201 protein-coding genes and 5 pseudogenes are annotated in these 194082 nt (G+C 75.7%); 91 read left to right on the top strand and 115 right to left on the bottom strand.

What is annotated here, in order from left to right; all coding sequences use genetic code 11:
- Positions 1-51: 51 nt before the first annotated feature.
- Genes PHK61_RS13500 through PHK61_RS13515 form a run of 4 tightly spaced genes read right to left on the bottom strand, consistent with a single transcriptional unit; the run spans position 52 to position 2335 of the window.
- A complete protein-coding gene (locus PHK61_RS13500) occupies positions 52-774 on the bottom strand; it encodes an SDR family NAD(P)-dependent oxidoreductase (protein ID WP_274281506.1) in 723 nt (240 codons plus the stop codon).
- Entirely contained in the window at positions 771-1226 is a 456-nt protein-coding gene (locus tag PHK61_RS13505) for a GatB/YqeY domain-containing protein (protein ID WP_274281507.1), read from the bottom strand. The genes PHK61_RS13500 and PHK61_RS13505 overlap by 4 nt, the downstream gene beginning before the upstream one ends.
- 13 nt (positions 1227-1239) lie before the next feature.
- Positions 1240-1971, bottom strand: a complete 732-nt coding sequence (locus PHK61_RS13510; protein WP_274281508.1) for an SDR family oxidoreductase — start codon at positions 1969-1971, stop codon at positions 1240-1242.
- A gap of 19 nt (positions 1972-1990) precedes the next feature.
- Positions 1991-2335 carry a VOC family protein gene (locus PHK61_RS13515; RefSeq protein WP_274281509.1) on the bottom strand — a complete coding sequence of 115 codons (345 nt, stop codon included), beginning with the start codon at positions 2333-2335 and terminating at the stop codon, positions 1991-1993.
- Between the two features lie 87 nt (positions 2336-2422).
- On the opposite strand from PHK61_RS13515, the gene PHK61_RS13520 reads away from it, so the two are divergent.
- Positions 2423-2983 (top strand): RNA polymerase sigma factor, encoded by a 561-nt coding sequence (locus PHK61_RS13520; RefSeq protein ID WP_274281510.1) that lies wholly within the window; start codon positions 2423-2425, stop codon positions 2981-2983.
- Positions 2980-3720: a methylated-DNA--[protein]-cysteine S-methyltransferase gene (locus PHK61_RS13525; RefSeq protein ID WP_274281511.1), complete on the top strand. Its 741-nt coding sequence runs from the start codon at positions 2980-2982 to the stop codon at positions 3718-3720. Before PHK61_RS13520 ends, PHK61_RS13525 begins: the two co-directional genes overlap by 4 nt.
- A 61-nt stretch (positions 3721-3781) precedes the next feature.
- Here the strand turns inward: PHK61_RS13525 and PHK61_RS13530 are convergent, their stop codons facing one another.
- The 3 genes from PHK61_RS13530 to msrA form a co-directional block, all read right to left on the bottom strand.
- Positions 3782-4603, bottom strand: coding sequence for a mycofactocin-coupled SDR family oxidoreductase (locus tag PHK61_RS13530; RefSeq protein ID WP_274281512.1), 822 nt, complete (start codon positions 4601-4603; stop codon positions 3782-3784).
- A 67-nt stretch (positions 4604-4670) separates the two neighbouring features.
- Complete coding sequence (locus PHK61_RS13535; RefSeq protein ID WP_274281513.1) at positions 4671-5462, bottom strand: DUF1684 domain-containing protein; 792 nt, start codon at positions 5460-5462, stop codon at positions 4671-4673.
- On the bottom strand, positions 5459-6019 hold the full coding sequence (msrA, locus tag PHK61_RS13540) for a peptide-methionine (S)-S-oxide reductase MsrA (protein WP_274281514.1): 561 nt from the start codon (positions 6017-6019) through the stop codon (positions 5459-5461). Before msrA ends, PHK61_RS13535 begins: the two co-directional genes overlap by 4 nt.
- A 67-nt stretch (positions 6020-6086) precedes the next feature.
- On the opposite strand from msrA, the gene PHK61_RS13545 reads away from it, so the two are divergent.
- Positions 6087-6554, top strand: a complete 468-nt coding sequence (locus tag PHK61_RS13545; RefSeq protein WP_274281515.1) for an SRPBCC family protein — start codon at positions 6087-6089, stop codon at positions 6552-6554.
- Here PHK61_RS13545 and PHK61_RS13550 read toward each other — a convergent pair.
- Complete coding sequence (locus tag PHK61_RS13550; RefSeq protein WP_274281516.1) at positions 6508-7074, bottom strand: 2'-5' RNA ligase family protein; 567 nt, start codon at positions 7072-7074, stop codon at positions 6508-6510. The two genes, PHK61_RS13545 and PHK61_RS13550, sit on opposite strands and share 47 nt — an antisense overlap.
- A 48-nt stretch (positions 7075-7122) precedes the next feature.
- On the opposite strand from PHK61_RS13550, the gene PHK61_RS13555 reads away from it, so the two are divergent.
- The 4 genes from PHK61_RS13555 to PHK61_RS13570 are packed head-to-tail and all read left to right on the top strand — an operon-like array spanning position 7123 to position 11445.
- The gene (locus PHK61_RS13555) at positions 7123-8103 is read left to right on the top strand and encodes an LLM class flavin-dependent oxidoreductase (protein WP_274281517.1); all 981 of its coding nucleotides are present in this window, start codon (positions 7123-7125) and stop codon (positions 8101-8103) included.
- Entirely contained in the window at positions 8100-8549 is a 450-nt protein-coding gene (locus tag PHK61_RS13560) for a helix-turn-helix transcriptional regulator (protein WP_274281518.1), read from the top strand. The genes PHK61_RS13555 and PHK61_RS13560 overlap by 4 nt, the downstream gene beginning before the upstream one ends.
- A 6-nt stretch (positions 8550-8555) precedes the next feature.
- Positions 8556-8975 (top strand): VOC family protein, encoded by a 420-nt coding sequence (locus tag PHK61_RS13565; protein WP_274281519.1) that lies wholly within the window; start codon positions 8556-8558, stop codon positions 8973-8975.
- A gap of 28 nt (positions 8976-9003) precedes the next feature.
- Positions 9004-11445, top strand: a complete 2442-nt coding sequence (locus PHK61_RS13570) for an excinuclease ABC subunit UvrA (RefSeq protein ID WP_274281520.1) — start codon at positions 9004-9006, stop codon at positions 11443-11445.
- Here PHK61_RS13570 and PHK61_RS13575 read toward each other — a convergent pair.
- Positions 11430-12323 carry a LysR family transcriptional regulator gene (locus PHK61_RS13575; RefSeq protein ID WP_274281521.1) on the bottom strand — a complete coding sequence of 298 codons (894 nt, stop codon included), beginning with the start codon at positions 12321-12323 and terminating at the stop codon, positions 11430-11432. The two genes, PHK61_RS13570 and PHK61_RS13575, sit on opposite strands and share 16 nt — an antisense overlap.
- Before the next feature lie 83 nt (positions 12324-12406).
- Here PHK61_RS13575 and PHK61_RS13580 point away from each other — a divergent pair, with 83 nt between their 5' ends.
- Complete coding sequence (locus PHK61_RS13580) at positions 12407-13540, top strand: EamA family transporter (RefSeq protein ID WP_274281522.1); 1134 nt, start codon at positions 12407-12409, stop codon at positions 13538-13540.
- 315 nt (positions 13541-13855) lie between these two features.
- Here PHK61_RS13580 and PHK61_RS13585 read toward each other — a convergent pair whose 3' ends face one another.
- Complete coding sequence (locus tag PHK61_RS13585; protein WP_274281523.1) at positions 13856-14518, bottom strand: Rv1733c family protein; 663 nt, start codon at positions 14516-14518, stop codon at positions 13856-13858.
- 148 nt (positions 14519-14666) lie between these two features.
- Between PHK61_RS13585 and PHK61_RS13590 the strand changes: the two genes are divergently transcribed.
- Positions 14667-15041, top strand: coding sequence for a cupin domain-containing protein (locus PHK61_RS13590; protein ID WP_274281524.1), 375 nt, complete (start codon positions 14667-14669; stop codon positions 15039-15041).
- A 6-nt stretch (positions 15042-15047) separates the two neighbouring features.
- Here PHK61_RS13590 and PHK61_RS13595 read toward each other — a convergent pair whose 3' ends face one another.
- Genes PHK61_RS13595 through PHK61_RS13605 form a run of 3 tightly spaced genes read right to left on the bottom strand, consistent with a single transcriptional unit; the run spans position 15048 to position 18963 of the window.
- Entirely contained in the window at positions 15048-16535 is a 1488-nt protein-coding gene (locus PHK61_RS13595) for a class I adenylate-forming enzyme family protein (protein WP_274281525.1), read from the bottom strand.
- A gap of 41 nt (positions 16536-16576) precedes the next feature.
- The gene (locus tag PHK61_RS13600) at positions 16577-18190 is read right to left on the bottom strand and encodes a thiamine pyrophosphate-binding protein (protein WP_274281526.1); all 1614 of its coding nucleotides are present in this window, start codon (positions 18188-18190) and stop codon (positions 16577-16579) included.
- The gene (locus PHK61_RS13605; protein ID WP_274281527.1) at positions 18190-18963 is read right to left on the bottom strand and encodes a cyclase family protein; all 774 of its coding nucleotides are present in this window, start codon (positions 18961-18963) and stop codon (positions 18190-18192) included. Before PHK61_RS13605 ends, PHK61_RS13600 begins: the two co-directional genes overlap by 1 nt.
- 72 nt (positions 18964-19035) lie before the next feature.
- Between PHK61_RS13605 and PHK61_RS13610 the strand changes: the two genes are divergently transcribed.
- Positions 19036-20136: an LLM class flavin-dependent oxidoreductase gene (locus PHK61_RS13610; RefSeq protein WP_274281528.1), complete on the top strand. Its 1101-nt coding sequence runs from the start codon at positions 19036-19038 to the stop codon at positions 20134-20136.
- Positions 20137-20781: 645 nt separating this feature from the next.
- Here the strand turns inward: PHK61_RS13610 and PHK61_RS13615 are convergent.
- The gene (locus PHK61_RS13615) at positions 20782-21405 is read right to left on the bottom strand and encodes a GNAT family N-acetyltransferase (protein ID WP_274281529.1); all 624 of its coding nucleotides are present in this window, start codon (positions 21403-21405) and stop codon (positions 20782-20784) included.
- A 146-nt stretch (positions 21406-21551) separates the two neighbouring features.
- Between PHK61_RS13615 and PHK61_RS32035 the strand changes: the two are divergent.
- Positions 21552-22688: pseudogene (locus PHK61_RS32035) on the top strand (AfsR/SARP family transcriptional regulator); the annotation flags it as partial.
- Positions 22689-22792: 104 nt separating this feature from the next.
- Here PHK61_RS32035 and PHK61_RS13620 read toward each other — a convergent pair.
- A complete protein-coding gene (locus PHK61_RS13620) occupies positions 22793-23089 on the bottom strand; it encodes a hypothetical protein (protein ID WP_274281530.1) in 297 nt (98 codons plus the stop codon).
- On the opposite strand from PHK61_RS13620, the gene PHK61_RS13625 reads away from it, so the two are divergent.
- Both PHK61_RS13625 and PHK61_RS13630 read left to right on the top strand, forming a co-directional pair.
- Complete coding sequence (locus PHK61_RS13625) at positions 23075-23449, top strand: winged helix-turn-helix domain-containing protein (protein ID WP_274281531.1); 375 nt, start codon at positions 23075-23077, stop codon at positions 23447-23449. The two genes, PHK61_RS13620 and PHK61_RS13625, sit on opposite strands and share 15 nt — an antisense overlap.
- A 312-nt stretch (positions 23450-23761) precedes the next feature.
- A complete protein-coding gene (locus PHK61_RS13630; RefSeq protein ID WP_274281532.1) occupies positions 23762-24484 on the top strand; it encodes a hypothetical protein in 723 nt (240 codons plus the stop codon).
- A 132-nt stretch (positions 24485-24616) separates the two neighbouring features.
- Here PHK61_RS13630 and PHK61_RS13635 read toward each other — a convergent pair whose 3' ends face one another.
- Positions 24617-25249 carry a GNAT family N-acetyltransferase gene (locus tag PHK61_RS13635; RefSeq protein WP_274281533.1) on the bottom strand — a complete coding sequence of 211 codons (633 nt, stop codon included), beginning with the start codon at positions 25247-25249 and terminating at the stop codon, positions 24617-24619.
- Positions 25250-25379: 130 nt separating this feature from the next.
- Between PHK61_RS13635 and PHK61_RS13640 the strand changes: the two genes are divergently transcribed.
- Positions 25380-28448 carry an AfsR/SARP family transcriptional regulator gene (locus PHK61_RS13640; RefSeq protein WP_274281534.1) on the top strand — a complete coding sequence of 1023 codons (3069 nt, stop codon included), beginning with the start codon at positions 25380-25382 and terminating at the stop codon, positions 28446-28448.
- A 537-nt stretch (positions 28449-28985) separates the two neighbouring features.
- On the opposite strand, the gene PHK61_RS13645 is transcribed toward PHK61_RS13640, so the two are convergent.
- A complete protein-coding gene (locus PHK61_RS13645; protein ID WP_274281535.1) occupies positions 28986-29462 on the bottom strand; it encodes a MarR family winged helix-turn-helix transcriptional regulator in 477 nt (158 codons plus the stop codon).
- A 203-nt stretch (positions 29463-29665) separates the two neighbouring features.
- Here PHK61_RS13645 and PHK61_RS13650 point away from each other — a divergent pair, with 203 nt between their 5' ends.
- The 6 genes from PHK61_RS13650 (at position 29666) to PHK61_RS13675 (ending at position 34750) form a co-directional block, all read left to right on the top strand.
- Positions 29666-30697, top strand: coding sequence for a substrate-binding domain-containing protein (locus PHK61_RS13650; RefSeq protein WP_274281701.1), 1032 nt, complete (start codon positions 29666-29668; stop codon positions 30695-30697).
- Between the two features lie 134 nt (positions 30698-30831).
- A complete protein-coding gene (locus PHK61_RS13655; RefSeq protein ID WP_274281536.1) occupies positions 30832-31116 on the top strand; it encodes an FmdB family zinc ribbon protein in 285 nt (94 codons plus the stop codon).
- Positions 31117-31227: 111 nt separating this feature from the next.
- A complete protein-coding gene (locus PHK61_RS13660) occupies positions 31228-31863 on the top strand; it encodes an AmiS/UreI family transporter (RefSeq protein WP_274281537.1) in 636 nt (211 codons plus the stop codon).
- 32 nt (positions 31864-31895) lie between these two features.
- Positions 31896-33149, top strand: coding sequence for a formamidase (fmdA, locus tag PHK61_RS13665; protein WP_274281538.1), 1254 nt, complete (start codon positions 31896-31898; stop codon positions 33147-33149).
- A gap of 207 nt (positions 33150-33356) precedes the next feature.
- Positions 33357-34361: a coiled-coil domain-containing protein gene (locus PHK61_RS13670; protein ID WP_274281539.1), complete on the top strand. Its 1005-nt coding sequence runs from the start codon at positions 33357-33359 to the stop codon at positions 34359-34361.
- Positions 34362-34366: 5 nt separating this feature from the next.
- Positions 34367-34750 (top strand): hypothetical protein, encoded by a 384-nt coding sequence (locus PHK61_RS13675; RefSeq protein WP_274281540.1) that lies wholly within the window; start codon positions 34367-34369, stop codon positions 34748-34750.
- Between the two features lie 6 nt (positions 34751-34756).
- Here PHK61_RS13675 and PHK61_RS13680 read toward each other — a convergent pair whose 3' ends face one another.
- The 4 genes and pseudogenes from PHK61_RS13680 to PHK61_RS13695 all read right to left on the bottom strand — a co-directional run bounded on the left by PHK61_RS13680 (position 34757) and on the right by PHK61_RS13695 (position 37845).
- Entirely contained in the window at positions 34757-35185 is a 429-nt protein-coding gene (locus PHK61_RS13680) for a nitrile hydratase accessory protein (RefSeq protein ID WP_274281541.1), read from the bottom strand.
- A pseudogene (locus PHK61_RS13685) lies at positions 35182-35403 on the bottom strand (nitrile hydratase subunit alpha); the annotation flags it as partial. The gene PHK61_RS13680 and the pseudogene PHK61_RS13685, both read right to left, overlap by 4 nt.
- Before the next feature lie 82 nt (positions 35404-35485).
- The gene (locus tag PHK61_RS13690) at positions 35486-37036 is read right to left on the bottom strand and encodes an acyl-CoA synthetase (RefSeq protein WP_274281702.1); all 1551 of its coding nucleotides are present in this window, start codon (positions 37034-37036) and stop codon (positions 35486-35488) included.
- A gap of 5 nt (positions 37037-37041) precedes the next feature.
- Complete coding sequence (locus tag PHK61_RS13695; protein ID WP_274281542.1) at positions 37042-37845, bottom strand: SDR family NAD(P)-dependent oxidoreductase; 804 nt, start codon at positions 37843-37845, stop codon at positions 37042-37044.
- Between the two features lie 178 nt (positions 37846-38023).
- On the opposite strand from PHK61_RS13695, the gene PHK61_RS13700 reads away from it, so the two are divergent.
- Both PHK61_RS13700 and PHK61_RS13705 read left to right on the top strand, forming a co-directional pair.
- Entirely contained in the window at positions 38024-38644 is a 621-nt protein-coding gene (locus PHK61_RS13700; RefSeq protein WP_274281543.1) for a TetR/AcrR family transcriptional regulator, read from the top strand.
- 99 nt (positions 38645-38743) lie between these two features.
- Entirely contained in the window at positions 38744-39394 is a 651-nt protein-coding gene (locus PHK61_RS13705; RefSeq protein ID WP_274281544.1) for a hypothetical protein, read from the top strand.
- A gap of 9 nt (positions 39395-39403) precedes the next feature.
- Here PHK61_RS13705 and PHK61_RS13710 read toward each other — a convergent pair whose 3' ends face one another.
- The 5 genes from PHK61_RS13710 to PHK61_RS13730 all read right to left on the bottom strand — a co-directional run bounded on the left by PHK61_RS13710 (position 39404) and on the right by PHK61_RS13730 (position 45099).
- On the bottom strand, positions 39404-40771 hold the full coding sequence (locus tag PHK61_RS13710; protein ID WP_274281545.1) for a sensor histidine kinase: 1368 nt from the start codon (positions 40769-40771) through the stop codon (positions 39404-39406).
- Positions 40772-40774: 3 nt separating this feature from the next.
- Positions 40775-41428, bottom strand: a complete 654-nt coding sequence (locus tag PHK61_RS13715) for a response regulator transcription factor (RefSeq protein WP_274281546.1) — start codon at positions 41426-41428, stop codon at positions 40775-40777.
- Positions 41429-41492: 64 nt separating this feature from the next.
- On the bottom strand, positions 41493-42554 hold the full coding sequence (locus tag PHK61_RS13720) for an ABC transporter ATP-binding protein (RefSeq protein ID WP_274281547.1): 1062 nt from the start codon (positions 42552-42554) through the stop codon (positions 41493-41495).
- Positions 42551-44071, bottom strand: a complete 1521-nt coding sequence (locus tag PHK61_RS13725; protein WP_274281548.1) for an ABC transporter permease — start codon at positions 44069-44071, stop codon at positions 42551-42553. Before PHK61_RS13725 ends, PHK61_RS13720 begins: the two co-directional genes overlap by 4 nt.
- Positions 44068-45099, bottom strand: coding sequence for an iron ABC transporter substrate-binding protein (locus PHK61_RS13730; RefSeq protein WP_274281549.1), 1032 nt, complete (start codon positions 45097-45099; stop codon positions 44068-44070). Before PHK61_RS13730 ends, PHK61_RS13725 begins: the two co-directional genes overlap by 4 nt.
- 209 nt (positions 45100-45308) lie before the next feature.
- Here PHK61_RS13730 and PHK61_RS13735 point away from each other — a divergent pair, with 209 nt between their 5' ends.
- From PHK61_RS13735 to PHK61_RS13745, 3 genes are read left to right on the top strand one after another with little or no spacing between them, the layout of a single operon-like run.
- A complete protein-coding gene (locus PHK61_RS13735) occupies positions 45309-46121 on the top strand; it encodes an aldolase/citrate lyase family protein (protein WP_274281550.1) in 813 nt (270 codons plus the stop codon).
- A gap of 10 nt (positions 46122-46131) precedes the next feature.
- The gene (locus PHK61_RS13740; protein ID WP_274281551.1) at positions 46132-46983 is read left to right on the top strand and encodes an NAD-dependent epimerase/dehydratase family protein; all 852 of its coding nucleotides are present in this window, start codon (positions 46132-46134) and stop codon (positions 46981-46983) included.
- Positions 46980-47678, top strand: coding sequence for a glycosyltransferase (locus PHK61_RS13745; RefSeq protein WP_274281552.1), 699 nt, complete (start codon positions 46980-46982; stop codon positions 47676-47678). Before PHK61_RS13740 ends, PHK61_RS13745 begins: the two co-directional genes overlap by 4 nt.
- Here PHK61_RS13745 and PHK61_RS13750 read toward each other — a convergent pair.
- Positions 47660-49261, bottom strand: a complete 1602-nt coding sequence (locus PHK61_RS13750; protein ID WP_274281553.1) for an ArnT family glycosyltransferase — start codon at positions 49259-49261, stop codon at positions 47660-47662. The genes PHK61_RS13745 and PHK61_RS13750 overlap by 19 nt on opposite strands.
- On the opposite strand from PHK61_RS13750, the gene PHK61_RS13755 reads away from it, so the two are divergent.
- Both PHK61_RS13755 and PHK61_RS13760 read left to right on the top strand, forming a co-directional pair.
- Positions 49238-49540 (top strand): GtrA family protein, encoded by a 303-nt coding sequence (locus tag PHK61_RS13755; protein ID WP_274281554.1) that lies wholly within the window; start codon positions 49238-49240, stop codon positions 49538-49540. The genes PHK61_RS13750 and PHK61_RS13755 overlap by 24 nt on opposite strands.
- 38 nt (positions 49541-49578) lie before the next feature.
- Positions 49579-50124, top strand: a complete 546-nt coding sequence (locus PHK61_RS13760) for an NUDIX hydrolase (RefSeq protein ID WP_274281555.1) — start codon at positions 49579-49581, stop codon at positions 50122-50124.
- A gap of 31 nt (positions 50125-50155) precedes the next feature.
- On the opposite strand, the gene ppk2 is transcribed toward PHK61_RS13760, so the two are convergent.
- Complete coding sequence (gene ppk2 / locus PHK61_RS13765; protein ID WP_274281556.1) at positions 50156-50986, bottom strand: polyphosphate kinase 2; 831 nt, start codon at positions 50984-50986, stop codon at positions 50156-50158.
- A 69-nt stretch (positions 50987-51055) separates the two neighbouring features.
- Here ppk2 and PHK61_RS13770 point away from each other — a divergent pair, with 69 nt between their 5' ends.
- The gene (locus PHK61_RS13770) at positions 51056-51490 is read left to right on the top strand and encodes a hypothetical protein (protein WP_274281557.1); all 435 of its coding nucleotides are present in this window, start codon (positions 51056-51058) and stop codon (positions 51488-51490) included.
- A 213-nt stretch (positions 51491-51703) separates the two neighbouring features.
- On the opposite strand, the gene PHK61_RS13775 is transcribed toward PHK61_RS13770, so the two are convergent.
- Positions 51704-52435 (bottom strand): TetR/AcrR family transcriptional regulator, encoded by a 732-nt coding sequence (locus PHK61_RS13775; RefSeq protein WP_274281558.1) that lies wholly within the window; start codon positions 52433-52435, stop codon positions 51704-51706.
- 322 nt (positions 52436-52757) lie between these two features.
- Between PHK61_RS13775 and PHK61_RS13780 the strand changes: the two genes are divergently transcribed.
- From PHK61_RS13780 to PHK61_RS13790, 3 genes are all read left to right on the top strand, one after another.
- Positions 52758-53546: a GntR family transcriptional regulator gene (locus tag PHK61_RS13780; RefSeq protein WP_274281559.1), complete on the top strand. Its 789-nt coding sequence runs from the start codon at positions 52758-52760 to the stop codon at positions 53544-53546.
- Positions 53547-53562: 16 nt separating this feature from the next.
- A complete protein-coding gene (locus tag PHK61_RS13785; protein WP_274281560.1) occupies positions 53563-54150 on the top strand; it encodes a GNAT family N-acetyltransferase in 588 nt (195 codons plus the stop codon).
- 123 nt (positions 54151-54273) lie between these two features.
- On the top strand, positions 54274-55299 hold the full coding sequence (locus tag PHK61_RS13790; RefSeq protein ID WP_274281561.1) for an SDR family oxidoreductase: 1026 nt from the start codon (positions 54274-54276) through the stop codon (positions 55297-55299).
- A 132-nt stretch (positions 55300-55431) separates the two neighbouring features.
- Here PHK61_RS13790 and PHK61_RS13795 read toward each other — a convergent pair whose 3' ends face one another.
- From PHK61_RS13795 to PHK61_RS13825, 7 genes are all read right to left on the bottom strand, one after another.
- Positions 55432-56022: a mycothiol transferase gene (locus PHK61_RS13795; RefSeq protein ID WP_274281562.1), complete on the bottom strand. Its 591-nt coding sequence runs from the start codon at positions 56020-56022 to the stop codon at positions 55432-55434.
- An 81-nt stretch (positions 56023-56103) separates the two neighbouring features.
- Positions 56104-56865, bottom strand: a complete 762-nt coding sequence (locus PHK61_RS13800) for an SDR family NAD(P)-dependent oxidoreductase (protein WP_274281563.1) — start codon at positions 56863-56865, stop codon at positions 56104-56106.
- Between the two features lie 25 nt (positions 56866-56890).
- A complete protein-coding gene (locus tag PHK61_RS13805; protein ID WP_274281564.1) occupies positions 56891-57925 on the bottom strand; it encodes a transketolase family protein in 1035 nt (344 codons plus the stop codon).
- Complete coding sequence (locus tag PHK61_RS13810) at positions 57922-58854, bottom strand: transketolase (RefSeq protein WP_274281565.1); 933 nt, start codon at positions 58852-58854, stop codon at positions 57922-57924. Before PHK61_RS13810 ends, PHK61_RS13805 begins: the two co-directional genes overlap by 4 nt.
- A gap of 25 nt (positions 58855-58879) precedes the next feature.
- Entirely contained in the window at positions 58880-60265 is a 1386-nt protein-coding gene (locus tag PHK61_RS13815) for an MFS transporter (protein ID WP_274281566.1), read from the bottom strand.
- 231 nt (positions 60266-60496) lie between these two features.
- Positions 60497-61156, bottom strand: a complete 660-nt coding sequence (locus tag PHK61_RS13820; RefSeq protein WP_274281567.1) for a GntR family transcriptional regulator — start codon at positions 61154-61156, stop codon at positions 60497-60499.
- Positions 61157-61244: 88 nt separating this feature from the next.
- Complete coding sequence (locus tag PHK61_RS13825; RefSeq protein WP_274281568.1) at positions 61245-62063, bottom strand: bestrophin-like domain; 819 nt, start codon at positions 62061-62063, stop codon at positions 61245-61247.
- Between the two features lie 91 nt (positions 62064-62154).
- On the opposite strand from PHK61_RS13825, the gene PHK61_RS13830 reads away from it, so the two are divergent.
- The 4 genes and pseudogenes from PHK61_RS13830 (at position 62155) to PHK61_RS13845 (ending at position 64442) form a co-directional block, all read left to right on the top strand.
- Positions 62155-62505, top strand: a complete 351-nt coding sequence (locus PHK61_RS13830) for an ArsR/SmtB family transcription factor (RefSeq protein WP_274281569.1) — start codon at positions 62155-62157, stop codon at positions 62503-62505.
- Between the two features lie 18 nt (positions 62506-62523).
- On the top strand, positions 62524-63963 hold the full coding sequence (locus PHK61_RS13835) for an ABC transporter substrate-binding protein (protein WP_274281570.1): 1440 nt from the start codon (positions 62524-62526) through the stop codon (positions 63961-63963).
- Positions 63964-64024: 61 nt separating this feature from the next.
- A pseudogene (locus tag PHK61_RS13840) lies at positions 64025-64147 on the top strand (nitrile hydratase subunit beta); the annotation flags it as partial.
- A gap of 82 nt (positions 64148-64229) precedes the next feature.
- Entirely contained in the window at positions 64230-64442 is a 213-nt protein-coding gene (locus tag PHK61_RS13845) for an amidase family protein (RefSeq protein WP_420791390.1), read from the top strand.
- 33 nt (positions 64443-64475) lie between these two features.
- Here PHK61_RS13845 and PHK61_RS13850 read toward each other — a convergent pair.
- Positions 64476-64853 (bottom strand): annotated as a pseudogene (locus tag PHK61_RS13850) (NAD(P)/FAD-dependent oxidoreductase); the annotation flags it as partial.
- A gap of 427 nt (positions 64854-65280) precedes the next feature.
- Between PHK61_RS13850 and PHK61_RS13855 the strand changes: the two are divergent.
- Entirely contained in the window at positions 65281-65496 is a 216-nt protein-coding gene (locus tag PHK61_RS13855) for a dodecin family protein (protein ID WP_274281572.1), read from the top strand.
- Positions 65497-65511: 15 nt separating this feature from the next.
- Here the strand turns inward: PHK61_RS13855 and PHK61_RS13860 are convergent, their stop codons facing one another.
- The gene (locus PHK61_RS13860; RefSeq protein WP_274281573.1) at positions 65512-67479 is read right to left on the bottom strand and encodes a 3-oxoacyl-[acyl-carrier-protein] synthase III C-terminal domain-containing protein; all 1968 of its coding nucleotides are present in this window, start codon (positions 67477-67479) and stop codon (positions 65512-65514) included.
- A gap of 105 nt (positions 67480-67584) precedes the next feature.
- Complete coding sequence (locus tag PHK61_RS13865; RefSeq protein ID WP_274281574.1) at positions 67585-69141, bottom strand: acetolactate synthase large subunit; 1557 nt, start codon at positions 69139-69141, stop codon at positions 67585-67587.
- A 190-nt stretch (positions 69142-69331) separates the two neighbouring features.
- On the opposite strand from PHK61_RS13865, the gene PHK61_RS13870 reads away from it, so the two are divergent.
- The 5 genes from PHK61_RS13870 to PHK61_RS13890 all read left to right on the top strand — a co-directional run bounded on the left by PHK61_RS13870 (position 69332) and on the right by PHK61_RS13890 (position 72981).
- The gene (locus tag PHK61_RS13870) at positions 69332-71257 is read left to right on the top strand and encodes an ABC transporter ATP-binding protein (protein WP_274281575.1); all 1926 of its coding nucleotides are present in this window, start codon (positions 69332-69334) and stop codon (positions 71255-71257) included.
- 17 nt (positions 71258-71274) lie between these two features.
- Positions 71275-71661, top strand: a complete 387-nt coding sequence (locus tag PHK61_RS13875) for a YchJ family protein (protein WP_274281576.1) — start codon at positions 71275-71277, stop codon at positions 71659-71661.
- A 185-nt stretch (positions 71662-71846) separates the two neighbouring features.
- A complete protein-coding gene (locus PHK61_RS13880) occupies positions 71847-72152 on the top strand; it encodes a hypothetical protein (protein WP_274281577.1) in 306 nt (101 codons plus the stop codon).
- Positions 72153-72230: 78 nt separating this feature from the next.
- Positions 72231-72671: a protein-tyrosine phosphatase family protein gene (locus PHK61_RS13885; protein ID WP_274281578.1), complete on the top strand. Its 441-nt coding sequence runs from the start codon at positions 72231-72233 to the stop codon at positions 72669-72671.
- 91 nt (positions 72672-72762) lie between these two features.
- A complete protein-coding gene (locus PHK61_RS13890) occupies positions 72763-72981 on the top strand; it encodes a hypothetical protein (protein ID WP_274281579.1) in 219 nt (72 codons plus the stop codon).
- Positions 72982-73018: 37 nt separating this feature from the next.
- On the opposite strand, the gene ygiD is transcribed toward PHK61_RS13890, so the two are convergent.
- Both ygiD and PHK61_RS13900 read right to left on the bottom strand, forming a co-directional pair.
- Positions 73019-73912, bottom strand: a complete 894-nt coding sequence (gene ygiD, locus PHK61_RS13895; RefSeq protein WP_274281580.1) for a 4,5-DOPA-extradiol-dioxygenase — start codon at positions 73910-73912, stop codon at positions 73019-73021.
- A 141-nt stretch (positions 73913-74053) separates the two neighbouring features.
- The gene (locus PHK61_RS13900; RefSeq protein WP_274281581.1) at positions 74054-74416 is read right to left on the bottom strand and encodes a hypothetical protein; all 363 of its coding nucleotides are present in this window, start codon (positions 74414-74416) and stop codon (positions 74054-74056) included.
- Between the two features lie 167 nt (positions 74417-74583).
- On the opposite strand from PHK61_RS13900, the gene PHK61_RS13905 reads away from it, so the two are divergent.
- Entirely contained in the window at positions 74584-74895 is a 312-nt protein-coding gene (locus PHK61_RS13905) for a DUF3040 domain-containing protein (protein WP_274281582.1), read from the top strand.
- Between the two features lie 138 nt (positions 74896-75033).
- Positions 75034-75453 carry a hypothetical protein gene (locus PHK61_RS13910; RefSeq protein WP_274281583.1) on the top strand — a complete coding sequence of 140 codons (420 nt, stop codon included), beginning with the start codon at positions 75034-75036 and terminating at the stop codon, positions 75451-75453.
- Positions 75454-75497: 44 nt separating this feature from the next.
- Here the strand turns inward: PHK61_RS13910 and PHK61_RS13915 are convergent, their stop codons facing one another.
- The 4 genes from PHK61_RS13915 to PHK61_RS13930 all read right to left on the bottom strand — a co-directional run bounded on the left by PHK61_RS13915 (position 75498) and on the right by PHK61_RS13930 (position 77744).
- A complete protein-coding gene (locus PHK61_RS13915; RefSeq protein ID WP_274281584.1) occupies positions 75498-75695 on the bottom strand; it encodes a hypothetical protein in 198 nt (65 codons plus the stop codon).
- A gap of 110 nt (positions 75696-75805) precedes the next feature.
- Positions 75806-76303, bottom strand: a complete 498-nt coding sequence (locus tag PHK61_RS13920; protein WP_274281585.1) for a MarR family winged helix-turn-helix transcriptional regulator — start codon at positions 76301-76303, stop codon at positions 75806-75808.
- A gap of 59 nt (positions 76304-76362) precedes the next feature.
- The gene (locus PHK61_RS13925; protein WP_274281586.1) at positions 76363-77220 is read right to left on the bottom strand and encodes a universal stress protein; all 858 of its coding nucleotides are present in this window, start codon (positions 77218-77220) and stop codon (positions 76363-76365) included.
- Complete coding sequence (locus PHK61_RS13930) at positions 77217-77744, bottom strand: flavodoxin family protein (RefSeq protein ID WP_274281587.1); 528 nt, start codon at positions 77742-77744, stop codon at positions 77217-77219. Before PHK61_RS13930 ends, PHK61_RS13925 begins: the two co-directional genes overlap by 4 nt.
- A gap of 159 nt (positions 77745-77903) precedes the next feature.
- On the opposite strand from PHK61_RS13930, the gene PHK61_RS13935 reads away from it, so the two are divergent.
- Complete coding sequence (locus PHK61_RS13935) at positions 77904-78335, top strand: CBS domain-containing protein (RefSeq protein WP_274281588.1); 432 nt, start codon at positions 77904-77906, stop codon at positions 78333-78335.
- Between the two features lie 119 nt (positions 78336-78454).
- Entirely contained in the window at positions 78455-79843 is a 1389-nt protein-coding gene (locus PHK61_RS13940; RefSeq protein WP_274281589.1) for a DUF4389 domain-containing protein, read from the top strand.
- 67 nt (positions 79844-79910) lie between these two features.
- On the opposite strand, the gene PHK61_RS13945 is transcribed toward PHK61_RS13940, so the two are convergent.
- The 4 genes from PHK61_RS13945 to PHK61_RS13960 all read right to left on the bottom strand — a co-directional run bounded on the left by PHK61_RS13945 (position 79911) and on the right by PHK61_RS13960 (position 84086).
- A complete protein-coding gene (locus PHK61_RS13945; RefSeq protein WP_274281590.1) occupies positions 79911-81398 on the bottom strand; it encodes a bifunctional aminoglycoside phosphotransferase/ATP-binding protein in 1488 nt (495 codons plus the stop codon).
- Complete coding sequence (locus PHK61_RS13950; RefSeq protein WP_274281591.1) at positions 81395-82270, bottom strand: universal stress protein; 876 nt, start codon at positions 82268-82270, stop codon at positions 81395-81397. The genes PHK61_RS13945 and PHK61_RS13950 overlap by 4 nt, the downstream gene beginning before the upstream one ends.
- Entirely contained in the window at positions 82270-83157 is an 888-nt protein-coding gene (locus PHK61_RS13955) for a universal stress protein (RefSeq protein WP_274281592.1), read from the bottom strand. The genes PHK61_RS13950 and PHK61_RS13955 overlap by 1 nt, the downstream gene beginning before the upstream one ends.
- A gap of 149 nt (positions 83158-83306) precedes the next feature.
- The gene (locus PHK61_RS13960) at positions 83307-84086 is read right to left on the bottom strand and encodes a DUF6544 family protein (protein WP_274281593.1); all 780 of its coding nucleotides are present in this window, start codon (positions 84084-84086) and stop codon (positions 83307-83309) included.
- A gap of 170 nt (positions 84087-84256) precedes the next feature.
- On the opposite strand from PHK61_RS13960, the gene PHK61_RS13965 reads away from it, so the two are divergent.
- Positions 84257-84703: a hypothetical protein gene (locus tag PHK61_RS13965; RefSeq protein ID WP_274281594.1), complete on the top strand. Its 447-nt coding sequence runs from the start codon at positions 84257-84259 to the stop codon at positions 84701-84703.
- A 47-nt stretch (positions 84704-84750) separates the two neighbouring features.
- Here the strand turns inward: PHK61_RS13965 and PHK61_RS13970 are convergent, their stop codons facing one another.
- Positions 84751-85524, bottom strand: a complete 774-nt coding sequence (locus PHK61_RS13970) for a hypothetical protein (RefSeq protein ID WP_274281595.1) — start codon at positions 85522-85524, stop codon at positions 84751-84753.
- A 129-nt stretch (positions 85525-85653) separates the two neighbouring features.
- Between PHK61_RS13970 and PHK61_RS13975 the strand changes: the two genes are divergently transcribed.
- Positions 85654-86535, top strand: coding sequence for a CBS domain-containing protein (locus PHK61_RS13975; protein WP_274281596.1), 882 nt, complete (start codon positions 85654-85656; stop codon positions 86533-86535).
- 75 nt (positions 86536-86610) lie between these two features.
- On the opposite strand, the gene PHK61_RS13980 is transcribed toward PHK61_RS13975, so the two are convergent.
- Positions 86611-87156, bottom strand: a complete 546-nt coding sequence (locus tag PHK61_RS13980; RefSeq protein WP_274281597.1) for a universal stress protein — start codon at positions 87154-87156, stop codon at positions 86611-86613.
- 155 nt (positions 87157-87311) lie between these two features.
- Here PHK61_RS13980 and PHK61_RS13985 point away from each other — a divergent pair, with 155 nt between their 5' ends.
- On the top strand, positions 87312-88313 hold the full coding sequence (locus PHK61_RS13985; protein WP_274281598.1) for an Acg family FMN-binding oxidoreductase: 1002 nt from the start codon (positions 87312-87314) through the stop codon (positions 88311-88313).
- Between the two features lie 42 nt (positions 88314-88355).
- On the opposite strand, the gene PHK61_RS13990 is transcribed toward PHK61_RS13985, so the two are convergent.
- From PHK61_RS13990 to PHK61_RS14000, 3 genes are all read right to left on the bottom strand, one after another.
- Positions 88356-88520, bottom strand: a complete 165-nt coding sequence (locus tag PHK61_RS13990; RefSeq protein WP_274281599.1) for a hypothetical protein — start codon at positions 88518-88520, stop codon at positions 88356-88358.
- 174 nt (positions 88521-88694) lie between these two features.
- Positions 88695-89234: a hypothetical protein gene (locus PHK61_RS13995; protein ID WP_274281600.1), complete on the bottom strand. Its 540-nt coding sequence runs from the start codon at positions 89232-89234 to the stop codon at positions 88695-88697.
- A gap of 168 nt (positions 89235-89402) precedes the next feature.
- Positions 89403-90005 (bottom strand): Rv1733c family protein, encoded by a 603-nt coding sequence (locus tag PHK61_RS14000; RefSeq protein WP_274281601.1) that lies wholly within the window; start codon positions 90003-90005, stop codon positions 89403-89405.
- Positions 90006-90304: 299 nt separating this feature from the next.
- On the opposite strand from PHK61_RS14000, the gene PHK61_RS14005 reads away from it, so the two are divergent.
- The 10 genes from PHK61_RS14005 (at position 90305) to PHK61_RS14050 (ending at position 103660) form a co-directional block, all read left to right on the top strand.
- The gene (locus tag PHK61_RS14005) at positions 90305-91456 is read left to right on the top strand and encodes an MFS transporter (RefSeq protein ID WP_274281703.1); all 1152 of its coding nucleotides are present in this window, start codon (positions 90305-90307) and stop codon (positions 91454-91456) included.
- Between the two features lie 224 nt (positions 91457-91680).
- A complete protein-coding gene (locus tag PHK61_RS14010; RefSeq protein WP_274281602.1) occupies positions 91681-95337 on the top strand; it encodes a nitrate reductase subunit alpha in 3657 nt (1218 codons plus the stop codon).
- Position 95338: 1 nt separating this feature from the next.
- Positions 95339-97009, top strand: a complete 1671-nt coding sequence (gene narH / locus PHK61_RS14015; protein ID WP_274281603.1) for a nitrate reductase subunit beta — start codon at positions 95339-95341, stop codon at positions 97007-97009.
- Complete coding sequence (gene narJ / locus PHK61_RS14020) at positions 97006-97644, top strand: nitrate reductase molybdenum cofactor assembly chaperone (protein ID WP_274281604.1); 639 nt, start codon at positions 97006-97008, stop codon at positions 97642-97644. The genes narH and narJ overlap by 4 nt, the downstream gene beginning before the upstream one ends.
- A complete protein-coding gene (narI, locus tag PHK61_RS14025; RefSeq protein WP_274281605.1) occupies positions 97641-98390 on the top strand; it encodes a respiratory nitrate reductase subunit gamma in 750 nt (249 codons plus the stop codon). The genes narJ and narI overlap by 4 nt, the downstream gene beginning before the upstream one ends.
- A 206-nt stretch (positions 98391-98596) precedes the next feature.
- On the top strand, positions 98597-99076 hold the full coding sequence (locus PHK61_RS14030) for a pyridoxamine 5'-phosphate oxidase family protein (protein WP_337993960.1): 480 nt from the start codon (positions 98597-98599) through the stop codon (positions 99074-99076).
- A gap of 61 nt (positions 99077-99137) precedes the next feature.
- On the top strand, positions 99138-99401 hold the full coding sequence (locus tag PHK61_RS14035) for a hypothetical protein (protein WP_274281606.1): 264 nt from the start codon (positions 99138-99140) through the stop codon (positions 99399-99401).
- Positions 99398-100396 carry an Acg family FMN-binding oxidoreductase gene (locus PHK61_RS14040; protein WP_274281607.1) on the top strand — a complete coding sequence of 333 codons (999 nt, stop codon included), beginning with the start codon at positions 99398-99400 and terminating at the stop codon, positions 100394-100396. Before PHK61_RS14035 ends, PHK61_RS14040 begins: the two co-directional genes overlap by 4 nt.
- A 67-nt stretch (positions 100397-100463) precedes the next feature.
- Positions 100464-103241 (top strand): cation-translocating P-type ATPase, encoded by a 2778-nt coding sequence (locus PHK61_RS14045; protein ID WP_274281608.1) that lies wholly within the window; start codon positions 100464-100466, stop codon positions 103239-103241.
- On the top strand, positions 103238-103660 hold the full coding sequence (locus PHK61_RS14050; protein WP_274281609.1) for a pyridoxamine 5'-phosphate oxidase family protein: 423 nt from the start codon (positions 103238-103240) through the stop codon (positions 103658-103660). The genes PHK61_RS14045 and PHK61_RS14050 overlap by 4 nt, the downstream gene beginning before the upstream one ends.
- A gap of 158 nt (positions 103661-103818) precedes the next feature.
- Here the strand turns inward: PHK61_RS14050 and PHK61_RS14055 are convergent, their stop codons facing one another.
- The 4 genes from PHK61_RS14055 to PHK61_RS14070 all read right to left on the bottom strand — a co-directional run bounded on the left by PHK61_RS14055 (position 103819) and on the right by PHK61_RS14070 (position 106846).
- Complete coding sequence (locus tag PHK61_RS14055) at positions 103819-104844, bottom strand: universal stress protein (protein ID WP_274281610.1); 1026 nt, start codon at positions 104842-104844, stop codon at positions 103819-103821.
- A gap of 103 nt (positions 104845-104947) precedes the next feature.
- Complete coding sequence (locus PHK61_RS14060; protein ID WP_274281611.1) at positions 104948-105439, bottom strand: universal stress protein; 492 nt, start codon at positions 105437-105439, stop codon at positions 104948-104950.
- 134 nt (positions 105440-105573) lie between these two features.
- A complete protein-coding gene (locus PHK61_RS14065) occupies positions 105574-106395 on the bottom strand; it encodes a universal stress protein (protein ID WP_274281612.1) in 822 nt (273 codons plus the stop codon).
- Between the two features lie 13 nt (positions 106396-106408).
- Entirely contained in the window at positions 106409-106846 is a 438-nt protein-coding gene (locus PHK61_RS14070) for a CBS domain-containing protein (protein WP_274281613.1), read from the bottom strand.
- A 188-nt stretch (positions 106847-107034) separates the two neighbouring features.
- Between PHK61_RS14070 and PHK61_RS14075 the strand changes: the two genes are divergently transcribed.
- Positions 107035-108348 carry a DUF4010 domain-containing protein gene (locus tag PHK61_RS14075; RefSeq protein ID WP_274281614.1) on the top strand — a complete coding sequence of 438 codons (1314 nt, stop codon included), beginning with the start codon at positions 107035-107037 and terminating at the stop codon, positions 108346-108348.
- A gap of 15 nt (positions 108349-108363) precedes the next feature.
- Here the strand turns inward: PHK61_RS14075 and PHK61_RS14080 are convergent, their stop codons facing one another.
- Complete coding sequence (locus PHK61_RS14080; RefSeq protein ID WP_274281615.1) at positions 108364-108849, bottom strand: universal stress protein; 486 nt, start codon at positions 108847-108849, stop codon at positions 108364-108366.
- Positions 108850-108948: 99 nt separating this feature from the next.
- The gene (locus PHK61_RS14085; RefSeq protein ID WP_274281616.1) at positions 108949-109947 is read right to left on the bottom strand and encodes a zinc-binding alcohol dehydrogenase family protein; all 999 of its coding nucleotides are present in this window, start codon (positions 109945-109947) and stop codon (positions 108949-108951) included.
- A 211-nt stretch (positions 109948-110158) separates the two neighbouring features.
- Here PHK61_RS14085 and PHK61_RS14090 point away from each other — a divergent pair, with 211 nt between their 5' ends.
- The 6 genes from PHK61_RS14090 to PHK61_RS14115 all read left to right on the top strand — a co-directional run bounded on the left by PHK61_RS14090 (position 110159) and on the right by PHK61_RS14115 (position 114746).
- Entirely contained in the window at positions 110159-110413 is a 255-nt protein-coding gene (locus PHK61_RS14090) for an SHOCT domain-containing protein (RefSeq protein ID WP_274281617.1), read from the top strand.
- 209 nt (positions 110414-110622) lie between these two features.
- Positions 110623-111072 carry a CBS domain-containing protein gene (locus PHK61_RS14095; protein ID WP_274281618.1) on the top strand — a complete coding sequence of 150 codons (450 nt, stop codon included), beginning with the start codon at positions 110623-110625 and terminating at the stop codon, positions 111070-111072.
- A gap of 110 nt (positions 111073-111182) precedes the next feature.
- The gene (locus PHK61_RS14100; protein WP_274281619.1) at positions 111183-111548 is read left to right on the top strand and encodes a VOC family protein; all 366 of its coding nucleotides are present in this window, start codon (positions 111183-111185) and stop codon (positions 111546-111548) included.
- The gene (locus PHK61_RS14105) at positions 111545-112576 is read left to right on the top strand and encodes a carbohydrate kinase family protein (RefSeq protein ID WP_274281620.1); all 1032 of its coding nucleotides are present in this window, start codon (positions 111545-111547) and stop codon (positions 112574-112576) included. The genes PHK61_RS14100 and PHK61_RS14105 overlap by 4 nt, the downstream gene beginning before the upstream one ends.
- 69 nt (positions 112577-112645) lie before the next feature.
- Complete coding sequence (locus tag PHK61_RS14110) at positions 112646-113914, top strand: site-2 protease family protein (RefSeq protein WP_274281621.1); 1269 nt, start codon at positions 112646-112648, stop codon at positions 113912-113914.
- 274 nt (positions 113915-114188) lie between these two features.
- A complete protein-coding gene (locus PHK61_RS14115) occupies positions 114189-114746 on the top strand; it encodes a proteasome activator (protein ID WP_274281622.1) in 558 nt (185 codons plus the stop codon).
- Between the two features lie 22 nt (positions 114747-114768).
- Here PHK61_RS14115 and PHK61_RS14120 read toward each other — a convergent pair whose 3' ends face one another.
- From PHK61_RS14120 to acsA, 5 genes are read right to left on the bottom strand one after another with little or no spacing between them, the layout of a single operon-like run.
- Positions 114769-115032: an acyl carrier protein gene (locus PHK61_RS14120; protein ID WP_274281623.1), complete on the bottom strand. Its 264-nt coding sequence runs from the start codon at positions 115030-115032 to the stop codon at positions 114769-114771.
- On the bottom strand, positions 115029-116357 hold the full coding sequence (locus tag PHK61_RS14125) for a 2-oxo acid dehydrogenase subunit E2 (RefSeq protein ID WP_274281624.1): 1329 nt from the start codon (positions 116355-116357) through the stop codon (positions 115029-115031). Before PHK61_RS14125 ends, PHK61_RS14120 begins: the two co-directional genes overlap by 4 nt.
- A 3-nt stretch (positions 116358-116360) precedes the next feature.
- Complete coding sequence (locus PHK61_RS14130; protein ID WP_274281625.1) at positions 116361-117371, bottom strand: alpha-ketoacid dehydrogenase subunit beta; 1011 nt, start codon at positions 117369-117371, stop codon at positions 116361-116363.
- Positions 117368-118336, bottom strand: a complete 969-nt coding sequence (pdhA, locus tag PHK61_RS14135) for a pyruvate dehydrogenase (acetyl-transferring) E1 component subunit alpha (protein WP_274281626.1) — start codon at positions 118334-118336, stop codon at positions 117368-117370. Before pdhA ends, PHK61_RS14130 begins: the two co-directional genes overlap by 4 nt.
- Positions 118333-120108 carry an acetate--CoA ligase gene (gene acsA / locus PHK61_RS14140; RefSeq protein WP_274281627.1) on the bottom strand — a complete coding sequence of 592 codons (1776 nt, stop codon included), beginning with the start codon at positions 120106-120108 and terminating at the stop codon, positions 118333-118335. The genes pdhA and acsA overlap by 4 nt, the downstream gene beginning before the upstream one ends.
- A gap of 171 nt (positions 120109-120279) precedes the next feature.
- On the opposite strand from acsA, the gene PHK61_RS14145 reads away from it, so the two are divergent.
- Entirely contained in the window at positions 120280-120558 is a 279-nt protein-coding gene (locus PHK61_RS14145) for a hypothetical protein (RefSeq protein WP_274281628.1), read from the top strand.
- A 200-nt stretch (positions 120559-120758) separates the two neighbouring features.
- Here the strand turns inward: PHK61_RS14145 and PHK61_RS14150 are convergent, their stop codons facing one another.
- The 3 genes from PHK61_RS14150 to PHK61_RS14160 all read right to left on the bottom strand — a co-directional run bounded on the left by PHK61_RS14150 (position 120759) and on the right by PHK61_RS14160 (position 122239).
- Positions 120759-121013 carry a hypothetical protein gene (locus PHK61_RS14150; protein WP_274281629.1) on the bottom strand — a complete coding sequence of 85 codons (255 nt, stop codon included), beginning with the start codon at positions 121011-121013 and terminating at the stop codon, positions 120759-120761.
- A gap of 124 nt (positions 121014-121137) precedes the next feature.
- Positions 121138-121554: an STAS domain-containing protein gene (locus PHK61_RS14155; RefSeq protein WP_274281630.1), complete on the bottom strand. Its 417-nt coding sequence runs from the start codon at positions 121552-121554 to the stop codon at positions 121138-121140.
- Positions 121555-121768: 214 nt separating this feature from the next.
- A complete protein-coding gene (locus PHK61_RS14160; RefSeq protein WP_274281631.1) occupies positions 121769-122239 on the bottom strand; it encodes an Hsp20/alpha crystallin family protein in 471 nt (156 codons plus the stop codon).
- Between the two features lie 176 nt (positions 122240-122415).
- Between PHK61_RS14160 and PHK61_RS14165 the strand changes: the two genes are divergently transcribed.
- On the top strand, positions 122416-123900 hold the full coding sequence (locus PHK61_RS14165) for a serine/threonine-protein kinase (protein ID WP_274281632.1): 1485 nt from the start codon (positions 122416-122418) through the stop codon (positions 123898-123900).
- A gap of 12 nt (positions 123901-123912) precedes the next feature.
- Here PHK61_RS14165 and PHK61_RS14170 read toward each other — a convergent pair whose 3' ends face one another.
- The 9 genes from PHK61_RS14170 to PHK61_RS14210 all read right to left on the bottom strand — a co-directional run bounded on the left by PHK61_RS14170 (position 123913) and on the right by PHK61_RS14210 (position 132274).
- Positions 123913-124692 (bottom strand): sigma 54 modulation/S30EA ribosomal C-terminal domain-containing protein, encoded by a 780-nt coding sequence (locus PHK61_RS14170; protein ID WP_274281633.1) that lies wholly within the window; start codon positions 124690-124692, stop codon positions 123913-123915.
- On the bottom strand, positions 124689-125051 hold the full coding sequence (locus PHK61_RS14175; protein WP_274281634.1) for a dsRBD fold-containing protein: 363 nt from the start codon (positions 125049-125051) through the stop codon (positions 124689-124691). The genes PHK61_RS14170 and PHK61_RS14175 overlap by 4 nt, the downstream gene beginning before the upstream one ends.
- An 85-nt stretch (positions 125052-125136) precedes the next feature.
- Positions 125137-127485, bottom strand: coding sequence for a phosphoenolpyruvate synthase (gene ppsA / locus PHK61_RS14180; protein ID WP_274281635.1), 2349 nt, complete (start codon positions 127483-127485; stop codon positions 125137-125139).
- Positions 127486-127654: 169 nt separating this feature from the next.
- Positions 127655-128470 carry a SpoIIAA family protein gene (locus PHK61_RS14185; RefSeq protein WP_274281636.1) on the bottom strand — a complete coding sequence of 272 codons (816 nt, stop codon included), beginning with the start codon at positions 128468-128470 and terminating at the stop codon, positions 127655-127657.
- A gap of 12 nt (positions 128471-128482) precedes the next feature.
- Positions 128483-128821 carry a hypothetical protein gene (locus PHK61_RS14190; RefSeq protein ID WP_274281637.1) on the bottom strand — a complete coding sequence of 113 codons (339 nt, stop codon included), beginning with the start codon at positions 128819-128821 and terminating at the stop codon, positions 128483-128485.
- Positions 128822-128916: 95 nt separating this feature from the next.
- Positions 128917-129960, bottom strand: coding sequence for a TerC family protein (locus PHK61_RS14195; RefSeq protein ID WP_274281638.1), 1044 nt, complete (start codon positions 129958-129960; stop codon positions 128917-128919).
- Between the two features lie 187 nt (positions 129961-130147).
- Positions 130148-130462 carry a winged helix-turn-helix domain-containing protein gene (locus PHK61_RS14200; RefSeq protein WP_274281639.1) on the bottom strand — a complete coding sequence of 105 codons (315 nt, stop codon included), beginning with the start codon at positions 130460-130462 and terminating at the stop codon, positions 130148-130150.
- A 43-nt stretch (positions 130463-130505) separates the two neighbouring features.
- Positions 130506-130913: an avidin/streptavidin family protein gene (locus PHK61_RS14205; RefSeq protein ID WP_274281640.1), complete on the bottom strand. Its 408-nt coding sequence runs from the start codon at positions 130911-130913 to the stop codon at positions 130506-130508.
- 17 nt (positions 130914-130930) lie between these two features.
- Positions 130931-132274, bottom strand: coding sequence for a phosphoribosyltransferase family protein (locus tag PHK61_RS14210; protein ID WP_274281641.1), 1344 nt, complete (start codon positions 132272-132274; stop codon positions 130931-130933).
- A gap of 234 nt (positions 132275-132508) precedes the next feature.
- Between PHK61_RS14210 and PHK61_RS14215 the strand changes: the two genes are divergently transcribed.
- The gene (locus PHK61_RS14215; protein WP_274281642.1) at positions 132509-133318 is read left to right on the top strand and encodes a slipin family protein; all 810 of its coding nucleotides are present in this window, start codon (positions 132509-132511) and stop codon (positions 133316-133318) included.
- Between the two features lie 99 nt (positions 133319-133417).
- On the opposite strand, the gene PHK61_RS14220 is transcribed toward PHK61_RS14215, so the two are convergent.
- A complete protein-coding gene (locus tag PHK61_RS14220) occupies positions 133418-133900 on the bottom strand; it encodes a DUF7144 family membrane protein (protein WP_274281643.1) in 483 nt (160 codons plus the stop codon).
- A 213-nt stretch (positions 133901-134113) separates the two neighbouring features.
- On the opposite strand from PHK61_RS14220, the gene PHK61_RS14225 reads away from it, so the two are divergent.
- Entirely contained in the window at positions 134114-134869 is a 756-nt protein-coding gene (locus PHK61_RS14225) for a SpoIIAA family protein (RefSeq protein WP_274281644.1), read from the top strand.
- A gap of 9 nt (positions 134870-134878) precedes the next feature.
- Here the strand turns inward: PHK61_RS14225 and PHK61_RS14230 are convergent, their stop codons facing one another.
- Complete coding sequence (locus tag PHK61_RS14230; protein ID WP_274281645.1) at positions 134879-136612, bottom strand: GAF domain-containing sensor histidine kinase; 1734 nt, start codon at positions 136610-136612, stop codon at positions 134879-134881.
- 194 nt (positions 136613-136806) lie between these two features.
- Between PHK61_RS14230 and PHK61_RS14235 the strand changes: the two genes are divergently transcribed.
- Together PHK61_RS14235 and PHK61_RS14240 are read left to right on the top strand one after the other, a co-directional pair.
- Entirely contained in the window at positions 136807-139482 is a 2676-nt protein-coding gene (locus PHK61_RS14235) for a bifunctional GNAT family N-acetyltransferase/acetate--CoA ligase family protein (RefSeq protein WP_274281646.1), read from the top strand.
- A gap of 79 nt (positions 139483-139561) precedes the next feature.
- On the top strand, positions 139562-140896 hold the full coding sequence (locus tag PHK61_RS14240) for a GAF domain-containing protein (RefSeq protein ID WP_274281647.1): 1335 nt from the start codon (positions 139562-139564) through the stop codon (positions 140894-140896).
- 4 nt (positions 140897-140900) lie between these two features.
- On the opposite strand, the gene PHK61_RS14245 is transcribed toward PHK61_RS14240, so the two are convergent.
- Complete coding sequence (locus PHK61_RS14245; protein ID WP_274281648.1) at positions 140901-141500, bottom strand: Rv1733c family protein; 600 nt, start codon at positions 141498-141500, stop codon at positions 140901-140903.
- 248 nt (positions 141501-141748) lie between these two features.
- Between PHK61_RS14245 and PHK61_RS14250 the strand changes: the two genes are divergently transcribed.
- On the top strand, positions 141749-142267 hold the full coding sequence (locus tag PHK61_RS14250) for a universal stress protein (RefSeq protein WP_274281649.1): 519 nt from the start codon (positions 141749-141751) through the stop codon (positions 142265-142267).
- 25 nt (positions 142268-142292) lie between these two features.
- On the opposite strand, the gene PHK61_RS14255 is transcribed toward PHK61_RS14250, so the two are convergent.
- Both PHK61_RS14255 and PHK61_RS14260 read right to left on the bottom strand, forming a co-directional pair.
- Positions 142293-144755 (bottom strand): glycoside hydrolase family 65 protein, encoded by a 2463-nt coding sequence (locus tag PHK61_RS14255; protein WP_274281650.1) that lies wholly within the window; start codon positions 144753-144755, stop codon positions 142293-142295.
- 70 nt (positions 144756-144825) lie between these two features.
- Positions 144826-145731, bottom strand: a complete 906-nt coding sequence (locus PHK61_RS14260) for an esterase/lipase family protein (RefSeq protein WP_274281651.1) — start codon at positions 145729-145731, stop codon at positions 144826-144828.
- A 121-nt stretch (positions 145732-145852) separates the two neighbouring features.
- Here PHK61_RS14260 and PHK61_RS14265 point away from each other — a divergent pair, with 121 nt between their 5' ends.
- Genes PHK61_RS14265 through PHK61_RS14275 form a run of 3 tightly spaced genes read left to right on the top strand, consistent with a single transcriptional unit; the run spans position 145853 to position 150127 of the window.
- Positions 145853-147226: a WS/DGAT domain-containing protein gene (locus PHK61_RS14265; RefSeq protein WP_274281652.1), complete on the top strand. Its 1374-nt coding sequence runs from the start codon at positions 145853-145855 to the stop codon at positions 147224-147226.
- 16 nt (positions 147227-147242) lie between these two features.
- Positions 147243-148745 (top strand): long-chain-fatty-acid--CoA ligase, encoded by a 1503-nt coding sequence (locus PHK61_RS14270; RefSeq protein WP_274281653.1) that lies wholly within the window; start codon positions 147243-147245, stop codon positions 148743-148745.
- Between the two features lie 11 nt (positions 148746-148756).
- The gene (locus PHK61_RS14275; protein WP_274281654.1) at positions 148757-150127 is read left to right on the top strand and encodes a wax ester/triacylglycerol synthase family O-acyltransferase; all 1371 of its coding nucleotides are present in this window, start codon (positions 148757-148759) and stop codon (positions 150125-150127) included.
- Between the two features lie 24 nt (positions 150128-150151).
- Here PHK61_RS14275 and PHK61_RS14280 read toward each other — a convergent pair whose 3' ends face one another.
- From PHK61_RS14280 to PHK61_RS14300, 5 genes are all read right to left on the bottom strand, one after another.
- Positions 150152-150916, bottom strand: a complete 765-nt coding sequence (locus PHK61_RS14280) for a universal stress protein (RefSeq protein ID WP_274281655.1) — start codon at positions 150914-150916, stop codon at positions 150152-150154.
- A 163-nt stretch (positions 150917-151079) separates the two neighbouring features.
- Entirely contained in the window at positions 151080-151967 is an 888-nt protein-coding gene (locus PHK61_RS14285; protein ID WP_274281656.1) for an alpha/beta fold hydrolase, read from the bottom strand.
- 20 nt (positions 151968-151987) lie between these two features.
- The gene (locus PHK61_RS14290; RefSeq protein ID WP_274281657.1) at positions 151988-152956 is read right to left on the bottom strand and encodes a universal stress protein; all 969 of its coding nucleotides are present in this window, start codon (positions 152954-152956) and stop codon (positions 151988-151990) included.
- Between the two features lie 132 nt (positions 152957-153088).
- The gene (locus PHK61_RS14295; protein WP_274281658.1) at positions 153089-153319 is read right to left on the bottom strand and encodes a DUF1918 domain-containing protein; all 231 of its coding nucleotides are present in this window, start codon (positions 153317-153319) and stop codon (positions 153089-153091) included.
- 93 nt (positions 153320-153412) lie between these two features.
- On the bottom strand, positions 153413-153856 hold the full coding sequence (locus PHK61_RS14300; protein WP_274281659.1) for a SpoIIAA family protein: 444 nt from the start codon (positions 153854-153856) through the stop codon (positions 153413-153415).
- A gap of 171 nt (positions 153857-154027) precedes the next feature.
- Here PHK61_RS14300 and PHK61_RS14305 point away from each other — a divergent pair, with 171 nt between their 5' ends.
- Positions 154028-154345, top strand: coding sequence for a 2TM domain-containing protein (locus PHK61_RS14305; protein ID WP_274281660.1), 318 nt, complete (start codon positions 154028-154030; stop codon positions 154343-154345).
- Between the two features lie 46 nt (positions 154346-154391).
- On the opposite strand, the gene PHK61_RS14310 is transcribed toward PHK61_RS14305, so the two are convergent.
- Complete coding sequence (locus tag PHK61_RS14310) at positions 154392-154922, bottom strand: HdeD family acid-resistance protein (protein ID WP_274281661.1); 531 nt, start codon at positions 154920-154922, stop codon at positions 154392-154394.
- A gap of 255 nt (positions 154923-155177) precedes the next feature.
- On the opposite strand from PHK61_RS14310, the gene PHK61_RS14315 reads away from it, so the two are divergent.
- Positions 155178-155771, top strand: a complete 594-nt coding sequence (locus PHK61_RS14315; RefSeq protein ID WP_274281662.1) for a chemotaxis protein CheB — start codon at positions 155178-155180, stop codon at positions 155769-155771.
- 67 nt (positions 155772-155838) lie between these two features.
- Here the strand turns inward: PHK61_RS14315 and PHK61_RS14320 are convergent, their stop codons facing one another.
- The 3 genes from PHK61_RS14320 to PHK61_RS14330 form a co-directional block, all read right to left on the bottom strand.
- Positions 155839-156486 (bottom strand): response regulator transcription factor, encoded by a 648-nt coding sequence (locus PHK61_RS14320; RefSeq protein ID WP_274281663.1) that lies wholly within the window; start codon positions 156484-156486, stop codon positions 155839-155841.
- Between the two features lie 102 nt (positions 156487-156588).
- Entirely contained in the window at positions 156589-157083 is a 495-nt protein-coding gene (locus PHK61_RS14325) for a universal stress protein (protein ID WP_274281664.1), read from the bottom strand.
- 23 nt (positions 157084-157106) lie between these two features.
- On the bottom strand, positions 157107-157829 hold the full coding sequence (locus PHK61_RS14330; protein WP_274281665.1) for a hypothetical protein: 723 nt from the start codon (positions 157827-157829) through the stop codon (positions 157107-157109).
- A 111-nt stretch (positions 157830-157940) separates the two neighbouring features.
- On the opposite strand from PHK61_RS14330, the gene PHK61_RS14335 reads away from it, so the two are divergent.
- From PHK61_RS14335 to PHK61_RS14375, 9 genes are all read left to right on the top strand, one after another.
- Positions 157941-160406 carry a cation-translocating P-type ATPase gene (locus PHK61_RS14335; RefSeq protein WP_274281666.1) on the top strand — a complete coding sequence of 822 codons (2466 nt, stop codon included), beginning with the start codon at positions 157941-157943 and terminating at the stop codon, positions 160404-160406.
- 138 nt (positions 160407-160544) lie between these two features.
- A complete protein-coding gene (locus PHK61_RS14340; RefSeq protein ID WP_274281667.1) occupies positions 160545-161051 on the top strand; it encodes a hypothetical protein in 507 nt (168 codons plus the stop codon).
- On the top strand, positions 161051-162412 hold the full coding sequence (locus PHK61_RS14345; RefSeq protein WP_274281704.1) for a wax ester/triacylglycerol synthase domain-containing protein: 1362 nt from the start codon (positions 161051-161053) through the stop codon (positions 162410-162412). The genes PHK61_RS14340 and PHK61_RS14345 overlap by 1 nt, the downstream gene beginning before the upstream one ends.
- Before the next feature lie 72 nt (positions 162413-162484).
- Complete coding sequence (locus PHK61_RS14350; protein WP_274281668.1) at positions 162485-162751, top strand: metal-sensitive transcriptional regulator; 267 nt, start codon at positions 162485-162487, stop codon at positions 162749-162751.
- 88 nt (positions 162752-162839) lie between these two features.
- Entirely contained in the window at positions 162840-164237 is a 1398-nt protein-coding gene (locus PHK61_RS14355; protein ID WP_274281669.1) for an MBL fold metallo-hydrolase, read from the top strand.
- Positions 164238-164253: 16 nt separating this feature from the next.
- Entirely contained in the window at positions 164254-165033 is a 780-nt protein-coding gene (locus tag PHK61_RS14360; protein WP_274281670.1) for a sulfite exporter TauE/SafE family protein, read from the top strand.
- 86 nt (positions 165034-165119) lie between these two features.
- Positions 165120-165440, top strand: a complete 321-nt coding sequence (locus PHK61_RS14365) for a rhodanese-like domain-containing protein (protein WP_274281671.1) — start codon at positions 165120-165122, stop codon at positions 165438-165440.
- A 122-nt stretch (positions 165441-165562) separates the two neighbouring features.
- On the top strand, positions 165563-166492 hold the full coding sequence (locus PHK61_RS14370) for a potassium channel family protein (protein ID WP_274281672.1): 930 nt from the start codon (positions 165563-165565) through the stop codon (positions 166490-166492).
- Positions 166489-167571, top strand: coding sequence for a zinc-binding dehydrogenase (locus PHK61_RS14375; RefSeq protein WP_337993962.1), 1083 nt, complete (start codon positions 166489-166491; stop codon positions 167569-167571). Before PHK61_RS14370 ends, PHK61_RS14375 begins: the two co-directional genes overlap by 4 nt.
- 11 nt (positions 167572-167582) lie before the next feature.
- On the opposite strand, the gene PHK61_RS14380 is transcribed toward PHK61_RS14375, so the two are convergent.
- Both PHK61_RS14380 and PHK61_RS14385 read right to left on the bottom strand, forming a co-directional pair.
- Positions 167583-168800 carry a serine hydrolase domain-containing protein gene (locus tag PHK61_RS14380; protein WP_274281673.1) on the bottom strand — a complete coding sequence of 406 codons (1218 nt, stop codon included), beginning with the start codon at positions 168798-168800 and terminating at the stop codon, positions 167583-167585.
- Between the two features lie 107 nt (positions 168801-168907).
- A complete protein-coding gene (locus PHK61_RS14385; protein WP_274281674.1) occupies positions 168908-169447 on the bottom strand; it encodes a universal stress protein in 540 nt (179 codons plus the stop codon).
- 328 nt (positions 169448-169775) lie between these two features.
- On the opposite strand from PHK61_RS14385, the gene PHK61_RS14390 reads away from it, so the two are divergent.
- The 3 genes and pseudogenes from PHK61_RS14390 to PHK61_RS14400 all read left to right on the top strand — a co-directional run bounded on the left by PHK61_RS14390 (position 169776) and on the right by PHK61_RS14400 (position 172151).
- Positions 169776-170879: a winged helix-turn-helix domain-containing protein gene (locus PHK61_RS14390; protein WP_274281675.1), complete on the top strand. Its 1104-nt coding sequence runs from the start codon at positions 169776-169778 to the stop codon at positions 170877-170879.
- A 152-nt stretch (positions 170880-171031) separates the two neighbouring features.
- Positions 171032-171868, top strand: a pseudogene (locus PHK61_RS32040) (tetratricopeptide repeat protein); the annotation flags it as partial.
- 61 nt (positions 171869-171929) lie between these two features.
- Positions 171930-172151, top strand: coding sequence for a DUF4386 domain-containing protein (locus tag PHK61_RS14400; protein ID WP_274281677.1), 222 nt, complete (start codon positions 171930-171932; stop codon positions 172149-172151).
- 58 nt (positions 172152-172209) lie between these two features.
- Here the strand turns inward: PHK61_RS14400 and PHK61_RS14405 are convergent, their stop codons facing one another.
- Positions 172210-172596, bottom strand: a complete 387-nt coding sequence (locus tag PHK61_RS14405) for a hypothetical protein (protein ID WP_274281678.1) — start codon at positions 172594-172596, stop codon at positions 172210-172212.
- A 119-nt stretch (positions 172597-172715) separates the two neighbouring features.
- Between PHK61_RS14405 and PHK61_RS14410 the strand changes: the two genes are divergently transcribed.
- Positions 172716-173195: a cupin domain-containing protein gene (locus tag PHK61_RS14410; protein ID WP_274281679.1), complete on the top strand. Its 480-nt coding sequence runs from the start codon at positions 172716-172718 to the stop codon at positions 173193-173195.
- Between the two features lie 75 nt (positions 173196-173270).
- Here the strand turns inward: PHK61_RS14410 and PHK61_RS14415 are convergent, their stop codons facing one another.
- The 8 genes from PHK61_RS14415 to PHK61_RS14450 all read right to left on the bottom strand — a co-directional run bounded on the left by PHK61_RS14415 (position 173271) and on the right by PHK61_RS14450 (position 180848).
- Positions 173271-174068 (bottom strand): DUF6544 family protein, encoded by a 798-nt coding sequence (locus tag PHK61_RS14415; protein WP_274281680.1) that lies wholly within the window; start codon positions 174066-174068, stop codon positions 173271-173273.
- Positions 174065-174355 (bottom strand): hypothetical protein, encoded by a 291-nt coding sequence (locus PHK61_RS14420; RefSeq protein ID WP_274281681.1) that lies wholly within the window; start codon positions 174353-174355, stop codon positions 174065-174067. The genes PHK61_RS14415 and PHK61_RS14420 overlap by 4 nt, the downstream gene beginning before the upstream one ends.
- A 594-nt stretch (positions 174356-174949) precedes the next feature.
- Positions 174950-175480, bottom strand: coding sequence for a universal stress protein (locus PHK61_RS14425; RefSeq protein WP_274281682.1), 531 nt, complete (start codon positions 175478-175480; stop codon positions 174950-174952).
- Between the two features lie 215 nt (positions 175481-175695).
- Positions 175696-176256 carry a flavodoxin domain-containing protein gene (locus PHK61_RS14430; protein ID WP_274281683.1) on the bottom strand — a complete coding sequence of 187 codons (561 nt, stop codon included), beginning with the start codon at positions 176254-176256 and terminating at the stop codon, positions 175696-175698.
- The gene (locus PHK61_RS14435) at positions 176253-176609 is read right to left on the bottom strand and encodes a hypothetical protein (protein WP_274281684.1); all 357 of its coding nucleotides are present in this window, start codon (positions 176607-176609) and stop codon (positions 176253-176255) included. Before PHK61_RS14435 ends, PHK61_RS14430 begins: the two co-directional genes overlap by 4 nt.
- A 113-nt stretch (positions 176610-176722) precedes the next feature.
- On the bottom strand, positions 176723-177838 hold the full coding sequence (locus PHK61_RS14440; protein WP_274281685.1) for an acetate/propionate family kinase: 1116 nt from the start codon (positions 177836-177838) through the stop codon (positions 176723-176725).
- Positions 177838-180357, bottom strand: coding sequence for a phosphoketolase family protein (locus PHK61_RS14445; protein WP_274281686.1), 2520 nt, complete (start codon positions 180355-180357; stop codon positions 177838-177840). Before PHK61_RS14445 ends, PHK61_RS14440 begins: the two co-directional genes overlap by 1 nt.
- Entirely contained in the window at positions 180336-180848 is a 513-nt protein-coding gene (locus tag PHK61_RS14450; protein ID WP_274281687.1) for a DUF1579 family protein, read from the bottom strand. Before PHK61_RS14450 ends, PHK61_RS14445 begins: the two co-directional genes overlap by 22 nt.
- 228 nt (positions 180849-181076) lie before the next feature.
- Between PHK61_RS14450 and PHK61_RS14455 the strand changes: the two genes are divergently transcribed.
- Positions 181077-182621, top strand: a complete 1545-nt coding sequence (locus PHK61_RS14455; protein WP_274281688.1) for an alpha/beta fold hydrolase — start codon at positions 181077-181079, stop codon at positions 182619-182621.
- Positions 182622-182738: 117 nt separating this feature from the next.
- Here PHK61_RS14455 and PHK61_RS14460 read toward each other — a convergent pair whose 3' ends face one another.
- From PHK61_RS14460 to PHK61_RS14520, 13 genes are all read right to left on the bottom strand, one after another.
- Entirely contained in the window at positions 182739-183701 is a 963-nt protein-coding gene (locus tag PHK61_RS14460; protein ID WP_274281689.1) for a nitroreductase family deazaflavin-dependent oxidoreductase, read from the bottom strand.
- Positions 183702-183806: 105 nt separating this feature from the next.
- The gene (locus tag PHK61_RS14465) at positions 183807-185000 is read right to left on the bottom strand and encodes a winged helix DNA-binding domain-containing protein (RefSeq protein WP_274281690.1); all 1194 of its coding nucleotides are present in this window, start codon (positions 184998-185000) and stop codon (positions 183807-183809) included.
- 41 nt (positions 185001-185041) lie between these two features.
- Positions 185042-185563, bottom strand: coding sequence for a universal stress protein (locus tag PHK61_RS14470; protein ID WP_274281691.1), 522 nt, complete (start codon positions 185561-185563; stop codon positions 185042-185044).
- A complete protein-coding gene (locus PHK61_RS14475; protein WP_274281692.1) occupies positions 185560-186456 on the bottom strand; it encodes a universal stress protein in 897 nt (298 codons plus the stop codon). The genes PHK61_RS14470 and PHK61_RS14475 overlap by 4 nt, the downstream gene beginning before the upstream one ends.
- Positions 186453-187334, bottom strand: a complete 882-nt coding sequence (locus PHK61_RS14480; RefSeq protein ID WP_274281693.1) for a universal stress protein — start codon at positions 187332-187334, stop codon at positions 186453-186455. Before PHK61_RS14480 ends, PHK61_RS14475 begins: the two co-directional genes overlap by 4 nt.
- Positions 187335-187510: 176 nt before the next feature.
- On the bottom strand, positions 187511-187753 hold the full coding sequence (locus PHK61_RS14485; protein ID WP_274281694.1) for a hypothetical protein: 243 nt from the start codon (positions 187751-187753) through the stop codon (positions 187511-187513).
- A 197-nt stretch (positions 187754-187950) separates the two neighbouring features.
- A complete protein-coding gene (locus tag PHK61_RS14490) occupies positions 187951-188340 on the bottom strand; it encodes a hypothetical protein (protein WP_274281695.1) in 390 nt (129 codons plus the stop codon).
- A 95-nt stretch (positions 188341-188435) separates the two neighbouring features.
- Entirely contained in the window at positions 188436-189929 is a 1494-nt protein-coding gene (locus PHK61_RS14495) for a CHASE3 domain-containing protein (RefSeq protein WP_274281696.1), read from the bottom strand.
- A 140-nt stretch (positions 189930-190069) separates the two neighbouring features.
- The gene (locus PHK61_RS14500; protein WP_274281706.1) at positions 190070-191500 is read right to left on the bottom strand and encodes a M23 family metallopeptidase; all 1431 of its coding nucleotides are present in this window, start codon (positions 191498-191500) and stop codon (positions 190070-190072) included.
- Positions 191497-192000, bottom strand: coding sequence for a nitroreductase/quinone reductase family protein (locus PHK61_RS14505; RefSeq protein WP_274281697.1), 504 nt, complete (start codon positions 191998-192000; stop codon positions 191497-191499). The genes PHK61_RS14500 and PHK61_RS14505 overlap by 4 nt, the downstream gene beginning before the upstream one ends.
- The gene (locus tag PHK61_RS14510; protein WP_274281698.1) at positions 191978-192229 is read right to left on the bottom strand and encodes a hypothetical protein; all 252 of its coding nucleotides are present in this window, start codon (positions 192227-192229) and stop codon (positions 191978-191980) included. The genes PHK61_RS14505 and PHK61_RS14510 overlap by 23 nt, the downstream gene beginning before the upstream one ends.
- Positions 192219-192845: a hypothetical protein gene (locus tag PHK61_RS14515; protein WP_274281699.1), complete on the bottom strand. Its 627-nt coding sequence runs from the start codon at positions 192843-192845 to the stop codon at positions 192219-192221. Before PHK61_RS14515 ends, PHK61_RS14510 begins: the two co-directional genes overlap by 11 nt.
- A gap of 5 nt (positions 192846-192850) precedes the next feature.
- Entirely contained in the window at positions 192851-193318 is a 468-nt protein-coding gene (locus tag PHK61_RS14520; protein WP_274281700.1) for a PspC domain-containing protein, read from the bottom strand.
- Positions 193319-194082 lie beyond the last annotated feature (764 nt).

A 194082-nucleotide genomic window follows, 5' to 3' on the forward strand; every position in this document is an offset into this window, starting at 1 on the left:
GCGCGACTGCCGAGGCGCCCCGCCCCCAACACCCGCTTCTTCAGCACTCTCCTAGAGCGTCTGGCCCCCGTCGACGACGACGGTCTGCCCGGTCATCGCCCGACTCTCGACGAGTCCGAGCACGGCGCGGGCGACGTCCTCGGGTGTGGTCTCGCGGTCGAGCAGGGCCTTGGCCGCGAGCTCGCGGCCACGCTCCTCGTTGCCCGCCCACCAGCGGGTCAGGACGAGGCCGGGCGCGACCTCGTTGACCCGCACCGGCGCGAGCGCGCGGGCCAGCGAGCGCGTCAGCCCGTGCAGCGCGGACTTGCTCACCGCGTACGGGAGCGACGAGCCGCTGCCGGTCAGCCCGGCGATCGACCCGATGTTGACGACGACCCCGTCCTGCGCGGCCCGCAGGTCGTCGGCCGCGGCCCGGGCGCAGTACCAGGGCGCCATGAGGTTGACCGCGAGCAGCTGCTGCCAGACGTCGTCGGTGGCGCCGTCGAGGTCGTCGAGGGGCAGCGGGATCGTGGCGCCGGCGTTGTTCACCAGCACCTCGACCGGCCCGAGCCGTGCCCGCACGTCGGCGACCATCGCGCGCACCGCCGCGTCGTCGGTGACGTCGGCCGCGACCGCGATCGCCCGGCCGCCCTCGGCCTCGATCTCGGCCACCGTCGCCGCGGCGTCGTCCGAGGAGCGGCGATAGGAGATCGCGACGTCGTACCCCGCCCGGTGCAGCGCGAGGCTGCAGGCGCGCCCGATGCCGGTGCCGCCACCGGTGACCAGCGCCGTCACGAGCTCAGCTGCCGCTTGACCTCGCCCGACACGCGACGCCCGTCCGCGCGCCCCGCGACCTGCGGCTGCACCACCTTCATCACCTGGCCCATCTGCCTCGGTCCCTCGGCGCCGGTCTCGGTGATCGCCGCGGCGACGAGCGCGCCGAGCTCCTCGTCGGAGAGCTGGGCGGGCAGGTAGTCGGTGAGCACGGCCTGCTCGGCGCGCTCCCGGTCGGCGAGTTCCGTGCGCCCCGCGCCGTCGAAGGCCTCGGCGGACTCGCGGCGCTTCTTCGACTCGCGCCCGATCACCGTGACGACCTCGTCGTCGGTGAGCTCGCGGTGGGACTCCCCCGCGACCTCCTCGGTGTTGATCGCGGACAGCGTCATGCGCAGCGTCGCCACCCGCACCTCGTCGCGGGCCTTCATCGCGGTGGTGAGGTCGCTGCGCAGTCGCTCTTTCAGCTCGGCCACGGTCCCACCGTAGTCACGTGACGCGACGCAGAATCGGTGTCGGCAGCACGCGCAGCACCCGGCCGAGCACCGCCCACGGCCAGGTCGGCACGTAGGCGACGGCGGGGGCCTTCTCGATCAGGTCGGCCATGGCCCGGGTGCCGGTCGCGGCGTCCACCGAGAACGGCCTGCTCATGCCGCCGTTGAGCTCGGTGCGGATGTAGCCGGGCGCGAGCGTGGTGACCCGGATCGGGGTGTCGGCGACGTCGACCCGGATGCCCTCGGCGAGGTGCGAGAGCGCGGCCTTGGTCGCCGCGTAGGTGGTCTGCGCGCCCGGCAGCCCGCGGTCGGCGGCCACCGACGACACGACCACCAGGTGCCCCGCGTCCTGCGCCCGGAAGATCTCCATGGCGGCCTCGCACTGGGCCAGGGCGGCGACGAAGTTGGTCCGCGCCGTGGCGAGGTTGGCGTCGAACCGCCCGGTGCCGATCGGCGCGCCCTTGCCGACCCCGGCGTTGACGATCACGCGGTCGAGGCCGCCGAGCTCGTCGCGCAGCGCGCGCACCGTGGTGAACACGGCGTCGTGGTCGTCGACGTCGAGCTCGGCGATCGCGACGCGCACGCCGGTGGGGGCGAGCTCGTCGCGCAGCGCCTCGAGGCGGTCGAGGCGCCGGGCGACCAGCGCGAGGTCGTGGCCGCGGCCGGCGAGCTCGCGGGCCATGCCCGCGCCCAGCCCGGCGCTCGCTCCGGTGATCAGTGTCCGCACGGGCGACGTACCTACCAGCTCAGGGGTGGGCGAGCACGTTCACCACGACGCCCTGCGGGGTGCGCACGAAGAACCGGCGCACGCCCCAGGGCTCGTCGGTGAGCGGGTGGACGATCTCGTAGCCGGCGGCGACCGCCTGCTCGTGCACCGCGTCGACGTCGTCGACCTCGACGCTGACCCGGCTGTCCTCGGGCGCCGTCGCGTCGCGGGAGATGAGCTGGACCTGGCTGGTCCCGCTGCGGTGGTTCACCACCCAGCCCATGTCCATCGGGGTCTCGAGCCCGAGCAGGCCGGTCCAGAACGGCGCGTCGGCGGCGGGGTCGTCGACGGCGAGGTTGGCGACGATGCGGCGTATCCCGGTCATGGCTCCAGCCTGGTCTCCCGCCGGCCGGCGGTCTTGCAGGAATCGGAGGCCCGCCACGGATGGCGCGGTTGTGGTGTTCTCCCCGACGTGGCCGACGACGAGCAGCTGCGCACCGCGCTGGTCGAGGACCTCGACGCGGGGTTCGAGGCGGTGGTGCGCACCCACGGGGACGTGGTGCACGCGGTGGCGCGGCGCACCGCCGACCGGCCGGCGGACGCGGAGGACCTCGCCGCCGAGGCGCTCCTGCGCGCCTACCGGGCCCTGCGCGGCTACGACGCGCGGCGCATCGGGCGGCTGGACCTGCGCCCCTGGCTGCTGACGATCCTGCTCAACACCGCCCGCAACGACCGCCGCGACGCCGCCCGCCGGCCCCGGACCGACGGCGCCGCCGACCCGCCCGACCGCCCCAGCCCCGTCCCCGGGCCCGACGAGCGCGCGGCGGCCACCGACCTGCGCGAGCGCCTCGCGGTGCTCGTCGCCGAGCTCCCGGTCGCGCAGCGCACCGCCGTGGTGCTGCGCCACGTCGTCGACCTGCCGGTGGCCGAGGTGGCCGCCGTGCTCGCGTGCAGCGAGGGGACCGCCCGGTCGCACGCCGCCCGCGGGCTCGCCGCCCTGCGGGCACGCCTGACTCCCGAGGAGACCTCATGACCGACTCGCTGCTGGAAGACCTGCGCGACCTCGCCGGGCCCGCCCCCGCGACCCTCGCCGAGCGGGTCGTCGACGGCTGGGTGCAGGTGCCCGGCCCCCTCGGCGACGTGTACGCCGTGGTCGGCGCCCGCGGGGTGCGGCTGCTGCGCACCGCCGCCTACGCCGGCGAGCTGGGCACGTTCCTCGAGGACTACCGCACCCGCCACGGACGCCCCGTGCGCCCGGCCGCGCGCCCGCCCCGGGGCCTGCTGCCCGCCCTGCGCGGCACCGGCCCGGGACCGGCGCTCGACCTGGACGCGCTGACCCCGTTCGCCCGCGAGGTCCTCGCCGTCACCGCGCGCATCCCGTCCGGACAGACCCGGCCCTACGGCTGGGTGGCACGCGAGGCCGGGCACCCGAAGGCCGTGCGCGCGGTGGGCTCGGTGCTCGCCCGCAACCCGGTGCCGCTGCTCGTGCCCTGCCACCGCGTCGTGCGCGGCGACGGCGACCTCGGGCAGTACCTCTCGGGGCGCGCGGACAAGGTGGCGCTGCTGGAGCGCGAGGGCGTGGAGCTCGACCGCCTGGCCGACCTCGCCGCGTCCGGCACCCGGCTGATCGGCAGCGACACCACGGGCGTCGTGTGCCTGCCGACCTGCCACCACGCGCGCCGGATCACCACGGCCCACCGCCACGGGTTCGCGAGCCTGGACCGCGCCCGCGCCGCCGGCTACCGCCCCTGCCGCGACTGCCGGCCCTGAGCCGTGTGGGTGACGTGCGTGATCTTCGGTGCGATCGCCCAGAAGATCGCGCACGGAGGGGTCAGCGCGCCGTGAACCCGGCGTCGACGGGCAGCGCCACGCCGGTGACGTAGCGGGCGCCGTCGGACACGAGCCACTCGACCGCCGCGGTGACGTCCGCGGCGTCGAGGAGGCCGACCGGCAGCAGGTTGCCGACGTCGGGCACCTCGCCGTCGGGCGGGTCGGTGAACAGGGCGGCGACGGCGTCGTTGAGCACCATCGTCGTCGCCACCCCGGACGGGTGCACCGAGTTGACGCGGATGCCGTGCGGCGCGAGCCAGTGCGCCCAGCCCCGCACGAGCCCGACGAGCGCGTGCTTGCTGGCGATGTAGCCGTCGAGCTGCCCGCTGCCGTCGCCCCCGCGGCCGGTGAGCCCCATCGACGAGCTGGTGACGACGACGGCGCCGCCCCGGCCCTGCGCGATCATGGTCGGCGCGGCGGCCTGCACCGTGTTCCAGACGCCGACCGTGTTGACGTCGAGCTGGTCGCGGAACGCCCGCGCGGCCGAGACGTGCGGCGACGCCATCCCGATCCCGGCGTTGGCCAGCACGATGTCGACGCCGCCGAGCTCGTCGATGCCCGCGGCGACCGCGTCGCCCAGCGCCGAGGCGTCCCGGACGTCGGCGACGTGGGCACTCACCCGCCCACCGCGCTCGCGGATCCCGGCGGCCGTCCCGGCGAGGTCGTCGGGACTCGCCATCGGGTACGCGACGCCCTCGTCCGGCGCGCACACGTCGATCGCGATGACGTCCGCGCCCTGCTCGGCGAGCCGCCACGCGTGGCTGCGGCCCTGTCCTCGGGCCGCGCCGGTGATCAGGGCGACCCGTCCGGTGTGTTCGGCCATGCCGCGGGACCGTACCGCAGTGGTCCTGATTTGCAACCACTCGGTACGGCACCGCGACCGTTCCCGGTCAGACCGGCGTCTTCTCCCCCGCCTCGACCGGCACCGTGACCAGGTTGCCCGCCGGCGGCAGCGGGCAGGTCGCGAACGCCGTGAACGAGCAGGGCAGGTTCAGCGTGCGGTTCAGGTCGATCCGCACCGACCCGTCGTCGGCCGGGGCGTCGGTGCGCAGGACGCGCCCGCCGCCGTAGGTGCTGTGCCCCGAGGTCCCGTCCCGGAAGTGCAGCCGCAGCTCGGCACCCTCGCCGCCCAGGGCGATGAGCTCCTGCTCCTCGCCGCCGAGCGTGAACGACACCGTGCCCACGGCGGTCGGGTGGAACCCGAGGCCGTCGACGACCGTGTCGACGTCGAGGCGCCGCGGCGCGTCCCAGGGGGTGAACCGGCCGGTGACGATCCACGCGGCGTCGACCGGGAAGGCGGGCACGCCGGCGAACCGCGCGAGGGTCGGACCCTGCGGGTCGCGGATGCGCAGCCCCAGGTGCTCCTCGCGGCGGATCACCTCGACCCGCCGCTGCCCCACGGCCACGAGGACGCCCGGCTTGCCGTCGACCGGCTCGACCCGGACGGTGCCGTCGACCGGCTCGCCGTCCACGGACACGCCGTCGCCGGCGGTCGCGGTGATCTCGACGGCTCCGCCGACGGCCCGCCACGTGCCGGGCAGGTCCGCATACGTCCGTGCCTGCCCGTCGAGCCAATGCAGCCCGGTGAGGCTGAGCCACCCGTGCGGCGCGCGGAGCGTGTCCTCACGCTCCGCGTGCCACGCGGCCCAGGACCCGGCGAGGTCCTCCTCGACCGCCGTCATGCCGACGTCGTCTCCTCGCGCTTCGGCAGCACCCAGCCCGGGCGCACGAAGTGGCACGTGTAGCCCCAGGGCATCTTCTGCAGGTAGTCCTGGTGCTCCGGCTCGGCCTCCCAGAACTCGCTGGCCGGCTCCACCTCGGTCACCACCGGCCCGGGCCACAGGCCCGAGGCGTCGACGTCCGCGATCGTGTCGCGGGCGACGCGCTCCTGCTCGGGGCTCGTGTAGTAGATCGCCGACCGGTAGCTGCGGCCGATGTCGTTGCCCTGCCGGTTGCGCGTCGACGGGTCGTGGATCTGGAAGAAGAACTCCAGGATCTCGCGGTAGGAGATCGTCGAGTCGTCGAACACGACCTCCACGGCCTCGGCGTGGTCGCCGTGACGACGGTAGGTCGCGTTCGGGGTGTTCGGGTCGCCGGAGTAGCCGACCCGGGTCGAGAGGATGCCGGGTCGCTGACGCAACAGCTCCTGGGCACCCCAGAAGCACCCACCGGCCAGGATCGCGGTCTGAGTGGCCACGGACTTCCCTCCTCGTTCTCGCCTGCAGGTGGCACAACGCATTCGGCAGGACGGCTGTTCCGCCCATCCGGGCCGGTGATGTGCCACTCGGGGTGACATGCTGCGCACCGTGAGCGAGCAGCGCATCGAGGTCACCCGATGGATCGCGGCCGAACCGGCGACCGTCTTCGACGTCCTGCGCGATCCCCACGGCCACGTCGCGATCGACAGCTCCGGGATGCTCATGGACGCGGACGGCGAGCCCGTGGAGTCCGTCGGCGACCGGTTCACCGTGCGCATGGACCGCGAGGCGCTCGGCGACCGCCCCCTCGGGCGCTACGACGTCGACGTCGTCATCACCGTCTACGAGCCCGACATCGAGATCGCCTGGACCGTCGAGGGGCAGCTGCGCCCGTACATCGGCCACGTCTACGGCTACCGTCTCGAGCCCGTGGAGGACGGCACGCGGGTGACGTCCTACTACGACTGGTCGACGGTCCATCCCGAGTGGGCGGCCCGCGACATCTTCCCGGTGATCCACCCGCAGTCGCTCAGGGCGACCCTGGGGATCCTAGCCCGGGCGGTCCAGAAGGACTGACCCCGAGCGGCACCTCCGCCGCGACGTCCCAGGTCTCGGTCCGCACCATCAGCGCGACGCGGTCCACGCGCACAGTCAGCGGCAGCCGCGGGGCGAGCGCGGCCTCGGCGGCCCGCAGCGCCGACGCGGACGCGGCGCGCCGGAGCCCGACCGTCAGGTGCGGGACGAGCTCGCGGTCCTCGGCGGGCAGCTCCGGGAACGCCGCACGGATCCGCCCCGCGATCTCCCGGAACGCGGCGACCGGCTCCGGGGCCAGCCAGAGCACCTTCTCGCCGAACCATCGCAGCGCGGCGAACGTGCACGGGAACGCGGGGACGGCGGCGACCGCGTCCCGCAGCGCGGCCACGGTCCCGGCGGCGACCCGGCCGGGCGCGACGAACGGGCGCACGAGGGTGAGGTGCGCGCCGAGCCCGCGGCGGGCGGTGGGGTCGAGCTCGGCGCGGAACGGGCCCACGAGCGGCTCGGCGTCCGGGACGAGCGCGGCGATCATCGTCCGGCGGGCGGCGGGGTCGACGGGCACATCGCCGAGCATGCCCGCCGACCGGCGCCGTCCCCTACGGTCGACCGCGTGCGCTGGTCGATCGCGATCCCCCAGTTCGGCGTCGGCACCTTCGACGCGGCCGGGGTGAAGGCCCACCTCGCGCGCGCCGAGGAACTGGGGTTCGACGGCGCCTGGACCATGGAGCTCACGGTCGGCAAGGCCCCGGTGCTGGCGCCGCTGGAGGTCCTCGCGTACGCGGCCGCGTGCACCGAGCGCCTGCGGCTCGGGGTCGGCGTGCTGATCGGCACCCTGCACGACCCGCTGCAGCTCGCGGCCGCGCTGACCACCGTCGACCGCCTGAGCCACGGCCGGCTCGACGTCGGGATCGCGCCCGGCGGCGGCTCCCGGGACTTCGCGGCCTTCGGGGTCGAGCGCGAGACCTTCGTCGCGCGCTTCACCGAGGGGCTCGCGCTCATGCAGGCGGCCTGGTCCGACGCGCCGCGCATCAGCTTCGCGGGCCGGTTCCGGCAGTGCGAGGACCTGGCGATCGCGACGAAGCCCGTGCAGCGCCCGCACCCGCCGGTCTGGTTCGGGGGCAGCGCACCCCGGGCGCTGGCGCGCGCCGCGCGGCTCGGCGACGCGTTCCTGGGCGCGGGCTCGGTGACCACCGCCGCGTTCGCGGACCAGGTCGTCGTGCTCCGTCGCGAGCTGGAGGAGCAGGGCCGCGATCTCGCGGGCTTCCCGCTCGCGAAGCGCGTCTACGTCCGCGTCGACGACGACCCCGCGCGGGCGCGCGAAGGAATGGTCGCGAGCCTGCACGGGCTCTACGGGCGCAAGCCCGGGATCGAGGACGTGCCGGTCACCGGCACCCCGCAGGAGGTGGCCCGGGGCCTCGCCGAGGTCCGCGACGCGGGCGCCGCGATGATCCTGCTCGATCCGCTGTGTGACGACGTCGGCGCCGACCGTGAGCAGCTCGAGCGCCTCGCCGCCGACGTCCTGCCGATGGTGGGTCAGCCCGGTTCGCGGAGTCGGACGGCGGGCCCGCCCGTGGCACGATCCACCGGGTGACCAGCCGTCCCTCCCGGGAGGAGCACCTGCGCGACCTCGCGCTGCTGCGCCGCGTCCGCGATCGGATCGACCGCGAGTACGCGCAGCCGCTCGACGTCGAGGCGCTCGCGCGCGGAGTCCACTGGTCGGCGGGCCACCTGAGCCGCGAGTTCCGGCGCGCCTACGGCGAGTCGCCCTACAGCTACCTCATGACCCGGCGCATCGAGCGGGCGATGGCGCTGCTGCGCCGCGGCGACATGAGCGTCACCGACGTCTGCTTCGCGGTCGGCTCGTCGTCGCTCGGGACGTTCAGCACGCGCTTCACCGAGCTGGTCGGGGTCTCCCCGAGCGTCTACCGCAAGCAGCAGGCCGGCCCGGGCCCGGGCATGCCCCCGTGCGTGGCCAAGCAGGTGACCCGACCGATCAGGAATCGAGAAGCACCCGTCGCCGGACCGCCCCTAGCGTGATCTCCCATGGACCTCACGATTCACAACACCTTCCTCCCCCACAACGACAACGACGCCTCCCTCGCGTTCTACCGCGACGTCCTCGGCTTCGAGGTGCGCAACGACGTCGAGTGGAACGGGCTGCACTGGCTCACCGTCGGGCCCGTCGACCAGCCCGGGACGTCGATCGTGCTGTACCCGCCGGCCGCCCAGCCCGGGATGACGGAGGAGGAGCGCCGGACCGTCGCCGAGATGATGGCCAAGGGCACGTACGCGTCGATCAACCTCGCCACCAAGGACCTCGACGACACGTTCGGGCGGCTGCAGGCCGGCATGAGTCACGGGGCCGAGGTCGTCCAGGAACCGACCGACCAGCCGTGGGGCATCCGCGATGCCGCCTTCCGCGACCCCGCAGGCAGCACCATCCGGATCTTCGAGGTGAAGTGAAGCAGTCACGCGCAGGGACGGAGACCCGATGAGCACGGCCACGACCGCGTCCGGCAGGGCGAACGGCACCGGCAGCCCGGCCGGGCACGACGCCGACAGCCACGACCTGATCCGCGTCCACGGCGCCCGCGAGAACAACCTGCGCGATGTCAGCGTGGAGCTGCCGAAGCGCCGGCTGTCCGTGTTCACCGGGGTCTCCGGATCCGGCAAGAGCTCGCTGGTGTTCGGCACGATCGCCGCCGAGTCCCAGCGGATGATCAACGAGACCTACAGCGCGTTCGTACAGGGCTTCATGCCGACGCTGAACCGGCCCGACGTCGACGTCCTCGACGGGCTGACCACGGCGATCGTCGTCGGCCAGGAGCGGATGGGCGGCGACGTCCGCTCGACCGTCGGCACGGCCACCGACACCGGGGCGATGCTGCGCATCCTGTTCAGCAGGCTCGGCGTGCCCCACATCGGCGGGCCGCAGGCCTTCTCGTTCAACGTCGCCTCGCTGTCCGGCGCCGGCGCGGTGACGTTCGAGAAGGGCGGCCGCGAGATCAAGGAACGCCGCGAGTTCAGCATCACCGGCGGCATGTGCCCGCGCTGCGAGGGCCGGGGCACCGCGTCCGACTTCGACCTGACGGCGCTCTACGACGACTCCAAGTCGATCAACGAGGGCGCGATCACCGTCCCCGGCATGAGCATGGACGGCTGGTTCGGCCGCATCCTGCGCGGCTGCGGGTTCTTCGACCCGGACAAGCCGATCGCGCGCTTCACCCGGCGGGAGCTGAACGACCTGCTCTACAAGGAGCCGGTCAAGCTCAAGATCGAGGGCATCAACCTCACCTACACCGGGCTGATCAACCAGATCCAGAAGTCCTTCCTGTCGAAGGACCGGGAGGCGATGCAGCCCTACGTGCGCGCGTTCGTCGACCGCGCGGTGGTGTTCACGACGTGCCCGGAGTGCCACGGCACCCGGCTGAGCGAGGCCGCCCGCTCGTCGCTCATCGACGGGAAGAACATCGGTGACGTCTGCGCGATGCAGATCAGCGATCTCGCCGAGTGGGTGCGGGGGCTGGACGAACCGAGCGTGGGTCCCCTGCTCGCGTCGCTGTCGGAGACCCTCGACTCGTTCGTCGAGATCGGGCTCGGCTACCTCTCGCTCGACCGGCCGGCGGGCACGCTGTCGGGCGGCGAGGCGCAGCGCACCAAGATGATCCGCCACCTCGGCTCGGCGCTCACCGACGTCACCTACGTGTTCGACGAGCCCACCATCGGGCTGCACCCGCACGACATCGCGCGCATGAACGACCTGCTGCTGCGCCTGCGGGACAAGGGCAACACGGTGCTCGTCGTCGAGCACAAGCCCGAGACCATCGCGATCGCCGACCACGTCGTCGACCTGGGGCCGGGCGCGGGCACGGCCGGCGGCGAGATCGTCTTCGAGGGCTCCCTGGCCGGGCTGCGCGGCAGCGGGACGCTGACCGGTCGCCACCTCGACGACCGGGCGTCGCTCAAGGGGTCGGTGCGCGCCCCCACCGGGGTGATGGAGGTGCGCGGGGCCGACAGCCACAACCTGCGCGGTGTCGACGTCGACATCCCGCTCGGCGTGCTCGTCGCCGTCACCGGCGTGGCCGGCTCCGGGAAGAGCTCGCTGATCCACGGGTCGGTGGCCGGGCGCGAGGGCGTCGTGGTGGTCGACCAGGCCCCGATCAAGGGCTCGCGGCGCAGCAACCCGGCCACCTACACCGGGCTGCTCGAGCCGATCCGCAAGGCGTTCGCGAAGGCCAACGGCGTCAAGCCCGCGCTGTTCAGCGCCAACTCCGAGGGTGCCTGCCCGAACTGCAACGGCGCCGGGGTGATCTACACCGACCTCGGGATCATGGCGGGCATCTCGACGCTCTGCGAGGTCTGCGAGGGCAAGCGCTTCGACGCCTCGGTGCTGGAGTACCGCCTGGGCGGGAAAGACATCAGCGAGGTCCTCGCGATGCCGGTGGCCGAGGCGGCGGAGTTCTTCGGCGCCGGGCGGGAGACGGAGCGAAGCGGAGCTCGACCCGTCACTACGGCGCGGACCCCGGCGGCGCACAAGATCCTCGTCCGGCTCGCCGACGTCGGGCTCGGCTACCTCACGCTCGGCCAGCCGCTGACCACGCTCTCGGGCGGCGAGCGGCAGCGGCTCAAGCTGGCGACGCAGATGGCCGAGCAGGGCGCGGTCTACGTCCTCGACGAGCCGACGACCGGTCTGCACCTCGCCGACGTCGAGCAGATGCTGGGTCTGCTCGACCGCCTCGTCGACGGCGGCAAGTCGGTCATCGTCATCGAGCACCACCAGGCCGTGATGGCGCACGCCGACCGGATCATCGACCTCGGGCCGGGCGCCGGGCACGACGGCGGGCGCGTGGTCTTCGAGGGCACGCCGGCCGAGCTCGTCGCCGACCGCTCCACCCTGACCGGCCGCCACCTCGCCGACTACGTCGGCGCCTGAGCCACCACCTGGGCGAGCACCAGGGCCAGCGGCGGCCACGTCTCGCGGCCCCGGCGGGTCACCGCGGACGCGCGCAGGCGGACCGCGGGGGCGGTCAGCGGGACGATCGCGATCCCGGGTGCCGTGGGGCGGTCGTGCGGGAGGAGGCCGACGCCGAGGCCGGCGAGGATGAGGTCCTCGACCAGGTCGAGGCTGTCGGCCTCGTGCGTCGTGCGCAGCGCGAAGCCCGCCATCGACGCGAGCGTGCGCAGGACCTGCTCGTCGGCGGGGTTGCGCGAGTTGCCGATCCAGGCGCAGTCGCGGAAGGCGGTGACGACGGCGAGGGAGTCGCCCGCGTCGTCGGGTACCTCGGCGGCGGGGACCGCGAGGCCCCAGGCGGTCGACCACAGCGGCGTCGCGGCGAGGTCGGGGTCGAGGGCGGCCGGGGCGAGGTCGTAGTCGTAGGTCAGGGCGAGGTCGATGCGGTCGGCGACGAGCATGGCGTGCGCCTCGGCCGGCTCGTACTCGCGGATCGTCAGGGCTACCCGGGGGTGCGTGCGGGCCATGGCGACGACCGTCGGCATGAGCGTGCGGCGGATCGCGCTGGCGAACCCCGCGACGCGCACGAGGCCGCGCGGCTCGGCGTCCGGGTCGAGATCGCGCTGCGCGGCCTCGACCGCGGCCAGGATCGTGCGCCCGTGCTCGGCGAGCCGCTGACCCGCCGGGGTGAGGCGCGCCCGCCGCCCGTCCGGCTCGACCAGCGCGGCGCCGGCCTCGCGGGCGAGCGCGGCGATCTGCTGCGAGACCACCGAGGTGCTCGTGCCCATGAGCTCGGCGACCACCCGCATCGAGCCGTGCCGGTCGAACTCGACGAGGTAGGGCAGGCGCCGCGTGTCCACCGGTACATCATCCGCGATCCACGGACGTTTCGTGAAGGAATCTCACGTGGACGTGAACGATAGCGCGCTCTTCACTGGTCCCCGTGACCCCACGCCTGCTCCCCACCTCGGCCCGCAGCGGCGCCGCCATGGCCGTCGGCGCGATGTTCTGCGTGCAGCTCGGACTCGCCCTGTCGACCGGGCTCTTCGCGGCCGTCGGACCGGCCGGCACGGCGTGCCTGCGACTGCTGTTCGCCGGCGCCCTGCTGCTCGTCCTCGTGCGTCCGCGCCCGTCGGCGTTCACCCGCTCGAGCCTGGCCGCCTGCGTCGCGCTGGGCACGGTCACCGCGGGGCTGACGATCCTGTTCACCGAGGCCATCGCCCGCATCCCGCTGGGCACCGCGTCGGCGCTCGAGTTCCTCGGCCCGCTCGGGGTGGCGCTCGTCCGCGGCCGGGGGCGCGCCCGGGGCTGGGCGCTGCTCGCCGCGGTCGGCGTCGTCCTGCTGACCCACCCGTGGCAGTCGGGCCTCGACACCGCGGGCGTCGGCTTCGCCCTCGCCGCCGCAGCCTGCTGGGCCGGGTACATCCTGCTCACCCAGCGCGTCGGCGACCACGTCACCGGGCTCACCGGGCTCGCGGTCTCGATGCCGGTGGCCGGGCTGGTCGCCGCGGTCGTCGCCGGCCCGGGTCTGGTCGCTGACGCCGGGGGCGGCGCGCTCGACGCGTCGGTGCTGCTCACGGCGCTCGCGATCGCGCTGCTGATGCCCGTGGTGCCGTTCAGCCTGGAGCTGCTCGCGCTGCGCCGGCTGACCACCGCGGCGTTCGGCACGCTGATGTGCCTCGAGCCCGCCATCGCCCTCGCGATCGGCGCCGTGCTCCTCGCCCAGACGCCGTCGCTCGAGGCGGCCCTGGGCATCGCGGCGGTCGTCGCGGCGGGCATCGGCGCGGAGCGTTCCGGAGCCCGCGGCTCGGGCGGCGGCTCAGGCGTAAGAGGCGACCAGTCCCACGACGACCCCCGCGAGGCCGACGACCGCCACGACCACGCCCCAGGAGAGGGCCGGACGGACGGCGCGGGTGCGCCGCGTCCCCCACATCACCACGGCGGGCAGGAGCCCGAGCGCGGCGAGCCCGAGGAAGGGCACGGTCAGCGCGGCGCCGGTCGTGCCGCCCGGGATCGCCCGGTCGCGGTCCGCGTCGAGCTGCGCCCGGACGACGTCCCCGGCCGACGAGTCGGGTGAGGCGTCGACGGCGACCGGGGGGCTCCCGTCGTCGGGCACGAACGCCGTCGCAGTCGTAGCGGCCCCGGCCGAGGTCCAGGCACTGCTCGACGGTGAGCGTGCCCGGCGTGCCGACCGCACCCGCCGCCAGCCGGACGTCGCCGATCCCGAGCGCCAGGGGCAGCACGGCGATCACCGCCCAGAGGACCACGAGGACGGTGCGGCCGACCGGACCGGGCTCCCGGGCCCGCCCGGGTCTCGGGGCGTACGTCACGAACGTGCGGCGGTGAACGCGAGGTCCATGACCGTTTCCTACCGGACGCGGCCCGGCGGGGATCAGTGCCGTCGATCGGGATCCGGTTCGAGGTCGGGCTCGGGCTCCGGGTCGGCGAAGCGACGCCAGGCGCGGTCCCAGGACCGCAGGCGGGCGCGGTCGAGGACGTGGCGCAGCCCCGCGAGCAGGACGAGCGAGAGCGTCAGGTCGGTGATCAGCAGGAACGCGGTGACCAGCGCTCCGTGCGCGCCCGGGGCCGTCGACGGCATCGGCGGGGGTGTCGGCCGGTCGGCGGCGTCCACCCAGAGCACTCGCCTCTCGCCGGGTGCCGTGCCCTCGGGCACGCGCGCGAGCCCCGTGCGCGGGAAACCGTCGGCGCCGAGCCAGCGCACCGGGGCCCGCACGACGTCGGACGAGGGGTCGGAGGCCCCGTCCCCCACGGGCCGGGACGCGACGTCACCGCCCGCCGGCGGGTGCCGGGTCGGCCGCGGCAGCACCTCGGCGATCACCGCGTGGCGCTCGTCCTGCTCGATCGCGGCCGTGGCGGCGAGCCGCGCAGTGACCTCTCCGCCGGCCGCCAGCGCGGCGGGCAGGAGCAGCAGCCCCGCGAGCAGCAGCACCCAGCGGGCCGCGACCTCGAGGCGGTCGCTCCCCCGCCGCAGCGTGGACCGCGGGGGCACGAACAGCCCGACCGCCCGGCGGGCCGCGCCCGTCCTCGCGCCCATGGTGCTCCCCTCGCTCCCGCTCCTGGGAGCCTGGGGACGGGCCGGACGGCGAGGCAGGGTCGACCGGCCCGCCGACCCCGGGACCTCCGGCCCTGTGGCGCAGCGCGGCGGAACGGTCACACGAGGTCGTCGGCGAGATCATGGGGGCATGAGCTTCTTCGTGCGGCCCGCGGGCGAGGGCGACCGGTACGGGTTCGGGGGCGCGACCTTCACCGTGAAGGCGAGCGGGTCCGACACCGAGGGCCGGGTCGGGGTGATGGAGCAGACGGGACCGGCGGGACTGACCGTGCCCCCGCACACCCACGAGGGCGAGGACGAGATGTTCTACGTCCTCGAGGGCGAGCTGCGCGGCTTCTGCGGCGACGAGCGCTTCACGGCCTCGGCGGGCGACTTCATCTTCCTGCCCCGCGACGTGGAGCACGGCTTCGAGGTCGTCGGCGACGGCCCGGCCCGGGCGCTCACGATCTGCGGGCCGGCCCGCTTCGACGCCCTCGTCGTCGCGCATGGCACCCCGCTGACCTGACGCCGCTCACCGGGAGGCCCCGAGGACCTCGTCGCGCAGCGCGTTCTTGAGGATCTTGCCGATGGTGCTGCGGGGCAGCTCGTCGCGGACGACGACGGTCTCCGGGACCTTGAACCTCGACAGCCGCTCCGCGCACCACGCCACGAGCTCGGCGGGGTCCGCGCTCGCCCCGGGCCGCAGGACGACGTGGGCGACGATCGCCTCGTCGTGGACCGGGTCGGGCACCCCGTGGACGGCGCTCTCGAGCACGGCCGGGTGGGCGCCGAGCACCTGCTCGACCTCGCTCGCGGCGACGTTCTCGCCGGCCCGCTTCATCATGTCCTTGGCGCGGTCGACGAAGTACGCGCGCCCGATCTCGTCGAGACGCACCTGGTCGCCGGTGCGCAGCCAGCCGTCGTCGAACAGTGCCGCGGTCGCCTCCGGGCGCCCGTCGTAGCCCGGGGTCACGTCAACGCCCGGACGCCCGCGGACCTGCAGCTCGCCGGGCTCGCCCTCCTCGCCGACCACCCGGACCTCCACGCCCGGCAGCGGCAGGCCGATCGAGTCCCAGCGGCGCCGGTCGTCGAGGGGGTTCACGAACGGCGGGACGACCGTCTCGGTCATGCCGTAGAGCTGCAGCAGCGGTGCGCCGAACCGCGTCTCGAACTCGTGGGCCTGGGCCGGCGCGAGGTTCTGGGCGAACAGCACCAGCCGCAGGTCGTTGTCCGCGTCGTCCGGCGAGGGCACCGAGCGCGCCAGCACCATGCGGATGGGCGCGGCGAAGAGGCTGGCCAGCGTCGGGCGGAGCTCCCGCGCCTGAGCCGGCCACGCCGTCGCGGAGAAGCGGGACGCGACCGCCACTGCACCCCCCGCCACCAGCGCGGACATCAAGCAGTAGTACTGGGCGTTGCCGTGGAAGAGCGGCAGCGTGACCAGCCAGCGGTCCGCGGCGGTCACGCCGAGGTGCTCGGCGACGAGCCGGCCGACCTGCCGGTAGTTGGCGTGCGTGACCTGCACGCCCTTCGGCGCGCTGGTGGTGCCGGAGGTGAACATGATCGCGGCGAGCTCGGGCGTCGCGGCGGCGGGCGGCGGCGTGCGGCCGCGCCGCCGGGCGACGAGCTCGCCGAGCCCGAGGACGGTGCGCTCGCCCGCGACCGCGCGCACCGTCGCGGCCAGCGGCTCGTCCACCACCGACAGGACGGCCCGCGAGTCGGTGAGCTGGTGGCCGACCTCGTCGGCGGTCGAGAGCGGGTTCACCGGCACCACGACGGCCCCGAGCCGCGCGCAGGCGAACCAGACGTCGAGGAACTCGGGCCGGTTGGGCGTCATGAGGTGCACCCGCGCGCCGGGCTCCACCCCGAGCTCCGCGAGCAGGCCGGCGGTCTCGTCGGCGCGCCGGACCTGCTCGGCGTAGGAGACGGTCTCGACCCCGGCGTCGCCGGCGAACACCAGGAACGGCGCCTCGGGCCGGTCGGCGGCCGTCCCGGCGAGGAGGTCGTGGACGCTGCTGCTCACGGTTCCTCGACGTGTACTCGGGTACATGTTCGTCCCGGACCCTAGTGCCCCCGGAACGCCTCCGCCAGCCACCAGGACGGACCGTCGGAGGTGACCTTCGCGTCGAGGAGCAGCGGCCGGTCGCGCGGGCCGGCGAGCCATTCCCCCACGATCGCGAGATCGGCGCTCGACCGGACCACCGCCGCCGCGCACCCGTGGCCCGCGGCGATCGCGGCCAGGTCGGTGTCGGGGAAGCGCACCGTCGCGTGGTCGCCGCCGGCGAAGTGGTGGAACTCCGCGCCGTAGCCGGCGTCGTCGTAGACCACGATCACCATCCCGAGCCCGAGCCGCACCGCGGTCTCCAGCTCGCTGATCCCCATCAGGAACCCGCCGTCCCCGCACGCGGCGACCGGCAGGCGGTCGGGACGGGCGAGCGCGGCGCCGATCCCGGTCGCGAGCCCCAGCCCGATCGACTGGAACGCCTGTGTGAAGCAGAAGCCGGCCTCGTCGGGGACGCGCAGGTAGGCCGCGGGGTAGCCCATGAAGTTGCCGGAGTCGACGGCGACGGTGCGCTCGGCGGGCAGCAGCTCGTCGAGGGCGGCGGAGAGCACGCGCGGATCGATGGCCGACGTCCCGGCGACCTCCTCCGGCACCTCGGGACCGTGCGTGCGCAGGCGCGCGACGACCGCGTCGCTGCGGTACCCGGACGTCTTCCCGACCACCTCGAGCGCGTCCCGCGCCGTCGCCGCGACGTCGCCGAGCACGCCGAGCGCGATCGGGCGCTGCGCCCCGAGCGCCTCGGCGGTGTCGTCGACCTGCACGAGGGTCGCGCGCTCGGTGAGGACCCCGTGGCGTGTCGTCCACATCGTCAGCGACGCCCCCCACGCGACGATGACGTCGGCGTCGGTGATGAGCTCGGCCGCCAGGGCCGTCGAGAAGCCGCCGGAGATGCCCAGCGACCACGGCGAGCCGGTGAACAGGCCGTGGGCGACGGCGGAGGTCGCGAGCAGGGCGCCGCAGCGCTGCGCGAGCTCCTCGAGCTCGGCGCGGGCCCCGCGCGCCCCCCGGCCCGCGACGAACACCGGGCGCTGCGCCCCGTCGAGCAGGCGGGCGAGCTCCGCGACCGACGCCGGGTCCGGCCGCGGCGCCCGCCACATGGTCCGCGCGGGCGCCGGGGCGTCGACCGCCGGCGCCGCCTGGACGTCGAGGGGCAGGTTGAGCACCACGGTCCGGCGCTGGTCGCGGCAGATGCCGTAGGCGCGCACGACGTCCGCGGCCGCCGACGCCGGCGAGTGCACGCGCTCGGGCACCGCGCCGACCGACCGCGCCAGACCGTCCTGGTCGACCCGGAAGTTCGAGCGGACCGCGCTGCCGGCCGTCTCCGCGGCCAGCACGAGCAGCGGGGTCCGCGACTTCGCGGCCTCGGTGACGCCGGTCAGCGCGTTGGTCAGGCCGCACCCCTGGTGCAGGGTCACGACGGCCACCTCGCCGGAGGTGCGCGCGTACGCATCGGCCACCACCGCCGCCCCGCCCTCGTGGCGGGCCGCCGCCCACGGGACGCCGGCGTCGCGCAGCGCGTTCGTCACGTGGAAGTTGCCGCTGCCGACCACCCCGAACGCGTGCCCCACGCCCAGCCCGGCGAGCAGCGTCCCGACCTGCTCCGCGACGGTCGCCATCAGTGCTCGATCAGCGCGAGCGCCCGCGTCGGCGATCCCGAGCCGCCCACGATCGGCAGCGGGCTGACCAGCAGCACCGCGCCGCGGGTGGGCAGGCGCCCGAGGTTGCGCAGGCTCGTGAGACCCCACTTGTTCGCGCCCATGAGGAAGTGGTGGCACGAGAACGGCGGGTCGAACCCGCCCGCCCCGCCGGCGTCGGTGCCGACGGTCTCCACCCCGAACCCGGTCAGCGGCGAGGACTGGGCGATCCACCGGGCGCACTCCGCCGACACCCCTGGCGTGTGCGGGCCCGCCTCGTCGGCGTTCATGAACTCCTCCTGCGTGGCCCCGTGGGCCTCCCACCCGGTGCGGTAGAGCAGCCACCCGCCGTCGGGCAGCGGCCCGTGCTCGGCCTCCCAGGCCTCGATGTGGCTGACCTCGAGCAGGAAGTCGGGGTCGACGGCGACGTCGGCCGTCTTGTCGATCACCACGGCCGGCGCGACGAGCGTCGCCATCGGCGCCTGGGAGACGTCGAGGCCGTCGCGGCCGGTGACCCAGTGGTTCGGGGCGTCGAGGTGGGTGCCGGTGTGCTCGCCGGTGTGGATGTCGTTCCAGTACCAGGCCGGACCGCGGTCGTCGTAGCGCGAGAGCTCCTCGAGCCGGAAGCGCGAGGTGTTGGCGAACGGCGCGGGCAGCTCCAGGATCGGCGTCGACTCCTGCAACGGCGTGGTCAGATCGACGACCTCGACGGCGCCGGAGCGCAGCGCGTCGGTGAGGGCGGCGAGCACGGACATGGTCGTCTCCTGGGGGTCGCGGGGTCTGCCGGGCAGCATGACCGTCCACGGTCATCTCGGGAAAGGACGACCATGCCCCTCGAGCGTTCCGACGGCGACTTCCTGCTGGGCCTCTTCTCCCCCAACTGCTCCTCCGGGCTCGCGGTCACCGCGGTGCCCGAGCGCTGGTCGGGCAGCTGGGAGGACAACCTCGCGCTCGCCGTGCTCGCCGACGACGTCGGCGTCGACTTCCTCCTGCCGATCGCGCGGTTCATCGGCTACGGCGGCGAGACCAACTTCCACGAGAGCGTGCTGGAGCCGATCCCCTGGGCGGCGGGGCTGCTCGCCCGCACCCGGCGCATCCACGTGTTCTCCACCGTGCACACCGCCTTCAACCACCCGGTCGTCAGCGCGAAGCAGCTCGCCACGGTCGACCGGATCGGCGGCGGGCGCGCCGGGATCAACATCGTCGCCGGGTGGAACAAGCCCGAGTACGACGCGTTCGGCGTCGAGCTGCCGACCGACCACGACGCCCGCTACGCCCGCGCGCAGGAGTGGTTCGAGGTCGTCCGGGAGCTGTGGACGACGCCGGGACGCTTCGACCACGACGGCGAGTTCTTCGCGCTGCACGGCCTCGAGGGCGAGCCGAAGCCGGTGCACGGGACGCTGCCGATCCTCAATGCGGGCTCGTCGGGCCAGGGCCGCGACTTCGCCGCCCGCAACGCCGACTTCGCGTTCACCGTGGTCGCCGGCCCGGAGGACGGCGCCGACGTGGTCGCGGCGGTGACGACGGCGGCCCGCGAGCGGTACCGCCGGGAGATGGGCGTGCTCACCCTCGGCCACGTCGTCTGCCGGCCGACCCACGCCGAGGCGCGGGACGCGCTGCACCACTACGCCGAGGAGGGCGCCGACTGGGCCGCGGTCGACAACCTCATGGCCCTGCAGGGCCTGCACGCCCAGTCGTTCACGCCCGAGATGCTCGCGACGTTCCGGTCCCGGTTCGCCGCCGGCCACGGCAGCGTGCCGCTGGTCGGCACGCCGGACGAGGTCGCGGACGAGATCGCGCGCTACGCGCGGGCCGGGTTCGCGGGGATGACCCTGGCGTTCCTCGACTACACCGCCGAGCTGCCCTACCTCGCACAGGAGGTGCTCCCGCGCCTGGAACGGCTCGGGGTGCGCCGGCCGCGGGACTGATCGTCGGCCGGGGTCGTCCCGGTCCGTCGCGGACCACAGGATGAGCCCGCCGAGCCGTAGGAGGAGGTCGCTGTGTACCGCCGTCGTTGAGCCGCCGTCGTGCCGCCGGGGCAGGTCTCGCGCAAGCGGGTCGAGCGGCTCATGCGCGTCGACCCGGGGAGTGATCTCCGTGCCACCGTTGCCGACACCCGGTCCCGAGCGCTCGCCCTCGCGGGACGAGGGCGAGCGCTCAGGCGCTCGGGTCGACGGGGTACCAAGCGTGCACCGAACGCCGCGATCGCGGTCTCGGCCCCGGCCGCTGCTGATCTGCGGGCGGAGCAAACCTACGGCGCTTCCGTGAGCACCGGTGACGCCGCGTGGGTTCCCGCACACGAGCACGGGCGTCACTCGGGGGCCGGCGTCTTCTCCTCCGACGGCGGCGTGGCCGACCGAAGCCCGCGACGGATAGGTACAGACCTTTCGATCTCTGGACAACCGCCGAGCGGAGCAACCGCGACGACCTGGCTGTCATTCAGACCGGAACCAGTCCGTCCGGTCGCCGCGCCCGGGCAGTCGGCCCTCCATCCACCCCTCCCACTGAAGTTGCCTGACGCGCAGTTCGCCTCGTGTACGACGCCGCGCCGCCGCTGATGCTCCGGGCCGCCTCTACCTCGACGATCGAGAGTGCGCGGTGGGCTCCCGCCACATCCGGTACAGCGGGGGGCCGTCTGCGGGCGCGATCTCGCTGATGAATGCGAAGCCGTGGCGCTCGTAGAGCCGGCAGTTGTGGAGGCTGGTGGCCTCCGTATACGCGGGCACGCCCTCGCGGTCGCAGCGCTGCAGCACCGGCGCGAGCAGCACCGATCCGATGCCCCGGCCCTGGTGCTCGGGCAGGACGGCGGCCCACTGCAGGTAGTAGTGCGGGTCGGAGGGGTGGTGCTCGGCCAGGGTGGTGACGATCTCGATGACGCGGGGGAGGTCGGTCTCGGCGACGATCTCCTCCATGCGGACGCCAAACGCCTCCTCGTCCTCGATGCCCAGCGGGTTCGACGGCGGCCCCCACACCACCGTGCCGGTGGTGTCCGCGTCGACGTAGACCAGGTCGTGGACGAGGAAGGTCTCGACGAACAGGTCGAAGAACGGGGGCAGGGTGGCGCGCCGGCGGTCGGCGTCGGGGATCCACCAGGTGAAGACGGGGTCTTCCTGGAACGCGCGGGCGAGGACGTCGCCGAGGCCGCTGGTCTCGGGGGTCGCCGTGCGGATCCGCGGGGTGCTGATGGTGGTCATCATGGTGCCTCTCTGCGACGGGGCCAGCTCCTTCCGGCCCGGACGACGACCAGGTTCCGGGTGCTCCTGACCGCGCCCTGACGAGTCCCTGACAGCTTCCGGTGCGTGCCAGACTCCGAACCAGGACGAAACGACCAGGACGTCAGCCGATGCTGTTCCGCGTGCTCGGCCCGCTCGAGGTTTCCGGCGGGCAGGCGACGGTCCCGCCAGGTGCGGGACCGCGAGCGCCGCTGACCGCGTTGCTCCTGCAGCCGAACTCGGTCGTGCCCACACACCGGCTGGCCGAGGCCGTCTGGGGCGCCGACCCGCCCGATCCGATGGACCACGCGTTGCAGCAGGTCGTGGCCCGGGTCCGCCGGGCCCTGGGGCCAGCGGGGCGCGCGGTCGTCACCCACCCGCCCGGCTACCTGCTGGTGGTCGACGCGACGTCGATCGACGCGTCGTGCTTCGAGGCGCAATACCGCACCGCGATGGCCTGCTCGGCGACGGACCCCGCGGCGGCGGCCGCCCTGCTGGGCGAAGCGCTGGCGTGGTGGCGCGGTCCCGCCTACGCCGAGTTCGCCGACGGCTTCGCACGGCCCGCGGCGACACACCTCGAGGAGCTGCGGCTGTCCGCCCGGGAGGAGCGGGCCGGCCTGCTCCTCGCCGCGGGCGCGACGACGGAGGCCATCGCCCATGCCAGCGACCTCGCAGCGGAGCACCCCCTGCGCGAACGGCCCGTCGAGGTGCTCATGCGCGGCCTGCACACCGCGGGCCGGACCGCGGACGCCCTCGGCGCCTACCGCGCCCACCGCGGGCACGTCGCCTCCGAGCTCGGGATCGATCCGACGGCGGCGCTGCGCGACCTCGAGGCGCGCATCCTGCGCGACGACCCCGAGCCGCCGCGGCAACGCTCGGTCGGTCCGCCGACCCCGACGACGGCGGCCTCGCCGCCGGAACCGGCTCTGCCCTGGCGCCCCTCGGCGCTGAGCGGGCGCGCGGACGAGCTGCGGATGATCACGGAGGCGGTGACGACCCGGCGGCTGGTGACGATCGTCGGGCCGGGCGGGGTCGGCAAGACCCGCCTCGCGCTCGAGGTCGCGCACCGCCTGGCCGAGCGCGGCACGGTCTGGTGGGCCGACCTGACCGCTGTCACCCCGCAGCGGCTGGTCGACGCCGTCGCCGACGCGACCTGGTCGGAGCTCCCGCCGACTGACCACGGTCCGAGGGCGCTGTGCGCCGCGCTGCGCCACCGGCGCGGAGTGCTGTTCCTGGACAACGCCGAGCACCTGCTCGACCCGCTCGCCGAGCTCGTGGAGCGCGTCCTCGTGTCAGCGCCCGGTGTCGTGGTGCTCGCGACGAGCCGGGAACGACTTGCGCTCGACGCCGAGAGCGTCCGGGTCTCGCGCCCCTACCGCTGCCGGGCGACGCGGACCGGTCCAACCCCGCGGTCCGCCTGTTCCTCGAACGCGCCCCGGACCTGGACGCCGACACGCTCTCCGAAACGCAGGTCGCGCTCGTTGCCGAGCTGTGCCGGCGGCTCGACGGGCTGCCGCTGGCGATCGAGCTGGGCGCGGCGCGGGCCCGGACCCTGGGACTGGACGGCCTCGCCGGACGGCTGCGTGAGCGGCTCGACCTCCTCGCCGGGGGACGCCGAACCGGAGCCGCGCGCCACCGTACGCTGCGCGCCGTCGTGGACTGGTCCCATGAGCAGCTCACCCCCGAGGACGCGCGGCTGTTCCGCCGGTTGGCGGTGTTCCCGGGCGCGTTCTCCCTCGAGCAGGTCGAGGCCGTCGGCGTGGACGGGCCAACGCCATCGGCCGCGGTCACCGGCGCCGTCGCCGGCGTCGCCCGCCTGGTGGAGCAGTCCCTGGTCCAGGCCGGCGACGGGCGGTTCTGGCTCCTCGAGACACTGCGAACCTATGCGCAGGAAAGGCTTGCCGCCGCGGGGGAAGATCGGGACATCCGCGGGGGCACGCTCACGACACGGCCGCTCGGCTCGCCGCGCTCGCCCGCGCGATGTGGACCCCCGCCGAGCCGGCGGCCGTCGCGGCGACGGACCAGCTGATCGCCGACCTGCAGGCCGCCTGGGACCACGCCGTCGAGCACGACCGAGCCCTCGCCGTCCGGCTGGCCGGGGACGTCTACGACTACGCGTACGGCCGCCAGCGCCTCGACCTGCTGGCGTGGGGACTCCACGTCGCCGCGTGGGACGTCGCCCACCCACGCCGACCGCGCGCCCTGGCCGCGGCCAGCGCCGCGGCATGGGCGGCCGGCCGGCTGGCCGAGGCCGACGAGCACGCGGCGGCCGGAGTCGCCGCCCGCCGAGCCGGACCCGCCCGCGGGCGCTCGCGCCCTCACTCAGCGCGGCAACGTCGCCATGTTCCAGGGCCGCATCCAGGACGCGCTCGACTACTTCCGTGCGGGCGGCGAGCTGCACCGCGCGGCCGGAGAGGAGGGCCGCGCCCTCGCCGACGAGGTCTCGGTGGCCCAGACCCTGGTCTACGCCGGCCGCGCCGCCGAAGCGCGGGAACTCCTGAACGGCATTCTCGCCCGGAGCTCGCGCGCCACGAGCCCGAGCCTGCTGTCCTGGTCGCACTACATCCTCGGGGAGGCGTTCACCGACACCGACGTCGAGCGCGCACTCGCCGCGTACACGACCGCCATCGCGCACGCCGGCGAGGCCGACTGCCGCCTGTTCGAGACCCTCGCCCGAGGGTCCTCGGTCGCCCTGGCGTGCCGCAGCGGCGCGCCGGCGGCGACGCTCGACCGGTTCGACCGGTTGTTCGCGCAGCAGGACCAGGTCGGCAACGAACTCGTCGAGCTCTGGCTGTTGCGGTTCCTCGTCGTGCTCCTCGAACGGCTCGACGCCGTCGACGACGCGATGGTGCTGGCTGGAGCGCTCCTGACCGTGCAGGACCGGTACCCGAGCTTCGGGCCCTACGCCTCCCCGGTCGAGTCGGCTGTAGAGCGCCTCCGGGCACGGCATGGCGCAGCAGCGACCGACGAGGCGCTGCGCCGAGGTGCCCGCCTCACCCCGAGGGACACCGTCGCACACGCTCGCCGCGCCATCCGCGCCGCGCGCAGCGCCATCCCGCACTGACTCCGGGCCCTGCACCGCGACGACAGCACGCATCGGCGACCGATAAGGCTGGAACGGCGGGAAGTGCTCATTCCGATCACTTCGCGACCGGGCCGGGACGGGTGGCGTGACCGTCACCCGCCCCGGTCCGGGTCACCGAGCCGGCTCTCGCCACATTGCCCAGAGCGACGGACCGCCGGCGACCGCGAGCTCGCCGGTCACTCGGAACCCGTGGCGCTCGTAGAGCCGGAGATTCTCCCGGCTGGTGGCCTCCAGGTAGGTCGGCACTCCGTCGCGGTCTCCCCGATCCAGTACGGCGCGCAGCATCGCGCTCCCGTGCCCTCGGCCCTGCTGGTCGGGCACGACGCCCAGGAGCCACAGGTAGTCGTGGTCAGTGTGGTGGGGGTGGTTCTCGTCGAGCAGGGCGATGACGTCCTCCCAGCGACTGGCGTCCGGGCCGGCGAGCTCCGCGCAACGGCTGACGAACCGCTGTCCGGCGGTCTCGTCCATCGGCTCCACGCCGGCCGGTGACCAGAGGGCCCCGCCGGCGACGCCGCCGTTGTCGTCCTCGCCGACGCACCAGATGTCGTCGTGAGGACGGAAGATGTCGACGGCGAGGTCGAAGAATGTCGGGAGAATGCGTCGTCGCTGGTCCTCGTCCGGGGTCAGCCATCCGAACACCGGGTCGGCGTGGAACGCGGCTGCCAAAGCGGTCGCGACCGCCGTGTGGTCGCGGGGGCGGGCCTTCCGGGCGGTCGTGTCAACGGTCGTGGTCGTCGTGCTCATGTCCTTCTCCTCACGGGTTGTGACCCCCGGTGTGGGTGGTCGAGGAAAGGTTGAGCCGGCCGCCTGACCGTGGAGTGCCGTTCCGCTGACACCGTCTGTCGTGCGACCCTCGGATCCGGAGGAACCGGCCATGCAGTTCCGCGTGCTGGGCCCGTTGGAGGTCCTCACCGAGGCCGGCCCCGTCGTGCCCGGGGGACCGCGCTCCCGGGCGTTGCTCACGGCGTTGCTGCTCACTCCGGGTGAGCTCGTGTCCACCGCTCGACTGGTGGAGGCAGTCTGGGGGGACGCAGAGCCGGCCGACCCGGACAACGCGGTGCACCGGGTGGTCTCCCGGCTTCGGCGGGTGCTGGGCCCGGGTGCGGCGTCGGTGGTGACCCGACCACCGGGCTATCTGCTGCATGTCGACCGACGCGACATCGACGCGGAGGCCTTCGCCGAGGAGGTACGGGGTGCGGCGGCCCGGCTCGCCTCCGACCCGCACGGTGCGCTCGCCGTGCTCGACACGGCACTGATCCGGTGGCGGGGACCGGCGTACGGCGAGTTCGCCGACAGCTTCGCTCGCGCGGCGGCGACCCGGCTCGAGGACCTGAGGATCGTGGCGCGTGAGCACCACGTCGAGGCGCTGCTGCGCTCCGGGGCGGCGGCGACCGCAGCGGCGACCGCGACCGATCTCATCGCCGAGCACCCGCTTCGCGAACGGCCGGTCGAGCTGGCGGTCCGCGCGCTGGTCGGCGACGGTCGTGTGCCCGAGGCGCTGTCGGCGTATCGGCGGTACCGCGACCACGTCCGCGACGAGCTGGGGCTCGACCCGTCACCGGCGCTGCGCCACCTGCATGCAGGTGTCCTCCGCGCCGAGCTCCCGGACATCGCGCCCACCCGGGGGCCGGCCGCCGTGCCCGCTCCACGCCCGGCACCTGAGCGGTCCATCCCGAGCGTCGGCGTCCCGGTCCCTGCCCGTACCGGGCCCCGCCTCCCGCCCCGGCCGCCGACCGCACTTCTCGGCCGGGACGACGTGCTCACCCACCTCGGGGACGTCCTCACGGCGCGATCGCTCGTGACCATCGTCGGTCCGGGCGGTGTCGGCAAGACGCGCGTGGCCCTGGAGCTGGCGCACCGGGCGTCGGCGGCGGGTCGAGCGGTGTGGTGGGTCGATCTGGTCCCGGTCACCGAGGGCCGGCTCCTCGAGGCGGTCGCCACGGCAACGGGGGTGGAGCTCGGTGATGAGGACCCTGCCGAGGACCTCGCCCACGCTCTTGCCGCGCACCGCGGCGTGCTCGTCGTCGACAACGCCGAGCACCTGCTCGATGCGCTCGCCGCTCTGGTGGAGCGGGTCCTGATCCAGCAGCGCGGGCTGACGGTGCTCGCGACGAGCCGGGAGCGCCTGGGTGTGGACGAGGAGGCGGTGCAGGCGCTGCCTCCCCTCCTCGTGCCGACCGATGCCGACGAGGCGAACCCTGCGGTCCGGCTGTTCCTGGACCGGATGCCGACCAGGACCAGCGGCGCCCTCGACGCCGAGCAGATCGGCCTCGTTGCCCGGGTGTGCCGGGAGCTCGACGGCCTACCCCTCGCGATCGAGCTCGGTGCCGCCCGCGCGGACGCGCTCGGCCTCCCGTTGCTCCTCGAACGCCTCGGCGACCGGCTCGACCTGCTCGCCGGCGGCCGCCGGACCGCCGGGCAACGCCACCGCACCCTGCGCGCGGTGGTCGAGTGGTCCCACCAGCTGCTCACCGCCGAGGAGGCTGCGCTCTTCGCCCGCCTGGCGATCTTTCCCGGCTCCTTCGGGCTGGACCAGGTCGAGACGGTCTGCGCCGACGACCGGCTCCCCGAGCCGATGATCGCGCCGTTGCTGGCGCGGCTCGTCGAACAGTCCTTGGTCCGGCGGGTGCGAAACCGGTTCGGCCTCCTCGAGACCCTCCGCCTGCACGCCGGCGAGCGCCTCGAGGCAACGGGGGAGCACCGTCGGTGGGCGAGCCGGCATGCGCGCGACACCGCCCACCGGCTCGAGATACATGTGGCGGTGCTGTGGAGCGCGGACGAGCCCGGCGCGGTGCGCGCTCTGACCGAGCTGCTCGACGACTTGCACGCCGCCTGGTCCCACGCGTGCGGGCAGGACCGTCGACTCGCCGTCCGGATGGCGGCCGACATCCACGACTTCGCCTACGGACGTCAGCGCCTCGACCTGCTGCGTTGGGGACTCGTCGTGGCGGAGTGGGAGGGCGACCCTGCCGGGGCCGGCATCTCGGACGCGGCCCCCGACGATCTGGCCCGCGCGTTGGCCACGGCGGCCACGGTGGCCTGGTCCTCGGGTCGACGGGACGAGGCCGCGACGCTCGCGGCACGCGCGATCGAGCGGGCCGGCGGACCGTCGGCGCCCGCGGCGATGCAGGCTCGCCGGGTGGACGCGCATCTCGCGATGTTCAGCGGCCGCGCGGCCGAGGCAGCGGCGAGCTACCGCGAGCTCGCCACGTCGTCCCACGCTGCCGGAGACGACGTCCGAGCCATGGTCTTCGAGCTCTGCCGTGCCCAGGCACTGTGCTACGAGGGCCGGACCGACGAGGCCGCCGCTGTCATCGAGCGTCTCCGCGACACCGTGAGCGCGACCCACCACCCGACGACGCTTGCCTGGGCGGCGACCGTGGAGGGCATCGTGCTGGAGGGCACCGACCCGGACCGTGCGTTGGAGCGCTACGCGGCCGCCATCGAGCACGGCGCCGTTGCCGACTGCCGACTCTTCGTCACCCTCGCCCGGTCGGCGTCCGCGGCCCTGAGAGCCCGGACGACCCGTTCCACGGCCGCTCTGCCCGAGCTCGCCGACGCCCTCGACGCCTGGGCGCAGCTCAACAACGAGTTCATGCAGTGGTGGGTCCTGACCCACGTCGTCGCCGTACTCGCCGACGTCGGACGCGCCCGCGAGGCAGCGGCCCTCGGCGTCCTGGTCGCTGGGGCCGGGGACCGTCGGCCCCATGTCGGCGCCGAGGAGCGACGACTGAGCACTGTGATGGACCCAGCCGCCATGAGGCCGGACGCGGCGACAGCGTCAGCCGCGCGCGCCTCCGCGCTCACCGAGGCGGTGGCGCTCGCTCGGCGGGCACTCGAGAGCATCGGGGACGAGAGACGACGCGGAGGGCACAGCTCGGTCTCCTCGCCGGCACCGCGAGTCGATGCCCCGTTCTCGACCTCGGACCGGGGCCGATCTTGACGCGGACGTGGGTACCCGCGCACGGCCGGCGGGTCAGCTCGACGGTCATGCGCGACACCGACCAGGACCTCACCTCGGTGGTCGTGGTGCGCGCCGACGCGCCAACGCGCTCGATGGCCGGCCTGGCCGGCGGGACGGTCGCGCTGGGCGCCGTCGACTCCCCGCAGGCCGCGCTGATCCCGCTGTCGTTCCTGCGGGGCGAGGGGCTCGCCGACCTGACCGTGCGCCGCTTCGACGTCGGCGTCGGCGTCGGCCTGCACGGCGACCACATCGGTGGCGAGCGGGACGCCGCGAAGGCGCTGGTCGCGGCGCGAGGTGGACGCCGCCTGCATGATCGACGGCAACCACCTGCTGTTCGGGCAGGAGGGGACCCGGTGCCCGCCGACGTCGAGGCCGCGGTCGGGCAGGTGATGACCTGCACAGAGCCATGGACGACGGCCGGCGTCAGCGTCTCGCGCGGCTGGGGTTCCCGCCCGACGAGGCCGCCGAGCTCTCGGCCCTGCACACCCGCAACGTCATGTGACGCAACCGGTCGCGTCAGCCCGCCGGCGCCTCGAGGGCCTCCGCGGCGGCGGGGTCGAGGCCGTCCTGGAGGCGCCGCAGCAGCGACTCGAACTGCTCGGCGTCCGCCCCGAGCAGGTCGCGGAACTGCCCGCGCACGTCGGCGGTGACCTCGTCCCACTCGGCCAGCGCCCGGCGCCCGCGCGCGGACACGACGATGAGCACGCGGCGCCGGTCCTCCAGGTCGCGGCGGCGCAGCACGAGGTTCGCCGACACCATGCGGTCGACGAGCTTGCTGAGCTTGGGCGCCAGGAGCAGCACGTGGTCGGCGACGACGTTCATCGGACAACCGCCACGCTCGGCGAGCAGACGTAGGATCCGCCACTGGTCCAGACTGGAACCGCAGCCCCGCAGCGCCTCCTCCAGGCGCGCGGTGAGGGTGCGCTCGACGAGCGACAGGAGCCGGAGCGACTCCTCCCCGTCCCCGGTGGACCCTCCGGCAGTGGCTGGCACGGCGCCGATGGTAGCCAGGTCGCCGGTCCCGGCGGGCACGAGCACGGCCAGGTTGCCTCCACAAGCCCTACCGGACGCGAGCCAACTCGTACGATCGGAGTAGCTCCGCACCGGGGCGTGCTCGCTAGCGTCGAGCAATGGCCGAGTCGCTGGTTCCCCGCCCGGGAACGACGCGCACCCCCGGCGGACGCGACGTCCTGGACATGGCCCTCGTCGTCCCGCTGCAGGGGCCGGCCGGCATCTTCGGCCCCTCCTGCGAGAGCTGCGCGACGCTCGCGATGCAGGAGATCAACGCCGACGGCGGGGTGCTCGGGCGCGAGCTGAACCTGGTGCCGGTCGACGGCGGCCGCAGCCCCGCCGAGGTGGCCATCGAGGTGGACGCGCTGGTCAGCGCCGGTGCGGTGCAGGCCGTCACCGGGTGGCACATCTCCGCGGTCCGCGAGGCGGTCGCGCCGCGCATCCGCGGGCGCGTCCCCTACGCGTACACGGCGCTCTACGAGGGCGGCGAGCACCGGCCCGGCGTGTTCCTGACCGGCGAGACGCCCGACCTCCAGCTCGGCCCGACCCTCGACTGGTTCGCGCGCACCGCGGGCGTGCGGCGCTGGACGATCGTCGGCGACGACTACGTCTGGCCGCGCCGGTCGGCCGCCACCGCGGCGCGCTACCTGCGGCGCATGGGCGGGACGGTCTGCGACGAGATGTTCGTGCCGCTGGGGACGTCGGACTTCTCCTCGGTCCTGCGCCGCGTCGAGGCCAGCGGCTGCGAGGCCGTGCTGATGCTGCTCATCGGCGACGACGCCGTCGCGTTCAACCGCGCCTTCGCCGCGTCCGGGCTCGACCGCGACATCCTGCGCTTCAGCTCGCTGATCGAGGAGAACGTCCTGCTCGCCTCCGGGTCGGAGAGCACGCGCGGTCTGATGACGTCGGCGGGCTACTTCGAGGACCTCGCGACGAGCTCCGGGCTCGAGTTCGCGGCCACCTACTTCCGCGAGTTCGGCGACGAGGCGCCGGTGCTCAACAGCCTCGGCGAGTCCTGCTACGAGGGCGTCCGGCTGCTCACCGAGCTGATGCGCCGCGCCGGCTCCATGGACGTGCCGGCGATGATGTCGGTGGCCGACGGGCTGGCGTACGAGAGCCCACGGGGCACCGTCGAGCTGCGCGACCGCCATCTGCACCAGCAGGTCTTCCTGGCCGTCGCGGACGGGCTGACCTGGGACGTCGTCCAGCAGCTGTGACCGTGAGTCGTCGGCGCGCGACCGCCCGCGACGGCCGTTGACACCCTCGTCGCGCGCTGGCTAACTTTCCGGGGAAAACATTTCGCGATTGCCATATCTCCTCGGCGACACCACGGCGAAGGGAATCCACCCGCATGCCCCTGTACGCGTACCGGTGCGACGAGGACGGCCCCGTCGAGGTCATGCGACCCATGGGCGCCGCCCCGCCGACGGTGTCCTGCCCGGCCTGCGGCGCCGACGCCACCCGCGTGATCACCGCTCCCCGCCTGCGCGGCGACGGCGCCCGCATCGCGGCCATCGACCGTGCCGAGGCCTCCCGCACCGAGCCGACCGTGGTGTCCGCGCCGCCGCCCCGGGCCGTCGGTCCGCGCCCGGCGCCGCGCCTCGATCCGCGGACCGCGGCCCTGCCCCGGCCCTAGACCGACTCCCTCTCCCCCGCCCGCACGGTCGCCGACGACCGCGCGGGTGCTCCGACCTGCCCTCTTCCAGGAAGGGAACTGCCATGCCGCATCTCCGAGGGGCGCCGCCCCGTGGCTAGCGTCGGCCTGCTCTTCGTGGGCGCCGTGCTCTTCATCAACGGCGTCATGTTGCTGGGGTGGATCGACGCCCGGTCCGCCGCACCGATGAACTTCTTCGTCGGCGGACTGCAGATCATCACGCCGCTGTACCTGATCTTCACCGCGGGCGGCGACGCCGACGTCATCCTCGCGGCGTCCGGCCTGTTCCTGTTCTCGTTCACCTATCTCTACGTCGCGGTGAACCTGACCTGGGACCTGGACGGCACCGGGCTCGGCTACTTCTGCCTGTTCGTGGCCATCACCGCGGTGGTGTTCTCGGCGCTGAACTTCACCCGCTTCGCCGACCCGGCCTTCGGCGTCATCTGGCTGTACTGGGCGTTCCTCTGGTCCCTGTTCTTCGTGCTCCTGGGACGCAAGCGCGACGGGATCGGGCGCTACACGGGAGCGGTGTGCGCCATCCAGGGCTGGGTCACCGCCTGGATCCCCGCGTTCCTGCTGCTCACCGGCGTCTACACGGAGATCGGCGTCCCGCTCGCGATCGGGCTCGCGATCTTCGGCGTGGTCGTCTTCGCGGCCCTGATCCCGTGGGCGCGCCGCTCGCGGGCCCCCGCGACGCCCGCCCCCGCCGGCGAGCACGCCGTCGCCTGACCCGTCCCGAACCCCTCACGAGGAGAGAAACGATGCCGAAGAAGATCTTCCCGCTCGACAGCAACAAGAAGTTCACCGACCAGGAGATCGTCGGCCACAACCGCTGGCACCCCGACGTCCCCGCCCAGGTGCACGTCAAGCCCGGCGACGTGTTCCGCGTCGACTGCCGGGAGTGGTTCGACGGCGCGATCCACAACGACGACTCCGCCGACGACATCCTCAACGCGCCGCTCAACAGCGTCCACGTGCTCTCCGGCCCGATCGCCGTCGAGGGCGCCCAGCCCGGCGACCTGCTCATCGTCGACATCCTCGACGTCGGCCCGATCCCGCAGGAGGACTCCGGGCCGCTGGCCGGACAGGGCTGGGGCTACACCGGCGTCTTCGCGAAGCGCAACGGCGGCGGCTTCCTCACCGACCAGTTCCCCGACGCCTACAAGGTGATCTGGGACTTCCGCGGCGGGCAGGCCACGTCGCGCCACATCCCCGGGGTCTCCTTCACCGGCATCGTGCACCCCGGCCTCATGGGCACCGCGCCGTCGCACGACCTGCTGCGCAAGTGGAACGCCCGCGAGCAGGCGCTGATCGACACCAACCCGACGGCCGTGCCGCCGCTCGCCCTGCCGCCCCAGCCCGACTCGGCGATCCTGGGCTCGCTGTCCGGCGACGACTTCGAGCGCGCCCGCAACGAGGCCGCCCGCACCGCGCCGCCGCGCGAGAACGGCGGCAACCAGGACATCAAGAACTTCACCAAGGGCAGCCGCGTCTTCTACCCGGTGTTCGTCGACGGCGCGAACCTCTCCATGGGCGACCTGCACTTCTCCCAGGGCGACGGCGAGATCACGTTCTGCGGCGCCATCGAGATGGGCGGGTTCATGGACCTGCACGTCGATCTGATCAAGGGCGGCATGCAGACCTACGGCGTGTCCGAGAACGCGATCTTCATCCCGGGCAACACCGACCCGCAGTACAGCGAGTGGATCGCCTTCTCGGGGACGTCGGTGACCCTCGACGGCGAGCAGCGCTACCTCGACTCCCACCTGTCCTACCAGCGGGCCTGCCTGCACGCGATCGACTACCTGACGACGTTCGGCTGGTCCGACATCCAGGCCTACATGATCCTGGGCGCCGCCCCGATCGAGGGCCGCCTCTCCGGTGTCGTCGACATCCCGAACTCGTGCTCGACGGTCTACCTCCCGACCGGGATCTTCGACATCGACGTCAAGCCCGGGAAGAACGGGCCGGCGCGGATCGACCCCGGGATGGGGGTCCCGAAGGCCGACGCCTGACCTCTCCCGACGATCCGGGCGGGCGGGCCACGCGCAGCGCGCGGTCCGTCCGCCCGGTCACATCGCCGGTCACATCGCCGGTCACATCGCCTGGCGCGTCGTGGCCCGACCGTGACCCGGCGCAGCGCCGAACGGCCCTACCTCCGGCTCCCGGGCAGGACAAGACTCGGTCCCGGACACCGCGGCGGCGCATCGAGGGAGGGGCACATGACGCGGGGGGAGAACGGCGCGGCCGGAGAACAGGGCGCCCCGAGCCGGGGCGAGCGGCGGATCCCGTGGTGGGGCGTCGGCTTCGACGTCGTGCGCCGCGGCTACGACCGCGTGCAGGTGGAGGAGGCGCTCGACCGGGCGCAGGCCGACCTCGAGGTGATGACCGCCGACCGGGACGCCATGGTGCGGGCCGAGGAGCAGGTGCGCGCCGAGCTGCGCACGACGCAGGCCGACGTCGACCGGCTCGTGAGCGCGCCGCTCGCCGTCGACGGGCTCTCGGCCCGGCTGCAGCACCTGCTGCGGCTCGCCCAGGAGGAGGCCACGGCGATCCGGGCGACCGCGGCCGACGACGCCGGCGCGGTCGCCGAGCGGGCGCGCGGCCGGGCCCACGCGACCGTGGCCGACGCCGAGGAGCGCGCCGCCGCGCTCCTCGACGAGGCGGCGAGCCGGGCGCACGCGCGCCTCGAGGAGGCCGCCGAGCGGGCCGCGGCCATCGTGCTCGGCGCCCAGAAGGAGGCCCGGGCGATGCGGATCGAGGCCGAGCGCGCCCGCGACGAACACGACCGCCACCGCGTGGAGTCCGACGCCGAGCAGCGCGACCTGGTCGAGCGCACGCGCGCCGAGATCGAGCGGCGCGAGCAGGAGTCGGCCGCCGACCGTCGCCGGCTCGACGAGGAGGCCGCGGACGCCCGCCGGCGCCGGACCGAACAGGTCGAGGCGGCGCTGGCCGCGCGGCAGGACGAGGTGTCCGCGGCCCTGGCCGACGCCGAGGAGCGCCGTCGCGCCGCCGAGGAACGCGCCCGCACCGTCACCTCCGAGGCCGAGGCCCGGCGCGACGCGGCCGCCCGCGCGGTGGCCGAGCTCGAGGAACGCCGGCACCGGACGCTGATCCAGCTCGGCGAGCTGCGCCGGACCCTCGACCTCCCGGCCGTGGGTGAGCTCGCCGGACCGGTGCTCGTCGGCACGAACGGCGAGGCCCCGCACGACACCGGGGCGGCGTAGGGCCCGTGGCACCCACCGCCGCCGACGCCGCCCGCCTCCGGGGGGAGAACGTCCGGGTCCCGCGCGCGGAGTTCCTGGCGGTCTGGGACGCGGCGGGCCGGCGCGAGGCGGACGGCTACACCGAGGCCGTGGCGCAGACCTGCCGGTGGCTGGCCGCGGTCCCGATGCGCACGGCGCTCTGCGGCGGGCAGGCGCGGTCGCCGGTGACGCTGCGGGCGTGCGTCGCGCAGCCGGCGACGATCGAGGCCGAGTGGCGGGCCGCGCAGGACCGCGACCGGTTCCTCCCCGACCTCGCGGCGCGTCCGGGCTGGTGCGAGGGCGTCCGGGCGACGCTGGCGTGGGCCTGGGACCGGTCGGGCCCGCCGCCCCTGGAGGTCGCGCCGGGCTGAGCGCCGTCAGCGCACCGCCGGGTCGATCGCGACCGGCTCGCGGTGCGCCTCGTGGTGGTTGGCGTTCCGCGGCGTGGCGAGGACGGCGCGCGTGCGTTCGTCGAGGTCGGCCTCGGACAGCAGCCCGTTGCCGGCGAGGACCGTCTCCAGCGCGGTCAACCAGTGCTCGTAGTAGCTCCACGGCGCGGTCGCCTCGTCGGCACCGTCGGCCTCCCACTGCCGGATGGACGCGATGAGCGAGAGCTGGAACTCCGACCACTCGTACTGGCCCGCGTGATACGCCGCGACCGCGAGGGCGAAGGCGCGCAACTCCCACGGCTCGCGGAACGAGGCCTGACCGTCGCCGCCCGGTGTGCCCGCGATCAGCGACTCGACGCGCCGGCGGGCCTCGCCCAGCTCGGTCTCGTCCCGGACGGGCGAGGCGGGCGAGCTCACGCGGGCGCCTTCGTCGCCCCGACCCCGATCATCGAGTCGCGGGTCACCAGCGCGGCGAGCTCGTCCTCGGACAGGCGGTCGCTGCCGGCGGGGCGCTGCGGGAGCACCCAGTAGCGCAGCTCCGAGCTGGAGTCCCACACGCGGATCTCCACCGACTCGGGCACGTCGTAGCCGAACTCCTCGCGCAGCACCTTCCGCGGCGCCCGCACGAGGCTCGCCCGGTACTGCTCACGAGCTGGTGCACGACGCGCGGCACTTCCTCGGCTTCCCCTGCCACTGACGCGGCACCCCGGGCCCGGCTCACGGCGCGTCGAGGTCGAGCAGGTACTTCTTGATCTCCGCCTTGAGCACCTTGCCGACCTTGGAGCGCGGCAGGTCCTCCCAGATCTCCACCTGCTTGGGCGTCTTCACGCTGCCGAGGCGCGCCTTGACGAACGCCGTGAGCTCGGCGGGGTCCAGCGAGGTGCCGGGGCGCAGCGTGAGCACGGCGGTCAGCCGCTCGCCCCACTTGTCGTCGGGCAGCCCGATCACCGCGCTGTCGGCCACGGCGGGGTGCGCCATGAGCGCCTGCTCGACCTCGGTCGAGTAGACGTTGAACCCGCCGGTGATGACCATGTCCTTGGCGCGGTCGACGATGTAGAGGAAGCGGTCCTCGTCGAGGTAGCCGATGTCGCCGGTGTGGTGCCAGCCGTACCGCGACGCCTCCGCCGTGGCCGCCGCGTCGTCCAGGTAGCCCCGCATCACCAGCGAACCGCGGACGACGATCTCCCCGCGCTCGCCGGGCGGGAGCAGCCGGCCGTCCTCGGACATGATCGCGACCGTGACCAGCGGCGAGGGCCTCCCGGCCGACGAGAGCCGGGTGCGGGCGATCGACCCGTCGGGCTCGAAGTGGTCGACGGGCGCCATCGTCGAGATCATCATCGGCGCCTCGGTCTGCCCGAAGAGCTGGGCCATCACCGGCCCGATTCTCGTCAGCGCCTCCTCGAGCCGGGCCACCGACATCGGCGCGGCCCCGTACCAGAAGCACTGCAGCGAGGACAGGTCGCGCTCGGGCAGCGAGGGGTGGTCGAGCACCATGTAGATCAGCGTCGGGGGCAGGAACGTGTGGGTGACGCGGTGGCGCTCGACGTGGTCGAGGAACCCGCCGACGTCGGGCGCGCGCATGATCACGATCTCGCCTCCCCGGCACAGCACCGGGAAGCACAGCACCCCGGCGGCGTGGGTGAGCGGGGCCAGCGCCAGGTAGGTCGGCGGCGCGCCGCGCTCGGGCCACGGGTAGCTCATCAGCGTCAGCGCGGTCATCGACTCGATGGTCGTGCCCGTGAGCATCACGCCCTTCGGCCTCCCGGTCGTCCCGCCGGTGCCGACGACCAGGGCGAGGTCGTCGCCGCTGTCGCGGTCGACCGGCTCGGGACCCCCGGCCGCCAGGAAGTCCCCGAGACGGCGCGCCCCGGGGACGTCGCCGTCCAGACAGACCAGCGTGCGCAGACGTGGGAGGTCACCGCGGATCGTGTCCACGAGGGGCGCGAACGAGGCCTGGAAGAAGAGCACCGAGCAGCCGAACAGGTCGAGCAGCTCGCGGTTCTCCGCCGCCTCGTTGCGCGGGTTGACCGGGCACCACACCGCCCCGGCGCGGCTGATCCCGAAGACGCAGGTGAACGCGGTGGGGTCGTTGGCCGAGAGGATCGCGATCCTGTCGCCGGGGGCGGTGCCGTCGGCCACCAGGGCCGCGGCGATGCGGCCGCTGAGGTGCTGGACCTCGGCGTAGGTCGCGGTCTCGCCCTCGCAGACCAGGCAGGGGGCGCCGGGGTCGAGCGACGCCCCCTTGTCCAGGTGGTCGACCAGGCGCATCCCGGTCACATGCCCATGCCGCCGTCGACCGGCAGGCCGGCGCCGTTGACGAACCGGGAGGCGTCCGAGGCCAGGAACACCACGGCGTCGGCGATGTCGGAGACCTCGCCGAGGCGCCCCGAGGGCGTCAGCTCGACGACGGCGCCGACGGCGGCGTCCGGGCTCTCGAAGAGCCCCAGGCCCGCCGTCTCGACGGCCAGCTTCTGGCCCATCGCGGTGGGCACCAGGCCCGGGTAGACACAGTTGACCCGCACGCCGTAACCGAGCTTGCCGGACTCCATCGCCGCGACCCGGGTGAGGCGGTCGACGCCGGACTTGGTGGCCGAGTAGCCGCCGATCGACGGGAACGCGATGGTGGCGGCGACCGAGGCGACGTTGATGATCGCGCCGCCCTGCCCGGCCGGGCCGCCCGGGCGCATCGCGCGGAAGGCGTGCTTGATGCCCAGCATCGTGCCCAGCAGGTTGACCTCGAGCATGCGGCGCACGTCGTCGGGCTCGGTGTCGGCCAGCAGCTGGGTGACCTCGAGCCCGGCGTTGTTGATCACCACGTCGAGCCCGCCGAGCTCGCCGACGGTCTGCGCGACCGCCGACTCCCACTGCGCGTCGTCGGTGACGTCGAGCGCGACGAACCGGGCGGTGTGGCCGTCGGCGGCCAGCGCGGCCGCGGCCTTCTCCCCCACGTCCTCCGCGACGTCGGCCAGCATCACCGCCGCCCCCGCACCGGTCAGCGCCCGGGCCATGCCCTCGCCGAGGCCCTGGGCCCCGCCCGTGATCAGCACCCGGCGGCCCGTCAGGTCGAACGCGCTCATGGGACTCCCCACATCGTCGTGTCGGTGGTGTCGTGTCGGTGGTGTGGATCACACGCTAGGGAGGGCGCCGAACGACCGTCAAGGACGTCTTCGGACGACCGTCCAACGAAAGCTGGACGAGCGTCCGACACCGCGCGTTAGGCTGCCCGGGACGTGCTCCGCCCCGGGAGGACCCACCGTGACCAGCACCGACGCCGGCGACCGGCTCGCGCGACGGCGGGTGGACAAGTTCGAGGAGCGCCGCCGCGCGCTCGCCGACGCCGCGCTGCAGACCCTCGCCGAGCGCGGGTACGCGCGGACGAGCCTGCGGGACATCGCCCAGTGCTCCGGCTCCAGCCTGGGCGTCCTGCACTACTACTTCCGCGACAAGGTCGAGCTGATCACCTACTGCGTGCGCCGCTACAAGGCGCAGTGCGTCGAGCGCTACGACGCGATCGCCGCGCACGCCACCGACGCCGAGGCGCTGCTGCACGACGCCGGCGAGGGACTCGCCGCCACGCTCGAGCAGGACGCGCTGCTGCACCGGCTCTGGTACGACCTGCGGTCCCAGGCGCTGTTCGAGGAGTCGTTCCGGCTCGACGTCGCCGACATCGACGCGAGCCTCGAGCGCATGATCTGGCGGATCGTCACCGCGTCGGCGGAGCTCGCCGGCCGCGCGCCCCGCTGCACCAGCGGCCTCGCCTACGCCGCCTTCGACGGGCTGTTCCAGCAGAGCCTGCTGCGCCACCTCTCCGGCGACGCCGATGCCCTCGACGACCTGCGGGCCGGCACGCGGGCGCTGCTCACGCGCCTGGTCTGACGGGTCGGCACCCCCCGCTGCGGGGGCACACCCGATCGCCGCGGCGGCCCCGCCCGCCCAGGCTCGGGGCCGACACACCGGACCGGAGAGGACGCCGCGATGCTGGACCAGGACCTGGCGCGCGAGCTCGACGCGTGGCTCACGGCACACCCCGCCGACGGTCTCGCCCTCGCCCGCCTCGTGACCCGCCGGATCCGCCGGGCCGGCCGTCACGACCTGCCGACCCCGATCCTCGAGGCGCTCGCCGCGATCGCCGCGCGCCACCGCGGGCGGGACCCGTACCTCGACGACTACCTCGACGCCGTGCTCACCCCGCACGAGCTCGCGCTGCCCCTGCTCGGGCGCGTCGGCGACGGGGCCGGGCTCGACCCCGAGCACCTCGCGGCGCTGCTGCTCGCCGACGTCGTCCGCCACGAGCGCCGGCACCCCGACCCCGTCGACCCCGCCGCGGGCCGTCGGCGCGCGCGGCGGGCGGCGCGCTTCGTGTGGACGGTCGACCTCTCCCTCGACGCCGACGAGGCACCTCCGGACGTGCCCGCCCTCGCCTGGCTCGAGCACACCGTGCTGCCCACCTCCGCGCGCCGCGACGAGCACCTCGTCGTGCGCGCCCGGCAGGCGCAGCACCTCGTCGCCGCGCGGCCGCCGCTGGTGGACCTGCTCCACCACCTCGCGGGCGGGGCGGCCGTCACCGATCTCGCCGCGCACCGCGCGCGGCGCTCCGCCCGGGCCCGCGCGGACGTCGCGGCCTGATCCCCGCGCTCAGGCCCGCGCCCGTGCCCGCTCGCCCCCGCCGCGGCGCGGGCGCGGGGCCGAGGGGCGGGCGAGGGGCACCCGGGCCACCGCCGACGTCCCGCGCCCGGGCCCGCTGACGAGCTCGAGGCGGCCGCCGCGGTCGGCGAGCACGCCCCGGACCAGCAGGAGCCCGACGTGCCCCGCCGCGGGCGGGGCGTGGGCGTCGAACCCGTCGCCGTCGTCGGTGACGCGCAGCGCGACCCGGCCGCCGGGCTCCACCGCGACCGAGACCTCGATGCTCGACGCCCCGGCGTGGCGGACCGCGTTGCGCATCAGCTCGTGGGCCACGCGGTAGAGCGTGAGCTCGAGGTCGTCGGGCAGGGGGCCGTCGAGCGAGGTCTCGACGCGGATGGTCCCCGAGGTCGGCGACGACAGACGCTCCGCGAGCCCCTCCAGGGCCCCGGCGAGCCCACCCGGCGCGACGCTCGGCGGGACGAGGTCGTCCAGCAGGCCCCGGAGCTGCCGCATCTCGTCGGTGAGGAGGGCATGGGCCTCGCCCAGCACGGAGGCGGAGGCCGCCGAGCGCAGCCCGCCCTCGTCCCGGACGACCTCGAGGAGCAGGCCGACGCCGGCGAGGTCCGGGAGCACGCCGTCGTGGAGGCGCTGGGCGATCTCCCGGCGGGCGGTCTCGGCGGCCGCCAGCGCGTAGTCGCGGGCCGCCCGCTGCTCGGCCCGGGCGCGCTCGGAGCGTCGCGCCAGCGAGACCGACACCGGCAGCGTCGCGACCGCGAGCAGCAGCAGACCCGCCGCCGCCACCGCCGCGACGGGCACCGCGGTGGTGCGCACGGCGGCGGCCTCGTCGACCCGGATGTAGAGCTCGAGCCAGGTCTCCGCGCCCCGCGCGTCGCGGAAGGTCGAGAAGACCTCGAGCAGCGTGCTCGAGTGCGCGAACTCGTAGCGGTGCTCCGGGTCGTCGGGGACCTCCTGCACGAGCGATCCCCCGGTGCCGAGCGGCCCCATCGCCGCCGGGTCGTAGCGCGTGGTCTCCCCCTCGACCCGCGGCTCGTCGGAGTACACGATGCGGGCGACGCCGTCGCGCGGCGACCAGATCTTGACCCGCGACATCATCCCGCCGGCGAGGAACGGGCCGACGGCCGCGTCGAGCTCCCGGCGCGTGTCCTCGTCGACGGGGGCCGAGAGGTCGTGCCGCGACACCGCGACGCCGACGGCCCTCCCGACCTGGCGGGCGGTGTTCTCGGCGGTCCGGTGGGCGTCCTGGCGGGCGAAGAGGGCGACGCCGGAGGTGATCGACACGACGGCGACCAGCACCACGACGACCGTGACCACGCCGTGGCGCAGCAGCGCCCGCCGCAGCTCCCTGCCCTCGGCCGGCACGGCTCAGTACCGCGAGCCGACGCTGATGAGCCCCCGACGGTGCGCGGCGACGACCGCCTCGAGCTGGCTGTGGGCGTCCAGCTTGGCCATCAGGGTCTTGACGTGCCCGCGCACGGTGTGCAGCGAGAGCTTCAGCTCGGTGGCGATGCGCGCGGGCTCGCGACCCTGCCCCAGCAGGCGCAGCACGTCGCACTCCCGCGGCGTCAGCTCGACCCGTCCGGGCGGGACCGCCGCGTCGACCACCGGGGCGGCGGGCACCGGGGCGCGGAGCGCGGCGAGGACGCGGTCGAGCGTGCCCTCCTTCGCCAGGAAGGCCGCCGCGCCGGCCGCGACCGCGCGCTCGGCGAGATCGCAGCGCGCGTGGGCCGTGAGGACGATCGTGCGGGTCGCGGGGCGGAGCTCCCGGAGCGCGGCCACCACGTCGAGCCCCGACCCGTCGGGGAGGTCGAGGTCGACGATCGCGGCGTCGAGCGCGGTGCGCCGGGCGTGCGCGAGGGCCTCGCCGACCGAGTGCGCGACCACCACCGCGGCGACGTCGCGCTGGCGCTCCAGGCTGGCGCGCAGGGCGTCGGTGAAGACGCGGTGGTCGTCGACGACGAGCACCACCGTCGCGGGCGCGGCGGAGCCGTCGACGGCGACCGGGTCCGCGCTGCTCACCCCCTCATCCTAGGGAGAGGGGACCGCCGTTCCGAAGGGTAGGCTCACCTCCGCCCGGCGGGGCTCACGCGTCGTAGGCGGTGACCGCGCCGCGCACCGTCACGGTGACGTCGTCCCCGGGCGCGACGGCCGCGTCGCCCGGCAGCCGGGCGGTGACGATCTCGGTCCCGGGCGCCGCGTCCCCGAGGTCCAGCTCGACGGACGCGTCCGGCCCGCGGAAGTCCCGCGAGCGCACCCGCGCGCGGACACCCCCGTCGCCCGCCCCGACGACGATCTGTTCCGGGCGCACGAGCACCCGCACCGGCCCGGCGGCGCCCCGGCGCCCCTGCCGATCGGGCCGCACCGCGAGCACGCCGAGGGCGCAGGACACCGAGCCCGCGCCGTCCCGACGCCCGTCGAGCAGCACGGCGTCGCCGACGAGGGCGCCCACTCCCGGGTCGACGGGGTCGCGGTAGATCGCACCGGGGGCGTCGATCTGCGCGACGACCCCGTCGCGCATCACCGCGACCTGGTCGGCGAGCGCGAGCGCCTCGCCCCGATCGTGGGTGACGAGCAGCGCGGTCGCGCCGGCGGCGGCGAGCGCCTTGACCACCGCGCGCTGGGTGTCGGCGCGCAGACCAGCGTCGAGCGAGGAGAACGGCTCGTCGAGCAGGACGACCGCGGGCTCGGGGGCGAGCGCCCGGGCGAGGGCCACCCGCTGCTGCTGGCCGCCGGAGAGCTCGTGCGGATGGCGCCGGGCCAGGGACGGTTCGAGGTCGACGCCCTCGAGGAGCGCGGCGACCCGGGCGCCACCGCGACGACGCTCGCGCCACGGCAGGCCGAACAGGACGTTGGCGGCGACGGTGAGGTGCGGGAAGAGCGAGCCCTCCTGGGTGAGGTAGCCGATGCCGCGCCGCTCGGGCGGGAGCGCCCGGTCCGGGCCCGCGACCGGGCGCCCGTGCAGCGTCACCGTGCCCGCGTCGAGACGCTCGAAGCCCGCGACGATGCGCAGGAGGGTCGTCTTCCCGCAGCCGGACCGGCCGAGCACCGCCGTCAGCGTGCCCGCGGGGGCGGTGAGCGAGACGCCGCGCAGCACGGGGGTCGCGCCGAAGGCCTTCGCGACCCCGTCGACCACCACGCCCGTCACGGGCCGGCCCCGGCGTGCACCTGGCGGGTCAGCAGGAACGCCGCGGGCACCGAGATGACGATCATCGTGAGTGCGTACGGGGCCGCCGCGCCGTAGGAGACGGCGGCCGCCGGGCCCCAGAACTCCGTCGCGAGCGTCGCCGTGCCGGTCGGGGCCAGCAGCAGCGTCGCGGTGAGCTCGGTGGAGACGGCGAGGAACACCAGGGCCGCGCCCGCGCCCGCGCCGCGCGCGAGCAGCGGAACGGTGACCCGGGCCAGCACGGCGCCGGGCCGCGACCCGAGCCCGTGCGCGGCCTCTTCGAGCTCCGGGGGCACCCGCAGCAGCGCGGCGCGGAGGTTCACCAGCGCCAGCGGCATGAACAGGATCGCGTAGGCCGTGATGAGCAGCGGCGTGGTCTGGTAGAGCCCGGGCACGACCCGGATCGCCACGATCACGAGCGCCAGCGCGACCACGATCCCGGGCAGCGCGTTGCCGAGATGGGTGGTGCGCTCGACCAGCCGCGAGAACCGGCCGGGCCGGCGGATCGCGAGCCACGCGACGGGCAGCGTCAACGCCGTCGTCACCGCCGCGGCGACCAGGCCGAGCCCGATCGAGGTGGCCGTCGCGATCGCGAGCGCCGCCGGGTCGATCGTGGTGGAGCTCCCGGTGATCATCCAGCGCGCGACGCTCACCAGCGGCACCCCGAGCGCGGCGGCCACGAGCAGGCCCACGGCGACCAGCGCGGGCGCCCGCGCCGCGCCGAGGGACGTCCGGGCCCGGCGCCGGGCCGCGCCGGCGCCGACCCGCGCCTGGCGCGCCCGCCCCGCCAGCGCGACGTCCGCGGTCAGCAGGACCAGGCACAGCACGACCAGGACGCTCGCGAGCATGGCGGCGGCCGGCCCGGCGAAGGTCGATTGAAACTGGTCGTAGATCGCGGTGGTGAAGGTCGGGTAGCGCAGCAGGGCCAGCGCCCCGAACTCGGCGAGCAGGTGCAGCCCGACGAGCAGCGCTCCGCCGACGATCGCCGGGCGCAGGGCGGGCAGGACGACGCGCACCGCCGCCGCGCGGGGCGAGAGGCCGAGCGCGCGGGCGACGTCCTCGTGGTCGCGGTCCGACCCGCGCAGCACGGCGGCCACCGGGAGGTGCACGAACGGGAAGTACGACATCGTCGTCACGACGAGCGCCCCCACGAAGCCGTCCGCCCCGGGCAGGACCGAGACCCAGGCGTAGCTGTTGACGAACGCGGGGATCGCCAGCGGCGCGGCGAACAGGGCGCCCCACACCGGTGCCCCGGGCAGGTCGGTGCGCTCGGTGATCCACGCCGTCGCCGTGCCCAGGACGATGCACGCCGACGAGGTCGCGAGGACGAGCACCGTGGTGTTCACCAGGAGCTCGCCGACCCGCGGGCGCCACACGAGGTCGATCGCCGCGGCCGGCCCGACCACGACCACCGAGACGACGACGTAGCCGACCGGGACGAGCGCGAGGAGCGCGGCCAGCGACGCGACGACCACGCGCAGCGGGGCCGCCGCCGTCACAAGAGGCCGGCCTGCTGCATCATCCCGACGATCTTCGGACCGTTGAGGGTGCTGAGGTCGACGGGCGGCGGACGCAGCTCGGAGAACGGCTTGAGCGCCGGGTTGGCCGGGACCCCGGCGCCGACGGTGTACTCGAGGTTCTCCGACCGGGCGAGCACCTGCTGTCCGGGGACGCCGGCGAGGAACGCGAGGAGCTGCTGCGCCTCGGCGGGACGGCTGCTCGAGGCGAGGACACCGCCGCCGGACACCGACAGGAACCCGCCGGCGTCGCCGTTGGTGTAGAACTTCAGCTCGGTGTTGGCGCTGTTCGCGCCCGCCTCGGCGCGGTCCTGGTACCAGTAGTAGTGGTAGATGATCCCGGCCGGGACCTCCCCGCGGTTCACGGCCTGCATCGTCGCGGTGTTGCTCTGGTAGACGCGCCCGTTGGCCTTCAGCCCCGCCAGCCACTGCTGGGTCGCGGCGTCCCCGTTGAGGGCGTTCACCGCCGAGACGATGGCCTGGAAGTCCGCGCCGCCGGGCGGGAACGCGACCCGGCCCTGCCACTCGGGCCGGGCGAAGTCGAGGATCGAGTCGGGCAGCTGGCCCTCGGGCAGGAGGGCCGGGTTGTAGACCACGACGGTCGTCCGCGCCGCGATGCCCACCCAGTCACCCCGGGTGGAGGAGTACTGCGGCGGTACCTGGGCGCGGGTGGCGCCGTCGACGGGCGCGAAGAGGTTCGCGCCGGACACCAGCGACATCGCCGGGCTGTTCTCGGTGAGGAACACGTCGGCGGGCGAGGCGGCGCCCTCGGCCACGAGCTGGTTGCCGAGCTCGAAGTCTCCGCCGTCGCGGATCTGCACCGGGATGCCGGTCTGCCGGGTGAACTCGTCGACCCACAGGCGCCCGAGGGCCTCGTGCTGGGCGTTGTACAGCGTCAACGTCCGGTCCTCCGGCCCGGGCGCCCCACCACAGGCGGCCAGCAGGACGGTGCTCGCGAGGACGGCCAGCACCATCCGGACGAACCAGACACCTTGCCCCGGCACGGGCATCCACCACTCCTCGGGATCGACGGGATGCACGCCCCGTCACAGGTCAGGCGCGCCTTACCTCACGAGACCGTCTCCGTGGGCCGTCCTCCACCCCCAAAATTGGCCGTATGCAGCGGTTCCTCGCCTGCCACCTTGTGGTGACGTTCGGCCGAAGGGGTGCAGATCAGCACAGCCTCGGCTAACACGGCCGCCAGGGTGATGGGAGAACGGTGGACCTCTTCGTCTTCTCGACGTCGGGCGGCGAGGTGGCCCGCCTGGTGGCGGCCGGCGTGACCGGTGTCGTGATCGACTGGGAGCGGCGGGGGAAGGCCCGGCGCCAGGCCGGCGAGGACACCCAGATCAACGCCAACACCGCCCGCGACCTGGACGCGGTCCGGCGGGCCACGGCCGCGACCGTCGTCTGCCGGATCAACCCGGTGGGCCGGTGGACCGCCCGCGAGGTCGATCGTGCGGTCGCGCTCGGTGCCGACGAGCTCCTCGTACCCATGCTGCGCCGCCCCGCGGAGCTCGATCGCGTGCTGACGCTGGTCGGCGGCCGCTGCGGGGTCGCCGCGATGATCGAGACCCAGGACGCGGTGGAGGCCGTCGACGCCCTCGTGCGCCGTCCGCTCTCCCGCGTCTACATCGGCCTCAACGACCTGCGCATCGACCGCGCGGCCCGGACCGGGGTCCCCGCGGGACTCTTCGTCCCGATGGTCGACGGCACCGTGGCGCACGTGCGCGACCGCGTCGCCGCGGCCGGTCACGCCTGCGGCGTCGCCGGGCTGACACGCCCCGACGCCGGGCACCCGGTCCCCAGCGCGCTGCTCGCCGCCGAGATGGAACGCCTCGGGATCGACTTCACGTTCCTGCGGCGCTCGTTCCGTGCCGACACCGCCGACCGCGACCCCGCCGCGGAGATCCCGCGCATCCACGCCGCCGCGGCCCTCGCCGGTGCCCGCGACGACCGGGCACGGGCCGCCGACCGCGAGGCGTTCGTCCACGCGGTCACCGCGCCGGTCCCCGCGCCCGTCCTCGTCTGACGGCGCCGGGGTGCACGCGCTCGTCACCGGCGCCGGCGGATTCGTCGGACGTCACCTCGTCGCCCGCCTGCGCGCGGACGGCTGGTCGGTCACGGCGCTGACCCGGGCGCGGGTCGACCTCGCCGACCCCGTCGCCGCGGCCGCCGCGGTGCGCGCCGCCGACCCCGACGTCGTGTTCAGCCTGGCCGCCGCGCGCGACCGTCGGGACCCGGCGGCGCGCGCGGCGTCCACGGCGGTCAACACCAGCCCGTGGCTGGTCGACGCCCTCGGTCCCCGCTGCCGGGCGGTGGTGCGGCTCGGGTCGTCCACCGAGTACGCGGCGAGCGACCGCCCGCTCACCGAGGACGGCCCGCTGAGCACGCAGAGCTTCTTCGGCGCCACGAAGGCGGCGGGTTCGCTGCTGCTGCTCGCCGCCGCGGCGCAGCGGGGGGTGCGCGCGACCGTGCTGCGGGCCTTCCAGGTCTACGGGCCCGGCGACCACCCGACCCGGTTCGTGCCCGTCGTGCTCGCCGCCGCCGCGACCGGTGACCGGGTGCCGCTCACCGCGCCCGGGATGCGGCGGGACTGGGTCTGGGTCGGCGACGTCGTCGAGGCCTGCGTGCGCGCGGCGCTCGCCGACGACCTCGCCCCCGGCACCGTGCTGAACCTGGGCACCGGGGTGCAGACGGCGAACGAGGAGCTCGTCGCCCTCGCCGAGCGTGCGACCGGGCGGACCGTCGCCGTCGACGTCGGTGCCCACCCCGGCCGCGACTGGGACACGGGGCACTGGGTCGCCGACCCCTCCCGTGCGCGGGAGCTGCTCGACTGGAAGCCGACCGTCGACCTGCCCGACGGCTTGCGGCGGGCCTGGTGTGCCCGGTGACCGTCGCCGTCGTGGTCCCCGTGCACCGCAACGGCGCGACGCTCGAGGAGCTGGTGCGCCGCATCGCCGGCGCGCTCGCCGGGCGGCCGTGGCGGGTGCGGCTGGTCGTCGACGCCTGCCCGGAGGGCAGCGGGCATGTGGCGCGGGCCCTCGCCGCCCGGGATCGCCGGGTCGCGGTCACCGAGCTCGCGGTCAACGTCGGCCAGCACGCCGCGCTGCGCCGCGGGCTCGCCGACGAGCCCGGGGCCTGCGCCTGGGTGTGCCTCGACGCCGACCTCCAGGACCCTCCGGAGGCGCTGCCCGCGCTGGTCGACCGCCTCGACGAGCACGACGTCGTGTTCGCCGGGCGGCGCGGGGCCTACGAGTCGGCGGGCCGGCACCTCACCGGCCGCGGGCACCGTCTGCTCGTCGCCGCGCTCACCGGGCTGCCGGCCGACGCCGGGGCGTTCCTCGCCCTCGGGCCGCGGGGGCGGGCGGCCGTCCTCTCCCCCGCCGGCGCGGCGGCGCCCAGCGTGGTCGTCGCGCTCGGCCCGCGGACCCGAGCCGGCGCGGGCCTGCGGGTCACCTCGCGTTCGGTCGCCCGCGCGACCCGGCCCGTCGGGACCTCGGCGTGGTCGTCGCGCGCCCGCCTGCGGCAGTCGGTGCGGGCGCTGCACTGGTGCACCGTCGCGCGCGCTCAGCGCACCCAGCGTTGAACGACCAGCGAGGTCCAGGTCGCGCGCAGGAACCACTGCCCCTCGACCCGCCGCCCGGAGCCCGCGAGCAGGACGTCGCCGTCGACCGGCCCGGTCTCCCCGTGGATGATCCGGACCCGGACGTACCAGACGACCGCCGCGTCCGGCGCCGCGTGGATCGGTGGGACGCGCAGGTCCGGGGCCATCTGCGGGTGGCGCGTGCGGACGTAGTGCTCCAGCGCCAGCGCGGATTGGCGGTCGCCGGCCATGACGACGTCGCCGGGGCGGTGGGCCGCCGCGATCATGGCCGCGACCTCGTCCGAGCGCTCGCGCGGCGGCGCCCACAGCAGCCCGACCGAGGCGACCAGCGAGGTCACGAGGAGCACCGCGCTCAGCACGACCGCCGGCCCCCACCGCAGGACCCGCACGCGCCACGGCCAGCACGCGACGCCGGCCGCGGTGAGCACGCCGAGGCCCAGCAGCGCCGGCAGGACGTAGCGCGGCTCGTAGACCGCCCGGAACTCGGTCTCGGCGATCAGCAGCGCGAGCACGGGCAGCGCGAGCCAGCCCGTCACGACGACCAGCAGCCGGGTCGGCGCGCGCCAGACCCCGAGCGCCGCCGCGACCGTCACCACCGCGGCGAGCACGACGTCCTTGCCCGACCAGCGCCAGGCCGCGAACAGCGGCAGGCGCCCGGCGGTGTCGTAGAGCAGGGCGGCGTTGCGGTCGGCGACGGTCGCGAGGTTCAGCGCGACGAGCCCGAGCGTCGGGACGGCCGCGACCGCGGCGACGAGCGCGAGCCACATCGCGCGCCGCGGGGCGAGCACCATGCCGGCGACGGTCAGGCCGGCCACGGGCAGGAGCGCGTACCAGTGCGCGAGCCCGGCGCCGGCCGCGCAGAGCCCGAAGACGAGCAGCCCCCACCGGGCGCGGTCCAGCCAGCGCGCGAGGCCGTACGCCGTCCCCGCGGTCATCAGCAGGGCGAGCCCGTACGAGCGGGCCTCGACGCTCCACTCGAGGACCAGGGGGTTCAGTGCGGTGACCAGCCCCGCGACCAGCCCGACCCGCCGGTCGTCCGCGAGGCGCGCCACGGCCGCGGCCAGGACGCCCGCCGCGGCCGCCCCGCACACCAGCGCGAGGACCCGCAGCGCGAGGTCGTTGTCCGTGCCCGGGAGGAGCAGCACGACGTGCGCCACGACGTACCACGGCAGGTTGTAGGAGGGCGGGATGTCGCGCAGGTACCAGGTGGTCCCGCGGCCCTCCCACGCCGCGCGGAGGATCTCGGCGAGGGGCAGGCGCGCCACCTCGGTCGAGAAGAGCTCGTCGTACCAGAGCCCGGTGCCGCGGGTGAGGACCACGGCTCCCAGCACGAGGGCGACGAGGGGCGGGACGAGCGCCACCACGGCCGGCGACGGCACCGGGCGCCGCGTCGGCGTGCCGGTCGCCGCACGGCCGTCGTCCACGGCGCGATCCTCCCAGGTGGGCGGCCCGGTGCCCGCGGACTCCTCGCCCTCGGCGCGCGGTATCTCGGCGCCGGCCTCGTCGTCCTGCCGCTGAGCCTCGCGCTGCACCTCGGGCTCGTGCACGCGGGCGTCGACGTCCACCTCGCCCGCGTGCTGAGCTTCGTCGCCGGCACCGCGGTGATCTCGGTGCTCCACCGGCGCTGGACGTTCCGCTCGTCCGGGGTGCGCGGGGCCGCGGCGTGGATGGCGGCGCTCTCCGCGGTCACCGTCGTCGTCGTCCTGCTCGGTCACGGGCTCGCGCTGGCCGCGCTCCCGTCCGTGGTGCCCGACGGATGGGTCGTCCCGGCCGCGTGGGTCGCGTCGCAGGGGCTCGGGACCACGGTCACGTTCCTCGTCCTGCGCGGCGCCGTGCTGCGCTGAGCCCGTCGTCGCGGCGTGATCCCGGGTACGGTCCCGGCGTGCCCGAGGCGGTCGGTGGTTGGACGATCTTCGGCGAGCGCTCGGCCTACGAGAGCCCCTGGGTCCGGGTCCGGCTGGTCGACGTCGAGGCGCCCGAGGGGACGCGCTTCGACTACCACGTCGTCGAGCTCTCGCGGATCGCGGTGGCGCTGGTCGTCGAGGGCGACCGGGTCCTCGTGCTGTGGAAGTACCGGTTCCCCGCGGGCCAGTGGGGCTACGAGCTGCCCGGCGGCATCGTCGACGACGGTGAGGCACCCGGGACGGCCGCGGCCCGCGAGACCGCCGAGGAGACCGGCTGGCACGTGCGCGGGGAGCCCGAGCACCTGCTGTCGATCGAGCCGCTGCCCGGCCAGGTCCGTGCCCGCGTCGACATCTACCTGTGGCGCGGCGCCGAGCACGTCGGGGACCCGACCGACCCCGCGGAGGACGGGACGGTCGCGTGGGTCGACGTCGCACGGATCCCGGAGCTGGTGGCGCGCGGGGAGATCCTCGGCGCCGCGTCGGCGACCGCGCTCATGTACCTCTACGGCCGACCGACCCCGTGACCCGGTCCTCGCCGACCCGGTCCCAGCCGGTTCAGTCCTTGCCCAGCAGCGTCGCGGCGTGGTCGGGCACCGCGCGGGCGACCTCGCGGGGCGGGCGGACGTAGCCGTCGCCCGGCGGGCGGACCGGGATCTCCAGGGCCGGCAGCTCGATCGGCGACCACGGGACCGTGTCCAGCAGGTGGGCGATCATGTTGAGTCGCGAGCGGCGCTTGTCCTCGGACTCGACGATGGTCCAGGGCGCGATCTCGGTGTCGGTGGCGGCGAGCATGTCGTCCTTGGCCTTGGAGTACTCGTCCCAGCGACTGATCGACTCCAGGTCCATGGGCGAGAGCTTCCAGCGCTTGAGCGGGTTCTCCAGGCGCTCGCGGAAGCGGCGTTCCTGCTCGTCGGGGCTGACCGAGAACCAGTACTTGCGCAGCATGATGCCGTCCTCGATGAGCATGTCCTCGAAGGTCGGGCACTGGCGCAGGAAGCGGTCGTACTCCTGGGGCGTGCAGAAGTCCATGACGCGCTCGACGCCGGCACGGTTGTACCAGGAGCGGTCGAGCAGCACGATCTCGCCGGCCGCCGGCAGGTGCGGGACGTAGCGCTGGAAGTACCACTGCGTGCGCTCGCGCTCGGTCGGCGCGGGCAGGGCGACGATGCGCGCGACGCGGGGGTTGAGGTTCTCCACGACCCGCTGGATGGCGCCGCCCTTCCCGGCGGCGTCACGACCCTCGAAGATCACGACGAGGCGCGCGCCGGTCGCCTTGACCCACTCCTGCATCTGCACCAGCTCGCCCTGCAGGCGCAGCAGCTCGGCCTCGTACAGCTTCTTGGGGAAGCGCTTGGGCTTCTTCCGCTTCACCTCGGACGTCGTCATCGCCGTGACCCCCTGTTCTCGGACACCGCATACTCGGTCCTCCTCCACTTCCCTGGCTAGGAGTTCCTCGTGACCGAGGCGGGTCCCACGCATCCTCCGAGCGCCCCGCGCGACGACCCGCGCGACGACCACCGTGACGACCACCGTGACGACACGGGCGACGACCCCGGCGAGAACCGGTGGCGCTACGGGCTCTACGCCGTGCTCGGCGGCACGGTGCTCATCGCGCTGATCGCGGTCGTGGCGATCCTGCGCTACCCGGTGGCGGCCGACGCCGCGACGGCGACCGCGCCGTTCGTCGCCGCGATCGGCGCGATCACGGGCGCGTACTTCGGCATCCAGGCCGGCTCGGCGAACCAGGCCCGCACCCACGACGCGTTCGTCGACGCGAGCCACCGCGCGGAGCGGTGGGCCGCGCTCGCGGACCCGTCCATGGCGGCCCAGATGATCGGCGTGCCGGACCCGGCGCCCACCTCGCCCGTCAACGCCGACGGCAGGAAGTAGTTCCGCGGTTCGTGGTCCCGGGTCCTGGTCGCCGCCCCTACCGTTCTCCTCGACCGCCCGACCGGTCCCTGGCTCTCGGATCGGTCGGTCGGTCGGCTCTCCGGAGCCGTCCGTGCCACCGCACCGCACGGCGAGACGCGGCGGGGCACGGCGACACGGAGGCACGCGCGGAAGCGACGAGGGGCGTCCCCGAGGGGGCGCCCCTCGTTCGCGTCAGGGCTCGGTGTCCACGCCGTGGATCACGGGGCCGTCGACGTCCTGGGGACCGACCCCGTCGGGTCGCTGCCGCTGCCGCCAGGGTCGCGCCGTCCACCGCCGCGACCAGTCCGGTGTCGCGATGAGCGGGAGGAACCCGGCCCAGAACTCGTCCACGAGATCCCGGAGGGGCGTGACACCGCTCCAGCCCTCGGACACCGTCGCCCGGCCGGCGAAGCCGGCGACGACCTCGCCGGCCACCCAGCCCGGGTCGGCCTCGGGACGGAGCAGGCCCTCGGCCTGCGCCTCGACGAGCAGCTCCTCGGCCTGGTCGCGCCACCAGGTCGTGACCTCGGCCAGGGTCGGCGAGACGACCACGCCGTCCCGCAGCACGCGCCCGGCGCCGCGCACGATCGGGTCGTCGAGGCGGACGATCACGGCGTCGGTCAGGAGCACGAGCGCCTCCAGACCGTCGGCGGCGACCCGGCGGACCTCGGGCAGGACCAGGTCCCACGACGCGCTCATCTCCGCGACGAGGGCCTCGGCGACGGCCTGCTTGGACGCGAAGTGGAAGTAGAGCGCGCCCTTGGTCGGGACGCCGTTGCCCAGGAGGTCGTTCAGCGCCGTGCCGTGGAAGCCCCGCGCCGCGAAGCGCTCCCCCGCCGCGGCGAGCAGGGCACGCCGCGTGGCACGCGACCGCGCCTGCTGGGGCACCCGCGCGCCGTCGGTCGCGGGCTCGGCGTCGCTCACCACCGCGCCACCCCCCTCACCGCCGGTCGCCCCGGACACCGCAGTGTGGTGCCGGACGTCGCGGCGTGCAGCCGCTGGACGAACGACGCACCGGGTGGCCGACGAGCGGAACACGCCTTCTCCGGAAGCGTACCGCTGGGTACGATTCTTGTGCGGACCTCAGGGAGTCGGGGTCCTGTTCCGCGAGCGGGAGGCGGCGTCGCCGGAGAGGGGGCCGGCGACGCTGCCTGCCTGTGCCCGCGTCACCACCGACCGTCCTCGCGCCCTCTGCGGGCGAGGAAATGTAGGGTCAATCCCGAGGGTCCGGTGGAGGGAGCCGCGGGTGGGGTCGAGGTTGGACCGGGCGAGCGCCGCCCCCCTGTGGTCGCAGCTGCAGGACGACCTGCGAGCCCGGATCCGGCGCGGGGAGTTCGCGCAGGCGTTCCCCGGCGAGCTGGCCCTGGTCGAGGAGTACGCCGTCAGCCGCAACACGGTCCGGCAGGCCCTCGCCCAGCTGCGGGCCGCCGGCGTGGTCACCGCCGAGCGCGGCCGCCCGCCCCGGGTGGCCGACCGGCACGCGCGCCCCGAGATCACGCAACCGGTCGGCGCCCCGTCCACCCTCTTCGACGCCGTCGAGAGCACCGGGCGCACGCAGACCAGCGTGGTCCGCGCGCTCGAGCGCACCGTCGACGGCGTCGTCGCCGTCCGCCTCGGGCTCGAGGAGTCCACGCCCCTGCTGCACCTGGAGCGGCTGCGGTTCGCCGACGACGAGCCCCTGGCGTGGGACCGCGCCTGGCTCCCCTTCGACGCCGCGGCCGGGCTGCTGGACGCCGACCTCGCCCGCACCGCGCTCTACGACGAGCTCGCCCGGCACACCGGGCTGCGGGTCGACAGCGGGCACGAGCGCATCCGCGTCGCCCTGGCCGACCCCGTCCGCGCCCGCCTGCTCGGCATCGGCACCGGGGACCCCGTCTTCCGCATCGAGCGGGTCGGTCACCAGGACGGCGTCCCCGTCGAGTGGCGCCAGACCGTCGTGCGCGGCGACCGGTTCAGCCTCACCGCCGCCTTCGGGCCGCGGCAGCCCTGGCAGCTCGCCCCCGAGACCACCGACCGTGCCCCGGTCCCGGCGTGACCCCGGGAGGCCGCCGATGAGGACCGCGCTGCTCCCCCGCGACGGCCGGTCCGACGGGTCCCCGACGACGTGGTCGTGCCGGTGGGAGACCGCCCTCGCACCGCGCGAGCACGACGCGCTCGCCGCCCTGCTCGCCCGCAGCTACGCCACGACCGCGTTCGCCCGCGGCCGCAGCTGGGCCGGGGCACGCCCCGAGCTGCGGGTTCTCGGTCACCGGGACGGCGAGCTCGTCGCCCACGCCGCGGTGATCCGCCGCTTCCTGCGCGCCCCCGACGAGGACACCTCGGTGCTCGTCGGCGACGTCGGCCTGGTCGCGGTGCACCCCGGGCGCCAGGGCGGGGGCCTCGGCGGCGCCCTGATGCGCTCGGTGGCCTCGACGCTGGACCGGCTCGGCCTGCCGTTCGGGTTCCTGACCTGCGACCCCGAGGTCCGGGCGTTCTACGAACGCTGCGGGTGGACCCCGCTGCTCGAGCACCCCGTGCGATCGATCCGCGTCGACCAGGATCTCGAGGACCACCGCCGTCACGGCATGCTCCTGCCCGTCGCGCGGCCGGCCACCGAGTGGCCCGCAGGGCGCGTCGAGCGCAACGGTCAGGAGATCTGAGGCCGGCCGGCGGCGCGACCGCCGGGGGGTGGTCTGCGCAGCCACGGATCGGCAGGCCGTGGCTGTCCTCCCGGTGCTCGGTGAGTGTCGACCGCAGTCGCCCACCGATCCGAGGAGCGCTCCGTGACGAACGATCCCGCCCCGGCCGCCGTGCCCCGCACCACCGACATCACCGTCCCCGACATCACCGTCCCCGACCTCGCCGGCCGGCGCGCCGTCGTCACCGGCGCCAGCGACGGCGTCGGGCTCGGCCTCGCCCGCCGGCTCGCCGCCGCCGGCGCGGAGGTCGTCCTGCCCGTCCGCAACCCGCGCAAGGGCGAGGCCGCGATCGCGGCGATCCGCGAGCAGACCCCCGACGCCGACGCGTCGCTGCGCGAGCTCGACCTCTCGTCGCTGGCGTCCGTCGCCGCCCTCGGCGCCGCCCTGCGCGAGGAGGGCCGGCCGATCCACCTCCTGGTCAACAACGCCGGCGTCATGACCCCGCCCGACCGGCAGACCACCGCCGACGGGTTCGAGCTGCAGTTCGGCACCAACCACCTCGGCCACGTCGCGCTCGTCGCCCACCTGATGCCCCTGCTACAGGCCGGCCGCGGCCGCGTGACCTCGCAGATCAGCGTGGCCGCGCGCCGCGGCGCCGTCCACTGGGACGACCTGCACTGGCAGGGCTCCTACGAAGGCACGCGCGCCTACGCCCAGTCCAAGATCGCGTTCGGGCTCTTCGCGCTCGAGCTCGACCGGCGCAGCCGGGCCGGCGGCTGGGGCATCACCAGCAACCTGTCCCACCCCGGTGTCGTCCCCACCAACCTGCTCGCCGCGCGCCCGGAGGTCGGCCGCGCGCAGGACATGCCCCGGATCAGGCTCATCCGGGCCCTGTCCCGCTGGGGTCTGCTCGGCACCGTCGAGACCGCGCTGCTGCCCGCCCTCCACGCCGCGGTCTCGCCCGACGCCCGCGGCGGCCGTCTCTACGGCCCGGACGGGTTCGGCAACCTCCGCGGCGCCCCCGCCGAGCAGCGGCTCTACCGCCCGCTGCGCAGCACCGAGGACGCCGAGCGGATCTGGGACGTCTCGGTGCGGCTGGCGGGGGTGTCCTTCCCCCGGGACCGGACCGTCGCCCCGGATACGCCGCCAGGTGTCCGACGGGCCGGATGACCGACGCGCAGGAGGCCCGCTCCGTGCGTCAGCGTTCGATCATCCGCATCTGGGCTTCGATGTGGTACCCGCCCACGGCCGGGGGTGTTCGTCGAGGCGGCGCAACTGCTCGGGGCCGCAGCGTCGTCGACCTCAGGCCAGGAGCGTGCCCGGCGCCGGCCGGTAGGGCGCGAAGAAGTCGTTGGCGCTCGCCCCGGCCAGCGTCATCACCAGCGCCGGCACCGCCACGCCGTCGATCTGCTCGCGGATGATGTCGGCGTGCCCCGCGTGGCGGGCCCACTCCTCGAGCAGGTGCACGAGGTGGTGGCGGGTACGGATCGGCCGGGCGTCGAGGATCCCGTGCCACGGGGCGGGCGGCGCCGTGGCGTCCCCCGCCGGATCGGTCGCGGCGACGGTCGCCAGCAGCTCGGTCCGGAGCCGGTCGAACTCCTCGATGGTCCCGGCCACCGTCTCGTCCTCGCGCACGGCGAAGCTGTCGGCGAACGCGGCGAACGCCGCCTCGTCGATCGTCTGCTCGACGGTGCCGCGCAGCCGCTGCAGCGCCCCGCGCATGCCGTGGGCGGCGTGCTTGATGATGCCCCCGACCGACAGCGCACTGCGGCAGGGCGTCTCGCGCGCCTGCTCCTCGGTCAGGCCCAGCGCGGCGGCGCGGATGGCCGCGAGCTGCTCGTCGAGGTAGTGGACGAGGCCGGTGACCTCGTCGTGCTGAGCGGGTGCGTACATCGCGCGGCCTCCGGGCTCCCTCGTGATCGTGTGGAGACGATCCTGCCGACCGGGGCGGACAGGTCGTGTCCGCCTCCGCGCTCAGTGGATGTGCGACCCGCCGTTGACGTCGTAGGTGGCGCCGGTGACGTAGCCGGTCTCCTCCCGGCACAGGTAGGTGATGAGGTCCGCGACGTCCTCGACGCGACCGTTGCGCCCGACGGGGATGCCGGCGAGCAGTGCGGCCTTGCGTTCGCCCTCGAGCGCGCCGCCGGTGATGTCCGTGTCGATGAGACCCGGCGCGACGCTGTTGACGGTCACCCCGGACGGGCCGAGCTCGCGGGCCAGGGCCCGGGCGAACCCCAGCTGGGCGGCCTTGGCGGCCGAGTAGGCGACACCGCCGAAGACGCCGCCGCCGCGCTCGGCCGACACCGAGGACAGGAACACGATGCGCCCGAAGCCGCGCTCGGCCATGCCGGGAGCGAGCCGGCGGGTGACGTGGTACGCGCCGCGGACGTTGACGGCGAACACGCGCTCCCACTCGGCGTCGCTGACCTCGAGGAACGGCACCGGCGAGGTGATGCCGGCGTTGTTGACCACGGCGCCGACCGGGGGCAGCGCCTCGGTGACGGTGGCCAGCGCGGTGTCGACCGAGGCGTCGTCGGTGACGTCGCAGGCGGCGCCGAGGGCGGCGACACCGTGGGCGGCGGCCACCTCGTCGGCGGTCTCCTTGGCGCCGGCCTCGTCGAGGTCGAGCACGGCGACGTTCCACCCGGCGGCGGCGAGGGCGTGGGCGGTGGCGCGGCCGATGCCGCGGCGGGAACCGGCGCCGGTGACGACGGCGGTCATGGCGGAGATGGGCACGGAGGTCTCCCGGGGATCAGGGCGGTCAGGCGGACGCGGGTGCGGGGTCGGCGGGCCAGGGCGCGCGGTCGTCGAGCTCCGCCTTGACGCGGGCGACGACGGCGTCGGTGGACAGGCCGTAGCGGTCGTGCAGGGTCGGCAGGGCGCCGGCGGCGAGGAACTCGTCGGGCAGCGCGATCTGCCCGAACCGCGTGGCGACGCCGGCGAGGGCGAGCGAGGTGGCGACGGCCTCCCCGAGCCCGCCGACCACGGTGTGGTTCTCGCAGGTCAGGACGAGCCGGTCGGAGCGGGCGGCGCGGACGATCGCCTCGCGGTCGAGCGGCTTGATCGTCGGCACGTGCAGGACGGCGACGTCGACGTGGTCGGCCTCGAGGCGGGCGGCGGCCTGCAGCGCCCGCATCGTCATGAGGCCGGTGGAGATGAGCAGGACGTCGCGCCCGGTCCGCAGCTCGGCGGCCCTGCCGAGCTCGAAGCGGTAGTCGTACTCGTCGAGGACGGTGGGCACCGATCCGCGCAGCAGGCGCAGGTAGGTCGGCCCGTCGTGGTCGGCGAGCGCCGGCACGGCCTGCTCGATGTCCACCGAGTCGCAGGGGTCGACGATCGTGAGGTTCGGGCAGCCGCGCAGGATCGCGAGGTCCTCGGTGGCCTGGTGGCTGGGGCCGTAGCCGGTGGTCAGACCGGGCAGCCCGCCGACCACGTTGACGTTGAGCCCGGGCTCGGCGATGTCGAGGGCGAGGAAGTCGTAGGCGCGACGCGTGGCGAACACCGAGTACGTCGACGCGAACGGCACCAGCCCGACCTCGGCCATCCCGGCCGCGGCGCCGAGCAGGACCTGCTCGGCCATGCCCATCTGGAAGAAGCGCTCCGGGTGGGCCTCGCGGAAGACGTGCATGTCGGTGTACTTGGCGAGGTCGGCCGAGAGCCCGACGATCTCGGGACGCTCCTGCGCGAGGGCAGCCAGCGCGTGGCCGAACGGTGCGGGGGTCGTGCGCTGGTCGGCGTCGGCGAACGACGCGATCATCGCCGAGGTCGTGAGCTTCTTGGGCGCGGCGGTGGTCATCGGTCGTGTCCTTCCTGGATGGTCGAGCTCCGCTCCCCGATCGGCGTGCTCGTCCTGAGGTCTCCCGTCAGGAGCTGGTCACGGGCGATCTGCCACTCGTGCTCCTCGACGCGCAGGAAGTGCGCCTTCTCGCGCGTCTCGAGCATCGGCACGCCGCGCCCGGGGCGGGTGTCGCAGAGCAGGACCGACGGTCCGGTGGGGTCGGCGGTGAGCTCGTCGAGGGCGTCGACGAGGGCGGCGACGTCGTTGCCGTCGACCCGGCGCACGGCCCAGCCGAAGGCGCGCCACTTGTCCTCGAGCGGGTCGATGCGCAGCACACCCGCGGTGGGCCCGTCGGCCTGCAGGCCGTTGACGTCGACGACGGCGAGCACGTTCGCGAGCCCGTGGTGGGCGCAGGACATCGCGGCCTCCCAGGTGGAGCCCTCGTCGAGCTCGCCGTCCGACAGGAGGTCGACGATCCGGGCGGAACTGCCGAGATGGCGCAGGCCCAGCGCCATCCCGGTGGCGACGCCCAGCCCGTGGCCCAGCGAGCCGCCGGAGATCTCCATGCCGGGGGTGTAGGACGCCATTGCCGACATCGGCAGGCGGGAGTCGTCGGAGCCGTAGGTCTCGAGCTCCTCGGTCGGGATGATGCCGGCCTCGGCGAACGCGGCGTAGGCGGCGATCGCGTAGTGGCCGATGGAGAGCAGGAAGCGGTCGCGGTCGGGCCACTCGGGGTCGTGCGGGCGGAGGCGCAGCGTGTCGCCGAACAGGACGGCGAGCACGTCGGCGACGCCGAGCGCCTGGCCGATGTAGCCCTGGCCCTGGACCTCGCCCATGTCGAGGGCGTGGCGGCGGATGCGGTAGGCCGCGTCGCGCAGGCGGGCCACGCGCTCGGTGGGGGTCGCGGCGGCGCCGGTGGTGACCGGGGCGGTGGTCGTGGAGGTCATGTCGTGTCTCCGGATCGGTCGGGGGTCAGGAGGCGGTGACCGGGCTGGCCGGGGCCCGCGGCGCGTCGGTGCGCGCGAGCTCGTCGACGGCGGCCTTCTCCGCAGGGCCCCAGGTCTCGCGGGTGAGCAGGGTGGCGGCCACGCCGCACACGCCGTAGAAGGTGATCAGCAGCGCCGGGCCGATCCAGCCGAAGCCCGCGAACAGGGCGGTCGCGATCAGCGGGGTGAAGCCGGAGACGACCGCGGAGAGCTGGTAGGCCAGCGAGGCGCCGGTGGTGCGGGTCCGGGCGGCGAACAGCTCGGAGAACCAGGCGCCCTGCACGCCGGCGAGCATGTTCTGGCAGACCGCGTAGCTGACGACGAACGCCGCGACGATCGCCAGCGCGGTCCCGGTGTTGACGAGCAGGAAGAGCGGCACGCCCCAGAGCGCGGTGATCGCGGTGCCCACCAGGTACACCGGGCGGCGGCCCACGCGGTCGGTCAGCGAGCCCCAGAAGACGGTGGCGGCGATGCCGATCGCCGCGGCGATCATGGTCGCGGTCAGCGTCGTCGTGCGGTCGGAGATGTCCTCCGAGGTCAGGTAGGACACGACGAAGGTGATGGTGACCGCGTAGCCGGCGGTCTCGGTCATGCGCAGGAAGAAGGCCCGCAGGATGTTGCGCCAGTCGTCGCGCACGACCTCGAGCAGCGGGTTCTTCGAGACCTCCCCCTCGGACTTGAGCTCCTCGAACTCCGGGGACTCCTCGACCTTGAGCCGGATGACGATCCCGACGGCGATCAGCACCGCGGACAGCAGGAACGGCACGCGCCACGCCCACTGGTCGCCGAGCGGGACGCTGACGAGGAACGCGACGTTCGCCAGCAGCAGGCCGACCGGGAAGCCGGCCTGCGTGATGCCGGTGTAGAGACCCCGTCTGCGCCAGGGCGCGTGTTCGAACGTCATGAGGATGGCGCCGCCCCACTCGGCGCCGAAGGCGAGACCCTGCACCACGCGGACGACCACCAGCAGGACCCCGGCCCAGACGCCGACCTGCTGATAGGTGGGCAGCAGGCCGATCAGGACGGTCGCGATGCCCATGAGCAGCAGCGAGCCGACGAGGACGGGCTTGCGGCCGATGCGATCGCCCAGGTAGCCGCCGATGATCCCGCCGAGCGGGCGGACCGCGAAGCCGACCCCGAGCGTGGCGAACGAGAGCAGGGTCCCGGAGAGCGGGTCGTCGGCCGGGAAGAAGACGGTGTTGAAGTACAGGGCCGCGGCGACCCCGAACCCGATGAAGTCGTAGGTCTCGATGGTCGCCCCGATCGACGACCCGATGGCGACCCGCTTGCGGGCCGGGGTGCCCTCCACGGGGTGGCGCGTGCTCTCGGCAGCCGGGCCGGCGTCGGCCGGTGCCCCGTTCCGTTCGGTCATGGTGATCTCCGCTGATCGTGGGGACTCGACGGGGGGTGGCTGCCGCGCGTCGGCCAACCCCAACAGTCGACTGTTAACAGTCAGCTGTTGGGGGAAGATGGTGGAGCCGAGCGAGTCCCTCTGTCAACAGTCGACGAGGACGGATTCCAGGGGTCCTGACCTGGGCCGATCACCCGGAGCGAGGGCAGAGATCGTCAGGAGGCCGCCGTGGCGGTCCTCGGCGGCGTCGCCTCAGCCCGCGTCGTCGGCGGCCGCGAAGTGGTCCGCCGCGGCCGCCATGTGCCCCTCGACCACGGACAACGCCGTGGCGAGCTCGCCGCTCTCGATCGCGTCGATGATCGGTGCGTGCCGGTCGCCTGCCATCATCACCGGCGAGTTCTCGGCGTCGCCGTTCATGATCGTCACCCGGATGCGGCCCTCGAGCGCGCGCCAGGCCTCGACGAGCATAGAGTTCTGCGACAGCCGGCACAGCAGCAGGTGGAAGCCGAGGTCGGCCTCGACGCGCTCGGCGAAGTCACCGCGCCCGAGCCCGCCCAGGGCGGCGCGCAGCGTGTCCACGGCCTGCTGGCGCCGCGGCGAGCTGATGATCTCCGAGACCGCGAGTCCCTCGAGCGCGGCGCGGACCTTGAACAGCTCGCGCACCTCGGTGGCGGACAAGCGGTTGACCCGCAGCATCCCCCGGTTGCCGGCGGTGACCAGGCCTTCCTGCTGGAGGTGGCGCAGCGCCTCGCGCACGGTCCCCCGGCTGACGCCGAGGTGGGTGGCGAGCTCGACCTCGCCGAGGTGATCGCCCGGTCGGTAGCGCCCCGCGGTGATGGCCGCCCGCAGCGCCGCCAGCGACCGCTCGCGCAGCGTGCTGCGGTCCAGGCTCTCCAACGGCTCGATGCTCACGCGGCACCTCCCTCGACAGCGCCATCGTAGCCGCGGTGCCGACAGCAGAGTGATGACTGTCGACACCGGCGTGGCGACGCTCCGGGTCTCAGACCGACCGGCCCTCGCCGTCGCACGGCACCGGCACCGGCACCGTCTCGCCCGGCAGCGCGGCGATCCGGCGCTGCACGTCGATCATCGCCGTCGGCTCGGTGCGGGCGGGCCCGCTGTAGGGGCGGTCGAGGTCGTGCACCACGAGCAGCGTGAGGCCGAAGACCACCGTCGTGCCGGCGAGGACGGCCACCTGCACGCCCGTCCGCACCCCGGGGTGCACCAGGGCGGCGAGCCCGCCGATCATCACCGCCATCGAGAGCAGCAGGACCACCCAGACCACCGTGGGCACGCTGGGACGACCGTCCTCGAAGCGCTGGATGCGGGTCCGGATGCGCTCGCTGTTGTCGGCGAGGATCGCGCCGACCGCCGTCGCGTTGCGGGGGTCGACGGCGGCCCGGGCCAGCGCGGCGGTGACCTGGTCGGCGGCCGCGTCGGCCACCGGCGACGGCGCGCCCCCGGCCTGGGCCCGCCAGTCGGGTCCGACGACCGAGCGGGTGTAGCACGTCAGCCGCCCGAGCACCTCGGCCCGCGCCGGCGGGGTCAGCAGCGTCGCGCCCTCGGCCATCGACAGCACGGCGCCCGCCTCGGTCGCCGCCTGCTCCCCCGCGTCGTCGAACGAGCTGTAGACCGACACCACCACGAACGCGAGGACGAGCGCCGCGAGGGTCCGCGCCGGCACGACCAGCTCGCTGATCGTCACGCCCTCCGCCCGCGCGAGCGGGTGGTCGTGGGAGCGCGTCCCGAAGACCTGCCGCCGGGTGAGGAAGCCGACCACGGCGGCCGCCGACAGGACGACGACCACGATCACCACCACGGCGCGACGCTACCCGGCGGAGCGAGGTGCGCCGTCGGCAGCGCGGACGGACGACGCGTGCACAGGTGTCGACCCGTGGTAGCTTCCGCGCGTGGAGGCGAACGAGAACCTGGCGTTCGACGCGCTCTCCGACCGCGTCCGTCGCCGGATCCTCGCCGCCCTCGGCGAGGAGGGGGAGCTGAGCGCGAGCGAGATCGCCGCGCGCATCGACTCCGTCGGCCGGACGTCGGTGTCGAGCCACCTGCGCGTGCTGCGCACCTCCGGGGTGGTCGTCGAGCGGCGCTCCGGGCGCAACCGGTTCTACTCGCTCGATCTCGACGGTACGGTCCGGGACGCCTTCGTCTACCTCCAGTCGATCCTGCGCGAGGCGACGACCTCGATCGACACCACCGACGCCCCGGAGCGGCACGACGCCGACCGCGGCGACCGTGGAGTCGGCTGACGCACCCCCGGGGCCGCGATGACCAGCACCACCGTTGCCGCGGAGCGCACCGTTTACCTCGACCGCCACGAGGTGTTCGCCCGCTTCGGCAGCTCCGAGGGCTCGGGGTGGCTGTTCGGCGCGCGGTGCGACCGTGTCGCCGAGGGCGCCGCGGTGAGCATGCGGCTGCCCGCGGCCGACGGCGCCGGCGACGGCCTGGAGATCCTCGGACGCTTCTCGCGCGTCGTGCCCGGCTCGCTGCTCGTCGTGGAGCACACGCAGCCGTGGCCGGGACGGCTGTGCGTGCGGTTCGGCTCGGCCGGCGTCGGACGGACGCGGGTGCGGGTCCGGGCCACCGTGCCGCCGGCGGGCGTGCAGTGGCTGCTGCACCGCCGCGGCGTGCCGCTGCCCGAACCGCCGGACGACGGCTCGGTCCGCGTCGGGGCGATCACCACCATGTCCGGCACCGGCGCGATCTACTCCGGCTCCGCCGAGGCCATGGCCGCGCTGGCGGTCGACGAGGTCAACGCCGACGGCGGCGTCGCCGGCCGGCGCCTCTCCCTGCTGACCGCCGACGACGGCACCGACGCCGAGCAGGCCGCCTTCGAGGCCCGCCGGATGGTCCGTCTGGGCTGCCGGGCCCTGTTCGTCAACACCACCTCGGCGAGCTTCGACGCGGTCCGCGCGGCCGTGGAGCGTACCGGCGTGCTGCTCGTGCACTCCGTCATCAACGAGGGCGGCGGCGGCTCGCCCACCGTCCTGCGCCTCGGCGAACGCCCTCGCGACCAGCTCGAGGCCCTGGTCGGTCCGACGATGCGCGCGACGGGTGGCCGACGGTGGTTCCTCGTCGGGCAGGACTACGTGTGGTCCCACGGCGCGCACCGCGACGCCCGCCGTGTGATCGACGCCGCGGGCGGACGGGTGGTCGGCGAGAAGCTGACCCCGCTGGGCACCACCGACTTCGACGCCATCGTCGAGGCGATCCCCCGGGCGGGCGCCGACCTCCTCCTCAGCTCGCTCGTCGGGGCCGACGAGGTGGCCTTCGAGCGCGCCGGCGTCCGGGCCGGGCTGCGCGACACGACGCGGACGGTGTCGCTCGTGCTCGACGAGGCGACGCTCGCGCACATGGGCGAGCACGCCGCCGAGGGCCTGCGGACGGCGCTGAGCTACTTCCAGGACGGCCCGGCCGCGGGCAACGCCGAGCTGCTCGCCCGCTACACGGACGCGCGCGGCGCCTGGGCGCCGCCCGTCACCGCGCTCTCGGAGACCGTCTACGAGGCCATCCACCAGTACGCCCGCGTGCTGCACCGCGACCCCGACGCGTCGGCGGCGGCGCACGTCGCGGCGTGGCGCCGGCGACCCTCCCCGCGGCACGACGTCGTCGGGGACCGGGACCTGCTGGCTCCCCCGCTGTACACCGCCGAGGCCTCGCGCGCCTCCCTGGTCATCGACGGCGTCATCGCCCCGCCGTCGGCCTAGATCACGCCCGACCTCGGCGGGAAGCAGGGTCACGGCCCGGGTCCACCCCGAGGACGAGCCGGTGTTCTCCTCGGAGTGGGAGAAGCGCGTCCTGCCGATGTTCCCGGCGATGGCGATGGCCGGCGCGTTCAACCTCGACGCCTTCCGCTCCGGGATGGAGCAGATCCCGGCCGCCGAGTACCTGACGTCGCGGTACTACGAGCACTGGATGCCCTCGATGGTGCTGCACGGCACCGAGGCCGGCGCTCGGCGAGACCACCGTCGAGATCGACCCGGGCGCCCCCGAGGACATGCTCTCGGCGATCATGCAGTTCACCGGGCTCCCGTCGCTGACCGGCCTGCCGGCCCTCAGCGTGCCCTGCGGTTTCGACCCCGACGGCCTCCCGATCGGCGTGCAGCTGATCGGGCGCGCCGGCGCCGCCTTCCAGACCCGCACGTCCTTCCACGAGCAGGTGCCGCCGCTGGTCGCCCCGCGCTGACCCGCCCGGGAGCGGCGCGGACGGTGCGATCGCCTACCGCTCGGGCGGGAAGGGCATGTGCGGGTGGTGCGGCACCTCGGGCGAGGAGGTCTCGAGGGGCACCGAGGTCGACCGGACCAGGCCCAGCTGGGTCGACTGCCGCCCGAGGACGGCGTCGAGGACCCAGTCGGCGGCGGTGCGCACCCTGTTGCCGGGCATCGAGAGCAGGTGGTACCCGCGGGTGATCGTCTTGGCGGGCAGCCCGGCCAGGCGCAGGTGCAGGGGGTTCGCGGCGGCGTCGGTGCTGCCCAGGTCGACGAGGAAGCCGAGGTCCCGGTGGCGGTAGGGCCGCTGCCGGCCGCGGCCCAGCGAGGCCGCGACGTTGCGCCCGGCGAGCCGACCCTGCCGCTGGGCGTGCTGGGCGGTCATCGTGGCGAGCGCCACCGAGCGCGGCAGCGTGTTCGCCAGCGACACCGAGATCCGGCGGGGCTCCAGGACCCCGCTCGCGACCTCGGGCAGCAAGGGCAGGTAGAGGAAGTAGTTGGTCGGGCTGATGAGCAGGATGTCCACCGCGTCGCCGGTGGCCTCGCCAGGGATCGAGCCGCGTTGTAGCCGGCGAACCCACCCCCCACGATGACCACCCGGGGACGGACGTCCCCCGGCGTCCCCGAACCGGTCCCGTTCCCCCGCGCGGCAAGCGTCACCCGGCTGAACTCCCCCACGGGCCCCCGGGCCGAAACGGGCGACCGCGGGCCCGCGTTGGCGGCGCGGCCGGGCAGCGGTTAGGGTCGGCCGAGCGCTGTGACCTAGCTCACATCGACCGATCCGACCGTGCACCGCCCCTCAAGGAGGACTCCTCATGGCCGACACCGTCTACCGCGTCACCGAGGTCATCGGCACCAGCACCGAGTCGTGGGAGGCCGCGGCGCGCAACGCCGTGGAGACCGCGGCCAAGACCGTCCGCGACATCCGCATCGCCGAGCTCGTCCGCTCGGACCTCGTCATCGAGAACGGCCAGGTCAGCGCCTTCCGCGTCCGCCTCGAGATCTCCTTCAAGTTCGAGACGAGCGACTGAGGGTCCCGCGCGCCGCTACTCGCCGAACGCCACCCGGACGTCGTCGGTCGTGGTCGGGGCCCGCTGCGCCGGCACCGCCCGCTCGGTCTCGAGGGGGTCGAGCACCACCTCGTCGGCCACGATCGCGGGGTCGACGCGGACGACCGCGTAACCGCCGACGGCCCCGGCCCCGAAGCCGGGGGCGAAGACCCGCAGCGGCCGGTCGATCGCGCCGTCGCGGACGGCGTCGTGGATCGCGATCGGGATGCTCGCGGCCGAGACGTTGCCCATGGTCTCGATGTTGAAGTAGAGCTGGTCGGCCGACAGCCCGGCCTTCGCGGCCAGGTCGAGGATCATCGTCTTGTTGGCCTGGTGCGGGACGATGAGCTCGATGCTCTCCAGCAGGCTGCGGCCGGGGTCGTCGGGGTCGGTCTGCGCGCCGAGCTCGCCGAGCATCTGGTCGAGGTAGCGCTGGACCAGCGACTTCACCTCGGGGCCGTAGACGGTGATGTCGTTGTCGAACTCCGGGTTCGGCCAGATGATCGAGTTGACCTCGGACCCGGGGCCGCTGGCGTAGGTCTGCAGGACCTCGACGTCGACCGGGGCGCCGTCCGCGGCGGGGGCCACGACCATCGCCGACGCGCCGTCGCCGAAGATCATCCGGGACGTGCGCGCGCTCCCGATCTTGTCGGAGAACTTCTCGACGCAGACCAGCAGCACGGGGCGGTCGACCTCCTGGAGCTGCCGGACCGCCTCCGCGAGCCCGTAGGGCAGTCCGGCGCAGGCCGCCACCATGTCCATCGACGTGTGGGTCTGCGCGAGCCCCAGCTCGCCGGACACCCAGCAGGCGATGGAGGGGATCTGGCGGTTGCTGGTGCAGGTGCTGACCAGCACCGCGCCGATCTCGTCGGGGGCCCGGCCGGACTTCTCGAGGGCCGCGCGGGCGGCGTCCAGCGCGAGGTGGTGGGGCTCGCGCGTCGAGTAGCGCCGCTGGCGGATCCCGGTCTTGCGGGCGATCTCCTCGGCGCTCATCGGCGACCAGGAGAAGCTGGCGTTGCGGATGACGTCGACGTTGTCGCAGACGTGCTCGCCGCGCACCACGGCCAGCGCCTCCAGCGCGGGCCGCACGGCGAAGGCCTCGCGCACCCGCACCGGCGGGTAGGGCGTCCGGGGCGCCACCGCCTCGGCCGGCATGCTCGGCGTCGTCGCCGGCGCGGGGCCGCCGTCGCGGGCCTGCTTGACCCGCTCGATGAACGCCGTGACGTCGCGGTTGCGCGGGTGGAAGGTGACGACGAAGTCGTCCGGGCCGATGTCGGCGGGACGGCGCAGCGTCGTCCGCGAGCCGTCCCACGGGTACAGGTTGTGCAGCACCATCGCCCAGCGGGTGAGCGCCTCGAGCTCGGGCACCTCCTCGTCGGCGTCGAAGATCTCGTCCATCGCGAAGACGTGGTGGTCGGGATCGTGGTCGGGCATGACGAAGGTGAGCGCGTCGGGTTGCGCGACGAACTCGGCGACGGTCGGCTTGATCGCGGGCAGCTCGGTGGCGTGGTGCAGCTTGTGCCGGAACACGTCGAAGAGCAGGGCGAACACCCGGTCCTCGGTGGCGGCGTCCCAGCGCGACGGCAGCTCCTGGTGGGCGCGCTCGACCGCCGCGACCTTGCGCTCGCGGTCCTCCCACGGGGTCAGCACCGGGAGGAAGACGTCGTCGCGCTGCCGGGGCACGTCGCGCCAGCGGGTCGGGCGCTTGTCGAACATCGTCATCGAGTACCGGTTGACCCAGAACAGGTTCTGGCCGAGGTCGCGCAGCAGCTCGAAGCGGCTCGGGTAGGAGCCGCTCTCCACCCGCGCGAGGATGTCGGTCCCCGTCGGGGCCTTCGCCTCGAAGTCCCTCTCGATGACCGCGGTGAACTGCTCGAGTGTCTCGAGGACGGTGAAGTCCAGCTCACCGAAGAAGTTGGCCGGGAAGACCAGACGGCCATGGCGATTGATCACGAACGGCTTCACGGCACCACCTCTGGCGTCCTGCGCGAGCGGTGGCCGAGCCGGCCACGTGTCCGCCCACTCTAGAAGAGTGGGGACGCCGCGGGAGGGGGCCACGGCGTCGGCCCGCTACCCGACCGCGGGGACGATCGCCTCGATGAGGTGCGGGCCCGGCTCGTCCTGCGCCCACCGCAGGGCGTCGAGCAGGTCCTCGGTCGTCTCCACCCGCCGCGCCGGGACGCCGTAGCCGGTCGCGAGCGACACGAAGTCCGGCGTCGGGTCGGCCAGGGTCAGCATGCGCCCGGCGCGCCCGGAGTGGGCGGCCTCCCCGGCCCCGGTCCGCGCCAGCTCCACCCGCAGGATCGCGTACGCCGAGTTGTTGATCAGCACGGTCGTGACGTCGAGCTGCTCGCGGGCCTGGGTCCAGAGCGCCTGCAGCGTGTAGAGGGCGCTGCCGTCGGCCTGCACCGCCACGACGGGCCGCTCCGGCGCCGCGATCGCGGCCCCGAGCGCGGTCGGCGGGCCCTGCCCGATGGCACCCCCGGTGAGCGCCAGCTGGGTGTGCGGCGCGGCGGTCTGCAGGGCCGGGGCGAGCACCGCGGCGGCGGTCAGCGACTCGTCGACCACGATGGCGTCCTCGGGCAGCGTCGCCGCGACCGCCGCGCACAGCGAGCGCACGTCGAGCGGTCCGGGCGCGGGCACCGGCGCGTCCCGCGGCGCCGGCTCGGCGACCGCGTCCGGCGCCACCTCGGCGGCCAGCGCCTCCAGGGCGGCGGCCGCGTCGGAGCCCGCGTCGGCGAGCCCGACCACGGCGCAGCCCGCGGGCACGAGGTCGCCGGGCACCCCGGGGTAGCCGAAGAACGACACGGGGGCGCGGGCCCCGGCCAGCACCAGCGACGACGCGCCGTCGAGCTGCGCGAGCGCCTCCTCGGCGAAGTACGCGAGCTTGTCCGCCCGCGGGCGCCCGGCGCCGGTGTCCCAGCACCGCGGGAAGGTCTCCACCAGCAGGCGGGCCCCGGTGGCGGCGGCGACCCGGCCGGCCGCGTCCATGGCGCGCCCGGTCAGCGCCGGACCGCCGAGCAGGATCACCGCGCCGGGCTCGCGCACCTCCGCCGCGACGGCCGCCACCCGGGAGGGCGCCGGCGGGACCGGGGCCGCGGCGGGCCGGGCGGGGGCGAGCGCGGCACCGTCGGACCACGACACGTCGGCGGGCAGGACCAGCGTGGCGACCTGTCCGCCGCGCTCGCGGGTCGCGGCCACGGCGCGCACCGCGTCGTCGGCGACGTCGCGCACGTCGCCGCAGGTGTGCACCCAGCCCGACACCGCCCCCGCCAGCGCGGTGATGTCGGACTGCAGGGGCGCGTCGTGACGCACGTGGCTCGTCGCGTGCGCGCCGACGATGCACAGCAGCGGGGTGCCGGCCCGGCGCGCGTTGTGCAGGTTGGCGATCCCGTTGCCGAGCCCCGGCCCCAGGTGCAGCAGCACCGCGGCGGGCCGCCCGGTGATCCGCGCGTGCGCGTCGGCCGCGCCGGTCGCGACGCCCTCGAACAGCGTCAGCACCCCGCGCATCTCCGGGACGGCGTCCAGGGCCTGCACGAAGTGCATCTCGGACGTGCCCGGGTTCATGAAGCACACGTCGACGCCCGCCCCGACCAGTGAGCCGACCAGGGCCTCGGCGCCCCTCACGCGGAGCACCGGTCGCGGGAGCCGGACGGGGAGCGCATCGAGGTCGTCATGGTGCCCACTCCACACCGTGCGGCCGAGCCGGTGCCCACCGGGCGGCACGGTTCTGCGTCACGACCGCGCCGCGCCGTCCTGCCGTGTCGCCGCCACGCGCGATGATGAAGGGGCCCGGGAGCTCAGGACGAGGACGGCGATGGTCACCACCACGACAGCGGCAGGCACGACCACCGACGGCCCGCCGTTGGGTCGGCGGGTGGTCGCGCTGTTCGCGCCCTACCGGGCCCGGCTGGTCCTGATCGCCCTGGCGATCCTCGTGACCGCCGCGCTCGGCATCGCCAACCCGTTCCTCACCCAGGCCGTCTTCGACGACGCCCTGTTCGCGCCGGACGGCCCGCGGTTGGGCCTGCTCGGGGTGCTGGTCGCGGCGATGGTCGTGATCGCGCTCGTCTCCGGGCTGATCGGGGTCGGGCAGACCTACCTCACGACGGTGCTCGGCAACCGCGTCATGCAGGGCCTGCGCGACCGGCTCTTCGCCCATCTCCAGCGCATGCACCTGGGGTTCTTCACCTCGACGAAGACCGGGGTGATCCAGTCGCGCCTGGACAACGACGTGGCCGGGGTCCAGTCCGTGGTCACCGAGACCGCGTCCTCGATCCTCGGCAACGTCGTCACCGTCGTGGCGTCGGTCGCGGCGATGCTGGCGCTGTCGTGGCAGCTCTCGCTGGTGGCGTTCGTGCTCATGCCGGTGTTCATCGTGCTGCAGATCCGGGTCGGGCGGGTGCGGCGCAGGGTGGCGGCGAGCACGCAGGCGTCGCTGTCGGACATGTCGGCGATCACCCAGGAGTCGCTGTCGGTGTCGGGGGTGCTGCTGGCGAAGGTGTTCGGCCGCCAGGACCACGAGATCGAGCGCTACCGGGCCGAGAACGCCCGGCAGACCGACCTGCAGGTCCGCCAGACGATGACCGGCCAGTCGTTCTTCGCCGTCGTCCAGGCCTTCTTCGCGATCACGCCCGCCGCGGTGTACCTGGTGGCCGGCTACGTCGGCACGGGGTCGGGCACCGCGCTCCTGTCGGCGGGCACCCTCGTCGCGTTCACGACCCTGCAGAGCAGGCTCCTGTTCCCGGCCGTGCAGCTGCTGCGGGTGTCGCTCGACGTGCAGACCTCGCTCGCGCTCTTCCAGCGCATCTTCGCCTACCTCGACCTCGTGCCGGCCGTCACCGACCCGCCCGGGGCGCGCACCCTCGACAAGGAGCACGCGCGCGGGTCGGTCGAGTTCCGGGACGTCTGGTTCCGGTATCCGGCGTCCGAGGAGGACGAGGTCACCGACCCGGAGCCCGAGGTCGAGCGGGAGCCGACCTGGGCCCTGCAGGACCTGTCGCTGCTCATCGAGCCCGGTCAGCTCGCCGCGGTCGTCGGGCCGAGCGGCGCGGGGAAGACGAGCCTGTCGTACCTCGTGCCCCGGCTCTACGACGTCGACCGCGGCGCCGTGTCCCTCGACGGGATCGACGTGCGGGACCTGACGCTGGCGTCGCTGGCGCAGGTGATCGGCATGGTCACCCAGGACACCTACCTCTTCCACGCCACGATCGCCGAGAACCTGCGGTACGCCGCTCCGGACGCGACGGACGCCGAGCTGGAGGCGGCCGCGCGGGCGGCGAACATCCACGACCGGATCGTCGGGTTCGAGGCGGGCTACGACACGGTGGTGGGCGAGCGGGGCTACCGGCTGTCCGGCGGCGAGAAGCAACGCCTGGCGATCGCCCGCGTGATCCTCGCGAACCCGCGCGTCCTGATCCTCGACGAGGCCACCTCGGCGCTGGACACGGTCAGCGAGCGCCTCGTGCAGCACGCGCTCGAGACGGTCATGTCCGGGCGCACCACCATCGCGATCGCGCACCGGCTCTCGACCGTGCTCGCGGCCGACGTCATCTTCGCGATGGACGGCGGCCGTCTCGTGGAGCACGGCACCCACGCGGAGCTGCTGGCGCGGGGCGGCCTCTACGCCAAGCTCTACGCCGAGCAGTTCGGCGGCGGCCAGGTGGAGGCGCGCTGCGCGGACGGCGTCCGCTTCCGCGACGGCGCCGTGCTCCGCCAGGAACCGGAGACCGACGTCGCCTGACGGCATACTCGACGGGCGTGCCTCCCCGACCGTGCCCGTGCGGGCTGCCCGAACCCTTCGACGCGTGCTGCGGCCGGTACCTCGGCGAGTCCGGGGCCACGGCCCCCACCGCGGAGGCCCTCATGCGGTCGCGCTACACGGCCTTCGCGCGCGGCGACGTCGACCACCTGCTGCGGACCTGGCACCCGGCGACACGCCCGGCGACGCTGACCCTCGATCCCTCGATCCGCTGGACCCGTCTCGAGGTGCTCGACCGGGTCGGCGGCGGGCTCCTCGACACCGACGGGATCGTCGAGTTCCGCGCCCACCACTGCGAGGGACCGCAGACCGGCGTCCTGCACGAACGCAGCCGTTTCGTCCGCGAGGGCGGGCGCTGGCTCTACCGCGACGGTGCGGCCCGCTGACCCGACGCAGGTGTCGCGCGGGTTCTCGTGCGCGGGATCGACCACGAGCACGACGACGTCGGTCCGGCCCGCGAGCAGGAGCGTCGCGGGCAGGTGCACGGTGCGGGCCCCGCGCTCAGCACCTTCTCAGCACGACCAGGCACCCTGGTCCCCGATCGATGCCGGAGGACCGGGGGTGCAGCACCGTGACGACCGAGCCGACGCGGCCCGAACCCGCCCGGCCCCTCAGCGAGCAGGAGAAGGCGGTGCTCGCGCGGCTCGCGGCCGACCTGGAGCCCGACACCACCGGGGCCGGCGACGACTCCCGCCCGGAGGCCCGGCGGGCGCCGGCGCCGAGGCCCTCGGCGCGTCTCGCCCTCCAGGTGCTGGTGGTGGTCGTGCTGGCCGCCGTCCTCATGCCCAGCGTGTGGGTGGGCGTCGTGCTCGCGGTGGTCGTGCTCAGCGGCCCGGCCGCGGCGACGTGGTGGGAGCTGCGGTCCCGACGGCGCTGACGGTGCCGAGCAGCATGTGGGGCACCCACGCCCGCGGGGAACAGGGAGGACGTGGCGGCCCGCGGCGTGACCCCCGACGTGACCGCTGACGAGTGGCGGGCGACCCTCCTCCTGCCCGGCCGCACGGTCGTGCGGGGCCGGGGCGTGCAGCATCCGCTGCCCCGCGGCGGTCTCCCGGAGTTCGGCCTCTACCTCGGCGTCGAGTACGCACCCTCGTGGCCGCACCGGTGGCTGGACTGGCCCGACTTCGGCGTCCCGGCCGACCCCCTCGACGCGGCCCGGGCCATCGCCCAGCTCCACCGGCGCGCCCGCGCGGGACGGCGGGTCGAGGCCGCGTGCCGCGCGGGCAAGGGACGCACGGGCACCGTGATCGCCTGTCTGGCGATCCTCGACGGGCTCGCGGTCGAGCACGCGGTGAGCTGGACCCGGCAGCACTTCCACCACCGCGCGGTGCAGACCCCGTGGCAGCGACGGTGGGTCCGGGACTTCCCCGAGCTGCTCGAGCACGCGTCCCGGTAGGCGGACCGGCCACCGCGGCGTTCGGAGGCGACAATTACTTCCCTCATCCCAGCGCCGCCTGCCCCTGACGGCGTCGGAGACTCGGTAGGCGATGTACCCCGCAGACCCCGACCCGCGTCCCGGCACCGACGTCGATCCGGCCCCGCCAGCACCGACCGGCGCGGCGATCCTGCTGCCGGGGAGCCCGGCGGCGCGCGCCGCGGGGTGCGGGTGCTCGGTCCTGGCCAACGCGGCCTATCGCTGCGGCGCCTCGGCGAGCCCGCTGATCGAGGCCACGTGCCCCATCGCGCACGGCGAGCCGGCCACCTGAGACCTCTGCGTCGCCCGCGCGGACGCGCTCTCACCCCTCAGATGTTCGACCCGTCGGGCGGGAGCTCCGCCGGCGGGCGCGGCGACCCGTCGCCGCCGGACGGACCCGGGCAGGACGCGTCGAGGGTGTAGGCGGTCATCGACAGGGACCCGTAGGCGTAGCCGTCGACGAGGACGTCCACCGACGGGTCGGCGCTCGCCCCGGCCAGCCCGGCGAAGTAGAGGGCCGGGATGAAGTGGTCCGGCGTCGGGACCGCGTGCCGGAAGTCGGCGTGGGCGTCGAGCGCGGCGAACTCGGTCGGCTCGGTGAGCATCCGCTCGCGCGAGTCGTCGCTGAACCGTCGCGCCCAGTCGTAGCCGTCGTCGGCGAGACCCCAGTCCATCGCGCGCAGGTTGTGGACCACGTTCCCGCTGCCGATCACGAGCACGCCGCGCCGGCGCAGCGGAGCGAGCTTCGCGCCCAGCTCCAGGTGGTGGTCGAGAGGCTTGTCGGCGTTGATGCTCAGCTGCACCACGGGGATCGAGGCGTCGGGGAAGGCGTGCAGGAGCACCGACCAGGTGCCGTGGTCGATCCCCCAGCTGTCCACGTCGGCCCCGATCCAGGTCGGGTGGACGATCTCGCTGACCTCGTCGGCGAGCTCGGGCAGTCCCGGCGCGGGGTACTGCACGTCGAAGAGCTCGGCCGGGAAGCCGAAGAAGTCGTGGATGGTGCGCGGCCGCGGCATGGCGGTGACGGCGGTGGCGTTGATGTACCAGTGCGCGCTGATCACCAGGATGGCGCGCGGACGCGGCACCGTGGCGCCCAGCGTCCGCCAGGCCGTGGTGTAACGGTTGACCGCCAGCGCGTTCATCGGGTTGCCGTGCCCGAGGAACGCAGCCGGCATCAGCGCGTCCTCCGGTGCCGGCCCGGTCCTGGCCTCCGGCTCGACCATCTGGTCCACCACCTTCCCGTCGGCCCGTGCGGGCCCGATCGACGTGCTCCGGCGCCGAGACCTCTGCCGTGCTCCCCCCTGGTCGACTCCTCCGCGCGGGCACATCCCGCAGGAGCTCGTCGTCCGCGGCCGCCCCGGACCCTACGGCCGTGGACCGAGGCGCTCGAGCAGCTCGGAGGCGAGGGCGACCGCGGCGGAGGTCGAGGCGGTCACGCCGGGCCGGGGCCGGTCGAGCACCTCGGCGGTCTCGCGGAGCCAGGCGACGAGCGGGGGCGCCACCGCCGGGGACATCGCCACGATCCACCGCGCACTGCGCTGCCGCGCCTCGGCGACGTGCTCGGTCCGTCCCGCGGCGTCCTCGGCGACGACCTCGGGTCGGGTGGCGAGGAGCCCGCGGGTCGACCAGCGCCCCGGCGGGACCCGGGCGTGCAACCGTTCCAGCTCGTCCGCCGCGCGGCGGAGCAGGTCGACGGTCGCGGTGTCGTGGACCTCGTCGCTCTCCATGCCCGCCCCCTTCCGTGCGCCCGCCGTCGACCGCCGGTCGACGACCACCTCTGGTCGTTCACCACAGACCACGGTCGACCGATTGTCGGTCACGGACAACCACGGGCGGCGGGCGCAGCGCCATCCTGGTCCCGTGGGGCCGCACCGATCCCGGAGGGAGGACGACGATGCTCGACGACGTGGAGCGCCGGGCGCTCGACGACATCGAGGGCCGACTGGCGGCCGAGGACCCGCGGTGGGTCCTCGCGTTCGACGCGCAGCAGGCCCGGCTGCCCACGGACCGCCCTCCGTGGATGCACCACCTGCTCGTGGGCGGCGCCGTCCTGATGGGCACGCTCGCCCTGATCATGCTCGTCGCCGGGATCCCGTCGCTGACCGCACTCTTCGCCCTCTCGGCCGCAGGGTTCGTGTGGATCGTGCACCGTCCCTCGCGGTCCGACGGGAGCCGGATCACGGAAACCCCGCGGGATCCCGGATGAGGGGGCGCCCGAGACCGCCGACACCATGCTCGCCGCCGGCCACATCGCGGACCGTGTCCACGACACCCTCGCAGACGACTCGCGGAAATCGACGGGTCCCGGCACTGCGGCGGTCGGCGAGCGGGTAGGGAGCCCCGCGTGGACCCAGCACCGCGCGGACCCCAGGAACCGCGGGCCTCCCGCGTCGAGCAGCCCGTCCGCGTCCCGCGTCCGGCGGAGGCGCGGGTGCGCAATCTCGAGCACGTCGTCGACGCCGCGCTCGACGCCGCCGCCCGGCTGCGCCGCACGCCCCGCCTCGAGCTGCACGAACTGCGTCGTGCCGGCACCGCGGTCAGCGATCTCTGCGACGCCCTGGCCGACACCTGCGGTCATCTCGCCCAGGAGCTCAGCGCCCAGTCGCCCGAACCCACCGAGCGGGCGCACGCCGCCATCGAGCACCTCTACACCGCCCGCGACGCCCTCAACGACGCCGGCGACGCCACGCGACGCACCACGAGCACCGCCGCCGACCTCTACCCCGCGGACCGGGACACGGGTCGCGCGGCGGGTAAGTCCTGACCCGGTACGTCGGCCTCTCGGCCCGGTGGAGCGTCGCGGCGATCTCAGGCGTGGCTCGTGTGTCGGGCGGCCGCGAGGGTGCCGATGCGCACCCCGGCGAAGTCCTCGACGGCGGCATCGCCGACGAGCCGGCCGATGCGCACCCCGGCGAAGTCGACGACCCAGCCCGCGTCGTCGACGCGCCCCATCCCCACACCGGCGAGATCGTCGACCCGGCGCGTCTCGTCGCGAGTGTTCTCCATGGTGATCCCCTCTCCCGCGGGCCCGTGCCCGCCCGTCGTCGACGGTCCGTTCCCTCGGCGCCGAGCGCTCGGGTCGACCGGGCCCGGTCGGGGGGCCGTTGGTCTCGTGGTCACACACCGGCCGGGGGCTCCGGCGCCCGGTCCTCGCGCAGGAGGTCGCGGCGCAGGGCGTTGACGTCGCCGGCACGTCGCCGCAGGGCGGCCGCGATCCGGTCGAGGAGGTCGGCGAACTCGTGGAGGTGCTCGAGCGGGACCGCCTCGAGCGCGCCCCCGACGTCGTCCCGGAACAGGCGCCCCATGAGTGCGGCGACGCGACGACCGCGCGGTGTGAGGTCGACGAGCGTGCTGCGACGGTCCGTCGGGTGCCGACGGCGCACCACGAGGCCCTTGGTCTGCAGCCGATCGACCAGCGCGGTCCCGGCGGGTGCCGCCACCCCGAGTCGAGCGGCCAGCACCGACACCGGGACCGCACCGTGACGACCGAGGTCGGAGAGCGTGAGCACCTCGCCCACACCCAGACCGAGCACGTCGGCGTAGGCCCTCCGGTAGGCGTCGACGGCGAGCACCAGGTCCTGCATGCGCTCGGCCACCGCGATCCCACCGCTCACGGCGACCACCTCCTCACGGGTCGGACGACGTCGTCAGCCACGCACCCGGGGTCGCACACTCACCGGCGGGCCCCGTCGAGCACACCGGGGGTGACCAGGTCGGGCGTCCAGTCCGGGGACACGATCACCACCGGACACCGGGCCCGGACGGCCAGCCCGCGTCGGGTGCTGTGCCGCGGGTGGCGCCACCCGTGCTCTCCCCCGAGGACGACGAGCTCGGCGTCGTCGGCCTGTTCCGCGATGACCCGGTCCGCCCGCTCCTCGGCCAGGACGACCTGCAGCGCGGGCGGACGGTCGGTGCCGACGTCCGGGAGCTCCTCGGACAGGAGGCGGGCGTCGGGCCCGGCTCGCACCACGACGAGCGGGACACCGCGCACCGCGGCGCGACGGGTGGCGAACCGCAGGGCGCCTCGACAGCCCTCGGTGCCGTCGTCGCCGACCACGACCACATCCCGTGGGGCGCGCGCCCCGGTCGTCGCCGGCGGCACGACCGCGACCGGGACGTCGACGTGCCCGACCAGACCGTGGGCGACGCCGCGGAGCGCGACCTCGCCGAGGGCGCCGGAGCCGTGGCTACCGACCACGATCATCGACGCCCCGCGCGCCTGGGCCCGCAGCACGGCGACCGGGTCGCTCTCGACGACGGTCTCGTCCACCGCGAGCCCGGGAGCCATGGCCCGGGTCGCCTCGGCCGTCGCGTGGAGCTCGGCCCGAGCCCGGCCGAACAGGCCCGGGCCGGCGTCGACGCCGGCCGCGGACCGGCCCGGGTAGGTCCCGAGCGGTGCGCAGAGCCCGTGCACCAGGTGCAGGGCGAGGCCCTGCTCCTGCGCCTCGGCCGCCGCCCAGCGCACCGCGGCGTCGCTGCGTCCCTCGAGCGACACCCCGACGACCAGGGCACCGTCGGGATTCCTGGTCACGACCCACCGCCGGCCGGGACGGCCGCGGCGGCGGCGAGCGCCGTGCCCCAGGCGCGGGCCCGCTCGAGCTCGCCGGGCGAGAGCGGCCCGTCCGTGCCCTCGACGTAGAAGCTGTGCGGCCCGTCGACCGCGATCGCGCCGCCGCGCCGGAGGCGACGGCGGATCGCGCGCGCCGCCGAGCCCGGCACGCGGGGGTGTCCGACGCGGGTGTCGAAGGCCGCGGCGCGCAGGCCGGGGCGCGCCGGCAGGGCCGCGAGCCACTCCCGCACGCCCGGCCCCCGGGACACCAGCGCGCCCTCGGCCTTCGTCGCCGCGTCGCGCCGCGTCGAGGCCCGGGTCATCCCGAACGCATGGGTCGGCCCGCCGACGACGAGGAGGTCGACGTCGTCGCCCGGCGTCGACGGGGCGGCACCGACCTCCACCACGTCGACCGGCACGCCGGTGGCGAGACCGTCGGCGATCGCGCGGGCGATCGCCTCGGTGTTGCCGTACATCGATTCGAAGACCACCAGGGCCCGGGTCATGACCCACCTCCTTCGCGACGCGCCCACCGTCGGCGCGCGGCCGGTCGCACGGCAGGGTCGAACGGACCGCGGGGCGGGGCCGACCGTCGATCCGGTCGGGCCGCCGCGAGGGGACCCTGGGCCCTGTCGGCCGGCGCGGCGCCCGTCTGCGATGACGGGATGACGACGCGATCATCTGCCGACGACACGACCCCGCGCCTCGACCCGAGCCGCCCGGTGCGGGTCGTCGGTGAGCACGTCATCGTCGCCGAGGCGCTGCGCGTGATGCGGGTGGCCGACGTGCGCCACCTCCCCGTGGTCGCCGATGGGCTCTGCGTCGGGCTGCTGCTCGAACGCGACCTCATCGCGGCCGCCGTCGACGGGGTCACCGGACCGGTCGGCCGTCTGGCCCGGCGTCCGGTGCCCACGGTCGAGGTCGACGCCACGACGCCCCGCCGGGCTCGCGCCGTCCTGGCCGGTGGGCTCGACGCCGCGCTCGTCACCGACGGCGGCGTCGTCGTCGGGATCGTCACCGCCACCGACGCGCTCGCCGCCCTCGCCGCCGCCGACGAGCCGGGCGACGCGGAGCGCCCGACCGAGGAGTCACCGTGACCACCACCGGCCCACCGCCGACGCCGCCGTCCCCACCGCCGACACCGCCGACACCGCCGACACCGCCACCTCCGCAGCCGCCACCGCCGAGGGTCGGTCCTCCCCCGTCACCCGTCCGGGTGCGGGGCGATCTCGACCCCGGGCTGTCCCGCTGGCTGTGGCTGGTGAAGTGGATCCTGGCGATCCCGCACTGGATCGTGCTGGCGTTCCTGTGGATCGGGTTCGGCGTGGTCACGGTCGTGGCGTTCGTGGCGATCCTCGTGACCGGCCGGTACCCGCGGGCGCTGTTCGACTTCACCGTCGGCGTGCTGCGCTGGTCCTGGCGGGTCGCCTTCTACACGAACGCGGCGTTCGGCACCGACCGCTACCCGCCCTTCAGCCTCCGCGAGGACCCGTCCTACCCCGCCGACCTGGAGATCGTCCACCCGGAGCGGCTCTCCCGGGGTCTGGTGCTGGTCAAGTGGTGGCTGCTCGTCCTCCCCCAGTACCTCGTCGTCGGCCTGCTCGTCGCGAGCCCGTGGTGGATCTGGCAGGGCCAGGGCTACCAGTGGTCGGTCGGCGCCGGTGGGATCGTCGGTCTGCTGGCCCTCGTCGGGATCGTCGTGCACGCCGTCCGCGGGTCGTACCCGCCCGGGCTGTTCGACCTGATCGTCGGGTTCGACCGCTGGGTGCTGCGGGTCGCGGCCTACGCGGCGCTGATGACCGACCGCTACCCGCCCTTCGTCCTCGACGCGGGCCCGCGCGAGCCGGGCGAGGCCGTCGCCGGCGACCAGCCGACGGTCGCCTCCCGTCCCCCCGCGGCGGGGCGCCACGCCTGGACGGCGGGCCCGGTCGTCGCGCTGACGCTCGGGGCCGTGCTGTGCGTCGCGGCCGTCCCGCCGCTGGTCGGTGGTGTCACCGGACTGACCGCGGACAGCTCGGCGCGCGACGAGGCCGGGTTCCTCACCACCTCGCCGACGGTCGTGACGGCGGACGGGTACGCGGTGCGCACCGCGCCGCTGCTGGTCGACCTGGTCCCGGACGCGTCGTTCTCGCCGCCCGCCGCCCTGGGCCAGGTCCGGGTGCGGGTCGCCGCCCTCGACGCCTCCCGACCCGTGTTCGTCGGTGTGGCGCCCCGCGCCGCGGTCGACCGCTACCTGGCCGGGGTGGCCTCCGGCACCCTCGTCGACCGGGGCGGCAACCGCCCGGGCGTCGTCGAGCAGCCCGGCGGGCCGCCGACGCCGGCTCCGGCCGAGGCCACCATCTGGACCGCCCGGAGCGCCGGGCCGGGCACGCAGACGCTGACGTGGCAGCCGGCTCCCGGCGACTGGTCGCTCGTCGTGCTCGAGCCCGACGGCCGCCCCGGCATCGCGGTGGCCGCCGATGTCGCGGCCACCGTGCCGGCGCTGCGGACCGTCGCGACCGTGCTGCTGGTGATCGCCGGGTTGCTCGTGGCCCTCGGAGCGACGGCGGTCACGGCCGCCGTGACGACCGCGCACCGCCGGACCCGCACGTCGATCGCGGTCTGAGCGCGACGGCGACGCGGCCCCGCCCTCCGCGCGGAGGGCGGGGCCGCGGTCGCGGGACGCGCCCGGCTCAGACCTCGACGACGGTCCAGGACCCGCGCCTCCCCGGTGCGCGCACGACGGAGAGCGCCGCGGTCACGGCGTCGTCGACGCTGCCCGCGGTGTCGACCGTCGTGGCCTCCGGCCAGGGATCCGCGTCGGCCGCCATGACCGCGGCCACCAGCGGGGTGGCGTCGGACGCCGCCCCGCGCCGTGCCCGGATACGCGCGTCGGCGACGTCGCGGGGGGCCTCGCAGCGCAGCGGGATCACCGGGACGGAGCTGCGGGCCGCGAGGGCGTTCGCCGCCTCCCGAGGGGTGGCCGCGGTCCACGAGGCGTCGAGCACCACCGATTCGCCGCGGGCCAGGAGCCCCTGCGCCCGGTGGAGGAGCTCGTCGTAGGTGGCGGCCGTGTGCTCGGCGCGGTAGAGCCCACCGCGGTAGTCGGCGCCGGCCGGAGTGCCCGGGTCGATCCCGGCGATCTCCTTGCGCACGCGGTCGCTGGACAGCAGCGTCGCCCCGAGGCGGTCGGCGAGACCGCCGGCAACGGTGGTCTTGCCGGTTCCCGGCAGCCCCCCGACCAGGACCAGGCGCACCCGGCCGGCGTCGAGGTGCTCGGCGGCCAGGTCGAGCAGGTCGCGCGCGAGGGAGGCGCTCCCTCCGCCCTGGTCGACGCGGACGCACGTGACGGCCGAGCGGACCGCGGCGCGGTAGGCGACGAAGTGGTGGCGCAGTGCCGACGGCGCCGGGTCGTCGGCGAACTCGGCGTACCAGCCGAGGAAGCGGTCGGCGAGCGCGGCACCACGGTCACCCCCGAGGCGCTCGAGGTCCATCGCGAGGAACGCCGCGTCGTCGAGACCGTCCACGAAGCGCAGCCGGTCGTCGAACTCGAGGCAGTCCAGCACCACGGGGCCCCCGGGCAGGCAGAACACGTCGTCGGCGAGCAGGTCGCCGTGCCCGTCCACCACCCGGCCGTCGGCCCGACGCAGGTCGAACAGGGCCCGACGCCCGGCGAGGAAGGCCTCCGCGTCCGCGGCGACCCGATCGACGAGATCCGCGGGCAGGACGGTCCCGACGTGGCGGCGGAGACCGTCGAGCACGCCGGACCAGCGCAGGCGGGCCGCCTCGAGCGTGCCCTCGCGGTCCACCTCCTGGCCGTGGGCGGCGCCGCTGTGGAACGCCGCGAGACGCCGCGCGAGGGCCCGGAGGTCGTCGTCGACCGGCTCCCCCGCCTGCACCAGGGCGGCGAGCCTGCGCTCGCCGGGCATCCGTCGCATCGCGACCATGTACTCGGCGGCCAGCCCGTCGGGGCCGATGAGGGTCTCGAGACCGAGATAGGCCTCGGGACTGAGCCTGCGGTTCAGGGCGATCTCCCGCAGGCACGCCTCCCGGCGCCGGGCGAGGGTCGTGAAGTCGCAGAACCCGAGGTCGACCGGCTTCTTCATCTTGTGCACGCGATCGCCGGCGAACCACAGGATCGCGGTGTGCGTCTCGACCACCGCCGGGGCGGTGTCGCTCACGGCGCGCTCCCCCCGACGGCGGCGTGGCTCGGAGTCCCGGTGCGCCCGAGCGGGCCGAGGACGGCCACTGGGCACGGCGGCGCGGTGAGCACCGAGAGGGCCGTGGAGCCCGGGCCGCGGAGGGTGGCGGCACCGTCGCGGCGGTGTCCGATGACGAGCTCGTCGGCTCCGGCGCCCCGGGCCAGGAGGGCCCGGGCCGGGCGGTCGGCGACCACCTCGGTGCTGACGGGCACGTCGGGGCCGTACCGGCGGGCGGCCGCGACCAGGTCGTCGAGCTCGCGTCGGGCCCGGGCGAGCTCGGCGTCGGGCACCTCGGCGGTCTCGGCGCCCGCGACGGGCGGCACCACGCGCACGGCCTCGACCGGGGCACCGAGTCCCGCCGCGGCCCGGAGGGCGTGGGCCAGCACCGCGGGGGCGGAGGGCCCGCCGTCCACCCCGACGACGACCGCGCGCCGGACGGCCGTGTCCGGCGGCGTCGGTCCGCGGTACTCCGGGACCACCAGCACCGGGCAGGGCGCGGCGACCACGACCCGCTCGGTGAGGTGACCGGCCTCGCCGGCGAGGCGCCGGTGCCGGTCGCCGAGGACCAGGAGCGACCCGGCGCCGCAGGCGCCGACGAGGAGGGCGAGCGCGTCGCCGGCGCGGCACAGGAGGGACACCTCGAGGTCGGGGGCCGTCCGGGTCAGGTACGCCTCGGCGCGCTGCCCGGCGTCGTCGGACCAGGGCCCGGGCGGTGTCTCGGGGCCGTGGGCGTGCACGAGCGTGACGGCGACGGCGCGCGACCGTGCCTCGGCGACCGCCCGGTCGAGCACGCGCGGCCGCAGCAGGCCGTCACCGACCCCGACGACGACCGGGTCGGTCCCGGCCCTCATCACACGCCCTCCTCGGCCCACACGCGCTCCGGGGAGGTCCACCGGGCCGCTGCGGTGGACGAGAGCACCGCGACCGGGCACGGCGCGGCGCGGACGACCGCCTGACTGGTGGAGCCGATCAGCGGACCGACCAGCGCTCCGCGTCCACGGGACCCCAGCACGACCAGAGCGGCGCGGTCGCGGGCCACGGCGAGGATCTCCCCGCTCGGCGTGCCGTGACGGACGGCCTCGTGGATCCGCACCCCGAGGTGCCGCGCGGTCAGTCCCGCGCGGGCCTCGGCGAGGACCCTGCGGCGCGCCTCGTCCTCCGCGTCCGTGACACCCCGCGGGAGCACACCGATCGCGGTGACCCGCGCCCGCCACCGATCGGCGACGTCGGCCGCGAAGGCGACCGCGCCGTGCGACTCCGGGGAGCCGTCGACGCCCGCCAGCACGGGCCCGATGTGCCGGTCCTCCGGACCCCAGTGCGCGGGCACGACGACCACCGGGCACGCGGCGTGCCCCATGGCGTGGACCAGCGTGCGCCCGAGCGTGAGCTCGAGGGAGCCGGCGAGGTCCCGCGCGCCGAGGACGAGCAGGTGCGCGCGACGGCTCGCGGTGACCAGGGCCGGGCCGGCGACCCCGTCGACGACCGAGAGCCGGACGACGAGGTCGGGCGCGGCGCCGGTCGCGATCCGCCGGGCCTGGTCGAGCAGCGAGAGGGCCCGTCCGGTCGGGGTGTAGAGCTCCTCGGACGGGCGGTGTGACGGCGGGAGCACCTGCACGAGGTCGAGGGGCAGACCCCGGTGGTCGGCTTCCTGCGCTGCCCAGCCCACGGCCCGCAGCGTCGTCGGGTCGCCGTCGACCCCGACGACCACCCCGGCGGGCGGCACCGAACGATCGATCATCTTCTGCCTCCTCTGACCTGCAGCGACGACCGCGGAGCCGCGGCTCGCTCCCGACCACCGAGCCTCCGCCGCGGCCTCGCTGCGCGGCAGGGCCGGAAGTCCGTTCCCGCCCGAGACCCCCGGGGGCCGGAGGTCCCGTCCGTTCCGCCCTACTCGCCGTCGACCGCCGCGTCGGGGAACCCGTCGGCCGCGACGGCGATCTCGTCCGGAGCCTCGCCGCGGATCGGCTCGAGCGCGGTGACCTGGAAGCGCAGGATCTCCCGCGTCGGGCCGTCGGTCCCGACGCCCCACCCGAGGACGCCGGTGGACGGGACCGTGAGACCGCCGTAGGTGCGGTGCTCGAGGATCTCGGCGCCGAACGGTTCGTCGCGGAAGAAGCCGCTGCGGCCGGGGTCGCCCCAGCGCGTGGTCGTGACCCGCCGCGGCAGGCCGCCCCGGTGCAGGGTCAGGCGCAGGGCCGCGGGCGAGCCCGCGACGGGGAACGCGACCGTGGCCGTGTCGCGGTCCTCCTCCGTCCACCGCACGGCGTCGCCGGGGACCAGCACGGACGGCACGAAGATCGCGCTCAACGTCGCGTGCGCCCGGTCGGCGCGGGCGAGGTCGGGGCCCACGAGCGCCGGGCGGAGGGACCACCCGCAGACCGTCGTCTCCCGTCGCGCGGTGCCGGCGACCCACGAGTCGACGATCCGCAGGGCGCCGGCGACCCGCATCGCGCGGAAGTAGCCGTGCCCGGGCATCGTCACCTCGCCGGCCCGGTACGGCCACCAGGCCCGCCCGATCCGGATGAACCCCCGGGTGAGGAGCCGGGCCCCGGTCACGTCGCGGGCTGACGGCGCCACCGAGCGCGCCGCGTACCGGGTCGCGAGGGCAGGCGGCGACGGTGCGGCGGCCGCCGCGGGACGGGTGTCCTCGGTCGCGTCGATCGTCATCGGAGCGCTCCTTCCGGGTCCGGGCCACCGGCCGGCCCACCGGCGACGACGCTGCCCCGCGGTCGACGAGGTCGACAGGGGTCGAGGGTCCCGCGGCGGCTTCGGCCGTCCCGGTCGAGCCGGGCCCTGCGGCCCTGCTCCGGTCCGGGGCGCCGCACGACGCTGCCGCCATGAGCACCACTGCCGCGAGCCCGTCCCCCACCCGCCCCGCGCCGCCGGAGACGCTCGACGACGACCCGCCCGTGCGCCTGATCATGAGCCCGCTCGACCCGGTCGAGGTCCCGGAGACCCTGCGCGTCGCCTCGGCACTCGACCTGGTGCGCCGCCTCGCGGCGGACCACCTGGTGACCTTCTGCCGCGGCCGGGTCCGCGCCCTCGCCGAGGTCGACCTGCTGCGCCACCTGGAGGACGGCGGGTCGCGCCCGGCGTTGAGGGTCGACCCGGTGTCGGACGTGGCGCGGCCCGTGACGACCATCGGGTCCGAGATGCGGCGCTCCCGCGCCGCCGAGCTGCTGCTCACGCAGGATCCGCCGATCCTGGTGGTCACCGTCGGCGGCAGGCCGGCCGGTCTCCTCGACGCCGCGGCGGTGCTGCGCAGTGTGGCGCGGGGCCTGTAGCCGGGGGGCCTGTCGTCCGGGGGGCCGGCGGTCCCGGCCCCCCGCCCTCACGGGCGGAGGCGGATCGCGGCGTGCCCCACGCCGTGCTCGTGCTCGGCCGCCCGCAGGGCCGCCGCGCGGACCGAGCGGTCGTCGAAGGCCGCGGCGTGCACCTCCGCGCGCAGCCCGTGGAGCGCCGCCTCCACTGTGGCCCGCTCGACCACGATGCCCGCGACGACGCTCTCGCGCGTCCCGTCCTCATGGGTGCAGACGGCCAGGACCGGGTGGCGCCGCCACGGAACGTCGAGACCGAGCGTGTCGACGGGGATCTCGCCGGGGGTGTGCCAGGCGGGGATGCCGTTGCGGGTCGGGCCGTTGAGCAGGTGCAGCCACCCGCCCCGGGAGCCGGCGGCGTGGACGACGTCCACGACGGTCGCCATGTCGGCGGTCCCGGTGTACTGGGGTCGCGCGGCCTCGCCCGCTCCGCGGGCCACGCGCCGACGCGCGAGGTCCGTGGGCGATGCGGGGCGCCGGCGTGTCGCGGTGATCGAGACGAGCGGCCCCTCCCCGGCGGTCGCGGCGATGACGGCCCGCGGCGCCCACCCCAGCGAGCGCAGGGCGTTCTCGACCGCCCCGGTGAGGCGGCCGGCGTGCAGGAGCGCGTGGTGGGCGGGCGGGCCCGCCGCGGGCTCGAGCGAGACCTCGAAGCGACGGTCCCGCACCGAGACCGTGCAGCCCGGCGTCCCCGGGTCGGCGAGGGGCTCCAGGGCCTGCAGGAGGGTCGCGATCTCGGTGGGTGTCCACCGGTCCGCCGACGGCGTCGGGGTGCGGGTCGTGCTCATGTCCGGATCGTGCGCCGCGACGCCCGTCCTCCCCAGGGCCGGACGTCACCGGGCTCGGGCCCTCCGTACCCCCGTCTCACGGGCCGGCGGCCCTGCTGCCCGGCGCGGTGCCTGCCGACGATCCTCGCCATGAACCCTGACCCCGGGCCGTACCGTGCCCGCGACCTCATGACCAGTCCCGTGCTCACGACACCCCCGGACGCTCCGCGATCGGCCGTGGCGGCGCTGCTCGTGTCCCACGGCATCGCCTCGGCCCCGGTGGTCGACGCCGCCGGCCGGCTGCTCGGTCTCGTCGACGAGCTCCACCTCGTGGGCGCCGACGACGAGGCACCCGCCGCCGAGCTCATGACACGGCCGGTCCCGGTGGCCGACCCGGACACGCCGCTGGACACCATCGTCGAGCGCCTGCTCGACGCCGGGACGCGAGCCCTGCCCGTGGTCGTCGAGGACGTGCCGGTCGGGATCGTCAGCCGCCGTGACGTGCTGCGCCGTGTCGCGCGCGGTGAGCTCGTGCCGGCCCCGCGCACCTCCCCGCAGACCGTGGCCGACGACGAGCTGACGGGGCCGATCGTGGTGGGCGTCGACGGGTCCGACGGGTCGGTCCGCGCGGTCCGGTGGGCCGCGGCGGCCGCGCGGCTCACGGGTGCGGGACTCGTCGCCCTCACGGCCGCCGGCGTCCCCGACCTCTACGGGACGGAGGGCGAGCTCGAGGGCGATGCGGCCCGCCAGCTGGCCGCGACCCTGCGCCGAGCGCTGCCGGCCGGCGACGGGGGGACGATCACCGAGGAGGTCCGCGCCGGCCGGCCGCTGCCCGTCCTGGTCGAGGCGAGTGAGCGCGCGCGCCTGCTCGTGGTGGGCAGCCGGCAGGTCGAGGGCCTCGGGGGCCCGCGCCGCGGATCGCTCACCGCGCGTCTCGTCGGGTACGCCCGCTGCCCCGTCGTGGTCGTGCCCGAGCACGTCGAGGTGCCGGCCGCGCCGGCCGACGAACGGACCGCCGTCCCCGTCCCGTGACCCCACCCGCTGGCCCCCTCCCGCGGACCAGCGCCCCGCCCGCCGAGGCGGACGAGGCGGACGGGGCCGGCATCGTCAGGCGAGCGGCCCGGCCGCGAACGGACCGACCAGCGCCGACGCGGCGTCGGCGTCGCCTGCCTCGTCAGCCTCGTCGCGCTCCCGCGGCGGGCGCACGACGGTGACCGGGCACGGGGCGCGCAGCACCACCGACAGCCCCACCGAGCCGAGCAGCGCGCTGCGGACCTTCCCCCGGCCGCGGTGACCGACGACCAGCAGCGCGGCGCCCTCGCCCGCCCGGGTCAGCACCCAGGGCGCGGGCCCGGTGACCGCCGTGACCTCGACGGGGACGGCGCGCTCCGCCTCGTCGAGCCCTGCGCGGAACTCCTCGACCCGCCGCCGGGCCGACTCCTCCACCGCCTCGCGGATCTCGCCGCCGTCGGCGAGCAGCGGCATGCCGTACGGCGACATCCAGGCGTCCGGCGGCTCGTGGGCGACCACCACCCGCACCGGGCGCCCCCGGCGTGCGCCCTCGCGGATCGCGTAGCGCAACGCGGCGTCGGCGTGGTCCGAGCCGTCGATCCCCACCACGACCGGCGCCCGGTCGCTGTCCGTTCCGTCCATCAGCCGACTCCTCCGGCTCGGGTTCCCTCGAGGTGCAGCGTCGTGGTCACCCGGCGCCCGGCGACGGAGGCGGACGGTCCCCCGTGGCCGGGTCCTCGGTCCCTGGTTCGGGGCCTCGCCCCTGCCGATCGTGGACGACGGACCGAGGAGGCGTCATGGCACAACCGGGCGGGGACCCGGCGGCACGTCGCCGGCGGGGGCCCGACGAGGCGGAGATCGCCGAGCTCCTGCGTGCCGGCGCGAGCGCCCCGTCGAGCCACAACAGCCAGCCCTGGCGGCTGCGGTGGCACGAGGACGCCGTCGAGGTGCACGGCGACCCGGCCCGGCACCTCCACGCGGCCGACCCCGACGCCCGCGAGCTGCGGATCGCCTGCGGGGCCGCGATCGCCAACGTCCGCCTCACCGCGCGGGCGCAGGGCCGTCGCGCCCACACCCAGCTCCTGCCCGACCGCGACGATCCGTGGTTCTACGGCCGGGTGCGACCGGGAGCACCGTGGCCCCCGGCCGGGTGGGAGGTCGAGCTGGCCCGGGCGGTGCGGCGTCGTCACACCGACCGCCACCCGTTCGCCGACCGCCCCCTCTCCGCGGGTCTGCGCGATCAGCTCCTGCGGGCCGCGTGGCGGGAGAGCTGCCGGCTCGTGATCGTGGACGACCGGGCGCTCCGGCGTGGCCTGCTCGCGCTCACCGCGGAGGCCCACCACCAGCAGCAGAGCGATCCGTCCTTCGTCGCGGAGTGGGACCGGTGGATCGGGTCGGGATCCCGGTCCGGGGACGGCCTGCCGGCGGAGCTGGCGCGCCGCGCGCCGCGACCGGACGCCGCCTGGCGTCCCCGGGACTTCGGCGGGAGCACCGCGGAGGGCGACCGGGTGGTCAGCGCGGAGGACCCGACCGAGCACGAGCCGACGATCGCGGTCGTGACCTCCTTCGACGACGGCGCCCTCGCCCAGCTGCGGGCCGGTCTGGCCCTGGAGCAGGTCCTGCTCACCGCCACTGCTCGCGGCGTCGGGGCGTCGTTCGTCGCCCCGCCGCTCGAGGTCGCCGCCGTCCGCGTCCGGGTGCGGGCGCTGCTTGGCGGCGTCCTCTGGCCACAGGTCATCCTCCGGCTGGGCTGGGGACGGCCGGTGCACCCGACGCCTCGGCGTCCCGCGGCCGGGTGAGCGAGGGAACGCTCCGCGCAGGGTTCGTCCAGAAGGGGTCGTTCAGAGGGTTCGTTCGACCAGCAGGAAGTCCTCGATGAGTTCGTCCAGCGGGCGCAGCGGCCGGTACCGGGTCCGGTCGGCCGGCGGAGGCGGGACGGGCGTCGCACCGGGAGGTGCGGTCCGTCCGTCGCGGGCCGCCGAGGTCGAGGGCACGTCCTCGTTCACGCGGGTCCTCCTCCGGTGCCGGAGAGCGTCGGGAGCACTCCCCACGGTGACCGTCCGACGGGCCATCGGGGCAGGGCCGAAGGTCCCGACTGGTTCGTCCGGCGAGCGGCCCACCACGCTCGGCCACCCGCGACCGCCGTCACCGGCGCGGGTCCGCGCCGAGCACGACGGGGGTCACGGTCGCGGCACGGCGAGGAGGAGCGCGAGCAGGCCCGTGGTCGTCACGACCTGCAGCGAACGGTCGGACCGCCGACGCACCGGGAGGGCGGGCAGACCCGTCGTGAGCAGTCGCCGGCCGGCGGCGCGCAGGGTGTCCTGAGCGCCGAGCACCTCGACCCCGCACGGGTGGTCGAGCACGTCGTGCAGGGTCGTGCGGTGCTGGACGAGGGGTCCGCCGGCGGGCCAGCGCTCGGCGAGGCCGCCCGCGGTGACGACCGCGATCGGCAGGCCGTCGCGGACGACCACCGCGCACCCGTCGGGATCCTGGTGGAGCCGGGCCCAGGCCACCGGCAGCGGTGTCGACTCCAGGAGGAGGGTGGCGGCACGCGCGGCGGCCTCCACCGGGGCGTCGAGATCGACCGGGGATGCCGTCCGGGCGGGCGCCTCGTCCACGATCCCCTCGTCCACGATCCCCCCGGCCCGGGTGCCGTCGTCGGTCACGGTCTTCTCCTCCCTGGGCGTGGTCACGTCGTCCCGCTGCTCGGCGATCGGCATCGTCGGAGGTCCTCGTCGGTCCCGGCCCGTGGGGCGGGCCTCGTGGGCACCACCGTGGCGGGCCGCCGCGGGCGTGGGCAGGGTCGTCGGCTCCTGTTCGGTCGCCGGGCGGCCCGACGGCCGCGGGCCCACCGACCCCGCCCGACCCGGGGACCGGGTCGGCCCGGCTCAGCGCGTGCTCTCGTGGTCGGGGCCGGTGAAACGCCGCCAGGCCGCGTCCCAGGCCCGCAGGCGGGCGCGGTCGAGGACCCAGCGCAGCCCCGCGAGCAGCAGGAGGGAGAGCACCAGGTCGGCGAGGACGAGGAACACCGTGGTCAGCGCTCCCTGGGCGGCGGGCGAGGTGGGGCTCATCGGTGCGGGTGCGGGTCGGTCGGCGCGGTCCACCCACAGCGTCCGCGCCTCTCCGGGCTCGGCCGACGCGGGCACGCGGACGACCGCCACGTGGGACGTGCCGTCGGCGGCGGTCCACCGCACGGGCGCCCGGAAGTCCTCGGACACGGTGTCGGGCCGCGCGGAGGTCCGCAGGTCGGGGGCAGCCAGCACCTCGGCGGTCACCTGGTGGCGCTCCGCCTGCTGGATCGTGACCTGCGGGGCGAGACGGGCCGTCACCTCGCTGCCGACGGTGAGCGCGACGGGCAGGAACAGCAGTCCGACGATCAGCAGGACCCACCGGGCCGTGACCTCCGCGCGGTCGCTGTTCCGGCGGAGCTCGGAGTGCCTCGGGACGAACAGGCCGACGGCCCGCCGGACCGCATCCGTCCTCGTACTCATGGTGGCCGCCTCCGCTCGTCGATGGGTGCCGTCGAGCGTGGAAGGCGGGCCCGGGCGAGGGGCACGGGCTCCGGGCCCTGCCACGCCCCTCGGGCGTCCCAGCTCACCGGGGACCATCGGCCCCGGCGTCCGGTGCCGTCGCACCCTGCCGCCGCCCGGTGCCCCGGACGGACGCTGCTCGGGACCGAGAGCCGAGTACCGGATCGCGAGGATCCGGCGGAGGAGGCACCGTGCCCGCGACCATCCACCCGAAGGCGGCGGCCGACGCCGTGCCCGCCGTACGCGGGCGGCCCGCGCTGATGCTGGCCCTCGCGACCATCGGCTTCGCCGTGACGTTCTGGGCGTGGGCGCTGCTGGGACCGCTCGGCTCGACCCTGCACGACCGGCTCCAGCTCACCGCGTTCCAGCAGGCCCTGCTCGTCGCCGTGCCGGTCCTGGTCGGGTCGCTCGGACGGATCCCGGTCGGCGCGCTGACCGACCGGCTCGGGGCGCGGATCATGTTCCCGGCCGCGGCGGCGCTGACCATCTTGCCGGTGCTCTACCTCGGCCACGTCGCCGATTCGCTCACCGCGTACCTCGTGGGTGGGTTCTTCCTCGGCATCGGGGGCACGACGTTCGCGATCGGCGTGCCCTTCGTCAACGCGTGGTTCCCCCCGGAACGACGCGGACTGGCACTGGGCGTGTTCGGCGCCGGGATGGGCGGCACGGCGATCGCGGCCTTCACCACCGTGCAGCTCAGCGCGGCCATGGGGCCGGCCTTCCCGTTCGACCTCGTCGCCGGGGTCCTGCTCGCCTACGCCGTCGTGGCGTGGCTGCTGCTGCGCGACCGCCCGGACCGCCCGGTCGCGCCGGGCAGCCTCTGGACCCGGCTGGGCGCCGTCCTGCGTCTCCCCGCGACGTGGCAGCTGTCGTTCCTCTACGCGGTGGCGTTCGGCGGCTTCGTCGCCTTCAGCGTGTACCTGCCGACCTACCTCACCAGCGCCTACGGCCTCGAGAAGGCCGACGCCGCGGTCCGGACCGCGGGGTTCGTCGTGCTCGCGGTCGCGATGCGCCCGGTGGGAGGGTGGCTCTCCGACCGGTTCGACGCGGTCAAGGTGCTGCTCGCCGCCTACGGTGTCGCGACCGTCCTGGCGGTGCTCGCCGCCCTGCAGCTCACGCTCGTCCCCACGGGCACCGCGGCCTTCCTCGGGATCGCCCTGGCGCTCGGACTCGGCACCGGCGCCGTGTTCGCGCTGGTGGCGCGGTTGGTCCCGGCCGAGCGTGTCGGCGCCGTCACCGGTGTCGTCGGTGCCGCCGGCGGGCTCGGGGGGTTCTTCCCGCCGCTCGTGATGGGGACCGTCTACGGGCTGACCGGGAGCTACCTGGTCGGGCTGCTCCTGCTGGCCCTCACCGCCGCCGGCGCCGCGGCCCTCACGGCCACCGCCGTGCGACGGCGCGCCGTCGCGGCCTGAGGTGCGCCGCGGCGGGTGTCCGGTTCGGGCCGGATGGCCCCGGACCCGGGACCACTGGCCGTCGTCGCGGTCGTCACGCAGTGGAAGCGTCGCTCCGCGTGCTGCGGAGCTGCAGCGCCCGGTCCCGCCGGGCACACGGGAGGAGACCGTCGGTGACCGATGAGCGTTCCGCGCCGCGAGCGCAGGCTGGGGCACGAGGCGACGGAGGAGGGACCGACGGCCCCGTGGCCGACCTGCTCGTGCGGGCGGGCCGCTTCTTCACCCGCCGGGACGTGTCGGCCGATCTGCGGGCGGACTTCCGCCGGGGAGGCCGCGAGGGTGACGTCTTCTACCGCGACCGGTGGAGCCACGACAAGGTCGTGCGCTCCACCCACGGGGTCAACTGCACCGGCTCGTGCTCGTGGAAGGTCTACGTCAAGGACGGGATCATCACCTGGGAGACCCAGCAGACCGACTACCCGTCGGTGGGCCCGGACTCCCCCGAGTACGAGCCGCGCGGGTGCCCCCGGGGCGCGGCGTTCTCCTGGTACACCTACTCCCCCACCCGCATCCGCCACCCCTACGCCCGCGGTGTGCTGCTGGAGTCCTACCGCGAGGCCAAGGCCCGCCTGGGCGACCCGGTGCTGGCCTGGGCCGACGTCGTCGGCGACCCGGAGCGCCGGCGGGCGTACCAGCGGGCGCGCGGCAAGGGCGGCCACGTCCGGGTCGGCTGGGACGAGGCCGTCGAGATGGTCGCGGCCGCCCACGTCCACACCATCCGCACCCACGGCCCCGACCGCATCGCCGGCTTCTCCCCCATCCCCGCGATGTCGATGGTCAGCCACGCCGCGGGCTCGCGGTTCATCGAGCTCGTCGGCGGGGCGATGACCTCGTTCTACGACTGGTACGCCGACCTGCCCGTCGCCTCGCCCCAGGTGTTCGGCGACCAGACCGACGTGCCGGAGTCCGGCGACTGGTGGAACGCCTCGTACCTGCTGATGTGGGGGTCGAACGTCCCGGTCACCCGCACGCCGGACGCGCACTGGATGGCCGAGGCGCGCTACAAGGGCCAGAAGGTCGTCGTGGTCTCGCCGGACTACGCCGACAACACGAAGTTCGCCGACACCTGGCTGCCCGCCCAGCCGGGCACCGACGGCGCGCTGGCGATGGCCATGGGCCACGTGATCCTCACCGAGTTCTTCGTGCAGCGCCGGGTGCCGTTCTTCGTCGACTACGTGCAGCGCTACACCGACCTGCCGTTCCTCGTGACGTTGACCGAGAAGGACGGGGCACACGTCCCCGGCAAGTTCCTCACCGCCGCCGACCTCGGCGACGAGGGTGAGGGCGCCGCCTGGAAGACCGTGCTCCTCGACGGCCGCACGGGCCGGGCCGTCGTGCCGAACGGCTCCCTGGGCTTCCGCTACACCGGGTCCGGCGCCGGCCGCTGGAACCTCGACCTCGGCGACGTCGCACCCCAGCTCACGCTGCACGGGGAGGGCGCCCGGGAGGTCCTGCTCCCCCGCTTCGACGCGCTCGACGGCAGCGGGGGCGTCCTGCGCCGCGGGGTGCCGACGCGGCGTGTCGGCGGCAAGCTCGTCACGACGGTGTTCGACCTGATGCTCGCCCAGTACGGCGTGCACCGCGACGGCCTGCCCGGCACCTGGCCGACCGGGTACGACGACGCCGCCGAGTCGTACACGCCGGCCTGGCAGCAGGCGATCACCTCGGTCCCCGCCGAGCAGGTCGTGCGCATCGCCCGGGAGATGGCCGCCAACTCCGAGGAGTCCGGCGGCAAGACCATGATCCTCATGGGGGCCGGCATCTGCCAGTGGTTCCACGGCGACGCCACCTACCGGGCCGTGCTCTCCCTGCTCCTGCTCACCGGGGCGATGGGCCGCAACGGGGGCGGCTGGGCGCACTACGTCGGCCAGGAGAAGTGCCGGCCGGTGACCGGGTGGGCGACGATGGCGATGGCCACCGACTGGCAGCGCCCGCCGCGGCAGATGATCGGGACGGCCTACTGGTACACGCACACCGACCAGTGGCGCTACGACGGCTACACCGCCGACGCGCTGACCTCCCCGCTGGCCGAGGGCCGCCTGGCCGGCATGCACACGATCGACACCCTCGCGCTGTCCGCCCGCCTGGGCTGGATGCCGTCCTACCCGCAGTTCGACCGCAACCCGCTCGACGTCGCCGACGAGGCCGTCGCCTCCGGCCGGGACGTCGGCGAGTACGTCGCCGGCGAGCTGCGCGACGGCGCGCTGCGCTTCGCGATCGACGACCCCGACGCGCCGGAGAACTGGCCGCGCTGCCTGACGCTCTGGCGGGCCAACCTGCTGGGGTCGTCGGCCAAGGGCGACGAGTACTTCCTCAAGCACCTGCTCGGCACCCACAACGACCTGCGCGCCGAGCAGACCCCGCCCGACCGGCGCCCCCGCGACGTCACCTGGCGCGACGAGGAGCCCCCCGAGGGCAAGCTGGACATGCTGCTCGCCCTGGACTTCCGGATGACCAGCTCGACGCTGCTCGCCGACGTCGTGCTGCCGGCGGCGACCTGGTACGAGAAGCACGACCTCAACACCACCGACATGCACCCCTTCGTGCATGCCTTCACCCCGGCGATCGACCCCCCGTTCGAGACGCGCACCGACTTCGACGCCTTCCACGCGATCGGGCGCCGCTTCAGCGAGCTCGCGCGGGACCACCTCGGCGTCCGCCGCGACGTGGTGGCCGTCCCGTTGCAGCACGACACCCCGGGCGAGACCGCCCAGCCGGGAGGGCGCGTGCTCGACTGGCGGGCCGGCGAGGTCGAGGCCGTGCCCGGGCGCACCATGCCGACCTTCGCGGTCGTCGAGCGCGACTACGCGGCGGTGGCCGACAAGATGGCCGCGCTCGGGCCGCTGGTCGACCGGCTCGGCGTGACCACCAAGGCGGTCACCTACCACCCCGACGAGGAGGTCGCCGCCCTCGGCGCGGCGAACGGCCTGATGTTCGGCGGGGCCGGCGACGGGCGGCCCGCGATCGACACCGACGCGAAGATGGCCGAGGCGATCCTCGCGCTGTCGGCCACCACGAACGGGCGGCTGGCCGTGCAGGGCTTCCGCGAGCTCGAGCGGCGCACCGGGACCCCGCTGGCCGATCTGGCCGAGGGCAGCGAGGAGAAACGGATCGCCTTCGCCGACACCCAGGCCCGCCCGGTCCCCGTGATCACGAGCCCGGAGTGGTCGGGCAGCGAGACCGGCGGCCGGCGCTACGCCCCGTTCACCGTCAACGTCGAGCGCCGCAAGCCCTGGCACACCCTCACCGGCCGGATGCACTTCCTGCTCGACCACGACTGGGTGCACGAGTTCGGCGAGACCCTGCCGATCTTCCGGGCGCCCCTGGACATGCAGCGGACGTTCGGCGAGTCCCGGCCCGGCGACCTCGGGCAGGACGGCGCCTCGGTGACCGTGCGCTACCTGACGCCGCACTCGAAGTGGTCCATCCACTCCGAGTACCAGGACAACCTGTTCATGCTCTCGCTGTCGCGGGGCGGCCCGGTCGTCTGGATGAGCCAGGAGGACGCCGACGCGATCGGGGTGCGCGACAACGACTGGGTCGAGGCGGTCAACCGCAACGGCGTCCTCGTCGTCCGGGCCGTGGTCACCCACCGGATGCGGGCGGGGACGGTCTTCGTCTACCACGCGCAGGAGCGGGTGGTGAACGTGCCGCGCTCGGAGGCGACCGGGCGCCGCGGCGGCATCCACAACTCCGCGACGCGGATCCTGGTCAAGCCGACCCACCTGATCGGCGGCTACGCCCAGCTCTCGTTCGCCTTCAACTACCTCGGTCCGACCGGCAACCAGCGCGACGAGGTCACCGTGATCCGGCGGCGTGCCAGCCAGAAGGTGGAGTACTGACATGCGCGTCATGGCCCAGATGGGCATGGTCATGAACCTCGACAAGTGCATCGGGTGCCACACGTGCTCGGTGACCTGCAAGCAGGCGTGGACCAACCGCAGCGGCGTCGAGTACGCCTGGTTCAACAACGTCGAGACCCGCCCCGGCCAGGGCTACCCCCGCCGCTACCAGGACCAGGAGCGCTGGCGCGGCGGCTGGGTCCGCAACCGGCGCGGGCGGCTCGCGCTCAAGGCCGGCGGGCGCTTCCGCAAGCTCCTGACGATCTTCGCCAACCCGGTCCTGCCGAACATCCGCGACTACTACGAGCCCTGGACCTACGACTACGAGGTCCTCACCGACGCCCCGCTGGGCGACGACTTCCCCGCCGCGCAGCCCAAGTCGCTGCTCTCCGGGCAGCCGATGGCGGTCGAGTGGAGCGCCAACTGGGACGACGACCTCGGCGGCGCCCCGGAGCACGGCCCGCAGGACCCGATCGTCGAGCGGCTCCGGCAGGAGTCCGAGGAGAAGGTGACGTTCTCCTTCGAGCAGGCGTTCATGTTCTACCTGCCGCGCATCTGCGAGCACTGCCTCAACCCCTCGTGCGTGGCCTCCTGCCCGTCGGGGGCGATGTACAAGCGCGCCGAGGACGGCATCGTCCTGGTCGACCAGGACCAGTGCCGGGGCTGGCGGATGTGCGTCACCGGCTGTCCGTACAAGAAGGTCTACTTCAACCACCGCACCGGCAAGGCCGAGAAGTGCACGTTCTGCTACCCGCGGGTCGAGGTCGGGCTGCCGACGGTGTGCTCGGAGACCTGCGTGGGCCGGCTGCGCTACCTGGGGCTGTTCCTCTACGACGCCGACCGCGTCGCCGCCGCGGCGTCGGTGCCCGACGAGAAGGACCTCTACGAGGCCCAGCTCGACCTGCTGCTCGACCCGCACGACCCCGCGGTGATCGCCGCCGCCCGCCGCGACGGCATCCCCGACGACTGGCTGGAGGCCGCGCGCCGCTCGCCGGTGTACAAGCTCGCCAAGGAGTACCGGGTGGCCCTGCCGCTCCATCCGGAGTTCCGCACGATGCCGATGGTCTGGTACATCCCGCCGCTCTCGCCCGTGGTCGACCGGCTCACCGAGACCGGCCACGACGGCGAGGACGCGGGCAACCTGTTCGGCGCCATCGACGCGCTGCGCATCCCCGTCGAGTACCTCGCCGAGCTCTTCACCGCCGGGGACCCGGCCCCGGTGAACGACGTGCTGCGCAAGCTCGCCGCCATGCGCTCCTTCATGCGCGACGTCACCCTCGGCCGGGAGCTCGACGAGTCGATCCCCGCGGCCGTCGGCATGGACGTCGAGCAGCTCATGGCGATGTACCGGCTGCTCGCCATCGCCAAGTACGACGAGCGCTACGTCATCCCCACCGCCCACGAGGGCGACGCGCACCAGCTCGAGGAGCTCGGGTGCAGCCTCGACGTCGACGGCGGGCCCGGCATGGTCACCGGCAGCGGCCCGTTCGGCGAGGCCTCCGGGCCGCCGACACCGGTCTCGGTCGAGACGTTCCACGCCCTGCGGCACCGCCAGACCTCCGAGGGGATCGCCGATCCCGAGCGGCCCGGCGCCCGCGTCAACCTCCTCAACTGGGACGGCCGCGGGCGTCCCGAGGGCCTGTTCCCACCCCGGAAGGAGAGCGCCCGATGAGCGCCCCCGCCCCGGCGCGCCTCGACGAGCAGGCCCACGCCACCGTGCTCCAGGCCGCGTCGGTGTGCCTGCGCTACCCCGACCGCGACGTGCTCGACCTGCTGCCCCTGGTCCGCGCGGCGCTGCACACGGTGCCCGCCGGCCCGGCCCGGGAGCGGCTGCTCGCGTTCCTCGACGCGCTCGGCCCGCGGACGCCCCACGAGCTCGCCGAGCTCTACGTCGCCGTGTTCGACCGCCGGCGGCGCTGCTGCCTCGACCTGACGTGGTGGACCGACGGCGAGACCCGCCGGCGCGGGTCCTCGCTGGCCGGGCTCAAGGACCGCTACCGGGCGGCCGGGATGGAGCCGACCGGCTCCGAGCTGCCCGACCACCTGCCCGCGGTGCTCGAGTACGCGGCCACCGGCGACCTCGCGGACGGGCTGGCCCTCCTCCAGGAGCACCGCGCCGGACTCGAGCTGCTCCGGCTGGCGCTGCTCGAGGCGGACGCCCCGTGGGCGGCGGTGCTCGAGGCGGTCTGCGCCGTGCTGCCCGGCCCCTCCCCCACCGACGTCGCCGCCGCCAAGGCCCTGGCGCGCTCCGGCCCGCCCCGCGAGCAGGTCGGCCTCGACCTCGCCCCCTTCGGGGGCCGGCGATGACCGTCCTGGACATCCTGCTCTGGGGCGTCCTGCCCTACGTCGTCCTCGCCGTGGTGGTCACCGGGACGCTCTGGCGCTACCGCTACGACCGCTTCGGCTGGACCACACGCTCCTCGGAGCTCCACGAGTCACGGCTGCTGCGCATCGGCAGCCCCCTGTTCCACTTCGGCCTGCTCGTGGTGATCATCGGCCACGTGATCGGCCTGCTGATCCCGAAGAGCTGGACCGACGCGGTCGGTCTCTCGCAGGAGGCCTACCACGTGCAGGCGCTCGCGCTAGGCACCGTCGCCGGCGCCTGCACCCTGGTCGGGATCGCGATCCTGATCTACCGCCGTCGCACCACCGGCCCCGTCTTCGCCGCCACGACGCGCAACGACAAGCTGATGTACGTCGGGCTGGTCGCCGCGATCGTGGCGGGCCTGGTCACGACGCTGCTGGGGGCGTCCGGCGGCGAGGAGCACAACTACCGGCTCACGGTCTCGGTCTGGTTCCGCTCGCTGTTCGTCCTGCAGCCCGACGTCGCCGCGATGAGCCAGGCCGGCCTCGCGTTCCACGTCCACGTCCTCATCGCCCTGGCGCTGTTCGCGCTCTGGCCCTTCACCCGGCTCGTGCACGCCTTCACCGCGCCGCTGGGCTACCTCTTCCGGCCCTACATCGTGTACCGCTCGCGCTCCGGCGGACCGGCCACGCGCGCGCCCCGACGCGGCTGGGAGCGGGTCGACGCCCCGCCGACCGGTCGGCGATGACGACACCCGGGACACGGCTCGCCCCCGCGTGCTCCGACGACGACGTCGCCGCCCGGGAGGCCGCCGGGGCCGCTCCCGGGCGGCGATAGCTGACCCGGGCCCGTCGGGCCGGACGTCCCTCCCGGGCGGGCCGTTCGCGCCTGGGCCCGCCGTGCTCCGCCGACCACGCTCGCGACGCGGGGCACCACGAGTCGAGGGAGACGTCCATGGTCGAGGATCGCGAGACCGAGGTGCTGTCCGTCGGCGACTGCCTCGAACTGCTCGATACCACCCCCGTCGGCCGGCTGGTGTTCACCGAGAAGGCCCTCCCGGCGGTCCACCCGGTGAACTACGTGCGCCACGGTCGCTCGCTCATCGTGCGCACCGGTCCGGGCAGCAAGCTCGACGCCGCGCGTCGTGGTGACGTCGTCGCGTTCGAGGCCGATCACGTGGACCCCGACTCGCACACCGGCTGGAGCGTCATGGTCGTCGGGCGCGCCGGGGTCGTGAACGACATCGAGCGGCTGGTCGCCGTCATCGACCACCGCTACCGGCCCTGGGTGCGGGGCCGGGGCCTCCACGTGATCCAGATCGACGCCGAGCGCGTCACGGGCCGCCGTCTCGTCCTCGACCCGTGGCAGGACGCGGGTGACGGGCTCGGGACGCAGGCCCCGGACCACGCGGGACGTGCGGCACCCGGCCCGTGACCTCCGGCCCCTGGACCGGAGGCGTCGCCGGCCCTGGACTGGACCGAGGAGAGGAGCCGTCATGGAGACCGTGCCCGAGCGTCGCCCCACCGAGGCCTGGGACCTCGTGTCCCGGGTGGTGATGTTGAGTCGCCGCGGCGCGCCGCGGGTGGCGCTGCTCGCCGCCCTCGACCAGGCCCGCACGTCGTTGCGACGGGAACCCCATCAGGACGTGCGCCGGACGCTGACCTGGGTCCTCGGCGCCGTCGAGCGGGGCGACGAGACCGACGCGATCGTCGACACGGCGCTGCGTGTCGCCGCCCGCGACCTGGAAGGTCCCCGATGAGTGCGCCGACCACCGGCGACGTCCGGGCGGCGTTGCGTGACGCGGTGTCGCCGGCGCTGCGGGCGCCCTCGGAGCACAACGCCCAGCCGTGGCACTGGGTCCTCGCGGACGACCACCTCGATCTCGAGGTCGACACGACGCGTCGGATGCCCTTCACCGACGAGCGGGGTCACGGCGTGCTGCTGGGATGCGGCTGCGTCCTGCACCACCTGCGCATCGCGCTCGCCGACCACGGGTGGCACGCCGACGTCCGGCACCAGCCGGACGGGCCCGACGCCCGCGCGCTCGCCCGGGTGCGGATCCGTCCGGCCGCGGGCGCGCCCGATCCGCGCACCCGGCGCCTCGCGGACGCCATGGAGCGGCGCCGGACCGATCGCCGCCGGTTCTCCGCGCAGGCGGTGCCCACCGAGATGCTGCAGGCGCTCGGCGACGCGGCACGGCCCTTCGGCGGGGTCCTCCACCTGACCACCGGCGGCCAGCGTGCCGTGGTCGCCGACGCCATGCGGGAGGCGGCCGAGCGGCAGCGCGAGCAGCCGGGGTACCCCGCCGAGCTGGAACGGTGGACCCATCGCTACGCCGGGGCGCACGACGGCATCCCCGCCGGTGCCCGCCTCGAGGAACCGCCCCCGTCCTACCGTGACCTCGTGCTGCGCTGGTTCCCGCGCGGGACCCTGCGCCAGCCGCACGCCGGGGCCGACCACCAGGACGCCTCGGCCCTGACCATCCTCACCGCGGTCGACGAGAGCCCGGACTCCGTGCTGCGGGCGGGCGAGGCGCTCAGCGCGGTCCTGCTCGAGGCCACCACCCACGGTCTGGCCACCACCCCGATCACGCAGGTCCTCGAGGTGGCGGAGACCCGCGACCGACTCCGGTACCTGGTCGGCCACCACCCGCCCGTCGTCGCCCTGCGCATCGGATGGCCCGAGCCCTTCGCCGAGCCGTTGCGACCGACGCCGCGCCGTCCGCTCGACCAGGTGCTGACCGAGGTCGGCTGACCGGGGCGGCCGACCGGGGTCGGCTGATCGGGTCGGCCGGGACAGGTCCGGGCGGAAGGGAGGGCGGGTGAGCGCGACGCGGACCACCCGGCCCCCGCACCCGCACGGCGACGGTGATCGGCAGGACGAGACGTCCGTCGACGGTTCGGCCGTCGACCCCGAGGCCCCCCTCGAGCGGATCTTCCACGAGCTCCGGTCCGGACCGGACGGTCTCGACGACCGCGACGCCGCCCGCCGTCTGCGGGTCCACGGACCCAACGCCCTGCCGACACGCCGCGGGGCCTCGTGGCCACGGGCGCTGGGACGGCAGCTGGTCCACCCGCTGGCGCTGCTGCTCTGGGCCGCCGCGGGTCTGGCGATGGTGGCCGGCACGCCGGTCCTCGCCGCCGCGGTCGTCGTGGTGGTCGTGCTGAACGCCGGGCTCGCCTTCTGGCAGGAGCAGCACGCCGAGCACGCGGTCGCGGCGCTCGAGGCGTATCTCCCGGCGCGGACCCGGGTGCTGCGCGGCGGGGTCGCCCGCGAGATCCCGGCCGCCGAGGTCGTCACCGGGGACGTCGTCCTGCTCACCGAGGGCGCCGCGGTGCCCGCCGATGGACGCCTCGTCACCGGCGCGGTCGAGATCGACATGAGCGCGCTGACCGGGGAGTCGGTGCCGGTGTCCCGACACCCCGGGGTGCACCCGCCGGGCCCGCCGCTCGAGGCCCCCGACCTCGTCTTCCGCGGCACGACCTGCACGGTCGGCGCCGCCCGGGCCGTCGTGACGGGGACCGGGGCGCACACCGAGATCGGGCGCATCGCCGCCCTGACGGGGCACGTCGGGCACCACGAGAGCCCCCTCGAGACCCAGGTCCGGCGGGTCGCGTGGCTGATCGCCGCGGTGGCCGTCGGCACCGGGGCGGCGTTCCTGCCGATCGGGCTCCTGGCCGGTCTGTCGTTCACGGCCGCGCTGGTGTTCGCCATCGGGCTGCTCGTGGCCAACGTCCCGGAGGGACTGCTGCCCACGATCACGCTGGCCCTGGCCGCCGGGGTGCGCTCGCTGGCGCGCCGCGGCGCCGTCGTCCGGCGGCTGTCCGCGGTCGAGACGCTGGGGTCGACGACGGTCATCTGCACGGACAAGACCGGCACGCTGACCGAGAACCGGATGTCCCCGCAGGCGCTGTGGAGCCCCGCGGACGGTCGCGGGGACCCCGACCGCGACGCGGGTCGGGCGCCCACCCTGGCCCGGGTCGCGCAGCGCTGCAGCGAGGCCGACCTCCCCGACCCCGCCCGCGGTGCGGGCTCCGGCGACCCCACCGAGCTGGCCCTGCTGGCCCTCGCCGCCGCGGCCGGACTCGACACCCGTGCCGCCACCCGCGCGCGCGATCGGCGCGCCGCGCACCCGTTCGACCCGGTCCTCGCCCGCATGTCCACCGTCGACGCCACGCCCGACGGCCTGGCGGTGCACACCAAGGGCGCCGTGGAGGCCGTCCTCGGCCGCTGCGACGGCCGGCGTCGGGCGGACGGCGGCGAGTGCCCCCTCGACGCCGCGGCGCGCGCCGAGGTCCTCGCCGCCACGGCCGAGCTGGCCGGCGAGGGTCTCCGGGTGCTGGCCCTCGCCGGCCGGCCGGCCTCGGACGCGGACCTCACCGCCCCCCGCGAGCGCGTCGAGTCCGGCCTCGTGCTCGAGGGGCTGGTCGGCCTCCTCGACCGGCCGCGCCCCTCCGTCGCGCCCGCCGTCGCCCGCTGCCACGCCGCCGGGATCACGGTCCACGTCGTCACCGGCGACCACCCGGTGACCGCCGAGGCCGTCGCGCGGTCGGTGGGCATCGGAGCCGGCGGGCTGCGGGTCGTCGGCGGCGACCGGCTGGCCGCCCTGCGCGAGAGCGAGCTGGACGACCTGCTGCGCGCCGGCGACGAGGTGGTCTTCGCCCGCGTGGCCCCGGAGCAGAAGCTGCGCATCGTCGAGGCGCTCGTGCACCTCGGCGAGGTGGTCGCGGTCACCGGGGACGGCGTGAACGACGCACCCGCCCTGCGCCGCGCCGACATCGGCGTCGCCATGGGTGCGTCGGGCACCGACGTGGCCCGCGAGGCCGCGACGATGGTGCTCACCGACGACGACTTCGCGACGATCGAACGAGCCGTCGCCGCCGGCCGGCGGGTGTACGAGAACGTGCGCAAGTTCGTCGTCTACATCTTCGCCCACGCGGTGCCCGAGGTCGTCCCGTTCCTGCTCTTCGCGCTCTCGGGCGGCAGCATCCCGCTCGGCCTGACCGTCCTGCAGATCCTCGCGATCGATCTCGGCACCGAGACCCTGCCGGCCCTCGCCCTCGGACGCGAGCCCGCCGAGCCCGGCGTGATGTCCCGCCCACCACGACCACGCTCCGAGGGCGTCATCCGGCCGCGGATGCTCTGGCGGGCGTGGGGCCTGCTCGGGGTCACCTCGGCGGTGCTGACGACCGGCGCGTTCCTGCTGGTCCTGCTCCGGGCGGGCTGGACGCCGGGAGCGCCGACCGGGCCCGGCACCGTGCTGCACCCCGCGTACCTCGAGGCGACCACGGCCACGTTCGTCGGGATCGTCGCCTGCCAGATCGGGACGGCGTTCGCCGCCCGCACCGAGCACGCCTCGCTGCGCACCGTCGGCCTCTTCGGCAACCCGCTGCTGTGGTGGGGCATCGGTTTCGAGGTCCTCGTGACCGCCGCGGTCGTCTACCTGCCGGTCGCCCAGCGGATCGTCGGCACGGTGCCGCTCGACGCCGCGACGGTGGCCCTGCTCCTCGTCTGCGCCCCGCTCGTGTGGGGCGTCGACGAGCTCGACCGGTGGCGCCGCCGCCGGACCGTCACCCCCGAGGAGAGGAGAGCACCGTGACCGCCGTGGAGCGCACCACGATCGAGCCCCTGGGCGCCGACGAGAGCCGGGCCCTGCTGATGACCGCCGAGATCGGGCGCCTCGCGTTCATCGACGAGCACGGGCCGACCGTCGAGCCGTTCGCGTTCGCCCTGGAGGGCCCGCACATCGTGATCGCGGTCGGTGCCCGGACCGGGGCGCGCGCAGCCGTCGGGCAGGCCGTCGCGTTCGAGGTCGACGAGATCGACCTGGTGCACCGCACCGGCTGGTCGGTGGTGGCGGCCGGGACCCTGCACCGCGCCGGCGCGGGGACGGTGGCCCGCCCCGAGCCCTGGCCCGACGGGGACGACCGCCTCCTGCTGCTGCTCGCGGTGGAGCGATGGTCGGGGCGGCGCCTGCGGCGGGAGGCCCGCCGGGCGGAGCCCACGGCGGGCCGGTGAGGCACGCGGTCCCCGGGGGGTCACGCCGCAGGGGCCGGGGGACCACCGTCACCGGGCACCGACCCGCCGGCGGGCGGCCTCGGCGAGGGCGTGGTGCAGCGCGGCCCGCGAGCCGTCGGAGCCGTCGACCCCGACGACCCGGGGGCCGCCGGGCGACGTCACGGGCTCGCCGTCGCGACGGGGCGGCCCGACCGCTCGTCCGTGCCCCGCCCCACCCGGTCCCCGACCGTGTCCTGCGTCTGCTCCCCGCCGTCGTCGTCCTCCTCCTCGGCGACCGGGCCGCGGTCCGGGGGGACGACGACCACCGGGCACGGGGCCCTCAGGACCGCCCCGTGGGCGACCGAACCGATCAACCAGCGGGCGAGGGCGCCGTGGCCGGTGCGGCCGACGACGAGCACGGGGGCGCGGACCTGCTCGGCGACGTCGACGACGGCCATGGTGGGGTCCTCGGCCCGCACGACCACGTCCACGTGGGGGATCGCGTGCCCAGCCGCGTAGTCGTCGACGACCCGGGCCACGAAGTGCTCCACCCGCGGACGCAGTGCCTCGCGGACCGCCTCGAGGGTCGGGCCCGGCAGGGGCCGGAACCCGACCGTGGTCGGCGGTGGCGCGACCCCGGTGACGGCGAGGACCCCGACACCGCGGCGCACGGCGTCACCGAGGGCATGGCGCAGCGCCGCCGCGGAGCCGTCGGAGCGGTCCACACCGACCACCACGGGCCCGTCCGCCGGGTCCTCGCGGGGCCGCACCACGAGCACGGGGCACGGCGCGAGGGCGAGCACCCGTAACCCGGTGGAGCCGAGCACGGCGCTGCCGAGCGGCCCACGACCGCGGTGGCCGACCACGAGGACCGAGGCGTCCCGGGCGGCGTCGGCGAGGACGGGCGCCGACGAGCCCGGGTGCACCCGGACCTCGTACGGGACCTCCCGCAGGGCCGCGGACAGCGGCAGCACCGCCTCCTCGGCGAAGCGCCGCGCCTGGTCCGCCACCACGTCGGTCATCCGGTCCGGCTCCGGAAGATCCGCGATGTCCCCACCGTCGGCCCAGGTGCCGGGCGCCGGGAACGCCGTCACCGCCGTGACGGGCTCCCCACGGCGGGCGCCCTCCTCGAGGGCCACCGCGAAGGCGAGCGCGGCCGCGGGCGAACCGTCGAGCCCCACCACCACGCCGGACCGGGCGCTCACGACGGTCGCCCACCGGCGAGGCGGGCGAGGAGCGCCCGGGGCGGGGTGACGGGCGTGCCGGCGGGCCCGGCGGCCGGTGGCGTGGTGGACACCGTTCGTCGCCTCAGGCCGCGGCCGGCTCGGGCACGACGGTCACCGGGCACGACGCGTGCAGCACACAGCCCAGTCCGACCGAGCCCAGCATGACGCTGCCGAACGCGCCGCGGCCGCGGTGCCCGACGACGAGCTCGTCGGCCCCGCGGGCGGCGTCCACGAGGACCTCGGCCGGGCGACCCGGCAGCACCTCGACGGTGACGGCGGGCGGCGTCACCTCCTGCGCCGCGTCCTCGGTCACCTCCCCGATCACCTCGTCCACCAACATGCGCGCGGCCTTCAGTTCGTCCTCCCGCAGCGCGTCCGGATCCGGCAGCCGGATCTCCGATCCCGGCCCGTAGCCCCAGGCCGACCACATCTCCGGCGGCTCGTAGACCGCGATCGCCCGGATCCGGTCGCCGCGGCGGGCCGCGGTCCTGATGGCCTCCCGCAGCGCGAGCCGCGACCCGTGCGACCCGTCGATCCCGCAGACGATCACGCCCTGGCTGCCGTTCTCGGTCATCGGAGCTCCCTCCCTCGGTGCGGCCCGTGCCGCGCCACCACCCTCGCGCGGGCGGGCGGCACGGATCAGAGCCGGACGGTCCGCATCCCGTCCCGATCTGCGGGGCCGAAGGTCCCGATCGGCGCGCCGCGGGCTCAGGGCCGGCGCCACCAGCCGCGGTGCGGCGGGCCCGGCGGGGCGACGACGAGCACGGGGCAGCGCGCCCGGCGGACCACGCGCGGCACGGGCGAGGGCCTCAGCGCGGCCAGCACCCGTCCCCGGACCGAGCGCCCCAGCACGAGGAGGCGCGCGCGGCCCGACAGGTCGACCAGCGCCGCGACGGGATCGTTCTCGGCGACCCGGATCTCCACCGGCATCCGCGGGTGGACGATCCGCCAGGCGGCGAGCCGGTCCTCCCACCAGCGGCGCCCGGCGTCGGTGTCGTCGGTGTCGTCGGTGTCCCCGGCGTCCTCCCCGTCGCGGGACGGACCGCCCCGCTCGAGCCCGCGGCACCACACCGCGAGCAGTCGTGCCCCGCGCCGGGAGGCCGCCTCGAAGGCCGCGTCGACGACCGCGTCGGAGGTGTGCGGGGCGAGGGCGAGGACGACCGGGCCGTCGAGGTGAGGGGCCTCGTCGGGCACGACGGTCACCGACTCGTACGCGGCGTCGACCAGCTCGTCGACGCCCGCCGCCCGCTGCGGCACCACGAGCAGCCGTGATCCGGCCGCGGCACGGATCAGGCGGTCCGCGGGCGACGGACCCGCGAGGGCGCCGAGTGCCCGTCCGACCAGGGCGGCCGGTGCGGAGTCGGGACCGTCGCGGGGACCCGGGCCGGTGTCGGGCTCGACCAGGACCTCCAGCCGGGCGCCGCTGCGACGGGCCTGGCGTCCGGCCCACCGCAGGACCGCGCGCCGCCCCGGACCGGCCGGGGCGAAGACTCGCACGACCTCGCCGCGGTCCTGCTCCGGCGTGGTCACCGCGTCCGCCGGCTCAGGCGGGGACGTCGTCGCCGAGCAGGGCGCCGACGACGTCGCGGATCGACACGATGCCGGTCACGGGCCCGCCCTCGGGATGCTCCTCGTCGTCCGCCCGCACCAGGACGTGCCGGATGCCGGCGTCGAGCATCACGCGGGCGACGTCGACGACGGGCGCGTCCTCGGGCACGGTCACCAGGTCGACGGTCATGAGGTCCGTGGCCTGGGTGCCGAGGTCGCCCCCGTTGGCGATCACCGCGACGAGGTCCCGCTCGGAGATCACCCCGGTCGAGTCGTGCCCGTAGCGGACGAGGATCGCCCCGATCTCGTCCATCGCGAGCTCCTCGGCGACCTCCCGCAGGGTCGCCTCGGGACCCACCGTCGCGAGCTCCCGGGTGGCCAGGCGCCGGATCGGGGTGGTCGCCCCCGGGGGCTGCGTGCTGGTCGGGCTCATCTGTCCTCCATCGGCTCGGCTCCCCGGGGACGCTGCTGCCCGCCGGCGCCGGGCGGCAGGGGCGACGGTCCGCGCGTCCCGGGACCTCCGCCGCCCCGCCCGCGACGGCCGGCCCTGTCGCCACGACCGGCACCCGTGACGGACTGGGCAGCGGCGCGCGGGCCGGACGGGTGGGTGGGGGTGGCCGGGTGGACACGGTCACCGCGCTCGCCCACGTGGGGACGGCCCTGGCGATCGGTCTCATGCTCGGGCTGGAACGCGAGCGCAGCGCGCGCGACGAGCGTCCCCGCCCCGTCGCGGGCGCCCGCACCTTCGCCCTGCTGGCCGTCGCCGGCGCGGTCGCGGCCGCGCTGGGCGGGGCGGTGCTGGTCGCCGGCACCGTGGCCGTCACCGCCCTGCTCGTCGTCGGGTACGTGGCGACCGTCCGGACCACCGCGGACCCGGACCTGGGGGCCACCACCGAGGTGGCGGCGGTGGGCACCTTCCTCCTCGGCGCCCTCGCCTGGACCCGGCCCTCGTGGGCCGTCGCGATCGGGGTCGCGGTGGCCGTCGTGCTCGCGGTCAAGCGCCCGCTGCACGACTTCGCCACCCGGCTGGTCACCGACCAGGACGTGGTGGACGCGCTGCGGTTGTTCGTGGTGGCGCTCGTGGTGCTGCCGTTGCTCCCCGATCGCGCCCTGGGTCCGTTCGGCGTGCTCAACCCGTCGCGCATCTGGCTGCTCGTCGTCGTGCTCACCGTCGTCGGCTGGGTGGGCTACGTCGGGGTCCGCGCGCTCGGCGAGCGGGTCGGCCTGCTGCTCGTGGGGTTCCTCGGCGGCTTCGTCTCGGCCTCGGCGACCACGCTGGTCCTCGCGCACCGGCGCGCGCGCAGCCGGGCGGCGCGGGGCGTCATGCCGGCCGTGCTCGCCGCGAACGTCGCCACCCTCGTGCAGCTGCTGGTGGTGGTGGCCGTGGCCGCCCCGGCGGTCGCCGTCCGGCTCCTGCCCGGGGCGGCCGCCGGGATCGTGGTGCTCCTCGTCGAGATCGTCTGGCTCTGGCGCCGCGGACCCGCCGACGAGCCCACCGACGAGCCCGCCGACGAGCCGACCGACGAGCCCACCGACGAGCCCACCGACGCGGACCCCGTCGGCAGCGACCGGGACCCCGTGGCGCGCCCGCTCTCGCTCACCGCCACCGTCACACTGGCCGCGGTCCTCGTCGTGCTGCTCCTCGCGACACGCTGGGCCGCCGCGCTGGCCGGGGACGGCGGGGTCGCCGTCGTCGCCCTGGTCGGGGGCCTGGCCGACGCGCACGCCGCCGCCGTGGCCGCGGCGTCGCTCGCCGGGACGGTGATCACCGTGGGGGCGGCCGTCGGCGCCGTGGGTCTGGCCCTCGCCGCCAACACCGCCACGAAGATCGTGCTGGCCCTCGCGGCGGGCGGGCGACGCTTCGCCGGACAGCTGGCGCTGCTGCTCGCGGCCCCGGTCGCCGCCGTCGCCACCGGGTTCGCGGTGGCCGCCTGACGTGGCCGCGGGCGCTCACGCCGTGGCGGCGGCGGGCACCACGGTCAGGGGGCACGGCGCGTGGCGCAGGCACCACCAGCCGACGGAGCCCAGCAGGCCGGTCGCGACGGCGCCCCGGCCCCGGTGCCCGACGACGAGGCGCGCCGCCCCGTCGCCCGCGGCCCCGAGCGCGGGCCCGGGGTCGCCCGGGACGGCCCGCACGGTGACGGGTGGCAGATCCCGCCCGGGGTGCTCGACGCGGTCGGCGGCCAGCACCTCGTCGACCACGGCGCGGGCGGCGGCCTCCGTCGCGGCCGCGACCTGGGCCCGCTCGGCGACGATCGGGACGCGGGCGAGCACCGCGAACCGCTCCGGGGAGACGTACACGGCGACGGCGTCCACGGTCGCGCCGTCGCGGCGTGCCTCCCCCAGCGCGTACCGCAGCGCCGCGCGCGCCCCGATCGAGTCGTCGAGCCCGACGACGACGCGCGGTCGGTCGGCGTCAGCATCCGGAGTGTCCACCAGGCCCTCCTCGTGTCCGTGAGGTCCCCAGGCTGCGGGGGCCACCGCGGGCGCGGGCAGGGTCCACGGTCCCGCGCCGGCGGACCCACCGTCCCCGGCTCAGGGGATGAGGACCGCCGCTCCGGTGATCCGGTCGGCGGCGAGGTCCGCGAGCGCCTCGCCGGCCTTGTCGAGCGGATAGGGCACGGTGGTCACGTCGAGGTGGTGCTCGCCGGCGATCCGGAGGAACTCGCGCGCGTCGGCGCGGGTGTTCGAGGTGACGCTGCGCAGGGTGCGCTCCTGGAAGAGGTGGCGCCGGTAGCCGAGCACCGGGACGTCGGTGAGGTGGATGCCGGCGACCGCCAGCGTGCCGCCGCGGTCGAGGGCCTCCAGCGCCGGGAGCACCAGCTCGCCGGCCGGCGCGAACAGGATCGCCGCGTCGAGGGGCTCCGGCGGCGGGTCGGCCGCGCCCTGGGCCGACGCCGCGCCGAGCCGGAGCGCCAGCTCCTGCGCGGCCGGGCTGCGGGTCATGACGTGCACCGTGGCGCCCTCGGCCAGCGCGACCTGGGTCGCGAGGTGCGCGCTGCCCCCGAAGCCGTAGACCCCGAGCCGCCCGCCCGCGGGCAGCTCGGCCCGGCGCAGCGCGTGGAAGCCGATGATCCCCGCGCAGAGCAGCGGGGCCAGGTCCGCGTCGGTGTAGCCCTCGGGCAGGCGGTGGGCGTAGTCGGCCGGCACCGTCGTGTACTCGGCGTAGCCCCCGTCGGCGTCCCACCCCGTGTACTCCGACGAGGGGCAGAGGTTCTCGGCGCCGCGGCGGCAGAACCGGCACGTGCCACAGGTCCCGCGCAGCCACGCCACGCCCACCCGGTCGCCCTCGGCGAACCCCGTCGCCCGGTGGCCCCGGCGCACGACGCGCCCGACCACCTCGTGACCGGGCACCACGCCGGGGCGGTGGACCGGCAGGTCGCCCTCGGCGACGTGCAGGTCGGTGCGGCACACCCCGCACGCGAGCACCTGCACGAGGAGCTCGTCGGTGCCGGGCTCGGGAACGGCCGCGTCCACGAGCTCCAGGGGCCCCTCGGCGGCGGGCCGGGGGCAGGTCACACGGAACGCGCGCATGTCGCTCTCCCTCGGGGGTGGTGGGGCACCTCCGCCGCGCAGGGTGCGGGCGGTGCGTCCGGCGCGCCCAGGGTCGAGAGGTCCGGTGCGGGCCGCCGGTGGTCACCCCCGTGCGGGCCGTCCGGCGCTGGTGGGCCCCCCGGGACGGCGTCATCCTCGGCCGGACCGGCCGGCGGGGATCGACCCCGGCCGGTGAGCGGAGGAGGACCTGATGATGTGGGGCGGGTACGGCTTCGGCTGGATGGGTCCCGTGATGGGCGTGTCCGCGGTCCTGTGGTGGGTGCTGGTGATCGCCGTCGTCCTGGCCGTCGTCCGCTGGCTGCGCACGTCGGAGCAGAGCGGACCCGCCGGCGGTGGGACGGCGCCCGCGGGCGACCCCCGCCAGGTCCTCGATCTGAGGTTCGCGCGCGGCGAGATCGACGCCGAGGAGTACGCCGACCGGCGCCGTCTCCTGACCGGGAGCTGAGGTGCGCGCCGGACCCGAGGCCGAGCGGCTGCTCTCCGTGACCCACCTCCCGCCCCCGGCCGCCGCGACGCCCTCGCCGTAGGCCCGCGTGCCCTTCGGCTCGGGCCTTCCGCGACCAACGGCCCTGGGGCGGTGCGCGGGACCCCGGTCGCATCCGGGGCACCGCCACAGGGGCGGCAGCAACACCCAGGTACCAGCAGGAGGTCCCCGTGAAGGCACGAGACATCATGAGCCGCCCCGTGACGCAGGTCGGCCCGGACACCCCGACCACCGAGGCGGCCGCCCTGCTCGTCGAGCAGGGCTACTCCTCGCTCCCCGTGGTGAACGCCGACGGGCGTCTGGTCGGCATCGTCGGCGAGGCCGACCTGGTCCGTGGGCGGATCCCGGCGCAGGACACCGGGGCCACCCCCGGCGGGGCGGCCCGCGTGGGCGACGTGATGACGCGCTCACCGATCACCCGGGAGCCGGGCAGCGACGTCGCCGAGGTGGTGACCACGATGCTCGACCACCGGCTCCGGGCGCTCCCGATCGTCGAGGACGGCGAGCTCGTGGGCATGCTCGCCCGCCGCGACGTCCTGCGGTGCGTCGCCAAGGGCGAGCTCACCTCCGCCGAGGTCTGGCGTGACCGCTTCGGCCTCGTCGACCACGACCGCGGCTGATCCGCGGTCGGTCATCCCGCGGCCCGGGCCGGCCGCAGCGCACGGCCCGCCCGGGCCGACGACACCGTCACGAACGCCGCCCCACCGCGGCGGCCCAGGAGGAGACCGACATGGGCGACCCCGTCGTGCACTTCGAGATCGGCGGCGCCGACGGCGCGCGCTCCCGCCGCTTCTACGCCGAGCTCTTCGGCTGGTCGGTGGAGCCCGCGGCCCAGGGGTACGGCGTGGTGTCCACCGGCTCACGGGACGGCATCGGCGGCGGCATCATGCAGGCCCCGGAGGGCGTGCCGCCGTGGGTGACCGTGTACGTCGAGGTCGACGACCTCGACAAGTCGCTGGCCCGGGCCGAGGAGCTCGGTGGTCGGAAGATCATGGGACCGTCGCCGATCGGGGAGATGGGCGACGTCGCGATGTTCGCCGACCCCGACGGCAACCCGATCGGCCTGCTGCGGCTGAACGCGGGGCCGCCCTCGTGACCGCCGCCGGACCGCCCGACGTCCTCTACGTCGGCGACGTCGTCACGGACACCGCGATCGAGCTGATCCGGGACGCCAACACGATCACCTACACCGACCGCGACGGCCCCTGGCTCGCGATGCGGTCCGGCGCCAAGCTCCCGTTCGCCGGCTTCCAGGACTTCGACGCCTGCGGCAACGCCGCCAACGCGGCGGTGGCGGGCGCGCGCCTGGGCCTGCGGGCCGCGCTCGCCGCCGACGTCGGCAAGGACGACACCGGCCAGCGGATCGTCGCGCGTCTGCAGGAGCACCACGTGGACACCGGTCTCGTCCGCGTGCACCCCGACCAGCACAGCAACCACCACTTCCTGCTGCGCCACGGCGCCGAGCGCACGATCCTCGTCAAGCACCACGAGTTCGCCTACCGCTGGTCGGCGCCCACCGGCAGCGCGGTGCCGGGATGGGTCTACTTCAGCTCGTTGAGCGAGCACGCCGGCGCCTACCAGGACGAGATCGCGGCGTGGCTGATCGCCCACCCCGGGGTCCGGCTCGCCTTCCAGCCCGGGACCCTGCAGATCCGCGCGGGCGTCGACCCCCTCCGCGCGATCTACCGCCGCGCCGAGGTCGTGATCATGAACCGCGAGGAGGCCGTCGCCGTCACCGGCGGCGACCACGCCGACGTGCACGGTCTCCTGGCCCGCCTGCACGCCCTCGGTCCGACGAAGGTCGTCGTCACCGACGGCCCGGAGGGCGCCTACGCCTCCGACGGCGACGAGCACCTGTGGATGCCCCCGTACCCCGACCCCGCACCGCCGGTGGAGCGCACCGGCGCGGGCGACGCGTTCGCCGCGACGCTCGTGGCCGCGCTCGTCCGCGGCGAGACGTGGCGCACCGCGCTGCGGTGGGCGCCGGTGAACAGCATGAACGTCGTCCAGCGCGTCGGCGGGCAGGCGGGTCTGCTCCCCCGGCCCGAGCTCGAGGAGCTGCTGGCGCGGGCCGCACCGGGCTACGAGCCCGCGCCGTTCCCGGACGGCCCGCCGTCCCCGTGACCTCCGGTCCTTCCCGCTCCCCGTGACCCGTGGGGCACTGGAGTCCGGACCGAGGTCGGGAGGTTCCCCATGGGCGCGACACGGACGGACGCCGGCGCTGTGCGGCTCGGGCGGATCGCCGGGTTCCCCGTCGCGGCGCACTGGAGCGTGCTGGGGATCGTCGCGCTGGTCGCGGTGCTCGTGGCGCGCTCCGGGATGCCGCTGCTCGCCCCGGGCCACGGCGCGCTCGCGTACGGGGTGGCGGGGCTGGCGGTCGCCCTGCTGCTCATGGTCTCGCTGCTCGCCCACGAGGTGGCGCACGCGCTCGTCGCCCGCGCCCACGGCCTCGCGGTCGAGAGCATCACGCTGTGGCTGCTCGGGGGCACGACACGACTGCGCGGGGAGCCGGACCGACCCGCGGCCGAGCTGCGGATCGCCGTCGTCGGCCCGCTCGTCAGCGGGCTGCTCGCCGGGCTCTTCGCCGTGGTGGCCGTCGTCGCTGCTCGGCTGTCCGCCGACCTCGTGGTGGCGGTCGGGATCGAGCTCGCGCTGGTGAACCTGGTGCTGGCGGTGTTCAACCTGCTGCCGGCCGCGCCCCTCGACGGGGGCCGGGTGCTGCGCGCGGTGCTGTGGGCGCGCGGGGGTGACCGGTGGGGCGCCGGGGTGACCGCCGCGCGCGCCGGGCGCGGACTGGGCGCCGTGCTCGTCGGCGGGGGCCTCGTGCTCGGCATGACGGTCGGCTTCGACGGGCTGTGGCTCGCGCTCGTCGGCTGGTTCATCGGCCTCGCGGCGGGCGCGGAGGAGCGCCGGGCGCGGCAGGCGCGAGCCCTCGCGGGCGTGCCGGTCTCCGCCGCCGCCACGACCGTCCCGCCGGTCGTCCCCGACGGCGCGACGCCGCAGGAGCTCGCCGCCGCGGTCGCCGACCCGGCCGCCCGTGCGGCCGGCGTCCTGCTGGTCGACGGGGACGGGCGCCCGTCCGGCTACGTCCCGCCCGAGCGGCTGCGGATCGCCCCCGCGCGCCGCGGCGAGCCGGCCGGGGTGCGGCGCCTCGCCGTCCCGCCGTCCCGGCTGACGGTCGTCGGGCCGGACGACGCCCTCTCCCCGCTCCTCACGCGGCTCGCCGAGCCCGGCAGCCGCCTCGTGGTCCTCTCCGCCGGGGCCCCGACCCGGCTCGTGGCGGCGGACGACGTGGAGCGGCTCCTCCGGGCCCGCGGTCCGGGCACCGACCGCGGGACGCCCCCCACGGCGACCGCGGTCCCCGCGGCCGACGCCCCGCCGCCGCCGGGCTGGTGGTGGCACGGCGGGCCCGCCCCGGTCCCGGCACCGCCGCCCCGGCCCCGGTCCGACCGGGGCGCCTGACGCGGACCCCGACACCGGGCCTCACGAGGGCGACGGGACCGAGCCCGCGGCGTCGACGGCGTCGCGGTCGCGGGAGGCGCCAGGACACCTGCGTGCCGCCCCCGGGCGGGGGACGACCGAGAGGGTGGCGCCGAGGCGGTCGGCCCGGCGGGCGGGCGGGCGGGCGGTGGATTCCACCGGACGGCCCGGGCGGGTGGGTCCGCTCGACCCTTACCCGGCTCCCGCGCCGGGACGCAGCCTGGTGGCCGAGCCGCACGACGCCCCTGGAGGACCCATGTGCCCGTCGAGCACCGAGCCGGAGGCCGCCGCACCGGCGGCCGGCCCCGTCGTCCACGACGCGCGGCGGTGGTCCCGCGACGGGCGTGCCGCGCCGGTGGAGCCGGGCGCCGCACCGGCCCGGTCCGCCCCGGAGTCGGCCGGCGACCCCGGGACGGACCCCGAGGCCGTCGACGCCGGCCCGCTGCTGCGGATCGGGACGATGATCCGCAAGGTCCTGGAGGAGGTCCGGGACATCCCGCTCGACGACCGCGCCCGCACGCGCGTCCGTGACCTGCGCCGACGCGCGGTCGAGGAGCTCACCCGGCACCTCGGTCCGGAGCTGCGCCGCGAACTGGAGGCACTCGACGTCCCGCTGCCCACCGACGAGGTGCCCGACGAGGTGGAGCTGCGGATCGCCCAGGCCCAGCTCGTCGGGTGGCTCGAAGGGCTCTTCCAGGGCGCGCAGATGGCCTTCGCCGCCGAGCAGATGGCGGCACGCTCGCAGCTCGAGCGGATACGGCACGAGGCGACGCAGCGTCGGGAGCCGTCCGTGTCGGGGGGTCAGTACCTGTGACGCGGCCGCTCCCGGTCCGCGCTCACCCGACGCCCGCGGCCACGAGGAACGCGGCGGCATCCCTCACCGTGCGCAGGCGGGGGTAGTCGTCCTCGTCGATGCGGACCTCGGCCGATCGGGCGAGGTGCTCGACGAAGGACAGGAAGTCCAGCGAGTCCAGCTCCAGGGCGTCCCGGAAGTCGTCGCCGTCGTCGAGGGCGTCGAGATCGGGGCCCGGGGCGACGCGGGCCAGGCCGGCGCGCACGAGCTCGCGGGCGCGGCGGGTGGCGGGGTCCACGGATGTCATGACCACTCCTCGGGGTCGTGCAGGACGTCGTCGATCACGTGCAGGAAGCGCCCGCCGACGACGCCGTCGGTGGCCCGGTGGTCGCCCGTGAGCGTCGCCGCCACGGTCGGGCGCACGCCCAGCAGGTCGCCCTCGGCCCACGGCCGGCGGACGATCGCTCCGAAGCCGACGAGCGCCACCTGCGGCGGGAAGATCCGGCCGTGCACCGCGTGCCCGCCCGTCTCGCCGAGGTCGGTGACCGTGATGCTGGCGTCGACGGCGTCGGAGCTGCGCAGGCGGCCGGCGCGGGCGCGGGTGACCGCGTCGCGCAGCGCGGTCATGGCCTCGGGCAGGGTCAGCTCGTCGGCGGCCGGGATCGTGGGCACGAGCAACCCGCCCTCGCGCAGGGACACGACGACGCCCAGGTCGACCGTCGGGGACGGCGCGAAGGCGCCGTCGACCCAGTGACCGTTGAGCGCGGGGACCCGGCGCGCGGCCCGGGCGGCGGCGACCAGGAGCAGCGCCGCGGGCACGATCCGCTCCGTGACCGCAGCACGACGGTTGCGCTCGCGCAGGCCCTCGAGCGCCGCACCCAGCTCGATCACGGCGTCGACGTGGTACTGGGGGATCTCGCGCAACGAGCGGTTCATGCGCGCGGCGATGGCCGCGCGCATGCCGTCGCTCGTCGCCCGTGGCGGGGGCTCCTCGGCCGGTGCCACGACCTCCCGCGCGGGGGTGGGCGCCGAGGCGGAGGGTCCGTCCGGGACGTCCCGGGCCCGCACGACGCCGTCGGGGCCCGGGCGCAGGGCCTCCGCCCCCGTGCCGCGCTCGGCGGCGAGCCGACGCGCGTACGGGGTGATCGGGAGACGGGCCGGGGCCGGGGCCGAGGAAGGGGCCGGGGCCGGGGAAGGGGCCGGGGCCGGGGAAGGGGCCGGGGCCTCGAGCGCGGCCCGGACATCGGCCCGGGTGACGGTGCCGTCGTGACCGCTACCGGGCAGGTCCGCGACGTCGAGCCCGTGCCGTTTCGCGAACTGGCGCACCGGTGGTGTCGCCCGCGGGTGCGGGGCCGGGGCCTGCTGATCCGCGGAGGGAGCATCGGTCGGGCCGCTCCGGTCGGTCGCGATGACGGCGAGCGGCGCGCCCACGGGGACCTTCGTCCCCACGGGGACGAGCAGGCGCTCGACGACGCCGTCCTCGAAGCACTCCACGTCGATGACCGACTTCTCGGTCTCCACCGCCGCGACGATGTCCCCGCGACGGACCCGGTCCCCGGGCGCCACCGCCCACTCGACGACCGTCCCGGCGTCCATGTCCGCCCCGAGCGAGGGCATGAGGAACTCGCCCACGCCTCAACCCACCGTCCGGCGCGCCGCGGCCACGACGTCGTCCACCGCGGGGAGCGCCGCCCGCTCCAGGTGCACGGCGTAGGGCACGGGCACCTCCGCGGAGCACACGCGCTCGGGCGGGGCGTCGAGGTCGTAGAAGGCGTGCTCCGCGACGCGGGCGGCGACCTCGGCGGCGAGGCTCCCGCTGCGCCAGCCCTCGTCGACCACGACGAGGCGGTGGGTGCGGCGCACGGAGGCGAGCACGGTGTCCTCGTCCAACGGCCGCAGCGAGCGGAGGTCGACGACCTCGGCGCTCGTCCCCTCCCCGGCGAGGTGCTCCGCGGCCGCGAGGGCGGTCGGGAGCATGCCGCCGTAGGTCACCAGGGAGACGTCCGTCCCGGCCCGGCGCACCGCGGCCCCGTCGAGGCCGACCGCCGCGCCGCCGGCGTCCCCCTCGGTCGCGTAGAGACCGGCGTGCTCGAAGACCAGCACCGGGTCCGGGCTGGCCAGTGCCGGGGCGAGCATGCCGCGCGCGTCGGCGACCGTGGCCGGGGCCACCACGCGCAGGCCCGGGATGTGGGCGTACCAGCCCTCGAGGCTGTGCGAGTGCTGCGCGGCGAGCTGCCGCCCGGCCCCCGTGGTCATCCGGATCACCAGGGGCACCGCGAGCTGGCCGCCCGACATGTGCGAGAGGGTCGCGGCGTTGTTCAGGATCTGGTCGAGCGCGAGCAGGCTGAAGTTGACCGTCATGATCTCGACGATCGGTCGCAGTCCGCCGAGTGCCGCGCCGATGCCGGCGCCGACGAAGGCCGACTCGGACAGGGGGGTGTCGCGCACCCGCTCCGGGCCGAACTCCTCGAGCAGGCCGAGGCTCACCGCGAAGCAGCCCCCGTAGCGGCCCACGTCCTCCCCCATCAGGAACACCCGCTCGTCGGCGCGCAGCGCCTCCCGCAGCGCCTCCCGCAGTGCCTCGCGGTAGGTCGACCGGGCGGTGGCGGCGGCGGGGTCGACGGCGGGGTCGGTCGCGGCGCTCACGACGGCTCCGCGTAGACGAAGCGTGTGAGCTCCTCCACCGGCTCGACCGGCGCCGCCTCGGCGGCGGCGACCGCCTGCTCGATCTCCTCGTCGACGTCGGCGACGATCCGGGCCCACCCGTCCTCGTCGAGGTCGCCGTCGGCCACCAGCAGGTCCCGCCAGCGGTCGACCGGGTCCCGGTCCTTCCACCGCGCCACCTCGGCGCGGTCGCGGTAGCGGTCCGGGTCGTACATCGAGTGCGCCCGGAACCGGTAGGTCCGCAGCTCGAGGAAGCACGGCCCGCTCCCCGCGCGGACGCCCGTGACGGCCCTCTCGGCGGCTGCCGCGACGGCCTGCACGTCCATGCCGTCCACGGGCCACGCGGGCATGCCGTACGCGGCGGCGCGCAGGGCGAGGTCGGTCTGGGCGTGCTCGCGCTCGAGGGCGGTCCCCATCGCGTACCGGTTGTTCTCGCAGCAGAAGACGACGGGCAGGCGCCAGAGAGCGGCGAGGTTCAGGCACTCGTGGAACTCGCCCTCGGCCACCGCGCCGTCACCGAACAGGCAGGCGGTGACCGCGGAACGGCCGGCGAGCGCGTCGGCGAGGGCGAGGCCGGTGGCGACCGGCAGACCGCCGCCGACGATCGCGTTGCCCCCGTAGAAGCGGCGCGCGGCGTCGAACAGGTGCATCGAGCCGCCCCGTCCCCGGCTGCACCCGGAGGCGCGCCCGAACATCTCGGCGAGGATCGACGTCATCGGCACACCCCGGGCCAGCGCGTGGCCGTGCTCGCGGTAGGTGGACACGACGGCGTCCTCCGGGGCGAGCGCACCCAGCACCCCGACCGCCACGGCCTCCTCGCCGATGCACAGGTGCATGAACCCGCGGATCCGTTCCGTGCTGTAGAGCTCGACGCAGCGTTCCTCGAAGCGTCGGATGCGCACCATCTCGTGCAGGAGCGTGCGCCGGACGTCCACCGGTGCGGTCATGGGGTCTCCACGGTCGAGAGGTCGCCCTCGGGCAGGCCGAGCTCGCGGGCCTTGAGGAGCCGCCGCAGGATCTTCCCGCTGCGGGTGTGGGGCAGGTGCGGGTCGACGGCGAGCTCCTTCGGCGCCACGCTGCCGAGGCGCCGGCGGGCGAACGCGAGCAGCTCGTCGTGCAGCGCGTCGCCGGGCTCCCAGCCGGGGCGCAGGGTCACGAAGGCCTTGACGAGCTCGCCCGCCATCGGGTCGGGCTTGCCGATGACGGCGGCCTCCGCCACCGCCGGGTGGGACATGAGCACGCTCTCCACCTCGAAGGGACCCACGAGGTGGCCGGCGGTCTTGATGACGTCGTCCGCGCGGCCGGCGAACCAGAACCACCCGTCGGCGTCGCGCCGCACGACGTCGCCGGTGAGGTACCAGCCGCCGGCGAAGGACGCCGCGTACCGCTCGTCGGCGTGCAGGTAGCCACGGAACAGCGAGGGCCAGCCGACCCGCAACGCGAGCTCGCCGTCGGTGTCGGGGGTGGTCAGCTCACGGACGCCCCCCTCGACCCGCAGCGCCCGGCCGTCGGGCCCCCGCTCGAGGACCGCGGCCTCGATCCCCGGCAGGGGCCGCCCCATCGACCCGGGCCGGATGTCCTCGGCGGCGAAGTTGCTGATCATGATGGCGCCCGTCTCGGTCTGCCACCAGTTGTCGTGGACCGGGGTGCCGAGCACGTCCGCCGACCACCGGACGACCTCCGCGTTGAGGGGCTCGCCGACGCTGGCGACGTGCCGCAACGCCGAGAGGTCGTGGCGGGCGGCCGCGTCGGCGCCGTGCTTGGCGAGCATGCGCAACGCGGTCGGGGCCGTGTACCAGACCGTGACGCGGTGCTCGGCCAGGACCGCGTACCACCGCTCGGCGTCGAAGTCGCCCTCGTCGACCAGGAGCGTGGCGCCGTGGGTGAGGGGCGCGACGATCCCGTACGAGGTGCCGGTGACCCAACCGGGATCCGCGGTGCACCAGAAGACGTCGTCGGCGCCGAGGTCCAGCGCGGCGGTCGCGGTCGCGTGATGGGCGACCACCGCGTCGTGGACGTGCACGGCACCTTTCGGCCGGCCGGTCGTGCCGCTCGTGAAGTGCAGCAGCGCCGTGTCCTCGGGATCCGTCGGCGGGATGGTGAACTCCTCCCCCACCGCGGCGAGGACGTTCTCCAGCGAGGTGAAGCCCTCCTCCCCGTCGTCGGGTCCGGCCGCGGGCTCGCCGGTGAGCAGGACGTGCTGCAGGGCCGGGAGGGTGTCGCGGGCCGGGCGCACCCGACGCTCGTAGAGCCGGGGCGTCGTCACCAGCACCCGGCCCTCCCCGAGCCGGAGGCGTTCGGCCACGGGCTCCGGCCCGAAGGCCGAGAACAGCGGCGACAGCACGCACCCCGCCTTCAGCGTCCCCAGCGCCGCCACGTAGAGGTCCAGCGTGCGCGGCAGCAGGGTGAACACCCGGTCGCCGCGTTCCACACCCAGGGCGACCAGGGCGTTCGCGAAGCGGTTGGTCCGGCGCTGCAGCTCGGCGTAGGTGATGTCGGTGGTCGTCCCGTCCCGACCGAGCACCCGCAGCGCGACCGTCCGTCCCCGCGCCGCGACGTGCCGGTCGACCGCCTCGTGCGCGATGTTGAGACCGCGTCCGTCCGGCAGCCCGCTCATCTGCGCCCGTGCCGCGCCCCAGGAGAACGTCGCTCGTGCGCCGGCGTAGTCCGGCATCCGCGCGGCACGGCGCACGGAGTCCGGCTTCACGATCGTCTCCACGCCGCCCCTCCCGCCTCGACCCCCGGTCCGGCGGTCGTCCCGGGCACGACTGTCGCGACGGCCGCGCTCCCGTGTCAGGGACGAACGGCCCGTTCGGTGACGTCGCCGGGCCCTGCCACGGGACGTGGCGGCACCTGAGGGTCGACGGTGCGAGCAGGAGGAGGAGTCGTCATGGAGCACCCGACGGAACACACGACCGGGGACGTCGAGGAGACGGCGCGGGAGGTGCTCGCCCGTCTCGAGGAGCTGGTCGCCGTCACGCGCCGCATCGACGCGCGGCTGGAGCGCCTGGAGCGCCGAGAGCAGCGGACGTGGCTGCCCGGCGACCGCGAACCGTTCCCCCCGGACACCGAGATCGGGAGACCGCGGCGCCTGACCCTCACCCGGACCCTGACCGGGGCGGCACGGGCCGGCGCCGTGGACGCCGTCGGCCGGGCGGGCGCCACCTGACGGTCACCTGATCGTCGCGGCCCGGACGTGCCGGAACCGCCGGCCATCCCTCACGGGGGGAGGAGAGGAGCGACCGGCGGCCCGGCTCGCGGGGAGTCACGGCGGAGCCCCCCGGCGCAGCCCGACCCTAAGGTCGCGGCCGGGTCCCGGCGATCACCCGCGGGCCGCAACTCCGCCCAAGGATCTCGGTCTGCGGACGATCAGGCGGACCGGCGCAGACGCTCCCGCGCGAGACGCTCGAGCAGTTCGGGCAGGGCACCGGGTGGCACCCCGTCCAGCTCGCGCCGGCACCGGACGACGGTCGCCGAGACGACCGCGACGTGGTGGCCGGGGAACTCCGCCGCCAGCCGCGCCACGGCGTGCGGAACGGTTCCCCCGTCGCTGCGGGTGCCGGCCAGGCCGGCGTCCTCGCCGGACGGACCCGGCCAGGGGTGGAGCGGGAGCGGAGCAGTCATCGTGTCCTGTTCGTGACGGGGTCCGGGTCGGGGTCCGGGTCGGGGTCCGGCGTCCCGACCGTCGTGCGTTCGGCGGCGTCGCACCAGGGCCGAACGTCCCGGACCGGACGATCGCCGCCGGGGGTCACTCGATGCTGACGTTGAGCGCCCCGGCCAGGCCGCGGTCCAGGACCCGCCGCACCGGCACCCGGGGATGCTCGATCCGCAGGTGCCCGCCGTGCTCGCGGAGCCGGCGGGTCCCGCGGAGCAGCGCGGCGCACCCGCGCAGGCCCAGGAACTCCAGCCTCGCCAGGTCGAGGCGGAAGGTGCTGTCGCAGGGATCGCTGGCCGAGGCGAGGAGCAGGGCCGCCCCGGCGTCGGTGAAGAAGGACAGGGTCCCGCCCAGGTGCAGGCGACACGGGGTACTCGGCAGGCCGTCGGGCCACGCCTGCTCGGCGACGATCCGCGTGCCGGCGGCCCGGACCTCCTCGACGCAGCTGTGGACGTGCGGGGCCACGTCCAGGTCGCTCTGGAACACCACGAGGACATCGCCGTCGTTCATCGCCGCTTCCGCCCCCGCACGTCGCGCACGCCCCGCCCCGCGCGATCCCTCGGTCGCGCGGCCCTCCCCGACCCCAGCGTCGACGCGAGCGGAGTGCCCGACAAGGGGCCGTCCCGCCGAGCCGGGTCCACCGGCTGTCGGATGCGGGCCGGGCCGGGCCACCCGGCGGCGGCCCGGCCCCACCGCGCGGCGCATGGCCGACGACGCTCGGTCGTCAGCCCTTCTCGATGGCGATCGTGGTGGGTTCGGACGCCTTCTCGGGCTCGGGCATCGGCACGCGCACCGTGAGCATCCCGTCCTTGTAGGACGCGGTCACCGCCGCCGGGTCCACGCCGTCGGGCAACGGCAGGCGCCGGGCGAAGGTGCCGTAGCGCAGCTCGTGCCGGTGGTAGCCCTTGTCCTCGGTGTCCTCGGTGACCTTCCGCTCCGCGCGCAGCATCAGCATGCCGTCCGCGACGGTCAGCTCCAGATCCTTCTCCGGGTCGATCCCGGGCATCTCGGCCTTGATCACCAGGTCGCCGTCCTCCCGGTACTCGTCGACCTTGATGACCTCCTCGGGGGCCCGCAGGGCGGGCTGGTCCCAGCTCCGCGCGGGGAACGCGCGCATCCAGTCGTCGAACATGCGGTCGAACTGCCGGAAGACGTCGGCCGAGCTCATGGGGGTCTGGCGTCGGATGATTGACATGTTCTCCACCTCCGTCCCCGACGTTGCGCGGCCTGCACCGCGGTGCTCCAGGGACCAAGGGCCCGTGACGGCCGCCCCTCCGGACCCCCGCGCAGGGTGCCTGAGGCCGTGTCGACGGCACGGCGTGCCCCCGAGCGTGGTCTCGCCCCGCACCACCCCCCGGGGGGAGAGACGCCGTGGACCAGGGCGACGCCCGCAGCGACCAGGTCGCCGGACGGTACCGGCTCGGACGCCTCCTGACCGCCGATCGACGGCGACGGGTGCACGAGGGGTGGGACACGCGGCTGCTGCGCACCGTCGCGGTCGTCCTGGTCGCGCCGGCGGCCGGGACCGACCCCGATCCGACCCTGCCACCCTCGCCGGTGACGCCCGTCCACCTGCACCGCCCCGGGCTCGTGGAGCTCTACGACGGCGGGGTGCACGGCGACGAGGTCTTCCTGATCTGCCAGCGCATCCCCGGTCCCACCCTCGCGACCGTGCTGGCCCGACCGTGGACCGTGGTCCAGCTCGCCGACCTCGTCCACCGGCTCGCGCGGACCCTCGAGCCGGTGCACCGGTCCGGGGCGGCCCACGGCGCCCTGACCCCTGACCGGATCCTGCTCGGGGGCGCCCGTCCCATGATCGCCGAGTGCGGTGTCGCCGCCCTCGTCGAGCGGTGGTCGGGCCTGCCCGACGACACGCACTACCGGGCACCGGAGCAGTCGGCCGGTGAGACCGGTCCGCCGGCGGACGTCTTCGCGCTCGGGCGCATCCTCCTCGAGGCGCGGCGGCGCGCGATCGCCCCGGGCGCGCGCGACCTGCGTGTCCTCGCCGCCCGCATGACCGCCACCGACCCCGCGGCCCGCCCGGACGTCCGGGAGGTCGCCACGGTCCTCGCCGCGTGCCGCGACCGCGCGGCCGGCGATCCCGCCGTCCGGGCCCGCCGGACCGGGCACCCGACCCGCGTCCTGGCCGCCACGGCGACCGCCGCGGGCCTGGTCCTGGGCGGGTCGGCGGCGCTGGGAGCCGTCGCCCCCGTCCTCGGCGGGGGCTCGGCCCTCGTCGCCCCGCCCGAGCCGGCGCTGCGCGATCCGGGACCGATGCTGACGCACGGCCGGCTCCCCACGGCGGCCGCGCCCGTGATTCCCGCGGCCGATGACGCGTCCCCGGTCGGCGGGCCCACGCGCACCGGGACGGCGCGTACCGGGGAGAGGACCGCCCGGACCGGCAACGGGCGACCGACCTCGGCGGAGCCGGCGTCCGCGGTACCGGCGCGGATCGAGCTCACGCCGGGCCCGACCACCGCGCGACCCACCACCGCGCGACCCACCACCGCGCGGCCCACCACGGCGCGGCCCACCACGGCGCGACCCACCACGGCGCGACCCACCACGGACCGACCCACCACGGCTCGGACGACCACCGCCCGACCGCGCACCGCGCCGACCACCGCGCCGACCACCGCGCCGCGCGCGGCACGGGCGGAACGTCCGGTCCGCCCTCCCGCGGCTCCTCGCGGGACGGGAACCGGTGCGACGACCACGACGTCCCGGGCTCCTCGGCCGGACTCCGCCCCGAGCACCGACCGGACCACGGGCCGGCCCGGCAGCCCGACCACCGGCCCGACCACCAGCCGGACCAGCGCCCCACCCCCCGGAGGGGCCACCACCGACGCGCGGTGAGCCGTCGGCCGCTCAGGGGCGCGGCTCGGGAGCAGGGGGCGCCGGGCCCGTCTCCACGTCGACGAGCACGGTGCGTCCGCGCTCGTCGAGGTGCACGACCCGCGCCCGTCCGACGGCCGGATCGTGGAAGAACAGGAACGGCAGGGCGCCGAGCCGCAGGTGCTCCACCGCCCCCTCGGGCCCGGTCGTCCGCGCGGCACGGGCGCTGACGGTCGTGCCGGCCGCCCCGGGGGGTTCCGGCGCGGACCCGTCGTCGACCGCGACCCGCCGGCCGGTGGGCCCGCCGCGGTAGACGACCGCGCGGCGCCCGGAGGACCGTTCCACGAAGAGGTGGAAGGCCTCCTCCCGGTCCTCCATGATCGCGACGGCCTCCGGCACCGAGGTGGGCACCGCCAGCACGACGTCGTGCCGGTCGATCGTGCCGTCCACGGCGGCGGGGTCCGGCGCGCCGGCGCGCCGGGGGTGCGCCCGGGCGTGGGCGTCGCCCACCTGGCGGCGCAGCCGGTCGACGAGCAGGTCCACGGCCTCGCGGGGTGTCGCGGCCACGACGTGGGCGTGCAGGCGGCGACCGGCGAGGTCGACGTGGGCGATCGCCACCACCGGCCTCTCGCGGGCCGGGTCGTCGTGGCGCACGATGCGGACGCGGGCCGGTCCGACGGGGTGCACGCCGTGATCGAGGGCGTGCACCACCTTCTCCCGGGCGTACTCGGCGAGGCCGGTGCCGATCATGCCGCGGAGCTCGACGACGGGCGGGGGGACGCGGGTGGCCGGCGGGCGGTGCGGCGAGGTCATGACGTCGACGCCGTGCCGCGCCCCGTGACCGGGGCCGGGTCCCCCGGCGGCCTCCCGCCGGCCGGGACCCCGCCGAGGGCGGGTCGTCCGTAGGCGTTCGCGAAGGCGTCGTCGACGGCGTGGTCACCGAGACGGTGACCGAGCTCGACGAGCGCCCGCGCCGCGGCCATCTGCCGGCCGATGACCACCACGGAGGGGTGGTCGGGCCAGCGCACGGCCCGCCCCTCGGCGGCGAGCACCTCCCCCGGCCCGAGGACGTCGTCGGGCCTGCTGTCGAGGACGGCGCGCGCCCAGGTCGCGCCGTCGTCCCCCGCCTCGTCCTCGAAGGTCACGGTGACCGTCCAGCTCCTCGTCGTCATGCCCCGACCGTGACTCCCTCGCGGCCGGGGCGGAGGGGGCTCCCGACCCCCGTGGCGGGGCCGGAGGTCCCCGCGACGCGATCGGTCACCGCGACCCGGACGGCGGGCCGAGCGCCGCGTCCAGCAGCACCCGCCGCTCGGCCCGGCCGATGGCCGCGCGCACGGCGTCGACCGCGTGCGGGTCCACCGACACGGCGTCGATCCCCGCGCGGACCAGCAGCTCGGCGTACTGCGGGCGCCGGGTCGGCGCCTGGCCGCACAGCGACGAGGGCACGCCGTGGCGTCGCGCGGTCGCGATGATCCGCTCGATGGCGTCGACGACCGCGGCGTCGCCCTCGTCGTACACCTCGGCGCAGCGCTCGCTGTCGCGGTCGACCCCGAGCATCAGCTGGGTGAGGTCGTTGCTGCCGATCGAGACCCCGTCGATGCCGCAGCCGATGTACTCCGGCAGCCGGTGGACCACCGAGGGCACCTCGGCCGTCAGCCATCGCTGCAGCCCCCGCTGCCCGCCCAGCGGGCTCGCGTCCACCAGCTCGAGGCAGGCCTCGAGCTCCCAGCGGGTCCGGACGAACGGCAGCATCAGGTGCAGGTTCGGCGACCGCTCCCGGACCCGGGCCAGCGCACGCAGCTCGAGACCGAACACCTGGGGCTCGCGCAGGTACCGGTAGGCGCCACGGAAGCCGATCATCGGGTTGCTCTCGACCGGCTCGTGGAGCTCCCCCCCGGTCAGCCCCCGGAACTCGTTGCTGCGCAGATCGGTGGTCCGGTAGATCACCGGGCGGGGGGCGAAGGCCTTCGCGATGGTGGTCACCGCCGCGGCGACGCGGTCGACGAACCGCACCTGCTCCCCGCGGGCCACGACCTCGCGCGGGTGCACGCCGCCCAGCGCGGCGGTGAGCAGGAACTCCGCGCGCAGGAGACCCACGCCGTCGATGCCCGGTCGCGCCGCCACCCGCTCGGCCGCCTCGGGCAGCGCGAGGTTCACGTGGACCTCGGTGCCCAGCGCGGCGACCTCCGCCGGCGCGACCTGCGCCGGCGCCGCCGGCGTGGCGCGGATCGCGACCGGCGCCGCGGGCACGGTGGCGACCGCGGCGCCCGCAGGAGCGGTGGTCCGGTCACCGTCGAGCACCTCGCCGGTGCTGCCGTCGACCGTGACCACGCGGCCGTCCGTGACGGTGGTGGTGGCCCGGCGCGTGCCGACCACGCAGGGCACCCCGAGCTCGCGGGCCGCGATCGCCGCGTGGCACGTCGCGCCCCCCGTGTCGGTGACGATCGCCGCGGCGCGGCGCAGTGTCGGCAGCCAGTCGGGGTTGGTCAGGGGGGCGACGAGCACCTCGCCGGGCTGCAGGGCGGCGCCCTGGTCGGGGGTGTGCAGGACGCGGACCGGGCCGGCCACCCGTCCCGGCGTCGCCGGGAGGCCGCGCAGCAGGACCGCGGCCGGACCACCCCCGCCGGGCCGCTCCTCGAGGGCCGTGGTGATCGGGCGGGCCTGGACCAGCCAGAGCTGCTCGCCGTCGTGCGCCCACTCGACGTCCTGCGGCCGGCCGTAGTGCTCCTCCACGCGCCGGGCCAGGGCGGCGACCTCGAGGATCCCGTCGAGGGACAGCACCGGTGCCGCGCCGCGCTCGGGATCGAGGGGCACGCGGACGTCCGCCCCGTCGGGGCCGCGGACGACCTCGTGGGTCTGCACCCCCACGCGCATCGACCGCAGGCGCAGGCCGTCGACGGCGACCTCGTAGGTGTCGGGCTCGACGGTGCCGCCCACCACCACCTCGCCCTGACCGAGGGCCGCCTCGATCAGCACGACGCCGCGCTCCCCGGTGCGCGGGTCGGCGGTGAACGCCACCCCGGCGCACCGGGCCGGCACCATCGTCTGCACGACCACGGCGATCGCGGGCTCGCCGGTGTACCCCCGGGCCGCGCGATAGGCCACGACCCGCTCGCCGAAGAGCGACGCCCAGCAGTCGACGATGCGGCGCACCAGCTCGTCGGCGGTGCGCACGGTGGTGAACGAGGCGTTCATGCCGGCGAACGAGGCCTGCGCGCCGTCCTCCCCCACCGCCGACGACCGGACCGCGACGACCGGACGCCCCAGTCCTTCCCAGGTGGCCCGGACGTGCTCCTCGAGGGCCGGCGGCATCCCCGCGGCACGGACCTGGCCGGCGAGGGCGGCGCAGAGCTCCGCGAGGCGGTCGGGCGGGGCGGCCCGCGCCTCGTCGTGCCCGGCCGCGAGCGCCGCGCGGACCCCGGCGGCGTCCATCGCCGCCCGGTACGCCTCCGCCGGCAGCACGAACCCGTCGGGGACGGGGAACCCCGCGGCGATCAGCTCGCCGAGGTGGGCGGCCTTGCCCCCCACGTCGTCCGCGTCGGTCGCGCGGACGGCGGTCAGGGGCCGCACGGCACTCGCCGTCGGGCGCTCGGTGGTGGTGCTCATGGATCCTCCCGGCGGGACGGGACGGGCAGGGGGTGCCCCGGCTCGCGTCGAGGCCCACGGCCGCCGGGAGGACCGTCACCGCGGGTGACCCGGCGGTCGAGGGCGTCGAGCAGGAGCAGCAGGGCCATCAACGACACGGGGAGCCCCACCGGGACCCAGAGCCAGGCGATCACGACTCGTCGCTCGGTGACGCCGGTCGTGTCCCGCGGACCGTGCCGGTCGCCCCGGCCGCACCGATCGGGACCCCGTCCTCGCCCGCCCAGTCGACGGCGGCGTCGAGGTCGTCGTGGGGGAAGTGCCGGACCTGGGGGTGCAGGGCGGCGTCGGCCAGGGTCGCCCCGGCGGCCGGGAGGACGCCGTCGATGGCGAGCGCGAGGCGCCGGATGCGGTGCTGGTGGCCCGCCACGAACCCGAGGTGGTGCCACAGAGCCGGGAGGTTCGCCCACCCCGGGATGCCCGGAGCGTGCACGACCAGCCCCCGGAGCTCGCGGGCGGTCCGCAGCTCCTCCTCCACCGCGGCCGTGAGGGCGTCGATGTCGTCGGTCCGCAGGGCGCGGTCGGCCTCCACCACCACGACGCCGCGCCCCAGGTCGGTGCGCGTCCGGATGCGCGGCCCCTCGTGGACCGCGAGGAGCCACGCGACGGCGTCGTCCCGCTCGGCGGTCGTGAACACCCGGAGGGGGTACGGCGTGGTCCACGCGGCGAGCCGGCAGGCCGTCCGCATCCACGCCAGGTCGGTCACCACCGCGAACGCGGCGAAGCGCCGGAGAGCGCGCAGACCGAGCCGCAGGTCCTCCCAGAGCGCGGCCGGGGTGACGCCGGTGTAGTCGTCCTCGATCCGGCAGAGGACGCGCATCGTCCGGTCGGTGCGCTCGGCCTCCTGCAGGAGGGGCAGGACGACGGCGTCGTACTCGTCCCGGGTCAGCACGCCCCCCGCGCGGACGCCGTCGATCTCGGGCGGCAGGTCGGTCAGCTCCTCGATCACGATACCTCGCCGTCACCCTCGATCCGGCGTCGCCACCGGGTGGTGCGGCCCGCTGGGCCGCGGCTCCCAGTGTCGGAAGGCGGCGTACCCGCACCCCGCCGCGACCGCGACCGGCCAGCTCACGAGACCGGTGACCGCGAGCGCGGTGATCCCGAGGTAGATCGGGACCGGGTCCGCGGGCAGGCGGTCCCGGATCTGGTCGACCGCCGCCGCGCCCCGCCGCAGTCCCCGGTCGAGGACGTCGGCCACCCGGTCGCCGTCCCGGCTCCCGGGGGTCGGGTCGGTCGGGGCGCTCTCCGGGAGGTCCTCCGGCGCGGCCGGGGTGGTCGCGGAGTCCTGTGCTGTCGTCATACCGGCGATGCTCGGGCGCGGCCACCGGCCCGACGAGGGCCGATGGTCCCGCCGTTCCCGGCGGAGGGCCGTCGGCTCGCACCGGGCCGGCCCCCTCACCGACGAGGCGCCGACGAGCGGCGTCGTCCGGCCGGGCTCCGGAGGACCGGCTCGAGCTCCCGGATCTCGGCCTCCGTCGCCTCGCGGAAGGGCGAGGCTCCCTCGGGAGGGGCGACGGCGGAGCCGACGAGCCCCCGCGTGGTCCACCAGCTGGCCCCGATCGAGACCGCGAGGATCACCGTGATGACGGCCAGGGAGATCGGGGTCGGGATGTAGGCCACGTCGACCTTGAGGGCCATCTTGATGCCCACCCACACCAGCACGAGGGCGAGCCCGAGCTTGAGGTAGACGAAGCGGTGGACCAGGTCGGCCAGCAGGAAGTACATCGCGCGCAGCCCGAGCAGGGCGAAGGCGTTGGCCGTGAAGACGAGGAACGGCTCGTCGGTGACCGCGAAGATGGCCGGGATCGAGTCGACGGCGAACACGACGTCGGTCGCCTCGACGAGCACGAGCACGGCGAGCAGCGGCGTGGCGAGCAGGACGCCTCCGCGACGGATGAGCAGGCGCTGTCCGTGGTAGGCGTCGGTCATCGGGACGAGCCGGCGGAACAGGCGCAGGACCCGGGACCGCGACGGGTCGACGTGCGTGTCGCGCTGCAGCGCCATGCGCACGCCGGTGACGACGAGGAACGCCGCGAACAGGTAGAGCACCCACGAGAAGTTCGCGATCAGCACCGCCCCGCCGGCGATGAACACCCCGCGCAGGACGAGGGCGCCGACGACACCGAGGAACAGCACGCGGTGCTGGTAGGCGCGGGGCACCCCGAAGAAGCTGAAGATGACCGCCCACACGAAGACGTTGTCGACCGCCAGCGACTTCTCGATCAGGTAGCCCGCGAAGTACTGCTGGCCGAACTCGGCGCCCCAGACCCACCACACGAGGACGCCGAAGCCGACCCCGAGCGCGACCCACACCGTCGACCAGGCCGCCGCCTCGCGCACCCCGACGGCGTGGGCGCGCCGGTGCGCGACCAGGTCGACCACGAGCATCACGATGATGCCGGCGAGCACCGCCGGCCACACCCACGTCGGAACGTCCACGGAAGCCTCCAAGTGATCACCACTCGGAGGTCTCTCCCGGCCCCGACTCCGAGGCCCGCCCCGCCGGGACCGGCACGCGGGCCGTGTCCGTGGTGACGACGAGGACGCGGGGGATACTCCCCTCCACCGACGCCACGAGTGAAGCACATTTCGTGTATTCCGACAACACCCATCCGCGCCCCCGCGGTCAGAGCGGCGCGAACACGCGGAGCAGCTCCCCGATGGCGTGCTCACGCTCGGCCGGGTGACGCAACGGGATCGTGGGGTCCACCTCGTAGCGGTTGCGCCGGCCGACCCGGACCCGGCGCACGTAACCCGCGCTCTCGAGGTCCGCGACGATCGACTGGACCGACCGCTCGGTGATCCCCACCAGCAGCGCGACGTCCCGCAGTCGGATCCCGGGATCGCGGGCCAGCGCGACCATGACGTGCCCGTGGTTGGTCAGGAAGGTCCAGCCCTGGGGCTGCTCGGGTCCACCCCGCGCCGGCTCGTCCGGATTCACGAGTCCAATCTCGCACGTCCGGACGACGCGGCGGACGGACCCGTCACGTCGACGAGGCGGCGTCGGCCGAGGCGCTCCCCTCGTGCCGGGCCCGCGCGTCCAGGCGGACGAACAGGTCCTGCCCCACCCGCGTGGAGCACCAGCCGGTGTGCTCCGCGCCCTCGGCGGTGAGCAGCCACGTCGCGTGCAGCAGGTCGGCGTCCGGGTCGTAGCGGCCGCACCACGTCGTGACCGAGTGGGCGTTCCCGAGCTCGTTGTTCCACACCACCGTCCACCCCACGGCCGCGTGCGCGTCCTCCGGAGGCGCAGGGTCGAATCGCCCGGCCAGCCGGTAACAGCCGGCGGCGCGGCCGACGTGCGACTCGTAGGTGCCGGTGAGCAGTCCGTCGGGCGACGCGATCAGGGTCATCGTCGCGCCGAGCTCGTTGCGCCAGGTGCCTTCCGGTCCCATGAGCTCCTCCTCTCCGGTCAGGACCCGACGCGGACGGCGGCCCGTGGGGCGGCGTCGTCGAGCGGTGCGGTCGCCCGCGGCAGGTGGCGGGCGAACCAGTCGCACGCCAGCTCGGCCGCCCGCGTCCGCGCCCCGTGCTCCCCGTCGATCGCGCCGGTGTCCATCACCACCAGGAGCCGGCTGGTCGTCGGCAACGTCTGCCGTGCGCGGCGGTTGAGCTCGACCAGCACCGGGTCCCGGTCGCCGACGACCAGCAGGACGGGTGCCGTGATCCGTGGGAGTTCCCGTGCCGCCAGGTCGGGCCGACCGTTGGCGGACACCACGGCGGCGACGTCGACGTGGGCGGCCACGGCGAGCGCCGCCGCGGCCGCGGTGCGCTCCGCGAGCAGGCCGATCAGCAGTCCGCGGCAGGCCGGGCGGCGACGGACGTCGGCGACGACCGCGGCGAGGCGGGTCGCGAGCGTCCCGGTGTCGAAGACGCGCTCGCGCACGATCTCCTCGCGGGGGGTCAGGAGGTCGACGACGAGCGTCGCCAGGCCGGCGGCGCGGAGACACCGTGCCGTCTCCCGGTGCCGGGGGTCGAAGCGGCTGCTCCCGCTCGCGTGGGCGAAAACGATCAGTCCGGTCGCCTCGACCGGCACCACGAGGTGGCCCGCGACGCTGGCCCGCTCGACCCGGATGTCGACGTGGGCCACCGGCTCGCCGTCGATCGGCCGCGTGGCGCGGACCGGCGCCCGCGAGCGCAGGACGGCGACGACCTCCTCGTCGTCGACGGGCGGGTGGACCGCGTATGCCTCGCCGACGGCGCGGCGCTCGCGGGTGACCTCGAGCGTGACGACCTCGTCGGCCACCTCCCGCAGTGCGGGCAGCGCATCCCGCGGACAGACCGGGAGCGCCAGCACGATCCGTGACGCGCCGCGGGCACGGGCCGTCAGGCACGCCGCCCGGGCACTGCTGCCGGTGACCGCGCCGTCGTCCACGACCACGGCGGTCCGGCCCGCCAGCGGCTCCCGCGGCCGCACCGACCGGTAGCGCTCCACGATCCGTGTCACGGCCTCCCGTTCGCGGCGCTCGACCTCGGCCAGCTCCGCCTCGGTCGTGCCCACGGTGCACGCCAGGTCGTCGTCGACCACCCGGGCCCCGTGCTCGCCGACCGCCCCCAGGGCCGCGCCGGGCTGGAAGGGCATGCCCAGCCTGCGGGTCACGACCACGTCCAGCGCGGCGTCGAGGGCCCGCGCCACGACGGCGGCGACGGGGACGCCGCTGCGCGCCACCCCGAGCACCACCAGGTCCCCACCCGCCTGCTCCCGCAGACGGTCGGCGAGCCGCCGCCCGGCGTCCTCGCGATCGTCGAAGATCATGACCCCTCCCGTGGTCGGTCGACCCGAGATCCGGAGGCTCCTCCCGGCGCGGCGCGCGTCCCAGAAGCGATCGGTCCTCGTCGCACGGGCCGTCCGACCCGGATCCGGTCCCGGGATCGGGACCTGTGCCGCGTGCGGGGTGACGTCCGGTCCTGCCACGGGCCGGGGCCGGCGGGATGTGGTCGGGCGAGGTGGTCCGTGAGCGACGCGGACCCCGCACCGGGAGGACACGTCATGAGCAGCGTCGGGATCTCGATCGTGCGCGAGTACGAGCGTGGGGTCGTCTTCCGGTTCGGGCGGTTGCGCGGGGTCCGCGAGCCCGGGCTGCGCTTCACCGTCCCGGTCGCCGACCGGCTCCGGAAGGTCACCCTCCGCACGGTGACCATGCCGATCGCGTCCCAACAGGTGATCACCCGGGACAACGTCTCGATCAACGTGGCCGCCGTGGCCTACTTCCGCCGCGTCGATGCGGTGAAGTGCATCGTGGAGATCGAGAACGTGGAGGCCGCGATCTCACAGATCGCGCAGACGACGGTGCGCAACGTCGTCGGCCGTTCCTCGCTCGACGCCGTGCTCTCCGACACCGAGACCCTCAACGAGTCGATCAAGGAGATCCTGGACCTGACCACGGAACGGTGGGGGGTGCTCGTCGAGCTGGTGGAGCTCAAGGACATCGAGCTCCCCCAGTCGATGCAGCGGGCCATGGCCCGCGAGGCCGAGGCCGAACGGGAGAAGCGCGGCAAGGTGATCGCCGCCGAGGGCGAGGCACTCAGCGCGGGGAAGCTCGCCGAGGCCGCCGACGTCATCACCGAGCACCCGGTGGCGCTGCAGCTGCGCAACCTCCAGGTGCTCTCCGAGATCGCCATCGAGCGCAACTCGACCATCGTCTTCCCGGCCCAGTTCCTCGACACCGTCCGTGACCTCGGCTCGTTCGTCGCCCGGGAGTCGGCGCCGCTCCGCGAGCCGGCCGATCACGCCGCCACCCACACCGCCTCGGACCACACCACCTCGGAGCGGACCGACGGCAGTGCCGTGCCGGCGTAGCCCGGGCTCTCCCGGGCTCGGGGTGGGCGAGCAGACGACGGCCGCACACCGGCAGCTCCTGCGCTGCCGGGTGCGGCTCGTCGTGGTGGGCGGTCCGCGTCAGCGCCGGGCGCCCAGCGGCTCGCCCCAGGTCGTGATGAGCGCGTAGAGGATCACGATGTCCAGCGCGATCACGACGATCGACCAGATCGGTGCGACCGGGATGACGATCAGGTGCACGATCGCGCTCAGCGCGACCAGCCCGATCCCCGCGCCCCGGGCCCAGCTCGGCGCCTCGCCGAGCAGGCTGGCCCCGACGATCGCGACCAGCGCGCCCAGGATCAGGTGGACCCACCCCCAGGTCGCCCACGACAGGACGAGCACCGTGCCCGTGGCGGTGACGAAGTACGTCGGGGTCAGGATGGCCGCCAGCCCCTCGATCACGCCGAAGATCCCCACGACCAGCATCACGACGGCGCCGAAGCGCACCCATCCGGTCCAGGCGCCCGCCTCCGGGGCCTGTGCGGGCGCGCTCGTCCCGTCCGACACCCCGGTCGGTCGCGCCCGCGTTCCGGGACGTGCGCCGGTGGTCTGCTCGCTCATGACTCCTCCGCTCAGCGGTCGAGATCGACCCGTCGAACGGCGGGCCCGACACGACCGTCACCCCGGCCACGGTGCGGGGTCAGGGACCAACGGCCCGTCTGCGTGCGACCCCGGTCCCCGGATCGGCGGGTTCGGGCACATCGGGACCAGCGGCCCGGCGCGCCGGGCCGTCCGGCCGGTGGCCGCGACGCCCGGTCCGGGTGGACTCGACGCATGATCGAGACAGATCCGGACGTCCCGGCCGGGATCGACGCCGTCCGTGCGGTCGGCACCCTGAGCCGGGAGGACTACGACGCGGTCGTCGTGCCCATGCTCGACGCCGCTGCGCGGGAGGGCCGTCGCCTGCGCTTCCTGTGCGTCGTCGACGAGGACTTCCGCGGCCTCACCCCCGACGGCGCCTGGGCCGACGTCAAGCTCGGGCTCGCCGCGATGCGCAACCTCGAGGGCTGCGCCGTCGTCAGCGACCTGCACTGGGTCCGCGACATGACCCAGCTCGCCGGCTTCTTCCTCCCCGGGCACGTCCGGGTGTTCGGGGCCGGCGAGCGCGACGAGGCCCTGCGCTGGCTGGAGTCCCTGCCGGGCCGGCTGGCGACCGTCCGGGTCGACCCGGCCGCCGGCGTCGTCGTGGTCGACGTCGGCCAGCCGCTGCGTCGCGAGGACATCGAGTCCATCGCCTCGGCGGTGGACAGCTGGCTCGCCGACCACACCGAGCTCCCCGGGCTCGTCCTGCACGCGCCGTCGTTCCCGGGCTGGGAGAACGTCGGCGCGCTCGTGCAGCACCTGCGTTTCGTGGGCGGTCACCAGGGACGGATCGGCCGCGTCGCGCTGGCCGTCGACGGCCAGCCGGTCGGGATCGCCGCGCGGATCGCCGGCACCCTCCTGCATCCCGAGGTCCGGAAGTTCGCGTTCGCCCAGGTCGACGAGGCGAGCGCCTGGGCCGGGGCGGGGACCCACGCGAGGACCGCCTGAGCAGGCGGGTCAGCATCCCCGACCCTCGACCGCCGAGGGCGGGTCGAGGGGAACCCACCAGGTCAGGCGGGTGCCCGACCCGTTCGGTCGCCGGCCCACCGTCGCGTCCCCTCCGAGGGCGTGCGCCCGGCCCACCAGGTTGGCCAGTCCGCTGCGCGCGACGGTGTCGGGGATGCCGACCCCGTCGTCGGTGACGTCGACCGCGAGCACGTCGTCCACCGAGACGGTGACGACCACCGAGTGCGCGCCACCGTGACGCACCGCGTTCGAGACACCCTCGCGGACCACGGCCTCGACCTGCACCGCGAGCTCCTCGGGCACGGCGTCCACGGCCCCCGACATCCGCACCACCGGCTCGACCTCGACGTGCGCCGACATCTCCGCGACCGCGCCGCGCAACCGCCCGCCCAGCCCCGGCGCGCCGCCGACGGCGTGCAGGTCGAAGATGCTCGTGCGGATGTCCCGCACGATGCCGTCGACCTGGTCGACGGCCTCGTTCACCCGTCTCGCGGCCTCGGGCTGGGACCGCAGCCGGGCCTGCGTGGCCTGCAGCCCGAGCCCGAGCGCGAACAAGCGCTGGAGCACGTGGTCGTGCAGGTCCGCGGCGATGCGCTCCCGGTCGGTCGCGACGTCGAGCTGGCGCCGCGCGCGCTGCGACTCGGCCAGCCGCAGCACCAGCGCCGCCTGGTCGGCGAACGACGCCACGGTCGACAGGCCCTCGACGTCGAGCCCGTCCGCATCCCGGCGGCGCACGACCACCAGCACCCCGGTGATGATCTCGGCGCCGTCGAGCGGCACGAGCAACGCCGGACCGAGCCGGTGGTCGTGCCCGTCCACGGTGAGCACGAGATCGTCCTCGACCCGCGGTGTCCGGGTCCGGGCGACCGCGGCCAGCGGGGAGTCCGTGATCGCCACCCGGGCCCCCACCGGGACCGTGTCCTCCAGCCCGACGCCGACCATCACCCGCACCGGCGGCGCGTGGTCCTCCTCGTCCGCCTCCGTCGGCGGAGTGGTGATGAGTGCGCCCACCCCGTCGGAGAGCTCGGCGGCCCGCTCGGCGGCGAGCACCAGCGCCTCGGCCGGATCGGCCCCGGCGAGGACCTGCGTGGTGATCTCGCTCGACGCCTCGAGCCAGCGTTGCCGGCGCTGCGCCTGCGCGACCAGCCGCCGGGTGTCCTGGTGGAGCCGGGCGTTCTCCACCGCCACCGCGGCGGCCGCCGCCAGCGCGACCGTCACCGCCTCGTCCTGGGCGGTGAACTCCCCGCGGCGCTTCTCGGTCAGGTACAGGTTGCCGAAGACCGCCCCGCGCACCCGCACCGGCACACCGAGGAAGCTGCGCATCGGCGGGTGGTGCGCCGGGAACCCGACCGATGACGGGTGGTCGTGCAGGTCGGCGAGCCGCAGGGGCTCGGGACGGCGGATGAGTTCGCCCAGCAGGCCGTGGCCACGGGGCAGCGCACCGATGCGGTCCCTGGCCTCCTCGTCGAACCCGGTGTAGACGAACCGGGACAGGCCGGCACCGGCCTCGTCGAGCACACCCAACGCCCCGTAGCGGGCGTCGACCAGCTCGACGGCGGCCTCCACGATCCGGTGCAGGACCGCGTCCAGGTCGAGCCCCTCGGCGATCGACGTCAACGACGAGAACAGCGCGGCGATCCGCTCGGGGCTCGCGGCGCCGGAGGTGCCCCGCACCCCGGGCTCGTCGACGGCGCCGTGCGTCGCGCCCTCATCGGTGATGGCCACGACCGGTCCCTCCACTCCACGGACAGAGTCCGCGGGCCATCGTCGCCGCCCGCGAGCCCGCCCGCCAGGGACTGAGGTCCCGGGCACGACGAATCCGCGGCCGGGGTCGCGCCGACCGCGGGGCGCCGTGGTCCCGCGCACCACGGCCCGACGACCCTGCCGCGCGCGGGCACGGCGCGTCTGGGATGGAGGGCATGAGCGTCGTCGACCGGTCCACCAACGCCCTCCACCAGCGGGTGCTGCTCGCCGACGGCACCGCCGTCGACGTGCGCCCGCTCGGTGCCGCCGACGCCGGGGCGCTCGCCCGGCTGCACCGGGACCTGCCCGCGCGGGACCGCTGGCTGCGCTTCGCCACCGTGTCCCGGGACGGCCTGGAGCAGTACGCCACGGAGGCGGCGACGGCGGAGCAGATGTGGGGCGCCTACCTCGGGGCCGAGCTGGTCGGCGCGGTGCACCTCGCGCCGGCCCCGGGCGATCCGCGCCAGGCGGAGATCGGGCTGGCCGTGAGCCACCGCATGCAGGCGCACGGGGTGGGCACGGCGCTGCTCGAGCGCGCCGTGCAGGAGTCGGCGCGACGCGGCATCCGGGAGTGGACCGCGGAGGTCCTCGCCGAGAACACCGCGATGCGGCGCGTGTTCGCCGATCTCGGGCTGCCCGTCGAGCGCCGCCAGGACGGCCCCTCGCTCCACGTCGCGATCACCCTGCCCGACCCGGACGATCCCGCCGCCGGCACCGCGGGCACCACCTACACCGCGGCTGCGCTCGCCCGCGCCGCGCACGCCGCCAGCGCCGGGCTCGGGCCGGTGCTGCGACCGCGCTCGCTCGTCGTGATCGGGGTCAGCCGGCGCCCCGGGTCGGTGGGACGCGCCGTCCTCGACGCGCTGGTCGCGGGCCACTACGCCGGTGCGCTGCACGTCGTGCACCCGCACGCGTCCGTGATCGCCGGGGTGCCCGCCGTCCGCTCCGTCGACCTCCTGCCGGAGGCGCCGGATCTGGCCGTGCTCGCCACACCGCCCGCGACCCTGCCCGAGCTCGTCGAGGCCTGCGGGCGACGCGGGACACGGGCGGTCCTGGTCCTCACCTCCGGCCTCGCGGACGCCGCCGTCGACCGGGCCGTCCTCGACGCCGTGCACCGGCACGGGATGCGCATGGTCGGACCGAACTGCCTCGGAGTGATCAACACCGAGAAGGACGTCCGTCTCGACGCGACGTTCGCCCCGCGGGCCGCGCCCCGCGGTCCAGTGGGCGTGGTGGCCCAGTCCGGCGGCGTCGCGATCGCCGTGCTGGAGGCGCTGCGCGGCCTCGGGCTGGGCCTGTCCACCCTCGTCTCCGTCGGTGACCGCTACGACGTGAGCAGCAACGACCTGCTGGCCTGGTGGTCCGAGGACACCGCGACCGAGGTCGCGGTCCTGCACGTCGAGTCCTTCGGCAACCCCCGCGCCTTCTCCCGCCTGGCCCGCCGCCTCTCCGCCCGGGTCCCGGTGCTCGCCGTCCGCGCGGCGAGCAGCGAGGTCGGGGCACGGGCGGCCGCCTCGCACACCGCGGCGTCGGCCACACCGGCGGTGCGCCGGGACGCGCTCTACCGCCAGGCGGGCGTGCAGCCGGTGGACGACCTCGGCGAGCTCGCCGGCGCCCTCGCCGCGCTCTGCTGGAGCCAGCCCGCTCCCGGCGACCGGATCGCGGTGCTCGGCAACGCCGGGGGCACCAACGTGCTCACCGCCGACGCCTGTGTCGCGGCCGGCCTCCGGGTGCCCCCGCTGTCGACCGCCACCCGCGAGCGTCTCGCCGCCCTGCTCCCGTCGACGGCCGCCACCGCCGGCCCGGTGGACACCACGGCCGCGGTCGACGCGACGACCTTCGCGGCGTGCCTCGAGGTGCTGCGGGACGCCGAGGAGATCGACGCGGTGGTCACCGTCGCGTGCCCGACCGCGCTCGGTGACCCCGCTGCGGGCCTGGGCCACGTCCTCGCCGCTCCCGGACGCCGCTCCGTACCCGTCGTCGCGGTCGCCATCGGTCAGCGGCCCCGGACCACCATGGTGAGCGACACGGCCGGTCTCCCCCGCGCGGCGTCGTTCGCCGACCCCGCCGACGCGGTGCGCGCCCTGGCCCACCTCGTGCGGCGCGGCGCCGACCTGGCCCGCGACCCCGGCCGGCCGCTGCCCGCCGGCGAGCACCCGGTGGACCTCCCCGCGGCCCGAGCGGTCGCCGCCGCGGCGCTCGCCCGGTCCCCGGAGGGCGGCTGGCTGGACCCCGACGACTGCGCGGCACTCCTAGGCGCCGCCGGCCTCGACCTGCTCGCCGGGCGTGTCACCCGCACCGTGGACGAGGCCGTCGACGCGGCCCGGGGCCTCGAGGGGCCGGTGGCGCTGAAGGTCGTCGCCGACGGCGTGGTGCACAAGTCCGAGCGGGGCGGGGTCGCCCTGTCGGTGCGGGGCGACGACGCCGTCCGCGCCGCGGTGGACGGATTCCGCGCGCGCTTCGGCGACGCGTGGCGCGGCACCGTGGTCCAGCCGATGGTCCCGCCGGGCGTCGAGATGCTCGTCGGGGTGGCCGGCGACCCCGACTTCGGCGCCCTCGTCACCGCGGGCGTCGGGGGCACGGGCACCGACGTCGCCGACCGTCGCTGGCACCGGCTCGTCCCGATGACCACCACGGACCTCGAGGAGCTGCTCGACGAGCTGCCCCTGCGCCGGGGCATCGCGGCGCGGCTGGTCGACCGCGCACGGCTGGGGGCGGTGATCGCGCGGGTCGCACGGCTGGCCGAGCTCCTGCCCCAGATCGCCGAGATGGACCTCAACCCCGTGGTGTGCACCCAGGACGCCTGCCGGCTCCTCGACGCCCGCATCCGCGTCGCGCCCGTCACTCGGTGATTCGCGGTTCGCCCACTTGACACGCGATGCGGCCAGAGCACGATGAGATCCTGACGTCCGCAAGTACCAGCGAGGTGCTGTGCCTGACCGTTCCCCACCCGAGACGCCGTCGGGCGGGCTCGCCTTCCCGTCGGTCGCCCGGCTCGAGCTCGATGATCTCCTCGACCAGCTCATCGCCCGCGCGAGCGAGGTCAAGCTCACGCAGGGACGGCTGCGCGGGCTGCTCGACGCCGCGCACCACATCACGGCGGGGCTCGAGCTCGACACCCTGGCCCAGCGCATCGTCGAGAGCGCCCGGGCCCTGGTCGGCGCGCGCTACGCCGCGCTGGGCATCGTGCGCGACAGCCGACTCATCCGCTTCGTCCACATCGGCATGGACCGGGCCACGGTCGCGCGCATCGGCGCGCTGCCGCAGGGCAAGGGCGTCCTGGGCAGCCTCATCGACAACCCGAAGGCGCTGCGTCTGGAGGATCTCGCCACCCACCCGGCGTCGGTGGGCTTCCCCGAGCACCACCCGCCGATGCACTCGTTCCTCGGGGTGCCGCTGCTGGCCGGCGGCACCGTCTACGGCAACCTCTACGTCACCGAGAGCACGCACGCGGGCGGCTTCACCCCCGACGACGAGCAGTTGCTCACGGCGCTGGCCGGGGCGGCCGGGATCGCGGTGGAGAACGCCGTGCTGCTGGAGTCCGCCCGGCGCCGCGAACGCTGGCAGGCGGCGTCGGCGGAGCTGGCCCGCAGCCTGCTGTCGGGCGAGATGCGGCCCGAGGCGGAGCTCCAGCACCTGCTCGACACGGCGGTGGACGTGGCACGCGCGCACGGCGCCGCCGTCACCGAGATCGCCGACAGCGACCCCGGGACCGCCCACGTCACCGCCGCGGCCGGCGGGGTCGCGGACTGGGCGGGGCGCTCGGCGGGCACCGCCGGCTCGATCACCCAGGCCGCCCTCGACGCGGGCGGTCCCGTGCTCATCGCGGACGCCGCGGCCGATCCCCGCACGACCACCGTCGTCGACCGCGCCCCCGAGGTCCGCTCCGTCCTCGCGGTGCCCCTGTCGACGTCGCTGGGGGGACCGGGCACGCGGTCCGTGCTCACCCTGACCCGGCCGGCGGGCGAGGAGGTGTTCGGGGCGCTCGAGGCGGAGATGCTCCACGGCTTCGCCGCCCACGCGACGACGGCCATCGAGCTGGCCCGCGGCCGGCGCGACCGCGAGGCCGTCCGGGACCTCGAGGAGCGGGAGCGGCTCGTGCTCGAGCTCTCCGAGCACGTGCTCCAGCGGGTGCAGCGGGTCGGGCTGGCGCTCACCAGCAGCGCCTCGGCCGCCGACGCACCGCTACGCGAGCAGCTGCTCGCGCAGGTCGCCGAGCTCGACGACGTGGTCCGCGCCGTGCGGAACACCGTCTTCCCGCGGTAGGCGATCAGCGGGTGCTCTCGTGGTCGGGCCCGGTGAACCGGCGCCACGCCGCCTCCCACTGCCGTCGGCGCACCCGGTCGAGCACCCGGCGCAGGCCCGTCAGCAGGACGAGGGACAGGACCAGGTCGCCGAGCAGGATCACCAGCGTCGCCAGGACGCCCTGCGCCGCGGGGTAGTCGGCCAGCCTCGGGGCGTCCGTGGCCCGGTCGCCGGCGTCCACCCAGAGCACGTGGGGATCGCCGGGCCGCGCCCCGGCCGACACCGGCACCAGGGCCTCCCGGGGCGTGCCGTCGGCCGCGATCCAGCGCACCGGCGCCCGCAGGGCGTCGGGGACGACGTCGGTGCGGTACGCGGTCGCCGGGTCGGGCGCCGCCAGCACCTCACCCGTGACCTGGTGACGCTCGGCGCGCTCGGCCGCGACCTGCGGAGCGAGGTCGGCGGTGACCTGCGTGCCGACCGTCAGCGCCACCGGCACGACGAGCAGGCCCACGATCAGGAGGACCCACCGCGCGGCGACCTCGGCACGGTCGCTGCCCCGCCGCAGTGCCGAACGCTTCGGCACGAACAGGGCGAACGCCCGCTGCACCGCTCCCGTCGTACCCATCGTCGCCTCCTCGATCCGTGCCGAGGACGACCATCGCCCCGGGGGCCCGCGGAGCGGCACGGGCGCCGGGCCCCTGTCCCGCGCGACGCGCGGCCCAGCGCGACGGGACCTCCGGAAGGACCTCCGGCCCTGATCACGACGACGCGGGGTGCGGGATCGTCGTCGGCGCACCCCGCACGTCGCGAGGGTCGGGCGCGCCGGCACGGCGGCGCCCGCCGACGGCACACCCTCCGGAGAGGAGCACCACCGTGTCCACGTCCTCCGACGCCCAGCAGCGATCCGCGGCGACACGGCCGGAGCACGGCCGCGTGGTCGTCGGCGTCGACGGCTCGCCCGGCTCGCGTGCCGCGCTGCGTGAGGCGGTCCTCGCGGCCGATCGCGCCGGGGACGTCCTCGAGGTCATCGCCGCTCCGCTCTCCGAGGCCGAGCTGGGAGCCTGGGGCACCGGGGCGTGGCCCGCCGTGCCCCTGCCCGCCCCCGACCGCATCCTCGAGGCCGCGCGGCGGTCGGCACGCGACGAGGTCGACGACGTGCTCGAGGAACTGCGCGACAGGCTGCGGTCCCGGCCCCACGTCGACGTCCGGGTCGTGCCCGGTCACCCCGCACAGGTGCTGGTCCGCGCCGCGCGAGGCGCCGATCGGCTGGTGGTCGGCCACCGGGGCCGCGGCGCGGTGGGCAGCCTGCTGCTGGGCTCGGTGGGGCTCCACTGCCTGGCCGCCGCACCCTGCCCGGTCACCGTCGTCCCGCCGCCCGACGACGCGTCCTGACGCCCAGCAGGACCCCGGGCTCGGCTCACGGCACCGGCTGCCCGAGCGGCGGCTCGTCCTCCTCGAGCACGCCGACGGCGGTGAACCGGGCCGACTCGCCGGGCCGCAGTGCCCGCACGTCCTCGCCGCACCCGACCCGCACGGGCCCGCCCGGGCCCGGCTCCACCGCGACGTGCACGTCCCGGCCGGAGACCACGACCGCGAGCGCCCGCCCGCGGTACTGCAGCGCGAACTCGAGACGTCCGAACCGGCGCGGCCAGTGCGGGTTGAACCACAACGCGTCGTGCCGGGTCTCCAGCCCGGCGAAGCAGCGCTGCAGGAGGTCGACGCAGCCCGCCATCGCGCCGAGGTGGATGCCCTCGGCCGTCGTGCCGCCCTGGATGTCCGCGATGTCGCTGCGCAGGGCCTGCTCGAAGTGGTCGAGAGCCCGGGCGCGGTGTGCCCGGGCGAGGACCCAGGCGTGCACGAGCGAGCTGAGCGTGGACCCGTGGCTGGTGCGGGCGACGTAGTACTCGATCGTCCGCGGGATCACCTCGGGCCGGAGCGCGTAGCCGAGACCGGCGAGCAACAGGCGCAGCTCGTCGGCGGAGAAGACGAAGAACAGCATGAGGACGTCGGCCTGCTTGGAGGCCTGGACCTCGTCGACCGACCGGCCCTCGGACTCGAGGATCCGGTCGAGCCGCCGGATGTCGCCGTAGCGGCGGCGGTAGCCCTCCCAGTCCAGCTCCGGCAGGTCCCGGTAGCCCTCGAACTGGCTGATGATGCCGTCCGGCGCGATCGGCACGTACATCCGGCGACCGATGTCGCGCCAGCGCACGAGCTCGGCCGCGGTGAGGCCGAGGCTCTCGACGAGCTCGTCGCGCCGGGTGCCCGGCAGCACGGCGAGCACGTCCTGCGCCCGCGCGAGCACCCAGACGGCCATGACGTTGGTGTAGGCGTTGTCGTCCACGCCTGGCGTGTCGGAGCCCGGGTAGCGGGTGCTGTACTCGTCGGGGCCCATCACACCCCTGATGCGGTACCGGTCCCGGGCCGGGTCGTAGGTCGTCACACCGGCGAAGAACCGGGCGATCTCGAGGACCACCTCGGCGCCGTGGTCGGCGAGGAACTCGAGGTCCGCGGTGGCCTGGTAGTACTGCCAGATGTTGTAGGCGACGGCCAGTCCCACGTGGCGCTGGAGCGCGCTGGTGTCGGGCGTCCAGTGCCCGGACCGGGGATTGAGGTGCAGGCGCTGGCTCTCCTCGCGCCCGTCGCTCCCGGACTGCCACGGGTACATCGCCCCGGTGTGTCCGGCCTCGCGTGCCGCGCGGCGTGCCGCGTCGAGCCGCCGGGTCCGGTAGCGCAGGAGCGCCCGGGCGAGTCCGGGCGACCGCAGGGTCAACAGCGGGAAGACGAACAGCTCGTCCCAGAAGACGTGACCCCGGTAGGCCTCGCCGTGCAGCCCGCGCGCGGGGATCCCCGCATCGAGCTCGAGGTCGTGCGGCGACAGGGTCTGCAGCACGTGGAACAGGTTGAGGCGCACGCTGCGCACCGTCTCGATGCTGGTGCCGGTGCTCGGGGTGCCGTCGACGAGGTCGATCCGGAACCGCCGCCAGAGCTGGTCCCAGGCGAGCTCGTGGGTCTCGAGGAGCGCGTCGAAGGTCGGCGCCTCGCCCACCAGTGCCCGCGCCGCGGCCGACGGCTCCGCGATCGCCGGGTCGCGCGAGGTGACCACCGCGGCGATCTTCTCGATCGCGACGGGCTCCCCGGCCCGCACCTCGCGGTCGAGCACCAGACGCACCCGGTCGGCGGTCTCGGACAGCTGCGGCGAGCCGTCCGACCCGGTCGTGCCGCCGGTGACCCGTACCCGGACCGCCTCCGCGATCAGGACCCGCGACCCGGTGCAGCGTGCCGTCAGCAGCAGGGTCTCCGGGTCGGCGCGGCCGGTCTCGACGGTCTCCAGGTGGCGGCCGGCCAGGTCGCGGTAGCGGGCCACCCCCGTGTTCGCCACCCGGCCGTCGATCCCGGCCTCGATGCGCAGCCGGCCGGACCATCCCTCGGCGGTGACCACGGTGTGGAGCCCGGCCAGGGAGGAGCGGGCCATGTGGACGAAGCGGCGCTGCCGCACGGTGAGCCGCCGTCCTCCCGGATCGACGAACCGCAGGACGCGCACCAGCAGGCCCCGCCGCATGTCCAGCTCGACCCGTTGCTCGGACGCCGCCTCCGCACGGAGCTCGACGCGCTCCCCGTCGGCGACCGCGATGCGCAGGTCGAGCCAGTCGGGCAGGTTGACCATGCTCTCGTTCTCGATCACGACGCCGTCGATCTCGTCGCGCAGCCGGTTGTAGCAGCCCGCGGCGTAGGTGCCCGGGTAGTGCACGCCGTCCGCGACCGCCTCCGGCGCCGCCCCGCGGGTGGCGAACCGCCCGTTGCCGAGGGTGGACAGCGCCTCGCGCCGGCCCTCGTCGTCGGGGTCGAAGCCCTCCCACACCACCGTCCAGGAATCCGGCACGTCGTCGACCGTCGAGTACGGCGACGCCGATGACCAGGGACGCTCGGCGCGGGTCACCGGGACGATCGACTCACCCGGCGGCGGTCGCCGGGCGTGGGCCAGTCGACGGGGCCTCGACGGTGGCGTTGGGCGGAGCCGGCGTCGGGTAGAGCCAGCGCAGGGCGGGCGGCGGCGAGAAGGGCCGCCACCGCCCCTCGGCGAGGGCGAGACGGTCGGCGACCACCCACAGCGCGGCCGGGTGCATCCCGAGCCCGAAATGACTGCCGAGCACCGCGACCGACTCCGCCTGCTCGCCGGGGGGTTCGAGACAGGCACGCCAGGCGACGATGCCGTCCCACGGCGAGAACACCGAGGTGCACGGCACGGGCAGCGGCGGCAGCGCGGCCTCCGGCGGAGGCAGGTCCGTCGTCGGCACGTGCCGCGACGCCACCGCGAGGTAGAGCCCCGCCGCGCGGGTCTGGACGGGATGGGTGAGGCGGACCGGGCTCCCGAGCGTGATCACACCGCGGACGGCGTCCGGCCGCCGTCGCGCGGCGTCACGGGCGTAGAGACCGCCCAGGCTCCAGCCGACGATGCTCACCGTCCGTCCGTACCGCTCGGCCAGCTCGGCGACCCGCGCGGGGACGCCCCGCACGACCTGCGGCGTCGGCCCGAGATTGCGCCCGAGGTGCCACCCGTGGGCCCGGTAGCCGCGGTGCCGCAGGACCTGGCGCAGCACCCGGGTCGACCGGTCGCCGGCGGTCAGCCCGGGGATCACGAGGACGGGGTGGCCGTCGCCGGCGGGAGCCGCGCGCAGGATCGAGCGGCCGACGGCGCTGATCCCGGAGGCCCCGAGCGCCCGCCCGAGGTCGGTGGCGAACAGGGGCCAGGAGGGTGCCTCCTCCCCGGTCGCCGGGGAGCGGAACGAGATCGGCAGGCCGGGGCGCCACGGTTCCGGGCCCTCTTCCGGGTCCTGTCCCGGCACGGCCCTCGTCACGGGGCACCTCCACCAGTCGGTCCCCCGATCGCGGATGCTAGCCACGCCAGAGGGCCTCGGGAAGCCGGTTCCGGGCCGTTCGGACCTGGTCCGGTGCCCGACGCGGGGCACGGTCGGTCCCATGGCGAGGGACATCCCGATGTCGGGCGAGGACGGTCTGTGGCTCCGTCTCGATCGGTCGACCAACGTGCTCGGGGTCGTGTCGGTCCTGTGGACGGCCACGCCGGTGGACCTCGAGGCGCTGCGCCGCCTGCTCGCCGAGCGGGTCGTGGCCCGCTACCCCGTCTTCCGGTGCCGCCCGGTGTCCGGTGGCGCGTGGTTCCCCGTCGCCACCTGGGAGGACGACCCCGCCTTCGATCTCGACCGCCACGTGCTCGCGGAGTCCCTGCCGCGCGAGCGCGCCGAGGCCGCCCTGCAGGAGCGCGTCGGCGAGCTGCGCAGCACACCCCTCGACCTCGCGCACCCGCCGTGGACGGTGCACCTGCTGCAGGGGCACGGCCCGGGCAGCGCCGTGGTCGTGCGCTCCCACCACGCCCTGGCCGACGGCGTCCGCATGACCCGGCTGCTGTTCGCGCTCCTCGACCCGCTGCCCGGCCAGGACGATGCGACGCGGCCCGTCGCCACCCACGGCATGGCCGACCCGCTCACGGACCTGCTCGCCGCACCGCGGCATCCGCTGCGCGCCCTGGCCGCCGGCGCGGGCGTCGTGACCTCCGGCCTCAACACCGTGGTCGACTCGCTGCAGATGCTCGGCTGGGCGAACCCGCGCACCGCCTGGACCGGCCCGCCGGGCACGAGGAAGACCGCCGCCTGGAGCGACCCGGTGGCCCTCGAGCTCCTCGCCGGCCTCGCCCACGCCGAGGGCGCCACGGTCAACGACGTCTGTCTCGCCCTGCTCGGCGGAGCCCTCGCCCGCGCCCACGCGGACGCCGCGCGTGCCCCCACCCCGTCCGACCTGGCCTGGATGGTGCCGGTCAACCTGGAACCGCTCGAGGCGGGCCCCCCGGAGCGCCTGGGCAACCGCTTCGCCCTCGTCCTCGTGGTGCTCCCGCTGCGCGGGCCGTTCCGGGCCCGGCTGGCCGAGGTGCACGCGCGGGTCGAGCGCCTGCGCCACAGCTGGGAACCGCTGCTCACGCGCGGGCTGCAGCAGCTCCTGGGCCGCCTCCCCGACCCCGTCGCCACCACCGTCGGCGACTACTTCGCCGGCAAGGCGGTCGGCGTCCTGACCAACGTGCCCGGACCCCGCCGCCCGATGACCCTCGCCGGCGCGGAGGTCACCGGGATCGTCGGCTGGGCGCCCTGCAGCGGCGACCAGGTGATGACCGCCTGCATCGTCAGCTACGCCGGCCACGTCCGCGTCGGCTTCGGCGCCGACGACCACCGGGTCGGCGACGCGCAGCGGCTGGTGGCCGCCTTCCGCGACGAACTGCGAGCCGTCGTCGGGCAGTACCGGGCCGCGGCGACCCCGGACCGGGTGCCGACACCGCGCCCGTGACCACGAGGAGGAGTGCATGTCCCTGAACCTGGCCGTCCTGCTGCGGGAGTCCGCACGGCGCCACCCGGATCGCACCGCGATCATCGCCGACGACCAGCGCATGAGCTGGGGAGAGCTCGACCGGGCCGCGGACCGGCTGGCCGAGGGCCTGCGCCGCCGCGGGCTGCACCCCGGCGACACCGTGGCGCTCCAGCTGCCCAACGTGCCCCAGTTCCCGATCGCCTGGTTCGGGATCCTCAAGGCCGGGCTCGTCGCGGTCCCGATGAACGTGCTGCTCAAGGACCGCGAGATGACCGACCTGCTCGCCGACTCGGGAGCGCGCGCCCTGCTGACCTGGGAAGGGTGCGCCCCCACGGCGGCCGGGGCCGCCTCGGCGGTCGGGATCGACGAGGTGTTCGTGCTGGGCGAGGGACCGGGCCGGCCGTTCGACGAGCTGCTCGCGCACGCGCCCGCCGACCGTGACGGGGTGCTCGTGCCGCGCGACCCCGGCGACGTCGCCGCCGTGGTGTACACCGCCGGGACCACCGGTCGCCCCAAGGGTGCGGAGCTCACCCACTTCCAGCTGTTCATGAACGCCGACACCCCGGGGCGGTTGTTCGGGATCCGCGAGGACGACGTCGTGCTGGTGGCGCTGCCGCTGTTCCACGTCTTCGCCCTGTCCAGCCAGCTCGACGTCTGCACGCGGTTCGGGGCCACGATGTCGCTGGTGCCCCGGTTCGAGGCGGGCCGCGCGCTCGAGGTGATGGAGCGCGACCGGGTCACCGTCTTCGAGGGCGTCCCCACGATGTACGTCGCGCTGCTGGAGCACCCCGACCGCACCAAGCGCGACCTCGGGCCGCTGCGCGTGGGCATCTCGGGGGGCGACCACCTGCCCGCGGACGTGCTCGACGCCGTCGAGGAGGCGTTCGGCATCGTCGTGCTCGAGGGCTACGGACTCTCCGAGACCGCCTCGACCACCACCTTCAACGTCAGCGCCGAGGAGCGGCGCGTCTACAGCGTCGGCAAGCCCATCTACGGCGTCGACGTCCAGGTCCGCGACACCGACGGGCGCCGTCTGCCCGACGGCATCGACCACGTCGGCGAGCTGGTGGTGCGCGGGGTCAACGTGATGCGCGGCTACCGCGGGAACCCCGAGGCCACGGCGGCCGCGCTGGTCGACGGGTGGCTGTCCACCGGGGACCGGGGCTACATCGACCACGACGGTTACGTCTTCGTCGTCGGACGGACCTCGGAGCTGATCATCAGGGGCGGGTACAACATCCATCCCCGCGAGGTCGAGGACGTGCTCTACGCCCACCCCGCGGTCCGCGAGGCCGCCGTGATCGGGGTGCCGGACGAGCGGCTCGGCCAGGAGGTGCACGCGGTCGTCGCCCTGCGGCCGGGAGCGTCCGCCGACGAGCAGGAACTGATCGAGTACGTCCGCGAACGGGTCGCGTCCTACAAGTACCCGCGGTCGGTGGAGTTCCGCGAGGAGATGCCGGTCGGGGCCAGCGGGAAGATCCTGAAGCGGGCCCTGTGAACGCCGTCGCGATGAGCCCGCTCGACGCGGCCTTCCTGGAGCTCGAGGACGCCGAGCCCGGGACGTCGATGGCCATCGCCTCGATCGCCGTCTTCACCGGACCGGCCCCGACCACCGACGCGTTCGCCCGCCACCTCGCCGGACGTCTCCCGCTGATCCCCCGCTACCGCCAGAAGGTCCGCCGGGTGCCGTTCGACCTGGGGCCGCCGGTGTGGGTGGACGATCCCGGGTTCGCGCTGGAGCACCACCTGGTGCGGGTGGCCCTGCCGGCCCCGGGCGGGGACGCCGAGCTGGCCGCGCTCACCGGACGCATCATGGCGGCCCGCCTGGACCGGGACCGGCCGCTCTGGCGCTACTGGCTCGTCGAGGGGCTCGCGGACGGGCGCTGGGCGCTCATCTCCCAGGTGCACCACTGCATGGTGGACGGGGTCTCGGGCACCGACCTCTACCGCGTCGTGCTCGACACCGAGCCGGACCCCCGGCCCGCGGCCCCCGCCGCGGGCGGGCCCGGGCCGGAACCCTCGTCGGGAGCGCTCGCGCTGGGCGCGGCCGGGCGCCTCGCCGGGCTCCCGGTCGCGATCGCCCGCGCCCTCGGGTCGCTGGCCGTCGCCCCGGGCCGGGGCGCCCGACGGGTCGCCGCGGGTCTGCAGGGCGCCGTGGCCCTGCTCGGGAGCCTGCGTCCCGCGGGTCCCTCGTCCCTCTCCGGCCCCCTGCACCGCCCCCGGGTGTTCGCCATCGCCCGGGGGAGCGTGGCGGACGTCCGGGCCGCCCGGCAGCGCGCCGGCGGCACGTTCAATGACGTGGTCCTCGCGGCCGTGACCGCCGGTTTCCGGGCGCTGCTGCTGGCCCGCGGCGAGGAGCCCGCGCCCGACCTGGTCCGGACCCTGGTGCCCGTGTCGGTCCGGGCGCCCGGCGACGAGGGCTCGCGCGGCAACCAGGTCTCGCTGCTGCTCCCCCGGCTCCCCGTCCACGTCGCCGACCCCGACGAGCGGCTCGCGGCCACGATCGCCGAGCTGCGCCGGTGCAAGGCCGAGCACGAGGCCGAGGCGGGGGCGCTGCTCACCGACCTGGCCCGCTTCCCGCCCTACACCCTGGTGGGCGGTGGTGTCCGGTGGGCGGCGCGGACCGCGCAGCACGCGGTGGTGACGGTGACCACCGACGTGCCCGGGCCCCGGACGACGCTCTACGGCCTCGGCCGCGAGCTGCAGGAGATCATCCCGTACGTCCCGGTCGGGAGCACCCTGCGGATCGGGGTCGCGGTCCTGAGCTACCGCGACGCCCTCGCCATCGGGCTCACCGGTGACGAGACGGCCGGGGACCTCGACGTCCTCGCCCGGGAGATCGAGGCCGAGCTCGGACGCCTCGCGGCGGGACCGGGGTGAGGCCGGCGCGCCGGCCGTGGCCGGTCACTGCTCCTGCCCGGCCGTCGCCGCCCGCCCGGGGCCGACGCCGGCGAGCGGGGTCGGCGGGACGATGACCACGGGACACGCGGCGTGCCGCACGACGCCCGGCGTGGCGCGGTGGTGGAACCACGCGTCGTCCACCCCGAGCACGAGGATCTCCGCGCCCCTGGCCCGGTCCACGAGGGCGCGATCGACGTGGTCGCCGCCGGCGACCCGGACCGCGACCATTGCGGCGCCCCGCCGCTGGGCGTGGTCGGCGGCGTAGCGCCAGGCGCCCGTGCAGCCGGGCGTGCCGTCGTCGCCGACGACCACGGGCGCGTGGTCCCCGTGGGGGGCGAAGGGGTCGTAGTCGACGGGCACCACGGCGAGGGGCACGTCGATGTGGCCCGCCAGCCCGCGGACCACGCCCCCGAGCAGGCGGTCGCCCACACGACCCAGGCCGTCACTGCCGACGACGACCAGGTCGGCGTCACGCGCCTGCCGACGCAGCACCGGGACCGGCCCGCCGCGCACCACCCGGGTCTCGATCGGGGTGTCGGGCGCGACCTCGCGCGCGATCGCCGCGGCGGCGAGCAGCGCGTCGTGGGCCCGGCCCCGCAGCGCGGGGGCGACGACCAGGCCCCAGCCGGGGTGGTGGCCGACCGGCAGGACCAGCGCGTGCACCAGCCGGACGTCGAGCTCGCCGTCCCGGGCCTCGGCCGCCGCCCAGCGCACCGCGCGCTCGTCGGGCTCGATGCCGACCCCCACGACCACCACACCACGGCCCACGACCCACCTCCGCGCCTCCGACCGGAACGGTTCCGACCGTGCCCTCTGCGAGCGCCTCCCGGTCAGGGGCGCACGCCCCGGAGGGCCGGGACGTCCGACCCCCGACCGGTGACACCGTGCCGCCCGCGGATCATCGGATGCCCGCGGGTGGGTCGGGTGGCGGTCACGACGCCGGGGCGTCGGGCTCGGGGAGCCCGTCCTCCCGCCCGCTCTCGACCAACGGCTGGAGCGCGCTGGTGGACAGGACGTTGGTGAGGACCTCGGTGAAGGCGTCGGGGTCGGAGATGAGCCAGCTGTGCGAGCCCTCGACGGTGTGGACGACCGCGTCGCCCAGGGCGAGCCGGAGGGCCGCGAAGGACGCCGCGGGCAGGACGCGGTCCTGCCGTCCCCAGACGACGACCACCGGGAGCCGGCGGCGCCTCAGCTCCTCCAGTTCGTCCCGGAGGTCGGCGGTCCGCGCCAGCTCGGCGACCTTCCAGACCGCGAACGGGTTGCGCAGGGCGTTGGTGGCCGCATCCGAGACGATCACGGGGACGACCCGGCTCGCCGACCAGCCGGAGCCCAGGTCGGCCTGCAGGTGGAGGCCCCAGTCCCACCACGGCCGCTCCGACATCAGCCGGTCACCGCGGGGGCCGGCCGCCCAGACCGCGCCACCGATGCTGTTGACCAGCACGAGGCGGGACACGACGTCCACCGAGTCGTGGGCGAGGCGCACCGCGACCCCGCCGCCGAAGGAGTGGCCCACGACGGTGACCGGGCCGTCGACCCCGACCTCCTCGAGGAACCGCACGACCCAGCGCGCGTAGCCCTCGAGCGTGTGCGCGGCGGCCGGCAGCTCGCCGGTCCCGCCGAAGCCGGGCAGGGCCGGCGCCACCACGCGGCCGCCGCGGGCGGCCAGCTGCGCGAGCCCGGCGCGGTAGGACGCGGGGCTCAACGCCCAGCCGTGCAGGAACAGCACGACGGGTCCGTCCCCGGCGGTCCACCACACGGCGCGCCGCCCGTCCACACGCCCCTCGTGCCGGCGACCGATCGGGCCGCGCCGCTCGGTCATGACGGTCGGTCCCCGGTCCGTCAGGTCGACGCGGCGTGGGCACGAGCGCCCGCGTGCCCCCGCGCTCGCACGCCGGGCGGCGGCACGACCGCGACCGGGCACGGCGCCCGGTGCACCAGCCCACGGCTCACCGAGCCCAGCAGCAGCCCGGCGAAACCGCCGCGGCCCCGCGTCCCCACCACCAGCAGGCGCGCCCCCTGCGCCTGCTCGAGCAGGGCCCGCACCGCCCGGGACCGGGTGACCACCATCGACACCTTCAGGTCGGGGTGGATCGCGGACCGCCCCGCGAGCTGCTCGGCGAGCACCCGTCGCTCGTCCTCGGTGATCGCGTCGAGACTGACGAACGCCTCGGGCACCGAGTCGACCAGGGGGTCCCACCAGGTGTGCACCGCGACGAGCGGGCACCCGTCGGCGTCGGCGACCGCCGCGGCGAAGTCGATGGCCGCTTCGCTCGCCGGCGACCCGTCGACCCCGACCACGACCGGGGCGGCGGCCTCCGTGGCGACCTCCCCGCGCACCACGACGACCGGGCCCGTGGCGTGGGCGGCCACCGTCGAGGCGACCGACCCGAGGAGCGCCCCGCCCAGGCCGCCCGCGCCCTGCTCGCCGACCACCAGCAGCCCGTCCCCGGCCCGCTCCAGCAGCGCCGGCGCCGCCGGTCCGTCCACGACCTCCTGGGTGACCTCCAGTGATGGCACCTCGGCCTCGGCGATCTCCGCGGCCCGCCCGGCCAGCGCCCGGGCCTGGTCGGACAGCTCCTGCTGGTAGCGGCGCCACATCGCGGCGTCGGCGACCAGGCTGGGGTCGACGCCGCCGTAGGCGGACACCACGAGCAGGCCCCGTCCGGTGGACCGCGCGGCACGAGCCGCCCAGCGCACGGCCCGCAACGCCGACTCCGAACCGTCGGCACCGACCACCACCGGCCGGCCGGGCCCGGCTCCCTCGGCCGTCGTCGCGGTTCCCGAGTCCCTGTCGGCTTCCTCGTCCATCGCGCTGTCCCTCCGTCCCGCGGTCACGTCCCCGCCGAGCATGGCGGCGCGGGGGCCTCGCTCGCCCGGGTCATCCGGCCCCGACGCCCGGGGCGATGGTCGCGAGATCGGCGAGCCGCCGAGGGCCCTCCGTCAGGACCGCCCCGGCCCCGCTCCGCCCGGCGTGTCGTGGTGCACGGGGTGCGCCTCGACCCGCGCGTCGGGGCCGGGGAAGACCAGGCTGCTGTGGTCGTCGCCCAGCCACTGGACCCAGTACGGCGGGCTGCCGTCCGCGTGGTCGACCGTGACGATCTGCCCCTGCCGCCGGGACGACGCGTCGGTCAGCCCCTCGACGATCAGCCAGTCACCCACCTGTGCCCGCATGCCGCACCCCTCCTCCGTTCCGGCCCGTGGGGCTGCAGCGTCGGGCCGGACGGCGCCCCGGACCAGGGCCGCCCGCACCCCCGGGCCCGGGTCCTACGGCTCCCGACCGGGGGCCGAGCGGCTCCTGGCCGACCCGGACGCGACCCCGTCCCCCGGGTGCTCGGGCAGCGACTCCAGCCAGGCGACGGCCTCGTCGAACGCGTCATCGCCGAAGACGCGCATCGGGAAGGGCAGGAGGACCCCGGCGAGGTGGACGAGATCGCCGACCCACCGGATGTCGCTCACGAGGGCGTAGGCCGCGATCTCGTGCCACAGGCCCGGGTGGCGCATCCACACCCCGGCCTTCTCCCACACCGCGCCGGCGGTGAAGCCCTCGTACCGCGGGCCGAGGTGCAGCAGGATGCGCAGCCGGCGCCCCTCCGCGTGGGCGTCCTCGAGCAGCGGGCCGACGATCTCCGCGTAGTCCTCCGCGGTGATCGTGCCGACCGCCTCGATCGCCGTGATGCCGGCGGGCACGTCCGGGACCGTCTCGAGCATCGTCTCCTCCTCGGTTCGTCGCGGAGCCAGGGTCACGCGGCCCGTCCGCGCGCGGTCAGGGTCGAGGGTCCCGTCCGTCCGAGGCGTTCGGCGACGGCACCGGCTCCACGTGGCCCTTCTCCGTCCCCCGGCGGCGTCGGACCGTCCGGGACGACCCGAGAGGAGGTCCCCATGACCACCGACGACCAGGAACGCACCGCACCCACCGCCGACGAGGAACCGAAGTCGCCCGAGGACGAGCTGCGCGTACGCGCCGTCACCCGCCTGCGCAAGCGCGCCGACTTCCGTACCCACGTGCTCGTCTACCTGCTCGTGAACACGATGCTCGTGATCATGTGGGTGGTGATCGGCACGACGATGTTCTTCTGGCCGATCTTCCCCATCCTGGGGTGGGGCGTCGGGCTGGCCGCGAACGCCTGGGACGTCTACCGCCCGGACCCGGTGACCGAGGACCGGATCCGGCGGGAGATGGGGCGCCTGCGCCCGTGACGCGGCGTGCGGCACGGGCCGGGGAGCACGATCGAGGGGTCGGTCGTCAGCGAGCCGGCCCGGGCCGCATCCGTCCCGCGACGAGGATCGTCGCGCCCTCGACCACGATCTGGATGCCCAGCAGCAGCCCCAGCAGCGACGGCACCGCGATCGTGAGGTTGAACAGCACGATGAGTCCCAGCAGGATCGACAGGATCCCGCTGACCACCAGGACCACCCGCGCCGACGGCACCTGCGACGCCGCGAAGAGCCGCGTCAGCCCGACGGCCAGGAACAGCGCGCCCGCCAGCAACGTCAGGCCGGCCGCGCCCGCGAGCGGGTCGCGGACCATGATCACGCCCAGCACGATGAGCACCGCGCCCCCGAGGGCGGCCGACCACGAGACGCCGGACTCGCGGCGGACGAACGCGCCGACGAGCGTGACCACGCCGGCACCGATCGCGAACCATCCGAGGAGCAGGACGGACAGGAAGGTCGCGACCACGGCGTTGGCCAGCACGACCAACCCGGCCAGCAGCAGCAGGATGCCCAGGACCACGTCCCAGCCGGTCCTGCGTCGTTCCATGACGGTCGTCATCTCGACCCGCCTCCTTCGTCTGGATGATGAGCAGACGCTGCCCGCCCGGAGGCCGTGGCGGGCAGGGGCGAGGGTCCCGGTCGGGAGGGGCCTCGGTCCCGGCCCGCCGTCCCGGTCGCCCGTCGTGCCGGATCCGGAACGGCCAGAGCCGGAGGTCCCGCGACGGCGGGGCCGGCGGCCGTGGTCCGTGGGGGCCCGTCCGCGCCACCGTGGTCGTGTCCCCCGCGGACGCGCACACGCCCCGAGGAGGACCCCGTGATCGCTCCGGTGATCGTCATCGTCGGCTCGGCCGGTGGCCTGGAGGCCGTGGTCGCGGTGCTCGATCCGCTTCCGTCGACGATCCCCGCCTCGATCCTGGTCCTGCTGCACCAGGACCCGCGGACCGGCAACGTCCTCGCGCCGGTCCTCGAGCACCGTTGCCACCGTGCGGTCCGCGAGATCCGCAGCGGCGAGCCGGTGGCCCCGGGCACGGTCCTCGTCGTCCCGGCCGGACGGCACGCGCTCGCGACCGCGCGCGGCACGGTGGTCCTGGTCGACTCGGACGGGCCCCCGCCCTACCGCCCCTCGGCCGACCTCCTGCTCAGTACCCTGGCCGTCACCGCCGGCCCTCACGTGATCGCGGTCGTGGTGTCCGGGCGTGGCAACGACGGGGCGACGGGCGCGGTCGCGGTCCACGACCTCGGCGGCATCGTCCTCGCGGCCGACCGGGCGTCCTCGGCCCACTTCGCGATGCCGGAGGCCGCGATCGGGCGTGACGACGCGGTCGACCTCGTCCTGCCCGTCGGGGAGATCGCGGCGGCCCTGGTCGACCTGGTGGACCGGGCGGTCGGCACGGAGCCGGTCGTCTGACGTCGGTGTCGGCCGGTGCCACGCCGACGTCCCGCCGGTCCGGGCTCGTCGTCGCCGCGCGGGCGGTTCAGCCCGGGCCCGCGCCCTCGGACTTGACCTTGTTGGCCAGCACCGCGGCCTGGACCCGACGCTGCATCCCCAGCTTCGCCAGCAGCGCCGACACGTAGTTCTTGACGGTCTTCTCCGCCAGGAACATGCGCTCGCCGATCTCCCGGTTGGTCAGGCCCTCCCCGATGTAGCCCAGGACCTCCCGCTCCTTGACCGTCAGCTCCGCCAGGGGGTCCGGGGTCTCGGCCCGTGTCCGCAGGCGCGACATCAGCGCCGACGCCGCCCGGCCGTCGAGCAACGAGCCCCCCGACCCCACCTCCCGCACCGCGTTGACGATGTCGTTGCCCCGCACGTCCTTGATCACGTAGCCCGACGCCCCCGCCAGCACCGCGTCGAACATCGCCTGCTCGTCGGTGAACGAGGTCAGCATCAGGCAGGCCAGCTCGGGCATCCGGGACCGCAGCTCGCGACACAGCTCGATCCCCGTGCCGTCGGGCAGGCGCACGTCGAGCACGGCCACCTGCGGCCGCGCCGCGGGCACGCGCGCGAGCGCCTCGGCCACCGATCCCGCTCCACCCACGACCTCGAGATCGTCCTGCGCGTCCAGCAGCGCCGCGACCCCCTCCCGTACGACCTCGTGGTCGTCGACCAGGAACACCGAGATCACGGCGTCCTCCTCTGCTCCCTCGGCGGGCGTGGTCCGGCGGGTTCCACCGGCCCAGCATGGGTCCTCGCGGCGACGGCGGGCAGGGTCGAACGTCCCGGGTGATCAGGACCCCGTCGGCGCCGGTGCCGGGTACCCGTCGGGCACGACCCGCACCGGGCAGGGGGCGTGCAGGACGCAGCCCCATCCCACCGAGCCGAGCAGCGCGCTGGCCACCGCCCCGCGGCCGCGGTGCCCGACGACGAGCTCGTCGGCGCCACGGGCCGCGGCGACCAGGACCTCGGCGGCGTCGCCGGGCTCGACGTCGACGGAGATCACGGGACGGACGAGGTGCTCGCCCCCGAGCTCGTAGGCGACGTCGGAGACCATCTCCCCGACGGCCCCGCGCAGCGACTCCTCGATCTCGGCGCGACTCGGCAGCGGTGTCGGCGGTGCCGGCAGGCGCCACTCGGGCGGCTCGTAGACCGCGACCACCCGGAGCCGGGCGCCCCGCTCGGCGGCCGACCGCATGGCGTCGACCAGGGCGGCTCGCGAGCCGGGCGAGCCGTCGACACCCACCACGACGGTCGGGCGGTGGTCCTCGTCCGCGGACGTCCTCATGAGCGCTCCTCCTCGCGCACCGGTCACCCCGGTGATCCTCGGGGAGGCGTCCCGTCGTCCCCAGGGCCGAACGGCACCGCGAGGGTCCCGGCGTGCCCGGGGTCCCGGGCGAGCAGCCGGACGAGCCCGATCCCGGTGACCGCGGCCATCGCGACCGCCATCAGCGCGCCGGCGCCGAGACCGATCGCCACGGCCACGACGGCCGACTGCCCCGGGTGCCAGAGCGGGGTGGCGACGGCGAGGAAGACGCTCAGTCCGAGCAGCCACGCGAGCGCCGTGACCCCGATCCAGGTCGCGGCGCGGGAGACGTGGCGGCGCAGCTCCAGCCACTGCGCGAGGCCGAGCACCAGGAGCACCAGGACGGCGAGCACGGCGACCAGGACCACCACGACCGGGACCGGCCAGGTCGCGAGCACCGGCGCCGCCGCCGACGGCAGGAGCGCGAGCAGGTAGGCCAGCGCCGCCGCGACGGCGGTGGCGCCCACCCAGCGGACCGCCGAGACCGCGGGCAGGACGCGGCGCATGACGGCCATCTGCCCCGCGCCCAGCACCGCCCCCTCCACCGCGCCGGCCGCCACCAGCAGGGGCAGCGACACCGTCGTCGGCGCCCCGGCCGTCAGCACACCCACCACCGCCGGCAGGGCGAACCCGGCCAGCTCGGCGAGGGCGACGACGGGGATCCACGCCCGCAGCAGCGCCGGTGCCCACGTCGGCACGCGCCCGTGCCGACGTCCGTCCTCGTCCACGCGCTCACGGTCCGCGGAGCGGTTCGCCCCGCACCAGGGACCCGAGGTCGGTGCGCGCGGTGACCTCCGGCCCTGCCGGTCGGAACCGCCGGCCCCGCACCGTCGGACCTCGTGACCACGACCGCGTCCACGCCGGGGCTCGGCGACGCCGAGGCCGCCGCGCGCCTGCTGCGGGAGGGCCCGAACGAGCTCCCCCGCCCGCCCCGGCGCTCGGTCCTGCGACGGGTGGCGGCGCAGCTGCTCGATCCGCTGGTGCTCGTCCTGCTGGTGGTCGCGGCCGTGACCACCGCCATCGGCGACCACGCCGACACCGCGGTCGTGCTGCTCGTCGTGCTCGGCAACACGACGGTCGGGGTGATCCAGGAGATCCGGGCCGACCGCTCGGTCGAGGCCCTGGACCGGCTCGGCGCCGCCCGCGCGCGGGTCCGCCGCGACGGGACGGTGCGCACCGTTCCCGCCCGCGAGGTCGTGCCGGGCGACGTCCTCGTGGTCGGGGCCGGCGACGTCCTGGCCGCCGACGGCACCGTGGTGTGGGGCGAGTCCCTGCAGCTCGACGAGGCCGCCATCACCGGGGAGTCCCTCCCGGTGGAGGCCCATCGCCCGGGCACCGCGGTGCTGTCCGGCAGCGTCGTCACGCGCGGCCGCGGCGAGGTCGTCGTCGGGGCGACCGGACCGTCGTCGGCGATGGGACGGATCGCCGAGGGACTGGTGCGCACCCGCTCACGCCGCACCCCGCTGCAGCGCCAGCTCGCCGTCCTCGGGCGTCGCCTGGCGCTGCTCACCGCCGTGCTCTGCGCCGTGGTGTTCGTGCTGGGGCTCGCCCGCGGCGAGCCGCCGCTGCTCATGCTCGTGGCCGCGATGAGCCTCGCGGTCGCCGCCGTCCCCGAGTCCCTCCCGGTGGTCGTCACCCTCGGGCTGGCGCTCGGGGCGAGACGGATGGCCGCACGGAACGCCGTGGCGCGCAGCCTGCCGGCCGTCGAGACCCTCGGCGCGGTCACCCTGCTCGCCACCGACAAGACCGGCACCCTCACCGAGGGCCGGCTGCGGGTCGCCGAGTTCTGGACCGAGCACGACCGCGACGTGGACGAGCTCGTGGGCGCCGCGGTGCTCTGCAACGACGCGCCGGCCGGACCCGCCGGTGACGCGGCCTCGCCGGGCACCGATCCCCTGGAGACCGCGCTGGTCGAGTGGGCCCGCGACCGCGGGGTCGATGTCGCCGGGGCGCGGCGCCGGCATCCACGCCGCGGCGCGCTGCCGTTCGATGCCGTCCGCCGCCGGATGACGACCTGGCACGACGACGACGGGGGTGGCGTCCTCGTCGTCGGCAAGGGCGCCCCGGAGACCCTCCTGCCCCCGCCGGGCGCGTCCGCCCGGGCCGACCGCGCGCGGGCCTGGGGCGAGGACGCCGCCGGCCGGGGCCTGCGCGTCCTCGTCGTGGCGACCGGCCGTCGCCGCGGCGACCCGTCGGCGACGGAGGCCGAGCACGAGCTCGACCTGGTCGGTGTGGTCGCCCTGCAGGACCTCCCCCGGGCGGCCGCGCGGGGCGCGCTCGACGGCTGCCGCCGGGCGGGCATCCGGCCGGTGGTGCTGACCGGTGACCACCCCGGGACCGCGGCGACCGTGGCCGACCAGGTCGGTCTGGCCGGGCCGGGCGAGAACGTCCGGGTCGCGGCGGTCGACGAGGACGACGGCGACCTCGATCACCTGCTCGACGCCGATGTCGTCGCGCGCTGCCGACCCGAGCGCAAGCTCGAGCTCGTCGCGGGCTGGCAGGCGCGGGGCGAGGTCGTGGCGATGACCGGCGACGGGGTGAACGACGGGCCGGCGTTGCGACGCGCCGACATCGGCGTGGCGATGGGCCGGCGCGGCACCGAGGTCGCGCGCCAGGCCGCCGACCTCGTCCTCGCCGACGACGACCTGGGCACCGTCGTGGCGGCGGTCGAGGAGGGCCGGCGCATCCACGCCAACGTGCGCCGCTTCCTCGCCTACGCGCTGGCCGGCGGCCTCGCCGAGGTGCTCGTGATGCTCGCCGGCCCCGCGATCGGGGTCGCCCTGCCCCTGCTCCCGGCGCAGATCCTCTGGATCAACCTGCTGACCCACGGCCTGCCCGGCGTCGCCTTCGGCACCGAACCGTCGGAGCCGGGCGCCATGGCGGCACCACCCCGGCGGCCCGGCTCGTCCGTGCTCGCCGGCGGTCTCTGGCTCGCCGTGCTCGTCGTCGGGGCCACGGTCGCCGCCCTCACCGTGGCCGCCCTGCTCCTCGTCGGCGGGTCCGACCCGCGCAGCGTCGCCTTCCTGACCCTCGGCCTGGGTCAGCTCGGCGCGGCCGTCGGGTTGCGGTCGCGGCGCGCACCCCGCGGCGTCCGACCGTCCGGCCCGGACTGGCTGCTCATCGCGGTGGCCGGCGCCGTGGTGGCCCAGCTCGCCGCCGTCACGGTCGGCCCGCTGATGACCCTGCTGCGCACCACGACCCCCACGCCCGCCGGGCTGGCGGCGGCGACCGGAGGTGCGGTCGTCGCCGGTCTCGTCGCCCGGTGGTTCGCCCGCCCCCGCGTGGCGGAGAAGGGATCCCGGTGACGCCGCCGTGGTCGGGCATTGGGCCTCCCGGGGGCGGTCCCGGCGGGCCCCGGCGCCACGGACGTTCGTCCCTGGACCACGCCGCTCCCCCGCGATGCCCTCCAGGGACGAGGTCGACGACCCGGGGAGGAGAACGACATGGAGGACAACCCGCTGTTCATCGGGCTGTGGATCGTGTGCGGGGTCGCCACCGTCGGGGCGGCCGCGCTGGCGCACCGGAGCAGGACCGCGCTCCTCGTCGGGCGCGGGGCGGTCGGGGTGCTGTTCGTCGTCGGCGGGGCGCTGCTGCACGTGATCAACCTCGCGTCCGGCGCGACCTACACCGGCTTCGCCGACCCGGCGTTCTTCCCGTGGGTCACCAGCACGTGGCAGCTGGTCGTCGTACCGGCCGCCGCCGTCCTCATCGGGCTGCTGGCGCTGTTCGAGGCCGTCGTCGGCATCCTCGCGCTCAGCGGAGGGCTCGCCACGCAGATCGGCTACGCCGGTGTGATCGCGTTCTACGTCCTGCTGTGGCCGTTCGGGTGGATGGAGCTCGTCTGGGTGCTGGTGATGATCGTGCCCATGCTCGTGCTGCTGCGCGCCGAGCGCCGCGCGTCGTCGTCCCGCAGCCTCGCACCGAGCGCCGCGCCCGGCGTCGGCGCGTGATGCGCGGCCCCGGTGCCCGCGGAGTCGATGACGTCCCGCTGCTGGATCGCGCGAGCGCGAGCGACCGCGCGTTCCTCGCCATGGACGGTGGCCGGTTCCCCGAGCAGTTCGGCGTCGTGCTGCGGCTCGACCCCGACCGCTCGGTGGACCCGGAGTGGCTCCGGGACCTGCTCGCCGAGCGGGTCCCCGCGGTGGCCCGCCTGCGGCGTCGGCTCGTGCGCACGCCCTGGGGGTGCGGCGGGCCGATCTGGGTGGACGACCCCGCCTTCGACATCCGGCGCCACGTGCTGCACGCGACGTGCCCGGACCCCGGGGACCGTGCGGCCCTGGCGGACCTGGCGTGGCGCCTCGTCGCCCGACGGCTTCCTCGCGAGGCCCCGCTGTGGTCCGCGGTCCTGGTGACCGGTCTGGAGGAGGGCGGGGCGGCGATCGTGATCGTGCTGCACCACGCCCTGGCGGACGGGGTCGGCGGTCTCGCCGTGCTCACCGACCTGGTCGATCCGGGCACGGACGCTCCGGCTCCCGGCTTCCCCGCGAGGCCACCGCGCCCCCGGGACCTCGCGCGCGACGCGGCGCGGCGCCGGTGGCGGACCCTGCGGGATCTGCGGGTCGAGGCGCGCCTGCTGCGCGCCTCCCTCACCGCGGGTGGCGGGCTGCGCCCGGCCCCGGCGGCGCCGTGCTCGCTGCTCGCCCCGACCGGCCCGCGGCGACGGGTCCTGGTCCTGCACCACGAGCTCGCCGGCCTGCGCGAGGCCGTCCACGCCCGCGGCGCCACCGTCAACGACGCCCTGCTCGCCGCGGTCGCCGCAGCGCTGCAGCAGGTGCTGGCCCGACGCGGTGAGGAGCTCGACAGCATCGCGATCGCCGTGCCGGTCTCCGGGCGAGCGGGCACGCAGCGCCGCGAGCTCGGGAACCTGGTCAGCCCGCTCCTCATCCGGGTGCCCGCCGGTGGCCGGCGGGACGACCGGCTGGCCGCCGTGTCCCTCCGGGTCCGCGCCGGGCGGGGCGACGCCCTCGGTCCCCCGCCGATCGCCCTGCTCGGCGGGCTGTTCCGTCCCCTCGCGGCCCTCGGGGGCTTCCGGTTCTACATGCGCCACCAGCGCCGGATGCACACCCTGGTCAGCCATGTCCGCGGCCCCCGATCGGCGGTCGCCCTCGGCGGCGTCCCCGTGACCGCCGCCTTCCCGGTCGGGGCCGGGGAGGAGGGCCTCACCGTCTGTGTGGAGGCCCTGAGCTACGCCGGGAACCTGGCCATCACCGTGCTCGTCGACCCCGATCACGTCGCGGACGGCGACGACCTCGTCGAGGCGCTCGAGCACGAGCTGCGGGCCCTGGGCGAGCTCACCCCCCTCGGACACTGACACGCCGGAATACCCCGGGGGGTACCATGGTTGTGCCGGGTGCCAGCCCGGAACACCCGAGGGGAGCCCGTCATGCAGGTCCAGGCCACCGAGCTCACCGACGTGACCAGCCGGCTCCGCCGGGTGGAGGGTCAGATCGCCGGGATCGTGCGCATGATCGAAGAAGGCCGCGAGTGCAAGGACGTCGTCACCCAGCTCGCCGCCGCCTCGCGCGCCCTCGACAAAGCCGGCTTCAAGATCATCGCGACGGGCCTGCGCCACTGCATGACCGAGAACGACGACGGCGAGCGCGCCGTCGACGTCGCCGAGATGGAGAAGCTCTTCCTCTCCCTGGCCTGACCGAGCCTGACCGAGCCTGACCGAGCCCGTCCGCGAGAACCCGATCGACCCAGCGACGGTAGATACCCTACCGGGTAGGGAACCCATCATGATCGACGTGCAGACCATCGCCACCACCAGCCTCGGCGACCGCAGCTACCTCGCCCACGACGGCCGGACCGCGCTGGTGATCGACCCGCAACGCGACGTCGACCGCGTCCTGGCCCGCGCCGACCAGCTCGGCGTGCAGATCACCCACGTCGCCGAGACGCACATCCACAACGACTACGTCAGCGGCGGTCTCGAGCTCGCCGCACGCACCGGCGCGACCTACCTCGTCGACGCCCGCGACCACGTCGGCTTCGACCGCACCGCGGCACGCGACGGCGACGACATCGTCGTCGGGGCGATGCGGTTGCGGCCGCTCGCGACCCCGGGCCACACCCACCACCACCTGTCCTACGCCCTGGCCGACGAGTCGGGTGTCGTGCGGGCGGTGTTCACCGGCGGGTCGATGCTGTACGGCACCACCGGACGCACCGACCTCGTCTCCCCCGCCGACACCGTCGAGCTGACCCACGCCCAGTACCACTCGGTGCGCCGGCTGGTCGACGAGCTCCCGGCCGACGCCGTCGTCTACCCGACCCACGGCTTCGGCAGCTTCTGCTCCGCGACCCCACCCTCGGAGGAGGCCTCGACCGTCGGCGACCAGCGCACGATGAACCCGGCACTGACCCAGGACGAGGAGGCGTTCGTCGACACCCTCATCGCCGGGCTGGGCGCCTACCCCGCCTACTACGCGCGGATGGGTCCGACCAACGCCGCCGGACCCGCCCCGATCGACCTGTCCACCCCGGAACCGGTCGAGCCCGGGGAGCTGCGTGGGCGCCTCGCGGCCGGGATCGCGGCCGGTCACTGGGTGGTCGACCTGCGCGAGCGCACCGCGTTCGCCGCCGGGCACCTGGTCGGCTCGCTCTCCTTCGAGCTCGCCCAACCGTTCGTCACCTACCTCGGCTGGCTGCTCCCCGACGATGCCGAGCTGACCCTGATCGGGGAGTCCGCCGGTCAGGTCGCCGACGCCCGCCGTGACCTCGCGCGGATCGGCATCGATCGCCTCGCCGGCGCGGCCACCGGTCCGCTCGGCTCCCTCGCGGACGGCGCGCCGCAGGCCTCCTACCGGGTCTCGGACTTCGCGGGGCTGCTCGCCCGCGACCCGGCGGCGGTGACCGTCGTCGACACCCGCACCGAGATCGAGCGTGCCGGCGGCGGCGTCGCGGGCTCCCTCCACATCCCGCTGCACGAGCTGCTCGCCCGCCGCGACGAGATCCCCGACGGCGAGGTGTGGATCCACTGCGGGTCCGGCTACCGCGCCTCGGTCGCGGCCTCGCTGCTCGCCACCGAGCCCGGCCGGGACCGCGAGCTGATCGTGATCGACGACGACTGGCCCCACGCCGCGGACGCCGGACTGGCCATCGCGTACGACCAGACACCCGCCCTCGCGCGCTGAGCCGGAGCACTGAGCGATGCTCGGCCTCGCCGCCCTGTTCGGCGCGGTCATCGGCGCCCTGCTCGGGCTGGTCGGCGGGGGCGGCGGCATCCTCGCCGTCCCCGCCCTGGTCCACGGGCTCGGGCTCCCGTTGTCCACCGCCGTCCCCGCCTCGCTCGTGGTCGTCGGGCTGGCCTCGGCGGTCGCGGTCGCTCCCCGCGCACGCCGGGACGTCAACTGGCGCCTGGCCGGGATCATCGGGGCCGCCGGGGTCCCCGCCGCGGTGCTCGGAGGCGTGGTCCACCACCACCTCGACCCGGACGTCCTGCTGCTCGCCTTCTCCGCGCTCATGATCGTGGCCGCGGTCCGGATGCTGCGCGCCACCGGTGAGGCCGGCGGGGTGTGCGACCTCCCCGACGGCGGGGTGGCCTGGCGACGCTGCCTGCCCCGGGCGGTCGCCACGGGGCTGCTGGTCGGCTTCCTGACCGGACTGCTCGGCGTCGGCGGTGGGTTCCTGCTCGTGCCGGCGATGATCATCGCCCTCGGCCTGCGCACCCGCGTCGCCGTGGCGACCACGCTGGTCGTCATCGTCGTCAACTCCGCCGCCGGACTCGTGCCCCACCTCGCCGGCCCGGCCCCGGGGATGGATCTGCCGGTCGTCGCGACCTTCGCCCTCGCCGCCGTCGCCGTCGCCCTCCCCGCCGGCCGGCTCGCCCGCCGGGTCCCCGCCGCCGTGCTGCGTCGCGGCTTCGCCGTGCTGGTCCTGCTCGTCGCCGCCGGCGTCCTCGCCCAGGCCCTCGCCGCCCTGACCCCCTGAACCCCGAGCCGCTCACCACCGACACCGACACCGACACCGACACCGACACCGACACCGACACCGACACCGACACCGAAGGAGCGTCGATGACCACCGTTCGCGAGATCACCGTGGACCAGCTCGCCGCGGTCCGCCAGGACACCGACCCCCCGCTCGTGCTCGACGTGCGCGGACGTAGCGAGTACGCCACCGGCCATGTGCCCGGCGCTCGCAACATCCCGCTCGACGAGCTCCCCGACCGTCTCGACGAGCTGCGGGGCAGCCGGCGCGTCGCGGCGATCTGCCGGTCCGGGAGGCGGAGCATCGAGGCCGCCGAGACCCTCGTCGCCGCCGGCATCGACGCCGTCTCGGTGGCCGGCGGCACGCACGCGTGGACGGCGGCGGGCCGGCCGACCCGGGTCGGCTGACACCCGGTGTCCACGCCTCCCCGGAGCGGGGCGACGCGGGTGCCCGGGACGTTGGGCCGTGGACGAGCCGGGCGTCGGGGCAGAACGATGACCAGGGTGACCCCCCTCCCACCGGGTGCGCGGTGAACCCCGCGGCCGCCGTGCTCGTCTCCGCCCTCGGCGCGGCGTTGATCGCCGTCGCCCTCTTCGACGTGTTCGCCACCCTGTTCTCGCACCCGCGGCGGCACTCGCTGAGCCGGACGGTGATCAGCGTGACGTGGTCGGCGTGTCACCACGTGCCCGGAGCGCGCGCCCTGGCCCTCGCCGGACCCCTCGCGTTCATCGTCGTCGTGGCGAGCTGGGCGACGTTCCTCGGAGGAGGCTGGGCGCTGCTGTACTGGCCCTGGATGCCGGGCGGCTTCCTGCACGCCGCGGAGCTCACCGGTGCCGGTACGGGACTGCTCGACGCCCTCTACTTCTCGCTGGTCACCCTCACCACGCTCGGCTACGGCGACGTCTCGCCCGCCCACGGCCTGTTGCGCGTGGCCGCTCCCCTGGAGTCCCTGCTCGGGCTCGGACTGCTCACCGCGAGCGTGTCCTGGCTCCTCTCGATCTTCCCCGTCCTGTCCCGGCGGCGGGCCCTCGCCTACGAGATCCGGCTGCTCGAGGAGGTCGGCGCCGACGATTCCGACCCCGGCCCGCCCTCGCCGCTACCGGCGAGCGTGTACGCCGACCTGACCTCACGGTTGGTGGCCTGCGAGCGCGACCTGGTCACCTTCCCCATCACCTACTACTTCCACGACGACGACCCACGGTTCGCGCTCCCGGCGGTCATGGGTCATCTGCTGGACCTCGCCGAGCAGGCCCGACGACACGGCACCGCCACCGACGCGCACTTCCACGGCGGGCTGCTCATCCGCGCGATCGACGACTTCGCGGCGAGCATCGTCGGCCGCTTCCGGGTCCTGGGCGGTGGTTCCACGCGGGACGTGCTCGAGGCCTACGCCCACGACCACGCGGTCGGACGCCCGGCCGCCGGTCGCCACCTCCGGCCAGGGGAGGCGAGAACGTGAACGACCAGGCCACGATGACGGCCGCGGTCCTCACCGCGTTCGGGGGACCGGAGGTCCTCGCCGTCCGGCACGACGTCCCGGTACCCGTCCCGGGTCGGGAGCAGGTCCGGGTCCGGGTGGGCGCCGCGGCGCTGAACAACACCGACATCTGGACACGTGAGGGTGCCTACGGCACCGCCGACGACCCGGACGCCCGGGCGGGCTGGCTCGGGCCGATCGCGTTCCCGCGCATCCAGGGCGGAGACGTCGCGGGGGTCGTCGACGCCGTCGGTGCCGGCGTGACGTCGGAGCTGCTGGGGCGCCGCGTGCTCGTCGACCCGGCCCGCTACGCCCACGACGGGCCCGACGCACCGATCACGGCCGTGCTGGGCAGCGAGTTCGACGGCGGGTTCGCCGAGTACACCGTCGTCGACGCCGCACGCGTCCACGACGTCACCGGGTCGCCCCTCACCGACGAGCAGCTGGCGTGCCTGCCCATCGCGTCCGGGACCGCCATGGGGATGCTGGAACGCGCGGGGATCGTCGCCGGCGAGACGGTGGTGGTGACCGGTGCCGCCGGCGGCGTGGGACTCGCTGCGGTCGGGCTCGCCGCGGCCCGCGGGGCCCGGGTCACCGCCGTCACCGAACAGGCCAAGGCGGCCCTGGTCGAGCAGGCCGGGGCCCGGCGGACCATCGACCGCTCCGGGCCGGTCGAGGACGTGGTCGCGGCGGTGCGCGCGGCCCATCCGGGCGGGGTCGACGCGGTGGTCGACGTCGTCGGCGGTGACCAGCTGGCGCGACTGATCGACGTCCTCGTGCCCGGAGGACGGGCCGTGGTGGCCGGAGCCGTGGCCGGCCCGGTGCCCGCGATCGACCTCCGTCGGCTCTACCTGCACAACCGGGTGCTCATCGGGTCGACGATGCACACGGCGGCGCACTTCGCGAAGCTGGTGGACCACGCCCGCGCCGGGGACATCCGTCCGCGCGTCGCGGCGCGGTACGCCCTGCGTGCGATCCACGAGGCCCAGCAGCAGTTCCTGCGCCGTGAGCACGTGGGCAAGATCGTCGTCGTTCCCGCCGACACGACCCCGGGCGAGTAGCGGTCGCGCGCCTACGCGCGGGCGAGCACCGTCCCCAGTGCCTCGCGCAGGGCCACGTCACGGGGGTCACCGTGGAGCTGCGTGCCCATCCGGTCGGTCACGTAGCCGTAGCCGAGCCGCCGCCCGGGGTCGGCGAACCCCATCGATCCGCCCGCTCCCGGTGCCCCGAACGCGGCATCGGACCCGAAGTCGAACCCCGCGCTGGGCTTCATGAAACCGAGCGAGAACCTCACCGGCCCGTGCAGGCACTCGTCGTACCAGCCCCGCCGCGCGGGTGTCGCCGGGGCCGCGAGTGCCTCGAGCGTCTCCGTGTCCAGATCGAGTGGACCCCCCGGCGCGGCGAAGGCCCCGTAGACCGTGGCCAGGGCCCGGGCGGTCGCCACGGCCCCACCGGACGGGACCTCGAGCCCACGGACGATCACGTGCTCGGGATCGACGTAGAAGCCGGTGCCCGGGTTGGCCACCAGCGAGCGGTGGAGCACCGAGCGCCGCCGCATCGCGTCGACCGTCAGCCGCAGCGGCATCCCGGTCAGACGCGCCCACACCGACGGCGGGACCAGGGCCGCGAGCCGCTCGTCGGGGACCGACGCCGGCGTCCCGAGGTAGACCTCCTCCCCCACGCCCAGCGGGCCGGCGATGTCGTCCGCGAGCACCGTCCCGATGGTGCGGTGACCGGCGTCGAGGCGTCGCACCAGCTCGTTCTCGTAGAAGCCGAGCGTGATCGCGTGGTAGGCCTGCCGCTCGCCCGGCGGCCAGACGGGGCGCTGGCGCTCCATGACCCCCGCCAGACGGTCCAGGTCGGCCACGACATCCCGGTCGACCCGCTCGTCGAAGGCGAACAGCCCGGCCTGGTGGGCCAGGAGGCAGCGGACGGTGACGTCGTGCTTGCCGGCGCGGGCGAACCCGGGCCAGTACGTGGCGACGCGCTCGTCGTGGTCGAGGAGACCGCGGGAGTGCATCAGGGCGAGGACACAGGCCGACAGGCCCTTGGTGGTCGAGTGGACCAAGGTCATCGTGTCGGCGCGCCACGGCGCGCCGGTCACCCGGTCCCGCAGCCCGCCCCAGAGGTCGACGACCACTTCGCCGTCGACGACCACGCACACCGCCCCACCCAGTTCGTGCCGTTCGGTCAGGTTCGCCACGAACGCGTCGCGCACCGGCTCGAAGCCGGCCGCCACCGTCCCCTCGGCCGTGGCGTCCGGCGCCCGGTGCCTCGTCCGCTGCTCCATCTGCTGCTCCGTCCCCTCCGGCGGAGCCCGAGGGTGCGCCGCGTCGCCGCCGCCGGGGAGGGTCGGACGACCCGCACAGCCCGGCCGCCCGGCACCGACCGAGCGCGTCAGCGGCCGGCGGCGGCGTGCAGCGGGACCACCAGGACGGGCCGATGGGTGCGGGCGATCAGTCCGTGCGACACCGACGGGCTGGGCCCGAGGAGGCGACTCACCACGCTCCCGGCGCCTTCGCCGCGGCTCCCGACGACGATCAGCAGCGCGTCGTAGTGGTCGGCCACCCGGCGGAGCAGCGCCACCGGATCGCCCCGCCCGGTGCGATAGGTCCACGGTCCCGGCAGATCGGCCAGGAACGACTCCACCTCCTGCTGCTCGGCGGCCAGGGCCTCCTGTGCCTGCTCCTCCCAGTCCGCCGCGTCCGGGTCGACGGGATGGTCGGAGAGATCGACGGCATGGACGACGTGCAGGGCGGCCCCCAGTCGTCCGGCGAGGTCGGCGCCGTGGTGGAGCACCGTCCGGCCCTGGGGGCCGCGGCGGTGGCCCAGCACCACGTGGGTGGTCACCGGGTCCGCGCGAGCCCGCTCCGTGCGTGCCCGGTGCGCGGCCGCCGGCGGCCCGTGGCTCTCGGCTCGGAACGGCGCGGGAGTCATCGGGTGCTCCTTCCGGCCCCGGGGCCCGGCCGGCGCCTCGCGGCCCCGTCGTCACGTCGACGCTCGGACGCCCCGGCCGTGCGGGGCCAGGGCACTCCGACCCCCGAGCAGGGGGTCGTCGGGCGCCCCCGGGTGGCCATGGCGGACGACGACGTGGCGGCCGGCCGCTGCCCCCGAGGCGATGCGGCGCGTGGCTCCGCCACTGGCGCCCGTCACGACCCGGTGACGGGGCAGGTCGGACGTGGTACACCCGGAGCACCGGGCCCGGGTGCGCCGGTCAGGTGGGAGGACCGGCGTGGTGGGTCCGTGGCCGGAGAGCAGGTGCCGCGTGCCGGTGCGCCGGCCCGGAGCGGTTCGTCGTGCACGCCTGACCGGGGCCCTCGCCGGTGCCCTGCGCGCCGGGCTGACGCTCGTGTCGGCGCCGGCCGGGTTCGGGAAGTCGACGTTGCTCGTCGAGTGGCTCGCGACGAGGCCCGGCGAGGTGGCGGCGGCGTGGGTCTCGCTGGACCGGCACGACGACGACACCGGCCGCTTCTGGACCTCCGCGCTCACCGCCGTGCAGACGGCGGCGGGCGCCGGCGACGCGGCCTCGGCGCTGCTGACCGCGGGAGCGCCGTCCTCGACCGAGGCCGCGCTCGTCGCTCTCCTCGACGACGTCGGTGCGCTGTCCCGGGATCTGGTGCTCGTCCTCGACGACGTGCACCTCGTGACGGCGCCCGAGGTGTACGAGGGCATCACCTTCCTGCTCGAGCACCGACCGCCGCAGCTCCACCTCGTGCTGTCCACCCGGGTCGACCCGCCGTTGCCCCTGGCGCGGTGGCGGGCGCGGGGCGAGCTGCTCGAGGTACGGGCCGCCGACCTCCGGTTCTCCGAGCAGGAGGCGAGCGCCTACCTCAACGGTCCGATGGGCCTGTCGCTGTCCGAGCACGAGGTCGCCGCCCTCGACGAACGGGCCGAGGGCTGGATCGCGGCACTGCAGCTGGCCGCGCTGTCGATGCGGGGACGCGACGACGTCGGCGCGTTCATCGCGGGCTTCGCGGGCGACGACCGCCACGTGCTCGACTTCCTGACCGAGGAGGTCCTGGCCCACCAGCCGCCGGAGGTCCGGGACTTCCTGCTCGGGACCTCGATCCTCGAGCGGCTCTCCGGCCCGCGGTGCGACGCCGTCACCGGACGTGAGCGGGGACGCGCGACGCTCGCGGCCCTCGAGCGCGCCAACCTGTTCCTGGTCCCGCTCGACGACCGGCGACAGTGGTACCGCTACCACCACCTGTTCGCCGACGTCCTGCGCACGCACCTCGTCGACGAGCGCGCGGACGCGGTGCCGGAGCTGCATCGACGCGCGAGTCGGTGGTTCGCCGACCACGGCGACACCCCGCCGCGGTCGACCACGCCCTCGCCGGCGGCCACGTCGACCGCGCGGCCGACCTGATGGAACGAGCGGTGCCCGCCACGCGTCGCGAGCGGCGCGAGGCCGAGCTCGGGCGCTGGGCGCGATCGCTGCCGGACGAGGTCGTCCGGACCCGGCCGGTCCTCGGGATGGCGTTCGTGGGAGCACTCGCCCAGGTCTCGGAGTTCGGGACGATGGCGCAGCGCCTGGCGGACATCGAGCACGCCGTCCGGCCGGGCGGCGGCGAGTGGCCCGTGCAGGCCCCGCCCGGTCTCGTCGTGGTCGACGAGGAGGGATACCGCTCGATACCGGCCGGGCTCGAGGTCTACCGCGCAGCGCTCGCACTGTCGCGCGGCGACCTCGAGGCCGCGTCGGCACACGCGCGGTCGGCGCTGGCGTCGGCCCCGGCGTCCGACGACCTCACCCGGGCCGCCGCCGGCGCCCTCGGCGGGCTCGCCGCCTGGTCGCGGGGCGACCTGGCCGCGGCCGAGGCCGCGTACGTCGAGGCGATCGCGGGGCTGCACCGGGTCGGCTTCGTCCCCGACGTCCTGGGCTGCTGCCTCGCCCTCGGCGACATCCGCCGGACCCTCGGGCGTGCGGGCGACGCCGAGCGCCTCCTGCGGTGGGCACTCGATCTCGGCGACCCCGCGGCACCGGCGCGCGGCACGGTCGACATGCACGTCGCCCTGGCCGGGATCCTGATCGATCGCGACGCCCGCACCGCGGCCGCGGAGCACCTCGAGACGGCCCGACGCCTGGGCGAGCACCGGGGGCTGCCGCAGAACCCGTACCGCTCACGGGTCACCGAGGCGCGGCTCCTCGAGACCCACGGGGACCTCGACGCCGCACTCGCCCTGCTCGACGAGGCCGAGCGCGTGTACGACGGCGACTACTCGCCGGACGTGGCGCCCGTGCCGGCGGTGCGCGCCCGGCTCCGCATCCGGCGCGGCGAGCTCCACCTGGCCGACGCCTGGGCCCGGCGGCGGCACCTCTCGCCCGACGACGAGCTGACCTACCTCCACGAGTACGAGCACCTCACCGTGGCCCGGCTCCTCCTCGCGCGCCGGGCCGACGCCGCGGCTCCTCGGCTACGTGATGTACCGATCGCGGCTGGTCCCCCGCGTCATCCCGACGGTCGGCCTCCTCGGCGCACCGTTGATCATCATGTCCGCGACCGTGACGATGCTCGGCGGCTGGGACCAGGTCTCGATCGCCGGCAGCCTCTGCGCGCTGCCCATCGCGCTGTGGGAGTTCTCCCTCGGCGTCTGGCTGACCGTGAAGGGCTTCCGCCCCACGACGCCGGACATCGACTGACCTCGACCGGTCGCGCCCGTCCCGCCATGTCAGCCCCGAGACCGCGGACAGGAACCGGTCAGCGTCCTCGCGCTCCTCGATATCGCGCGGCCATGCCGTCCTCGAGGGCGTCGTCGCGGAGCCGGCTCCGCGCTCTCGTCAACGCCAGCACGGTCAGCCCGTACACGCCGCCGAGGAGCAGGAGAACGATCCCGGTCCTCGTGATGATCAGCTGGATGCCGTCGAGGCCTCTCGGGTTCACCGTCGACACGAGGCACAGCGATCCCAGGGCGATCAGGTGGAACAGCGTGACGAGCAGGCGGTTCAACGACGCCGCCACCGTCAGATCGTCGTAGACCTCGGCGAGGAAGTCGTATCCCACCCGCCGCAGCAGCTGCCCCACCACGAGGGTGACCACCACCCCGACGACGACCGTCGTCACGTAGCTGGATGTCGAGACCTCCACGGTCACCGTCCTGGCGAGGAAGGAGTGGCGATGGGTCCAGCATGCCCGGGCAGCCCCGTCCGACGACACCCCGGCCGATCAGCAGCACCCCGCGTGGACACGCGCAGTACCGTCCGGTCATGTTCGAGGGAGACGAGATCGTGCTGGGGCCCCTGCCCAAGGGCATCGTGCGCGCCGGTGAAGGTCAGCACCGTCGGGTGTGGAACGTGCTCGGCCACACCTACTGGGCGAAGGCGATCAGCGAGTCCAGCTTCGCGTTCGAGACCCTCGACCCGCCGCAGACCGGCGTGCCGCCCCACGTCCATCCCACGCAGGACGAGCACATCCACGTCCTCGGGGGTGTCTTCACGCTCTACCTCGACGGGGCGTGGGAGAAGGCCGGTCCCGGCGACACGGTGCTCATGCCGCGCGGCCTCCCCCACGCCTACTACAACCGCACCGAGGACGACGCCCGCGCCCTGTTCTGGGTGAGCCCCGCCGGCAAGCTGGCCCACCTGTTCGACCAGCTGCACGACCTCCAGGACCCCGACGAGGTCGTGCGGCAGTCCGCGCTGCACGACGTCGAGTTCCTCCCGCCCGGCTCCGTCCCCGGCGCCTGAGCCCGCAGCACCTGCCCGTGGGGGTCGAGGAGACGACCCTTCGGTGGTGGTCGCCGCCGTGGTCGGGGCGTCGGGTCAGGGGATGCCGGACGTGGGCGCGAGCGCGGTGAGGCGGAAGCGGAAGAACTCACGTCGCCGGGCGTCGGGTCCGTCGGGGTACCAGCCCACCGCGCCGGAGGCGGGCGCCATCGAGGTCCCGAAGAGCCGGGTCGCCGTGATCGTCCCGCCGAAGGGGTGCCAGTCCCATCGACCGGTGCCGTCCGGGTCGCCCCAGCGCATCGTCCGGAACGCCCGCAGGTGACCGGCTCCATCGAGCCGGTACTCCAGGTCGACCGGCGTGTCGCCGACCGCGAACCGCACGCGCAGGGTCCGGTCGTCGAGCGCCGACCAGGAGACGCCCGGACCCGGCAGGACGGCGGCCGGCGCCCAGATCGCCTCGGCGCCGCAGCGCCCGGCGGCGCTGCGGCTCACGTCCGGCCCGTGGGCGTCCACGAGGCTGATCCGCGGCCCCAGCGCCCAGTGCATCCGCCCGGGCCCGGCGCCCCCGCTGTCGGCGCCGCTGATGAGCCCGGCCACCCTCGCCGACCAGCGGAAGGCGCACCGCGGGGCGAGGTCCTCCTCCGCGCGGAACGGGAGCCACAGCCGCCCCAGCCGCAGCCGCCCGCGCATCCGCAGGCGCACGCCGGGGACCACCGGGGCGCCCGGGAGGAGCGAGTGCGCGAAGTACCGGACGACCGGCGCGGGAACCCGGTCGCGCAGGTCGCACGGCCAGAACCCTACGGGGCCGGCGTCGGCGACGGGCCCGGACGGCAGCGCCGCCGGCGCGGCACCGACGGCGCCGAACATCGTGTCCAGCTCGCGGCTGGTGATCATGTCCGCACCTCCGGCCGGTCGGGCACGTGCGGGGCGTCGACGACCCGGCGGACGTCGCGGTCGAGCGGCCCGACCTCCGGGAGCTCGGCGTCGCGCGGCAGCTCGAGGACGGTCGACCGGCGGGGCGGGCGCACCCGGACGTCCTCGCGCTCGGGGAGCGCCGACTGGGCGCGGACCCCGCCCTCCGTCCGTCCCGTGGCCCCGCGCAGGTCCGGGCCGCCGGGCCCGGCGCGGGCGACGAGCTCCTCGTCGACCAGACCCCGCAGCACCCTCGCCTCGCCGTCCATCCCCGTCTCCCCCGCCGTCATCGCCGTCGTCGCCTGCCGTGTCGTCGCTGCGCGGTCGTCACCGTCCGCATCCGTGGAGGCTCGTCGACGGAGCCCGCGGGTCGCCAGGGTCGTTGGTCCCCGGGGTCGCGCCGGGGGCGGATCACCTCAGCGCCCGGCCGCCGATGCGCTCACGCAGCTGTCACCCGCCGGCGCCGCGCGGCGTCCGCGCGTCGGGGTGGCGCGCGTGCGGTTCTGAGCGAAGGGCACCTTCGATCGCATCGACGGGCCAGGGGCGCCCCTCGCCGGCCTCGACCGGGCGTCGTCCGGGGCGAGCGGCACGTTCGGCAGGTCGGCGGGCGCTCCGGTCATGCGCGACGTGCCGCTCGCGGTCGCTCGCGCCGTGCCCGGCGTGCCGTGGAGATCAGGAGCGCGTGTGCACCGTCTCTCGGACCTCGACGACCGTCCGATGGCCGTGGGGGCCGTGGGGGCCGTGGGGCCGCGCGACGGCACGGCCTCGAGACCGTCGAGGACGACCGAGCCCTCCGGCGGCAGCACACGTCCTCGGCGGGCAGGTCGCGGTCTCCGTCCGCGACCCCGCTGGGTAGTCGGTGGTCAGGCGATCGGCCCGACCGGGAGCGGTCCCGCCACGATCGCGGCCTCGTCCGCCGTGGGCTCCTCCACCCGCTGCGGCGTCGGCACCACGGTCACCGGGCACGGAGCCCGCAGGACGACCGAGAGCCCGACCGAGCCGAGCAGCCTGCTGCGCAGTGCCCCGCGTCCGCGGTGACCCACGACCAGCAGCTCGGCGCCGGTCGCTTCCTGCTCGAGCACCCACGCGGCGGGTCCGGTCACGGCCACCACCTCGAGCGGCACGGCACGATCGTCGGCGGCCAGCTCGCGAAGCACAGCCTCCACCCGCGTCCGCATCGCGTCCTCGACGCTCTGCCGGATCTCGTCGCTGTCGGCCAGCAGGGGCACGCCGTAGGACGACATCCAGGCGTCGGGCGGCTCGTACGCGACGACGGCCCGCACCGCCAGACCCCGCCGCCGCGCCTCGGTCACCGCGTAGCGGAGGGCGTCCTCGGCCGCGAGCGAGCCGTCGACCCCAACCACGATCCGTCCTCGCTCCTGCGCTGCGTCCATGTCCTGCTCCTCGGCATCGGTTCGTCCAGGTCTCGGGGAACCAGCATCGCGAGGACGCCGCCGCCGCACGGGAGTCGGAGGGTCCCCGGACGCCGGGCCGTCGGTCCCGGGTGGTGGGGACGCGGCGTCCACACGGCCCGGAGTCGCGGCCGGACCCCGGCAGAGCCGGCGAACCCGCGCGAGGGTGCGCGCCGACCGGTCGGAACCCTCCCGGGTCAGGACCGGGAGGGAGCGGATCGCGTCCGGTTCCGGCGGCCGCTCGGGGCGGGCAGGGTGGTCAGCACGCGGGCCACCCCGTCGGTCCAGGTGTCGATGCGGTCCCAGTCGCGGTAGTCGCCGGCCCCGCGGGTGAGGGCGAGCATCACGAGCCGCCCGAGCAGCGGCAGGTGGTCGTCGCGGATCACCCCGCTGACGACGAGGTGGTCGCGGAAGGTCACCCGGTCGGCGAGCTCCTCGACGAGCAGCGCCGGCTGCATGCCCGCGAGCAGGGACCACGGGTACCGCAGCGCGGCCGGCATGCCCACGCTGAGGAGCCAGACCGGCTTGGCGGCCAGTTCCGGGGCGTGCTCGGCGACGAAGGCGCGGGCCTCGGGGAGCCAGCGCTGGCCGTGCACGGCGCTGGCGATGACGAAGGCGTCGAAGGATTCCGGGGCGGCCGGGTGGGCGAGCTGCTGGACCTCGACGTCGAGGCCGTACCGTCCCAACCGGGCGCCGACGTGCTCCGCGATCTCGCGGGTCGAGCCGTGCGCGGTGGCGTAGCCGACCAGGACCTTCATCGTCGGCCTCCTCCGGGTGCGGTGGCGCCGGGCACGAGAGTGGAGGCACCCGCTGAGCGAGCGGTCGTCCCGAGCACGGCGTCACGGACGCGCTCGCGGCGAGCACGAGCGTCCTCCTCGATCGGCGGCAGTGCGGGGGTGCCGGTCAGCACCGTCACCGTGCACGGCAGCCGCAGGCCGACCGCGCTCACCGCGGCCACCGGGCGGCCGATGGCCGCCACCGCGGGGTGGTCGGGCCGCAGGACCGCTCCGCCCTCGCCGGCGAGCACCTCGCCCGGGCCGGACACCTCGTCGGATGTGCTGGTCGCGGCGCCGCCGAACGTCTCCGTGACCATCCAGGTGCAGATCGCCATGGGCCGACCCTGATCCGCTCCGCGCTCGCCGACACGGGGCGCGCGGACCCGTCTCGCGGGCCGAAGGTCCCCGCCCGGGCGACCGAACCCTCGGCCACACGGGTCCTGGGTGGTCACCGGCCGGCGAGGACCGCGCGCACCTGGCGGGCGATCACCAGGTCCTCGCGGACGTGCACGACCACCGTGCGCGCCCGCGCGTCCGCCGCCGACACGTCGGCCTCCACCCCACCGACCGCGAGCGCATCGGCGCCGGGGTCGACGGCGACCCCGAGGAACCCGAGACCGGCGGCCACGCGTCGGCGCAGCACCGGGGAGTTCTCCCCCACCCCGCCGCTGAACGCCAGCACGTCGAGGCCCCCGCACGCCGCCGCCATCGCGGCGAGCTGCGCGCACGCGCGGTGCACCCACACGTCGACAGCCAGGCGAGCGTCCGCGTCCCCGCCGTCGGCGGCGTCGAGGACGTGGCGCATGTCGGCGTCACCGGCCAGCGCGAGCAGCCCGGACCCGTGGTCCAGGGCGTGGTCGACCTCGTCGACGGGCCGCCCGGCCCGCCGCACCAACCAGGTCACCGCCGAGGGGTCGAGGTCGCCGCAGCGCGTGCCCATGACCAGCCCCGCGGTGGGCGTGAAGCCCATCGTCGTGTCCACCGACCGTCCGTCGCGGACGGCGCACGCGGACGCACCCGACCCGAGGTGCGCCACCACCACCCGCAGCCGCTCCAGCGGCCGGTCCACCAGCTCGGCGGCCCGCGCCGAGGCCCAGTCGTGGGCCAGGCCGTGGAAGCCGTAGCGGCGCAACCCGAGCTCGGAGCGCCACCACCGCGGCACCGCGTAGGTGCGCGCCGCCTCCGGCATCGTCGCGTGGAACGCCGTGTCGAAGCACGCCACCGACGGCGCGTCCGGCAGCGCCGCGATCATCGCCCGGACCCCGGCGACGGCCGGAGGCTGGTGCAGCGGGGCGAGGGCGGTCAGCCGATCGATCCGGTCCAGGACGTGCGCGTCGACCACGGTGGCCGTCGTGAGGTCGGCGCCACCGTGCACGACGCGGTGACCGACCGCGTCGACGCCGCCGGCCTCCCGCGCCAGCCGGAGCGCCGTGGCCTCCAGCTCTCCGGCGGCGGGTCGACCGCGCGGCGCGTCGAGATCCCGCCGGTGGACCACCCGGTCGTCGGGCTCGACCACCCGCAGCTTGACGCTGCTCGACCCCGCGTTGAGGACGAGGACCCGCATCACCGCCCCTGAGCCGGTCGAGCCCCGCCGCGCTCCGTCTCCCGGACGTCGGCGAGGGGATCGTGCTGATCGGGGCCGGTACGGACGGGGCCGGTACGGACGTCGTCCGGGAGGTCGGGCGCGGTGTCCTCCCCGGTCCCCGCCGGGCGGCCGCTGCCCTCCCACGCCCAATCGCGGACGTCGGGCCGGTCCTCGCCGTGGCGACGGGTGTACTCGCGGCAGGCGAGCCGCTCGTCGGCCATCCGCTGGCGCAGCCCGGCGTGCCGCACCGCCAGTCCGGGGACCCGGTCGATCACGTCCATCACGAGGTGGAAGCGGTCGAGGTCGTTGAGCATGACCATGTCGAAGGGCGTGGTCGTCGTGCCCTCCTCCTTGTAGCCGCGCACGTGGACGTTCGGGTGGTTGGTGCGCCGGTAGGTCAGGCGGTGGATCAGCCAGGGGTAGCCGTGGTAGGCGAAGATCACCGGCTTGTCCGGGGTGAACAGGGCGTCGAACTCGCGGTCGGGCAGCCCGTGCGGGTGCTCGGTCGGGTCCTGCAGCCGCATGAGGTCGACGACGTTGACCACGCGGACGCGCAGGTCGGGCAGGTGCCGGCGCAGCAGGTCGACCGCGGCGAGCGTCTCCAGCGTCGGGACGTCGCCGGCGCACGCGAGGACGACGTCGGGCTCACCGTCGGTGTCGCTGGACGCCCACTCCCACACGCCCAGCCCGCGGGTGCAGTGCGCGACCGCGGCGTCCGTGTCGAGCCACTGCGGGGCGGGCTGCTTGCCCGCGACGATCACGTTGACGTAGTCGCGGCTGCGCAGGCAGTGGTCGGCGGTGGAGAGCAGCGTGTTCGCGTCCGGCGGCAGGTAGACGCGCACGACCTCGGCCTTCTTGTTCACCACGTGGTCGATGAACCCGGGGTCCTGGTGGGAGAAGCCGTTGTGGTCCTGGCGCCACACGTGCGAGGTGAGCAGGTAGGTCAGCGACGCGATCGGGCGCCGCCACGCGATGCCGCGGGTGACCTTCAGCCACTTCGCGTGCTGGTTGAGCATCGAGTCGACGATGTGGATGAACGCCTCGTAGCAGGTGAACAGACCATGCCGGCCGGTGAGCAGGTAGCCCTCGAGCCAGCCCTGGCACATGTGCTCCGAGAGCATCTCGACGGTGCGGCCGTGCGGCGCGAGGTGGTCGTCGCCCTCGGCGATCCGGCCGAGGAACTGGCGGTCGGTGACGGCGAAGACGTCCTGCAGACGGTTCGACGCGACCTCGTCGGGCCCGAACAGCCGGAAGTTCTCCGGATTGCGCCGCACCACCTCACGGATCCAGCCGCCGAGCACGCGCGTGGACTCCGCGACCGGCCCACCCGGGCGGTCCACGGCGACCGCGTGCGCGCGGAAGTCGGGCAGTCGCAGGTCGCGCAGCAGCTCGCCGCCGTTGGTGTGGGGCGTGGCGCTCATCCGCCGGTCCCCGCCCGGGTGCAGGTCGGCGAGCTCGGGGCGCGGGCGGCCGGCGTCGTCGAAGAGCTCCTCGGGCCGGTAGGAGCGCATCCAGCGCTCGAGCTCCGCGCGGTGCTCCGCGTTCTCCCGGGTGCCGGACAGCGGCACCTGGTGGGCGCGGTACGTGCCCTCCACCCGCACGCCGTCCACGTCGCGGGGGCCGGTCCAGCCCTTCGGCGTGCGCAGGACCAGCATCGGCCAGCGGGGACGCCCGACCTCCTGCCCGGCCGCGGACGCCTCCGCGGCCTCCCGCCGCAGGCGGGCGATCTCCTCGACGATCTCGTCCATCGTGTCCGCCATCCGCCGGTGGACGGCTGCGTGGTCCTCGTCGATGCCCGCCTCGACGACGTAGGGACGGTGGCCGTAGCCGGTGAGCAGCGCGAGCAGCTCCTCCTCCGGGATGCGCGCGAGGACGGTCGGGTTGGCGATCTTGTAGCCGTTGAGGTGCAGGATCGGCAGCACCGTGCCGTCCTGCACCGGGTGGCAGAACTTGTTGGCGTGCCAGGCGGTGGCCAGCGGGCCGGTCTCGGCCTCGCCGTCGCCGACGACGCAGGCCACCAGCAGGTCGGGGTTGTCGAAGGCGGCGCCGTACGCGTGCGCCAGCGCATAGCCCAGCTCACCGCCCTCGTGGATGGAGCCCGGCGTCTCGGGGGCGACGTGGCTGGGGATGCCCCCGGGGAAGGAGAACTGGCGGAACAGCGTCCGCATCCCCTCCTCGTCGGCGGTCACGTGGGAGTACCGCTCGGAGTAGGTGCCCTCCAGCCACGTCGCGGCCACGACCGCCGGGCCGCCGTGACCCGGGCCGGACACGTAGAGCGGGTCGAAGCCGCCGCGCCGGGCCACGCGGTTGAGGTGGGCCCACACGAACGTCTGGCCGGGCGTGGTCCCCCAGTGCCCCAGCAGGCGGGGCTTGACGTGCTCCGCGGCGAGCGGCTCGCGCAGCAGCGGGTTGTCCTGCAGGTAGATCTGGCCGACCGACAGGTAGTTCGCCGCGCGCCACCAGGCGTCGAGGAGGGTCAGGTCGTCGTGGGCACACACCGGTACTCCTCGACGAGCGACCAGGGCCCGCCCGACACCGAGACCTCGTTGCGCCAGCGCAGGACGTCCGGATCGCTGATGTCCCAGACCAGCCGGAGGCGCACCGGGGGGTCGCCGGTCGACTCGAAGACCAGCCGGTCCCCGTCGATGCGCCCCCGCATGACCTCGGCGTGCCCGTAGCAGTCGGCGACGGTCGCCCGGTACTCGCCGAGCACCGGGTCCCACCCGGCGACCCAGTGCAGTTGCCAGGTCAGGACGTGCGTCCCGTCGTGCAGGTACTGGTCCTGCACGTAGGTGCCGACCACCCAGCGGCCGTCCTGGATCACCTCGTGGGTGCCCCGCCCCGCGGCGGTCATCTCCGGGGTGCCCGGCCCCATGCCGCCCTCGGCGATCGTGCCGGTCCAGGTCGTGTCGCGGTGGAAGCGCCGCAGCGCCGCCATCTCGGGGCCCGGCGCGACGGGTCGGGGTACGTGCTCGACGGCGGTGGACACGGCGTCTCCTCTCGACGGTCCCTCCCTACGGGTCCTGGTCCTGCGGGCCCAGGCGCACCCGTCCCTCCGGACCGGGACCCTCGGGCCGTCGACCGGGCCGGCCGGCCCTGCCGCGACGGCCGGTGCCGGCCCGACCCTCGGACCCATGAGGAACGCGGAGGGCGCGCAGCACCCGCTGGCGCCGGCCGTCGTGCGACGGGCGCAGGGCCGCGCGCCGGCGGGCGTGCGGTGACCGGCACCCTCACCCCCGCGGATCCCCACCGGAGCCCGGTCGACGGCCGCGGGCGGCGCCGGGCCCGGACCGCGGCCGTCGTCGCCCTCGCCGCGCTCGCCGGCTGGCTGACCGCGCTGACGATGCCGCGGGGGCCCATCACACCGCCGGGCGTGGTGGTGGCGATGGCCGTCGGGCTCGCGGTGGGGGCGGCCGCGGGGTTCGTGCTGCGGTCGCGGTGGGCGATGCTCCTCGCGCCGGTGGTGTTCGCGCTGGCCGTCGAGCTCGGCCGGGTCGGCGTCGTCGGCCCGACCGTGGACCGGCCCGAGATCTCGACGTTCTTCGGGGTGCTCACCCTGGTCCTCGGCCGCGGGTTCCACGCGCTGGTCCAGCTCGTGCCGATGGTGCTGGGCGCGGCGGTGGGGGCGGGGATCGCCCGCCGGCACGCCGGGTCGCCCGCCGCCCACGGCTGGGGGCGGGCGGCGCGGTGGGCTCGTCGCGGTGTCGCGGCGGTCGTGGCGGTCGCCCTCGTCGCCCTGGCCGTCGTCATGACCCGTCCGGGGACGACCGCGCCGATCGTCGACGCGGCCGGCCGCCCGGTGCCGGGCAGCATCGCCGAGCTGGCCACCGTGCGCCTCGGGGGCCACGACCAGACGGTCATGATCCGGGGGCGCGACGTCACGGCGCCGGTGGTGCTCTACCTCGCGGGCGGTCCCGGTCAGAGCGACCTGGGCTACGCGCGGGCCTACATGACCGAGTTCGAGGACGACGTCGTGTTCGCGGTGTGGGACCAGCGCGGGACCGGCACCTCCTACGCCGAGCTCGACCCGACCGCGACGTGGACGCTCGACCGGGCGGTGGCCGACACCGTCGAGCTCGCGACCTATCTGCGCGACCGCTTCGGCGGGCGGCCGATCGTCCTGGTCGGCAACTCGTGGGGCAGCACGTTGGGGGTGCTGGCCGCGCAGCGTCGCCCCGAGCTGTTCGCCGCCTACGTCGGCCTCGGCCAGATGGCCAGCCAGCTCGAGGCCGACCGCATCATCCACCGCCAGGTCCTCGACCTCGCCGCCCGCACCGGCGACGTCGCGCTCGCCGAGCGGATGCGCGCCGTCGGGCCCCCGCCCTACCGCGACGTCTACGTCAACGCCCTGCTGATCGAGTACTACGACGCCCTCGAGCCCTACGAGCGCACCGAGTACTTCCGGACCCAGGGTCCGGCCGGCATCGACGGCACCGGGGCGTCCGAGTACGGCCCGCTCGACAAGGTCAACAAGCTGAAGGCGATGATCGACATGGGTGCGGTGATGTACCCGCAGCTGCAGGGCGTCGACTTCCGCACCCAGGTACCGCGGCTGGACGTCCCGGTCCACGTCCTCGCCGGGACCCACGAGCTCACCGCCCGCTCCGGCCCCGCACGGGAGTGGTTCGACCGCCTGGTGGCGCCCACCAAGGAGTGGATCCCGTTCGAGCGCTCGGGGCACGTCCCGCAGTTCGAGGAGTTCGAGCGCTTCCGCGCGGTCGTGCGCGACATCGTGGCGCGGGACGGGGTGGAGAGCCCGTGACGACGACGCGTCTCGCGGCTCGCGGGCGTCGGGGGCTCCCGGGAGGGCGGCGACCGACGAGCGCCGGGCGGCGCGTCGCCGTGCCCGCGCGTGGCGGGCGTGCCCGGACGACGCCCGCTACCGCTCCTCCGGCGGGACGGGGACGACGCGGAAGACCGGGAACGACGGTGCGATGCGCTCGAACTCCTCGAGCGGGGCCCGGCGGTCGACCGGGACGTGGGCGCGCGCCCCCGGCGCGAGGGCCAGGTAGCGGCGCAGCACGGGGCCCCGCTCACCCGGTTCGATCTCCTCGAGACGGACCTCCTCGCGTCCCCGCCGTCGCAGGACGGCGCGGCCGCCCGCGGCCCGGACGTTCTGCACCCACTGGGCCCGCTCGCCGAGCATCGCCACCAGGTACCGCTGCCCGTCGTGGTCGGCGACGACGACGGGCAGCGATACCGTCCGCCCCGACCGGCGTCCCCGGACCTCGAGCGTCACCGCCCGGGCCGGCGAGAGCACCCCGGCAGCGAACTGCGCCGCCGAGAGCCGGTTGAGCAGTCGCGCCGTCCAGTGCGGCCGTCGCCCGCGGTACCACCACCGACGCAGGCGTCCCCCGTGGCGGGCTCCCGGGGCACGGCCGGTCGGGTGCGCCTCGAGGTCGACCCGCACGACGCGCAGGGCGGTGCCGAAGCGTCGCACGCCGGCGGCGTGCACGGGCCGGTCCCAGCGGGCCAGGAGGCGCTCCGGGTCGACCTCCGGTGCGAGTCGCGCGACCCCGTCGTACCAGCACCCGTCGAGACACAGCCGCACGCGGGGCTCGGTGACGAGGTTGCGCACGTATCCGGCGTACGGACCCTGCTCGGCGACGATCCAGACCGTGTCGCCCTCGAGCTCGGCGCCGACGACGGTCCGGCGCGGGCGGCCGGTCGTGCGCCCGACGGTCTCCACCAGCACGTGCCCGGGCACCCACCCGCACCGGGTCGCGAGCCGGACCGGGGGGTTGAGCACGTAGCGCTGCAGCAGCCGCGTCCGCCGTCGCCGCCGGGCGGCGCCGTCCTGATCGCCGCGGGACCGGGGCCCGCCGTCGTCGCTCGGGACCATCTCGCCACCCACCCCTTCCGGCGCCTCCGTGCCGTCCACCACCGTGCGCCCGCGTGCGCGCCCGCACCAGGCCCCCGGTCCCCGCCGGGGAGGACGTCCGCTCGATCATGGCGCCGCGGAGGACGTTGCGGAGGACGTTGCGGAGGACACCGCGAACGACACCGACGAGCAGCCGCGCAGGGCCGCGATCGCGGCGGCCTCGGCCTCCACACGGTCGCGGGCCGCCGGGGGCAGCGGCGCGAACGGCTCGACGTCGACGAGCAGCCGGTCACCCCGCGTGCGGGCGCGCCACAGGGCGACCGGCCGACCGTCGAGCAGGACCACGCCGGGGGCGCCCGTGGCCCGCCACACGCGACCGTGCAGCTCACGCGGCAGGAGGGTCGTGCGGTCGCGCAGCCCGAGCAGCGGGTCGTGCGGCGGCAGGAGGCGCACGCCGGCGGCCCGCGGGGGTGCGGACAGGGCGTCGAGATCCTCGTCGAGCACCCATCGCGGCTGCCCGTCGACGTGCACCTCGCGGATCTCGTCCTCGACCGCGGACCACCACGGTCCCGCGTCGCGGGGCGCGACGCCCAGCCACGCCGCCATCTCCGCGCGGGTGGAGGGGCCGTAACAGTGCAGGTGGCGCCGTGCGATCGCCCGGCGCGCGGCCGCCGCGCCGACGGCGGGCGGCCGCCGCCCGAGCCACTGCTCGAACAGCACGAACGGCAGCGTGGCGCCCTCGCGGGGCGCGAAGCACACCACCTGCTCGAGGGCGAGGAGGCGCAGACCGAAGTGCACGACCGCCTCGCCCCACGTCTGCCCGGGCGCGTACGGGCCCTCCGCCGCCCAGGTCCGGCGGCTCGCCGCGGGCAGGTCGTCCGCGACCGCACCGGCCAGCTCCCGGCCCAGAGGGGTGATCGCCAGCCGGCGGTCCCGCAGGACCTCGTCGATGCGGGACCGGAGGTGCGCGACGGCCTCGTCCATGCCCAGGTCCAGCCGCTCGAGCGCCGGCTCGATCCCGACGACGAACCGGCGGCGTGCCGCCTCGTCGGGGGGCAGGACCCCGGTGGTGAACACGGCGAGGTCGGCGGTGGGCAGGACGAACGGCGCGCCGCGCATCGCCCAGGTGTGGACCAGGCTGCGGTCCTCGACGGCGTCCCGGACCCACCCGGGGTCCAGGTCGGCCACCCGGGCGTGCAGGGCGATCACGGCCGACCTCGGAGGGCTGTCCTGCACCGCGCAGGCGCCGGCCGCGGCGTGCGCCTGCCCCGGGTCGAGGCGACGGTCGAGGTGGTGCGCCCGGAGCCGGTGGGCGGTCACCCGGTCGGCACCCATCTCGACCCGACGGGGGTGCCGGGACGTCACGAGGACGTCGAACCGGAGCCCGGGACCGACACCGGGGCCGGCACCGGGGCGAGACGGTGCGGGATCACCAGGACCGGGCACGTGGCCTCCCGCACGCAGCGGGCGCTGACCGATCCGAGGAGCGCGGCCCGGGCCCGGCCACGACCCCGGGAGCCGACCACGAGGACGTCGGCGTCGTGCGCGGCGCGCAGGAGGATGCCCGCGGCGTCGGGCCCCTGGGTCAGGTGGAGGTCGACGTCCGGGACCTCCTCGCCCACGAGCGCCTCGACGACCTCGGTGAGCCGGCGTCGGGCGACGGCCTCCATCTCGGCGAGGTGCGGCGTGCCCGTCTCCTGGTCCGCCACGGCGGTGTCCCAGACGTCGCGCAGCTTCCAGGCCCACACCACGCGCAGCGCGCCGCCCGTGAGCCGGGCGAGGGAGGCCGCCCAGCGCACCGCCTCGGCGGCCTCGTCGGAGCCGTCGAAGCCGGCCACGACCAGCGCGATGCCCCGGGCCCCGGCGGAACCCGGCGCGGTCATCGGCCCGCTCCCGCGACGGGGCCGCCCACGGTGATCGCCGGGCCCAGCACGAGGACGGGGCAGGGCGCGGCGAGGAGCACCGAGCGCGTGGTGGACCCGACACCCACGAGGTGCCCGGCCGTGTGGCCGCGGTGACCGAGGACGACCAGGTCGGCACCGGCCGCGCGCGCCAGCAGCAGCCGCGCCGCGCGGTCCTCGGCGATCACCACCTCCACCGGGACGTCGGGGACCCGCTCGCGGGCCGCGGCGACGAGGGCGTCGACCGGGGCCGGGTCGATCTCGTCCTCCTCCCGGCGGGTGATCCCGCCGGCGCCGTACCCGACCTCGCTGACCGCCCGGACCACCTCGACGGACTCGCCGAGCGTCTCGGCGGCGCGCAGGGCGGTGAGCAGCACCTCCGCGGCGCCCGGGGCGTCGTCGACCCCGACGACGACCCCCGCCCGGCGCGTGCCGGCAGGCGTGGGCCCGCGGTACTCCGGGACCACGAGCACCGGGCACGGCGCGATGGTGATCAGCTCCTCGGTGGTCCGGCCGGCGTCGCTGCCCAGGCGACGCCGCCGGTCGCCGACGACGAGCACCGACGTGGCGTCGCCGGCCCCCGCCAGCGCCGTCGCCGGATCGGCCGGGTCGCAGGTGCGCCGGACCTCGAGGTCGGGTGCGGTGCGCCGCAGGTAGGCCTCGGCCCGCGCGCCGGCGTCGTCGTCCCCGGGCGTGTCGGGCGGACCGGCCGCCTCCGCGGGGTGCGCGTGGACGATCCGCACCGTCCGGTCCCGGCGCCGCGCCTCGGCCACGGCCCGGTCGAGCACCCGCGTCCGGAGCAGCCCGTCGTCCACCCCGACGACCACGGACGGGGCCTGCGGGAGCACCCGCGCTCCCATCGAGGTCACGGTCACGTCGCCTCCCCGGCGCCGGAGTGCTCGCGCGCCCAGGCCGCGGCCGCGGGCGGGGACAGGACCGCCACCGGGCACGGAGCGCCGCGCACGACCCGCTGGCTCGTCGAGCCGATCAGCACGCCACCGATCGCCCCGTGCCCCCGCGAGCCCACCGCCACCAGCGCCGCACCCGCGCGGGCCTCGGCGAGGATCTCCTCGGCCGGCTGGCCCTGGCGCACCACCTCGTGCAGGGGCAGGTCCGGGCGGCTGCTGGTGATGCCCGTCGTGGCCTCGGCGAGGTGGCGCCGGGCGTCCTCGTCGCTCTCCTCGCCGCTACCGGCGGTGACGGTGACCGCCGTCAGCGAGGCCCCGTCCCGGTCGGCGACGTCGGCGCCGAACGCCAGCGCGCCCGCCGCCTCCGGGGAGCCGTCGACACCCACGAGCACTCCCGGAGCGGTCTCGGCGCCGGGGTCCCAGTGCGACGGGACGATCACCACGGGGCAGGCGGCGTGACCCATCGCGTGGGCCGCGGTGCGCCCGACGCCCGCGTCGATCACCGCGCCACGGGGACGGGCACCGAGGACGAGCAGGTCGGCCCGGGCCGCGGTCGCCGCGAGGGCGGGGCCGACCACACCGTCGACCACCGCGAAGTGCACCGGGAGGTGGGGGGCCGCAGCGTGGGCGGCGTTCCGGGCCCGCCCGAGCAGGGCGAGCGCGCGACCCGACGGGCCGCGGGTCTCGTCGTGCGGCCGGTCCGACGGGGGCAGCACCTGGATGAGGACGAGCGTCGACCGGCGGCGGGCGGCCTCGCGCGCGGCCCAGGCCACGGCATTGTGCGTCGCGGGACTGCCGTCCACGCCGACGAGGACGCCCGTCGGCGGCACCGAGTGGTCGATCACGTGGGGCCTCCTCGAGGGTGTCGCCTCCACGCTCGCGTCCGGACGCCCCGTGGACCAGGGCCCGACGGCACCGCGGGCCGGGACCTCCGGCCGGGGCGACCCGGTCGACCTGCGTCGGGCGCGATCACCATCAGCACCCGCCCCCCACGTCGCAGGGTCGGGACCCGACCGATCGCTCACCGCACGGAGCGGAGCGACCCGATGTCGCGGCGCATCCGGGCGACGACGGCCTGCGCGGTCGGGTCGACCGAGGTCCAGCCGCGCAGCCGGCCCGCCGCCGCTGCGTCGCCGTGCTCCGCGAGCACCAGGAGGTCGACCAGCGCGTCCCGCCAGGCCTCGCTGATCGGTGCCGCGGTCGGCGGTGGCGCCGCGACGGCCCCGTGGTCGCTCGCGGGCGGGGCCGGGTCGGTGATCGTCAAGGGTCCTCCTCGGGCGGCGTCCCGCCCATCCCATCGGCGTGTCCGTGGCGCGGCGAGGTGCCGACCGGGCCGCGCCCGCTGCCGAAGGTCCCGACCCGTCCGCGAGCCCTCGGTGCGCCTGCCGTCGCGGTGTTCGCGGCGGGCTCCTGCTCGGTCGGTGGCTCCCGGTCCCGGGTGGCGGGGTCGGCGCGCGCGGGTCAGCGTCGCGCGCTGAGGTGGTGCACGGTCGCGAGCAGCCAGAGCACCACAACGAGCAGCACGAGCACCGAGAGCCCGAGCGGGCTGCCCGTCACGAGTGTGACCGTGGCCGTCGCTGCGGCGATCAGCCCGAGGGCGGCCAGCGGTCGCATCACGGACGGAGGCATCGAGGCCCGCCCTGCCCCGCCCACCCATGCCGCCGCCAGCCCCAGCACCAGCACGACCAGAGCGGTCGACCGGGTCCCGGCCAGCGGCCAGGCCGTCCCGGGCACGGCCCCCACCGCCCACACACCGACCGCGGCGAGGACGAGTAGGCCGGCGACCACGTCCCGGCGGCCTCCGATCGACCAGCCACGTCGGGGGGTCGGAGCCGGGCGTCGGTCGGTCATGCTCCGACCGTCCTCCCGGAGACCGTGCGGCCCCAGGGTCGCCGTGCCCTCCCGGACCGGGACCTGCGGCCCGGTGTGGCCGGCGACCGCCGTCGTCAGGCGCCCGGGCACGGCCAGGTGGAACCACAGCGCCCGGCGCGCTCCCCGACCTCCTGGGGTCGCGGCACCCACCACGACACGAGCGTGCCGCCGCCGGGCCGAGGCGCGACCGACAGCGTCCCCCCGAACCGCTCGGCGCGGGCCGCGGCGACGGTGAGACCCTCCCCGTGTTCGATGTCCCGCGGGACGCCGACGCCCTCGTCCTCGACGCGCAGCGTCACGCCCTCGGCGTCGACGACCAGGCGGACGGCGGCGGACGGCGCGCTCGCGTGGCGGGCGATGTTGACGAGGCACTCACGCAACACGGCGAGCAGCTCGCGGGCGAGGTCGTCGGTGAGGGCGTCGTCGACCGGACCCCGGACCTCCAGCGCCGGCGTGATGCCGAGCGCACGGCCGCTGTCCCGGACGACGTCGAACATCTGCTCGCGCAGCGTCGCGGCCGAGACCTCGGTCCGCACGAGGTTCGCGATCAGCTCGCGCAGCTCGCCGACGATGTCGTCGATCTCGTCGGCGAGCGAGTCGAGGTCGTCCTGCGCGGCCGGGTGGTCGCGGGCCACACCCTGCAGGGTCAGGCCGAGGGCGAAGAGCCGCTGGATGCTGTTGTCGTGCACCTCGGCCGACAACCGGTCCCGGGCATCGCGGAGCGCGAGCTCGAGGCGCGCGTCGGTCAGCTCCGCGCCGTGGCGCAGGAGGCTCGTCCGCATCGTCTCGACCGCGTCCCCGATCGTGGTGACGTCCCCGGGACCGATGAGCGCGATGGGCGTCGTGTAGGCGCCGGCGGCCGTGCGCTCCGCTTGCGCCTCGAGGTCGGCCAGCGGCCGGATGAGGCGGCGCCGCACGAGGGGCACCGACACCACCGCGACCCCCACCGCGAGCACGGTCGCGGTGACGGCGACGACGTTCGCGGTGGCCTGGGCCGAGAAGGTGGCGGCGATGGCGTCCTGTGCTTCGCTCGCCGTGCGCTGCTCGAGCGCGCGCAGACGCTGCCGTAGCACGTCGAACAGCTCCTTGCCCCGGCGCTCCGAGACCTCCGCCTGCGCGGCGGTCACCGCGCCCGCGCGCCGGGCGGCGATGGTCGGCTCGGCCACCTCCGCGCGCCACTGCGCCGCGCCCGCCGTCACCGCCCTGAGCTCGGCACCGGCCACCGGGTCGGCGCGCAGCATGCCGGCCAGGGCCGTCGTGGCCTCGGCCTCCCCAGCCCGCCCGGTGACGTAGGGCTCCAGGAAGGTCGGGTCGCCGGTGAGCGAGTAGCCGCGCTGTCCGGTCTCCTGGTCGACCAGCGCCACGACGAGGGCCGTCGTCGCCTGCTGCGCGGGCAGGAGGCGGTCGGCGAGCTCGCGGACCTCGTCGGCCACCCGGAGACGGGCGAGACCGGTGGCCAGGGCGCTCACCGCGACCAGCCCGACGAGGACCGTGACGAGACACCACACCGTGGCCCGCATCGTGGGGCCCCGGCGCGGCCTGCCCTCCGCGACCCGTTCCTCGACCATCCCACTCTCCATCCGCCCGCCCCAGCCTCCGCGGCCGGCGGCCGACCTCCCAGGGACCTCCGACCCGACTTCTCCGGGCGGGACGATCCGGGCCGCACGCCTGCTCCGCCACGCCCCGCGGGCCCGCACTCGACGGACGGTCACCGCCGGGACCCGCCGCCGTGGGGGACGCCGACGAGCGGCGCCAGCATCTCGCCCCGCCGGACATCGGCGTCGACGGCGTCGGCGAACAGGATCGGGTGGGTGCGGATGGTGCGGTCCTCGACGTCGAAGGTCGGCCTGTTCTGCACCTGCAGGTGCAGGTGCGGCTCGCCGGAGTTGCCGGAGTCCCCGACCTGGGCGAGCACCTGGCCGCGCCGGACCTGTTCGCCCACCCCGGGGCGGACGCTGCCCTGCTTGAGGTGCCCGTACAGGACGTGATGGCCGCCGCCGACGTCGAGGACGAGGTGGTTGCCGGCCATGTCGCGGCGGGTGTAGCCGCCGACCGGCAGGTCCGGCAGGCCGTCCACGACCTCGGTGATCCGCCCGTCGGCGACCGCGAGGACCGGCTGGCCGAAGATGAGGAAGTCCTCCAGGCGGGTGCCGTCGCCGTCGTGGGTGCGGCCGTCGGTGATCCCGACGACGTCGATGGCGTCGCGCTGCACGGTCAGGGTCCAGTGGTTGTTGACCAGGGCACTCCGCCCGGCGGAGATCGCCGTCCATGCGCCGGCGTGCGGGAGCCCGATCGTGACCGCGTCGCGAGGGCCGCTCAGGGTGCCCACGAGCTGGGCGACGAGCACCGCGGAGGCGAGCAGGGCCAGCAGGTTGGCCGTGACGGAGACGCGCCGCACCGGGACGGCGACCAGGACCGCCGCGAGGGCCAGACCCACCCAGAACGCGGTGGCCACCACCGGCCCGGCGCCGGGGAGGTAGGACCCCCAGACGACGAAGGTGCCGGGCAGCCCGGCCGCGGCCAGCACCGCCAGGAAGAACCAGAGGTTCGCGGCCTGGATTCGGTGGGCCCGGTGCGCCGGCCAACGCGGGCGGCCCTCGCCGCGACGGACCCGGCGGACGACCATCACGACGGGGAGGACGACCGCGAACGCGACCATCGCGATCACCGTCTCGCCCGCCTGGTAGGCGCGGGCCCCCGCGACGAGTGCCGTCACCCCGAGGATCAGTTCTCGTCGCCCGACCACGGCCGGGGCGGCGAGCTCGCGCGTCTGCGCCAGGCGCGGGAGCGCCACGCACACACCGGCCAGGGCGCCCAGGACGAGGGGCGCGATCTCGAGGGGGACCCTGCCGACCAAGAGGTCCGCGCCGACGGCGACCGGGACGAACGCGGCGGTCGCGCCCCCCGCGAGGACGGCGTTGCGCCGGCTAGCGACGACCCCCCGCCGGGGGTCACGGGTGTCGGGCTCGTCGGAGAGCATCACGAGCACGCCCAGCACGACGACGACCGCGACGGCCGGCAGGTCGAGCACCCCGAGGACGGTCGCGGCGAACCACGTCGCCGCCAGAGCACCGGCGAGTCGTCGCGCCACGACGGACCCGGCGTGGGCGGGGCGGCCCGCGGTGGGGGCCTGTGTCATCGGCACGGCGGCACCTCCGTGGTGAGCGGGACGAGCCGGACGAGCGGGATCGGGCGGTCGGTACGACGCGGGTAGCGGGCGTAGTCCGGGGCCGCCGCCAGCACGCGCGGCCACCACGCCGCGGCCTCGTCGCGGGTCATCGGCTCGGCGTGGACCGGCACCGTGCGACCCTCGACCTCGACGACGGCCCGCGGGTGGTCGAGCAGGTTGAGATACCAGGCCGGCTGGACGGGCAGCCCGCTGTTGGCGGCCACGACGACCATGTCGGCGCCGTCGGGGAAGTACTGGACCACCACGGTGCGCGGCCGTCCCGAGCGCCGGCCCCGCGTGGTGAGCACCAGGGCCCGCCGCCGCCAGAGCCGGACGACCCGTCCGCGGGTGCGCCGCAACAGCCACGCCCCCGGGCGCACCGAGTGCCGGTCCACGACGTGCTCGAGGCGGGCCGCGAGCCCGATCCGGGGCGGGGAGCCCCGGCGGTCACCACCCCGGGGGCCGGCCATCGGCGTCGTCCCCGATCCCGCGAGCAGATCTCCCAGGGCTCGTCGCGCCGCCCCCGGCGCCCGCGGTGCCCAGCAGCGCGAGCCCGGCCACGGTGAGCACCAGCGGGACGACGAACGACCAGGCCACCGCCACCACACCCAGCTCCTGGAGCAGCAATACCCCGCCGGTCAGGACGTAGCCGACCCCGGCCGCCGCGGCGACCGCGACGCGATTGCGCTCACTGCGCATGGAGCACCTCCACCTCGCCGAGGGCGACGTCGACCGCGACCGTGACCGGCGCCGGGCCCGGCTCGGTCCACCGGGCCTGGATGCCGTCGTCGACCCGGGCCCCGTCCACGATCACCGCGCCGGTGACGACCTCGACGTCGGCTCGCACCGCCGAGGTCGGAGGCAGCACCAGGACGACCCGCCCGGCGCCGACCGACACGTCGAGCCGGCCCGACGCTGGCAGCGGGTGACGGGTCAGGTCGACCGTCGCGGTGCCGGCGGCGACCCGGACCGGCACGCCCCACTCGGCGCCCGTCGGCGCGACGACCCGATCACCGACCGGGCCGGCGAAGCGCTCGACGTGGACCCCGACCGCGACCGCCGCGACGAGCAGGACCGCGCCGAGCCCGACGAGCCCGCGGCGGGGCCACCCGCCGGCGGCGGCGATCACGAGTGCGGCGCCCGTGAGCAGCAGCGCGGCCGCCGGGAACAGCCGCCACGGCACCGACACCCCCGCGGCGTCGAGCATCCACGCGACCCCGAGCGCGACCAGGAGCAGACCGGTGACCAGCCGCTCGAGATGCGGCTCCCGGGCCGGCGGGGCCGGTCGCGACGTGGGCGGGCTGAGCGTCGACACCGTGCTCACCGCCGGGCCGAGAGGACCACGAACACGCCGATCGCGATCACGACCAGCGGCCAGAACACGACACCGTCGAACCACGGCACGAGGGCGCGCAGGAACAGCAGCACCCCGAGCGCGACGAGCGCTGCCCCGGCGACGACGGCCACCGTGTGCCGATCGGCCCGCGGGATCGTGGCCGGCGGCTCGTCCTCGCCCGCCTCGGGGATCACGATCCAGGCGACGACGTAGGCGAGGACGCCGACCCCGGCCGAGAGCGTCAGCGCAACGGCGACGACACGGACCAGGACCGGATCGACCCCGAGGTACTCCCCCAGGCCGCCGCACACCCCGCCGAGGACACGGTCGCGTCGGCTGCGGCGCACCCTCGGGGTCGGCCCGCGGCGCTCGACCGCCGGCTCCCCCGGCTCGACCGGGGCCCCACCGCCGGCGGGCACGTGGTCGTTGGCGGGTGGGCGGGGATCGTCCATGACGGCGCCTCTCGAGGGGTGGTGTCGACCGGCGGTCCGCACCGGGGGCGCACGGCCCGGTCAGGACGCCGTGCCACCGCGGTGGGCCCTCCCCACGCTGTCGCCCGCCGCCGCGGTGCACGAGGGGCCGAAGGCCTCGACGACCGGCCCTCGCGGGGGCCCGGCACCGGGACCAACGCCCCCGTGCGGACCGGACCCTGGGCTGTCCCAGCCCGGCGTCGTCCTCGAGGTCAGGTCGGGGCCGCGAGCGGCGGGAGAGCTCACCCCGGGGCCGGGTGGATGGCCGACGCCTACGTCCAGGGTCTCGAGCACCCGGCAGGAAGATTTCACTCGATGATCGAGAGCAGACAGACAAGAACCCCTCTGACCTGGGCGGATACCCTGGTCGGAGGGGTTCGTCGTGTGCGTCGGGACGACAGGATTTGAACCTGCGACCCCTTGACCCCCAGGACGGCGGGCAAGCGGTCGCCGCAGGTCAGGCCGTGTGTGGGGGTGGACCCGCAGAATCAACTGCGCAGGTGTTGTGCCCCGTCATGCAGGTCGTGTGGTCCCAAACTGGTCCCAAAGCCTCTGGGCTCGTCCCGCGGGTGCAGCCACGTCTGCACGTGCTTCCTGCTCACCGGGATCGGCGCAGCGAAGACCGCGGGACCCTCTTCGGTGTGAGTGAGCCCGCGCTAGCCCGGGGCTTTCATCGGGCTGGGTTCACACGAGATCCTGAAAGACGAAAGGTGCTCCTGACCTGCGATGATCTGGCTTGCTGAAGG

The organism is Actinomycetospora lutea (genome assembly GCF_028737205.1).
Lineage (GTDB): Bacteria > Actinomycetota > Actinomycetes > Mycobacteriales > Pseudonocardiaceae > Actinomycetospora > Actinomycetospora lutea.

Excerpts from the sequence above, each read along its gene's own strand:
- PHK61_RS13515 (WP_274281509.1), bottom strand. The coding sequence starts at position 2,335 with ATGACCGGGATACGCCGCATCGTCGCCAACCTCGCCGTCGACGACCCC.
- PHK61_RS13525 (WP_274281511.1), top strand. The coding sequence starts at position 2,980 with ATGACCGACTCGCTGCTGGAAGACCTGCGCGACCTCGCCGGGCCCGCC.
- PHK61_RS13530 (WP_274281512.1), bottom strand. The coding sequence starts at position 4,603 with ATGGCCGAACACACCGGACGGGTCGCCCTGATCACCGGCGCGGCCCGA.
- PHK61_RS13535 (WP_274281513.1), bottom strand. The coding sequence starts at position 5,462 with ATGACGGCGGTCGAGGAGGACCTCGCCGGGTCCTGGGCCGCGTGGCAC.
- msrA (WP_274281514.1), bottom strand. The coding sequence starts at position 6,019 with ATGCGTTGTGCCACCTGCAGGCGAGAACGAGGAGGGAAGTCCGTGGCC.
- PHK61_RS13565 (WP_274281519.1), top strand. The coding sequence starts at position 8,556 with ATGGACCTCACGATTCACAACACCTTCCTCCCCCACAACGACAACGAC.
- PHK61_RS13570 (WP_274281520.1), top strand. The coding sequence starts at position 9,004 with ATGAGCACGGCCACGACCGCGTCCGGCAGGGCGAACGGCACCGGCAGC.
- PHK61_RS13585 (WP_274281523.1), bottom strand. The coding sequence starts at position 14,518 with ATGGGCGCGAGGACGGGCGCGGCCCGCCGGGCGGTCGGGCTGTTCGTG.
- PHK61_RS13590 (WP_274281524.1), top strand. The coding sequence starts at position 14,667 with ATGAGCTTCTTCGTGCGGCCCGCGGGCGAGGGCGACCGGTACGGGTTC.
- PHK61_RS13600 (WP_274281526.1), bottom strand. The coding sequence starts at position 18,190 with ATGGCGACCGTCGCGGAGCAGGTCGGGACGCTGCTCGCCGGGCTGGGC.
- PHK61_RS13605 (WP_274281527.1), bottom strand. The coding sequence starts at position 18,963 with ATGTCCGTGCTCGCCGCCCTCACCGACGCGCTGCGCTCCGGCGCCGTC.
- PHK61_RS13610 (WP_274281528.1), top strand. The coding sequence starts at position 19,036 with ATGCCCCTCGAGCGTTCCGACGGCGACTTCCTGCTGGGCCTCTTCTCC.
- PHK61_RS13615 (WP_274281529.1), bottom strand. The coding sequence starts at position 21,405 with ATGATGACCACCATCAGCACCCCGCGGATCCGCACGGCGACCCCCGAG.
- PHK61_RS13620 (WP_274281530.1), bottom strand. The coding sequence starts at position 23,089 with ATGGGACCAGTCCACGACGGCGCGCAGCGTACGGTGGCGCGCGGCTCC.
- PHK61_RS13630 (WP_274281532.1), top strand. The coding sequence starts at position 23,762 with ATGTTCCAGGGCCGCATCCAGGACGCGCTCGACTACTTCCGTGCGGGC.
- PHK61_RS13635 (WP_274281533.1), bottom strand. The coding sequence starts at position 25,249 with ATGAGCACGACGACCACGACCGTTGACACGACCGCCCGGAAGGCCCGC.
- PHK61_RS13640 (WP_274281534.1), top strand. The coding sequence starts at position 25,380 with ATGCAGTTCCGCGTGCTGGGCCCGTTGGAGGTCCTCACCGAGGCCGGC.
- PHK61_RS13650 (WP_274281701.1), top strand. The coding sequence starts at position 29,666 with ATGGCCCTCGTCGTCCCGCTGCAGGGGCCGGCCGGCATCTTCGGCCCC.
- PHK61_RS13655 (WP_274281536.1), top strand. The coding sequence starts at position 30,832 with ATGCCCCTGTACGCGTACCGGTGCGACGAGGACGGCCCCGTCGAGGTC.
- fmdA (WP_274281538.1), top strand. The coding sequence starts at position 31,896 with ATGCCGAAGAAGATCTTCCCGCTCGACAGCAACAAGAAGTTCACCGAC.
- PHK61_RS13670 (WP_274281539.1), top strand. The coding sequence starts at position 33,357 with ATGACGCGGGGGGAGAACGGCGCGGCCGGAGAACAGGGCGCCCCGAGC.
- PHK61_RS13690 (WP_274281702.1), bottom strand. The coding sequence starts at position 37,036 with ATGCGCCTGGTCGACCACCTGGACAAGGGGGCGTCGCTCGACCCCGGC.
- PHK61_RS13695 (WP_274281542.1), bottom strand. The coding sequence starts at position 37,845 with ATGAGCGCGTTCGACCTGACGGGCCGCCGGGTGCTGATCACGGGCGGG.
- PHK61_RS13705 (WP_274281544.1), top strand. The coding sequence starts at position 38,744 with ATGCTGGACCAGGACCTGGCGCGCGAGCTCGACGCGTGGCTCACGGCA.
- PHK61_RS13730 (WP_274281549.1), bottom strand. The coding sequence starts at position 45,099 with ATGCCCGTGCCGGGGCAAGGTGTCTGGTTCGTCCGGATGGTGCTGGCC.
- ppk2 (WP_274281556.1), bottom strand. The coding sequence starts at position 50,986 with ATGACGACGTCCGAGGTGAAGCGGAAGAAGCCCAAGCGCTTCCCCAAG.
- PHK61_RS13785 (WP_274281560.1), top strand. The coding sequence starts at position 53,563 with ATGAGGACCGCGCTGCTCCCCCGCGACGGCCGGTCCGACGGGTCCCCG.
- PHK61_RS13795 (WP_274281562.1), bottom strand. The coding sequence starts at position 56,022 with ATGTACGCACCCGCTCAGCACGACGAGGTCACCGGCCTCGTCCACTAC.
- PHK61_RS13805 (WP_274281564.1), bottom strand. The coding sequence starts at position 57,925 with ATGACCACCGCCGCGCCCAAGAAGCTCACGACCTCGGCGATGATCGCG.
- PHK61_RS13810 (WP_274281565.1), bottom strand. The coding sequence starts at position 58,854 with ATGACCTCCACGACCACCGCCCCGGTCACCACCGGCGCCGCCGCGACC.
- PHK61_RS13815 (WP_274281566.1), bottom strand. The coding sequence starts at position 60,265 with ATGACCGAACGGAACGGGGCACCGGCCGACGCCGGCCCGGCTGCCGAG.
- PHK61_RS13835 (WP_274281570.1), top strand. The coding sequence starts at position 62,524 with ATGACCAGCACCACCGTTGCCGCGGAGCGCACCGTTTACCTCGACCGC.
- PHK61_RS13855 (WP_274281572.1), top strand. The coding sequence starts at position 65,281 with ATGGCCGACACCGTCTACCGCGTCACCGAGGTCATCGGCACCAGCACC.
- PHK61_RS13870 (WP_274281575.1), top strand. The coding sequence starts at position 69,332 with ATGGTCACCACCACGACAGCGGCAGGCACGACCACCGACGGCCCGCCG.
- PHK61_RS13890 (WP_274281579.1), top strand. The coding sequence starts at position 72,763 with ATGTACCCCGCAGACCCCGACCCGCGTCCCGGCACCGACGTCGATCCG.
- ygiD (WP_274281580.1), bottom strand. The coding sequence starts at position 73,912 with ATGGTCGAGCCGGAGGCCAGGACCGGGCCGGCACCGGAGGACGCGCTG.
- PHK61_RS13900 (WP_274281581.1), bottom strand. The coding sequence starts at position 74,416 with ATGGAGAGCGACGAGGTCCACGACACCGCGACCGTCGACCTGCTCCGC.
- PHK61_RS13905 (WP_274281582.1), top strand. The coding sequence starts at position 74,584 with ATGCTCGACGACGTGGAGCGCCGGGCGCTCGACGACATCGAGGGCCGA.
- PHK61_RS13915 (WP_274281584.1), bottom strand. The coding sequence starts at position 75,695 with ATGGAGAACACTCGCGACGAGACGCGCCGGGTCGACGATCTCGCCGGT.
- PHK61_RS13930 (WP_274281587.1), bottom strand. The coding sequence starts at position 77,744 with ATGACCCGGGCCCTGGTGGTCTTCGAATCGATGTACGGCAACACCGAG.
- PHK61_RS13935 (WP_274281588.1), top strand. The coding sequence starts at position 77,904 with ATGACGACGCGATCATCTGCCGACGACACGACCCCGCGCCTCGACCCG.
- PHK61_RS13950 (WP_274281591.1), bottom strand. The coding sequence starts at position 82,270 with ATGAGGGCCGGGACCGACCCGGTCGTCGTCGGGGTCGGTGACGGCCTG.
- PHK61_RS13955 (WP_274281592.1), bottom strand. The coding sequence starts at position 83,157 with ATGATCGATCGTTCGGTGCCGCCCGCCGGGGTGGTCGTCGGGGTCGAC.
- PHK61_RS13960 (WP_274281593.1), bottom strand. The coding sequence starts at position 84,086 with ATGACGATCGACGCGACCGAGGACACCCGTCCCGCGGCGGCCGCCGCA.
- PHK61_RS13965 (WP_274281594.1), top strand. The coding sequence starts at position 84,257 with ATGAGCACCACTGCCGCGAGCCCGTCCCCCACCCGCCCCGCGCCGCCG.
- PHK61_RS13970 (WP_274281595.1), bottom strand. The coding sequence starts at position 85,524 with ATGAGCACGACCCGCACCCCGACGCCGTCGGCGGACCGGTGGACACCC.
- PHK61_RS13975 (WP_274281596.1), top strand. The coding sequence starts at position 85,654 with ATGAACCCTGACCCCGGGCCGTACCGTGCCCGCGACCTCATGACCAGT.
- PHK61_RS13980 (WP_274281597.1), bottom strand. The coding sequence starts at position 87,156 with ATGGACGGAACGGACAGCGACCGGGCGCCGGTCGTGGTGGGGATCGAC.
- PHK61_RS13985 (WP_274281598.1), top strand. The coding sequence starts at position 87,312 with ATGGCACAACCGGGCGGGGACCCGGCGGCACGTCGCCGGCGGGGGCCC.
- PHK61_RS13995 (WP_274281600.1), bottom strand. The coding sequence starts at position 89,234 with ATGCCGATCGCCGAGCAGCGGGACGACGTGACCACGCCCAGGGAGGAG.
- PHK61_RS14000 (WP_274281601.1), bottom strand. The coding sequence starts at position 90,005 with ATGAGTACGAGGACGGATGCGGTCCGGCGGGCCGTCGGCCTGTTCGTC.
- PHK61_RS14005 (WP_274281703.1), top strand. The coding sequence starts at position 90,305 with ATGCTGGCCCTCGCGACCATCGGCTTCGCCGTGACGTTCTGGGCGTGG.
- narH (WP_274281603.1), top strand. The coding sequence starts at position 95,339 with ATGCGCGTCATGGCCCAGATGGGCATGGTCATGAACCTCGACAAGTGC.
- narJ (WP_274281604.1), top strand. The coding sequence starts at position 97,006 with ATGAGCGCCCCCGCCCCGGCGCGCCTCGACGAGCAGGCCCACGCCACC.
- narI (WP_274281605.1), top strand. The coding sequence starts at position 97,641 with ATGACCGTCCTGGACATCCTGCTCTGGGGCGTCCTGCCCTACGTCGTC.
- PHK61_RS14030 (WP_337993960.1), top strand. The coding sequence starts at position 98,597 with ATGGTCGAGGATCGCGAGACCGAGGTGCTGTCCGTCGGCGACTGCCTC.
- PHK61_RS14035 (WP_274281606.1), top strand. The coding sequence starts at position 99,138 with ATGGAGACCGTGCCCGAGCGTCGCCCCACCGAGGCCTGGGACCTCGTG.
- PHK61_RS14040 (WP_274281607.1), top strand. The coding sequence starts at position 99,398 with ATGAGTGCGCCGACCACCGGCGACGTCCGGGCGGCGTTGCGTGACGCG.
- PHK61_RS14060 (WP_274281611.1), bottom strand. The coding sequence starts at position 105,439 with ATGACCGAGAACGGCAGCCAGGGCGTGATCGTCTGCGGGATCGACGGG.
- PHK61_RS14070 (WP_274281613.1), bottom strand. The coding sequence starts at position 106,846 with ATGAGCCCGACCAGCACGCAGCCCCCGGGGGCGACCACCCCGATCCGG.
- PHK61_RS14085 (WP_274281616.1), bottom strand. The coding sequence starts at position 109,947 with ATGCGCGCGTTCCGTGTGACCTGCCCCCGGCCCGCCGCCGAGGGGCCC.
- PHK61_RS14090 (WP_274281617.1), top strand. The coding sequence starts at position 110,159 with ATGATGTGGGGCGGGTACGGCTTCGGCTGGATGGGTCCCGTGATGGGC.
- PHK61_RS14100 (WP_274281619.1), top strand. The coding sequence starts at position 111,183 with ATGGGCGACCCCGTCGTGCACTTCGAGATCGGCGGCGCCGACGGCGCG.
- PHK61_RS14110 (WP_274281621.1), top strand. The coding sequence starts at position 112,646 with ATGGGCGCGACACGGACGGACGCCGGCGCTGTGCGGCTCGGGCGGATC.
- PHK61_RS14115 (WP_274281622.1), top strand. The coding sequence starts at position 114,189 with ATGTGCCCGTCGAGCACCGAGCCGGAGGCCGCCGCACCGGCGGCCGGC.
- PHK61_RS14120 (WP_274281623.1), bottom strand. The coding sequence starts at position 115,032 with ATGACATCCGTGGACCCCGCCACCCGCCGCGCCCGCGAGCTCGTGCGC.
- pdhA (WP_274281626.1), bottom strand. The coding sequence starts at position 118,336 with ATGACCGCACCGGTGGACGTCCGGCGCACGCTCCTGCACGAGATGGTG.
- PHK61_RS14145 (WP_274281628.1), top strand. The coding sequence starts at position 120,280 with ATGGAGCACCCGACGGAACACACGACCGGGGACGTCGAGGAGACGGCG.
- PHK61_RS14150 (WP_274281629.1), bottom strand. The coding sequence starts at position 121,013 with ATGACTGCTCCGCTCCCGCTCCACCCCTGGCCGGGTCCGTCCGGCGAG.
- PHK61_RS14155 (WP_274281630.1), bottom strand. The coding sequence starts at position 121,554 with ATGAACGACGGCGATGTCCTCGTGGTGTTCCAGAGCGACCTGGACGTG.
- PHK61_RS14160 (WP_274281631.1), bottom strand. The coding sequence starts at position 122,239 with ATGTCAATCATCCGACGCCAGACCCCCATGAGCTCGGCCGACGTCTTC.
- PHK61_RS14170 (WP_274281633.1), bottom strand. The coding sequence starts at position 124,692 with ATGACCTCGCCGCACCGCCCGCCGGCCACCCGCGTCCCCCCGCCCGTC.
- PHK61_RS14175 (WP_274281634.1), bottom strand. The coding sequence starts at position 125,051 with ATGACGACGAGGAGCTGGACGGTCACCGTGACCTTCGAGGACGAGGCG.
- ppsA (WP_274281635.1), bottom strand. The coding sequence starts at position 127,485 with ATGAGCACCACCACCGAGCGCCCGACGGCGAGTGCCGTGCGGCCCCTG.
- PHK61_RS14190 (WP_274281637.1), bottom strand. The coding sequence starts at position 128,821 with ATGACGACAGCACAGGACTCCGCGACCACCCCGGCCGCGCCGGAGGAC.
- PHK61_RS14205 (WP_274281640.1), bottom strand. The coding sequence starts at position 130,913 with ATGGGACCGGAAGGCACCTGGCGCAACGAGCTCGGCGCGACGATGACC.
- PHK61_RS14210 (WP_274281641.1), bottom strand. The coding sequence starts at position 132,274 with ATGATCTTCGACGATCGCGAGGACGCCGGGCGGCGGCTCGCCGACCGT.
- PHK61_RS14215 (WP_274281642.1), top strand. The coding sequence starts at position 132,509 with ATGAGCAGCGTCGGGATCTCGATCGTGCGCGAGTACGAGCGTGGGGTC.
- PHK61_RS14220 (WP_274281643.1), bottom strand. The coding sequence starts at position 133,900 with ATGAGCGAGCAGACCACCGGCGCACGTCCCGGAACGCGGGCGCGACCG.
- PHK61_RS14225 (WP_274281644.1), top strand. The coding sequence starts at position 134,114 with ATGATCGAGACAGATCCGGACGTCCCGGCCGGGATCGACGCCGTCCGT.
- PHK61_RS14235 (WP_274281646.1), top strand. The coding sequence starts at position 136,807 with ATGAGCGTCGTCGACCGGTCCACCAACGCCCTCCACCAGCGGGTGCTG.
- PHK61_RS14245 (WP_274281648.1), bottom strand. The coding sequence starts at position 141,500 with ATGGGTACGACGGGAGCGGTGCAGCGGGCGTTCGCCCTGTTCGTGCCG.
- PHK61_RS14265 (WP_274281652.1), top strand. The coding sequence starts at position 145,853 with ATGGCGAGGGACATCCCGATGTCGGGCGAGGACGGTCTGTGGCTCCGT.
- PHK61_RS14270 (WP_274281653.1), top strand. The coding sequence starts at position 147,243 with ATGTCCCTGAACCTGGCCGTCCTGCTGCGGGAGTCCGCACGGCGCCAC.
- PHK61_RS14275 (WP_274281654.1), top strand. The coding sequence starts at position 148,757 with ATGAGCCCGCTCGACGCGGCCTTCCTGGAGCTCGAGGACGCCGAGCCC.
- PHK61_RS14285 (WP_274281656.1), bottom strand. The coding sequence starts at position 151,967 with ATGACCGAGCGGCGCGGCCCGATCGGTCGCCGGCACGAGGGGCGTGTG.
- PHK61_RS14290 (WP_274281657.1), bottom strand. The coding sequence starts at position 152,956 with ATGGACGAGGAAGCCGACAGGGACTCGGGAACCGCGACGACGGCCGAG.
- PHK61_RS14295 (WP_274281658.1), bottom strand. The coding sequence starts at position 153,319 with ATGCGGGCACAGGTGGGTGACTGGCTGATCGTCGAGGGGCTGACCGAC.
- PHK61_RS14300 (WP_274281659.1), bottom strand. The coding sequence starts at position 153,856 with ATGCTCGAGACGGTCCCGGACGTGCCCGCCGGCATCACGGCGATCGAG.
- PHK61_RS14305 (WP_274281660.1), top strand. The coding sequence starts at position 154,028 with ATGACCACCGACGACCAGGAACGCACCGCACCCACCGCCGACGAGGAA.
- PHK61_RS14310 (WP_274281661.1), bottom strand. The coding sequence starts at position 154,922 with ATGACGACCGTCATGGAACGACGCAGGACCGGCTGGGACGTGGTCCTG.
- PHK61_RS14325 (WP_274281664.1), bottom strand. The coding sequence starts at position 157,083 with ATGAGGACGTCCGCGGACGAGGACCACCGCCCGACCGTCGTGGTGGGT.
- PHK61_RS14340 (WP_274281667.1), top strand. The coding sequence starts at position 160,545 with ATGGAGGACAACCCGCTGTTCATCGGGCTGTGGATCGTGTGCGGGGTC.
- PHK61_RS14345 (WP_274281704.1), top strand. The coding sequence starts at position 161,051 with ATGCGCGGCCCCGGTGCCCGCGGAGTCGATGACGTCCCGCTGCTGGAT.
- PHK61_RS14350 (WP_274281668.1), top strand. The coding sequence starts at position 162,485 with ATGCAGGTCCAGGCCACCGAGCTCACCGACGTGACCAGCCGGCTCCGC.
- PHK61_RS14355 (WP_274281669.1), top strand. The coding sequence starts at position 162,840 with ATGATCGACGTGCAGACCATCGCCACCACCAGCCTCGGCGACCGCAGC.
- PHK61_RS14360 (WP_274281670.1), top strand. The coding sequence starts at position 164,254 with ATGCTCGGCCTCGCCGCCCTGTTCGGCGCGGTCATCGGCGCCCTGCTC.
- PHK61_RS14365 (WP_274281671.1), top strand. The coding sequence starts at position 165,120 with ATGACCACCGTTCGCGAGATCACCGTGGACCAGCTCGCCGCGGTCCGC.
- PHK61_RS14380 (WP_274281673.1), bottom strand. The coding sequence starts at position 168,800 with ATGGAGCAGCGGACGAGGCACCGGGCGCCGGACGCCACGGCCGAGGGG.
- PHK61_RS14385 (WP_274281674.1), bottom strand. The coding sequence starts at position 169,447 with ATGACTCCCGCGCCGTTCCGAGCCGAGAGCCACGGGCCGCCGGCGGCC.
- PHK61_RS14410 (WP_274281679.1), top strand. The coding sequence starts at position 172,716 with ATGTTCGAGGGAGACGAGATCGTGCTGGGGCCCCTGCCCAAGGGCATC.
- PHK61_RS14415 (WP_274281680.1), bottom strand. The coding sequence starts at position 174,068 with ATGATCACCAGCCGCGAGCTGGACACGATGTTCGGCGCCGTCGGTGCC.
- PHK61_RS14420 (WP_274281681.1), bottom strand. The coding sequence starts at position 174,355 with ATGGACGGCGAGGCGAGGGTGCTGCGGGGTCTGGTCGACGAGGAGCTC.
- PHK61_RS14425 (WP_274281682.1), bottom strand. The coding sequence starts at position 175,480 with ATGGACGCAGCGCAGGAGCGAGGACGGATCGTGGTTGGGGTCGACGGC.
- PHK61_RS14430 (WP_274281683.1), bottom strand. The coding sequence starts at position 176,256 with ATGAAGGTCCTGGTCGGCTACGCCACCGCGCACGGCTCGACCCGCGAG.
- PHK61_RS14435 (WP_274281684.1), bottom strand. The coding sequence starts at position 176,609 with ATGGCGATCTGCACCTGGATGGTCACGGAGACGTTCGGCGGCGCCGCG.
- PHK61_RS14440 (WP_274281685.1), bottom strand. The coding sequence starts at position 177,838 with ATGCGGGTCCTCGTCCTCAACGCGGGGTCGAGCAGCGTCAAGCTGCGG.
- PHK61_RS14460 (WP_274281689.1), bottom strand. The coding sequence starts at position 183,701 with ATGGTCCCGAGCGACGACGGCGGGCCCCGGTCCCGCGGCGATCAGGAC.
- PHK61_RS14470 (WP_274281691.1), bottom strand. The coding sequence starts at position 185,563 with ATGACCGCGCCGGGTTCCGCCGGGGCCCGGGGCATCGCGCTGGTCGTG.
- PHK61_RS14490 (WP_274281695.1), bottom strand. The coding sequence starts at position 188,340 with ATGACCGACCGACGCCCGGCTCCGACCCCCCGACGTGGCTGGTCGATC.
- PHK61_RS14495 (WP_274281696.1), bottom strand. The coding sequence starts at position 189,929 with ATGGTCGAGGAACGGGTCGCGGAGGGCAGGCCGCGCCGGGGCCCCACG.
- PHK61_RS14500 (WP_274281706.1), bottom strand. The coding sequence starts at position 191,500 with ATGACACAGGCCCCCACCGCGGGCCGCCCCGCCCACGCCGGGTCCGTC.
- PHK61_RS14505 (WP_274281697.1), bottom strand. The coding sequence starts at position 192,000 with ATGGCCGGCCCCCGGGGTGGTGACCGCCGGGGCTCCCCGCCCCGGATC.
- PHK61_RS14510 (WP_274281698.1), bottom strand. The coding sequence starts at position 192,229 with ATGCGCAGTGAGCGCAATCGCGTCGCGGTCGCCGCGGCGGCCGGGGTC.
- PHK61_RS14520 (WP_274281700.1), bottom strand. The coding sequence starts at position 193,318 with ATGGACGATCCCCGCCCACCCGCCAACGACCACGTGCCCGCCGGCGGT.